General features: G+C 49.5%; 213 protein-coding genes, 4 tRNA genes and 1 pseudogene (1 of these 218 cut by a window edge). 112 read left to right on the top strand and 106 right to left on the bottom strand.

Features of this window, described 5'->3' with window-relative positions; all coding sequences use genetic code 11:
- Positions 1 to 112 precede the first annotated feature (112 nt).
- Entirely contained in the window at positions 113 to 421 is a 309-nt protein-coding gene (locus AWQ24_RS01895) for a type II toxin-antitoxin system prevent-host-death family antitoxin (RefSeq protein ID WP_065715842.1), read from the top strand.
- A complete protein-coding gene (locus AWQ24_RS01890; protein ID WP_065715841.1) occupies positions 418 to 849 on the top strand; it encodes a type II toxin-antitoxin system VapC family toxin in 432 nt (143 codons plus the stop codon). The genes AWQ24_RS01895 and AWQ24_RS01890 overlap by 4 nt, the downstream gene beginning before the upstream one ends.
- Before the next feature lie 138 nt (positions 850 to 987).
- Here the strand turns inward: AWQ24_RS01890 and AWQ24_RS01885 are convergent, their stop codons facing one another.
- The 4 genes from AWQ24_RS01885 to AWQ24_RS01870 are packed head-to-tail and all read right to left on the bottom strand — an operon-like array spanning position 988 to position 5,479.
- On the bottom strand, positions 988 to 2,184 hold the full coding sequence (locus AWQ24_RS01885; RefSeq protein ID WP_065715840.1) for a GNAT family N-acetyltransferase: 1,197 nt from the start codon (positions 2,182 to 2,184) through the stop codon (positions 988 to 990).
- Positions 2,185 to 2,217: 33 nt separating this feature from the next.
- The gene (locus AWQ24_RS01880; RefSeq protein ID WP_065715839.1) at positions 2,218 to 2,736 is read right to left on the bottom strand and encodes a phosphoribosyltransferase; all 519 of its coding nucleotides are present in this window, start codon (positions 2,734 to 2,736) and stop codon (positions 2,218 to 2,220) included.
- A 2-nt stretch (positions 2,737 to 2,738) separates the two neighbouring features.
- Positions 2,739 to 3,317, bottom strand: a complete 579-nt coding sequence (locus AWQ24_RS01875; protein WP_065715838.1) for a metal-binding protein — start codon at positions 3,315 to 3,317, stop codon at positions 2,739 to 2,741.
- Entirely contained in the window at positions 3,317 to 5,479 is a 2,163-nt protein-coding gene (locus tag AWQ24_RS01870; protein WP_065715837.1) for an IMS domain-containing protein, read from the bottom strand. Before AWQ24_RS01870 ends, AWQ24_RS01875 begins: the two co-directional genes overlap by 1 nt.
- Before the next feature lie 765 nt (positions 5,480 to 6,244).
- Here AWQ24_RS01870 and pdhA point away from each other — a divergent pair.
- The 4 genes from pdhA (at position 6,245) to gcvH (ending at position 9,474) form a co-directional block, all read left to right on the top strand.
- Positions 6,245 to 7,276 carry a pyruvate dehydrogenase (acetyl-transferring) E1 component subunit alpha gene (gene pdhA, locus AWQ24_RS01865; protein WP_030006129.1) on the top strand — a complete coding sequence of 344 codons (1,032 nt, stop codon included), beginning with the start codon at positions 6,245 to 6,247 and terminating at the stop codon, positions 7,274 to 7,276.
- A gap of 156 nt (positions 7,277 to 7,432) precedes the next feature.
- Positions 7,433 to 8,758 carry an aminopeptidase P N-terminal domain-containing protein gene (locus tag AWQ24_RS01860; RefSeq protein WP_065715836.1) on the top strand — a complete coding sequence of 442 codons (1,326 nt, stop codon included), beginning with the start codon at positions 7,433 to 7,435 and terminating at the stop codon, positions 8,756 to 8,758.
- 15 nt (positions 8,759 to 8,773) lie between these two features.
- Positions 8,774 to 8,896 carry a hypothetical protein gene (locus tag AWQ24_RS16630; protein WP_257784384.1) on the top strand — a complete coding sequence of 41 codons (123 nt, stop codon included), beginning with the start codon at positions 8,774 to 8,776 and terminating at the stop codon, positions 8,894 to 8,896.
- Between the two features lie 179 nt (positions 8,897 to 9,075).
- Positions 9,076 to 9,474 (top strand): glycine cleavage system protein GcvH, encoded by a 399-nt coding sequence (gene gcvH / locus AWQ24_RS01855; RefSeq protein WP_030006127.1) that lies wholly within the window; start codon positions 9,076 to 9,078, stop codon positions 9,472 to 9,474.
- Here the strand turns inward: gcvH and AWQ24_RS01850 are convergent.
- The gene (locus AWQ24_RS01850; protein WP_065715835.1) at positions 9,453 to 10,484 is read right to left on the bottom strand and encodes a DMT family transporter; all 1,032 of its coding nucleotides are present in this window, start codon (positions 10,482 to 10,484) and stop codon (positions 9,453 to 9,455) included. The two genes, gcvH and AWQ24_RS01850, sit on opposite strands and share 22 nt — an antisense overlap.
- 386 nt (positions 10,485 to 10,870) lie before the next feature.
- Here AWQ24_RS01850 and ftsH2 point away from each other — a divergent pair, with 386 nt between their 5' ends.
- A complete protein-coding gene (ftsH2, locus tag AWQ24_RS01840) occupies positions 10,871 to 12,757 on the top strand; it encodes an ATP-dependent zinc metalloprotease FtsH2 (RefSeq protein WP_065715833.1) in 1,887 nt (628 codons plus the stop codon).
- 137 nt (positions 12,758 to 12,894) lie between these two features.
- Entirely contained in the window at positions 12,895 to 12,990 is a 96-nt protein-coding gene (gene petL, locus AWQ24_RS16690; RefSeq protein ID WP_099240448.1) for a cytochrome b6-f complex subunit PetL, read from the top strand.
- 173 nt (positions 12,991 to 13,163) lie between these two features.
- Here the strand turns inward: petL and nblB are convergent, their stop codons facing one another.
- The 4 genes from nblB to purM all read right to left on the bottom strand — a co-directional run bounded on the left by nblB (position 13,164) and on the right by purM (position 15,928).
- Entirely contained in the window at positions 13,164 to 13,820 is a 657-nt protein-coding gene (nblB, locus tag AWQ24_RS01835; protein ID WP_062431990.1) for a phycobilisome degradation protein NblB, read from the bottom strand.
- Between the two features lie 31 nt (positions 13,821 to 13,851).
- Positions 13,852 to 14,316, bottom strand: coding sequence for a CBS domain-containing protein (locus AWQ24_RS01830; RefSeq protein WP_030006122.1), 465 nt, complete (start codon positions 14,314 to 14,316; stop codon positions 13,852 to 13,854).
- Positions 14,317 to 14,403: 87 nt separating this feature from the next.
- Complete coding sequence (locus tag AWQ24_RS01825; RefSeq protein ID WP_012305980.1) at positions 14,404 to 14,850, bottom strand: hypothetical protein; 447 nt, start codon at positions 14,848 to 14,850, stop codon at positions 14,404 to 14,406.
- Positions 14,851 to 14,902: 52 nt separating this feature from the next.
- Positions 14,903 to 15,928, bottom strand: coding sequence for a phosphoribosylformylglycinamidine cyclo-ligase (purM, locus tag AWQ24_RS01820; RefSeq protein ID WP_012305979.1), 1,026 nt, complete (start codon positions 15,926 to 15,928; stop codon positions 14,903 to 14,905).
- Between the two features lie 332 nt (positions 15,929 to 16,260).
- Here purM and AWQ24_RS01815 point away from each other — a divergent pair, with 332 nt between their 5' ends.
- Together AWQ24_RS01815 and AWQ24_RS01810 are read left to right on the top strand one after the other, a co-directional pair.
- Complete coding sequence (locus AWQ24_RS01815) at positions 16,261 to 17,127, top strand: septal ring lytic transglycosylase RlpA family protein (protein ID WP_030006119.1); 867 nt, start codon at positions 16,261 to 16,263, stop codon at positions 17,125 to 17,127.
- A gap of 19 nt (positions 17,128 to 17,146) precedes the next feature.
- Entirely contained in the window at positions 17,147 to 18,673 is a 1,527-nt protein-coding gene (locus AWQ24_RS01810) for a bifunctional pantoate--beta-alanine ligase/(d)CMP kinase (protein WP_065715832.1), read from the top strand.
- A gap of 3 nt (positions 18,674 to 18,676) precedes the next feature.
- On the opposite strand, the gene AWQ24_RS01805 is transcribed toward AWQ24_RS01810, so the two are convergent.
- Positions 18,677 to 19,426, bottom strand: a complete 750-nt coding sequence (locus tag AWQ24_RS01805; RefSeq protein ID WP_083993472.1) for an RNA methyltransferase — start codon at positions 19,424 to 19,426, stop codon at positions 18,677 to 18,679.
- A 38-nt stretch (positions 19,427 to 19,464) separates the two neighbouring features.
- Here AWQ24_RS01805 and AWQ24_RS16625 point away from each other — a divergent pair, with 38 nt between their 5' ends.
- The gene (locus tag AWQ24_RS16625; protein ID WP_254903474.1) at positions 19,465 to 19,587 is read left to right on the top strand and encodes a hypothetical protein; all 123 of its coding nucleotides are present in this window, start codon (positions 19,465 to 19,467) and stop codon (positions 19,585 to 19,587) included.
- A 470-nt stretch (positions 19,588 to 20,057) separates the two neighbouring features.
- Positions 20,058 to 22,145 (top strand): elongation factor G, encoded by a 2,088-nt coding sequence (gene fusA / locus AWQ24_RS01800; RefSeq protein WP_065715831.1) that lies wholly within the window; start codon positions 20,058 to 20,060, stop codon positions 22,143 to 22,145.
- A 156-nt stretch (positions 22,146 to 22,301) separates the two neighbouring features.
- On the opposite strand, the gene AWQ24_RS01795 is transcribed toward fusA, so the two are convergent.
- Positions 22,302 to 22,907: a HupE/UreJ family protein gene (locus tag AWQ24_RS01795; RefSeq protein WP_030006116.1), complete on the bottom strand. Its 606-nt coding sequence runs from the start codon at positions 22,905 to 22,907 to the stop codon at positions 22,302 to 22,304.
- Between the two features lie 164 nt (positions 22,908 to 23,071).
- Between AWQ24_RS01795 and pbpC the strand changes: the two genes are divergently transcribed.
- The 4 genes from pbpC (at position 23,072) to gloA (ending at position 27,564) form a co-directional block, all read left to right on the top strand.
- Positions 23,072 to 25,390 carry a penicillin-binding protein 1C gene (pbpC, locus tag AWQ24_RS01790; protein WP_083993471.1) on the top strand — a complete coding sequence of 773 codons (2,319 nt, stop codon included), beginning with the start codon at positions 23,072 to 23,074 and terminating at the stop codon, positions 25,388 to 25,390.
- Between the two features lie 651 nt (positions 25,391 to 26,041).
- Positions 26,042 to 26,860 (top strand): transporter substrate-binding domain-containing protein, encoded by an 819-nt coding sequence (locus AWQ24_RS01785; protein WP_232318851.1) that lies wholly within the window; start codon positions 26,042 to 26,044, stop codon positions 26,858 to 26,860.
- On the top strand, positions 26,842 to 27,126 hold the full coding sequence (locus AWQ24_RS16520; protein WP_232318850.1) for a transporter substrate-binding domain-containing protein: 285 nt from the start codon (positions 26,842 to 26,844) through the stop codon (positions 27,124 to 27,126). Before AWQ24_RS01785 ends, AWQ24_RS16520 begins: the two co-directional genes overlap by 19 nt.
- A gap of 42 nt (positions 27,127 to 27,168) precedes the next feature.
- Complete coding sequence (gene gloA / locus AWQ24_RS01780) at positions 27,169 to 27,564, top strand: lactoylglutathione lyase (RefSeq protein WP_012305971.1); 396 nt, start codon at positions 27,169 to 27,171, stop codon at positions 27,562 to 27,564.
- A gap of 83 nt (positions 27,565 to 27,647) precedes the next feature.
- Here gloA and AWQ24_RS01775 read toward each other — a convergent pair whose 3' ends face one another.
- Entirely contained in the window at positions 27,648 to 28,580 is a 933-nt protein-coding gene (locus AWQ24_RS01775) for a putative selenate ABC transporter substrate-binding protein (protein WP_065715830.1), read from the bottom strand.
- 83 nt (positions 28,581 to 28,663) lie between these two features.
- On the opposite strand from AWQ24_RS01775, the gene AWQ24_RS01770 reads away from it, so the two are divergent.
- Positions 28,664 to 30,304: a rhomboid family intramembrane serine protease gene (locus AWQ24_RS01770; protein ID WP_065715829.1), complete on the top strand. Its 1,641-nt coding sequence runs from the start codon at positions 28,664 to 28,666 to the stop codon at positions 30,302 to 30,304.
- Here AWQ24_RS01770 and AWQ24_RS01765 read toward each other — a convergent pair.
- The 5 genes from AWQ24_RS01765 to malQ form a co-directional block, all read right to left on the bottom strand.
- Positions 30,278 to 31,207, bottom strand: a complete 930-nt coding sequence (locus AWQ24_RS01765; protein WP_065715828.1) for a nuclease-related domain-containing protein — start codon at positions 31,205 to 31,207, stop codon at positions 30,278 to 30,280. The genes AWQ24_RS01770 and AWQ24_RS01765 overlap by 27 nt on opposite strands.
- A 36-nt stretch (positions 31,208 to 31,243) precedes the next feature.
- Positions 31,244 to 31,936, bottom strand: a complete 693-nt coding sequence (locus AWQ24_RS01760) for a Rho termination factor N-terminal domain-containing protein (protein WP_065715827.1) — start codon at positions 31,934 to 31,936, stop codon at positions 31,244 to 31,246.
- A complete protein-coding gene (locus AWQ24_RS01755) occupies positions 31,936 to 33,351 on the bottom strand; it encodes a ParA family protein (RefSeq protein ID WP_012305966.1) in 1,416 nt (471 codons plus the stop codon). Before AWQ24_RS01755 ends, AWQ24_RS01760 begins: the two co-directional genes overlap by 1 nt.
- Positions 33,352 to 33,415: 64 nt before the next feature.
- Positions 33,416 to 33,799 (bottom strand): DUF1818 family protein, encoded by a 384-nt coding sequence (locus tag AWQ24_RS01750; RefSeq protein ID WP_065715826.1) that lies wholly within the window; start codon positions 33,797 to 33,799, stop codon positions 33,416 to 33,418.
- Positions 33,800 to 35,317, bottom strand: coding sequence for a 4-alpha-glucanotransferase (gene malQ, locus AWQ24_RS01745; protein WP_065715825.1), 1,518 nt, complete (start codon positions 35,315 to 35,317; stop codon positions 33,800 to 33,802).
- Positions 35,318 to 35,553: 236 nt separating this feature from the next.
- On the opposite strand from malQ, the gene fbp reads away from it, so the two are divergent.
- The 3 genes from fbp to AWQ24_RS01730 all read left to right on the top strand — a co-directional run bounded on the left by fbp (position 35,554) and on the right by AWQ24_RS01730 (position 38,556).
- A complete protein-coding gene (gene fbp, locus AWQ24_RS01740; protein WP_012305963.1) occupies positions 35,554 to 36,603 on the top strand; it encodes a class 1 fructose-bisphosphatase in 1,050 nt (349 codons plus the stop codon).
- A 53-nt stretch (positions 36,604 to 36,656) separates the two neighbouring features.
- Complete coding sequence (locus AWQ24_RS01735) at positions 36,657 to 36,875, top strand: DUF5818 domain-containing protein (RefSeq protein WP_012305962.1); 219 nt, start codon at positions 36,657 to 36,659, stop codon at positions 36,873 to 36,875.
- Between the two features lie 115 nt (positions 36,876 to 36,990).
- Positions 36,991 to 38,556: a B12-binding domain-containing radical SAM protein gene (locus tag AWQ24_RS01730; RefSeq protein ID WP_065715824.1), complete on the top strand. Its 1,566-nt coding sequence runs from the start codon at positions 36,991 to 36,993 to the stop codon at positions 38,554 to 38,556.
- Positions 38,557 to 38,645: 89 nt separating this feature from the next.
- Here AWQ24_RS01730 and AWQ24_RS01725 read toward each other — a convergent pair whose 3' ends face one another.
- The gene (locus AWQ24_RS01725) at positions 38,646 to 39,902 is read right to left on the bottom strand and encodes an acetylornithine transaminase (RefSeq protein WP_065715823.1); all 1,257 of its coding nucleotides are present in this window, start codon (positions 39,900 to 39,902) and stop codon (positions 38,646 to 38,648) included.
- Positions 39,903 to 40,147: 245 nt separating this feature from the next.
- On the opposite strand from AWQ24_RS01725, the gene AWQ24_RS01720 reads away from it, so the two are divergent.
- From AWQ24_RS01720 to AWQ24_RS01710, 3 genes are all read left to right on the top strand, one after another.
- Positions 40,148 to 41,149, top strand: coding sequence for a TrkA family potassium uptake protein (locus AWQ24_RS01720; protein ID WP_045441446.1), 1,002 nt, complete (start codon positions 40,148 to 40,150; stop codon positions 41,147 to 41,149).
- 120 nt (positions 41,150 to 41,269) lie between these two features.
- Positions 41,270 to 41,959, top strand: a complete 690-nt coding sequence (rpe, locus tag AWQ24_RS01715) for a ribulose-phosphate 3-epimerase (RefSeq protein ID WP_012305958.1) — start codon at positions 41,270 to 41,272, stop codon at positions 41,957 to 41,959.
- 160 nt (positions 41,960 to 42,119) lie between these two features.
- Positions 42,120 to 43,532 carry a hypothetical protein gene (locus AWQ24_RS01710; RefSeq protein ID WP_232318849.1) on the top strand — a complete coding sequence of 471 codons (1,413 nt, stop codon included), beginning with the start codon at positions 42,120 to 42,122 and terminating at the stop codon, positions 43,530 to 43,532.
- A 108-nt stretch (positions 43,533 to 43,640) separates the two neighbouring features.
- Here the strand turns inward: AWQ24_RS01710 and psbU are convergent, their stop codons facing one another.
- Positions 43,641 to 44,057: a photosystem II complex extrinsic protein PsbU gene (gene psbU / locus AWQ24_RS01705; protein ID WP_012305956.1), complete on the bottom strand. Its 417-nt coding sequence runs from the start codon at positions 44,055 to 44,057 to the stop codon at positions 43,641 to 43,643.
- A gap of 307 nt (positions 44,058 to 44,364) precedes the next feature.
- On the opposite strand from psbU, the gene AWQ24_RS01700 reads away from it, so the two are divergent.
- Positions 44,365 to 45,000, top strand: coding sequence for a peroxiredoxin (locus tag AWQ24_RS01700; RefSeq protein ID WP_065715821.1), 636 nt, complete (start codon positions 44,365 to 44,367; stop codon positions 44,998 to 45,000).
- A 112-nt stretch (positions 45,001 to 45,112) separates the two neighbouring features.
- Here AWQ24_RS01700 and lpxC read toward each other — a convergent pair whose 3' ends face one another.
- The 3 genes from lpxC to purC all read right to left on the bottom strand — a co-directional run bounded on the left by lpxC (position 45,113) and on the right by purC (position 49,084).
- Positions 45,113 to 45,940 (bottom strand): UDP-3-O-acyl-N-acetylglucosamine deacetylase, encoded by an 828-nt coding sequence (lpxC, locus tag AWQ24_RS01695; RefSeq protein WP_065715820.1) that lies wholly within the window; start codon positions 45,938 to 45,940, stop codon positions 45,113 to 45,115.
- A 45-nt stretch (positions 45,941 to 45,985) separates the two neighbouring features.
- Positions 45,986 to 48,157: a BamA/TamA family outer membrane protein gene (locus AWQ24_RS01690; protein WP_065717272.1), complete on the bottom strand. Its 2,172-nt coding sequence runs from the start codon at positions 48,155 to 48,157 to the stop codon at positions 45,986 to 45,988.
- Between the two features lie 174 nt (positions 48,158 to 48,331).
- Positions 48,332 to 49,084 (bottom strand): phosphoribosylaminoimidazolesuccinocarboxamide synthase, encoded by a 753-nt coding sequence (purC, locus tag AWQ24_RS01685; protein ID WP_065717271.1) that lies wholly within the window; start codon positions 49,082 to 49,084, stop codon positions 48,332 to 48,334.
- A 127-nt stretch (positions 49,085 to 49,211) separates the two neighbouring features.
- Here purC and coaD point away from each other — a divergent pair, with 127 nt between their 5' ends.
- Together coaD and AWQ24_RS01675 are read left to right on the top strand one after the other, a co-directional pair.
- A complete protein-coding gene (coaD, locus tag AWQ24_RS01680; RefSeq protein ID WP_012305950.1) occupies positions 49,212 to 49,748 on the top strand; it encodes a pantetheine-phosphate adenylyltransferase in 537 nt (178 codons plus the stop codon).
- A complete protein-coding gene (locus tag AWQ24_RS01675; protein ID WP_030006094.1) occupies positions 49,673 to 50,386 on the top strand; it encodes a hypothetical protein in 714 nt (237 codons plus the stop codon). The genes coaD and AWQ24_RS01675 overlap by 76 nt, the downstream gene beginning before the upstream one ends.
- On the opposite strand, the gene AWQ24_RS01670 is transcribed toward AWQ24_RS01675, so the two are convergent.
- Positions 50,368 to 51,513 (bottom strand): Gfo/Idh/MocA family protein, encoded by a 1,146-nt coding sequence (locus AWQ24_RS01670; RefSeq protein WP_012305948.1) that lies wholly within the window; start codon positions 51,511 to 51,513, stop codon positions 50,368 to 50,370. The two genes, AWQ24_RS01675 and AWQ24_RS01670, sit on opposite strands and share 19 nt — an antisense overlap.
- A gap of 73 nt (positions 51,514 to 51,586) precedes the next feature.
- Positions 51,587 to 52,720, bottom strand: a complete 1,134-nt coding sequence (locus tag AWQ24_RS01665) for an extracellular solute-binding protein (protein WP_065715819.1) — start codon at positions 52,718 to 52,720, stop codon at positions 51,587 to 51,589.
- Between the two features lie 222 nt (positions 52,721 to 52,942).
- Here AWQ24_RS01665 and AWQ24_RS01660 point away from each other — a divergent pair, with 222 nt between their 5' ends.
- The gene (locus AWQ24_RS01660; RefSeq protein WP_065715818.1) at positions 52,943 to 53,329 is read left to right on the top strand and encodes a hypothetical protein; all 387 of its coding nucleotides are present in this window, start codon (positions 52,943 to 52,945) and stop codon (positions 53,327 to 53,329) included.
- 54 nt (positions 53,330 to 53,383) lie between these two features.
- Here the strand turns inward: AWQ24_RS01660 and lspA are convergent, their stop codons facing one another.
- The 3 genes from lspA to bioB form a co-directional block, all read right to left on the bottom strand.
- Positions 53,384 to 53,890: a signal peptidase II gene (gene lspA / locus AWQ24_RS01655; RefSeq protein ID WP_012305945.1), complete on the bottom strand. Its 507-nt coding sequence runs from the start codon at positions 53,888 to 53,890 to the stop codon at positions 53,384 to 53,386.
- 66 nt (positions 53,891 to 53,956) lie between these two features.
- On the bottom strand, positions 53,957 to 54,598 hold the full coding sequence (locus AWQ24_RS01650) for a biotin transporter BioY (protein WP_065715817.1): 642 nt from the start codon (positions 54,596 to 54,598) through the stop codon (positions 53,957 to 53,959).
- Between the two features lie 3 nt (positions 54,599 to 54,601).
- Positions 54,602 to 55,705, bottom strand: a complete 1,104-nt coding sequence (gene bioB / locus AWQ24_RS01645) for a biotin synthase BioB (protein WP_198161502.1) — start codon at positions 55,703 to 55,705, stop codon at positions 54,602 to 54,604.
- 203 nt (positions 55,706 to 55,908) lie between these two features.
- On the opposite strand from bioB, the gene AWQ24_RS01640 reads away from it, so the two are divergent.
- The 8 genes from AWQ24_RS01640 to nadB all read left to right on the top strand — a co-directional run bounded on the left by AWQ24_RS01640 (position 55,909) and on the right by nadB (position 62,481).
- On the top strand, positions 55,909 to 56,646 hold the full coding sequence (locus AWQ24_RS01640; RefSeq protein WP_012305942.1) for an SDR family oxidoreductase: 738 nt from the start codon (positions 55,909 to 55,911) through the stop codon (positions 56,644 to 56,646).
- Positions 56,639 to 57,001, top strand: a complete 363-nt coding sequence (gene folB, locus AWQ24_RS01635; RefSeq protein ID WP_012305941.1) for a dihydroneopterin aldolase — start codon at positions 56,639 to 56,641, stop codon at positions 56,999 to 57,001. The genes AWQ24_RS01640 and folB overlap by 8 nt, the downstream gene beginning before the upstream one ends.
- A 5-nt stretch (positions 57,002 to 57,006) precedes the next feature.
- A complete protein-coding gene (folK, locus tag AWQ24_RS01630) occupies positions 57,007 to 57,558 on the top strand; it encodes a 2-amino-4-hydroxy-6-hydroxymethyldihydropteridine diphosphokinase (protein WP_012305940.1) in 552 nt (183 codons plus the stop codon).
- A 125-nt stretch (positions 57,559 to 57,683) separates the two neighbouring features.
- Entirely contained in the window at positions 57,684 to 58,163 is a 480-nt protein-coding gene (locus AWQ24_RS01625) for a DUF4079 domain-containing protein (protein ID WP_062431953.1), read from the top strand.
- A gap of 442 nt (positions 58,164 to 58,605) precedes the next feature.
- Positions 58,606 to 58,926: a hypothetical protein gene (locus AWQ24_RS01620; protein WP_012305938.1), complete on the top strand. Its 321-nt coding sequence runs from the start codon at positions 58,606 to 58,608 to the stop codon at positions 58,924 to 58,926.
- A gap of 50 nt (positions 58,927 to 58,976) precedes the next feature.
- The gene (locus tag AWQ24_RS01615; protein ID WP_083993469.1) at positions 58,977 to 59,798 is read left to right on the top strand and encodes a ChaB family protein; all 822 of its coding nucleotides are present in this window, start codon (positions 58,977 to 58,979) and stop codon (positions 59,796 to 59,798) included.
- A 194-nt stretch (positions 59,799 to 59,992) separates the two neighbouring features.
- The gene (locus AWQ24_RS01610; protein WP_012305936.1) at positions 59,993 to 60,484 is read left to right on the top strand and encodes a Dps family protein; all 492 of its coding nucleotides are present in this window, start codon (positions 59,993 to 59,995) and stop codon (positions 60,482 to 60,484) included.
- Positions 60,485 to 60,807: 323 nt separating this feature from the next.
- Positions 60,808 to 62,481: an L-aspartate oxidase gene (gene nadB, locus AWQ24_RS01605; protein ID WP_065715816.1), complete on the top strand. Its 1,674-nt coding sequence runs from the start codon at positions 60,808 to 60,810 to the stop codon at positions 62,479 to 62,481.
- Between the two features lie 15 nt (positions 62,482 to 62,496).
- On the opposite strand, the gene AWQ24_RS01600 is transcribed toward nadB, so the two are convergent.
- The gene (locus AWQ24_RS01600) at positions 62,497 to 63,078 is read right to left on the bottom strand and encodes a glyoxalase-like domain protein (protein WP_062431948.1); all 582 of its coding nucleotides are present in this window, start codon (positions 63,076 to 63,078) and stop codon (positions 62,497 to 62,499) included.
- Between the two features lie 82 nt (positions 63,079 to 63,160).
- On the opposite strand from AWQ24_RS01600, the gene AWQ24_RS01595 reads away from it, so the two are divergent.
- The 3 genes from AWQ24_RS01595 to AWQ24_RS01585 are packed head-to-tail and all read left to right on the top strand — an operon-like array spanning position 63,161 to position 64,729.
- On the top strand, positions 63,161 to 63,826 hold the full coding sequence (locus tag AWQ24_RS01595) for an RNA polymerase subunit sigma-70 (protein ID WP_065715815.1): 666 nt from the start codon (positions 63,161 to 63,163) through the stop codon (positions 63,824 to 63,826).
- Between the two features lie 54 nt (positions 63,827 to 63,880).
- A complete protein-coding gene (locus AWQ24_RS01590) occupies positions 63,881 to 64,051 on the top strand; it encodes an NAD(P)H dehydrogenase subunit NdhS (RefSeq protein ID WP_012305932.1) in 171 nt (56 codons plus the stop codon).
- Positions 64,052 to 64,069: 18 nt separating this feature from the next.
- The gene (locus AWQ24_RS01585) at positions 64,070 to 64,729 is read left to right on the top strand and encodes an HAS-barrel domain-containing protein (protein WP_065715814.1); all 660 of its coding nucleotides are present in this window, start codon (positions 64,070 to 64,072) and stop codon (positions 64,727 to 64,729) included.
- 73 nt (positions 64,730 to 64,802) lie between these two features.
- Here AWQ24_RS01585 and trpB read toward each other — a convergent pair whose 3' ends face one another.
- Positions 64,803 to 66,056, bottom strand: coding sequence for a tryptophan synthase subunit beta (trpB, locus tag AWQ24_RS01580; RefSeq protein ID WP_065715813.1), 1,254 nt, complete (start codon positions 66,054 to 66,056; stop codon positions 64,803 to 64,805).
- 89 nt (positions 66,057 to 66,145) lie between these two features.
- On the bottom strand, positions 66,146 to 67,318 hold the full coding sequence (locus AWQ24_RS01575; protein ID WP_012305929.1) for an ATP-binding protein: 1,173 nt from the start codon (positions 67,316 to 67,318) through the stop codon (positions 66,146 to 66,148).
- 554 nt (positions 67,319 to 67,872) lie between these two features.
- Here AWQ24_RS01575 and AWQ24_RS01570 point away from each other — a divergent pair.
- From AWQ24_RS01570 to AWQ24_RS01520, 11 genes are all read left to right on the top strand, one after another.
- Positions 67,873 to 68,676, top strand: coding sequence for a PspA/IM30 family protein (locus AWQ24_RS01570; protein ID WP_012305928.1), 804 nt, complete (start codon positions 67,873 to 67,875; stop codon positions 68,674 to 68,676).
- A 214-nt stretch (positions 68,677 to 68,890) separates the two neighbouring features.
- A complete protein-coding gene (locus AWQ24_RS01565) occupies positions 68,891 to 69,217 on the top strand; it encodes a co-chaperone YbbN (RefSeq protein WP_012305927.1) in 327 nt (108 codons plus the stop codon).
- Positions 69,218 to 69,244: 27 nt separating this feature from the next.
- Positions 69,245 to 70,423, top strand: coding sequence for an LL-diaminopimelate aminotransferase (locus tag AWQ24_RS01560; RefSeq protein WP_065715812.1), 1,179 nt, complete (start codon positions 69,245 to 69,247; stop codon positions 70,421 to 70,423).
- A complete protein-coding gene (locus AWQ24_RS01555; protein ID WP_065715811.1) occupies positions 70,420 to 73,122 on the top strand; it encodes a PEP-utilizing enzyme in 2,703 nt (900 codons plus the stop codon). The genes AWQ24_RS01560 and AWQ24_RS01555 overlap by 4 nt, the downstream gene beginning before the upstream one ends.
- Before the next feature lie 60 nt (positions 73,123 to 73,182).
- Positions 73,183 to 74,964, top strand: coding sequence for a glycosyltransferase family 39 protein (locus AWQ24_RS01550; RefSeq protein WP_065715810.1), 1,782 nt, complete (start codon positions 73,183 to 73,185; stop codon positions 74,962 to 74,964).
- A 160-nt stretch (positions 74,965 to 75,124) separates the two neighbouring features.
- Positions 75,125 to 76,024, top strand: coding sequence for a circadian clock protein KaiA (locus AWQ24_RS01545; protein WP_065715809.1), 900 nt, complete (start codon positions 75,125 to 75,127; stop codon positions 76,022 to 76,024).
- 66 nt (positions 76,025 to 76,090) lie between these two features.
- Positions 76,091 to 76,405: a circadian clock protein KaiB gene (gene kaiB / locus AWQ24_RS01540; RefSeq protein ID WP_030006078.1), complete on the top strand. Its 315-nt coding sequence runs from the start codon at positions 76,091 to 76,093 to the stop codon at positions 76,403 to 76,405.
- 182 nt (positions 76,406 to 76,587) lie between these two features.
- Positions 76,588 to 78,138, top strand: coding sequence for a circadian clock protein KaiC (kaiC, locus tag AWQ24_RS01535; protein ID WP_012305921.1), 1,551 nt, complete (start codon positions 76,588 to 76,590; stop codon positions 78,136 to 78,138).
- Positions 78,139 to 78,370: 232 nt separating this feature from the next.
- Positions 78,371 to 79,678, top strand: a complete 1,308-nt coding sequence (thrC, locus tag AWQ24_RS01530) for a threonine synthase (RefSeq protein ID WP_012305920.1) — start codon at positions 78,371 to 78,373, stop codon at positions 79,676 to 79,678.
- Between the two features lie 103 nt (positions 79,679 to 79,781).
- Complete coding sequence (locus AWQ24_RS01525) at positions 79,782 to 80,057, top strand: MoaD/ThiS family protein (protein ID WP_012305919.1); 276 nt, start codon at positions 79,782 to 79,784, stop codon at positions 80,055 to 80,057.
- Between the two features lie 263 nt (positions 80,058 to 80,320).
- Positions 80,321 to 80,899 carry an HPP family protein gene (locus AWQ24_RS01520; RefSeq protein ID WP_065715808.1) on the top strand — a complete coding sequence of 193 codons (579 nt, stop codon included), beginning with the start codon at positions 80,321 to 80,323 and terminating at the stop codon, positions 80,897 to 80,899.
- 41 nt (positions 80,900 to 80,940) lie between these two features.
- Here AWQ24_RS01520 and AWQ24_RS01515 read toward each other — a convergent pair whose 3' ends face one another.
- Positions 80,941 to 82,980, bottom strand: a complete 2,040-nt coding sequence (locus tag AWQ24_RS01515; RefSeq protein ID WP_065715807.1) for a cation:proton antiporter — start codon at positions 82,978 to 82,980, stop codon at positions 80,941 to 80,943.
- 205 nt (positions 82,981 to 83,185) lie between these two features.
- On the opposite strand from AWQ24_RS01515, the gene grxC reads away from it, so the two are divergent.
- Positions 83,186 to 83,452, top strand: a complete 267-nt coding sequence (gene grxC / locus AWQ24_RS01510; protein ID WP_012305916.1) for a glutaredoxin 3 — start codon at positions 83,186 to 83,188, stop codon at positions 83,450 to 83,452.
- A gap of 57 nt (positions 83,453 to 83,509) precedes the next feature.
- On the opposite strand, the gene queC is transcribed toward grxC, so the two are convergent.
- Both queC and AWQ24_RS01500 read right to left on the bottom strand, forming a co-directional pair.
- Positions 83,510 to 84,187, bottom strand: coding sequence for a 7-cyano-7-deazaguanine synthase QueC (gene queC, locus AWQ24_RS01505; protein WP_030006073.1), 678 nt, complete (start codon positions 84,185 to 84,187; stop codon positions 83,510 to 83,512).
- On the bottom strand, positions 84,188 to 84,844 hold the full coding sequence (locus AWQ24_RS01500; protein ID WP_065717268.1) for a 7-carboxy-7-deazaguanine synthase QueE: 657 nt from the start codon (positions 84,842 to 84,844) through the stop codon (positions 84,188 to 84,190).
- Positions 84,845 to 84,988: 144 nt separating this feature from the next.
- On the opposite strand from AWQ24_RS01500, the gene AWQ24_RS01495 reads away from it, so the two are divergent.
- Genes AWQ24_RS01495 through AWQ24_RS01480 form a run of 4 tightly spaced genes read left to right on the top strand, consistent with a single transcriptional unit; the run spans position 84,989 to position 87,496 of the window.
- Positions 84,989 to 86,056 (top strand): thiamine phosphate synthase, encoded by a 1,068-nt coding sequence (locus tag AWQ24_RS01495; RefSeq protein WP_065715806.1) that lies wholly within the window; start codon positions 84,989 to 84,991, stop codon positions 86,054 to 86,056.
- The gene (thiS, locus tag AWQ24_RS01490) at positions 86,057 to 86,260 is read left to right on the top strand and encodes a sulfur carrier protein ThiS (RefSeq protein ID WP_012305912.1); all 204 of its coding nucleotides are present in this window, start codon (positions 86,057 to 86,059) and stop codon (positions 86,258 to 86,260) included.
- A 53-nt stretch (positions 86,261 to 86,313) separates the two neighbouring features.
- The gene (locus tag AWQ24_RS01485; protein WP_012305911.1) at positions 86,314 to 86,514 is read left to right on the top strand and encodes a hypothetical protein; all 201 of its coding nucleotides are present in this window, start codon (positions 86,314 to 86,316) and stop codon (positions 86,512 to 86,514) included.
- Positions 86,515 to 86,545: 31 nt separating this feature from the next.
- Positions 86,546 to 87,496, top strand: coding sequence for a DUF4351 domain-containing protein (locus AWQ24_RS01480; protein WP_065715805.1), 951 nt, complete (start codon positions 86,546 to 86,548; stop codon positions 87,494 to 87,496).
- On the opposite strand, the gene AWQ24_RS01475 is transcribed toward AWQ24_RS01480, so the two are convergent.
- The 3 genes from AWQ24_RS01475 to mgtE all read right to left on the bottom strand — a co-directional run bounded on the left by AWQ24_RS01475 (position 87,493) and on the right by mgtE (position 92,063).
- Positions 87,493 to 88,986, bottom strand: a complete 1,494-nt coding sequence (locus AWQ24_RS01475; protein ID WP_232318847.1) for a type II CAAX endopeptidase family protein — start codon at positions 88,984 to 88,986, stop codon at positions 87,493 to 87,495. The genes AWQ24_RS01480 and AWQ24_RS01475 overlap by 4 nt on opposite strands.
- 110 nt (positions 88,987 to 89,096) lie before the next feature.
- Positions 89,097 to 90,656: a WD40 repeat domain-containing protein gene (locus tag AWQ24_RS01470; protein ID WP_065715803.1), complete on the bottom strand. Its 1,560-nt coding sequence runs from the start codon at positions 90,654 to 90,656 to the stop codon at positions 89,097 to 89,099.
- 36 nt (positions 90,657 to 90,692) lie between these two features.
- Positions 90,693 to 92,063 (bottom strand): magnesium transporter, encoded by a 1,371-nt coding sequence (gene mgtE / locus AWQ24_RS01465; RefSeq protein ID WP_012305907.1) that lies wholly within the window; start codon positions 92,061 to 92,063, stop codon positions 90,693 to 90,695.
- A gap of 375 nt (positions 92,064 to 92,438) precedes the next feature.
- Between mgtE and AWQ24_RS01460 the strand changes: the two genes are divergently transcribed.
- Positions 92,439 to 92,693, top strand: a complete 255-nt coding sequence (locus tag AWQ24_RS01460; RefSeq protein ID WP_012305906.1) for an RNA-binding protein — start codon at positions 92,439 to 92,441, stop codon at positions 92,691 to 92,693.
- A gap of 197 nt (positions 92,694 to 92,890) precedes the next feature.
- Here the strand turns inward: AWQ24_RS01460 and AWQ24_RS01455 are convergent, their stop codons facing one another.
- Positions 92,891 to 95,002, bottom strand: a complete 2,112-nt coding sequence (locus AWQ24_RS01455; protein ID WP_065715802.1) for a TIGR00300 family protein — start codon at positions 95,000 to 95,002, stop codon at positions 92,891 to 92,893.
- A gap of 414 nt (positions 95,003 to 95,416) precedes the next feature.
- On the opposite strand from AWQ24_RS01455, the gene sigC reads away from it, so the two are divergent.
- Positions 95,417 to 96,613 (top strand): RNA polymerase sigma factor SigC, encoded by a 1,197-nt coding sequence (sigC, locus tag AWQ24_RS01450; RefSeq protein ID WP_012305904.1) that lies wholly within the window; start codon positions 95,417 to 95,419, stop codon positions 96,611 to 96,613.
- Between the two features lie 236 nt (positions 96,614 to 96,849).
- Here the strand turns inward: sigC and AWQ24_RS01445 are convergent, their stop codons facing one another.
- The gene (locus AWQ24_RS01445) at positions 96,850 to 97,686 is read right to left on the bottom strand and encodes a photosystem II manganese-stabilizing polypeptide (protein ID WP_030006064.1); all 837 of its coding nucleotides are present in this window, start codon (positions 97,684 to 97,686) and stop codon (positions 96,850 to 96,852) included.
- Between the two features lie 182 nt (positions 97,687 to 97,868).
- Positions 97,869 to 98,708: a 1,4-dihydroxy-2-naphthoyl-CoA synthase gene (menB, locus tag AWQ24_RS01440; RefSeq protein ID WP_065715801.1), complete on the bottom strand. Its 840-nt coding sequence runs from the start codon at positions 98,706 to 98,708 to the stop codon at positions 97,869 to 97,871.
- A gap of 347 nt (positions 98,709 to 99,055) precedes the next feature.
- Between menB and AWQ24_RS01435 the strand changes: the two genes are divergently transcribed.
- Positions 99,056 to 99,232, top strand: coding sequence for a hypothetical protein (locus tag AWQ24_RS01435; RefSeq protein ID WP_041443725.1), 177 nt, complete (start codon positions 99,056 to 99,058; stop codon positions 99,230 to 99,232).
- A 462-nt stretch (positions 99,233 to 99,694) separates the two neighbouring features.
- Positions 99,695 to 100,858, top strand: coding sequence for a GuaB3 family IMP dehydrogenase-related protein (locus AWQ24_RS01430; protein ID WP_012305900.1), 1,164 nt, complete (start codon positions 99,695 to 99,697; stop codon positions 100,856 to 100,858).
- 167 nt (positions 100,859 to 101,025) lie between these two features.
- On the opposite strand, the gene AWQ24_RS16370 is transcribed toward AWQ24_RS01430, so the two are convergent.
- On the bottom strand, positions 101,026 to 101,190 hold the full coding sequence (locus tag AWQ24_RS16370; protein ID WP_012305899.1) for a hypothetical protein: 165 nt from the start codon (positions 101,188 to 101,190) through the stop codon (positions 101,026 to 101,028).
- An 85-nt stretch (positions 101,191 to 101,275) separates the two neighbouring features.
- On the opposite strand from AWQ24_RS16370, the gene AWQ24_RS01425 reads away from it, so the two are divergent.
- Complete coding sequence (locus AWQ24_RS01425; RefSeq protein ID WP_065715800.1) at positions 101,276 to 102,064, top strand: S-adenosyl-l-methionine hydroxide adenosyltransferase family protein; 789 nt, start codon at positions 101,276 to 101,278, stop codon at positions 102,062 to 102,064.
- Between the two features lie 163 nt (positions 102,065 to 102,227).
- Here the strand turns inward: AWQ24_RS01425 and hpf are convergent, their stop codons facing one another.
- Positions 102,228 to 102,809 carry a ribosome hibernation-promoting factor, HPF/YfiA family gene (gene hpf / locus AWQ24_RS01420; RefSeq protein ID WP_065715799.1) on the bottom strand — a complete coding sequence of 194 codons (582 nt, stop codon included), beginning with the start codon at positions 102,807 to 102,809 and terminating at the stop codon, positions 102,228 to 102,230.
- 567 nt (positions 102,810 to 103,376) lie between these two features.
- Here hpf and lipB point away from each other — a divergent pair.
- Positions 103,377 to 104,021: pseudogene (lipB, locus tag AWQ24_RS15835) on the top strand (lipoyl(octanoyl) transferase LipB); the annotation flags it as partial.
- Between the two features lie 18 nt (positions 104,022 to 104,039).
- Here lipB and AWQ24_RS16515 read toward each other — a convergent pair.
- A complete protein-coding gene (locus AWQ24_RS16515) occupies positions 104,040 to 104,669 on the bottom strand; it encodes a DUF3120 domain-containing protein (protein ID WP_315862007.1) in 630 nt (209 codons plus the stop codon).
- 319 nt (positions 104,670 to 104,988) lie between these two features.
- Between AWQ24_RS16515 and AWQ24_RS01410 the strand changes: the two genes are divergently transcribed.
- The 5 genes from AWQ24_RS01410 (at position 104,989) to AWQ24_RS01395 (ending at position 109,164) form a co-directional block, all read left to right on the top strand.
- Positions 104,989 to 105,957, top strand: coding sequence for an undecaprenyl-diphosphate phosphatase (locus AWQ24_RS01410; RefSeq protein WP_065715798.1), 969 nt, complete (start codon positions 104,989 to 104,991; stop codon positions 105,955 to 105,957).
- Positions 105,958 to 105,960: 3 nt separating this feature from the next.
- Positions 105,961 to 107,295, top strand: a complete 1,335-nt coding sequence (locus AWQ24_RS01405) for a TIGR03279 family radical SAM protein (RefSeq protein ID WP_065715797.1) — start codon at positions 105,961 to 105,963, stop codon at positions 107,293 to 107,295.
- A gap of 114 nt (positions 107,296 to 107,409) precedes the next feature.
- A complete protein-coding gene (locus AWQ24_RS01400; RefSeq protein WP_049761541.1) occupies positions 107,410 to 108,429 on the top strand; it encodes a pentapeptide repeat-containing protein in 1,020 nt (339 codons plus the stop codon).
- Positions 108,430 to 108,501: 72 nt separating this feature from the next.
- Positions 108,502 to 108,687, top strand: a complete 186-nt coding sequence (locus tag AWQ24_RS16365) for a hypothetical protein (protein ID WP_198161501.1) — start codon at positions 108,502 to 108,504, stop codon at positions 108,685 to 108,687.
- Between the two features lie 21 nt (positions 108,688 to 108,708).
- The gene (locus AWQ24_RS01395; RefSeq protein WP_012305891.1) at positions 108,709 to 109,164 is read left to right on the top strand and encodes a haloacid dehalogenase-like hydrolase; all 456 of its coding nucleotides are present in this window, start codon (positions 108,709 to 108,711) and stop codon (positions 109,162 to 109,164) included.
- On the opposite strand, the gene AWQ24_RS01390 is transcribed toward AWQ24_RS01395, so the two are convergent.
- Both AWQ24_RS01390 and AWQ24_RS01385 read right to left on the bottom strand, forming a co-directional pair.
- Positions 109,161 to 110,597: a sugar transferase gene (locus tag AWQ24_RS01390; RefSeq protein WP_012305890.1), complete on the bottom strand. Its 1,437-nt coding sequence runs from the start codon at positions 110,595 to 110,597 to the stop codon at positions 109,161 to 109,163. The two genes, AWQ24_RS01395 and AWQ24_RS01390, sit on opposite strands and share 4 nt — an antisense overlap.
- 74 nt (positions 110,598 to 110,671) lie before the next feature.
- Positions 110,672 to 111,439 carry a WecB/TagA/CpsF family glycosyltransferase gene (locus AWQ24_RS01385; protein WP_157096815.1) on the bottom strand — a complete coding sequence of 256 codons (768 nt, stop codon included), beginning with the start codon at positions 111,437 to 111,439 and terminating at the stop codon, positions 110,672 to 110,674.
- A gap of 106 nt (positions 111,440 to 111,545) precedes the next feature.
- Between AWQ24_RS01385 and AWQ24_RS01380 the strand changes: the two genes are divergently transcribed.
- From AWQ24_RS01380 to cysK, 7 genes are all read left to right on the top strand, one after another.
- Positions 111,546 to 112,265, top strand: a complete 720-nt coding sequence (locus AWQ24_RS01380; RefSeq protein WP_065715796.1) for an HAD family phosphatase — start codon at positions 111,546 to 111,548, stop codon at positions 112,263 to 112,265.
- 11 nt (positions 112,266 to 112,276) lie between these two features.
- A tRNA-Ala gene (locus AWQ24_RS01375) sits at positions 112,277 to 112,349 on the top strand.
- Positions 112,350 to 112,403: 54 nt separating this feature from the next.
- Positions 112,404 to 112,979, top strand: a complete 576-nt coding sequence (locus AWQ24_RS01370) for a Uma2 family endonuclease (RefSeq protein ID WP_012305887.1) — start codon at positions 112,404 to 112,406, stop codon at positions 112,977 to 112,979.
- 110 nt (positions 112,980 to 113,089) lie between these two features.
- Positions 113,090 to 113,419, top strand: a complete 330-nt coding sequence (locus AWQ24_RS01365; protein ID WP_012305886.1) for a 2Fe-2S iron-sulfur cluster-binding protein — start codon at positions 113,090 to 113,092, stop codon at positions 113,417 to 113,419.
- Between the two features lie 297 nt (positions 113,420 to 113,716).
- On the top strand, positions 113,717 to 116,218 hold the full coding sequence (ppsA, locus tag AWQ24_RS01360; RefSeq protein WP_065715795.1) for a phosphoenolpyruvate synthase: 2,502 nt from the start codon (positions 113,717 to 113,719) through the stop codon (positions 116,216 to 116,218).
- Positions 116,219 to 116,364: 146 nt separating this feature from the next.
- On the top strand, positions 116,365 to 116,733 hold the full coding sequence (locus AWQ24_RS01355; RefSeq protein ID WP_030006051.1) for a DUF2237 family protein: 369 nt from the start codon (positions 116,365 to 116,367) through the stop codon (positions 116,731 to 116,733).
- Between the two features lie 173 nt (positions 116,734 to 116,906).
- Positions 116,907 to 117,866: a cysteine synthase A gene (gene cysK, locus AWQ24_RS01350; protein ID WP_012305882.1), complete on the top strand. Its 960-nt coding sequence runs from the start codon at positions 116,907 to 116,909 to the stop codon at positions 117,864 to 117,866.
- 101 nt (positions 117,867 to 117,967) lie between these two features.
- Here the strand turns inward: cysK and AWQ24_RS01345 are convergent, their stop codons facing one another.
- Both AWQ24_RS01345 and AWQ24_RS01340 read right to left on the bottom strand, forming a co-directional pair.
- Positions 117,968 to 120,142 (bottom strand): glutamine synthetase III, encoded by a 2,175-nt coding sequence (locus tag AWQ24_RS01345; RefSeq protein WP_065709941.1) that lies wholly within the window; start codon positions 120,140 to 120,142, stop codon positions 117,968 to 117,970.
- Positions 120,143 to 120,237: 95 nt separating this feature from the next.
- Entirely contained in the window at positions 120,238 to 123,066 is a 2,829-nt protein-coding gene (locus AWQ24_RS01340) for a cation-transporting P-type ATPase (RefSeq protein ID WP_083993468.1), read from the bottom strand.
- A 377-nt stretch (positions 123,067 to 123,443) separates the two neighbouring features.
- On the opposite strand from AWQ24_RS01340, the gene AWQ24_RS01335 reads away from it, so the two are divergent.
- The gene (locus AWQ24_RS01335) at positions 123,444 to 123,905 is read left to right on the top strand and encodes a pentapeptide repeat-containing protein (RefSeq protein ID WP_065717265.1); all 462 of its coding nucleotides are present in this window, start codon (positions 123,444 to 123,446) and stop codon (positions 123,903 to 123,905) included.
- Positions 123,906 to 123,952: 47 nt separating this feature from the next.
- Positions 123,953 to 125,665 carry a glycosyltransferase family 39 protein gene (locus AWQ24_RS01330; protein WP_065715794.1) on the top strand — a complete coding sequence of 571 codons (1,713 nt, stop codon included), beginning with the start codon at positions 123,953 to 123,955 and terminating at the stop codon, positions 125,663 to 125,665.
- A 103-nt stretch (positions 125,666 to 125,768) separates the two neighbouring features.
- Here the strand turns inward: AWQ24_RS01330 and AWQ24_RS01325 are convergent, their stop codons facing one another.
- The 4 genes from AWQ24_RS01325 to AWQ24_RS01310 all read right to left on the bottom strand — a co-directional run bounded on the left by AWQ24_RS01325 (position 125,769) and on the right by AWQ24_RS01310 (position 129,936).
- Positions 125,769 to 126,368: a superoxide dismutase gene (locus AWQ24_RS01325; protein WP_030006045.1), complete on the bottom strand. Its 600-nt coding sequence runs from the start codon at positions 126,366 to 126,368 to the stop codon at positions 125,769 to 125,771.
- Between the two features lie 275 nt (positions 126,369 to 126,643).
- Positions 126,644 to 126,716: transfer RNA gene (locus AWQ24_RS01320), tRNA-Ala, on the bottom strand.
- 73 nt (positions 126,717 to 126,789) lie between these two features.
- A complete protein-coding gene (locus AWQ24_RS01315; protein ID WP_065715793.1) occupies positions 126,790 to 127,713 on the bottom strand; it encodes an ABC transporter ATP-binding protein in 924 nt (307 codons plus the stop codon).
- A gap of 705 nt (positions 127,714 to 128,418) precedes the next feature.
- Positions 128,419 to 129,936, bottom strand: coding sequence for a SagB/ThcOx family dehydrogenase (locus tag AWQ24_RS01310; RefSeq protein ID WP_065717264.1), 1,518 nt, complete (start codon positions 129,934 to 129,936; stop codon positions 128,419 to 128,421).
- A 49-nt stretch (positions 129,937 to 129,985) separates the two neighbouring features.
- On the opposite strand from AWQ24_RS01310, the gene AWQ24_RS16510 reads away from it, so the two are divergent.
- Together AWQ24_RS16510 and uvrC are read left to right on the top strand one after the other, a co-directional pair.
- Positions 129,986 to 131,026 (top strand): hypothetical protein, encoded by a 1,041-nt coding sequence (locus AWQ24_RS16510; RefSeq protein ID WP_065715792.1) that lies wholly within the window; start codon positions 129,986 to 129,988, stop codon positions 131,024 to 131,026.
- A gap of 132 nt (positions 131,027 to 131,158) precedes the next feature.
- Positions 131,159 to 133,033, top strand: coding sequence for an excinuclease ABC subunit UvrC (uvrC, locus tag AWQ24_RS01300; RefSeq protein WP_065717263.1), 1,875 nt, complete (start codon positions 131,159 to 131,161; stop codon positions 133,031 to 133,033).
- A 50-nt stretch (positions 133,034 to 133,083) separates the two neighbouring features.
- Here the strand turns inward: uvrC and AWQ24_RS01295 are convergent, their stop codons facing one another.
- From AWQ24_RS01295 to AWQ24_RS01265, 9 genes are all read right to left on the bottom strand, one after another.
- A complete protein-coding gene (locus tag AWQ24_RS01295; protein WP_065715791.1) occupies positions 133,084 to 133,998 on the bottom strand; it encodes an Rpn family recombination-promoting nuclease/putative transposase in 915 nt (304 codons plus the stop codon).
- The gene (locus AWQ24_RS01290) at positions 133,995 to 135,278 is read right to left on the bottom strand and encodes a valine--pyruvate transaminase (protein ID WP_065715790.1); all 1,284 of its coding nucleotides are present in this window, start codon (positions 135,276 to 135,278) and stop codon (positions 133,995 to 133,997) included. The genes AWQ24_RS01295 and AWQ24_RS01290 overlap by 4 nt, the downstream gene beginning before the upstream one ends.
- Positions 135,279 to 135,315: 37 nt before the next feature.
- On the bottom strand, positions 135,316 to 137,160 hold the full coding sequence (locus AWQ24_RS01285) for an alpha/beta hydrolase (RefSeq protein ID WP_065715789.1): 1,845 nt from the start codon (positions 137,158 to 137,160) through the stop codon (positions 135,316 to 135,318).
- Between the two features lie 127 nt (positions 137,161 to 137,287).
- Positions 137,288 to 137,407 (bottom strand): photosystem II reaction center protein J, encoded by a 120-nt coding sequence (locus AWQ24_RS01280; protein ID WP_012305869.1) that lies wholly within the window; start codon positions 137,405 to 137,407, stop codon positions 137,288 to 137,290.
- Between the two features lie 55 nt (positions 137,408 to 137,462).
- The gene (locus tag AWQ24_RS15825) at positions 137,463 to 137,582 is read right to left on the bottom strand and encodes a photosystem II reaction center protein L (protein WP_012305868.1); all 120 of its coding nucleotides are present in this window, start codon (positions 137,580 to 137,582) and stop codon (positions 137,463 to 137,465) included.
- 9 nt (positions 137,583 to 137,591) lie between these two features.
- On the bottom strand, positions 137,592 to 137,723 hold the full coding sequence (gene psbF / locus AWQ24_RS15820) for a cytochrome b559 subunit beta (RefSeq protein WP_012305867.1): 132 nt from the start codon (positions 137,721 to 137,723) through the stop codon (positions 137,592 to 137,594).
- Between the two features lie 46 nt (positions 137,724 to 137,769).
- Positions 137,770 to 138,015, bottom strand: a complete 246-nt coding sequence (psbE, locus tag AWQ24_RS01275) for a cytochrome b559 subunit alpha (RefSeq protein WP_012305866.1) — start codon at positions 138,013 to 138,015, stop codon at positions 137,770 to 137,772.
- 103 nt (positions 138,016 to 138,118) lie between these two features.
- A complete protein-coding gene (locus AWQ24_RS01270; RefSeq protein WP_012305865.1) occupies positions 138,119 to 139,141 on the bottom strand; it encodes a photosynthesis system II assembly factor Ycf48 in 1,023 nt (340 codons plus the stop codon).
- A 65-nt stretch (positions 139,142 to 139,206) separates the two neighbouring features.
- Complete coding sequence (locus tag AWQ24_RS01265) at positions 139,207 to 139,554, bottom strand: rubredoxin (RefSeq protein ID WP_012305864.1); 348 nt, start codon at positions 139,552 to 139,554, stop codon at positions 139,207 to 139,209.
- A gap of 257 nt (positions 139,555 to 139,811) precedes the next feature.
- On the opposite strand from AWQ24_RS01265, the gene AWQ24_RS01260 reads away from it, so the two are divergent.
- The 5 genes from AWQ24_RS01260 to AWQ24_RS01240 all read left to right on the top strand — a co-directional run bounded on the left by AWQ24_RS01260 (position 139,812) and on the right by AWQ24_RS01240 (position 143,587).
- The gene (locus tag AWQ24_RS01260; RefSeq protein ID WP_065715788.1) at positions 139,812 to 141,740 is read left to right on the top strand and encodes a sodium:proton antiporter; all 1,929 of its coding nucleotides are present in this window, start codon (positions 139,812 to 139,814) and stop codon (positions 141,738 to 141,740) included.
- A 49-nt stretch (positions 141,741 to 141,789) separates the two neighbouring features.
- Positions 141,790 to 142,143, top strand: a complete 354-nt coding sequence (locus AWQ24_RS01255; RefSeq protein WP_012305862.1) for an iron-sulfur cluster assembly accessory protein — start codon at positions 141,790 to 141,792, stop codon at positions 142,141 to 142,143.
- 70 nt (positions 142,144 to 142,213) lie between these two features.
- On the top strand, positions 142,214 to 142,636 hold the full coding sequence (locus tag AWQ24_RS01250) for a M48 family metallopeptidase (RefSeq protein ID WP_012305861.1): 423 nt from the start codon (positions 142,214 to 142,216) through the stop codon (positions 142,634 to 142,636).
- A gap of 15 nt (positions 142,637 to 142,651) precedes the next feature.
- On the top strand, positions 142,652 to 143,527 hold the full coding sequence (locus AWQ24_RS15815) for a M48 family metallopeptidase (RefSeq protein ID WP_071819477.1): 876 nt from the start codon (positions 142,652 to 142,654) through the stop codon (positions 143,525 to 143,527).
- Positions 143,506 to 143,587 (top strand) — tRNA-Leu (locus tag AWQ24_RS01240). The genes AWQ24_RS15815 and AWQ24_RS01240 overlap by 22 nt, the downstream gene beginning before the upstream one ends.
- 27 nt (positions 143,588 to 143,614) lie before the next feature.
- Here AWQ24_RS01240 and AWQ24_RS01235 read toward each other — a convergent pair.
- The 7 genes from AWQ24_RS01235 to AWQ24_RS01205 form a co-directional block, all read right to left on the bottom strand.
- Positions 143,615 to 144,931, bottom strand: coding sequence for a TldD/PmbA family protein (locus AWQ24_RS01235; RefSeq protein ID WP_065715787.1), 1,317 nt, complete (start codon positions 144,929 to 144,931; stop codon positions 143,615 to 143,617).
- Between the two features lie 146 nt (positions 144,932 to 145,077).
- Positions 145,078 to 146,496 carry a decarboxylating NADP(+)-dependent phosphogluconate dehydrogenase gene (gene gnd, locus AWQ24_RS01230; RefSeq protein WP_012305858.1) on the bottom strand — a complete coding sequence of 473 codons (1,419 nt, stop codon included), beginning with the start codon at positions 146,494 to 146,496 and terminating at the stop codon, positions 145,078 to 145,080.
- A 404-nt stretch (positions 146,497 to 146,900) separates the two neighbouring features.
- A complete protein-coding gene (gene radC, locus AWQ24_RS01225; protein ID WP_065715786.1) occupies positions 146,901 to 147,632 on the bottom strand; it encodes a DNA repair protein RadC in 732 nt (243 codons plus the stop codon).
- A 47-nt stretch (positions 147,633 to 147,679) separates the two neighbouring features.
- Positions 147,680 to 148,216, bottom strand: coding sequence for a DUF192 domain-containing protein (locus AWQ24_RS01220; RefSeq protein WP_065709927.1), 537 nt, complete (start codon positions 148,214 to 148,216; stop codon positions 147,680 to 147,682).
- A 56-nt stretch (positions 148,217 to 148,272) separates the two neighbouring features.
- Positions 148,273 to 148,998, bottom strand: a complete 726-nt coding sequence (nblR, locus tag AWQ24_RS01215) for a response regulator transcription factor NblR (RefSeq protein ID WP_065715785.1) — start codon at positions 148,996 to 148,998, stop codon at positions 148,273 to 148,275.
- Positions 148,999 to 149,140: 142 nt separating this feature from the next.
- Positions 149,141 to 150,082 carry an NAD(+) kinase gene (locus AWQ24_RS01210; RefSeq protein WP_012305854.1) on the bottom strand — a complete coding sequence of 314 codons (942 nt, stop codon included), beginning with the start codon at positions 150,080 to 150,082 and terminating at the stop codon, positions 149,141 to 149,143.
- Between the two features lie 172 nt (positions 150,083 to 150,254).
- Positions 150,255 to 151,241 carry an SDR family oxidoreductase gene (locus tag AWQ24_RS01205; protein ID WP_065715784.1) on the bottom strand — a complete coding sequence of 329 codons (987 nt, stop codon included), beginning with the start codon at positions 151,239 to 151,241 and terminating at the stop codon, positions 150,255 to 150,257.
- Positions 151,242 to 151,395: 154 nt separating this feature from the next.
- On the opposite strand from AWQ24_RS01205, the gene msrA reads away from it, so the two are divergent.
- Entirely contained in the window at positions 151,396 to 152,055 is a 660-nt protein-coding gene (gene msrA / locus AWQ24_RS01200; protein ID WP_065715783.1) for a peptide-methionine (S)-S-oxide reductase MsrA, read from the top strand.
- A gap of 77 nt (positions 152,056 to 152,132) precedes the next feature.
- Here the strand turns inward: msrA and AWQ24_RS01195 are convergent, their stop codons facing one another.
- The 3 genes from AWQ24_RS01195 to cax all read right to left on the bottom strand — a co-directional run bounded on the left by AWQ24_RS01195 (position 152,133) and on the right by cax (position 158,029).
- Positions 152,133 to 155,183: a plasmid replication protein, CyRepA1 family gene (locus AWQ24_RS01195; RefSeq protein ID WP_065715782.1), complete on the bottom strand. Its 3,051-nt coding sequence runs from the start codon at positions 155,181 to 155,183 to the stop codon at positions 152,133 to 152,135.
- Between the two features lie 208 nt (positions 155,184 to 155,391).
- Complete coding sequence (gene ctpC, locus AWQ24_RS01190; RefSeq protein WP_012305850.1) at positions 155,392 to 156,714, bottom strand: carboxyl-terminal processing protease CtpC; 1,323 nt, start codon at positions 156,712 to 156,714, stop codon at positions 155,392 to 155,394.
- Positions 156,715 to 156,925: 211 nt separating this feature from the next.
- On the bottom strand, positions 156,926 to 158,029 hold the full coding sequence (gene cax / locus AWQ24_RS01185) for a calcium/proton exchanger (RefSeq protein ID WP_065715781.1): 1,104 nt from the start codon (positions 158,027 to 158,029) through the stop codon (positions 156,926 to 156,928).
- 196 nt (positions 158,030 to 158,225) lie between these two features.
- On the opposite strand from cax, the gene AWQ24_RS01180 reads away from it, so the two are divergent.
- A complete protein-coding gene (locus AWQ24_RS01180) occupies positions 158,226 to 158,963 on the top strand; it encodes a nuclease-related domain-containing protein (protein WP_065715780.1) in 738 nt (245 codons plus the stop codon).
- Positions 158,964 to 159,039: 76 nt separating this feature from the next.
- Here the strand turns inward: AWQ24_RS01180 and AWQ24_RS01175 are convergent, their stop codons facing one another.
- Both AWQ24_RS01175 and dtd read right to left on the bottom strand, forming a co-directional pair.
- Entirely contained in the window at positions 159,040 to 160,008 is a 969-nt protein-coding gene (locus tag AWQ24_RS01175) for a protochlorophyllide reductase (protein ID WP_012305847.1), read from the bottom strand.
- Positions 160,009 to 160,310: 302 nt separating this feature from the next.
- Complete coding sequence (gene dtd / locus AWQ24_RS01170; RefSeq protein ID WP_012305846.1) at positions 160,311 to 160,766, bottom strand: D-aminoacyl-tRNA deacylase; 456 nt, start codon at positions 160,764 to 160,766, stop codon at positions 160,311 to 160,313.
- A 66-nt stretch (positions 160,767 to 160,832) separates the two neighbouring features.
- Between dtd and AWQ24_RS01165 the strand changes: the two genes are divergently transcribed.
- Complete coding sequence (locus AWQ24_RS01165) at positions 160,833 to 161,180, top strand: YtxH domain-containing protein (RefSeq protein ID WP_012305845.1); 348 nt, start codon at positions 160,833 to 160,835, stop codon at positions 161,178 to 161,180.
- Positions 161,181 to 161,195: 15 nt separating this feature from the next.
- The gene (locus AWQ24_RS01160) at positions 161,196 to 161,588 is read left to right on the top strand and encodes a hypothetical protein (RefSeq protein ID WP_012305844.1); all 393 of its coding nucleotides are present in this window, start codon (positions 161,196 to 161,198) and stop codon (positions 161,586 to 161,588) included.
- Between the two features lie 36 nt (positions 161,589 to 161,624).
- Here the strand turns inward: AWQ24_RS01160 and hypD are convergent, their stop codons facing one another.
- From hypD to hypE, 14 genes are all read right to left on the bottom strand, one after another.
- Complete coding sequence (gene hypD / locus AWQ24_RS01155) at positions 161,625 to 162,710, bottom strand: hydrogenase formation protein HypD (RefSeq protein ID WP_012305843.1); 1,086 nt, start codon at positions 162,708 to 162,710, stop codon at positions 161,625 to 161,627.
- Positions 162,711 to 162,713: 3 nt separating this feature from the next.
- Positions 162,714 to 162,953 (bottom strand): HypC/HybG/HupF family hydrogenase formation chaperone, encoded by a 240-nt coding sequence (locus AWQ24_RS01150; RefSeq protein WP_012305842.1) that lies wholly within the window; start codon positions 162,951 to 162,953, stop codon positions 162,714 to 162,716.
- Between the two features lie 133 nt (positions 162,954 to 163,086).
- Positions 163,087 to 165,381, bottom strand: coding sequence for a carbamoyltransferase HypF (hypF, locus tag AWQ24_RS01145; RefSeq protein ID WP_198161500.1), 2,295 nt, complete (start codon positions 165,379 to 165,381; stop codon positions 163,087 to 163,089).
- A 7-nt stretch (positions 165,382 to 165,388) separates the two neighbouring features.
- Positions 165,389 to 166,171 carry a hydrogenase nickel incorporation protein HypB gene (gene hypB / locus AWQ24_RS01140; RefSeq protein ID WP_232318845.1) on the bottom strand — a complete coding sequence of 261 codons (783 nt, stop codon included), beginning with the start codon at positions 166,169 to 166,171 and terminating at the stop codon, positions 165,389 to 165,391.
- Between the two features lie 42 nt (positions 166,172 to 166,213).
- Positions 166,214 to 166,555, bottom strand: a complete 342-nt coding sequence (hypA, locus tag AWQ24_RS01135; protein WP_065715777.1) for a hydrogenase maturation nickel metallochaperone HypA — start codon at positions 166,553 to 166,555, stop codon at positions 166,214 to 166,216.
- Between the two features lie 5 nt (positions 166,556 to 166,560).
- The gene (locus AWQ24_RS01130; RefSeq protein WP_065715776.1) at positions 166,561 to 167,199 is read right to left on the bottom strand and encodes a Uma2 family endonuclease; all 639 of its coding nucleotides are present in this window, start codon (positions 167,197 to 167,199) and stop codon (positions 166,561 to 166,563) included.
- A gap of 79 nt (positions 167,200 to 167,278) precedes the next feature.
- A complete protein-coding gene (locus AWQ24_RS01125) occupies positions 167,279 to 167,719 on the bottom strand; it encodes a hydrogenase maturation protease (RefSeq protein ID WP_065715775.1) in 441 nt (146 codons plus the stop codon).
- Positions 167,719 to 169,143: a Ni/Fe hydrogenase subunit alpha gene (locus tag AWQ24_RS01120; protein WP_065715774.1), complete on the bottom strand. Its 1,425-nt coding sequence runs from the start codon at positions 169,141 to 169,143 to the stop codon at positions 167,719 to 167,721. The genes AWQ24_RS01125 and AWQ24_RS01120 overlap by 1 nt, the downstream gene beginning before the upstream one ends.
- 81 nt (positions 169,144 to 169,224) lie before the next feature.
- Positions 169,225 to 169,869 carry a CP12 domain-containing protein gene (locus AWQ24_RS01115; protein WP_232318844.1) on the bottom strand — a complete coding sequence of 215 codons (645 nt, stop codon included), beginning with the start codon at positions 169,867 to 169,869 and terminating at the stop codon, positions 169,225 to 169,227.
- Between the two features lie 5 nt (positions 169,870 to 169,874).
- Positions 169,875 to 170,441: an oxidoreductase gene (locus tag AWQ24_RS01110; protein WP_065715773.1), complete on the bottom strand. Its 567-nt coding sequence runs from the start codon at positions 170,439 to 170,441 to the stop codon at positions 169,875 to 169,877.
- Positions 170,441 to 171,157, bottom strand: a complete 717-nt coding sequence (gene hoxU, locus AWQ24_RS01105; protein ID WP_065715772.1) for a bidirectional hydrogenase complex protein HoxU — start codon at positions 171,155 to 171,157, stop codon at positions 170,441 to 170,443. Before hoxU ends, AWQ24_RS01110 begins: the two co-directional genes overlap by 1 nt.
- 66 nt (positions 171,158 to 171,223) lie before the next feature.
- Complete coding sequence (nuoF, locus tag AWQ24_RS01100) at positions 171,224 to 172,828, bottom strand: NADH-quinone oxidoreductase subunit NuoF (protein ID WP_065715771.1); 1,605 nt, start codon at positions 172,826 to 172,828, stop codon at positions 171,224 to 171,226.
- 56 nt (positions 172,829 to 172,884) lie between these two features.
- Positions 172,885 to 173,376, bottom strand: a complete 492-nt coding sequence (hoxE, locus tag AWQ24_RS01095) for a bidirectional hydrogenase complex protein HoxE (protein WP_065715770.1) — start codon at positions 173,374 to 173,376, stop codon at positions 172,885 to 172,887.
- A 293-nt stretch (positions 173,377 to 173,669) separates the two neighbouring features.
- The gene (gene hypE / locus AWQ24_RS01090; protein WP_065715769.1) at positions 173,670 to 174,716 is read right to left on the bottom strand and encodes a hydrogenase expression/formation protein HypE; all 1,047 of its coding nucleotides are present in this window, start codon (positions 174,714 to 174,716) and stop codon (positions 173,670 to 173,672) included.
- Positions 174,717 to 174,928: 212 nt separating this feature from the next.
- On the opposite strand from hypE, the gene ureC reads away from it, so the two are divergent.
- The 3 genes from ureC (at position 174,929) to AWQ24_RS01075 (ending at position 178,764) form a co-directional block, all read left to right on the top strand.
- The gene (gene ureC, locus AWQ24_RS01085; protein WP_065715768.1) at positions 174,929 to 176,638 is read left to right on the top strand and encodes an urease subunit alpha; all 1,710 of its coding nucleotides are present in this window, start codon (positions 174,929 to 174,931) and stop codon (positions 176,636 to 176,638) included.
- Between the two features lie 93 nt (positions 176,639 to 176,731).
- Positions 176,732 to 177,310: a Uma2 family endonuclease gene (locus tag AWQ24_RS01080; protein ID WP_157096814.1), complete on the top strand. Its 579-nt coding sequence runs from the start codon at positions 176,732 to 176,734 to the stop codon at positions 177,308 to 177,310.
- Positions 177,311 to 177,438: 128 nt separating this feature from the next.
- Entirely contained in the window at positions 177,439 to 178,764 is a 1,326-nt protein-coding gene (locus AWQ24_RS01075) for a PhoH family protein (protein WP_065715766.1), read from the top strand.
- A 9-nt stretch (positions 178,765 to 178,773) separates the two neighbouring features.
- Here AWQ24_RS01075 and AWQ24_RS01070 read toward each other — a convergent pair whose 3' ends face one another.
- The 3 genes from AWQ24_RS01070 to prfB all read right to left on the bottom strand — a co-directional run bounded on the left by AWQ24_RS01070 (position 178,774) and on the right by prfB (position 182,945).
- On the bottom strand, positions 178,774 to 180,258 hold the full coding sequence (locus AWQ24_RS01070; protein WP_041443308.1) for an Ig-like domain-containing protein: 1,485 nt from the start codon (positions 180,256 to 180,258) through the stop codon (positions 178,774 to 178,776).
- 57 nt (positions 180,259 to 180,315) lie between these two features.
- Entirely contained in the window at positions 180,316 to 181,782 is a 1,467-nt protein-coding gene (locus tag AWQ24_RS01065) for a hypothetical protein (RefSeq protein WP_083993467.1), read from the bottom strand.
- 49 nt (positions 181,783 to 181,831) lie between these two features.
- Positions 181,832 to 182,945, bottom strand: a protein-coding gene (prfB, locus tag AWQ24_RS01060) for a peptide chain release factor 2 (protein WP_157096880.1) whose coding sequence is annotated in 2 segments (ribosomal slippage) — positions 181,832 to 182,872 and positions 182,874 to 182,945 — 1,113 coding nt in all. Because the reading frame shifts where the segments join, the coding sequence is not laid out codon by codon here.
- A 364-nt stretch (positions 182,946 to 183,309) separates the two neighbouring features.
- On the opposite strand from prfB, the gene AWQ24_RS01055 reads away from it, so the two are divergent.
- From AWQ24_RS01055 to AWQ24_RS01030, 5 genes are all read left to right on the top strand, one after another.
- A complete protein-coding gene (locus AWQ24_RS01055) occupies positions 183,310 to 184,248 on the top strand; it encodes a PRC-barrel domain-containing protein (RefSeq protein WP_065715764.1) in 939 nt (312 codons plus the stop codon).
- Between the two features lie 235 nt (positions 184,249 to 184,483).
- Positions 184,484 to 184,621 carry a chlorophyll a/b-binding protein gene (locus AWQ24_RS01050; protein WP_012305823.1) on the top strand — a complete coding sequence of 46 codons (138 nt, stop codon included), beginning with the start codon at positions 184,484 to 184,486 and terminating at the stop codon, positions 184,619 to 184,621.
- A 625-nt stretch (positions 184,622 to 185,246) separates the two neighbouring features.
- Positions 185,247 to 185,591 carry a hypothetical protein gene (locus tag AWQ24_RS01040; protein ID WP_012305821.1) on the top strand — a complete coding sequence of 115 codons (345 nt, stop codon included), beginning with the start codon at positions 185,247 to 185,249 and terminating at the stop codon, positions 185,589 to 185,591.
- A 211-nt stretch (positions 185,592 to 185,802) separates the two neighbouring features.
- Positions 185,803 to 186,975, top strand: a complete 1,173-nt coding sequence (locus AWQ24_RS01035; protein WP_065715762.1) for a glycosyltransferase — start codon at positions 185,803 to 185,805, stop codon at positions 186,973 to 186,975.
- A gap of 60 nt (positions 186,976 to 187,035) precedes the next feature.
- A tRNA-Thr gene (locus AWQ24_RS01030) sits at positions 187,036 to 187,108 on the top strand.
- A gap of 44 nt (positions 187,109 to 187,152) precedes the next feature.
- Here AWQ24_RS01030 and AWQ24_RS01025 read toward each other — a convergent pair.
- A complete protein-coding gene (locus AWQ24_RS01025; RefSeq protein WP_065715761.1) occupies positions 187,153 to 188,736 on the bottom strand; it encodes a S8 family serine peptidase in 1,584 nt (527 codons plus the stop codon).
- A 155-nt stretch (positions 188,737 to 188,891) separates the two neighbouring features.
- Between AWQ24_RS01025 and AWQ24_RS01020 the strand changes: the two genes are divergently transcribed.
- A complete protein-coding gene (locus tag AWQ24_RS01020; RefSeq protein WP_232318843.1) occupies positions 188,892 to 189,368 on the top strand; it encodes a hypothetical protein in 477 nt (158 codons plus the stop codon).
- Between the two features lie 117 nt (positions 189,369 to 189,485).
- Here the strand turns inward: AWQ24_RS01020 and AWQ24_RS01015 are convergent, their stop codons facing one another.
- Positions 189,486 to 189,680, bottom strand: coding sequence for a hypothetical protein (locus tag AWQ24_RS01015; protein ID WP_041443306.1), 195 nt, complete (start codon positions 189,678 to 189,680; stop codon positions 189,486 to 189,488).
- A 209-nt stretch (positions 189,681 to 189,889) separates the two neighbouring features.
- Between AWQ24_RS01015 and AWQ24_RS01010 the strand changes: the two genes are divergently transcribed.
- The 4 genes from AWQ24_RS01010 to AWQ24_RS00995 all read left to right on the top strand — a co-directional run bounded on the left by AWQ24_RS01010 (position 189,890) and on the right by AWQ24_RS00995 (position 195,002).
- Positions 189,890 to 190,150, top strand: a complete 261-nt coding sequence (locus tag AWQ24_RS01010; protein ID WP_065715760.1) for a glutaredoxin family protein — start codon at positions 189,890 to 189,892, stop codon at positions 190,148 to 190,150.
- A 103-nt stretch (positions 190,151 to 190,253) separates the two neighbouring features.
- A complete protein-coding gene (gene mutS / locus AWQ24_RS01005) occupies positions 190,254 to 192,899 on the top strand; it encodes a DNA mismatch repair protein MutS (RefSeq protein WP_065715759.1) in 2,646 nt (881 codons plus the stop codon).
- 104 nt (positions 192,900 to 193,003) lie between these two features.
- A complete protein-coding gene (locus AWQ24_RS01000; RefSeq protein WP_012305815.1) occupies positions 193,004 to 194,152 on the top strand; it encodes an alanine--glyoxylate aminotransferase family protein in 1,149 nt (382 codons plus the stop codon).
- Positions 194,153 to 194,228: 76 nt separating this feature from the next.
- Complete coding sequence (locus AWQ24_RS00995) at positions 194,229 to 195,002, top strand: thioredoxin domain-containing protein (protein ID WP_232318842.1); 774 nt, start codon at positions 194,229 to 194,231, stop codon at positions 195,000 to 195,002.
- Positions 195,003 to 195,081: 79 nt separating this feature from the next.
- Here the strand turns inward: AWQ24_RS00995 and AWQ24_RS00990 are convergent, their stop codons facing one another.
- From AWQ24_RS00990 to AWQ24_RS00970, 5 genes are all read right to left on the bottom strand, one after another.
- Complete coding sequence (locus AWQ24_RS00990) at positions 195,082 to 195,483, bottom strand: fasciclin domain-containing protein (protein WP_030007892.1); 402 nt, start codon at positions 195,481 to 195,483, stop codon at positions 195,082 to 195,084.
- A gap of 42 nt (positions 195,484 to 195,525) precedes the next feature.
- On the bottom strand, positions 195,526 to 196,809 hold the full coding sequence (locus tag AWQ24_RS00985) for a CO2 hydration protein (protein ID WP_065715757.1): 1,284 nt from the start codon (positions 196,807 to 196,809) through the stop codon (positions 195,526 to 195,528).
- A gap of 59 nt (positions 196,810 to 196,868) precedes the next feature.
- Positions 196,869 to 198,365, bottom strand: coding sequence for an NADH-quinone oxidoreductase subunit M (locus tag AWQ24_RS00980; protein ID WP_065715756.1), 1,497 nt, complete (start codon positions 198,363 to 198,365; stop codon positions 196,869 to 196,871).
- Positions 198,366 to 198,420: 55 nt separating this feature from the next.
- Complete coding sequence (locus AWQ24_RS00975; RefSeq protein WP_065715755.1) at positions 198,421 to 200,271, bottom strand: NAD(P)H-quinone oxidoreductase subunit F; 1,851 nt, start codon at positions 200,269 to 200,271, stop codon at positions 198,421 to 198,423.
- Positions 200,272 to 200,398: 127 nt separating this feature from the next.
- The gene (locus tag AWQ24_RS00970; RefSeq protein WP_062431791.1) at positions 200,399 to 201,334 is read right to left on the bottom strand and encodes a LysR family transcriptional regulator; all 936 of its coding nucleotides are present in this window, start codon (positions 201,332 to 201,334) and stop codon (positions 200,399 to 200,401) included.
- Between the two features lie 240 nt (positions 201,335 to 201,574).
- Here AWQ24_RS00970 and AWQ24_RS00965 point away from each other — a divergent pair, with 240 nt between their 5' ends.
- Positions 201,575 to 202,942, top strand: a complete 1,368-nt coding sequence (locus AWQ24_RS00965) for a cytochrome P450 (protein WP_065715754.1) — start codon at positions 201,575 to 201,577, stop codon at positions 202,940 to 202,942.
- A gap of 9 nt (positions 202,943 to 202,951) precedes the next feature.
- On the opposite strand, the gene aroA is transcribed toward AWQ24_RS00965, so the two are convergent.
- A complete protein-coding gene (aroA, locus tag AWQ24_RS00960; protein ID WP_065715753.1) occupies positions 202,952 to 204,292 on the bottom strand; it encodes a 3-phosphoshikimate 1-carboxyvinyltransferase in 1,341 nt (446 codons plus the stop codon).
- Between the two features lie 321 nt (positions 204,293 to 204,613).
- Here aroA and AWQ24_RS00955 point away from each other — a divergent pair, with 321 nt between their 5' ends.
- Entirely contained in the window at positions 204,614 to 205,915 is a 1,302-nt protein-coding gene (locus AWQ24_RS00955) for a DUF4912 domain-containing protein (RefSeq protein WP_065717260.1), read from the top strand.
- A gap of 197 nt (positions 205,916 to 206,112) precedes the next feature.
- On the opposite strand, the gene AWQ24_RS00950 is transcribed toward AWQ24_RS00955, so the two are convergent.
- Complete coding sequence (locus AWQ24_RS00950) at positions 206,113 to 206,466, bottom strand: c-type cytochrome (protein WP_012305805.1); 354 nt, start codon at positions 206,464 to 206,466, stop codon at positions 206,113 to 206,115.
- A 152-nt stretch (positions 206,467 to 206,618) separates the two neighbouring features.
- Between AWQ24_RS00950 and AWQ24_RS00945 the strand changes: the two genes are divergently transcribed.
- Positions 206,619 to 207,605: an ABC transporter ATP-binding protein gene (locus AWQ24_RS00945; protein WP_065715752.1), complete on the top strand. Its 987-nt coding sequence runs from the start codon at positions 206,619 to 206,621 to the stop codon at positions 207,603 to 207,605.
- A gap of 13 nt (positions 207,606 to 207,618) precedes the next feature.
- On the opposite strand, the gene AWQ24_RS00940 is transcribed toward AWQ24_RS00945, so the two are convergent.
- Both AWQ24_RS00940 and AWQ24_RS00935 read right to left on the bottom strand, forming a co-directional pair.
- On the bottom strand, positions 207,619 to 209,079 hold the full coding sequence (locus AWQ24_RS00940; RefSeq protein WP_065715751.1) for a GIY-YIG nuclease family protein: 1,461 nt from the start codon (positions 209,077 to 209,079) through the stop codon (positions 207,619 to 207,621).
- Positions 209,080 to 209,176: 97 nt separating this feature from the next.
- Positions 209,177 to 210,610 (bottom strand): phosphoglucomutase/phosphomannomutase family protein, encoded by a 1,434-nt coding sequence (locus tag AWQ24_RS00935; protein WP_012305803.1) that lies wholly within the window; start codon positions 210,608 to 210,610, stop codon positions 209,177 to 209,179.
- Between the two features lie 270 nt (positions 210,611 to 210,880).
- Here AWQ24_RS00935 and AWQ24_RS00930 point away from each other — a divergent pair, with 270 nt between their 5' ends.
- The 3 genes from AWQ24_RS00930 to AWQ24_RS00920 all read left to right on the top strand — a co-directional run bounded on the left by AWQ24_RS00930 (position 210,881) and on the right by AWQ24_RS00920 (position 213,400).
- Complete coding sequence (locus AWQ24_RS00930) at positions 210,881 to 211,423, top strand: Npun_F5560 family protein (protein WP_012305802.1); 543 nt, start codon at positions 210,881 to 210,883, stop codon at positions 211,421 to 211,423.
- Positions 211,389 to 212,117 carry a hypothetical protein gene (locus AWQ24_RS00925; RefSeq protein WP_030007882.1) on the top strand — a complete coding sequence of 243 codons (729 nt, stop codon included), beginning with the start codon at positions 211,389 to 211,391 and terminating at the stop codon, positions 212,115 to 212,117. Before AWQ24_RS00930 ends, AWQ24_RS00925 begins: the two co-directional genes overlap by 35 nt.
- Before the next feature lie 185 nt (positions 212,118 to 212,302).
- Positions 212,303 to 213,400 carry an ATP-dependent 6-phosphofructokinase gene (locus AWQ24_RS00920; RefSeq protein ID WP_012305800.1) on the top strand — a complete coding sequence of 366 codons (1,098 nt, stop codon included), beginning with the start codon at positions 212,303 to 212,305 and terminating at the stop codon, positions 213,398 to 213,400.
- 24 nt (positions 213,401 to 213,424) lie between these two features.
- Here AWQ24_RS00920 and AWQ24_RS00915 read toward each other — a convergent pair whose 3' ends face one another.
- Together AWQ24_RS00915 and AWQ24_RS00910 are read right to left on the bottom strand one after the other, a co-directional pair.
- Entirely contained in the window at positions 213,425 to 213,982 is a 558-nt protein-coding gene (locus tag AWQ24_RS00915) for a COP23 domain-containing protein (protein WP_083993465.1), read from the bottom strand.
- Between the two features lie 102 nt (positions 213,983 to 214,084).
- A complete protein-coding gene (locus AWQ24_RS00910) occupies positions 214,085 to 214,552 on the bottom strand; it encodes a Tic20 family protein (RefSeq protein WP_065715749.1) in 468 nt (155 codons plus the stop codon).
- A 186-nt stretch (positions 214,553 to 214,738) separates the two neighbouring features.
- Between AWQ24_RS00910 and AWQ24_RS00905 the strand changes: the two genes are divergently transcribed.
- The 3 genes from AWQ24_RS00905 to psbA all read left to right on the top strand — a co-directional run bounded on the left by AWQ24_RS00905 (position 214,739) and on the right by psbA (position 219,346).
- Positions 214,739 to 215,791 (top strand): fatty acid desaturase, encoded by a 1,053-nt coding sequence (locus tag AWQ24_RS00905; RefSeq protein WP_030006707.1) that lies wholly within the window; start codon positions 214,739 to 214,741, stop codon positions 215,789 to 215,791.
- A 145-nt stretch (positions 215,792 to 215,936) separates the two neighbouring features.
- On the top strand, positions 215,937 to 218,090 hold the full coding sequence (locus AWQ24_RS00900; RefSeq protein ID WP_065715748.1) for a transglycosylase SLT domain-containing protein: 2,154 nt from the start codon (positions 215,937 to 215,939) through the stop codon (positions 218,088 to 218,090).
- Positions 218,091 to 218,263: 173 nt separating this feature from the next.
- Complete coding sequence (gene psbA / locus AWQ24_RS00895; protein ID WP_012307032.1) at positions 218,264 to 219,346, top strand: photosystem II q(b) protein; 1,083 nt, start codon at positions 218,264 to 218,266, stop codon at positions 219,344 to 219,346.
- Between the two features lie 188 nt (positions 219,347 to 219,534).
- Here the strand turns inward: psbA and AWQ24_RS00890 are convergent, their stop codons facing one another.
- From AWQ24_RS00890 to AWQ24_RS00870, 5 genes are all read right to left on the bottom strand, one after another.
- Positions 219,535 to 220,383, bottom strand: a complete 849-nt coding sequence (locus AWQ24_RS00890) for a hypothetical protein (RefSeq protein ID WP_012305794.1) — start codon at positions 220,381 to 220,383, stop codon at positions 219,535 to 219,537.
- Between the two features lie 61 nt (positions 220,384 to 220,444).
- Positions 220,445 to 220,873: a dUTP diphosphatase gene (gene dut, locus AWQ24_RS00885; protein WP_030006710.1), complete on the bottom strand. Its 429-nt coding sequence runs from the start codon at positions 220,871 to 220,873 to the stop codon at positions 220,445 to 220,447.
- 6 nt (positions 220,874 to 220,879) lie between these two features.
- Positions 220,880 to 221,548 (bottom strand): energy-coupling factor ABC transporter ATP-binding protein, encoded by a 669-nt coding sequence (locus AWQ24_RS00880; protein WP_012305792.1) that lies wholly within the window; start codon positions 221,546 to 221,548, stop codon positions 220,880 to 220,882.
- Between the two features lie 104 nt (positions 221,549 to 221,652).
- Positions 221,653 to 221,925: a hypothetical protein gene (locus AWQ24_RS00875; RefSeq protein WP_012305791.1), complete on the bottom strand. Its 273-nt coding sequence runs from the start codon at positions 221,923 to 221,925 to the stop codon at positions 221,653 to 221,655.
- Between the two features lie 52 nt (positions 221,926 to 221,977).
- Positions 221,978 to 222,421: an SRPBCC family protein gene (locus tag AWQ24_RS00870; RefSeq protein ID WP_030006713.1), complete on the bottom strand. Its 444-nt coding sequence runs from the start codon at positions 222,419 to 222,421 to the stop codon at positions 221,978 to 221,980.
- A gap of 191 nt (positions 222,422 to 222,612) precedes the next feature.
- Between AWQ24_RS00870 and AWQ24_RS00865 the strand changes: the two genes are divergently transcribed.
- The 5 genes from AWQ24_RS00865 to AWQ24_RS00845 all read left to right on the top strand — a co-directional run.
- On the top strand, positions 222,613 to 224,232 hold the full coding sequence (locus AWQ24_RS00865; RefSeq protein WP_065715747.1) for a mechanosensitive ion channel: 1,620 nt from the start codon (positions 222,613 to 222,615) through the stop codon (positions 224,230 to 224,232).
- A gap of 275 nt (positions 224,233 to 224,507) precedes the next feature.
- Entirely contained in the window at positions 224,508 to 226,259 is a 1,752-nt protein-coding gene (locus AWQ24_RS00860; RefSeq protein WP_232318841.1) for a bifunctional UDP-sugar hydrolase/5'-nucleotidase, read from the top strand.
- Between the two features lie 375 nt (positions 226,260 to 226,634).
- Positions 226,635 to 227,654 (top strand): hypothetical protein, encoded by a 1,020-nt coding sequence (locus tag AWQ24_RS00855; protein ID WP_157096813.1) that lies wholly within the window; start codon positions 226,635 to 226,637, stop codon positions 227,652 to 227,654.
- Positions 227,655 to 227,888: 234 nt separating this feature from the next.
- Entirely contained in the window at positions 227,889 to 229,289 is a 1,401-nt protein-coding gene (locus tag AWQ24_RS00850) for a glycosyltransferase family 4 protein (RefSeq protein WP_065715744.1), read from the top strand.
- A 347-nt stretch (positions 229,290 to 229,636) separates the two neighbouring features.
- Positions 229,637 to 230,686 carry the beginning of a PAS domain-containing protein gene (locus tag AWQ24_RS00845; protein WP_157096812.1) on the top strand. It continues 2,181 nt past the right edge of the window, so only the first 1,050 of its 3,231 coding nucleotides appear in the window; it begins with the start codon at positions 229,637 to 229,639; its stop codon lies off the right edge, out of view.

Below are 230,686 nucleotides of genomic sequence, written 5' to 3'. Positions count from 1 at the left end.
TTTACACAGGAAGGAAAACCCTTTTGCTTTACCGCATCGCCCCAGGGGAATGGGGTTTCAAAAGGCGATCACCTTTAGGTTAGTATCTAACTAGATATAGTCAGGTAAAAAAATGACTTCATTTTCGGTTCCTTCTGACGATGCGGAAGCCCCAAGCTTAGAGAATCTCCAGACTTGGAAATTAGAAGACGCCAAAGCCCGGTTTAGTGAGGTGGTACGTCTAGCACGGGAGGCTGATCCACAACTGATCACAGTCCGGGGAAAGGATGCAGTTGTGATCATTGCTGCGGATCAGTTTGTTAAGCTCTTACCCCTCATGAAGCAACCTAATATTCATGGGCTGCTTTCTCAATCCCCTTTAAGTCGTCTGAATTTTGAGTTGTCGGGTGTTCAGAGTCCCGTTAGAAAAGTGGAGCTATGAAGGGCTGGTTACTGGATACAAACGTGATCTCAGAACTACGAAAACAAAATTGTCACCCAGCAGTAAAGGCTTGGAGTGATCACCAACCGCCCCAATCGTTCTACCTCAGTACCGTGACGATGGCCGAGATCCGCTTTGGGATAGAGCGGTTGCAGGATGAAGTTTTTCGTCAAGAGTTAATCCAGTGGCTAGAAAATAGCTTACGTCCTTGGTTTAGCGATCGCCTCTTGCCTGTAGATGAGGATGTCATTTTAGAGTGGCGATGGATGGTCGAGCGGGGACGCAAGCAAAATTACACCTTTAGTCAACCGGATCTATTCATTGCGGCGATCGCCTCAGTAAATGATTTATGTGTCGTGACTCGCAATGTAGAAGATTTTGAGAAAGCGGAAGTCCCCGTGTTTAACCCATTTCTACCTACCGAGTGACGCTATTAACGAAGGAGGTCATCCCCTACACATTGAGGCGATCGCCCTCTGATTTTACTTTACACAGGAAGGAAAACCCTTTTGCTTTACCGCATCGCTCCAGGGGAATGGGGTTTCAAAAGGCGATCGCGCTTTTGGCTAGTGAAGCTCGGAAATTTTCAATTGAACTTCCTGCCGTTTAAAGGGAATATCCGCATTGATCGCTTCAATTTCCTGTTGCTCCATGGCATTAATTTCATCAATATAAGTATCTAAAACTTGGCCCATGCGGGGTTGATAAAAACGGTGGAGGCTATAGTTTGGGGTTGCCGGGAAACCGCGTCGTCGTTTATGTTTTCCGCCAGCGCCCGGATCATACATCGTGATCCCCTGTTCGATTGCCCATTGGATCGGTTTGTAATAGCAGGCTTCGAAATGGAGACAGTCATATTCATCAAAGGCCCCCCAATAACGACCATACAGATAATCATCTTTGCGGATACAAAAAGATAAGCCGACGGGATGTTTGTCATCTTCTGGCGTGTAAGCGGCGGCCAGAACAACGCGATGGCGATAGGTAGATTCTAAGGTTTCAAAAAAGGGTTTCCGGAGATATTTACTCCCCCAAAAAAATTTGTCGCAGGTGCTGCTATAGAAACGATAAATGAGTGGGAAGTAATGGGCGGGAATTTCGTCCCCGGTCATCATCTTGAGGGATAAGCCTGCTTTATCAACGGCTTTGCGTTCGCGCTTAATGTTTTTGCGTTGGTTGGAGGTAAAAGCACCGAGATAGTCGTCGAAGTTGTCGAAATTCTGGTTACTCCAGATGTAGCCATGGTGGAGCCAAGCCCGGAAGCCGAGTTGTTCCATGGTTTTTTGCCAGGTGGGATCAACAAACAGAAAATTACAGCCGGAAAGCTGTTGGCGATCGCAAAATTGATCAATGGCAGCGACCATGACCTGGGAGAGGGTCAATTCATCTTCGCCGGGGGCAATGAGAAAGCGGTAGCCCACGGCGGGCGTAAAGGGAGTCATGCCCACAAGTTTTGGGTAATATTCGTGGCCCAGGCGGTAGGACAGATCGGCCCATTGGTGGTCAAAGACAAATTCGCCGTAGCTGTGGCCTTTGATGTAGAGGGGGGCCATGGCAATAAATTCTCCATCCCGCTGCACCGAGAGATGGCAGGGTTGCCAGCCCGTTCGGGGGCCGACACTGCCAGACAGTTCAATGTTGTGGAGCCAATCCCATTCTAAAAAAGGGGTTTTCAATGGCGCGGCGATCGCATCCCAGGCAGCTTTGGGGATTTCCACGATTTCACTGTGCCAAGTAACGGTAATTTGCGACGGGGCAACCATTGATTTAGGCAAAATTTAAGAATTTTTTATACCTTAATGGATCTCGTTTGATTTTGCATGGCTCTCCGTGGGCATGGCTCGCCATTTTTCGTAATGCTCAAAGGGCTGCTGAATCCAAGGATTATCGGGCAAATGCTGGACAAAGTAATCGGGCTGAAATTGGGAATAGCCTTTGTACCAGAGGACGGCGGTACGAATTTCTGTAATCTGGGGGGCTTGGGTTTGGAGCCAGGTCTGGGTTTGCTGGAGACTCCGCCCCGAATCAACTAAATCGTCTACCAGTAAAAGGCGATCGCCGAGGGGGCCAAAGTTCGTAAAATGCTCGGCAAAATGGAGTTGACCCTGTTCGCGGTTGCCGATGCCGCCGTAGCTAGCCACATTGAGGATTGCCAAGGGTTGGTCAAAAATGCGCGCCAAAATGTCACCAATCCTTAAGCCACCTTTCGCCAAACAGAGAATTTGATTAAATTCCCACTGGGATCTTTGAATTGCGACGGCCAATTGTTCAATTGAAGCGTGATATTCAGTCCAACTGATCTTGAGGTCTGTCATGGTTATCTTCGGGAAGAACGGGGAGATTTACGGCGTTTTTTGCGTTTTTTTCGGGAAAATAAAGAAAAAAAGCCTTGTTTTTGGGAACGTTTAACCATGGAACCAAGCCAGTCGCTGACGGAATGACTCATCGCCCCGATTTCTAGCCCCACAAAAAGGGCCAAACTTTCCGCCAAATAATGTTGTTGCCACTGTTGCTGGGCATTGAGAAAAGCAGTGCGCCAATTCCAGGAAAAATCAAGCATTAGTTGGGCGATCGCCACGCCAACCATTGTGACCAACAGCAGAATCGTCCCTAGATAAAGGATACGAACAATTGTACCAATTAAAAACCCGTGGGAAAGGGCTGAACGATGGCGGAGATTTTTTTGATAGGGGAGCCAAATCCAGCGGAAGATCCCCCAACGCTTAAACTGCACGGAATGAATATCCAAGTCCGGGCCAAACATCAAACCGCTAAACAGATAGGCCAAACTCAGAATGAGGGCCAATTCCCACCGCCGCAGCAGGAAAAAACCAAGGCCCACCACCACAGGTAATCCCCAGAACGTGATCTGATCATGGGTACGTCCGGAAGGCATTACAGGGTTTGGGAGGAACGAATCAACCAGCGATCGCCTTGGCGCACCAAGCTATAGCGGACACGCAGGTCAGAATCATAGGACTGGCCGGGATCGCGTTCCCCATTCGCCCGGTAATAATCTGCCTTTTCCTGTACTTGAGCCTCCACGGTCGCCACATTGGGTTGGTCTGGGTTGAAGCTCACCGTTTCAATGGTCAAACTGTGGTCATAGGTGCGATAGGTACCAGCGCTGCGGACGGCCTGGGCACTACTGCGCCAGCGAGACAGGGACGGTTCTGCCAAAATATTTTCTAGGGCCGCCAAATCACGGTCTTGGCCAAAGGCTCTAGCTTTACTCTCAAACCAAGTTTGAATCACCTCAGCGGCGATCGCCTCATTGAACGCAGGCGTTGTCGTCGTTGTATTGGTCGCTCCATTCTCCGGATTATTATTTGCCTCGGCGGTGTCTAAGCTGGGGATCGTTAAGGGTGGCTCACCATTGAGGGTGACCTGTAAGGGTTCCTGGGTAGTTAGGCCAGACAAAATTCGCACCAGGCCCACGACCAGCAAAACACTCCCCACGATAGCGGCGATCGCCCCCCAAGGCCCGATAGACTTTTTTGACGAAACTGATTTTGACGAAGCAGAAGACGCTTCCGGGTCTGGGTTTAATGCCGCAGTTACAGGTGCTACACCAGGAGAAGGCGGTGCCGGGGGAACTGTAGCGGGAGTTTGAGTGACGAGATCCTCAAAGGAATCAACCTTGGCGGGACGACTGGGATGCGGCGAAACACCGGTTTCTGACTGTAATGTTTCCGGTGGCTTTTCTGCTGGGGCTGCTGTATTTTCTGTATCTGTTGTATCTGGATGTGGTGTGGGTGTGGGGACAGCCTCCGTGAGGAGATCGTCAAGATATTGCTGCACTTCAGGATCGGCGAAGTAAGCCGTCAACGAAACAGAGGCATCTTCACGCCGTTGCCGGAGATCGCGGAAATGGGAAAAAACCTCTGTTTTCAGCCACTGTTCCCCGTAGAGACATAGGCCTGGGAGTAGATCCGGTGCCCCCTCAGACTGCTCTTGAATGTAGGCGATCGCCTCCTGTTCCTGACTTTGTTCTAACAGTTGATTGGCTTCCGTTGGCTGACCTAAAAGTAAGGCGCAGATTGATTGCTCCAAGAAAACATCCTGGCGTTTGCCGAGGCGTTTTAATAGGGTCTGGGCTTGCACGACCAGGTCAGGTTTCCGTTGCGAAAACCCAGCAGCCAAGAGAGCATACACCGCTAGATAGGCCGCTGCCGCCGAAGGCCGCTTTGATTCTGCCACAAAGAGATCTAACTGTTCTTGCACCGTTAGATAACTGCGTAACTGCTGGATAAAGCGCAAAAAATCATCAATACTTAGACCCGACTGATCATCTCCCTGGCCATCAATCCCCACGCGAGCACTCAACATTTCCTGGAGCAGTTGTAAGCCCCGTTGTCGCTCTTGGGTTTCTGATTCGGGTAGGGCTAGAAGTTCTAGCACTTGATAAGGTCTGAGGCGATTGAGATCCCCTTGAATTTCCCGTTGGAGGTCTGCAAATTGTGCCACATCTACCAGTAGCTCTTGACTCTTCTGACCGGAGAGAGCCGCCTGTTCATAATGTTGTTGGAGCCACTGTTCCCGGCTCAATTCCCAGTGGGCTAGGGCCAAACAGAGCCGCAGTTCTTGCTCGACGATTTCGACGGCCCCAAATTTCCCTTCCTTGACCAGCTTGCCTTTGCCCTTGAGGTAGGGGGCAGCCCACTTCAGCACTAATTCGTACTCCCCCAGGTCGAGGAGTAATAGTAGTCCCCCCAGTAAATCTTTTTCCGCGATGTCAATGGTTGGTTGGTGGGCTGTCAGGGCTTCTAACTCTGTGTCACTGGAGGGGCGATCGGGAAAAGGCAGTTTCGGACGGCTGGGGACGAGGGAACGAAACATATTGCCCGACAGCTCATGGTCGTAGACGGCGCGGGTTTCTGTTTGGGATAACACCTCAAAGGCTTGCTCGATAATCCGGTTGCGGGCCTCAATGGCCAAGGCATTATGTTCGCGACGGGGAAATTGGGAGAGGCGATCACGATAGGCTTGGGTAATTTGGGCAGTGGTTGCCTTGGCGGGGACGCATAGGATGCGGTAATAGTCGAGCGGAATGCGCACAGTTTACTTTCCTATCAGCAAAAGTCAGGTCAATTAACGTTATCAAAAATTCGCGGTAAGACCCCACTGTACTAGGGGGTGATCCAAAGCGAGTGACTGATGTCGGGAAGAAGCAAATTCAATATCCGGTAAGCTGCTACACTGAATTTTAGCGGATAGGGTAATCAACCGCTCTAAAAACCCAGTAGCCTCACGGCACTACGCTGAACCTTGACAATCAAAGATATCGGGTTCTATCCAATAGTTCTAGTTTCCCCCGTTCGACTGAGCTCACGCCGAAGTCTCACGGCCGAAGCCTGTGGATAGGTAAAATCTTTGCAGGAACTAGACGACCAGCATTTGAAACAAAGCGTTTCAAGTCAAACAAACATTGGACAAATCCAACTACCCAGGGGCACTGGGAAAGTAACGCTTGGGGAGAGACCCACCTCTGTCTATGGCTTCGCAAGGAATCCTGGGCAAGTGGACTCACTGAATCAAGAATCTCTGTGTTGACCAACGGAGAGTGTCAAATTAACCAAAGAGTTTTTAATCCCCATAACGAATGCGCTGTCGGCCCCTCTGTTGCGGTGGCGGTCAGCATATTGACTATACCCACTTAGATAATCTTAGACAATGGCATTGCGAAGTTGCTTAAGCAATAAAGCTTTGCTTCTTCTTTCTATGGAAGTCCATTTGATTCTAAACTGTTATTTCAAGTTTCACACAGCCCTCGCGCCGCGTGATCGACTCATAAGACTAACCGAAAAATCCTGAATGTTAATGATGCATAAAGAACGGACAGCCCCAGAATTTGATAGTTCTTCGGTAGAGATCACCAAAGAAGAAGCCCTCATGCTCTACGAAGATATGACCTTAGGACGCTTGTTCGAGGATAAGTGTGCTGAGATGTATTACCGTGGCAAAATGTTTGGCTTTGTCCACCTCTACAACGGTCAGGAAGCGGTTTCCACTGGGGTGATTCGCTCAATGCGGCAGGGGGAAGATTTTGTTTGTAGTACCTACCGTGACCACGTCCACGCCCTCAGCGCTGGGGTTCCTGCGCGGGAAGTAATGGCGGAACTTTTTGGTAAAGAAACAGGCTGCAGCAAGGGTCGGGGCGGCTCAATGCACATGTTTTCAAAAGAGCATGGTCTCCTGGGGGGCTATGCGTTTATCGGGGAAGGCATTCCGGTGGCGGCAGGTGCGGCTCTCCAAAGTAAATACCGCCAGGAAGTGATGGGCAATAAAAATGCTGATAATGTGACGGCTTGTTTCTTTGGGGATGGGACGTCTAATAATGGTCAGTTTTTTGAAACCTTGAACATGGCGGCCCTCTGGAAATTGCCGATTTTATTTGTCGTAGAGAACAATAAGTGGGCGATCGGTATGGCCCATGAACGGGCAACGTCCCAGCCGGAGATTTATAAGAAAGCAAGTGTGTTTGGGATGCCTGGCTATGAAGTGGACGGGATGGATGTCCTCGCGATGCGGGATGTGGCCCAAAAAGCCGTGGCCAGAGCCAGAGCCGGAGAAGGGCCAACTTTGATCGAAGCACTAACCTACCGCTTCCGGGGTCACTCCCTCGCTGATCCCGACGAATTGCGGTCTGCTGAAGAAAAAGAATTCTGGGCCCAGCGGGATCCACTCAAACGTTTTGAAAAATTTGTCACCAATCGGGGCCTAGCCACCGCTGAGGAACTGAAAGCGATTGAGAAGAAAGTCCAGGCGGTTGTGAATGAGTCTGTGACCTTCGCTGAAAGTAGCCCTGAACCCAATCCGGCAGATCTGCGTAAGTACATTTTTGCCGAAAGCTAAAACAGATCTTTAATTTCTAAAGTTAGGGTTGGCGATCGCCTTTTGGGTAGGATCGCCAACCTTTTTTCATGGGTCAATTTCCGGGGCTAAATTCGGGGACAGAAAAGTTTGCTACCATTTTATTCACTTAAAACAAGCGCAAATCGATAAAAATCAATGGGCATTACACCGCAGGAATATCAGCAGCGTCGCCAAGCATTCATGGCCGAAATTGGTCAGGGAACCGCCATCCTACGCAGTGCGCCCCATGCGGTGATGCATAACGATGTGGAATATAATTTTCGCCAAGATAGCGATTTTTATTATTTAACGGGTTTCAATGAGCCCAATGCGGTGGCTGTGTTCGCTCCCCACCACCCAGAACATCAATTTATTCTGTTTGTGCAACCCAAGGATTTGGCCCAGGAAATTTGGGTCGGCTACCGGGCCGGAGTCGAAGGGGCCAAGGAAAAATTTGGCGCGGATATCACCTACTCAATTCAAGAATTAGACGAAAAACTGCCGGAATATCTCAAGGGCGGCGATCGCCTTTTTTATCACCTGGGCCGGGACGAAAAATTCAACCAAACCATCCTGCAACACTACCAACGTCTCCTGGCAACCCGCTCGAAGCGCGGTACAGGCCCCACTGCCCTTGAAGATCCGGGGCAAATTTTACATCAGATGCGCATGGTCAAAAGCCCAGCGGAACTAGACCTCATGCGTCGGGCCACAGCCATTTCTGCCAAAGCTCACCTCTGGGCACTGGAATATGCGAGACCTGGACTCTACGAATACCAAGTCCAAGCCGAAATCGAACACCTTTTCCGCCTCGAAGGGGCTGCCGGCTTTGCCTATCCTTCCATTGTTGCCGGGGGGGCCAATGCCTGTATTTTGCACTACGTTGAAAATAGTGCCCAACTCCAGGACAACGAATTACTCCTGATCGATGCAGGGGCTTGCTATGACTACTACAACGGCGACATTACCCGCACCTTCCCCATTGGTGGCCAATTTACCCCGGAACAAAAAACCCTCTACGAAATTGTCCTCGAAGCACAAAAACAAGCCATTGCAGCCGTCCAACCCGGACATTCCTACCAAAGTTCCCATGCTGCTGCCGTGCGGGTCATCACCCAGGGGTTACTAGATTTGGGATTACTCCGGGGCGATCTCGAAGAATTGATCGAAGGGGAGAAATATAAGCCTTTCTTTATGCATGGCACGGGCCACTGGTTGGGGTTAGATGTCCATGACGCAGGGATTTACAAAATTGGCCCGGAAAAGGATGCTTGGACGAATTTTGCGGCGGGCAATATTGTCACCGTTGAACCGGGGATTTACATTTCCCCCTACATTGAACCAGCCGAAGGTCAGCCAGAAATTCCCGACCACTGGAAGGGCATTGGCATTCGTATCGAGGACGATGTGCTGGTTACAGAAACGGGCCATGAGGTTTTGACGGCGGCTGTCCCCAAGGAAATTAAAGATTTAGAGCGCTAGGGAGGCATTTTCGAGATGCACCATGATTTACTCAGCTTTGGGCTATTTTTTCTGGGTCTAACGGTCTATCTATTTTGGTCGGCGAAAACGGAAATGGGCACTAAAATCGGTCAAAAAATAAAAGGCGATCGCCGCTAATGGGCCTTGAGGCGTTGCGGCCATTGTGGCCATGGCTCAGAAATCGTAACAAATTTCTGGTTAAGCCTTGATCTTGCCAAAATTCCAGAATAAAGTAGCCCAAGGGTTGTACAGACTTGACACATCCATGGCGATTTTCTGTCTGTGCCCTGCAACCTTCCAGCCTAGAGAAATTGACTATGGAACTCGAATATCCAGATGACCTCCGCTATTTAGATAGCCACGAATATATTCGCCTCGATGGGGAAATTGCCACCATTGGCTTGAGTGCTCATGCCATCGATGAATTGGGGGATATTGTGTTCCTAGAGTTACCAGAGGAAGGGGATGCAATTGTTGTGGGCGAAACCTTTGGCAGCATTGAATCAGTCAAGGCTGTCGAGGATCTTTACGCGCCGATTTCTGGCACTGTCATTGACCGTAATGAGACGTTGATCCAATCCCCAGAGATGGTTTCCGAAGACCCCTACGAAGAAGGGTGGTTTATCAAAGTGCGAGTCGATAACCTCGACGATGAAATGCTCGCCGAAACGATGACCGCCGAAGAATACCGGCTTCAGGTAGCAGGCGAAGAATAGGATTGGGTGGCAGCTTGGGTTTGGGGCTTTTGGGTCTGGGCCGATTTCGCCAGATAAATTCCCCCAAGCACCCCGCAAAAAGCGATCGCATTGGTCGGCGTTAACGTCTCACCCAAGAGGCCCCAGGCAAATACCGCCGTAATGATTGGCTCCAAAAGGAGAAAAATCGCCACAAAGCCAGACGAAAACGTTTTGAGACTATAGACCACTAGCCCCTGGCCAAAACACTGACACAGAATTGCTAAACCAATGGCGGCTCCCCATACTGGCAAGGACTGGGGAAACAGATGGTCTTCGGTGAGCCACACAAAAGGCAACAGTAACAGACAACCGAAACCGCAGCGCCAGAGCAAAATTTGACTGGCCCCCAGGCGATCGCGCAGGTTTTCTACCAAGAGCAAATTCACGCCATAACAAAGGGCTGACAGCAGAGCCAGCAGATCCCCGGTCAAATGCTGCCAGGCCAACTGGAAATCCGTCACCCCAATGGCGATCGCCCCCCCCATAGCGACCACCAGACCCCAGAGAAAGCGTCGGTCAAAACTTTGGCGTAACCATAACCAAGCCCCCAGGGTCGTGAACAGTGGCGTCAAATTGCGTAAAACCGTCGAATTCGCCACACTTGTCTCGGCGAGGGAGAGCGCCCACAGCACCACAGAGCTCGAAGAAACCGCCCCCACCAAAAGCAACAAAGCATAATCTTTGCCGGTGATCCGTGGGGCGATCGCCGTAACGTTGCGATCATTCGCCCTGGGTTTTAACAGCTCCCACAAGCCCAAAACCACTGTCGCCAACCACAACCGATTAAAAACCGTGGCTCCGGCCCCTAGTTCCGTACTGCACCAACGGATAAAAATCGCCGCAAACGATACTGCCAGCAACGCCAAAATGAGCAAAAATAAAGTCCATTGCAAGGGCGACTGGGTTGATGAATCAGGGGAAACTGGGTCATGGGGAGTCGCCGCATCGGCGGTCAGAGAGTCTTGGGGAACAGGGGAAGGAGAGATCACAGCAAAATCACGTTGAAAATCTAAAAAATTGAATTAAATATTTAACCTTAACCAAATCTACAGTAGAAAACGATCAGTCCTCCCTTTGTCTGGGAAACGCAGCCAATCATCGGCAGACCCCTCACCCAGCGAAAAGAAGCGATTCGCCCTAAGAAAATCCCAGAAAGTTGCTATCAAAATGAGAATTAAGTTAAATTTAGTTAAGACATCGTCATAAAAATGCCAATTTATAGGCAAAGCCCCTAAGCAACGCTTTCTTTTTATATTGCTAACAAGCGCGGAAACCTTTGCTTCGTGGTGCGCCCCTAGGGATTGCAAAGATGAGTAGCCCAGTGTTGCTTCTCGCCGCATCCATTTATTGAATCAAACATAACAAAGATTAACCCATGAAACCATCTTGGAAAACCGTTGTCCTCTGGGCACTTCCCCTACTCGTGATCGGCTTTTTTGTCTGGCAGGGAGCCTTTTCGGCAAATCCCTCCAACCTCGTTGGTAATAGCGCCAACATCCGCATGAGCTATGGCCGCTTCCTTGAGTATTTAGATGCTGGCCGGGTAACAAGTGTTGATCTCTACGAAGGGGGCCGCACAGCGATCATTGAAGCGGTTGACCCAGAACTCGATAACCGTGTGCAACAAATCCGGGTTGATTTACCGGGCAATTCTCCTGAGCTGATTAGTAAGCTCCGGGACGCCAAGGTAGATTTCGATTCTCACCCTGTCAGCAACAATGGCGCTGTATGGGGCATTCTCGGCAATCTGATCTTCCCAATCCTGTTAATCTCGGCGCTATTCTTCCTCTTCCGTCGCTCCAGCAATATGCCCGGTGGCCCTGGCCAAGCGATGAACTTCGGCAAGTCTAAAGCTAAGTTCATGATGGAAGCCCAAACGGGCATCATGTTCGATGACGTTGCTGGCATCGAAGAAGCAAAAGAAGAACTCCAAGAAGTTGTCACTTTCCTGAAACAGCCGGAAAAATTCACTGCAGTGGGGGCACGAATTCCTAAAGGGGTTCTCCTCGTTGGCCCTCCCGGAACTGGTAAAACCCTCCTCGCCAAGGCGATCGCCGGTGAAGCGGGCGTACCTTTCTTCAGTATTTCTGGTTCTGAATTTGTCGAAATGTTCGTTGGGGTCGGTGCGTCCCGTGTCCGTGACCTCTTCAAAAAAGCCAAAGAAAATGCGCCTTGTCTGATCTTTATCGATGAAATTGACGCCGTTGGTCGTCAACGGGGTGCAGGCATCGGTGGCGGTAACGACGAGCGGGAACAAACCTTGAACCAGCTTCTAACGGAAATGGATGGTTTCGAGGGTAATACTGGCATCATCATCATTGCCGCAACCAACCGTCCCGACGTGCTAGATTCCGCCTTGATGCGTCCTGGTCGTTTTGACCGCCAGGTGACAGTGGATACCCCCGACATCAAAGGTCGTTTGAGTATCCTCGAAGTCCATGCTCGCAACAAAAAACTAGCGGATGAAATTTCCCTTGATGTGATCGCCCGCCGGACGCCTGGTTTTAGTGGTGCTGATCTCGCTAACCTCTTGAACGAAGCGGCAATTCTCACAGCCCGTCGCCGTAAAGAAGCGATCACCATGGCGGAAATTGATGACGCCGTAGACCGAGTGATCGCTGGGATGGAAGGGACACCCCTCGTTGACAGCAAGAGTAAGCGTCTGATTGCCTACCATGAAGTAGGCCATGCGATTGTCGGCACCCTACTCAAGGATCATGATCCGGTGCAGAAAGTAACGCTTATTCCCCGTGGCCAAGCCCAAGGTTTAACCTGGTTCACCCCTAACGAGGAACAGGGTTTAACGACGAAAGCGCAACTAATGGCCCGCATTGCTGGTGCCCTCGGAGGCCGTGCCGCCGAAGAAGAAATCTTTGGCCACGATGAAGTGACTACCGGCGCTGGGGGTGATCTCCAACAGGTCAGCGGTATGGCCCGCCAAATGGTGACCCGCTTTGGGATGAGTGATCTTGGCCCGTTGTCTCTAGAAAGCCAACAGGGTGAAGTTTTCCTCGGTGGTGGCTTTATGAACCGCTCGGAATATTCTGAAGAAGTTGCTTCGCGCATTGATGAGCAAATTCGGGTTATCGCCGAAGAAGCCCACCGTCTCGCCCGCAAGTTGGTACGCGATAACCGGGAAGTCATTGATCGTCTCGTAGATCTGCTGATCGAACGAGAAACTATCGATGGAGAAGAGTTTCGGCAGATTGTAGCGGAATACACAACCGTTCCCGAAAAGGAGCAGTTTGTGCCACAACTCTAAACTCACAATTTGAGATTAATCTAAGGATCAGGGGGAGCCAGTCACTGACTTGTTCCCTCTTTTCTTGGGTCAACTTTTTGGGGCGATCGCCCTTTCCTTTATAATGAGTGGCAATGTTTTTATTAGGACTACATCAGATGGCTGCCATTATTCCTTTTGCGGGTTATATCGTCGTTTTCACTGGTATTGCCCTTGCTGGCTTCCTTGGTCTACGGGCCGCAAACATTATCTAGGGAATTGATTTTTAGCGCGATATTTCGTTAGAAACTCATTCTAAAAAACTGCCCCAGGAGAAATCATTGACATGAAAAATCCGAGGCAGTTTTTGTTGCTTATTCAGTTAAAAACGAATGCTATGGTTAAGCAGAAAAAATTCAAAAATAAGTCCCTTTAATTACGATAAAACCTAGTTAAGATGGTGCTTTGCTTCGTCGGCCACTGCCACTTGTTCATCCTGGGCTAGGGTTTCTAGGAAGGGCTTAACTTCTTCACCCCCCAGCCGTCCTAGGGATTGGGCCAAGCGATAACGCACTTGCCAATCGGGATCAGCAATAAAGGGAGTTAATAGTTCAATGGCGCGGCGATCGCCTAGATCTCCGAGGGCACTGATCGCGCTGGTGCGCACCAATTCTGTTTCTGATTTGAGGGCTTCTTTGAGTAAATCGAAGGCATTAGGATTGCCCAATTCACCGAGGGCTGCCACGATACTGAATTGCAACAACCACTCCGAGGTGGAATGGTACACCTGGGCCAAATCATCATAGGCTTCGGCAATTTTTAAGCCGGCGATCGCATCGGCTGCTGCTGCCTTGACATCCAATTCCGAATCGTTAAAAAGGGCATGGCGGAGTAGTGCTAAAGCCTCTGTTTCAAAGCCTTGGCCCACCGCATCCATTTGACTGACCGCCGCATAACGTACCCGTGCTTCGGGATCACTCAGGAGGGGCTGAATCAGGGGAAACGCATCCTGGGACGAAAAAGCCCGGAGCTGATTTAAGCCGGAAATGCGATCGCCAAAGCTATCGGAAGAAAGCAATTGTCGGACGGATTCGAGGGAAGCCATGAAGATGTTTTACCAAATGAAACAATGGAATTTAAGAGGCCTGGGCCATTGCTCGAATAATATCACCTTGGGTAATGATCCCAATGACTTTTTCGCTGTCTGGGGCAATGACGGGCAAACGACCCACGTGTTTCTCATGCATTAAGTGAGCCGCTTCCCGGACAATTTTTTCGGGGTGAATCGTGTAAACTTTTTTGCTCATGACTTCCCCCACCGTTTGGCCGAGGGCCTTGTGAATCTCAGCGTCATGCTTGGCGGGATTTTGCAGATAAATCACACTATCCAACAACATGATGTAGGGGGGCGTATCTACCCCTGTTTCTTGCCAGGTGAGGTCACTGTCTGAAATGATCCCCACCAATTTACCCTGACCATCAACAACGGGAAGGGCGCTAATTTTTTTCTCCACAAGGAGGGCGATCGCCGTTTGGAGCGAATCATCTGCTTTGACCACGGCGGGATCGGGGGTCATGACTTCGGCAACGGTTTTGGTAATCATGATGCCAGCTTAGGGGATTTTTAGGATTTTCTGTCTTTATTTTAGGAAAATCTCGCTTTATTGTGGGGTTCTCGTAGTAGATCGTTACTTCGAGGCCGATTCAAGCTGGATAGATTCAGCCATGGCCGCTTCTAAATCGGCAATCAACTGATCCAGATCGGGGCCATGGGTTTGCCAACAGGTTTCAGGGCTGGGGTCAGCTTGGTAATACACCAGTTTCACCTGCCCATCACCAATGCAGAGGATAATTACATCCTGCTCAAAGTCTGCCCCTGCAATGATCCCCAGGATTTCCTGGAGACGACCCCCCACCCGTCGATTGAGGGTCTGGAGGGTTTCTGGGGAGCAGGGCACAAAATGGGGCTGGGGTTTGAGGTCAATGCCGAGGATCGTGCCGTCGTGGTGCCATTCCTGCTGGAGCCCCCAGGCGAGGGCCGTCAGTTGGGAGCGGTAGTCTTGGACGAACCAATCCACGTGCGATCGCCATTTTTCCCTGGGTTGCGGGCCTTGATTGTCGAAGGAGGAAAACATGAACTCAAACCCAATATCAGTAACTATTAATCGTTGGCAAGGATGACCGTAGCTATTGTAGCCCGAGGACTTCCCCTTGACCTGCGACCACCGTACCCACTTGCCAAGCCGCGATCCCCTGGGCCTTAAACCAAGCAACATTTTCCGCCGCTTTGGGGGCCGGCACAATTACCACATAGCCCACCCCCATATTGAAGGTGTCCCACATGGCTGCTTGGGGGACATCGCCCATGGTTTGCAGCCACTGGAAGAGGGTGGGGATTTCCCAGGTGCTCGGATCAATGGCCATGGATTGATTGGCTTGGAGACACCGGGGCAGATTTTCGGGGAGACCGCCCCCGGTGATGTGGGCCATACCGTGGATTTCCATCTTGGCCTTGAGGGCACCTTGGATCGCCTGGACATAGATTTGGGTGGGCGTAAGGAAGACTTCACCGAGGGTTTTGCCCTGAAATGCTGCGGGCTTGTCGTCCCAGGACAATTGATTCATTTCGATGATTTTCCGCACTAAGGAAAAACCATTGCTGTGGACACCGCTACTGGGTAAGGCGATCGCCACATCGCCGACCTGCACTTGGGAGCCGTCTAAAATTTCGCTCTTTTCAACGATCCCCACACAGAAGCCCGCAAGATCATATTCCCCTGCTTGGTAAAACCCAGGCATCTCCGCTGTTTCGCCCCCCAGAAGCGCACAACCACTCTGCTTACACCCTTCAACAATTCCGGCGACCACCTGGGCCAGTTGTTCAGGTTCGAGCTTGCCCGTTGCTAAATAGTCGAGGAAAAAGAGCGGTTCGGCCCCAGAGGTGAGGATATCGTTGACACACATTGCCACCAAATCAATGCCGACGGTGTGGTGCTGATCGGTCTGGTGGGCGATTTTGAGCTTTGTGCCCACCCCATCCGTACCGGAAATCAACACCGGTTGACGATAGCCAGCGGGAATTTCAAAGCAGCCACCAAACCCTCCGAGGCCACCCAGTACCCCCGGTCGGTATGTGCTTTCGACGTTATCCTTGATGGTTTTGACGAAGGAACGCCCTGCTTCGATATCTACTCCTGCTTGTTGGTAGTCCATGCGATAAAAATTCTTTATGAATTGGTCAAGGGAAATTGTCGAGTCTGACAAAACTCGAAAAGCAGATTTTACCGTGCTTTAACTTTATTCGTTGCCATTTATTTTGACCTGAAACCCCATTTTCGACTCTGTGTATACGGATGTGAAGCCGAAAAAGCCTGTGTTACTGTATGTCGGCTTAAGAAATGTAACGTGATCACAACGTTCTGACTTAGGTGTGGGTAAGCGCATTTTTTGGATGCAACGGCCCCTTTGACCAAAGGAAACCCTCTACTGTCAATTGTTTTTGGTGAGGCATGGTTTTCGGCGGTAGTTGAATTCAATTTTTTTTCATGACCTTAAAACGTAAACATTTGCTCGCTTTGTCTGCTGTTTTTACGACCTTTGCTCCCTTGAGCTTGACCGCAGCACCAACCCTAGCAAATACGGATACGTCTCCTCGTGTTCTGGCCCGTACTCAAGTGACCGCTGCGGCAGAACGTTTAGAACCAATTGCGACGTTGTTTTCCTATCCCCACGAAGAACGGACTGCTACCACCCTCTACGTCAACCAACTCCCCGTTCTCACGTTTCTCAATTCTGGTGATGCCGCTGATGATGAGGCCCAGGCGATCGCCCAAAAAGTTTCCCAAGAATTAAATACCCTCGTTGCCCAAGCGGACTTTGATGCCACGAAATTTTCTGCAAGTTGGCAGGCCGCAGGCAAATATGACTTGCTCTATGACAATGCACCCTTGATCACCCTAGATGATTCGGTTTTCCTCGCGGATCGGACAGGCAATGAGACCCAGGATGCTCTGATTGCGGTGAATCGCTTCCGGCGGATCCTCGGTGGTGCTGAACCCATGGCGGCGATCGCCAATGCCCCCAAGGCAAAAAATGTGGCGGGCGCTGGCCTGAAGGTACAACGCACCATGCAAGGCCGGGCCTCTTGGTATGGGCCAGGATTCCATGGCCGACGCACGGCGAGCGGTGAACCGTTTAATCAATATGCGATGACTGCCGCCCACAAAAGCCTACCCTTTGGCACAAAGGTGCGGGTAACAAATGTCCGCAATGGTCGCTCTGTGGTGGTGCGCATCAATGACCGTGGCCCCTTCACCCCTGGTCGCATTATCGATTTGTCCAAGGGTTCGGCCCAGCAGATTGGTTTAGTCAGTGCTGGCGTGGCTACGGTAAAGTTAGAGGTTCTGAACTAACGTCTCCATCCCTTAGCCGATGAAAGTTGTACGCACCCTTGCTGGATTACAAACGGCGATCGCCCAGGTTGCTCCGAGGCAAAAAATTGGTTTTGTCCCCACGATGGGGGCGCTCCACCGAGGCCATGGCAGTTTGATCCAACGGGCAAGGAGAGAAACAGACTTTGTGGTGGTGAGTATCTTCGTTAATCCTCTGCAGTTTGGGGCCAACGAAGATCTTGACCACTATCCCCGGCAATGGGAAGGCGATCGCCAATTTTGTGACGACTTGGGGGTAGACCTCATCTTTGCCCCCACAGTAGCCGAAATGTATCCGGGGCCAGAACCAGTGCAGATCTTGCCTCCCCAATCAATGACGACTGGGCTTTGTGGTCGCTTTCGTCCAGGCCATTTTACGGGGATGGCGACGGTAGTGGTGAAACTGTTGCAATTGGTACGGCCAGCGATCGCCTATTTCGGTGAAAAGGACGCCCAACAACTGGCGATTATTAAACGGCTGGTGCAGGATTTGCATCTACCCGTCACTGTCCGGGGTTGCCCCATCATCCGGGAGACATCAGGGTTAGCGCTCAGTTCCCGTAATCAATATTTATCTACTGCCGAAAAAGCCGAGGCGATCGCCCTTTCCCAAGCCCTCCAAACTGCCCAAGTGCTATTTCAAACGGGGGAACGGCACGCAGGTCGGCTCATTGCGGCAGCCAAAGAAACCCTGGCTAAATTTCCGGGGGTACAACTGCAATATTTAGAATTAGTCGATCCAGAAACCCTGATGCCCCAGCCCCAGGTGCAAAAATCTGGTTTACTGGCGATCGCCACCTATGTCGGTCAAACCCGTTTGATTGATAACACCATGCTAAAAACCCGTCAGCCGATTATTGCCATTGATGGCCCCGCCGGAGCCGGTAAATCTACCGTTACCCGCCAAGTGGCCGAGCAGCTCAAGCTTCTCTTTCTAGATACCGGGGCAATGTACCGGGCGATCGCCTATCTTGTTTTAGAAAACAATATCAATCCCCAGGATGAAGTGGCCGTTGCTGAACTCGTCAGTACCGCCACCATTACCTTAGTGCCCCCCAAGGCGCCCACAGAACCCATTACCGTGCTGGCGAATAACCTTGATGTGACCCAGGCAATCCGCACGCCGGCTGTGACAAAACACGTATCCGTTATCGCCGCCCAAGCCGCTGTCCGCCAAGCCCTAGTGAAGCAGCAGCAACGCCTCGGCGAAAATGGGGGCCTCGTGGCAGAGGGGCGCGATATCGGTACCCATGTGTTTCCCGATGCCGAACTCAAGATTTTCTTGACTGCCACCCCTGCCGAGCGGGCCAGACGCCGCGCCAAGGATCTCGTTGCCCAGGGAGAAACCAACATTGACCTAGGACAACTAGAGGCAGAAATCACCGAACGCGATCGCCTTGATAGTACCCGCGCCATCGCTCCTTTGACCAAGGCTCCCGACGCGGTGGAATTAATTACCGATAACCTCAGCATTGAGGCGGTGGTCGCTAAAATTATTCATTTATATAAAGGTATAAATCAGGCCTAAATATTATTCGGGTGAAGCGGCGTTGGCGATCGCCCATTCCACCTGTCGTAAAATCCCCCGTAACATCGCCACCTCGCGACTACTGGGGCTGGCACGGTGGTACAAATCACGAAATGTTTCCATCCGTGAGGCGCTGGTGTGGGGATACAGAAATCCCACCTGCAACAACACCCGCTCTAGGTGCTGGTAATAGCCCTCTAATTCACTGAGATCGGCCAGATCTGGGACTGCTGTGGCTGTTTCTCTTGGGGCAAAAGTGGGTTTTTCGGTGGCTAAACTGCGCAATTCGTAGCCACAAACAGCGACCGCCTGGGCCAAATTGAGGGACGTATATGCATCCCCCGTGGGAATGCAGACCAGCCTTTGGGCTTGGTTTAATTCGCCATTGCTCAAGCCGTGGTCTTCTCGCCCGAAAATTAGCGCACTGGGTTGATCGTCTTCTAAAAACCAAGGCAAAGCTGCCTTGGGGGTTTCCACGGGCATCGGTAAACTGCGCTGGAGTCCAGTGGTGGCGATCGCCTTTTTACAACCCGTCAAGGCCGTTGCTAAATCAGGCACAACCACCGCCCGTTCGAGAAATTCCCGCCCATGGACGGCCATCAGGTAGGCATCCTGGCCCAAATGGTTACAATGGGGATTGACTAAAAACAATTGCCCCAGGCCCATATTTTTCATCACCCGGGCAATGGAGCCAAGATTTAGGGCCCCTGCAGGTTCTACAATCACAATCCGAATATGCGTCAAACTCGCCAAGCTATTTTCTCCGTCGCCGTGCAACTCCCCATTGTGCCGTGGGCGTGACCCCAAAAAAACCCTGGCGATCGCCAAATCTCATTCTGATTCCATCGGCTCAATATTTGGGTCATGGTTACCTCACCCATTGGCGATCGCCCCCCAAGATCCTTTTAAGTTGACCGCAAGATAATTTACAATCTGTAATGTTGCCATCGTGCCCCGCAAGGATTTTAATATTCTTTGCTGTAGCAAAATATTCAGTTTTCCCAAGACTGGAGCGGCAGCTTATACGAACCAAGCGCTTGACCCAAACTAACGGGATACAAGCCCCGTTCTTCCAGGACGGCTTTATTGTAAAATCTAGCCACAGTCGCCATAGGGCATTAGGAGACTTTAAACGGACATGGAGGGATGGTAAGACCACTTGTGGCACAACCCAGCGAAGTGTCAAGAATCACTGCTCCTTTAGGACGGTGAGTATGTCAAACTTACAATACAAATTAGTCCCTTAACGACTCACCATAAACCACATCGGTTTTAGATTGGCTCAAACAAGACCGAGACGTTTTCAGTTGTACGTCTAATTGCACCGAGTGATCACCCTAGTAAAAATAGTAGTACTTAAATTTTATCGAGCGAACATAAACCTATGAAAGACCTGACCAAATATCGTAATATCGGTATCTTCGCTCACGTCGATGCGGGAAAAACCACCACCACCGAACGTATCCTGAAGTTAACCGGAAAAATCCACAAATTAGGTGAAGTGCACGACGGTGCAGCCACTACTGACTTCATGGAGCAGGAGCAGGAGCGCGGGATTACCATTCAATCCGCTGCTACAAGCTGTTTCTGGAAAGATCACCAGCTCAATATTATCGATACTCCCGGTCACGTCGATTTCACCATTGAAGTTTATCGTTCCCTCAAGGTACTCGACGGTGGTGTCGGTGTATTTTGTGGTTCCGGTGGTGTAGAACCCCAATCCGAAACCAACTGGCGCTATGCCAACGACTCTAAGGTTGCGCGGTTGATCTACGTCAACAAATTAGACCGGATCGGCGCTAACTTTTATAACGTGGTGAAGCAGGTAGAAAATATCCTGGCGGCAACCCCCCTGGTAATGACCCTGCCGATCGGTACAGAGAGTGAATTTAAGGGCGTTGTTGATCTGCTTACCGAAAAAGCTTGGATTTGGGACGAATCTGGCGATCCGATGAACTACGAGATCACCGATGTCCCCGAAGACATGAAGGATCAAGTGGCAGAATACCGCGAAGCCCTCGTCGAACTCGCTGTCGAACAAGACGACGAGATCATGGAAAAATACCTCGAAGGTGAAGAGGTCACCATTGACGAAATCAAGGCTTGTATCCGGAAAGGAACTCGCGAACTCGCTTTCTTCCCCACCTACTGTGGTTCCTCCTTTAAGAACAAAGGGGTACAACTGGTTCTCGATGCAGTTGTGGACTATCTCCCCAACCCGATGGAAGTAAATCCCCAGCCGGAAACGGACATTGAAGGGAATGAAACAGGCAGTTTTGCCATTGTTGACCCCGAAAAGCCCCTCCGTGCTTTGGCCTTCAAGATTATGGATGACCGCTTTGGGGCCTTGACCTTTACCCGGATTTATTCTGGCACCCTGAAGAAAGGGGATACTGTACTCAATACTGCTACTGGCAAGACTGAGCGGATCGGGCGGATGGTAGAAATGCACGCCAACTCCCGTGAGGAAATCGATGAAGCCCAAGCGGGTGACATCATTGCCATTGTCGGGATGAAGAACGTCCAAACGGGTCACACCCTTTGCGATAAGGACAATCCGGCAACCCTCGAACCGATGGTCTTCCCCGACCCGGTAATCTCCATTGCGATCGCCCCCAAAACTAAAGGCGGCAACGAGAAAATGGGGGTTGCCCTCAGCAAGATGGTGCAAGAGGATCCCTCCTTCCAGGTAGAAACCGACCAAGAGAGCGGTGAAACCATTATTAAAGGGATGGGTGAACTTCACCTCGATATTAAAGTAGACATCCTCAAGCGTACCTACGGCGTGGAAGTAGAAGTGGGTAAACCCCAGGTTGCCTACCGTGAATCGATCACCAAAGTCATCAATGACAGCTACACCCACAAGAAGCAGTCTGGTGGTTCTGGTCAATTCGGTAAGATTGATTACACTATTGAACCCGGTGAATCCGGTAGCGGCTTCCAGTTCGAGTCCAAGGTCACTGGTGGTAACGTTCCCCGTGAATTCTGGCCCGCCGTTCAAAAAGGTTTCGAGCAATCCATCGAGAAGGGTGTGCTGGCTGGCTTCCCCTGTGTTGACCTGAAGGTGACTTTGACGGATGGTGGTTTCCACCCGGTTGACTCTTCGGCGATCGCCTTTGAAATCGCCGCCAAGAGTGGCTACCGTCAAACTCTACCCAAGGCTGGCCCCCAAATCCTCGAACCGATCATGAAGGTGGATGTCTTTACCCCCGATGATTACGTTGGGGATGTGATCGGTGACCTCAACCGTCGTCGCGGCATGATCGAAGGTCAAGAGTCCGGTGCTACTGGGATCCGCATCAAAGCCAAAGTGCCCCTCAGTGAAATGTTCGGTTACATCGGCGATCTGCGTACCATGACCTCTGGCCGTGGTCAGTTCTCCATGGAGTTCTCTCATTATGATCCTTGTCCGAAGAATGTTGCGGATGAAGTGATCAAGGAAGCTAAAGAACGGGCGGAAGCAAATAGCTAACCCTTAAACGACGCTCTCCCACTGGGCGAGATTAGAACCAAAAAGCCGATTGGTGAAAATGCCAGTCGGTTTTTTCTTTGGTCGCCATCAACCCATTAAAAAAACTCTCCACTGAAACCCGGAGAGTTCTTTGATCAAACCTGTCAGTATCGCTGCTTAAATGCTTTGGGCCAAGACCGCCACACCAGCGACCACCATCATCACCCCAGCAATGCGGAAAAATTGAATCTGTTGACGACGCAAGGCCAGAAAAGCCGTTCCCATGCCGATGAGGTGTAGGCTCGCAGTCCCCGCCAGGAAACCGAGGGCATATTGAAGACCTTGGGCATTGGCAGGCATTTCAGCGCCGTGGGCATAGCCATGAAAAACGGCCAGCGCCCCAATAATGAGACTACTCCACAGCAACGGCAGACGGGTGCCAAAGAAAACAAAACAACCTAACAGTAGATCGGAAAAGATAATGCCAACCTCGATCCCTGGTACGGTCATGCCGACCATGCCGAGCAAACCGCCCACCAACATCAGTCCCAGAAAACTCAGGGGGAGTAAAAAACGCCCTTGCTTTTCTTCGACTTGAACGGCCCAAATTCCCACCGCTAACATGGCAACGAGGTGATCGAGGCCCCCAAGGGGATGTTGAAAGCCATGCCAAAAGCCAGCGGTTTCGTGGCCGCCAACGTGGGCGATCGCCACCGATGGCAGAAAAACGCAAAGCATCGCCCCAAGAAATAACAAACCGTGCCGAATGTGACGCTGACCCATGGTGTCGCTCCTTTGAAACATTCCAATTTTAGTGAACAATCCCACAGGTAATATCGCTTTGGTGATGAGTCTTAAAGATTCGCTTTATTCGGTAAAACTGCAAAATATAAAATATTAAGCCTTTGGGCGATCGCCCCAGAAAAGGGCTACAACTACGAAAAGAGATGAGGCCCAAGCTGCCTGTGTTGCTGCGTGACTGGCTCCTAAAAATTTGGCGACGATCGCCCCTCCCCGTAAAAATGATCGCTGTCCTGGGGGCGATCGCCTTGGTGGTGCGTTTAACGCCCTTCCTGATGCCCTTGCAAGCAGCGGATATTGCCCAAACCGATCAAGCCTTTCGCTTTTATGACCGCAATGGTTTGTTTTTGGGGACAGTCCTCAGCGCCGACCAAGAAAATACCTCTGTTGTTAGCCTCGATGAAATTTCGCCCTATTTTCAGCAGGCGATTATTGCGGCGGAGGATGGTGATTTTTACCACCATGGCCCCCTGGATCTCCAGGCGATCGCCAGGGCCACTTACCAAGCAATTAAACATCAAAAAATTGTCAGCGGAGCCTCGACGATTACGATGCAGCTTGCCCGGATGTCAGGCGATCACCCCCGGACTTTGAACGCAAAACTCCAGGAAATTTGGGTCGCCTGGCGGTTAGCAGCAGGCATGAACCGCCAAGAAATTCTCACCGCTTACATCAACCGTTTGCCCATGGGGGGCAATATCTACGGCGTTGAAGCGGCAGCTCAGATTTATTTTGGTGTGGCGGCAGCAGATCTTAATTTGGCCCAGGCGACTCTCCTCGCGGCCATTCCCAACAGTCCCACCTATCTCAACCCCTACCACTATTGGGACAATCTCAAACAACGGCAACGGTACGTGTTGGAGCGCCTCGTCGCCGAGGGTGAACTTTCTCCAGAACAGGCGGATCGGATTTTTCAGGAAGCCGTTACCCTGCAACCGCGTCACCAGGGCATTCTCAGTGCGCCCCATTTTGTTTTTTGGTTAACAGACCAGTTGGACACCAGCCAAAACCCCGTGATTCGCACCACCTTAGATAAAAATCTCCAGGATTTTGTTGCGGCACAGGTGCGCCAGACCGTTTTAAATTTAAACCAACATCATGTCCACCAAGGGGCGGCGATCGCCATTGAGAATCAAACCGGCGAAATCTTGGCCTATGTGGGATCTACGGATTACTTTACGCCCCAAGGCGAAACCGATGGGGTACAAGCCCGCCGGCAACCAGGCTCTACCCTCAAGCCCTTCCTCTATCAATTGGCCCTAGAAACCCGCACCATTCGCCCCAATACGATTTTGGCGGATATTCCCACCTACTATGCCATTCCCGACGCCAAACTCTATGAACCCACGGACTACGATGAAAAATTTTTAGGCCCGGTGCGGGTGCGTCTCGCTTTGGGAAATTCCCTCAATATTCCGGCGGTGCGGGTTTTAGAAAAAGTGGGCGTTGAGGCATTTTTACAACGTTTGCACCAATTGGGTTTTCAGTATTTAACCGAAAACCCCGACTACTATGGCTTGGGTCTCACCCTGGGGAGCGGCGAAGTAACCCTGATGGAGTTGGCCAATGCCTATCGCACCTTGGCTAATGGTGGGAAAAAAAGTGATTTGGTGAGTCATTTTGCTCATCCGGAATCAGCCATAACATCTCTCAGTGACTCCTCAACTTGGCAACTGATTACCCAGATGCTGAGCGATAAACAGGCTAGGGCGATCGCCTTTGGGGTCGATTCGGCGTTAAATTTACCGTTTCCAGCGGCGGTCAAAACGGGAACATCCTCAAATTATCGTGATACCTGGGCGGTGGGATTTAGTGAAAAATACACTGTTGCTACCTGGATCGGCAACTTCGATGGCACGCCGATGAATCAAGTGTCGGGGGTGACAGGAGCTGCACCGCTCTGGCGCGAAATTATGTTGCACTTGCACCAACAACGTGAACCCTCAGCATTTTCTGAGCCAGCGGCCATGGTCAAACGTCCTATTTGTGCCCTGTCTGGCAAAAAGTCCACGGGCCTTTGTCCTGTTATCGTCCAGGAATATTTTTTTCCGGAAGATCTAGCCGAGTACGAAACGGATTTAGATGACTTTTACCAGGAAATTAACGGCGAGATTCGTCTCGTGTTGCCCCCCGAATATGACCGCTGGCTGGCGACCCAAACGACCTTGGCGATGCCCCAAAACGGTTTAAAAATTCTGTTTCCCCAAGATGGCGATCGCCTCCTGAGCGACCCCAACAATCCCGGCCAACTGGTAATCCAATTTCAAACCAAGAACCAAGAGCCTGTGCAATGGCGGCTCAATGGCAATCCCTGGCAACCGGATGATCCCCAGAACCCGAAGTTACGCCTGACCCCTGGCCCCCAGACCTTAGAAATTCGTCAAGGCGATCGCCAGGATCAAGTCAACTTTTCCGTAGAAGTAGCCCCGTCCCAAACCACGAAGCGGGGATTTTCAGTGAATTAAATGCTGATGTTCTGTCCCCAAAAAGATTCTAAATCTCTTGTAAGTTGGATGATTTGCTGCAAGTAAGCCCAAAACAAACTAATTTTACTGACTGTGTTGTTTTTTGAAATTGCTTTCAAAGAAAATTCAACAATGATGTCAGTACTTATTTTTTTGATCCCTAGCATTTCCCATTGCTGAAAATCAGTGCATATCACCTTAGAGATGCAACATATCGTTGCCCCAGAGATGGCATTTAATCATCTTTTAATATAAAAAAGGCTCCAGAAAATAAATCTGTAAGCCTTGGCAGTACTCAAGTTTTGGTGATCTCAACAACCAGCTTGAGCATTTAATGATGTGTGGGAAGAAACATTAGCTTTATTGTAAACAAGCCAGGGGAAGTAAAGGCCATCGTTACAGAATATGCAACTGCTGTCGTCAATCTACAGGCGAGAAAATCAGGTTTTAAACAGAGATTGATTTTACGAAGTGCTTCACTTCTGTCTAAAATCAGCTCACCAATAGAATATTGCCAGTGACTACAATGGCACTGTCGTTATTTGAATAATCTTAGGAATGGTTAATGTAAAAAAAGTAGGTGATTTTTTTTCGATCAGGAAACTTGGACAGAAGGGCCTACAAATTCTTGGCTTAATTGGCTTATCCATCTTGGCCGAAGCACAGATCCAAGTCGGATTGGCCCAAAGTCCTGATAATTTGCCAGACGATGAAGCGGCAGAAATTCTCCAGGTTGGCATTGGCGGCACCCCTCCTTTTTTAGTGGAGTCGGTCAACGGTGACTTTCAAGGGATTGTGCCGGATATCTGGGAAACTATCGCCTTTGTGAATGGCTGGGAATATGAGTTGATTTTGCAAACGGAAACACAAGCCGCCCTGGATGCCGTGGCCACCGGGGAATTAGACCTCCTGGTGGGGCCGTTTAGTATTACCGCCGAGCGTTTAGAAGTAGTTGATTTCACTCAGCCTTTTTTCATTTCTGGACTAGGAGTTTTGCTGCCCGAAGAGTCGCCCCCCATTTGGGAACGGGTACGGCCTTTTTTCACGCGCACGGCCCTCTCCTCGGTGGGGGTTTTGCTGGTTTGTTTATTTTTGGTGGGTAATGGCATGTGGCTCGTGGAGAGACGCCATAATCCAGAGGAGTTCCCCAACCAGTATCTGCGCGGTGTGGGCAATGGAATGTGGTTTGCCCTGGTGACTCTGACGACGGTGGGCTATGGCGATCGCTCACCCAAAACCCCTTGGGGACGGTTTATCGCCGGAGTTTGGATGTTGATCTCTTTGATTGCGGTTTCTTCTCTAATTGGGGGATTGGCCTCGGCCTTTACCCTTGCCCTCGCTAAATTGCCAGAGGATGCAATCCGTGATCCTGGAGATTTACGCGGCACCCGCATGGCCGTTGTCCAAGGCACACAGGGGAAGCTTTGGCCGCCGAATATCGCGCCAAAGTTGTGCAACGCCCTAGCTTAGAAGCGGCGATCGCCTTAATGGAAGCCGACAAAGCAGACGGTGTAATTTTTGATCGGCCAACCCTGGAGTATTACCTCAGTCAGAATCCTGACTTACCCTTGCGGGTTGCTGACTTTAACCTAAATACCGAAAATCTGGGTTTTGTCCTACCCTACGACAGTCCCCTAGCCCTGCCCCTCGATGTGAGTATCGTGGCCCTCGAAGAAGACGGTACCCTCGTCCGCACTGCCCAAGACTGGCTCCAAGGGGAACTCAATTTAGAATAGACACTAGAGATAATTTGTTACCAACGGAGAAAAACAGCCCCTATGAAAATGCTTCACACCATGATTCGGGTTGGCAATTTAGAAGAATCCCTCAAATTTTATTGTGATGTGCTGGGGATGAAACTCCTGCGCCAAAAGGATTACCCCGGCGGCAAATTCACCCTAGCCTTTGTCGGTTATGGCGACGAAAAAGACAATACCGTGATCGAACTAACCTACAACTGGGACACCGATCGCTATGACCTCGGCAATGGTTTTGGTCACATCGCCCTCGGTGTGGATGATATCTATGGCACCTGCGAAAAAATCCGCGAGCTGGGCGGTAAAATTTCCCGGGAACCCGGCCCCATGAAGCACGGCACTACGGTAATTGCCTTTGTCGAAGATCCCAATGGCTACAAGATCGAATTGATCGAAATGAAAAAGGCCGCCGCTTAGAGCTGATTGATAAAGCCCCCCGGCCCCCAGTCTGGGGGAGATTTTAGGAGGCAGATCAACAGACTTCTTCGCCTTCACTTCGTTTATTGGATCTTGCCAATCTGGCGGCCCACAGCTTCGATTTCAGCGTAGTTTTCGTTGCTGGTCTGAATAAACTGGGTCGCCCCAAACAAATCAAGAATTTCTTTGTGGTCAGGATTATTGGGATCGAGTTGGAGCAAAGCCTGTTGCACTTTATCCCGGAAGCCTTCCCCATAGCGCTCGTCCACGTCGGGGGAAATGACCCAGTGATAGTCGTAGTAGGCGGGCGATCGCCAAATCACTTTTACTCTATTGGTATCTACTTCCCCGGCTTCGACGCGACTATTCCACACCTGCTCATTGAGCATTCCCAGGTCATAGGTACCCGCTTCGACCAGTTGGATGGTGGCATCGTGGGAGGCCGAAAAACCCACTTCCCCTTGGAAATCTTCAAGAGAGACTCCGGCTTGTTCTAGGTAGTATTGGGGCATCAGGCGGCCAGAGGTGGAAGATTCACTGCCAAAGGTGATGGTTTTGCCTTTTACTTGGGTTAAATCGGCGTCACTGGCTAATTCCCCCAGACCGCTATTCACATTGGCAATCAGTACCGAGTGGAATTCAGCGTCAATATCCCGTTGGGCGATCGCCTCAGCCCCAGGGACTTGCAATCTCGCTTGGACACCCGTCAACCCACCAAACCAGACTAAATCTAAATCTCCCACCTTAAAGGCTGTGACCGCGGCGAGGTAATCGGTGACGGGTTTATATTCTACGGGGACTCCCAGTTCAGCACTCAGATAATCCGCTAGCAGGCCATAGAGTCGCTGCAATTTTTCAGGATCTTGGTCGGGAATCGCCCCCGTCACCAAGGGTTGTACTGCCGTTGTTGGCGTCTCATTTTCGGTGGGGCTAGTGACATCCATAGTCGATGGAGCGGTACAGCCAAAAACACTGAGGGAAAGCAGACAGAGGGCAGACAGGAGCCGTTTTTTCATGGGTAATTTCTCAAGGGAAAGAAAAAGATTTATTCCCAACTTAAGATAGCAATTAATGTTTTCTCCCCCCAATGGCTTTCGTAATGGCATCTGCTTTGTGGCCCCTAATTTGGTTTTACGCTGTTTCTTTTTCCTGCGGGGTTTTGATGCTCCGTATTTGGCGATCGCCGCGACCCCGTCCTCTGGGATGGTTCTGGGTGGCGGGGTTTGTCCTCGTCCTCACCTGGGGAATGAACCTGATTTCGATGGCTTGGGCTGCTTGGTGGGGCGGTATCGCTTGGTTGCTGTTGATCCTCGTGCCATCTTTGGGCTTGCGGCAGATCCAGGGTCTTTTGTCCCGGCAAGATTTTCAGCGGGCTTACCAATGGGCTTTGTATTTGCGGTATCTCCATCCCTTTGATGGTTGGTGGGAACAGCCGCAGATCATTCGCGCTTTAATCTTGAGCCAACGGGGGCAACTCACCCCAGGTTTAAATCTTTTAGAAAAATACCAAGATCACCCCAGTTTTTTGGCCCGTCAGGCGATCGCCATGGATTATGCGATGCGGTTTGACTGGATGGGGTTGCTGGCTTGGCTCCGGGGAATGGCGCAAACCCCCCAAGAACCTTTGCTTTTGGTGTACTATTGCCGCGCCTTGGGGGAAACGGGTCAACTGTCGGAACTCTTACAATTTGTGCTGAAACCAGAAACCAAAGCGCAACTGTTGCGGGGGAGCGATCGCCGTCAGTGGCATTTGGTATTACTATTTACGGCGGCTTTTTGTGGCGAAATCAAGACGGTGCAACGGTTATTGACAGGCCCTCTCCGGGATTATGCCAAAGAGATCAAGGGTTTTTGGTTGGCGATCGCCCACTATGGGGCCGGAAGTGTCTCCCAAGGAAATGCCATTTTACAGACTCTCCAGGAGGACTCAAATAAACGTTTCCGCAATGCCGTCCAGATGCGCCGCCAACATCCTCCCCGACCAGCCCAATCGCTCCTCCCCATAAACGTTTATCCTGATCTGGCCCGCCTTAGTCGCCTGGTACGGCAGGAAACCCAAGAGCAGCTTTATCAATCCCTCGTAGGCCAACCACCTGCGGGGCAAAAGCAAATTTCGGTGAATTCTGTTTTAGTTGCCGTCAACTGTCTGGTATTCCTGGGGGCGATCGCCGTTAGCAGTCCCGAAAATCCAGAAGCGATGCTCCAGGGTGGTGGTTTCATTCCCAACCAAGTGTTGCAGGGGGAATGGTGGCGCTTGTTTACGGCGAATTTTATCCATGTGGGGCTGGCCCATCTCTTGATGAATATGGCAACCTTGGCGTTGCTAGGCCCCTTTGCCGAAAAACATCTGGGGCGATCGCATTATCTCCTCGTTTATTTAGGTAGTGGTTTCGGGGCGACGGTAACGCTGTTTGGGTTGGTGCTGTTGGCCCAGGGCTTTGACTACGAAGCATTTCCAGCGTGGTTGGCCTATCTCACTACAGAAATTCGCTATGGCTACCAGGTGTGGGTCGGGGCTTCTGGGTCGATTATGGGCATGATCGGGGCGATCGCCGTGGTGTTGTGGCAGGGATGGCGACGGTTTCACCTCGAAGCCGCGGGCAGACAATTTCGCTTGATTTGCTTAATTATTGTGATCCAGTTTGCGGTAGATCTAAGTTCCCCTAATGTCAGTTTTTACAGCCATTTACTAGGCCTCTGTTGGGGAGTTACCCTAACCCTTTTGTTGAGGCGAATTTAAGGGGAATTGCTTTTGGCAATCGAAACAGTATGCTTTTCCGTCAAAGCGAATTTTATTATTAAAACAAAACATTGCGACTTTTTTGGAAATAGGTTGCTTACAGCAATAGCAATAGTATTTTGTTTTCTTTGTCTGTTCTATTGAAACGGGGTGCTGATTGTCTCTTTCTCTAGAAATAGAAAATTTTTTATAGTAATCAAACTGGGAAGGTCGATGATAACTGACTAGGTTTTTCGCTATTTGCTGCAATGATTCAGATGAAATTATTTTTGTAATTGAACCAAGGGTTGTCAATATACTTTCATTATTGAGATTGTCTCGTGTTTGTTTATAAAATTCGTCTGACTTAATGACAGCATCTGTTTTAAAATCTTTTGCCTTGGGACGAATCACGCGAGATTTTGGCGAAACTAAAACATAGGCAAGAAAATGGGGTTGTAATGGTATTCCCAATCTTTTAGGTAGTATTTCTTCACCCTGGAGAAGGTTCTTTAAAACTTTGATGTGTCTTTTATTTTGCTCAATGGGAGACTCTATTGCCCTGTAGCTTTTCTGGAATGAAACTAAAAATTCGCCATGTTCTGTGATTTTGATGCCACGGGCATAATGTTTTGTTTCTAAGATATAAAAATCAAGAAATCTATTGATTAAGATATGGTCAATTTGAGCAACTAATCCATTATGTTCAATTCTAAGATCGTGAATAATCGCCCAGTTTGGTGAATTTTTATAATAAAAATCAATAAAATAAGCAGAATCCTTTTCTCCTTGATTACCAGAGGTGAGTCTCTTTAGCTCTGTTTTTGCCTGCAAAACTTTTGCTTCGGATAGATTAGATAAATTGATGATCGCTTTTAATTGTTCTACGCTTGAATCGATAGAATCTTTTTCTTTAATGATCATTTAGAAATAATTTGAATCTTGTAATTTTCTTTCGGATTAACCTTGCTCAGTAAGTAATTTTACTAGAGCACTCTTTTTTAGCTTACTATATCCTTTTAAGCCACGTTTTTTAGCCATTTTTTGGAGTTCTGCCTGGGTAAAAGTCGTAAGAAACTGCGGATCAATAATTACATCTGGCAGAGGTTCAGGGGTTGTGTAAAAAATTTCTTTGAAAATATTTAGTTTTTTCCCTCTGGTAATGCCGCATTTTACTTTTGTGACATCCATTAAATTTTCTTTCCAATATTGACGCGGAGCATTTTCAATACGTTCAACTGCATTGGCGAGCTTAACGCTGCCCAATTTCAGGGGATTAATTGGACGCTTCATTAGATAGTCCAGACCCACTTTGATTTCCTCCCTAGTTGCTGTTGCGAGGTTAATTTTAGCAAGCTTTTCTTGAGTAAGAATGCGGGCCGATTCTTGAGTTTCTGGGGAATCATCAGCAACAATACACCAAACTTTCGTCAATCCTGCTTCTTCGGCAGCAGCAAAAACGAAGCTATTCGCAATCACTTGATAAGATTCAGAACCGATTTGTTTGACAATTAAAGGAATCCAATTTCTATTTTCAGCATCATTAATGGCTTTGGCTGCTCCTTGAATCAAAAAATCATGGACTTGTGTATCTATCCCTGTACTGATTTCATCGAGATAGAGATGTAATAATGCACCTACTTCTTGTTTCATTAAATAAAATACTCCCGAACTAAATCACGATAATATTCCCGTGCTTTTTTACTTGTAAAAACTGCTGGACGATTAGAAAATGCAGCGGATGCAATGTGAGCATAGCTAGGCATCTCAAATATTTCGAGATTTTTGTGAGCTGGGCGATATTTAGGAAAAAAGAAGCGCATCAAATCAATTTGCTCTTCTTTTTTAGCTTGTTTAATGATTTTAGTAATTGCCTCTTGTGCTTGCCTTTTTTGAGTTGGAGTAATTGCTTCTCCATTAAAGAAAATTGGTAGGGGAACTGGGTCTGATAATTCTGAAGCGATTCCAAATTTTTCAGCATCTACGTCAAACTGCCTGCGTGATTCTCCCAACATAGGAAAAATTGTTTTCATGGCAGTAGCCGCATTTTTAAATGAAGCAATACCATTGTGTTTAGATGGCATCAGGATAACGTCGGCAGCAGCGATCGCCTCTTCGGTAAATCTATTTGTACCGGGAGGAGAGTCGATCAAAATATAATCATAATTATTTTTCAAAGGATTTAAAGATCGTCGCAAAAAGCTCTTGGTTAAATATTTAGTATATTGAGTTTGCTCTTGATGTAACTCTTCATCTACTGGGATTACATCAAACCCATATTCTTTTCCGCTTTTTGTTTTCAAAGTATATCTCGAAATAACATCTTGGATGTCATGGTTTTTATGATCTTGGAGATATTCTGAGAGTTTAAGTTTACCTAGTTTAACATCTAATAAATCTGTCAAGTCTTTCTGGTTAGGGTCAAAATCTACAACCAAAACTTTCTTGTCAAATCCAAGAGAATTGTCTGGCTTTCCCTGGGGGAGCGATAAAATACCTGCAAGGTTGATGACAGTCGTTGTTTTCCCGACACCGCCTTTATTATTGTAAATAGCAACGAACAATGAGCGTTTTTGATTATCGATATAATGCTTAATAAGCTTAATTTTTTCATCGATATTATCAGCCGTTAATTTTATATTTTTGGTGTAGGGATAAACGACTTTTCCGTGCCGTCGAAATAATTGAATATATTCTGCGTTGGTAATGATTCCCCATTTAGCAGAATGGCAATGTTTTGATTTTGGATGTAAATAACCCTTAAGTTGGCTGACTGTTTTTTTATAATCGTTAGAGCCAAAACTTAAATCAAGTTGTCTTTTTTTTAGTTCAATGAGTAATGATGGATTTGCTTTAGTATGACAAAAGATATCATCCCCATAATTTTTGCGAGCCGCTAAGTCAACTTTTGCTCCACCATTCCCGACTAAGTATTGGCTCTCAATTTCATTTAATTCAAATCCCAAAAAAGGTAAAATTGCGGGTCTCATTAACATTGCTTCAATTTGCGGCTCATTTGCATCGGGAGCTAATGACAACCAAGCATCTTTGAGATTGAGATTTGACATAAGACAGCATTATATTTTGAGGCTCAAGTGATTATCTTATCAGACTTTAAATGTTGGGATCTCATCACAGCGGCAACTCATGACTTTTATGAAAAATATGACTGCATTGCACCAACTGCTGCACGGCTTCCGGTTGCCAATTTCCCTCAATATTTCGTTGAGTTAGCACTAACAAACGCAGGCTGTAGTGGACTGGAAACCCTTCAATCTCCAGCCAGACCAAATCACTTTCTGCTTCGATGGCGATCCGTTCCTCTGGCATCAATTCCGAAGCAATACTTTCGACGGTATCGGCTAACTGCACCAACAAACGACAAAAATCTTCAAATTCTGCTGCGGTTAATTCCACAGCCCAATCATCGGCTCCAACCAAGCCCTGGAAAGTCCGGGTGGGGTCAGGATCCCAGCCTAACCGCCAACCCGTTCCTTTTTTGAGCGATCGCCCCATTTATTCGCCTCGATACTCCGGTTCACGCCCGTAAAGATAGACGAGGTAGCGTAATTTGCCAATGAGGTCATCACTCAGCATTTCCGGCTGGTAGCGCCAAGTCCAGTTGCCTGCCGCCACTCCAGGGGTATTCATCTTGGCCTCAGACCCCAAACCGAGCAGATCTTGGAGGGGGAAAACTGCCAGATTTGCCACGGAACCCAAGGCCAGACGGATCAGACCCCAATGAATTCCCTCATCGCAGAGGCAACCGAGGTAATCCGTGACCCGCGCCTTTTCTTCGTCACTGCGCTTGTCAAACCAGCCCACAGTGGTGTCATTGTCGTGGGTGCCTGTGTAGACAATGCAATTGCGATTGGTGTAGTTGAACGGTAGAAACGGATTGGCGCGATCGCTATCGAAGGCAAAGTGCAAAATCTTCATACCTGGCAAGCGATATTTATCCCGTAGAGCCTCCACGTCCGGCGTGATTACCCCCAGATCCTCAGCGACGATGGGCAATTCACCGAGTTTATCTTTGAGTAACGCAAAAAATTCGTCACCCTTAGCCTTGATCCAGCGGCCATTCATCGCCGTTTTTTCCCCTTGGGGCACCGCCCAAAACGCTTCAAAACCCCGGAAGTGATCAATACGAACAATATCGACATACTCCAGCATGGTTTTAATGCGCTCGATCCACCAGGCATAATGACAGCGTGAAAGGTGACGCCAATTGTAAACCGGGTTACCCCAGAGTTGGCCCGTTTCGCTGAAATAATCCGGTGGGACTCCCGCCATCCACTTGGCGGCCCCGGTTTCATAATCGAGACGGAAAATTTTCGGATGACCCCACACATCAGCGCTGTCGTGGGCCACATAGATCGGCAAATCCCCAAAGATTTGGATGCCCTTTTCATTGGCATAGCTTTTTAGGGTTGACCACTGGCGGAAAAATTCTGATTGGGCGTATTTGTGGAAAAAGATTTGATCAGCGAGGATCTCAGTCTGCTCGGCGATCGCCTTTGGGTCACGCCAAGCAAGGGCCGCATCCCAGTCATACCAACTTTTACCATCGTGGGCTTCCTTGAGGGCCATAAAGAGCGCATAATCATTGAGCCAATAGGCCTGCTCTTCGCAAAAGGTTTGAAATTCTTGTTTTCTCTCTGGGGTCGCCACCGCCTGGAAGCGTTTACAGGCTTTTCTCAGGAGGGGCATCTTAAAGGCGATCGCCTGATCATAGTCCACTCGATCTCTAGGGCAGCTTGGACAGGCCGCCAAATCAGCTTCTTCTAATAAATCTTCTGAAGCCAGCCACTCCAAATTTAACAGCATCGGATTGCCCGCAAAGGCCGAATAACACAGATAAGGAGAATTCCCAAACCCCGTTGGCCCCAGGGGTAGAACTTGCCAAACCTGCTGTCCACTATCGGCAAGAAAATCAATAAATCGATAGGCTTCTGGCCCTAGATCGCCGATTCCAAATCGACCCGGCAAAGACGTAGGATGCAACAGAACACCACTAGCACGACGTTGAAACATACGCAGATTACAAGCTCACAATTTTTCTCTACTGGCCATCCTAGCAACCGTTTCCCGTACAGCCGGAGATTGTGACGATTTTTGACAGCTTAAGGTCAAGGTTTGCCTATATCCCGCCCATTCTGCCCAAATACTTTCCTTTTTTCCTTGCTTTTCCATTAAGTAATCCTTTAGCAAGAGCGCATCCCCCAAACACAATCGTTACCATTAGGGCAGACCCACAGAGGAAAAAGCCTATGCCAGATCACAATAACGACATTACCCAAAGTCCCAGTCTTGACCGCGACTGCACCACCCTCTCCCGCCATGTTTTGCAACAGCTCCAGAGCTTCGACACGGCAGCCCAGGACATCAGCGCCATCATGAATCGCATTGCCCTCGCCGGAAAGCTCGTTGCCCGTCGCCTCAGTCGTGCTGGCTTGATGGAAGGGGTTCTCGGCTTCACGGGTGAAGAAAATGTCCAAGGAGAATCTGTCAAACGGATGGATCTCTATGCCAACGATGTCTTTATTTCCGTTTTCAAACAAAGTGGCCTCGTCTGTCGCCTCGCCTCCGAGGAAATGGAAAAACCCTACTACATTCCTGAAAACTGCCCCATCGGTCGCTATACGCTGCTCTACGATCCGATTGATGGCTCCTCCAATGTCGATATTAATCTCAACGTGGGGTCTATTTTTTCCATTCGCCAACAAGAAGGCATGGACCTCGACGGAGACGCCGCCGACCTCCTCCAAAATGGCCATAAACAGATTGCTGCTGGTTATATTCTCTATGGCCCTTCGACCATGTTGGTTTACTCCATTGGCACAGGGGTTCACTCGTTTATTCTCGATCCCAGTTTGGGAGAATTTATCCTCGCTGAAGAAAACATCACAATGCCCAACCATGGCTCGATCTACAGCGTCAATGAGGGGAATTTTTGGCAGTGGGAAGATTCGATTCGAGATTACATCCGCTATATGCACCGCCACGAAGGTTACACGGCCCGCTACAGCGGTGCCCTCGTGGGGGATCTACACCGCATCCTGATGCAGGGGGGCGTCTTTCTCTATCCGGGCACAAAGAAAAAGCCAGAGGGCAAACTGCGCCTCCTCTATGAAACCGCACCGTTAGCTTGGCTCATTGAACAGGCCGGGGGGAAAGCCAGCACAGGCACTATGCCGCTCCTGGATTTTGTGCCGACCTATCTCCACCAGCGCACCCCGACAATCCTCGGCAGTGTGGAAAATGTGGAATTGGTTGAATCGTTTATCCAAGAGGCAGAGCGGGAAACCGTCGGTGTTTAAGCATTGAGAGGATGTGGCAAAAATTCGGATCGACAACTGTGAGGTGAAGCTGAATGCAAGAGTTAACGGGGCGCATTGCCCATCAATCCTTAGGTGTTGGCGTATGGGTTCTCGAAACAGCAGCGGGGGTCAACTATGAACTGCGGGATTTACCCCAGGTCTATCAGCAGCCAGGGCTGCAAGTTACTGTAACGGGAGAAGTCCTCGCCGATACGGTTTCTGTTGCCATGGTGGGGCCAATTTTCGCCGTGGATACCGTTACAAAACTTTAGCGCTACACTGAAGGCACTTGTGCGCTTACCTGACATCAGTTTTGATGATGGTCGGCGATCGCCTTCTAAAAATCAGCCTTTTTAAAACCCTTTCATCATAAAACTCTTAAATACCATGCGTGTCCTCCTCATTTATCCGGTTTTTCCGCCCACCTTTTGGTCCTACGAAAAAATCCTTGAACTGGTCAACCGCAAGGTGCTGCTGCCCCCCTTGGGCTTGATTACTGTGGCGGCGATTTTACCCCAAGAATGGGAATTTAAGCTGGTTGACCGCAATATCCGTGCTGTCACCGAAGCGGAATGGGAATGGGCCGATCTGGTCTTGATGTCGGCAATGATCGTCCAAAAGGATGACCTCCTCGATCAAATCAAAGAAGCCAAAAAACGAGATAAATTAGTGGCCGTTGGTGGCCCCTACCCGACGTCGGTACCTGAAGAAGTCCAGGATGTGGGGGCGGACTTTTTGATCCTCGATGAAGGAGAAATCACCCTGCCGATGTTTGTGGAGGCCGTTAATAATGGCGCAACCTCAGGCACCTTTCGGGCTGAGGAAAAACCCGATGTCACCACCACCCCTGTCCCCCGTTATGATCTGCTGGAATTGGATCAATATGATTCGATGTCGGTGCAATTTTCCCGGGGCTGTCCCTTCCAATGTGAATTTTGTGACATCATCGTCCTCTATGGGCGCAAACCCCGCACCAAAACCCCAGAGCAGCTTCTTAAGGAATTAGATTGCCTCTACGAATTGGGTTGGCGACGGAGTATTTTCATGGTGGATGATAATTTCATCGGCAATAAACGCAATGTCAAACTCCTCCTCAAGGCCCTTAAGGAATGGCAACGGGAACATCAATATCCTTTCCGCTTCAATACTGAAGCTTCGGTGGATCTCGCTGACGATCCAGAGCTGATGGATTTGATGGTGGAATGTTTCTTTGATGCGGTTTTCCTGGGTATTGAAACCCCTGACGAAGAGAGTTTGCAACTGACGAAAAAATTTCAAAATACCCGCAGTTCCCTCGCTGAATCCATTGACAAAATTATTCAAGCGGGATTGCGACCCATGGCAGGCTTTATCATCGGCTTCGATGGGGAGAAAAAAGGGGCAGGCGATCGCATTATCAAATTTGCAGAACTGACGGCGATCCCCACCACCACCTTTGCGATGCTCCAGGCGTTACCGAATACGGCTCTCTGGCACCGCCTCGAAGCAGAAGGACGACTCCGGGCGAAAAAGGACGGCAACATCAACCAAACGACCCTGATGAATTTCATCCCTACTCGTCCCCTCGAAGACATCGCCAATGAGTATGTCCACGCCTTTTGGCAACTCTACGATCCCCACCTTTATTTGGACCGCATTTACCGTTGTTTCCTGAAATTGGGCGCGCCCAAATGTCATCCCCCGGCCAAGTTGCCCAGCCTGGTCGATCTCAAGGCATTGGCGATCGTCATTTGGCGACAGGGCATTAAACGGAATACCCGCTGGCGCTTCTGGCACCATTTATTTGGTATTTTGCGCCACAATCCGGCGGTGTTTGAGCATTACCTCACCCTCTGCGCCCACAACGAGCATTTCCTGGAATATCGCCAGATCGTCAAAGACAGCATCGAAACCCAGTTAACGGAATTTTTAGAACAGGAAGAAACCTCTACTCCCACCCCCGTTACGGTGTAATTCCCACTGGGCCAATCGTGTAAAAACAAAACTCCCCGATTTTTTAACAATGGGGGAGCTTTTTATTGCTTTGGGCAGGATAAAGAAATTTAGAGGGCCATGGCAGCGAGGGTCTGGTCTAAAAGGGCGATCGCCTCATTGATTTCTGCGGCAGAAACAATCAGAGGCGGCACAAATCGGATTACCTTCGGGCCAGCGGGAGCTAACAATAAACCCTTTTCCATAGCTGCTTTGACCACTTCAATGGAGGTGAGTTCGAGGTCTGCTTTAATTTCCATACCATTGATCAAACCCCAGCCCCGGACATCGCTGAAGTAGGGATATTTTTCGGCCAGGGTTTTTAAACCCGCCCGGAGCTGCTCCCCACGGGCATTGACATTTTCGAGTAGGTTTTCCTGTTTGAGGGTTTCAACCACCGCTAGGGCCGCCGCACAGGAGAATGGGTTACCGCCAAAGGTGCTGGCGTGTTCCCCAGGGTTAAAGACCGCACAGGAATCCTTGCACATCATCGCGCCAATGGGGATACCTCCCGCTAATCCCTTCGCACTGGTGAAAATATCCGGTTCAATGCCGAGGTTTTCGTAGCCCCAGTATTTGCCAGTTCTCCCGACGCCAACTTGCACTTCATCGAGGACAAGAAGAATTCCGTTTTCGTCACAAATGCGCCGCACTGCTTGGAAATATTCCACATCACCAGGCCGGACGCCCCCTTCTCCCTGGAGGGCTTCGAGCATAATGGCGGCGACGCGGCGGTTCCCTTCATCGATGTCGGTGATCGCTTCTTCGAGGGCGCGAATGTCGTTGTAGGGCACGTAGGCAAACCCATCAGGAAGCGGGTCGAAATGCTTTTGGTATTTGGGTTGTCCGGTGGCGGTAATCGTTGCAAGGGTACGCCCGTGGAAGCTTGATTTCGCCGAAAGGATCACGGGTTGTTCGAGGAAATCTGAGACGGTGTGGGCATATTTACGGACTAATTTAATCGCCGCTTCGTTGGCTTCGGCCCCAGAGTTGCAGAAAAAGACTTTATCGGCGCAGGAATGTTCGACGATCCACTGGGCTAAAGCGCCTTGCTCTGGGATGTAGTAGAGGTTAGAAATATGGTGCAGTTTTTGAATCTGTGCACTGACCGCTTGGATCAGGGCTGGGTGAGCATGGCCCAGGGTGCAGGTGGCAATGCCTGCGACAAAATCGAGATAACTTTTTCCTTCGGTATCCCACAGACGACATCCTTCCCCCTTGGCGATCGCCACCGGAAAGCGCCCATAGGTATGCATCACATACTGATCGAACTGAGTTGGGTTAAAGCTTTGGGCTGGGGAATGGTTCAGTAGCGTTTGGGGACTCACGGGTTACTCCTCTTCGATGGCGAGACTCAAAGTTAAATTTCAGTTTAGCCAATGGGTAATCTTTTTTGCTAAATACAAGGGGGGAATGAGCTAAAGAAATTCTATGTTTTTTTAGCTTCCTACGGGTCGGCTGAAATTGTCTGCAACTTTCCCTACAAACATCAGACTTATCTTGAGGTTCATCGGTGTACAGCATTGAGCAAAAATATAGACGCCTCAGGGGGCAACTGCAATTGGGTCTGCTGATGCTTGTGGCGCTGTTTCTGCTGGGGACAAGTTGGTTCATTGTCGTGGAGCAGTGGTCGTGGGTAGATGCGGCCTACATGACGATGATCACCTTAGCCACGGTGGGCTTTGGGGAAATTCATCCCCTAGGCGATCGCTCTCGGATATTCACCATTATTCTGATTTTTTTGGGCTTGATTGCGGTTGGTTATATCGTCAACCGTTTCATCGAAGCAATGATTAGCGGCTATTTTCAGGAGATAAAAAAATTGAAACAGTATCAGCAGCAAATTAGTCGTCTCAATAACCATTACATTGTTTGTGGCCTCGGTCGCACGGGGCAGCAGGTGGCCCGGGAATTTCTCGCCGAGAATATTCCCTTTGTCGTCATTGACCAAGATCCCGACATTATCGAAGCCGCTCAGGATCAAGGCTATATTTGTATTCAAGGAGATGCCACCCTCGATCAACATCTCCATGAAGCGAAAATCGACCGGGCAACTTGTTTGGTGGCGGCCCTCAGCTCCGATGCAGAAAATCTCTATACGGTACTCTCTGCCAAAACATTGAATCCAAAAATTCGGGCGATCGCCAGGGCCAGTACCGAAGAAGCCGTGGAAAAATTACGTCGCGCCGGAGCCGATGCCGTTGTTTCTCCCTACATTACCGGGGGACGTCGCCTGGCCGCCGCTGCCCTGAGACCCCAGGTTATGGATTTTGTTGATGGCATTTTGACTGGCGCAGAACGGTCTTACTACCTCGAAGAAATCCGTGTGGATAGCAATTGCGGCGGTTACATTGGCAAAAGCCTCAGTGAAGCTCGACTCAGGGTACAGTCCGGTGCCCTCGTCCTCGCCATTCGCCGTCAAGATGGCAGCCTTATTCCTGGGCCAACGGGTGATACCTTACTGTTATCTGGGGACTTTTTAATTTGTATGGGCACAGCCGAACAACTGCGTAAATTAAATAGTATTTTGATCCCTGTACAAACCGATGGGCCTCTACGTCCCCCCCAGCGCTAGGTCAGTGTTTCCTGAAACAATGCTCCACCCAGGCTAGGCTACAAAAAATATTGATACAAACTTTTGTTAATATTGATACCAACTTAGAATTCTTGAGATAATAAGAGGAATCCACCCACCATGACTGACAAGAAAATTGTAGTTTCCCCGTCCATTCTTTCAGCGGACTTTAGCCGCCTTGGTGAAGAAATTAAAGCAGTCGATGAGGCTGGCGCTGATTGGATCCACGTCGATGTCATGGATGGTCGTTTTGTCCCGAATATCACCATTGGGCCGTTAATCGTTGAGGCGATTCGTCCCTACACCAAAAAGCCTTTGGATGTGCATTTGATGATCGTTGAGCCAGAAAAATACGTGGCAAATTTTGCTAAAGCTGGTGCTGACATTATCTCCGTCCACGCAGAACACAATGCGTCTCCCCACCTCCACCGCACCCTCTGCCAGATTCGTGAACTGGGTAAAAAATCTGGGGTTGTGCTGAATCCTTCTACGCCCCTTGACATCATTGAGCACGTCCTTGATGTTTGTGACCTGATTTTGATCATGAGCGTAAACCCTGGGTTCGGCGGCCAAAGCTTCATTCCTTCGATGGTGAACAAGATCGAAAAACTCCGGGCCATGTGTGATGAGCGCGGCCTGGATCCTTGGATTGAAGTCGATGGTGGGATCAAGCCTGCTAATGCGTGGCAAGTGATTGATGCGGGTGCGAATGCGATTGTTGCAGGTTCTGCTGTTTTCAAAGCCCCCAGTTATGCTGAGGCGATTGAAGGGATTCGTAACAGTAAGAAATCAGAAGCGGTTGCGGCCTAGGACATCCCCCTAAATCCCCCTTCAAAGGGGGACTTGAGATCCTATTTTTTTAGATTTGACCATAAATAATTGGGGAAAGACGAAACTGTTTTTCCCTATTTTTGTGGCCAAGGGAGTCTGGTGGCATAATCGAAATGCTCCCCTCCAGAATGGTTGTGCTGTGAAAGAGTCGGATTTGCGTCGATTGGCGGAACAGGGAAATCCCCAGGCGATCGCCCAGGTGTTAAGGCAAGCGTTTCAACCCCACCAGATCCGGGTGATGCTCAAACGGGTGACTGATAAGCACCTCAAAATTCAACTCGAAGGTTTTAATACCCCCGACCAGGCGATCGCCAAACAAATCCTTACCCCTTGGCAGAAAATCTGGGAGCACACGATCACAGAAACCTTTACTGTTGAAGGCATTCGGTTTGGGGAAGTTACCCCCGACTGGGAATGGACAATTGTAGCGGGCTTACTCTCTCCAGCCGAACGGGAACCCTCCCCGGAAGCGCTCAGTGCCCAAGAATCACCTAAAAAGGCAGCCCTCAAAAACGATGATCTCACCCTGAAACTCCGGCAACTACTCGCTGCATACCTATGGAGTATCAAAGTTACCCCTTCCGCTGGGGCCTTGGTGATCAAGTTAACGGTAATTGACCAGCGCGATAGCCAAGACTATTGCCAGATTATCCAGCAGGCTTTGCAGCATTTCTCCCTGGATAATGTGGAAAAAGTCTATCTCAATGTCTACCATCGTCAGCAACGGCAGTATCTCCTCAAAACCTGTTTTTCTCTCCATGGCGCCCTGCCGTCCCAAATCCCCAACCCGCGCCCCCGGTCACGGCAACTGCATCCAGATACCCCCCAGGCGCTCCTCATTGGTGGCGGCCTAGGTCTGATTCTCTTTTTGCTGCCCCCCAGTCGCTTTATTCTGAATACCTTTCTCACCCTCGTCCATGAAATTGGCCATGCGATCGCCTTTTGGCTGTTTGGCTATCCCGCTGTGCCGAGTTTTGACTTTATCTTTGGGGGGGGAATTACCCTCGCCCTCGGCCGCGCCAGCATTATTTTGTGGCTACTCTACGGGGCGATCGCCTATCTCGCTTGGCAATACCGTCGCAATCGCGGTACCCTAATCACCTTGGCAGGTCTGACTCTCCTGCAAATCCTTTTGATCCTGACGGGTTGGGATCAAATCGCCATTATCGCCATGGGTCATCTCTTAGAAATTGCCGCCGTCTTTATTTGTCTGTACTTTGCCCTCGGCAAATATTTTTGCCACGTCTCCGGTGAACAAACTCTCTATGCCCTGTTGGCCAGTTTTAGCTTTCTGGAAAATAGTGCCTTTTTCGGGCAGCTTATGACCAGCGAAACGTTCCGTATTGCCTACCGGGTCGGGAAAGGAGGTCTCCTCGACCATGACCTGGTGCGTCTGACCCAAGATTTTTTCGCGATGTCCCTGTCAACCCTGGCGGGTTGCTTTCTGCTGCTGACTTTCCTCGCGCCCGTGCTGGCCTTTGGGGCATTTTATTGGGAATCCCGCTGGGTACCTCAGTTTTATCGACTGTGCCAACCGAGCCCCAAACCTTAAAAATTGCCGTAAAAAAACCTATCCCTCAGGAATAGGTTAATTGCCATTGAAAATTTAGGTTTGACTCACAAACATCTTCCTAAACGCAGCAAGATTTCGTTTGTATTTTTAATAGTCACCGGTGTTTAGACGTTGGTCACCATCAATAAACACATCGGCAGGCGGTGTTACAGTGAAACGCTCCAAATTTTCCTCTAACCGTGCCAGTTGCTTCTCGCTGAGGTCGGGGATATTCAATACATCTTCAACGCTGTCATAGGGGGCATTTTCGATGATGCGTTTAGCCAATGTGGGATAAAATCCACGGAGCTCGCGGAAAAGACGGACGCTGGCGTTGTTTAGGTCAATTTTCTTGCCATATTCTGACTCAAGCACCTTGTCAGCGGGATTAACACGCTCACCGAGCACGGCTGCAGAAACAAAGCCATTGCTTAAATCGAGGGCTTGGGCTTGGGGCTGAACGCTAAAGAACGCGCAACCGAACATGAGGACGAGCCCCATTAATGCACTCACAACTCTACTCATTATGATTGATTCCTCCTAGGCTTTTCCCAGCTTTTTTTGATGATTCTTAGATTTATGTAAAATACCAAGCTTCAGGCGGCCTGAAACTACTAACGTAAAAAATTCTGGCTTATTATTTCATTTTTCCGGCTTGATTGTCACCCTCGGCTTTTTTGATTCTGAAGAATGGCAACAAAAGTTAATAAATATTGCGCTGTGTGACGGCAGCTTATCATTTTCTGGTGGCGATCGCCCCCCTTGGCATCTTCCCAGGGAGATGGGCCATAATAATTCTTTGGTAGTTTATTTAACATCAGGAGTTTAGTTTATGTCTCTCCGGTTAGGCGATGTGGCCCCCAACTTTACCCAAGATTCCACCATTGGGGAAATTAATTTTTACGATTGGGCCGGCGACAGTTGGGTTGTTTTGTTTTCTCACCCCGCTGACTTTACCCCCGTGTGCACCACCGAATTGGGCGAAGTGGCTCGGTTAAAGGGAGAGTTTGAAAAGCGCAATGCTAAGGTAATTGCCCTCAGCGTTGATGACACGGCCTCCCACAATGGCTGGGTGGGTGATATCGACGAAACCCAGGGATGTGCTGTCAATTACCCGATTTTGTCCGACGCAGATCAGAAGGTCGCTACCCTCTACAATATGATCCACCCCAATGCCAACCCGAAGGTGACAGTGCGGACAGTCTTTGTCATTGATCCTGAGCGGAAGGTACGTTTAACCATTACCTATCCCCCCAGCACCGGCCGGAATTTCCAAGAAATTTTGCGGGTTTTGGATTCGTTGCAACTCACAGACAACTACAGCGTGGCGACTCCCGTTAACTGGCAGGATGGTGAAGATGTCGTGGTTTCTCCGGCAATCTCCACTGAGGATGCGAAGGTCAAGTTTCCAAAGGGCGTTAAGGAAATCAAGCCCTATCTCCGTATGACCCCCCAACCGAATAAGTAGAGCCTCAAGTCCTAGGGGTTGGCAGTCTCTGAAAAAAGGCGATCGCCAGCCCCAGCAATACAAGTCAAACTATCGGCGTTATCCTTCACCCAATAGCAGCTTGATTAGAATTTTAGAAAAGCATTGCCTGTAAGGTTTTGGCAAGCTGGGTATGGAGTTTATGGCTTGCTTTATAGGCCAGGTAATGGGCCGTGGGAATTGTGCCCAGCAAACTCAAATCCCCGATTAAATCAAGTAATTTGTGGCGAGCCGGCTCATTCTCAAACCGAAGCGGCGGATTGAGCCATTTTTCTTGATCGCAAACGAGGGCATTATCAAGACTGCCTCCCTGAATTAAACCAGCTTTTTTCAATTGCTCAATTTGATCGGCAAAGCCAAACGTCCGGGCCGGGGCGATCGCCTGGGCAAAGGGCTCTGCTGCGGGGCTCCAACTGTGCCACTGGTTGCCAATGGGCTTGTAGGTAAAATCGATGCCATAGGTAAACCGCAGTTCCAGTGAGGGTAAGGCCACCACAAACGCGTCATCTTCCCGGAGCCAAACGGGTTCTGCGACCACGGGAACGGCGATCGCCTCATCTGTGAGGGTCTGGGTGCCTGCCTTGGCGATCGCCTCTATCCATTGCGCTGCCGAGCCATCCAACAGGGGTAACTCCGGCCCATCTATTTCGAGGCGCACAACATCGATCCCAAGACCCACCAACGCCGCTAACAAATGCTCTGTGGTTCTGACCTTGGCCGTCCCCACTGCCAATTCCGTAGACAAAAGGGTTTGATCGACGGCCTCAATGCGGGCCGGGATCTGGGGTTGCCCTGGTAAATCTGTACGCACAAAATAACGACCCTGGTGGCGATCGCCAGGCACGAGCCTTAGGGTGACCCGTTGCCCCGAATGGAGACCCACCCCAGAACATTCAACGGTTGTTTTTAACGTTTTAACCATCACAAAAAAGGGGGTTGCCCCCCACGAAATCAGACCGATAACACCCTAGAAACGCTCACCAATACCAAAGTGAATACGACTGTCCCCTTGGTCGTTAAGCCCATAATCCACCCGGATTGGCCCCAGGGGAGAATTCACCCGCACACCGATACCATAGCCGAAACCATTACCGGGCTTACCACGGGTTCCCGCCGGATCTCCAGGCACATCATCCCCGGAACCGAGGTCTGTGGCATAGTCAGCAAATAACGCGCCACCAACCGCCGAGAAAATGGGGAAGCGATATTCTGCTGTCGCTTGGATGTAGTTACGGCCACTGCCGAGGTCTCCTTCTTCAAAGCCCCGAACCGAGTTACTGCCCCCAAGGGAGAAGGCTTCGTAGGGGGGTAAATCCCCGATAATTGCGCCCCCTTGGATATTGAAGGCCAAAGTATGGGGTTTCTCTTCACTGCCAAAACTGGGGAGTTTAATCGGTGAATCCATATAGATACTGTGGCTGGCCCGGAGTCGGTTAAAGAGAATACTGCCGCTACCAATGGGAATGGTCTGGTCGGTGCCGAAACGGGTAATGGAGCCGCGGGTTGCCCCATCGAAGCTCGTCCGTTTATCGCGCACCACATTTAGACTCAGGGCAAAGATATCGTCAATACCATTGTCAGAGAAACTGAGTTGGTTCCCAGCTTCGTCGATAAACTCTGTATCACCATCGGCATTGGTAATCCGGACGCGATTGTAGTCGAAGCCGAGGGAGGCTCGCCATTCAGAGGGGCCAAAAACATCCTTCGATAAAGGACGACTAAAGGTCACCCCACCGCCAATCCGGTTAATTCGGGGGCGATCGCCACTGTCTTGCAGATCAACATCATTTTCCCCACCATCAAAGATCAGTGAGATAGAACGACGGCGGAAGGCATTGACCGAATAGGACGTCCGGTAAGGATCGCCGGCAATCCAAGGATCTGTAAAGGATAGGTCGAACAGAGCATCCCGTTGTCCTAATTGGAATTCGGCTGCCAGACGCTGGTTATTGCCACCCAGGTTTTGTTGTTGGTAGCTCACACTCCCAAAGAAACCGCTGGCGGAGCTAATCCCCCCACCCGCAGCGATGGAGCCTGTATTTCCTTCAATGACATTTAGATTGAGGACAGCCTGGGTCGGATCTTCGGTGCCTGTGGTGAAATCTAACTGGACATCTTCAAATAACCCCAGACCAAACACCCGCTGGAGATCCCGTTGGGCGACATCCCGCCGGAAAACGTCTCCTGGCTTGAGTTCCATTTCCCGCGTGATGATAAAGTCTCGGGTCTTGCCATCAACGGATTCATTGTCGGCGTTGATGAAATTGACTTGGATATCTTCGATCACCCCTTCAACGACGACGAGGGTCACAACCCCATCGGCACTGGGTTCATCAATACCGATTACCTTCGCTAAATCGTAGCCATTGTCTTGGTACCACTGCTGGAGTTGTTGCAGCTTATTACTACCCTCTTGGAAATCATTGAGGTTGATAATCTCGCCATAGCGATCGCTAAAAATATTATCGACAACTTCGGGAGGGGTAATATTTTGACTGCCTTCTAGGGGCAATGCCTGCACGACGATATCGGTCAAAACGGGGTTGGGTACCACATCAAACGTCACCCGTACCCCAAGGGGTGTATCTTCCGGGGTGGCGACTACATTGGCAAACAAACCTGTCGCATAAACGCGGTTCACATCATTACGAATTTGCGAAACCGTCGTCGGCCGCCCGGCTTGGGTTTCAATGGCCCGGATAATTCTTTGTTCCAGTTCGACGTTGTCGCCCACACCATTAATCTGAATTTCTGCGACCAATACCCTAGGCTCGTTGGGGTTGGCTTGCTGGGCATTAGGATTTCCCTGCTGCTGGGCGTAGAGTTGCGGCAGATTACTATCTTGGGGAGCTTCTTGAGCCTGAGCAACGGGAGAGGCAACAGCTTGGGTTGATGATTGGGCCAGGTTTTCGGATTGGGGCAGTGGCGTCTGGGAAGCTGGTGCTGCTGTGGGGGCTACATCCTCTACGGGCAGAGCTGGCACAACAACTTGGGTCGCCGTTGGCACCAGGGGATCGGAGTGACTCCCTTCTGATCGGGGTTCGGCATGGGCCGGAGACATCACACCCAAAGAGGCGATCGCCGCCCAAAGTGCGAGGGCCTGGGGGGAAAAATAGTCTAAATTTTGTTGTTTCTGCACGTCCAAACACCAGATCAAACGAAAGTTATCAGCACTATATTTATAAGTGCTTTTTCTGTAAATCGGCCAACATGAGTAATTTACTCTGCTGGATTGTACCAGAGTCGAAGACGGGGAAGCGTTGCTTATGTTTCCATGTCTAGACCCCGTAATTTAGCCTTAGGTCGGGAAAATTTAGGCGAGGGATTGCAATTGCTGCACCTGGGCCAAGACCCTAGCCTGGACAGTTTGATAAGCGTTTTCGATGTTACCGAGGTCTTGACGGAAGCGGTCTTTATCCATCACCCGCAGGTTGGGGTCTGTTTCGGTTTGATCCCACAGGCGGCAGGTGTCGGGACTAATTTCGTCGGCCAAAAGAATTGTCCCTGTTTTGTCGGTGCCAAACTCGATTTTAAAATCCACCAAGGTAATCTGACAGCGCGCAAAAAAGCCTTGCATCAGACCATTGATCCGCAGGGCATAGTCCTGGAGTCGGGCCAGTTGCTCGGCGGTGACGATCTGAAGCAGCATAAGGCGATCGCGGGTTAGGAGCGGATCACCGAGGTCATCATCCTTGAGATAAAACTCCACGAGGGGTTGGGGGAGAACTGTGCCCTGGGCCAAACCCGTTTGTTTACAAAGACTACCCGCCGCAATATTGCGCACAACCACTTCTACCGGCAGAATTTTAACTGCTTTAACGAGCATCTCATCAGCTTTGGTTTGTTCGATAAAGTGGGTCGGAATGCCCTGGGTTTCCAGCCATTGGAGGAGGGCAGCGGCAATGGTGCAGTTCATTTCCCCTTTACCCTGGATAGTGCCTTTTTTCTGGGCATTAAAGGCGGTGGCGTCATCTTTGAAATAGGTGAGGAGAACATCAGGGTCGGCGGTGCTGTAGAGAATTTTTGCCTTACCTTCGTATTTTTTTTCCGGGTGGTGCTCGCTCATAAGCTGGTTAAAATCGTGGATAAAATCATTCTCCATTGTAGGGGCTGATGTCCCTGGGTTTGCCTAGGGGCTTGGGGAAACAATATGTCACAATAAAGCCGATCTCTTCTGTGTGGCGCTGTATTTTGTGATTGCTATTTATCCTGGAAGCTTTGATCCGATCACCCTGGGTCATCTCGATATTATTGAACGGGGCGATCGCCTCTTTGAAAAAGTAATCGTGGCGGTGCTGTGCAATCCCAGTAAATCACCGATTTTTAGCCTCGAAAAGCGTGTGGCCCAGATTCGCCGCTGTACCCAACATTTACCCAATGTAGAAGTGGCGAGTTTCACGGGTTTAACCACCGACTACGCCCGACAACGTAATGCGGGTGTATTACTAAGGGGACTACGGGTGCTATCCGACTTCGAGAAGGAGCTACAGATGGCGCATACAAATAAGACGCTTTGGGATAATATCGAGACAGTATTCCTGGCGACCTCCAACGAATATAGTTTTCTCAGCAGCAGCGTCGTCAAAGAAATTGCTAAATTTGGTGGTTCCGTTGATCACCTCGTTCCTGACAATGTCGCTGAAGATCTTTATCAATGGTACAAAGTTCATCCTCCCCAGGTAAGCCCACCGACAATAATGCCAACTCCCCAACCCTTTATCGAGGGGTAGACTTGAATGTGCAGGAACAGCTCACCCATTTAGAAGAAGTAATTTTTGAAGGCTTTCAAATTCCCCTCACGGGACTAACTCTCGTTAAAGACAACGATGTTTTAGACCAGCTCGATGCGGTACGGGCCAGTGTTCCTGAAATTATTGAGCGGGCCGTCGAAGTGCTCCAATATAAGCAACACCTCGTTGAACAGGCCGAAGCCGATGCGGATCGGATTGTCACCAGTGCCAAGCAGCAGGCCGCCCAATACTTAGACGAGATGGCCCTCACCCGGCAAGCTGAGCAACAGGCGGCTCAATTACGCTACACCACAGAGCAGGAATGCCAAGCCCTCCGCCAAAGTACCCTCGCTGATCTAGAGGCCTTTCGGCAGCAGGTGTCCCAGGAAGTGCAGCAAATGAAAAACCAGGCGATCGCCGAGGCCCAGGCCATCCAACAAGATGCGGATCAATATGCCCACAATCTCCTCGGACGCCTTGAGGTGAATCTCCGGGAGCAACTAGAAATTGTTCAAAACGGACGGCGGCAACTCCAACCGCCACCATCCTCGAATAATGGGTTAGCCCCCCAGGCGACTGGCCAAAATCCCCAGGGACGGCGTACTTCTCCCCAACCGCGTCAGCCTAGATCGAGATAGGTATCGAGATCCGGCACCGTTAACCAACGGCCTTGGGTATGGGCCTGGTGGGTTAAATCCATTAGCAATTGAGAATAGACCCCTTCCCGGAGCGTTGGGGCGATCGCCACTGGATCTTCGGAGATCCCTTGATTTTGCTGGCAGCGGTCGATGGCTTTGACCCAATGATCGACAACTCGAATAAAAGGCGCGAGGCGGCCATCGGCAAAGGTTTGGGGAAATTCAAGGCGCTCTGGAATAGCCACAGGTTGCAGTGCTTCACCCGCCTGGCCCGCCTGGAGCGTAAAACCATGGACATAATCCTTGAGGTTGCTGCTTCCCAAAACCAGAGAACCGCGATCGCCATAGACTTCAACCCAGTGGCCCCGACCATGGTGACTGACGGAGGTGATATTAATTTGACAGGGTGTGCCGTCGGCCAGTTCTAGCATGATCAAGCAGGTGTCATCGGCATCTACGGGTTTAAGGCGATCGCCATCCTTGGGGTCGGGTCGCTCTTTAATGGCGCAACTGAGATGACCCGCCAAACGTTGCACGGGGCCAAACAACCAATGGACATAATCAAAGGCATGGGAACCCACTGCCCCCAAAGCGCCACCCCCTTGATCCTGGCGGGCATACCAATTCCAAGGTCGGTCTGGGTTGGCTCGACTGGTCACTAACCAGTTGATCGTAATCAGGCGTTTTTCACCAACAAAACCCTGTTGCAGATATTCCGCGAGACATTGCCAAGCAGGGACAAAGCGAAATTCAAAGTCCGGGGTTACGACCAAATTTTTTTGGGCTGCCAGATGGTAAAGCTCCCGCGCCTCAGCCCCATTCAAGGTCATGGGTTTTTCTAATAAAACATGTTTCCCCGCTAGAAGAGCTTGTTTGGCCATTTCATAATGCAAAAAAGGGGGCGTCGAAATGGCAACGGCGGCAACGGCAGGATTTTCTAGAAGCGCATTAAAGTCGCTGGCACTTTCGGCAATTTGATGGGTGGCAGCGATCGCCTGGGCTTTGTCCGGATCGCGATGGTAAACCGAGACCACTTCAGTACGGTGGTGGTGTTGGAGGCCGGGAATGTGAATTTTTTGGCCAAAACCGGTGCCGGCGATCGCCACCCCAATGGTGTCGTGGGTCATGGGAACTCCTCAATCGATGATCTTCCTCCGCATTATCCAGAACAGCGGTGGGCAAAATCAAAATTTTTCTGGCCTAGCCCTGGCGCACTGCTTGCCAAACCTGTTGATACTGGGCAGTCGCGTCGGGGTCTAACATCTCAATGATTTCACTGGCCCGGAAGGTGTTTTGATCAAGGTAAATTAACGGATTATCAGTGATGGCAGGGTCTAAATTGGTCGCCGCATAAATCAGTGGAGAGGCCCCGTGACTACTACGGGAAATCTGCTGAATCGCCGCCGGTTCCCAACAAAAATCTAACCAAGTTTTTAGGGTCTCAAAAGAAGTTTGGCTGCGTTGGGGCTGCACCCACAGATCACACCAGAGGGCCGTGCCACTGGCGGGAATCACTGCCCCTAAATTGCGGTAGCGTTGCAGGAGCGGCAAAATATCCTGGGACCACCCCTGGGCAATCCAGGTGTCGCCCATGTTGAGGGGCTGGAGATAGTGGGTGGAACTATAGAATTTGACCTGGCGGTGGAGGGTTTGGAAATCGCTCTCTAAATTGGCGATCGCCTCTGGATCGGTTTCGTTGTAGGATTTCCCCCGTTTTTTCAGCAAAAGCCCCAACACTTCCCGCGATTGGTTCAGCAGAGAAATTTTTCCCTGTAATTCTGGCCGCCATAGATCCGCCCAATCCGTCGGTGTCCACTCCAGGTTTTTCAACTTATCCTTGCGGTAGACCAGCATCGTCGTGCCCCAGCGGTAGGGCTGCCCCCACAGTTGCCCTTGGGGGTCGATCTCGCCCTGGACATTGCGGCGCAAAAACCGTTGCCAAGGTTCCCCCAACTCTTCCCACCGCGCTAGTTCCTCCAGAGATAACGGTTGAACAAATCCCAAGGCGATCGCCTGTTGATACCAACCATGGCCCAGGGTCAGCAAATCCGGCACCGCTGCCGAGCGATTGAAGAAATTTTCAGACGTCTCTGGTATCTTCATCGCCGCATCCTGTAGCACTACAAATAATTCTTGGAGCTGTTCTAGGGGTTTGAGATCTAAGCTGACCGTTTGCCCTTGGTTTTGCCGAAACAATGTCAACAGTTGTGGCGAAATTGACCCCCGTAATGTATTGATTTGTAAAGTTGTCTCCGAGGTTCGTTGACACCCTCCCAAACACCCAGCGAGGGCATAGAGTGCGGAAATAGTCAAAAAATGGCGGCGATTGGGCATAAATCTAAATGTCGTTTCCCCTGGGAAATATCTTTTCAAAAAATAGCAAATTTAGCCTTTAATCAAGTTCAACCTTGGCCAGGACAATTGCAACTTTATCCTTGGAGAGGCAAGGTTTTCTTAAGGTTTTCTAAGAGAATCTTAAATATATCAGGATAAATATTCACAGCCTTGGGGTTGGTACTAGCATGGGACAAAGACCCGACTTTAGGCTGACAAAATATGAGTGTTCAAGGCTATATCAACGAGTTGAAACATCAGCTTGATCTGTTGTATCAAACCGTCGAACAAATGCAGCAGGGGCTAGGCCCAACGGGACAATCCTTGTCGGAAGCAGATTTGATGGCAATGGTTCCCAAAATTGATCCAGCGGTCTTTGGCTTAGATTTTCGGGTCGGGGGAGAATCCTTTCACCACAAAGATGTTTTATTTGATGAAACCCTAGGCTTAGAAGGGCGTTCCATGGACGAGAAGCAAATGAGCCCGGAATGGCAGATCAAGCGACTAACGGCCCAGTTGACGGTGGCCTACAAACGTATTGCCCAATTAGAGGAGCAGTTGCTCTCGCAGCAAAATGAACACAATGGCAGTGAATATATCTATTCTTGATATTTTCTGAGAATCCATAACGGCGATCGCTCCACCCTCCAGATTATTAAAAGATTACTTAGAGTTAGGGGGCGATTCTGTTTGGGCGAGGCGGTAAGAAAACCATAAATTGAGCAATAAACAGGCGATGCCAATGTTGATACAGACATCGGCAATGTTAAACACGGGAAAATTAATCAGGCGAAAGTCGAGAAAATCGACCACATAGCCAAATAAAAAGCGATCGACGCCATTACCCATCGCCCCCGCAAGAATAAATCCGTAGCCGCCTTGTTCCCAGAGCGTTTGGCGATCGCCAAACCAAGCCAAGGCCATCAAACCCACACTGACTCCCAAGGACAACCACCGGAGCCAATGTACGCCATCGGTAAAGATGCTGAAGGCAGCCCCAGTGTTTTGCACATAGGTGAAATGGAAGACATTCGGCCAGAGGGCAAAGGTATCACCCACCTCCGGCAAGGTCTGGAGCACAATGGTTTTTGTTAGTTGATCGAGGACTAATCCGAGGAAGGCAACAAGCCAAAACCAGCGATTTTTCAGTAAATCTTGGCGCAGATCCATGGAGAGAGAGTTTCCGTTTCGCTAAAAAGAAAGAATATCAAGCCCAATACTTTGGCCTAATTTGGCCTAATAGAACAAAATCCGTCGTACCCCATAGGCCAACACGGCCACACCACAGACTAGCATTAACTGACTCGGAAAGGGAGTCACACTATAGAGGGCGATCGCCTGGATCAAACTCAGTTCCGTCGCCTGTAATTTTTCCAGGAGGGTCAGCCCCATCAGATAAAGAATGCCGCAACTGTGGAGAGCGATCAGACCACAAAAAGCACTAAGAGCGAGGGCTTCTAAACTCAGCACATACCGAAAGGCAAGCCAACCACAAATGCCCGCCGCTGGGATAAAGCCAAGAATGTAACCAAAGGTGGGTTCTGTCAGATATCCCAGTTTTCCCCCTTGGGAGAACACCGGCAACCAAAACAAACCGATCAGAATATAGGCAATCTGGGCGATAATCCCCGCATTTTTGCCCCCCAAACAGCCCGTGAGGAGAACGGCAGCCACTTGACAGTAAATCCCCAAAGACTGAGTTTGTAGTCCCGCCGTTGACCAGTCCCAAGGGAGATTGAGCCGATGGGCCTCGATGAAGGTGCCCCCAATCGTCAGGGATACACCGATCAATGCCCACAGGAGTTGGTTAAACCAGTTCGGGCCAGTGGTGGCAGTTTGCTTTGGGGACAAGGATCTGGGGAGGGCTTTCGCTTTCAAGGGTTATTGGGCGGCAGAATATTGGCCAGGAATCGGTGCTTCACCCCCTTGTAAGCCGAGGGATTTGAGCATCGCTTGATCCTGTTCGGGGGGTTGGCCCATGGTGGTGAGGTAGTGGCCGATGAGCATCGCGTTAATGCCTGCCTTCAGGCCGAGGTGTTGTAGTTCACCCATTACCGCTTCGCGACCGCCAGCATAGCGGATAATTTGTTCGGGCAAGATAAACCGGAAGATTGCCATACATTTGAGGGCTTCGTAGACATCGAGACGGTCATTGCTTCCGAGGGGAGTTCCCTGACGGGGATTGAGGAGATTCAAAGGCACAGATTCGACTTCGAGATCCCGTAGGGCGATCGCCAAATCAACCCGGTCTTCCCAACTTTCACCGAGGCCCATGATGCCGCCGCTGCACGCCTGAATGCCTGCTGCTTTGAGATTTTTGATGGTTTCGACCCGGTCTTGCCAACTGTGGGTGGTGACGATATCGGGGAAGAAATTTTCCGAAGCTTCGAGGTTGTGGTTGTAGCGGGTGACGCCGGCTTCCCGGAGCTGTTGGGCTTGTTCTGGGGTGACTTCGCCGAGGGCACAGCAGGGTTTGATCGCTGTTTCTGCCTGGATACGGCGCACGGTTTCTAAAATTTGCTCAAATTCATTGTCTCTGGGGCTGTTGTACTTAATGCCCCGGCCTTGGCTGACGAGACAGAAACGTTTCGCCCCAGCGGCTTCGGCTGCTTTGGCCTGTTCAATAATTTCTTCGGCGGTTTTGAGGCCATACACAGGAGAATCATCACCGGGATGGTGGGCGGACTGGGAGCAAAAACTACAGTTTTCGGAACAGCTCCCGGATTTCACGTTCACAATACTGCAGAGGTCAACGGTATTACCACAGCATTCGTGCCGGATTAGATCCGCAGCGGCACAGAGTTTGAGGATATTTTCGGGGCCAGTGATGGCGGCGAGACGGAGAGCTTCGGTACGGGTGAGGCGATCGCCATTAATAATCCGCTGCGCCCAGTCATTTAACCAAGCTTCGAGGGCCGGGCCATTGGGAATTGCAGTGGTGGGGGCGGGGGTTTGCGGGGTGGGCTTGATCGGTACTTGAACCACGTTGACCTTCTCTCTCTTTCACTAAAAAAGTATTCCAAATTTTATCATTCCCGTTTCCCTGGCTTAAAGGTTCTCTGTACATCTGTTACATCTTTGGGCGGTGGTGGCGGATCTCTCGGTTGGTACGCATCATCCGGGTCACGCTTGCTTTCTCCAGAAAGAATAGGTTAACTTCTATGGGTTTTAATTGCCGAACGGGAACCATGAGTCAACAAACCGCTTTAATCACAGGGGGGGCAAAACGCATCGGTGCGGCGATCGCCCGGACCCTCGCCCAGGAAGGAATCAATCTCATCCTCCATTACCGCTCTTCCCAAGCCGAGGTAGAACAACTGGCCGAAGAACTTTCAGCTTTGCCGATTTCGGTGGATATTGTGGCGGCGGATCTGCTCCAGCGGGACAGTGTGGAGGCGATGATCGAAACGGTGAAAGCGAAAACGCCCCAACTAGACATCTTGATTAATAATGCCTCGATGTTTAATAAAGAAAGTTTGTTTGCCCTGAGTCCAGAAAATCTCTGGGACAATATTCAAGTTCACGCCCTGCACCCTTTTCTGTTGACGAAAGCGTTCTTTTCTAAAGAATCTAGCCACGGGAATGTGATTAATTTCCTTGATACGCGCATCTACGGCTACGACCATGAGCATGTGCCCTACCACCTGAGCAAAAAGATGCTCCATAGTTTCACGAAGATGTTAGCATTTGAGCTTGCCCCCAATGTTCGTGTCAATGCGATCGCCCCAGGCCCCATCTTGCCACCAGTCAATGCGGAGGGAGATGAGCGGGTGCAAGCTGTAATTGCAAAAACCCCCCTGGGACGGTTTGGTGATCCACGCAATATTACCCAGACGGTACTGTTTTATTTAAAAAATGACTTCATCACTGGCCAAGTCATTTGTGTTGATGGTGGGTTTCACCTAGGAGAAAATTTCTATGTCTAAAAGCCTCGATAAAATTTACATTCGTGACCTGCTGCTGCGCTGCATTATCGGCATTTTTCCGGAAGAACGCACCAAAAAACAGGATGTGGTGATCAATGTGGTGATGCACGCGGATCTCACCAAAGCGGGCCAAACCGACAGTATCGATGACACCGTTGATTACAAACGAATCACCAAGGCAATTTTGGCCGCCATTGAGCCTTCTAGCTACAATTTGATCGAAAAAATGGCCCAGGTCGTCGCTGATATTTGCTTTACCGATGCCCTTGTCGAAAAGGTAGAAGTCACCATTGATAAGCCTGGTGCCCTGCGTTTTGCGAAGGCTTCGGCCGTGACGATCTATCGGGAGCGCTAAAAACCATGGCCCAGAATCGTGTCTACCTCAGCGTCGCCTCTAATATTCAACCGGAAGCCAATATCTTGCAAGCGATGACGGAATTAAAGCAGTTCTGTCAGCTCAAAGCGGTCTCGCGGTGTTTTGTGACGGACGCGATTCCGGCCCCAGGCCAAGCCCCCACCAAGGATCTGCCCTATTACATTAACTGTGTTGCCTTTGTCGAAACAGAGTACGAGGCGACAGCATTTAAGTTTGATATTTTGCGATCGCTCGAAACAAAGCTCGGCAGAGTCCGCACTGCTGATAAATATGCCCCCCGCACCCTGGATCTCGATATTTTGCTCTTTAATGACGCGGTGATCCAGGCGGAAAATTTGGTCATTCCAGATCCGGATATTAAAAAGCGTTGGTTCCTCACCCAGGGCATCCTCGATATCAACCCAGACCTTTCCCTCCCCGATGATGCCCAGCCGCTCCGGGTTTATCTGCAGCCCCTCTTGGATGATTTGGCAGCCACCAACCAGACCTTCACCGAAGACCAAACGCTCCGGGAAAAAATTTTGGCGATCGCCTAACCATCACCTCACCCAACCATTTGTGATCCATTGGCTATATTTCCTCTCGCCGAAAGTCGTGGGCGGCTTAACGAATCCTCTAAGATAGAGAACGCAAACTTTTTAAGAAAATTTTTAGAAATAACATGGGTGAGTTCATTCGTCCTTATCTAGAACCAATTGCCGCTTGGTTCAACACTTTACCGATCCCAGAAATCGTTACCCACTGGGGGCATCCCTTGATGATGGGCATTGTCATCGTGGCTGTTGGTGGTTCTGCGGCCGTTAAGGGTTGGCAGATTCGCCGCAGTGAAGATGTCAGCGACAAGAACGAGAGTGCCTACTGGCACAAAAAAGCAGCGCTCTGGCTCACAACCTTTATCAGCTTGGGTTGGACAGGGGGCGTTCTTTCTCTAGTCATGCAGGGAGAGCCAATTTTTGAAAGTCCCCACTTCTGGACGGGCACGATCGCCATTGGGATGTTGATGGCCAACGGTGCGCTATCGATCACAAAATTCCTCGGCAAAGATTCCCTGCGCACGGTGCATGCCTATGTGGGGTCAGCGGCGATCGCCCTCCTTGTGGTCCATGCTGCCCTCGGCATTAATCTCGGTTTATCCTTCTAAATCAACAGCTTAAATTTTACGCCTAAAAAGAAAATTTCTGGGGGTCGTCATCCGGGCGACCTCTTTTTTATTGCATCCACCCAGATGTTTAGTGGCAGCTTGCTAAAATTATTTGGGAGCAAAATTAAACAATAAAAGATTATGTTTAAAGTCTCTTTTGCGCAATTCAGAAAGACTTCCAAAAAACGGTTCGGTTTAGGTTCGGGAAACCGAATAAATATTGCAAAAACAATACCTTTGAAATTTGAAACCCTTGATAAATAAGCGTTTCAGAAGCGATCTATGTCTATCGATAGATGTACCTAGTCGGAATATTTCATAATATTAAAAGTGTAGTCAAGCAAAAACAAATTCGATTTCAAAAAAACATTTCGAACTTTGGATCTGACCCGTGCTTGACTTTTTGAAGAACACATCAACAAGGAGGTTTAAGCCTTACTTTATGGCTAACCAACTAAACAAAACCCTAGAACAAAACGCAGAAAATCAAAAACGCTATAAAGAGAAAGTCAAAGCGCAGATTGATAAAATCGACGCCCGCATTGATGAGTTCCGCGCCAAAGTTGACCAAGCAGAGGCAGACGGCAAACTCAAATACCAAAATATGCTCGAAGAGCTAACCGCCAAGCGGGATGCTGCCCAACAGAAATTTGACGAACTTCAGAATGCCAGCGAATCAGCCTGGGATGACTTGCAGAAGGGCTTTGAAAGTGCTTGGCAAGAATTAGACCAATCCTTCCAAAAAGCCGTCAACAACTTCTAATCCGCTGTCTCACCACGCAACACGAACAAGAGACAACAGGAGGACAATCCATGACTACGGCAACCCTTGATCAGAACCAAAACAATCAACGAACGGCTGATCTCCAGACCAAAGTACCTTGCACTGTTTCCGCAATCTTTGAGGATCGCCAGCAGGCAAACACGGTACTCAGGCAGTTGCTCGATATGGGGGTGAAACGAGAAGACATCTCCATCATCGGTAAGAATTTGCAGTCAGAAACCCAAATCACCGGTTTCTTCGGTCGGGCAGATTTCATTAAAGAAGGTTTGCAGTCCGGCGCAATCTACGGTGCCCTCTTCGGAACTCTATTTAGTGCCCTGAGCGGCTTCGGTGTCCTATTCGTCCCCTTCATTGGTACGGTGGTTGCTGGTGGCCCCATCGGTGCGGCCCTCCTCGGCGCAACTAGCGGGGCGATCGCCGGTGGTGCAGGTGTCGGACTCATCTCTGCCCTTGTCAGCCTCGGTATGCCCAAAGAAAAGGCAGCCATCTACGAAACGAAGATTAAAGCAGGTGGCTTGATGCTGACCGCCGAAACAAGTCAGGGTACTGCCACAGAATTAGAAAGCCTCTTTCAGGTAGAAGGGGGAACAGACATTCTCTCCTGTAAGGACTTCTTGCTCTCTCGCTTTGATACTGGAAAAGTCAGCTCAACCGAAGATCTGCCGGAGTCTGTGCGCTCACGTCTTGCTGATGCGGCCCAAGAAACCTTTGTCGAGGTTTACAACCAGGTCTACGCAGAGAAGCAAAATCAACACGTTGCTGCCTACCGCGCTTGGATGCGGGTCGAGGATGAATACGAGCAGAACAGCCAGGGCATCTGGGCAAAACCCAAAACCCTACAACAGGCCTAGGTTAAAACCTTGACTCACAGTGAGCACGCTGAAGCATTTAAGAACCATGAATTCTAAAAAACCTTAAAGCAGAGTTTGTCCTAAAGCGAAACTCTGTTTAGCCCAGGGGTCGGAGCGAATGACTTCACCCTGTTAACCGGGCTTCTCTAACCCATTTACCAAATCCCTTTAACAACTTAGGAGGAAAATATTTTATGGCTACGACTTTACAAGCCCCCACCACTGGTACAACGACCCAAAACCAAGAGGCATCCTTAACGATCGCCCAATCTCTGTCCCACATTCTGGCAGATACCTATTTGCTTTACCTAAAGACCCAGAATTTCCACTGGAACGTCCAAGGGAATCTGTTCTACGGTATTCACAACCTACTTGAAGAGCAGTACCAAGCCTTGGCGATCGCCGTAGATGACATTGCCGAACGTATCCGGGTCTTAGGCTTATCTGCCCCTGGTTCCTTCCATCAGTTCCTAGAATTGAGTTCTCTTAAGGAGGCCAGTGGTTTAGCCAGCGCCGAAGAAATGATCGCCGAGCTCTCCAATGACCACATCACCCTGACCGAGAAGCTGAAGGGCGTCCTGCAACAGGCAGAACAAAACCACGATGTTTCTACAGTGGAACTCCTCAGTGGCCGAATCCGCGATCACGAGAAACAAGCTTGGATGCTCAGTAGCATTGTGCGATAAATCGAAACTTTCACTGAAAATTTGTTGATTTCAGTTAATTTTGCCCATGATGTTCATCTACTACGGCTATAGCTTCAAGTTATTTTCCCAATGGCTAACTTACCGTTAGTCTCAGCCAGGAGAATTTCCCAACACCCCGAAAAAAAAACAAGTCCCTCCGTTCTGGGGGGATTTTTTTGTGAATGCAATGGCAGAAATGTTTTTCTTTTGCACCATCGCCTTGAAATTAACCAGGTGTCATGGGTAGTCAAGGACAACTCACAGTTCGCCGCGGTTTAAAGCTATAGTGATTAGAATTTATTGCCCACCCACTGCCCAAAGGAATGACCAGCGTGACCAATTTGCCGACTCAATTTGATGTTGTTGTCATTGGGAGTGGCGCAGCGGGCTTGTATGCGGCCTTGTCCTTGCCGAGTCATTTACAGGTGGGTCTCATCACGAAGGCAAAGCTACGCACCGGATCAAGTAAGTGGGCCCAGGGCGGTATTGCGGCGGCGATCGCCCCGATGGATTCCCCAGAATTACATTTCCAAGACACCCTCAAGGCGGGGGCTGGCCTGTGTGATCCTGAGGCTGTTGAGTTTTTAGTTAACCACGCGAAGGAAGCCATTGATCATCTAGTGACCATGGGGGTCGCCTTTGACCGCAGGGATGGGGAACTGGCGATGACCCTGGAGGCTGCCCATTCCCGCCCCCGGGTGTTACATTCTGCCGACACCACCGGCAAAGCGATCATTACCACCTTGATCGAGCAGGTGGTTGAACGTCCGAACATTCACATTGTTTCCCAGGCCTTTGCCCTCCAACTCTGGCGCAATGAAACGGGCCGATGCCAAGGGGTCAGTGTTTTATTTGATCATCACATTCAGTGGATTGCCGCAGGAGCCGTAATTTTAGCGACAGGCGGTGGCGGCCAAATTTTCGCCCAAACCACAAACCCCACCGTCAGTACTGGGGATGGGGTGGCCCTGGCTTGGCGGGCGGGCGCTCAGTTGCGGGATCTCGAATTTTTTCAGTTTCATCCCACGGCCTTAACGAAACCGAACGCCCCCCATTTTTTGATTAGTGAGGCGGTACGAGGTGAAGGGGCGCATTTGTTGGGGTTTAATGGCGATCGCTTTGCCTTTGACTACCATCCCGACGGTGAACTGGCCCCCCGTGATGTGGTCAGTCGCGCTATTTTTAGCTACCTAGCCGAAAATGCCGGTGATCCGGCCAATGCCCATGTTTACCTCGATCTGAGTGTGATCCCCGCCAAAAAAATCCGCCGTCGTTTCCCGAACATTATTCGGATGTGTGCCGAGTGGGGGGTGGATGTTTTTACGGAGCCAATTCCTGTGGCCCCCGCCGCCCACTATTGGATGGGAGGGATCACCACCAATACAGACTGTGAAACCTCGATTCCAGGGCTCTATGCCATTGGCGAAACCGCAAGTACAGGCGTCCATGGGGCGAACCGTCTCGCGAGTAACTCCTTGCTAGAATGTCTGGTTTTTGCGGCGCAACTGCGGGATCTCCAGCCAAAACCAGCGGCCCTAGCAGTACAAGATCCTGAGATCCAGACCGTCACCGCAAGCTGGAAAAAATTATCCGTTAAAGTGCAAACGATCCGGGCCGATCTCCCCCTATTGCTCTGGCAAAGCGCTGGTATTTGTCGAGAACAAAAAATTTTACAGGAGGCGATCGCCCAGGTAAGCACCTGGCAAAAACAACTCCAGCAAATGCCCCTGGCGCAATTTCTTCAGGGCCATCCCCCACAGCAAATTCATCTAAGCCATCCCGATGCCGAGGCGCAAATTCGTCTCTATGCAGAAACCTGTAATCTCACCGATGTTGCCCTCTTGATCCTCAAGAGTGCCCTCTGGCGTACCGAGAGCCGTGGTGGGCACTATCGCACCGACTATCCCAACGCTGAAGTCCCTTGGCAAGTGCATACGTTAGTTGAAGGGGAAACGTTGCAACGTTCTGCACCGTCGCGCCTGGGGCCGTTACGCTGATAAACCTGTAGCGAGTTAATTAATGACCTCTGCGAGTTCGATCACCCGTTCATCCCAGTCTTTGACCAGAAAGTTTAAGGGTTTTTCCTGGCGAATTTTATATTTGAGACGGCGGGCTTGGATGCGGAGCAGGAGCGCTTCTAGACAATCCTTATCGAAACAAACGTGGCGTTGGCGATTCTTTTTCCCGAGACTCGCCCCAGATACCACATGGAGTTGGGTATTTTTTTTCAGTTGATACCATAACCCGTCTGCCCCCCCCAAGGTTTCAGTGCGGCCCATCGCCATGGGACTAGCTCCCATATACATCGGGTCAAGGCTGGCGGCCCCTAGGGTTTGTTCATAGTTGTAGTAATAGTGGAGGGGGACATCGGCGACGGGGAGCTGCAAAATTCCTTCATAAAATCCCCTGGCCACTTCTAGATCCGAGACCATAATCGTGTGGACTTTGGGGGCTGTGGTCAGAAACATCCACATGGCGACCCCATAGGCACAGAGCAACATCACCATGATGCCTTGGGTGGAAAATAGGCTATCGAAGGCGGGGAAAAAGGCCGCCATTGAGGGATGGGACAATGCAGAGAAAGCAACGGTCATGGAACAAAAGTTGGGAGGTGAATCGCTTATGATTAAAATCAGGTGACGCCGCACAGGCACTTTTTAGGCATTATTGCAGGACATGATTCAGATTCCGAGTTTTTCTGAAACCAATCATCCACTGATTTTGGCCCTCAACCATTATAGCGATTCGGATCTGCTGACTTTTTGTCAACGCTATTTGGATCAAGGGAAATACTTCACAGGGATTTTTTGCCGATACGCGCCGTTGGTTTATACCCTCGTTGGTCATGGGGGGCGATCGCCTGTGCAGACGGACTATCTTTTTGCCCTGACCTGGCGGCAAATTTTTCACGAAATGCGCACCCTCGATTTAGAAGCCCAAGGGTTTCAATCTTTACAGCAGTGGCTTTTGGAAGTGGCGACGGCCTACCAGGATCAGTTTGAGATTCCGCCAGTGGCCAGCATTAACTATGACATTAAGCGGACAACGCCACCCCTGTGGTGTTACCTCGAACAGGCCTTGGATTTAGTCCCGCCACTGCCCCGGTTGATTGTGGTGCTCGCGGATCATTTTCACTGGAGCTCGACCCGCATTTCTGCCCATCTCCAGGCCGAGAGAGAGTATTTAACCGTTGAGGACGTGGAGGATTGGCTTAACCAAGGGCGTCAATTGGTTTTAGAAGAGTTGCCGACAGATATTCGCACGATCTACTTTCCAGAATCCCTACCCCAACTCAATAACGAAGGCGATCGCCTGACAGATTCGGCGAGTAACGCCAATTGAACGCGCTATGATAGGTAAAATTTCTTAGTCATTTCAGTAAAAGGTTTGGAAGCGATGATTCTCCCTGGTAGCACGGTGCGCGTAATCAACCCCGATGACACCTTTTATCGGTTTAAGGGCCTCGTCCAACGGGTCAGCGATGGTCGGGCGGCAGTTCTTTTTGAAGGGGGGAACTGGGATAAACTGATTACCTTTAACCTCGCGGAGCTTGAAGTCACGAAATAAGTCCCTTTGGCTCGTCCTATGCGTCTGCCCTTGCCCCAATTTTCCCCTGGCGATCGCCACCCCGATCACATTGCCGAGGTCATTGAAACTGCCATCACTGAGTTCACCGCCCAATGTTTGGAGCCGGAAGACCTCAGCTTTCCAGTGATGCCCCCCTTTGGCAGTTGGGTAAAATCCTATGACGAAGAATCAGGCAACATCGTCTACGGGGTCGTTACCTACGTCACCACGGCCCCCATTGATTCAGTCCATCGGGCCAGGGCCTTGGGGATGAGCCTCGAAGAGTTGCGAGAACAACAGCCGCAAATTTTTGCGATGCTCAAAACGGAGTTTCGGGCGGCCATCGTCGGTTTTGAAATTCCCAGTAATCGCCGCAATGGTCGGCGGGGCGAAGTGTTTCAATATTTACCACCCCGTCCCCCCCAAATTCACCAATCGGTTTACCATTGCGAACCGGACGAAATTATTCACTTCACCGACAGATTAGAGTTTCTCAGAGTGCTTTTGCAGGTGAATTGGGTGCCCCCAGAATCCCTCATGGCGGCGGCAGTGCGGGAAGTCTACCGACTGCGAAAAGGCGATCGCCAATGGTTAGTGGATGTGGGTCGCATGATCAGCACCCTCCTCAAAGATGACTATGACCGACTCCGCTACATCCTGAGTCAGATTCATTGGTAGCCACAAAAAAAGAGGGATTACAATCAATCCCCCTCATTGTTTACCGCAATTTAGACTTTAATCTCGAATTTCTCTAGTCCCAACCATGGCGATCGAGATACTTTGCCACTGTTTGTACATCCTTATCACCCCGACCAGAACTGTTGATCACAATGCGCGGACTGCCCGACAACTGGGGACACAGGGTTTCTAAATAAGCAAAGGCATGGGACGTTTCCAGGGCGGGAATAATTCCTTCTAACTCGGACACCCGTCGGAAGGCAGCCACTGCATCTTGGTCAGTGACACTGTAATACTCAGCCCGACAAGTATCTTTGAGGTAGCTGTGTTCCGGGCCGACGCCAGGGTAATCTAAGCCCGCACTGATGGAATGAGCCTCGACAACTTGGCCTTCGGTGTCTTGCAATAGGTAGCTCATGGCCCCATGTAGGACCCCTGGTTTCCCTTGGGTGAGGGTGGCGGCGTGGTGACCACTGGTGATCCCAGACCCTTCGGCCTCAACACCAACTAAGCGCACGGTCGAATCTTTAACAAATTCGTGGAAAAGCCCCATGGCATTGGAACCTCCCCCCACACAGGCAATCAGAATATCCGGCAGACCACCCCATTTTTCTGCACATTGTTGGCGAGTTTCGGCACCAATGATCGCGTGGAAATCTCGCACCATCATCGGGTAGGGGTGGGGGCCAGCTACGGAACCGAGGATATAGTGGGTTGTCTCTACATTTGTTACCCAGTCCCGAATAGCCTCGGAGGTGGCATCTTTGAGGGTTCCAGTGCCCGCTTCTACGGGTTGGACGGTAGCTCCTAATAATTTCATCCGGAAGACATTGAGGGCTTGGCGTTCCATGTCCTGCACCCCCATATAGATAATGCATTCCAGCCCAAACCGGGCACAGACCGTCGCTGTGGCAACGCCATGTTGACCCGCACCAGTTTCGGCGATGATGCGTTTTTTGCCCATGCGTTTGGCGAGGAGGACCTGGGCGATCGCATTATTGATTTTGTGGGCACCCGTGTGGTTGAGATCCTCCCGTTTCAGGTAAATTTGCGGGCCAGAACCATCGGGGCGAGCATAGCGAGCCGTCAGCCGTTCCGCGAAATAAAGGGGACTGGGGCGACCAACATAATCTTTTAGCAGCCCAGCTAATTCTGCTTGAAAAGTCGGGTCGTTACGATACTGGGCATAGGCCGCTTCTAACTCAGCCAAAGCGGGCATCAAGGTTTCAGGCACATATTTACCACCATATTTCCCAAAACGCCCAAAGGCATCGGGTTGATTGGGGTTAAAGGTAGTGTCTTGGGGAGAAATGGGAGAAATAGTCACGGTGTCTGTATCAGGTGAAATCAACTAGGTCTGGGTCAGCTTTATTGTAACTTGATCAAACTCCCTCGCAGATACCCTAGAGCTGCTTCCTAGGCATTGTCCTTGGGGGAAGATTGCATCGGAAAGGAAAAGTAAAAAGTAGAGCCTTCACCAAAGGTAGAAGTCAACCAAATTTCACCACCATAACGGCGCACAATTTTTTTACAGACGGCGAGGCCAATGCCTGTCCCGGAATATTGACTCTGGGAATGGAGGCGTTTAAAAGCGTAGAAAATTTGCTCAAAATAATCGGCTTCAATGCCAATGCCATTGTCGTGGCAGCTAAAAACCCAGTGGTTATCGTTTTGGACGGCACTGATCCGAATCTGGGGGGGCACCTCTTCCCGGCAATATTTGAGGGCATTTTCGATTAAATTTTGGAAAATTTGACTGATTTGTAGAGGATTTCCCTGAATGGTGGGCAAGGAATCAATGGTGAGCTTGGCACTTTGTTGAGCGATCGCCGAACTGAGTCGATTACAAACCTGATGAACGATTAAATTACAATCTACGTCTACCGCCGTATTTTCTACTCGATCGACCCGCGAATAGGTTAAAAGATCTTCAATGAGCTGGGTCATCTGGCGCACGGAATCTTGGATCGCATTGAGGTAACTACTCCCTTTTTCATCCAGACAATTGCCGTAGCGCACCTGGAGCAGTTGAGACCAAGAGTAAATACTCGCTAAGGGTTGCTTCAAATCGTGGGAGGCAATATAGGCAAACTGTTCAAGCTCCTGGTTGGATTGTTCAAGTTTGATCTGCATTGCTTCGCGGGCCTTCATCTCTTGCCGGAGTCGCTCGTTGGCTAACTTGAGGGCCTGTTGATTTCGCTTGCGTTCGATGGCGTAGAGAATTGAGCGGAGTAATGTCTCTTGGTCAAAGGCGATATTTTTTTTGATTAAATAATCCTGGGCTCCTTGGTGCACCGCTTCGAGGGCTAACTCGGCATCATTGGTATTCGTCAGCACCACAATGGGAACGTCCGGAGCAATGCCCATCAGCATCGGGAGAGAGCTTAGGCCCTGGCTGTCGGGCAAGCTCAAATCGAGCAAAATCACGTCAAAGGTTTGGTCTTCAAGACAGGCGATCGCCTTTTCGAGGTGGGCAAAATGCACAATATCGCACTGCACCATCTCAATATCTGCCAGTAGATCCCCTAACAATTCAGCTTCCGCCAAATTATCTTCAATGAGCAGAATATGTAGATCATCTAAGTGCATAGTTTAGTCGCGACAGTTGGGGAAGTCAGGCCAAATTCACTTGCAATCTCGCTTTTTCACCCCAGGCTTTTCCCTTGAAAAGTGGCCGTTACCCGCCTACTTGCATCGATATCAGGAATCTATATTCCTTCGATTTACAACTGGTGCTGAATTTTCACGAGGATGATTTTTCCAGGAAAGTCACTATCTTACAATAACCTATTTAGGCTTTCCCCCATTGGTTAGATATTGATTAGATATCGTCATACTTTGTTTTACTAATCTCAAAATAATACGAAAACCAACCAAGATAGCAGTGTGGTCTTAAAAATTAAACTTAGAAAATCGAACTCGCATTGACTACCGACTACACTAAGATGCAATCTTTGCGGGTGAATACAGCTTCCCTTTGGGTATTTACGCCCGACGAACTTCTTAGCCAATGACCCAAGCAGTAGAAGCGACTACCATAGAAAACCAAAGGAGTGATTAAAATGTAAAGGAGTATGCTTACCCCTTTGCCAGAGTAAGTCACAGTTTAAATTGCACTCAATCACGTATAGAGATATAGCATCATGGGATTTTTAGATCGTCTTGGTCGTGTTGTTAAAGCCAACCTCAATGATATGGTCAGTAAGGCCGAAGACCCCGAAAAAATATTGGAACAGGCCGTTGCCGATATGGGGGAAAGTTTGGTGCAATTACGCCAGTCGGTGGCCCGGGCGATCGCCGCCCAGAAAAAAACTGAGCAACAGCTGATCAAAAACCAAACCGAAGCGACCACTTGGCAAAAGAAAGCAGAATTAGCCATTAAGAACGGTCGAGAAGATCTTGCCCGGGAAGCCCTAGTCCGGAAAAAAACCTTTGCGGACACCGCAGCAGTCCTCCAACAGCAACTGACCCAACAAAATGCCCAGGTAAAAACCCTCAAGGAAAACCTCCTTGCCCTAGAAAGCAAAATCCAAGAGGCCAAGACCAAAAAAGATATGCTCAAGGCCCGGGCCAATGCAGCGAAAGCGAATGCTCAGCTCCAGAGCACCATGAACAACATCGACACCAGCAGTGCGATGAGTGCCTTCGAGCGGATGGAGGACAAAATCATGGAACTCGAAGCCCAATCTGAAGCAACCAATGTCTTGGGTAGTGCCAGTTTAGATCAAGAATTTGCCCAACTCGAAGCCTCCAATTCCATTGATGATGAGTTGGCGATGCTCAAAGCGGCTTCCCAGGAAGCACCAGCCCTAGAAGCGGCCAAAATGGTGGATGAAATGGAAGAAGTATCCGATACTCCCGTCGAAACTCCCGAACCAACGGATGCTGATTTTGCGGCGGTGGATGCTGAGCTGGAGGCCCTACGCACCCAAATGAAAAATCTCTAGGATCTCGCCTTGAGGAGGGGATCTTTATCCTGGTTTTTGGGTCTTGAAACCTTACAAACATATTACTTGGCTGGGTAGAAGTCCAAAGAACTCCTACCTAGTTTGCTTATGGAGTTTTGTGGCTGTTCGTAAATCCATTGATCCAGCGATCGCCGAAAACTGTTAACGTAAGGAACTGTCTTCATTTTGTAAGTAATCAAGGAGTTCACCCCCTGTGAGTGGCAGCGTTTTGGAAATTACCGATTCCCAGTTTGAGCAGGAAGTCCTCAACGTCAATCAAGATATCTTGGTCTATTTTTGGGCCAGTTGGTGTGGGCCTTGTCGGTTAGTTTCGCCCTCGGTCAGTTGGGCCGCCCAGGAGTATGGCGATCGCCTAAAAGTCGTTAAGCTCGAAGTAGACCCCAATCCGGAAGCCGTTGCCCAATGCCAAGTGGAGGGGGTGCCGGCCCTGCGCTTTTTTAAGGCCCAGAAGGTTGTGGCGAGCCATGAGGGGGCGATTACGAAGCAGGGTCTTAAGGATTTTGTTGAAGCCCAACTGTAATATTTTTCAGCGATTTGATTTGCCCCTATGCATTTTTCCCAGCGGTTATCACGGCTTTCGGCAAATGTGTTTGCAGATATGGACCGGGCCAAGGCCAAGGCGGTGGCAGCGGGTCAGGATTTAATTGATCTATCCCTCGGCTCTTCTGATCTCCCTGCTTCAGCGATCGCCACGGAAACCATCGCCCAGGCATTAACAGACCCCCAAACCCATGGGTATGTCCTCCACCGCAATACCCAGGCTTTTCGGGAGGCGATCGCCACTTGGTACACCGAGCGTTATGGGGTCGCCGTTGATCCGAATACTGAAGTCTTGGCACTGATCGGTTCCCAGGAGGGGACGGCCCACCTGCCGCTGGCCTTGCTCGACCCCGGTGACTATGCTCTACTGCCGGATCCGGGTTATCCCTCCTATGCGGGTGGGGTGGCGCTGGCGGGTGGCGAAAGTTACTTTATGCCCCTCACCGCTGAACATCATTTTTTGCCGAAATTTGCGGCGATCCCCCAGGATATTTTGGCGAAAAGTCGCTTAATGATTCTCAGTTATCCCCACAATCCCACGACGGCGATCGCCACGCTCGATTTTTTCCGGGAAGCGGTGGCATTTTGCCAGGCCCATGATCTGGCACTGATCCATGATTTTCCCTACAATGACATCTATTTCGCTGGGGAAACGGCACCACCGTCGGTATTACAGGCCGATCCGGAAAAAACCTGTAGCATTGAATTTTTTACCTTTTCAAAGTCCTTTAATATGGGAGGCTTTCGTACTGCCTTTGCGGTGGGGAATGCCCAACTGATTGCAGCCCTACGCCAAATTAAGGCGGTGGTTGATTTTAACCAATACCAAGGAATTCTCAACGGGGCGATCACCGCTCTCCAACGAGATCAAGCCACCATCGCGGAAAACGTACGCGTTTACCAAGCCCGCCGGGATGCCCTCGTCGAAGCCCTCAATGACCACGGTTGGTCTGTACCCAAGCCTGGGGCGACCCTCTATGTGTGGGCCAAGTTGCCAGAAGCTTGGTCAGGAACTTCTTTGGAATTTTGTACCCAATTGGTGGCTCAAACGGGCATTGCCCTGTCGCCAGGATCAGGGTTTGGTAAAACAGGGGAAGGCTATGTCCGCTTTGCCCTCGTTCAGGAACCAGCGGTACTGCGGGAAGCCGTGCGCCGGATCCAAACATTCCTTTCGCCACAACCATGACATTGACGCAGGTCTGGGGTTGTCTAATCATTTTCACTTTAATCCCAACCCTCGGTGCAGTTTGTATTTTGCCCTGGGGCGATCGCCATCCCCCTAGGCAACTGTTGGGAGATTGTCTCCTGGGGATAATTGTGGTGCTCTTCACCCGGTATTTTTTCCCGTACCAATCCCCTTGGGAACTCATCAGTCTTTTAGCTTTTATGATGGGCCGCTATTGGCGCACCCAAGACTTAGCTTTTGCGGCGGTGTGGGGAGGCTTGTTACTCCATGATTGGCAGATTACCCCCATTGTCAGTTTTATTGGCTTGGTGGGCTTGACGGTATTTCGACAAATTCGCCTGGGGATCTGGGCCGTTTTGACTTTGATTTTTGTGGCTCTCACGATCCGCCACGGTGCGGTGCCGGGCTATTGGGTCGCGGCGATCGCCCTGGGGGGACTCCTGGGCTGGTTAAGTCAACAGACAACAAATAGTCGGCAAGTTTGGCAAATTTTTCGGCCTGAATCCGGCTTTCTCTCCCTCGATCAGCGCCTCAGTAGCCCCCAAGTGGGCCAGGATGCGGCGACCCTCAGTCAATTGAAATATTTGGGTTATCCCGTTTTGCCAGGGTGGGTGCTGAAACCAGGGGATGATTTTAAACGACTGGTTGATTTACTAAAACCCAGTGGCGATCGCCCCTATATGGTGCGTCTCTCCAGCGAAAAAGTCCTTCCCAGATTTCAGATTCCCACGGAGCAACTCACCAGCCCAGAAGCCTTGGAAGTTGCCCTGGTGAATGGCTTTAGTCAAACGGCAGTGGGGAAACAAGCACTGCTGGTGCAAGCCCAACCCACCGTGCAATGGTCTGGCATTACCTACAGTCGCCCACCGCTCCCCTACAAGCGCCAGGATCCCCTCACAGAAGTTGTCCGAGATTTTATTACGCCGCTCGTAATTGGAGAAGGCCAATTTTTGCTGTACTACGGTCTGGATTCACCCCAGCCCCTGGGCGGGAAACCCTATGCTAACCACCCTCCCCTGGATATTTTGCAGGAAGTGGCCCACCTCAGCCGTCAGTTGGAACATCAACAGGGCAGCCCCCAGGCCCTGGAATGGTGTTTTACGGGCCAGGATATTTGGATTTTGCGGGTGCGGCCGATCTATCATCTCCATCCGGTCTGGACGAGGGAAGAGATTGCGAGCCATTTCCCCAAACCTTTATCCCCTTTGAGCGCTTCCCTATTAGAGGTCACGGCACCAGGGGCGATCGCCAGTATCTATGATGCCCTGTGGGAAGGGCGCGAAAATCTCCAGAACATCGCCTTGATTTCCCATCATCGGGGATATAGCTATCTCAATCGCAGCTTTTGGGAGCGGGTCTGCCGCCGGGAAAATTTTGAATTTAGCGACCTCCAATCCCGGCTGGGCTGTCTGCTGTTTGGCCTGCGCCATCCTCTGTTCTGTTACCGCTATTTGCGTTGGGATTGGCAATGGTACCCAGAGTTTCAGCAGGAAGCGGAGCGCCTTTGTTATCCCCTGCTAAAAACGATCAAAATGATCAGCCGCAATGATCTTTCGACCCTCAGCCTGGCGGACTTGGTGCAAAATGTCGAGCAAATTACAGAGATGCTGGAACTCCTGCTTGGCTATTGGCTCCGGGGCGAGGTGATTCTTTGGCGTCGCCGTTTGACCACAGGGCTGTCCCATTTTCTGCCGCCGCTCCCCCCCAAATTCCAAGCCCTCAATCAGTTGGCCGTGGATATCCGGGGGATCCTCCGCACCACAGGGGAACCACGCCAGGGGGTCGTTGAACCCTTTACACGGGCGGCTTTATTTGCCCAACTCGCAGAGCTACCCGATGGTGAACATTTGTTTGGTCGTTTAAATCAGTGGCTGAAGGAGCATGGGGATGGGGCAGATTTCCCTTGGGAGTTGGCCCAGCGGCGCTGGCGAGAAGATTCGGGGACGATCCGCCAACAATTAACGGATTTAGTGAACCAGCCGCGCACCGCCATTTCTCCCCTTGACCTTAGCTCCGCCCAGCGCCAACTCCAGCAGATCTACCGTCAACAGGAAGCGGTGAGAGGGCTTTGTGAAACGTTCTTGGCTCAGTTGCGCTGGCATTTTTTGGCGATCGCCCAGATTTGGCAAAACCAAGGTTATCTAGAGCAGCCCCAGGATATTTTTTGGCTCAAGCTCCCGGAGGTAAAGGCCTTAATTAATGCCCCCCAATCCCAGGAGTTTTCCCGCCTCCAGCTCAAAATTCAATATCGGCGATCGCAAATGAATCTAAACCAAGAGCAGGGGCTTCCCCCAGAGATTATCTACGGTCAATTGACCACGAAAGAAGATGTTTCGAGTAGTTGTTTTTTACAAAAACTCCAGGGTCAAGCGGTGAGTAGTGGCTCGGTGATTGGCCGTGTCCATCGCTGTTTACCTGGGGAAAGGGTCATGTCCTGGAGTCCCAATGATATTTTGGTGACCACTTACATTGATGAACATTTTCTAGAGCATCTCAAGGAGGTCAGCGGCATTATCACAACCCAGGGGGGCATGCTCTCCCAGGGAGCAAGTTTGGCCCGCCAACACCAAATTCCGATGGTTGCTAATGTCGCCATGGCCCTTGAGCTTCTCCAACCAGGCCAATGGGTACGCCTCGACGGTCGCCTGGGTCAGGTGGAACTTTTAGATCCAGAAGCCCTGTCTACGGATGCGAATTAGTTGCCCACGTAGCAGGTTACAATCGCTGAAGTTTTTTACTTAAAATACTCCAATTTGCCCATGTCGCCCCTTGATTCTGTTCGTCGTTGGTACTACAGCTATGAGAAATTCCCAAAAACCACGGGGATCATTTCGGCGATCGCCTTGGGTCTCCTGGGGGGACTCGCTTTTTTTTGGCACCTTGGCGCTGTGGGCCTCGTGGATGAAACGGAACCCATGTTTGCGGATGCGGCCCGACGGATGTTAGCCACAGGGGATTGGATTACGCCCTATTACAACGATGCCACCCGCTTTGATAAGCCGCCCCTGGTGTATTGGCTGATGGCGATCGCCTACAAAATTGTTGGGGTGAATGCCTGGGGGGCCAGATTACCCTCTGCCTTTGCGGCCCTTGGTTTAATGGTCTTAGTCTTTGTGGTACTGCGTCAGTTTGGTTTTGGCACAACAACGGCGGCCCAAAGTCCTGAAGCTCCTAATACCCAACGCAAACTCTGGCTGGCAGCTTGGATCGGCAGTAGCTTAATCGCCTTGAACTTACAAACCATTGTCTGGGCGCGGCAGGGGGTCTCCGATATGCTCCTTAATGGCTGCTTTAGTGGGGGCTTGATTTGTTTTTTCTATGGTTATGGTAGCGGCGGACAGCCGATCAATCGCTGGTTACCCAATAGCTGGTACATGGCGGCTTACGCGTTATTTGCCTGTGCAGTCTTGACCAAAGGGCCGGTGGGGATCGTAGTGCCGGGACTTGTGATCATGCTCTTTTTGCTCTATGTCGGCAAGTTTCGCGAGGTACTGCTGGGGGAAGCGAAACCCTTGACTGGGGCTTTGATCTTCACGGCGATCGCCTTACCTTGGTTTGTCCTGGTGACTCTTCGCAATGGCCAAGCGTACATTGATAGTTTTTTTGGTTACCACAATTTTGATCGGTTTACGGGGGTGGTCAATGGCCACGATGCTCCCTGGTATTTTTATTTTCCAGTGGTATTGGTGGGGTTTTTGCCCTGGTCTGTGTATCTACCAGCGGCGATCGCCCGACTCAAGTTACATCGTCCGGCCCGTTGGCGGCAGGAAGCGCGTTCTACCCACCTTGCCGTCTTTGCAAGCATTTGGTTTGGGGTGATTTTTGGCTTCTTTACCATCGCCGTCACCAAACTACCGAGTTATACGATTCCCCTCTTGCCCGCCGCCGCAATTTTGGTGGCGTTGTTTCTCAGCCATGTTATTGAAACGCCCCGGCAACCCTCGACAGGATTCCGTTGGAGTGCGATCGCCAATGTGGGGCTGTTGCTGATTCTCAGCGGGTTTATGATCTATAGTCCCCAAGTCATTGGTTATGATCCTGCGGCCCCGGATCTGGCTACGACCTATGCCCAATCAAACCTTGCTTGGTGGGGCTTTGGGATTTGGCTCCTGGGGGCGGTTGTTCTTGCGGTTTGTGTGTGGCGATCGCGCCTGGGAATCTGGCTAGCTAATGGGGCGATTATGGTGGCATTTATTGTCTTTGTTTTACTACCCGCCAGCACCTTGCTGGATCAAGCTCGCCAAGCCAGTCTCCGGGAAATTGCCGATACCATTACAGTCCAGCAGCGGCCTGACGAAACAGTGATGATGGTGGGGTTTGAAAAGCCGAGCCTCGTCTTCTATACAGGCCAAGATATTCTCTTTATTGACGATGATAAAGAAGAGGAACTCGCCGCCATCGACAGCACCTTAACCCAGGCCAATTCTTCTTTTCTGTTGGTGGTGCGCACATCCACCCGCCCAGAACTTCCCCTAGGGGACAAAACCCTTGATCTCCTCCTGGAAAGATCGCCCTACGAACTGTTGCGGGTACAAAAATAATACTGGCGCTAAATTTCCGGTAAAATCTCAGCCTATTTTGACAAAAGATGTTACCGTAACCCCAAGCAAGCAAAAAATTAAGCTTATCTTTATAATTGTCCCATTATTAAAAGAAAGCTATCCTTTAACTTAAGCTTATTTCGATGTTGGTCGGTCTACTTTGGTTTCTAAACTCTCCCTTTATCTAGTTACACCTCCTGGTTTTCAACCCGGAAAAATTGAAGCTCAATTGACAGGCGATCGCTATCAGATCAAGCTCCTTGACTATGGCCAAAAATTCCTGGCATTTCTTGAGGCAAATAAAGAACAAATTGACTGCCTTGTGGTTGTTCAAGGAAAAGAAAACCAAGACTATTTTGAGCGCTTAACTCAGAGTGGAATTTTACTCCCCTGTGTCTTTCTTGGGCCGACCACCGCCTGTGAAATTTCCCAAGAAGATGTCTCCGAACAGCTTTACCATAGTGCCGAAAAATACCTAGATTTTGCCAATCTCGAAAACTTATCGTTGACCATCGACCAGGCGATCGCCCAATTTTTGCACCTCGCCCCAAGCTGTGCCCTGAGCGACAAACCCCAAGATCCCCACCACAGCGATCCCGATAAAACCCACCAAGCTTTTTTACTGTTACAACAGCGCCGTCTCGCCGAAAAATTACGGGAACGATTAGGCTATCTCGGCGTTTATTACAAGCGCAATCCCAAATATTTTTATCGCAGTCTTTCCCCCGAAGAACAGCAAGAATTTCGGGAACAATTTGTCGCCGATTATCGCGATATTGTCCTAAGCTACTTCAGTGGCGATCTCCCCACAAATCAAGCCATTGATCAATTTGTCAATCAGGCTTTTTTTGCCGATGTTTCTGTCTCTTATATCCTCGAAACTCACATGAAGTTAATGGACGAATTCGCCCAACAGCTCAAACTTGAAGGGAGAAGCGAAGAAATCCTCCTAGACTATCGCCTTACCCTCATCGATATCGTCGCCCACTTGTGTGAAATGTATCGCCGTTCTATCCCCCGTGAAGATCTACCTTTTGAACTTCTATTTCGGATAGACTAGGATGAAATCATTCCCCTCCACGACGCCTAGCACCTAACCCTATTCCTACCCACATCAGCCTTGTCTATGAACCTCCTAAAGAAAACTTATGTTTTAAAGCTTTATGTGGCTGGCAATACCCCCAACTCTGTCCGCGCCCTCAAAACCTTAAAAAATATTTTAGAAACCGACTTTAAAGGGGTCTATGCCCTAAAAGTAATTGATGTCCTCCAAAACCCCCAACTAGCCGAAGAAGATAAGATTTTGGCGACACCAACCCTCTCCAAAGTGCTTCCACCCCCCGTCCGTAAGATCATCGGTGACCTCTCCGACCGAGAAAAAGTATTGATCGGTCTCGATCTCCTTTACGAAGAGTTTTTAGAACGGGAAGAAGAGCTTTAAGAACAGGAGCACTTTCTAGTAGGATAAAGCCATTTGATTTCGTATACTTCCTTCGTCTTGTTGGGTCATCAGGCTATGCCGTCCAAAAAGATGGCGTTTCAAGCGCTTGCTCTCCCTGCATTAGGACAACCCTAGTTAAATCTCTTCATTTTTTTATTTATATCTCCAGTCCCTAAGTCGTAATGAATCAGCCCACCTCCTCTAATAACGGTGCCATCAAAGGCGTCCAAAAAATCCGCACCCTCATTGAAGGTCTCGATGAGATTAGTCATGGTGGTTTACCCTCCGGCAGAACAACCCTAGTGAGTGGTACTTCGGGGACTGGGAAGACCTTATTGGCAATCCAATTTCTCTACCATGGCATCAAGCATTTCGATTACCCAGGGCTTTTTGTCACTTTTGAAGAATCCCCCCGAGACATTATTCAGAACGCCCATAGTTTCGGCTGGGATCTCCAAAGTCTCGTTGATGAAGGTAAGTTATTTATCCTAGATGCCTCCCCCGATCCCGATGGTCAGGAAGTGGTGGGTAACTTTGATCTATCTGCTTTGATTGAACGGATTCAATACGCGATTCGCAAATACAATGCCAAGCTTGTTTCCATTGACTCGGTGACAGCGGTTTTTCAACAATATGATGCCGCCCCCGTCGTCCGCCGGGAAATTTTTCGCCTGGTTGCGCGATTGAAACACCTTGCGGTCACTTCAATCATGACCACGGAAAGACTGGATGAATATGGTCCTGTGGCCCGCTTTGGGGTCGAAGAATTTGTCTCAGATAACGTGGTGATCCTGCGGAATGTCCTAGAAGGGGAACGGCGGCGACGCACCATTGAAATCCTTAAGCTGCGGGGAACAACCCACATGAAGGGGGAATATCCCTTCACGATCACCAACGACGGGATCAATATTTTCCCACTGGGGGCAATGCGTCTGACCCAGCGGTCTTCTAATGCACGGATTTCTTCTGGAGTGGAAACCCTGGATAAGATGTGCGGCGGCGGTTTCTTTAAAGATTCGATCATCCTAGCCACGGGAGCCACAGGTACTGGAAAGACTTTACTCGTAAGTAAGTTCCTCGAAGAAGGTTGTCGGCGCGGCGAACGGGCGATCCTGTTTGCCTATGAAGAGTCCCGGGCACAGTTATCGCGCAATGCCTCTTCCTGGGGGATTGATTTTGAGGAGATGGAACGCAAAGGGTTGCTCAAGTTACTCTGTTCCTATCCAGAGTCGGCGGGCCTGGAGGATCACTTACAGATGATTAAGTCAGAAATTTCTGAATTTAAGCCGTCCCGAATTGCGATTGACTCACTATCAGCGTTAGCGCGGGGCGTGACCAATAATGCGTTCCGCCAATTTGTGATTGGGGTAACGGGCTACGCGAAACAGGAAGAGATCACGGGCTTCTTTACGAATACAACGGATCAGTTTATGGGGGCCCACTCGATTACGGAATCCCACATTTCGACGATTACGGACACGATTTTGATGCTGCAATATGTCGAGATTCGTGGCGAGATGTCCCGGGCGATCAACGTCTTTAAGATGCGGGGATCTTGGCATGACAAGGGCATTCGGGAATACACCATCAGTGAAGGTGGGGCAGCGATTAAGGATTCTTTCCGAAACTACGAACGGATTATTAGTGGTTCGCCGACCCGGATTGCCGTGGATGAGAAGTCGGAGTTGTCACGGATTATGCGGGGTGTACAGGATAAGACCTTGCCGGAGTAACCCCTACCCCCTCTGCCTAGCGGCATCTCCCCCAGGGGAGCAGCCCCCTCTACCCTTCGGGTATCTCTCCCAAGGGAGAATATTTTTGGGGGAGAAGAGGCGATCGCCTCTTTCTTTTTACACAGATTTAATCCCGACTATTTTTATCGGGTATGATTGACGACAATTTTAGAACTGTTTACTATGGCTTTCAATTAAGCATTCAGCATTCATGGAAACGGAGAAAACCCTAATGACGCAAGCAACCCTTGATACCGCCGTCGCCTCCCTCGACACCGCCAACTTCACCGCCCTCGCCTGTAAGGAATGTGGCGCTGAGTACGAACCCAAAGCCCTCCACGTGTGTGAGTTTTGCTTTGGCCCCCTCGAAGTGAAGTACGACTACGAGAAAATCGCCAGCAAAGTGAGCCGTGAAAGCATCGAAGCTGGCCCCAAGTCCATCTGGCGTTACAAAGAATTTTTACCCGTTGCTGGGGAACCCATTGATGTGGGCACTGGTTTCACCCCCCTCCTCAAAGCAAATCGTTTGGCCCGTCGCCTCGGCATCAAGGAGCTCTACATTAAAAATGACGCGGTGAATATGCCCACCCTGAGCTTCAAAGATCGGGTGGTATCCGTTGCCCTGACCCGCGCCCGCGAATTAGGTTTCTCGACCGTTTCCTGTGCTAGCACTGGTAATTTGGCAAACTCCACAGCGGCGATCGCCGCCCATGCCGGATTAGACTGTTGCGTCTTTATCCCCTCCGACCTCGAAGCCGGGAAAGTCCTCGGCACGCTGATCTACAATCCCATTCTGATGGCCGTCCACGGCAACTATGACCAGGTGAATCGCCTTTGTTCTGAAGTTGCCAACTCCCACGGCTGGGGCTTTGTGAATATCAACCTCCGCCCCTACTACTCCGAAGGTTCCAAGACCCTGGGCTATGAAGTCATCGAACAACTTGGCTGGGAACTCCCCGACCACGTGGTTGCGCCCCTGGCTTCCGGTTCCCTCTTCACCAAGATCTACAAAGGCTTTAACGAATTCGTCAAAGTCGGTCTTGTTGAAGACAAAGCGGTTCGCTTCAGTGGCGCCCAGGCAGAAGGTTGTTCCCCCATTTCCCAAGCTTACAAAGAAGGCCGCGACTTCATCACCCCCGTTAAGCCCAACACGATCGCCAAGTCCATTGCGATTGGCAACCCGGCCGATGGTGTCTACGCCGTAGAAATCGCCAACAAGACCAACGGCAACATTGAAGACGTCACCGATGCTGAAATTGTTGACGGCATCAAACTCCTTGCTGAAACAGAAGGCATTTTCACCGAAACTGCTGGTGGCACCACCATTGCCGTTTTGAAAAAACTCGTCGAAGCAGGCAAGATCAACCCCGACGAGAAGACAGTCGTCTACATCACTGGGAACGGCCTCAAGACCCAAGAAGCAGTACAAAATGCTGCTGGTGAACCCCTCACCATCGAAGCCAACCTCGAAAGTTTCGAGCAGGCTCTTGATCGTGCCCGTACCCTCGAGCGTCTAGAGTGGCAGCAAACTTTGGTATAGTTGCTGTTCTAAATTGGGTCTTTTCTCATTGTCACTGCACGGTAGATCTGACCCAATCCCTGTTCCTTATCGTTTAGTTTTAAAAAAATTTGTCTGACTCAAAATGGCAATTAAAGTTTTAGTTCCAACTCCCCTCCAAAAGTTTACGAAGGATCAACCCACCGTTGAATGCGCTGGTTCTTCCATTAAAGAATTGCTCGATTCCCTAGAAGCAAACTGCCCCGGCATTAAGGCTCGCCTCTGTGATGAACAGGGCAATCCTCGACGCTTTTTAAACCTCTACGTCAATGAAGAAGATATCCGTTTTCTGAACGGTGTCGATACTGCTCTAAATGACGGTGATGAGGTCAGCATTGTACCCGCTGTGGCAGGGGGCTAAAGTTTCGAGTAATAACCATGAATGCTTTTTTACGGGGGAAGAATACTTCCCTCGTTTTTTATTTTTTGATTTGTTGATGACATTTGATTCGATCAAAAATAGGCTAATTTTTAGCTGACTTTATAAGCAAAAGTTGACCTTGAAATTAAAAATTGATCTCATAAAAAAGCCACAAATGCAAAAACGTCATGATACATTTAAATAATTGCATGGAGCAAAGTTATTAAAATCCAGCAATCCTATCGATCTTGATTGGAAGTTTTATGTCATCATTTCCCCGGCGGGCATCTATTCGATTAAAAAAACGTTCTAATACAGCAATTTTGAGGCGGTGGCGACGCAAATTTTATACGCTGCAACAGAGCCGTAGACATCAACCCAGCTTCTCCCGACAACATATTGGTTTGTCATTTTTAGGCAGTTTTATTGGTATTTCGACCCTGGCTTACATCTCGGTTTATAGTTCCTATCCTTTGATTGCGGCTCCCTTTGGGGCCACGGCCGTACTGGTATTTGGGGTGCCGGATAGTCCATTAGCCCAGCCCCGCAACGTGATCATGGGGAATGTAATTGGGGCTTGCAGTTGTGTGGTGTTATTTCACTTGTTCGGAGATGCTCCCTGGGTCATGGGTTTGGCGGTGGCAGTGACGATTAAGCTCATGCAACTGACCCGAACCGTCCATCCGCCTTCGGGGGCCGTAGCCTTAATTGGTATTTTGAGCCATGCGTCCTGGCAATTTATTTTGACGCCTGCTTTATGCGGTTCTGTGTTGATTGTGTGGTTGACGGTAATTTTTAGTCGTGTGGTGCCAGGACGTCCTTATCCAAAGCACTGGCTTTAGGTTGAACTAAAAAAACGCTACTTTTGTTAGGCGAATGAGGGCTAGAGTTCGTTGAAAATGACGACGGATGTTTGGATTTGGCTCGAAATTTTTGTGGTGACATCGCCCACAGCTAGGCCTCCGGCGGTACGGTAACGGGTAGAGTGCAGAATGACAAGGTCGAAGTCTTTGGCGTCATGGAGAATTGCCTTGGCCACGTCGTGGTAACGGATGATCCGAATCTGCATTTTGGTGGTGATTCCGGCATTTTGCAGGGCATTTTCTAGGTCGGCTTTGAGTAGGTTGCGTTGGTCTTTGGTCATCCAGGTTTCGCACACATGGAAGACGGTGACTTCGGCTTGGTTGGCGATCGCCAAAAGTTCTGCAAATTGCACTATCTGTAAATTTTGGGCTGAGATCCCTTTGAAGGGCACCATGATCCGCCGCAAATTTTTCGGGTCATCCAAGAGACGCACGACCGCCACCGGGCAATGGGCCGACCAGCAAACATTATGAATTAAAGTCCCCAGGAGCCTGGCTTTGAGGCCCTCGGTTTTCCCCCAGCCCATCAAAATTAAGTTGGCATTTTCTTCCCGGGCCACGCGACTGATCCCGGCGGCCACATCGTCATCGATGCGAATTTTTGGTTGCATCGTAATTTGCAGTTGCTCCCCCTGGGCGATCGCCTCTTGGAGTAAGCTTTGACTCCGGTCGATCCCCGTCATCACTGCCGGATCATCCATGTGGGCGTGGCCCGTCACAATCGACACAGGCATCACAACCCCTTGACGAATGCGGGTTAAAAGCCCTGCTGCTTCGAGTAAATAATCCTTGGTGCTGGGATTGGCAATGGGTACAACAATTTTGAACCGATCCGTCGATGGCGACACCTTAACCGTTGTCAGGGCAAGATCCTTGCCAATACTGGGTAATAAACGACCAAAACGACGGGTTAACACCGGCCCCAGCATCGAAGTGACTAGCATCAGCACGATCACCGCATTAAATACCGATTCGCTGATCAGTCCCACCCGGAAACCAACCAAGGCCGCCGCCAGGGTTGCCGCCACCTGGGGGATCGACAACGACCACATCGTGAGGGTTTCGGCCCAGCTATAGCGATAAATCTGTTTGGCGATCGCCGCCGCAATAAATTTAGACAACAACAAGCCACCTACAATCGAAAACGTGAGGGGAAACTCATAGAGCAAATTATTAATAAATGCCGGAATATCGAGCAATAACCCCATCCCCACAAAAAAGAACGGAATAAATAGCGTACTGCCCACAAATTCAATTTTTTCCTCTACCGGGCTTTTGCCGACCACATCATTGACCGCCAAACCCGCCAAAAAAGCCCCCACAATTTTATCCACATTGATCACCTGGGCACCCACTGACGCGAGGAAGACAGCCAGCAAAATAAATAAAAATTGATTGCCCTCTTCATCCCCATTGCGCTGGAAAAATTCTCGACCAAGCCAAGACAGACCGAAAAGTACCAAAGCTCCGTAGCCCACCAATAACGCCAGTTGCAAGACCAAAGAAGCCGTAGAAAAATCGCCCTGGTGAATCGACACACAGATCGCCAGCACCAAAAGAGCCGCAATGTCTGTAAAAATCGTCGCGCCAATCGTGACCGTTACACTCTCATTATTGAGAATCCCCAAACGGTTAATAATTGGGTAACCCAGCAACGTATGGGAAGCCAATAAAGATCCAATAAGAATTGCCGCATTCCAACCAAAATCGAAACTTAGGCCGACCACCGTTCCCATCGTTAACGGCACAATAAATGTCAGAAAACCAAAGCCAATGGAGCGATCCTGGGTTTTCCGAAACTCCGCCAAATTAATTTCCAATCCGGCCACAAACATCAGGTAAATTTTGCCCACTTCCGAGAATAAAACCATTGTTTCACTCTCTGAGTCGAGGAGGCCTAGGGCATTTTCACCAAGGATAATCCCTGCAAAGAGTAAGCCCACCAAGCCAGGTAAATTCAGCCGTTCAAAAATAGGGGGAATGGTCAGGGAGACTAACAGCAGCAGAATAAACGTAAAAATCGGATTTTCTGTGATGTATTGGATCGATTCGGCAACCATGGCAGTCCGAGAAAAAGGCTAGCCTCCCAGTGTAGCGGAAGAAGTTTATAACGAAAATAAATTGTCGATTTTATGGCAAAAACAGGGAATTTTGGCCCTTAAGCTTGCTCAAATTTCCCTACAGAGAGAAAAGGGCATCGCCGCTTTTAGGCCCAGGAAACGTTAAACTTGAAATAAATTGTTACATTTCAGAAAAATCCAAATTATGGCTGCAACCGTTGAAATTTATACTTGGAGCACCTGTCCTTTTTGTATCCGGGCCAAGCATCTCCTCGACAGTAAACAAGTGGAATATACAGAGTATTGCATTGATGGCGATCGCCAAGCGCGGGAAGCGATGACGGAACGGGCCAATGGCCGCAGTAGCCTCCCCCAGGTTTTTATTAACGATCAGCATGTGGGCGGCTGTGATGATCTCCATGAACTAGAGTACCAAGGCAAACTCGACGATCTCCTGATGCAGGCAGCTTAAATTTGGCCAGCACTAATTTCCCCAACCCTCGGCTGCAGTCTGGGGGTTTTTGTTTGGTTATTTTTGAATGTTCTGGCTCGTTAGCTCTGGATAACCCGCTTTGATCAGGGCTTCATCCCGGATGCGGCAGGAGTCACATAAGCCGCAGGGATGTTCTCCCCCTTGGTAACAAGACCAAGTTTCGGCAATGGGAACCCCCAATTTCACTGCCTTTTGGATAATTTCTACTTTGGTATCAAGCACAAGGGGCGCAACCAATTGGGGCGCGTGACCTTCAATGCCAACTTTAGAAGAGAGATCCGCTAACTTCTGGTAGGCGGCGAGATATTCGGGGCGACAGTCGGGATAACCGGAATAGTCTACGGCATTGATCCCCAGGTAGATCGCTTCGGCTTGTTTCGCTTCTGCTAGGGAAAGGGCGATCGCCAAAAATACTGTATTACGACCGGGGACATAAGTCGAGGGAATATCTCCTGTCTGGACACCACTTTGGGGAATCGCTTGGTTAACGTCAGTTAGGGAAGAGCCGCCCCACTGGGACAAATTCACATCCATGATGAAATGCTCGGTGATCCCTAAATGTTCGGCAATTTTCTGGGCGGCGACCAATTCTCGGCTATGTTTTTGACCATAACGAAAGGAGAGAGCAAACACTTCATAGCCATCGGCGATCGCCTGGGCGGCACTGGTGGCCGAATCCAAGCCACCGGAGAGTAAAACAACAGCCCGTTTCATCTAGCGCACCCCCAGAAACTTATGGGTTTGCAGACCAAGACGCCATTCGGGGTGAGCCAGAATATAGTCGAAAATAAGGCTCTGACTGGCGGGATTTTCCCATTGGGGTTGGAGATATTGCGGAATCTCTGCGGCAATTTTTTGGGCTTGGGTTTCGGCCCACTGGAAATCGGTGGCTTGATCGATCACGACCTTTAATTCACTGACATGATCGTAAATTTCCGGCAAAGGCGCTTTAAAGGGTTTTGGCGAAAGGGTCAGCCAATCAAAATGACCGCTGAGGGGATGGGCACCGGAGGTTTCTAGGTGGAGCGGCAAACCCGTTTCTTTTAAACCCGTCGTCAAAGGATAAAGGTCATGCATCAAAGGTTCGCCACCAGTAATCACAATGATCTTCGGCTGGGCCACTTGCACTTGATCTCTTAATTGACCAACGGAAACTTGGGGATGACGTTTCGGATTCCAGGAAATTTTTGTGTCACACCAGGGGCAACCCACATCACAACCGGCGAGGCGAATGAAAAAAGCTGCTGTGCCAAACCAAAAGCCTTCCCCCTGGATCGAATGAAAGGTTTCTACGACGGGATAGGTGAAGGAGGCAATCTCTAAAGAATCAGCGAAATCAAGCAAGGGTCGCGGTACAGTACGAAGGGCCATGGCCTTGGGCAACAAAAAATAACACAGGGTTACTACTGTATTCTAAAAGGCGATCGCCTGTCTCCGGGGCAAAATCCAGAGATCCCCTAGGAGATGCGATAAAGTAAGAATTTGCCTGCCGATTCTGTTTTGTGCGCCGTCACCATGGTTAAACCTGCTTCCACCGATACCACCGCTATTTTTCGCATCCTCGATGCCAACCTTGACCGAGCCAGGGAGGGACTGCGCATTGTTGAAGAATGGTTTCGATTTGGCTTGAACCATGCTGAACTGGCCGCCCGTTGCAAGGAAATGCGCCAAACCCTGGCCCAATGGCATCACGACGAATTGCGCGCCGCACGGGATACGCCCAACGATGTAGGCACCAGCCTCAGTCATCCCCAGGAAGAAGGCCGCACGGATCTTAATCATTTGCTCCGGGCCAATCTTTGTCGGGTCGAAGAAGCGCTCCGGGTGCTAGAAGAGTACGCCAAACTCTACAAAACGGAGATGGCGATCGCCTGTAAACAGATGCGGTATCAGGTCTATACCCTCGAAAGTCAACTCTTTAGCCCCCAACTGAAACAACGTCTCGAAAAAGCACGACTTTATCTAGTGACTTCTCCCCACGAAAAGCTCTTGGCAGTGACCGAAGCAGCTCTCCAGGGGGGCGTTGAAATTGTGCAATACCGTGACAAAGAAACCCCCGATGAACAACGGTTTGCCAATGCGATCGCCCTGAAAAAATTATGCGATCGCTACCATGCTTTATTCCTCGTCAATGACCGTGTGGATCTTGCCCTAGCCGTGGATGCCGACGGCGTTCACCTCGGCCAAACGGATTTACCCATTGCCACGGCCCGCCAACTCCTTGGCCCCGATAAAATTATTGGCCGCTCCACCACCAATCCCCAGGAACTCGAAAAAGCATTGAGTGAAGGAGCGGATTATGTGGGTGTTGGCCCCGTGTATGAAACCCCTACTAAACCGGGGAAAGCCGCTGCGGGTCACAGTTATGTCAGCCATGCCAGGGAAAATTGTCCTGTGCCCTGGTTTGCGATCGGCAGCATTGACACCGAAAATCTCGGCGAGGTTCTGGCCGCCGGAGCCGAACGGGTTGCAGTGGTGCGGGCACTGATGCAGAGTGAAGACCCGACCCTGACAGCTCAGTTTTTTGCGGCCCAATTACACCGCCAACAAACCCTACAAAACCTTGAGGAGGCCACGGCATAAATGATCGATGTTTGGGTGAATGGTGAACTAAAAACCATTGCGAGTGAGTTATCTTTACCCCGCTGTCTTGAGCAATTGGGCATGAATCCACGCCTTGTGGCAGTGGAATACAACGGCGAAATTTTGCACCGTCAACGTTGGGAACATACCTTGATTCAAGCAGGCGATCGCCTAGAAATTGTCACCATTGTTGGTGGTGGCTGAGGCTGAAACCGTTACACTACAAAGCAACACACCTTCAACTCCTTGAGCGAAAAATGAGTCAAACCGTAAACTGTGCCGTTGAGTGCGTCAATGGTTGCATCCTAGGGGAAGACTGCCCCAACAAAGAATATGCGGCCCAAGCCAGCGAATTTGTGCAGACCGTCTCCATCGACAAAATGCACGAAATCGCCGAAGCGGCGCGCCTCAAGAAAATGATGGAACCCCCCAAATGGGTAATCCCCGACGAAATTTAGACTGCTTTTACCTTGGTTTTCCGGTTGAACCATGACCCAAACCATCGATCATGATTTGTTGTTTAAGGAGTTGCTGACGACCTTTTTCTGGGATTTTCTCGCCCTTTTTGCGCCGGAAATCCTCGAAACAGCCGAGCAGAACTCCTTAACTTTTCTTACCCAAGAAGTTTTCAATGACCTACCTGGCCAAACGCGTCGCAATGTAGATATTGTGGCGAAACTTCACTTTCGCGGCCAAGAGACTTGTTTTCTCGTACACGTTGAAAATCAAGCAACCTCCCAAGCAGATTTTGCGGAACGGATGTTTCTCTATTTTGCGCGGTTGTACGAAAAGTATCGTTTACCCATTTACCCCATTGCCTTATTTTCTTACCGCTCTCCCCAGAGGCTAGAACCGGAAACTTTTTCGGTGGCTTTTCCTTCCAAGGAAATTCTCAGGTTTTCTTTCCAGACTATTCAATTAAACCGCTTGCCATGGCGTGACTTTCTCCGCCAACCAAACCCCGTTGCGGCTGCGCTCATGGCAAAGATGAACTTTAGCTCGGAGGAACGCCCAAAGGTCAAGTTAGAATGTTTACGGATGATTGTGACGCTTCGTTTAGATTCGGCCAGAATTCATTTGTTGTCGGGTTTTGTGGATACCTATCTGAGGTTAAATATGGCAGAGCAGCAGGTCTTTGAGCAGGAACTACACCGAATTCAGCCTCAGGAGGAAACCCAGGTGCTGCGAATTGTCACGTCTTGGATGGAAGAAGGTCTACAGCAAGGCCGCCAGGAAGGACGACAGGAGGAGGCTTGCAAGTTGATTTTGCGATTTGTTCAGCAACGCTTCCCGGAGCAAGTTTCAGGATTCGCCCCACAAATCCAGGCCCTGAATCTAACTCAACTGGATGCCCTAAGCGATCGCCTATTTGGGTTTGAGTCAGCCGCAGAACTAGAAACTTGGTTACGGGAAAATCCCACCGAGGGCAACCCTACCTAACTACCGAGAATAAACAAACTCAATAGAGTGCCGCTGTTCCACAAACTATGGAGGAGCATCGGTGCCAACAGGTTCCGGGATTTAACATAAACGAATCCCAAAATAATGCCCAGGGTCATTAAAGGTAGAACTTCCGACAAACTCATGTGGGCGATCGCAAACAAAAACGCACTGAGAATAATGCTGCCCCACACTGGGACATAGCGGGTTAGAGAAGGTAATAGAAAACCTCGGAACATAATTTCTTCAAAGAGGGGAGCCATCACCGAGGCCGTCAAAAAGAAAATCGTTAAAGCCACCTGATCCTGAGCTTTAAGGGCGAGAAACAAAATCGGATTACTGCCCCCCTGACCCTGCCAAATTTGTTGATTGAGTAGGGAAACGAGTAACACCAGCGGCAAGGCCACCATGTAGCCTCCAAATCCCCATACCGTCCAGTTATCCAGCCATTTCACCTGAAACCAGCCCTGGGGGAGGGGCCGAAATTTCCAAACCGAAGCCGCTAGAACGATTAAACCAGCGATCGCCATCAGTGAATAGGTGATGAGGGTATAAACAGCTTTTTCACGCACTGTCCAAGCGGTGGCATCGATGCTAAAGGCCTGGAGTGCGATAGGTAAAACAAGGGGCAAAATAATTTGACCGACGAGAAAGAAGCCAACGATAAAAACTTGCCAGATAATTTCTCCATTCCAGGGGGTGTTCCAAGTCGCCTGATCATCAATGTGCAAAAGGGCTGCTTCTTGCTTCCGGAAAGCCTGAACGCCCAAAAAGATGAGAAAACCCAAGCCAAAAAGCCCCACACTAAAGGGCAAGACGGTAATGACCGTTAATTTTAAAAAAGCCCGTTGCGCATTCTGTTGAATTTGTTGTTGGAGTTGCTGCTGTGCCGGAAGATTATCTTGAATTTGGTATAGCTTTTGGAGATTTTGTTGCTCGAACCAGGTTTCAAGCTGGGCCTGGGTTAAGGCGTCTGGGTCAGTGGGAGCTTGGGAGTTGAGCCAGAGGGGCGCTAAAGTTTGAGCCAAACCATCAGATTCTTCTCCGGAAATGGCTTCCCATCGCTGTTGTGCTTGGTCGAACTTGCCGCGACTGGCGTACAAAATCCCGAGTCTGAGCTGGAGTTCATCGATCAAGGTGGCGGTTTCGGCGATCGCCTTTTTTGTCGCCTGGGTTTGAGTCGCGCTTGTTTCTGTGGAGTCTGTGAGGAGTTTTTGGCGGGCTTCACTACTACTGAGCACCTTTTCGTACTGGGCGATCGCACTACTGTAGGGATCTTGGCCCGTTAGTTGGGTCACGAGGGTGGCGATCGCCTCAGGGGAAGTCGTGGCCGTGGAATTGGGATCGTACTCTGCGGCCTGAAGCACCAAGTTGGTTTGATACAGTTCGAGGCGGCCCTGGATCTGCGGTTCCTGGAAACTGGCCCACAACGAAGACAGGAGCGGCACCAGGGTAATAATCGTCAACAGAATTAAAATTACGCGCTTCACGTTAGCTACCCGCACAAAAACAGTGGATCTAGCCTAGCCTGTTGTTTCTCACGGAATCAATATTTAACGGTGGATAATTTCCCTGGCTGACCATGGTGAATGAAATCTGATTAAACTTGCTGCCAAATTTTGATTGTGCCATCGGAACCGCCCGCCGCGAGGGTACGCCCATCGGCAGTGAGGGCTAGGGACAGCAAACGCACATGATCTTCTTGGTCGGGAGTGTTGAAATTTAACGTCGTCAAAGGCTCAGGGATGCCTAACTGCCAAATTTTAATCGTGCCATCGACGCTACTGCTCAGGAGAAAATGACCTTGACGACTAAAGAGAAGCTGAGTAATGGGCTTTTCGTGGGCTTCGAGGGTGAAGCAAGGCACAGTTTCCGGTAAAACGTCTAAATGATTGAGATCCACTTGCCACAGATGGATCAGGCCATGTTCGCCAGCAGAAGCAAACAATTTACCGTCGGTGCGGATGGCGATCGCCGCAATGGCTGCGGGGGGATCATTTTTTAAACTACCGAGTAAGCGATGATCCGTGGTGCGCCAAAACTTGAGGATGCCCTCTGTGCCACCGCTAATAAAAAGGTTTTCTTGGGGGGCCAGGGTGATCGCCTGGATCTGATCATTGAGATCAAGGGTTTGTTGATAAACGCTACCAGCCTGAAGTTGCCACTGGCGCAGGGTCTGATCATGACTCCCGGTGATGAGTGTTTGTTGGCCAGTCAAAGCCATGGCATAAACGGCCCCTTGGTGTCCCTCCAGGGATTTTTGGAGCGTGAGTTGGGGCACCGCTTGGCTTTGATCGAGGTGCCAAAGGTTAACTTCCGGTGAAAAACTACTACTGGCGATCGCCAATGTTTCTATTTGTTCTGTCTCCGCCTTGGCTCCGGTCACAGGGGGGATGAATGCTAGATTTAAAAGACCCTGTTCGTGGGCGGTCACTTGGGAAATTTGCTTTTGATCGTCTACGCGCCAGAGTTTCAACTGATGATCCCAACTGCCACTCGCGAGAAATTTTTGATCGGCACTAAAGGCTAAAGCACTCACACAATCTCGGTGGGCTGGGATAGTAGCGACTAACTGCCATTGCTGCTTGGGTTGCGGTGCTGCGGGTGGTTCTGGAGCGGGGAGTGTTTCCGTGGCCCAAGGATCGGCGATCGCCTCTGGTTTTAGATCATCGGCAACTGCTTGGGCGATGGCTGGAGATTTTGCGGCTGGGGTAGGTTGCTGCCGTAAAAATTCCTGTTCTAAATTCGTGAGTCGTTCATCCAAGACAGCTTCATTGAGATACTGCACCACATTGGTTAGGGCTTTTTCTAAACTGCGCAGATAGGTTTGCATTTCTCCATCTGTTTCGATTTGGGCCAGGCTGGCATTGATTTGGCTCACTTGGCGAATTTGTTCAGTGAGGGGTTGCAGTTGCCCTTGAAACTGACCTTGTAAACGTTGCTCAAGGCTGCGCACCATGCCCAGGATTTGTCGCCGCTGGTGTCGTTGATGGGCAATGCGGTTAAAAAAATTTAGCCCTAGGGTGATCCAGAGCAGGAATATGACTAATGAAGCTGTCGAATTACCGTCGCCTTGAATCACATCCCAGATCCACGCCAAGAAAACCAGCAGCAGCAAACCCAATTCTGCAAATTCCAACCATTGCTGCTTTTTCCCCATCAAAACATGACCCTCCTCACGGGTGCGTTCGCCTTATCATAACCTCAACATCATGCGGGCGATATTAAAGTAAATCAAAACCCCAATCACGTCCACCGCCGTTGTAATAAAGGGTGCCGACATTAGGGCCGGGTCTAACCCTAGGTATCGAAACAAAAATGGTAGCGAGGAGCCAGCCACCGATGCCAGCACGGCGATCGCCACCAAACTGATCCCCACCGAAATGGCCACCGCCAGATTTCCCTGGAGAAAGTAGGCCCAAACAATCACCACAATCCCCAGGATCGCCCCTAATAATGCCCCGGCGATCGCCTCCCGTCCGACTACCTTCGCCGGCCCCAGATCGTTCAGATCTTCCGTATTCAAACCCCGAATCACCACCGTTGAAGACTGCGCCCCCACATTTCCCCCAGTCCCCGTCAAAAGCGGAATAAATGCCGCCAAAATCACCACCTGTTCCAAGAGCGACTGCTGGGAGCTAATAATCCAGCCCGTAAAGGTATTCGTAATCAGCAACACAAACAACCACACAACCCGCTGCCTGGCCACCGTCCACAGATTCATCTGGAAATAATTATCACCATCCGTTTGCAGCCCCCCCAACGCATAGATATCTTCCGTGGCTTCCCGTTCAATAATGTCGATTACATCGTCCACCGTAACGACCCCCACCAGACGATCTTCTCGATCCACCACAGGTAAAGCGAGTAGGTCATACCGTTGAATCGTTCGCGCCACTTCCTCTTGGTCAGTATCTGTGTGAACCGAGACCACATCCCTGGTCATAATCTCTGACAACGGTAAATCCGGCTCTGAAACAACGAGATCCCGTAGGGAGACAATGCCTACCAGTTGCCGGGACGCGTTAGTGACATAGAGGTAGTAGATAATTTCCGATTTGCTGGCCTGTTGCCGAATCCGCTCGATGGTTTCTGAAACGGTAAAGGTTTCTTTGAGGGAAATATACTCCGGGGTCATTACCCGGCCAGCGGTATCTTCCTCGTAACCAAGCAAAAGATTTGTCGCCTGTCTCTCCTCGGGGCTGAGCTGCTCCAGGAGCTGCCGGACAACCTTCGCGGGCAATTCATCGAAAAGACGCACCCGGTCATCGGGGGACATTTGGTCAACGACTTCCCGCACTTCCTGGCGCTTAAATTTTTGAATGAGGGCCTGCTGCACCGATGAATCTAGATATTCATAGACTTCGATGGCCTCCGCTTTAGAAAGCAGGCGGAAAGCAATGACCTGCATCGATTCTGGTAAATCTTCGATCGCCTCGGCAATGTCAACGGGTTGTACGGGCACAAGTAGCGATTTAGCCCCTTGCAAATTGTTCGATTCCAGCAAAAGCAACAATTGGCTTCGGACCAACTGGCGCAGCTCAGTATGTTTAGCGGATGTAGTCATCTTGATGGATCGTTTTGCCTCGGAATGTGCGGCCAACAACAGCCTGGGTACCCAGAACAAAGCTTAAAGGAAGGGTGACTCTGCGATTATCTAAGTAAAAGTGCTCAGGCTATCAAAAAAAGGAGAAAGCGCTTCATAAAACTTTATTTATTCTACAAAACAAGTGTCCCCCAAAACTTGTGTTTATTTTTTTGACTGTGCTAGCCTAGTATTGTTGGGAATCAAAAGAATTCGAAAGTACTCGGTTACGGTTTTGTCTCGTTTGGTATTGTGTTTGGTTACGACAGTATTGACAGAAAATCTCCCCGCCCGATACGACTACGAACTCTCCTTCCCCGATGCACAGATTAAGTCATCTTTAAGGAGACAATTTTTATGTCAATTTATGTTGGAAACCTGGACTACGCCGTAGAAGAAGACGATCTTCGTGAAGTCTTTAATGACTACGGTAAAGTAAAACGCGTTTATCTTCCGGTAGACCGTGAAACCCAAAGAAAGCGTGGCTTTGGCTTTGTGGAAATGTCTAACGATGAAGAAGAAGATAAGGCGATTGAAGCCCTCGATGGTGCTAGCTGGATGGGCCGCGACATGAAGGTCAATAAAGCAAGACCCCGCACCAACAGCCGCTAAATATCACCTCTGCGTTGGCATGGGATGTAATTTCTAAAAAACGTCCATGCTTCCAAACAACATGAATTAAATTCAGTGAGGCCACTAGTTTTGTATCTAGTGGTTTTTTTGATCGCCATGATTCGGGAGCAGCAACAAAAAAACTCCCCAGACTTTCCGAGAGAGTTTTTTGGCGATCGCCTAGGCTGTTCCGGGAATTACACAGTAATTGCAGCTTTTTGGTTGAGTCGATCCAGTTGACGCGTCAGGAGACTGAGGAATAGTCCCACATCGGTAACCACGCCGACGGATTCTACCGAGCCGCGATCGCTTAATTTTGTGACTACCGCAGGATTAATATCGACACAGACCATCTTCACCCCGGCAGGAGTCATATTGCCGACGCCAATGGAATGGAGCATCGTCGAAAGCATCAAAACCATATTGGTGCCTTCCAAAAGACGCGCATATTCTTCCTGGGCGCGAATCAGATCCATTTCTGTATCGGGGAGAGGGCCATCATCACGAATAGATCCGGCTAAACAGAAGGGCACATTGTTTTGGACGCATTCATACATTACCCCCTTTGTAATGAGCCCCTGGGCCACGGCATTGGCGATACTGCCACAGCGACGAATGGTATTGATTACCTTGAGGTGGTGACGGTGGCCCCCACGCACAGGGACGCCTTTATTCATATCAACGCCGAGGGAAGTGCCCATCATTGATTGTTCAATGTCGTGGACGGCGATCGCATTACCACCGAGCAAAGTATGGACATAGCCCTGGCGAATTAAATTGGCGAGATGTTGCGCCCCCCCGGTATGGATCACCACTGGCCCAGCCGTGACCGCAACTTTTCCACCTTGGGCGCGGATTTTATGGAGTTCCCAGGCAATTTGCTCAACGACCAATTCCACACGGCGTTCACTCGAAACCCCGGCCCCCATGAAGCTAAATTCTTGTTTTTCGGCGCTGGGACGAGCGGTGGTTTTATGGTTGGTGCGAATCCCGTCGATGCCCACAACAACTTTTTCTCCCACCTGGAGATCCCGCAACAGACGACAGCGGGCATGAATAGTGCCGTTGCTCTCACTAATGGCGATCGCCCCGTCCATGCGTTGGTGGGTCACCTTAACCCATTGGCCTTTAATCCTGACCTCCGTGGGATAGATATTCGTCACATAAAAATCATCGGGGGCGACTCCCATTTGCTTCACAGTTTCTAGGTGCGCATCCTGAATATCTTCTGCCGAAGCACTGATCGCGCCCATTTCAATGAGGGCGGACATAATGTCTTCCATGGTGGTGGGAGAGGGTGCGGATACCCGTACATTGGCCGATGACGTATTTTTTCGCTCGATGCCGAGGTTGAAATTTAATACTTTTGCGCTGCCGCCCTGTTCATTGATTAAATCCAAGGCTTGGTTCAAAATACCCGCGTCGAGGAGATGCCCTTCGAGGTGAATAATCCGACTATCCACCGGAGCATTGGCTTGGGCGGTTTCTTGAATTGGTTCTGTGGTTTTTAGGGTTAAACATTTTGCAGCTCCCCCTGCCTTGAGAAATTCCGTGAGGGACGTTTGTCGCACCTGCAAGCCCTTGGTGGCGATCGCCGTTTCGAGTTCTGGGCTGATTTTATTCATGATGATCACATCATCGACATTGACCGCATTGCAGGCAAAATTCACCGCATCTGGTTCGGGGACAACAATACGCTTCTCCGCCGGAATCCGCCGCTCAATTAGGGCATTGGAGTAAGTATCAAAGGCGGGAGGATAGTAGAGGAGATAACCGCCGCTTAGGGGACAAAAGCAAGTATCGAGGTGATAAAAGCGGGGATCGATCAGGCGTAGGGATAAAACTTCCACATCGAGCCATTGGGCAATGTAGGCGTGGGAGTCGAGTTCAGAGCGAAAACCATAACCAGCCCATAGCGCTCCAGAATCCCGGTCAAAGAGGGCATCGCCTGCCCCTTCAAAGGGCAAATCCTGGGGCAGCTCATAGACCTGGAAACCATTTTCCGCAAACCATTGCTTAAAGTAGGGTTCTTCCCCTTGGCGCTCTGGGTGATAGAAACGACTGAGAATCGCTTTTTGACCCAAGACCAGACCGGCATTGGCCGTAAAAACCATATCTGGCCAGCCCTGGGCAGGGGGCACGAGATCAACAACGGCATACTCTTTGATGATTTGATGTAGGGCCTGCCACTGTTCAATGGCTTGAGCTTGGGACGATTTGTGGACGTTTCCTTCCATCCAAGGGTTAATGACATAGTCCACCTCGTAATAGTCGGGGGCACACATCAAAATGCGGGTTGGGTTGGTCATGGTCAATTTAAAAGCTGAATGGTTTAGGACTAATCATGCAACGGGAAAAGCGAGCGAATTGTATTGATCGGTACGGTACAAAACTCTGTTTTCTGTGGCGCGAGTTTAATTCTATGGGGTCGCTAGAACCACCGCAAATTAAGTTTTTCGAGTTTTTAGGCTTTGGGGGCAATCGCCCTATTCTTATATTGCTAAATGCTGACAAAAATGCCTTGGATACTGGCAATATTTGACGATTTTGTTGGCCTTTAAAGGATTATTTTGTCATGAAAATTTGACATAAAACTGTAGCGGCGATCGCCTTTGGACTAGGGCCGAGATGTTAATTTATATATCAAAACCTTGAAAAGGACTTTTATTCAGGGAAATTTAAGGGTAAGCACCCCCCTAATATTTTTCAGGAGAGTCGCCATTATGACCACCGCCAAGCAGTCCAAGAGCCAAGGTTCCTTTGACTCCCTAACCGAAACCGCTAGCAACGATGAGCTTGCTGTGTTTGATCCGGATGAAACAACCCTCCGGAATGGTCAGACCACAGATTTAGTGAGGCTGTATCTGCAGGACATCGGGCGCGTACCGTTACTCGAAAGAGATGAAGAATTAACGGAAGCCCGCAAGGTTCAAAATTATATCCAGCTTTTGGAAAAACGACAAGAGGGGGCAGAAGCAGGCGACGAAATTTTGGCAGAATTTTTGAGTTGTATCAATGTCCATGACCGCCTAGCCATTGAGTTGGGTTGCCGCCCTTCCCTCAATCGCTGGGCCCAGGAAATGAACCTAGAGCGAGCCGTATTGCGGGATATCATTCGCCAGGGGAAACAGCGTTGGGCTGAGCAAGTGGGCTTAAGCGTTAAAGAACTTGACTCGATCCTCAAGGCTGGGGCAAAGGCCAAGGAGCACATGATCCAGGCCAACCTCCGTTTGGTGGTTTCTGTGGCCAAAAAATATCAGAATCGCGGCCTCGAACTTTTAGACCTTATCCAAGAAGGAACCCTCGGTTTAGAGCGGGCGGTGGATAAGTTCGACCCGACAAAGGGCTATCGCTTCTCGACCTATGCCTACTGGTGGATTCGTCAGGGGATTACCCGGGCGATCGCCACCCAAAGTCGCACCATCCGTCTCCCGGTTCACGTCACCGAAAAGCTCAATAAAATCAAAAAAGCACAACGGCAAATTTCCCAAACCCAGGGTTGTACCCCCAGCTTAGACGACGTAGCCCAGGCCCTGGAGATGACCCCAGAGCAGGTGCGAGAGGTCTTACAAAAGGTTCCCCGTTCCGTTTCCCTCGAAATTCGCGTCGGCAAAGACCGGGACACAGAGTTAGGTGATCTCCTAGAAACCCAAGATGCTTCCCCCGAAGAAAATCTTGTGCGGGAGTCTCTGCAACGTGACTTGCATAACTTACTGACAGAACTCACCGACCGGGAACGGGAAGTCATTCAACTGCGCTATGGTCTAGGCGATGGTAAAACCTACTCCCTCGCAGAGATTGGCCGAATGCTAGAGCTTTCGCGGGAACGAGTACGCCAAATTGAGGCAAAGGCTCTCCAGAAACTCCGCCAGCCCAAACGCCGCAATATTATGCGGGATTACTTGGACACATTGTCATAAACATAAATGAGCCATCCCAAGAGGATGAGGCGATGATCTAGGGTTCCTTGACTCTAGATCTTTTTGATGTTCAGTTTTTTTACGACTAGCCTAAAATCCAGATTTTTCTTCTCGAAAGCTTTTTCTAAAAGAGTTTGGGAAAGAGGTAGACGAAAATTTAGTCAACCACAACGAAAAAAGACCACAAAAAAGGGGCATTGCCGCCCCTCGATTGAACAGTGTTTGAGAAGTTGAAATTAAGCAGCCGTCTTTAGACGTGCATAGAAAATACCGCGAATTCGGACTTCTTCGGGATCTTCTGCACCCATGTCAGTGGATGAAGTTTGCTCGCTTTCAAAGGTGCCGGCAATTTCACCAGTTTTCTCGTCGATTTTGGCAATTTGCAGGGAAATTTCACCAGTGCGAGATTCGTACTGCTTGATGTTGGCGCGGGTTAGCTCTTCTTCATCGGCTTGGGAAGGTAGAGCGACAGCGTTGTCATAACCGCTAGCAGTACCACGGGCCTTGGGATCAAGGAATACAGCACCACGATAGGGGGGAACCCGGAATTCACCGATAAAGTCAGTGGAAGTGTTGATGGAGTCAGACGGGGTAGAGGTCTGGGCCACTAGATTTTTAATGGTGAAGAGGAAAGGTACTTGGTCACCACCGGGCAACTGAACCGTAATCGGTTGGAAATCGATACCGTCTTCTTCTACCAGGGTAAGGAGCCCGTCGCTATCGGCTTTGATCTTCCCGGTCATTTGTTCGAGGGAAGAGGTGTAGCGGGTAAGGGGCTTACCTTCGATGAATTCAGCTTCACGACGCTTGTTGAGGGGCTCTTCCTTAACAAAGTAGGTTTGAGGCTCTAAGCAGAGGTCAGAGAATTCAATAGTTTCATTGGGAGCAATGGGAATTGTTCCCCGGGTGAAGTTCGCGATTTGGGGGCAGGAGTTCGCGAGTCCTGTATTGAGAATTTCGTCGTATGTTAGTTGCTTCACATCGACGGTCGCAGCATCGGGCGCTTCACTACAAGCAGTTAGCACGCCGATACACAGAGCCAGAATGGCTGCTAATAACGAACGTAACTTCATGATTAACCTCTTTTTGTCAATCTCAGGGCGGAACTAATCTTGTCCGTTCCACTTAATTTTTTAAAAGTCTGGGATCTAATAGGGACAAGCTATCCGGTTTTATATCGGTATCTACTCTACCAAATTGGGATCCTTTAGTGGTAATGAATCCTCATCTTACCTGGGCGATCGCCTTGGGTTTTTTACGGCAACCAGGGATATTGGCGGAAATTTGGCGATCGCTTTTCCAAAAAAGCCTGCTTCCCTTCTCTACCCTCTTCTGTCATGTAATAAAGCATAGTGGCATTCCCCGCTAACTCCTGGAGGCCCGCTTGCCCGTCACAATCAGCATTCAGCGCCGCCTTAAGACAGCGAATCGCAATGGGGCTTTTACTCAACACTTCCCTGGCCCACTGCACCCCCTCAGCCTCTAGCTGGGCGACGGGAACCACTTGATTTACTAGGCCCATTTGCAGCGCTTGCTGGGCATCATACTGACGACAAAGAAACCAAATTTCCCGGGCTTTTTTTTGTCCGACAATACGCGCCATGTAACTCGCCCCAAATCCACCGTCAAAACTGCCTACTTTTGGCCCCGTTTGCCCAAAAATTGCATTATCTGCGGCAATCGTTAGATCACAAAGAAGATGCAGTACATGGCCGCCGCCGATCGCGTAGCCCGCCACCAAAGCGATCACCACCTTGGGCATCGAGCGAATCAGTTTCTGCAGATCCAGCACGTTTAGGCGCGGTACCCCGGCTTGATCGACATAACCCCCTTCACCCCGCACCGATTGGTCGCCACCAGAGCAGAACGCATATTTCCCATCCTGCTCATGGGGGCCAGCCCCCATGAGCAGGATGACACCGATGTCTTGATCTTCCCGGGCATCGCAGAAGGCCTCATACATTTCAAAGATTGTCTGGGGTCGAAAGGCATTGCGCTTGTGGGGACGATTAATCGTGATTTTTGCAATCCCATCTAACTTTTGATACAAAATATCTTCGTAAGCTTTGACGGCTTGCCAAGCAAGAGATTCCATAATTTTTCATAGACAATGACTGCCCGTCATCTTATCCCATTCCCCCACTGCTAAGGTTCACTGGCCTTGTGAAAGATGTTTCCCGACGGAGGCTCACACTCTTTTAAAGGGCCGACAAACTTAATATTTTTTTGTTAACCTTTACTTAAAAGTACGGAAAACCCGAAACTGTTTTTGACTATTTTTCGGTAAAAACTTAAATTAGTCTTAAGTATGTTTAGGATCAAAGAAAAAGGTAAGAGAATATTCTTGGGATCAACTCAATTGCATTTAAAAGCTTTTTAATGAAACTTCAAACGACCCTCAAAATCACCGACCTTAATTTTTTTAGAATTCAGGACAAAGCTATGGATTGTTCATATTCGCTCCCCTGTCCGAACTGTGGTGCTCCAGCTCTGCGCCGTTATTTACACAACTCTAGCCTGCGGGAAACAACTTGTGAAACCTGCGATTATTTAATGGTGAGCTGTGAAGAAACCGGTAATGTTGTCGAATCCTATGCCCCTGGCCTTTATAGTTTCTAGGGCCGCTTAATGGTCGATAGTCCCTTGGCGATCGCCAATCACCCGTAAACCTTTTTTAAAGACAAAATCTTTCCCCAGGAAAATTTTTAGAATCCTGTAATGAACTCTCAAGCTTCAACACCTTGGGAGCCTCTTTCCCAGAATATTCTCTACCACTTCTTTGGATCCGACAATCAAAATCCTAGTCATTTTTCACTCTAATTCTCACTCTTACCTGTCAATTCTTTTGCAACAAAGTGATTTTTAACTAGGAGAGATGATTGTTCGCTTTCGTGAAAATGAAGCTAGTTCATCGAGTTGCTTTTACGTGAATCTACACACGAACTGAGTCACCAGCACCAAGCCCAAAATTCAGCCTCCAGAAAGATTGACGTCTGATGGTCGCTTTTTTGTAAGAAAATGCAAGCAATCAGTTATCCTAGACTGACACATTTAAGTTTTGGCAATCATTAAGGAGTAAGAGTGGACATTCAAATTGGTCGTGGCAAAACAGCTCGTCGTGCTTACGGATTCGATGAGATTGCCCTCGTTCCGGGCGGTCGTACCCTAGACCCTGAACTGGCAGATACCAGTCTCGAAATTGGTGGAATTAAGCTAAATATCCCAATTTTAGCCAGTGCAATGGATGGCGTTGTCGATGTAAAAATGGCAGCGCTGCTTTCTGATTTGGGTGCAATGGGCGTATTGAACCTTGAGGGACTCCAAACCCGTTATGAAGACCCCAACCCAGTCCTTGATCGGATCGCCGCAGTTGATAAAACCGAGTTTGTCGGCTTAATGCAAGAGCTCTATTCCAAGCCGATCCAACCGGAGCTAATCCAGAAACGCATCCAAGAAATCAAGGCTCAAAACGGCCTCGCTGCAGTGAGTCTTACCCCTGTCGGTGCCACCAAATATGGCAAAATTGTCGCTGATGCTGGGGCCGATATTCTCTTTATCCAAGCAACGGTAGTTTCTACTTCTCACCTATCTCCTGAAGGGATTGTCCCCCTAAACTTGCACAAACTTTGTTCTGAACTGCCCATTCCAGTTGTCCTGGGGAACTGCGTTACCTATGATGCAGCGTTGGAACTGATGCGTGCAGGGGCAGCGGCCGTGCTCGTGGGGATTGGCCCCGGAGCGGCTTGTACTTCCCGTGGTGTGCTTGGAGTTGGTGTTCCCCAGGCAACCGCAGTTGCTGATTGTTCTGCGGCCCGCGATGATTATGAGAAAGAATCTGGCCGCTATGTGCCGATCATTGCCGATGGTGGAATTGTTACTGGTGGCGATATTTGTAAATGTATTGCTTCTGGGGCAGATGCAGTAATGATTGGGTCTCCCATTGCCCGTGCGGCGGAAGCACCGGGTCGCGGTTTCCACTGGGGGATGGCTACACCTAGCCCTGTACTACCCCGGGGAACTCGGATTAATGTGGGGACAACTGGCACGATTACCCAGATTATGACGGGGCCAGCGAAACTTGATGATGGAACCCACAATCTCTTGGGCGCTCTCAAAACAAGTATGGGAACCCTCGGCGCCAAAAATATCAAGGAAATGCAACAGGTAGAAGTAGTAATTGCTCCTTCGCTGTTGACAGAAGGGAAGGTCTACCAAAAAGCCCAAAAACTGGGCATGGGTAAATAGGCTCGGCAACGATTGCTGATTTTCGGCCTGGAGGTTTAGCTTTTTGAAAAGTGAGCCTTCGTTTTAAGCAAATCCATCAAATTAACCGAAAGAAAAGGGAATGTTTTTCAACACTCCCTTTTTTTCTTGTTTTGGTAAAAAAATTATTCGACTGAGATGAATATTGTTTAACCGATCCCAAGGTACTGGGCCTCCGCTTCTAACTGCTGCACGAGGTGGTCATTGCCGGAATTCCGGGCGGCTTCGAGGCGATGCTGCAAATTTTTCTTGAGGTTTTCGCGGTGGGTGCGTTTAATTTGCTTGACGATTTGCTGTTGAACGTTTCTAAACATGATCTTCTCGCTGGGGATAATTGGCTATTTTTAGAGTAACAGGCTTCAGATTAAACTGTATCAAATACTACAAAATACTTAAAACATGATGGCGATCGCCTTAGTGACAGATTTCGGTTTACAAGACGGCTATGTGGGGACAATGAAGGGGGTCATGGCGGCGATCGCCCCCCAAGCCCTAGTGATTGATCTCAGCCACAATGTTCCGCCCCAGGATCTGTGGGCTGGTCGCTTTTGTCTGTTGAGTGCAGCGCCTTATTTCCCGCCGGAAACAATCTTCGTGGGCGTTGTGGATCCGGGGGTGGGCACTAACCGCCAGGCGATCGTCGTGGAATTGAACCAAGGTTATTTTGTGGGGCCAAATAACGGTCTAGGGAGCGGTTTGTTTGCAGATGATGCCATTATTGCGGCGGTAGAACTGGATAATCCCCAGTATTGGCGATCGCCCCTAAGGGAAAACCTGAGTCACACTTTCCATGGCCGGGACATTTTCGCGCCAGTGGCAGCCCATCTTTCCCTGGGCGTTCCTTTATCCAAGCTGGGTCGTCCCCTCAAATCAACAGAAATCATGCGTTTAAATGTTCCACCCTATCAGAGCAATGGCAAGTCCTACACCGGGATAATCCAGCACATCGACCACTTTGGGAACTTGATTAGCACCATTCCCAATACTGTATGTGCAGATAATCAGGGCCAAGCAACGTTAGCGGGTCAACAAATTCCCCTGGTTTGTACCTATGGAGATGTGCCGAAAAATTATCCCTGTGCCTTGATAGGAAGCCATGGTTGGTTAGAAATTAGTGTAAATCAAGGTAATGCCCAACACTTTTTTCAGGTGCAACGGGGCGCAATGGTTCAATATCAAATTTCCTAAACATGCAAGCCAATTAGTCTCTGATAACCCACAAAAAAGAAGCAATAAAAAAGGAAAGCTTTATGTTAAAAAAAACTTTCCTTTAAATCAGGGATTAGATTTGCCGACGATCCAAATAATAACTATTGTCTAAAAGCCATTAAATGAACCTTGAAAAAATCAACTATTCTTTGCCAAGGCGCGGTTGGATTACACCATAACCACCGTGGTTGCGGATATAGATCACATTGATGGCATTTGTGTCTTTGTTCAAGAACATATAGAAGTCATGGTCTACCAACTGCAACTGCTCTAAAGCCTCATCAATGGTCATGGGGGGCATCGCAAAATACTTCATCCGTACCACTTCAGAGGGAAGCTCTGGGGCGCGATCACCAATGAGATTATCTGGCACCGGATCCTCAGGTAACACTTCACTAGTTTTTTCCTGAACATGGGTTTTCTTGCCAAAATTTTTCTCTTTATATTTGCGGAGTTGGCGGGCGATTTTATCAGAAACAAGGTCAATGCTGGCGTAGAGATTTTCACTGCCTTCCTGGGCGCGAATCACTGTACCATTGGCGTAAACAGTAACTTCAGCTTTATGCTTGTCGGTAATGCGAGCATTGTTAGCAACAGACAAGTGCACATCTACTTTTGTGGCGAAGGTTTGAAAGTGCTTGGTTGCTTTTTCAAGCTTATTTTCAACATAGTCATGGATCGATTCAGTTACTGCAATGTTGTTGCCTTGGATCAATAGCTTCATAGTCTCTGGTTACTCCATCTGAATGGATAAAACAAGTTTACTTTGTACACAATTTACGAATGAAATCTGGATTTTAAGCCTAAGAAAATTCGCAATGAAATGACTGGTGTAAACAAGAACTTGTTGGTGAAGTGTTTCGTTATTCTAGCAAGGTTTCTTCAAGGCGAAAAACTATTGTGGTGGCGTCATATATAGATCCGTCCGTTTAATATTACGCAACACTTCTACAAGTATTAGCGTAGGTTTGAATACTAGAGAAACTTTTTTTGATGAGATAAACAAACTGAAAATTAAGCGGTTTTTAGTTCTTTTGGAGAAAATTAGTTGCTGACAACTTATTGACTGGGAATTTTTAGGATTTATCTCTTTCTCTCTATAGTTTTAATTGTAGGTTTTGCCTTTGGGCCTTGTCAATTTATCTTTTTTGAAACATTAAGAAAGCCAGGAAGCTTTTACAGTTCTTAACTCTTTGCTATGGTGAGGACAATATCTAACATTGTTTTGCCAAAAGGCGATCGCCCCTTGATGACTTTTAATGTTTTGTCGGATCCCTTGACATTGCGTCATATCAATTCACACCCTTTCCCCCTTTGTCTATTTTATCAAGGGGGAATTTGGCCTTACACCGAAGCTTGGGCACAGCAACAACAACTGGTGGAAGCACGCCTACGGGATGGGCAGTTGAGTGATGTTTTACTGCTGCTGGAACACTTTCCGGTCTACACCCTAGGGACAGGTTCAAAGCTGGATTTTGTGAAATTTTCTCCAGAAACCGCAGGCATAGAATTGCATCGGACAGAACGGGGCGGCGAAGTGACATACCATTGTCCGGGACAATTGATCGGTTATCCGATTTTGAATTTGCGTCGCCACCAACAGGATCTGCACTGGTATCTACGGCAATTGGAAGAAGTCTTAATTCGGCTTTTGGCGCGCTATGGCTTGGTGGGAGAACGAATTCCTGGACTAACTGGGGTTTGGGTCGAGGGTCACAAGGTGGCAGCCATTGGCATCAAGGTGAAGCGCTGGATTACGATGCATGGGTTTGCCCTGAATGTTTGCCCGGATTTGGCGGGATTTAAACGGATTGTTCCCTGCGGCATTGGCGATCGCCCCGTGGGGAGTTTGCAGCAGTTTTTACCGGAGATTACCTTGGCCCAAGTGCGCGAAGATTTACCGAAGATTTTTGGCGAAGTTTTTCAGTTGGAGATGATCAAGCAACAGGATCTCCTAGGCGAAGCAAGCCGCAATCCAAAACAGACCATCGACGAGGAGAGTACTGACCACAGCCCCGGCGAAACTCCAGTAGGGGATTTGGGGCTGACGGAAGGCCCACCAACTAATGCCGATCAATAAATTCACCAAAACAACTGCCCAACTGATGCCCCAGAGGGTCTGCATCTGGGCCAAGGCCGCTTGAAAAATGGGCATCACAAAATCCGGTTCGGCATACATGAGCTTGCGCCAGTAGGGGATCAAATCCGTGAGGTAAAAGTAAATGTCGGTGATCGCCGTACCAAGAAGGGAACCCAGGTAAAACAAATGTCCCACCAAGCCCCGCTTTTGCCACAGACCCCAGAGAGCAAAGGGTAGACCAATCGCTTCCACCGGAAGATGTAAAAAGGGTTCGTAGCGCAACCAGCCCCAATAGATGGCTCCGGCTAACCAGCTCCAGCTAAACCCCCAGAGGAGATCACCCCAAATTTCGGTATTTTCTCGCTGCCGGAGGCCACAGGCGATCGCCACCCAGAGGAGAGTCAAGGCCAAACTCAGCCAGGGAGCCGTCCTGACCAGGGGGGCTTGGAAAAAAACAGGCACAGAAACCAAGAAGCCCGACGCGAGGCAAATTAGCAGGGGAATATTGCGGCGGAGATCCTGTTGTCGCTTGAGAACATACACTGCACCGACAGAGAAAAGAGGATGGTTCAGCAAAACAAAGTGGTTTGTAACAATAACTTGTAAATATTTATTAATGAATTTTAACTTATGACTCCCGATTTTCTCATAAAGAGGACGGGAAATTTGCCTGATTTTGCCATTTCTGAGGGGCGATCGCCGAGGATTTAACCCCCGAGTGGGGAATCCCCAGGCCGGATTTTTCTAAAAGCTAGTCAAGGTCAACCAGATTGACTAGAGTAGTTGAGGCAGATTTACCCGACGCCCAAGGGAAGCGACATCAATGCTCAAAAAAAAGCAACAACGGCACTGGTTTGAGTTCAGCAGTATGGTGGCCCTCGGCTTGGTTCTATTTCTGTTGATTAGCTTTTGGCATCTGCGCATCAATGCCGCCACGCCCGAAAATAAGTTGGCGATCGCCCCGGTACAGTTCAATTGGTTCCAAGGGATTATTTTAGGATTGGTGCAAGGCTTAACCGAATTCATCCCCATCAGTAGCACTGCTCACCTCAAGGTGATCCCCGTGGCCCTCGGTTGGCCCGATCCAGGGGTGGCTCTCACCGCCGTGATTCAACTGGGGAGCATCGTCGCTGTGCTGGGTTATTTCTGGCAAGATTTACGGCAGGTCATTGGTGGGGCTTGGCAAGCTTGGCAACAAAAAGATTGGCAAAAACAAGAGTGGCGCATGTTTTGGGGCATCGTGTGGGGGACTTTCCCGATCCTTTGCGTGGGTCTGCTGCTCAAAATTTTTGTCCCTAACTATGACGCGTCACCGTTGCGCAGCTTAACCGCCATTGCGATCGCCTCCATTGTGATGGCGATTTTGTTAGCCCTTGCCGAACGTTATCCCCGGCACCAACGCGCCTTTGACCAGCTCAGCCTCAAGGATGGTATTCTCATGGGCTGCGCCCAAGCCCTCGCTGTCATCCCCGGAGTGTCGCGGTCTGGTTCGACGATTACAGCGGGTTTGTTTATGAATCTAGACCGAGCTACGGCGGCGCGTTTTTCGTTTCTGCTAGGGATTCCGGCTATTACCATCGCTGGCCTGGTGGAATTCCAAGGGTTAGTGAGTGGGGGATTAACAACGGTGCCGCCCCTCACCCTAATTGTCAGTCTGATTTCTTCAGCGGTATTTTCCTACTTGGCGATCGCCTGGCTGATCCAATTTCTCCAAAAACACCAAACCTGGGTTTTCGTCTGGTATCGATTAGGCTTTGGTATGATCATCTTGGCATTAACCCTGCTGCGTTAACCCATGAGCGTCTCCACCATCAAGCCCGCCCAAATTTGCCATGTTGTCCCCGATTCCATTGCCGCTGAAATTGGCTTTGAGGCTGGTGATGCCATCGTTTCCATTAATGGGATGAAGCCGAGGGATCTCATCGATTATCAATTTCTCTGCGCCGACGAATACCTCGAATTAGAAGTCCTCGATGCTAAAGGGAAATCCCATTACCTCGAAATCGAAAAAGACTACGACGAAGACCTGGGTTTAGAGTTTGAAAATGCCCTCTTTGACGGTTTGATTCAGTGCAATAACCGCTGTCCCTTTTGCTTTATCGACCAGCAGCCCCCCGGCAAACGCCAAAGCCTCTACTTAAAAGATGACGACTATCGCCTCAGCTTTCTCTATGGCAGTTATCTCACCCTGACCAACCTGACCGAGCAGGAATGGCAACGCATTAACCAAATGCGCCTCTCGCCCCTGTTTGTGTCCGTCCATGCCACTGAGCCGGAGATTCGTCGGCAACTCCTCAAAAATGACCGCGCCGGGGAAATTCTCACGCAACTCCAATGGTTTGCGGATCATCGCTTACAAATCCATGCCCAAGTCGTCGTTTGTCCTGGGATCAACGATGGGCCTCATTTAGAAAGAACATTGCGGGATTTGGCTGAATTTCACAGGGGAGATTTGCCCGCTGTGATTTCGGCGGCGGTGGTGCCGGTCGGTTTAACTCGTTTTCGCCCTAATCTGACGGAACTTAGCCCCGTTGATCAAGCCAAAGCCCAGGAGGTGATCACCCAAGTGACGGCGCTCCAGGCAGAGTTTCGGGAACGGTTTCAGACGAATTTTGCTTGGCTGGCCGATGAGTGGTTCCTGATTGCGAGGGCAGAACTGCCGCCAGAGTCCCATTACGAAGACTATCCTCAACTGGGGAATGGGGTGGGTTCGATTCGCCAGTTCATCCGGGATTTTCTCAACACCGCCGATGAAACTTTACCGCCGGCGATCGCCAAACCCAAGCACTTCACTTGGGTCGTAGGGAATGCCGTAGAACAAGCCTTTGAACCCCTTGTCGCGCGTCTAAACCAAGTGGAACATTTAACAATTACCCTAGCGGCCTTAAATAGTGACTACTGGGGCCAGGCGATTACGGTTACCGGACTGCTCACGGGGGAAGACTTGATTAAAAAACTGGCTGGCCGAGATTTTGGCGATGGCATTTTGCTCCCGACGGTGATGCTTAAGCACGATGAAGCCAAATTCCTCGACGATAAAACGGTGGCAGAAGTGGCGATCGCCTTAGAGACCCCCATCTATGCTGTAGAAAATGTCTTAGATTTGATGAACCGCTGTTGTCAAGATTAACAGTTCACAAAGAAGATTATCGAAACATTAAGAATTAAATGCTTCTTCAGTAAATAGAGTATGTTTGCTTTTCTAATAAAAGAGGAGGCCGATGCCAGCAGGTAGCATTTACAAATGGTGCTGCTCGTTTTTGGTGCTCGGTTGCATAAAGCTGGCCCTATGAATATTGAAGCGCTTCTCAATGACTATGCCTTGGGACAGAGGTTATTTCCCAGGGAACGGTTTACTGCCGCAAACTTGACTGGGTTAGACCTAGCCCATACCAACTTTACCGGAGGAAATTTTGTTTCTGCCTCCCTCGCAAGGACGAATTTGCACCATTGCCATCTACGTCAGGCCAACCTCAAACGAGCTTTTTTATACGGCGCGAACCTTAGCTATGCCAAATTAGACCAAGCCGATTTGACCGGCGCGGATCTCACGAAAGTTAATCTCCAGGGGGCGACCTTAACCCAAGCAACCCTAAATCACGCCCAGCTCAGTGGGGCCATTATGCGTTGGGTCACTTTTTTCATGGCAGATCTCCAAAATGTGAATCTCTGTGGCGCCAATTTAACGGGGGTCAATTTTCGCGGGGCCAATTTAACAGGAGCGGATCTCAGTTGGAGTAATTTGAGTGAGGCGAAGCTCAGTGGTGCGATTTTGCAGGAAACAAATTTACAAGGCATACAGTTACAGGCCGCCTATCTCAATGGTGTTGATTTTCGGCGGCAGGATTTTAGTGGTCTCAATTGTGCTGGAATTCTTTTCTGCGGTGGAAAAGGCCACGATATGAACTTGGTGGGAACCAATTTAACTGGAGCCAAACTGCGTTTTACAAGTTTTGTCCGGGCCAATTTCTCACGGGCATCTCTGCACCAAGCTGATTTCCAACACGGAAATTTAACCGCCGCTAACTGTCAATATGTAGAGGCGATCGCCAGCAATTTTCAGCAAGCAGAATTAGTTTCGACGGATTTTCGGCATGCTCAACTCCAAAGGGCCGATTTTCGGGGCGCAAATCTCTGGGGAGCCAATTTCGCCCGTGCTGACCTCCGGGGAGCCAAGTTTCAGGGCGCTAAACTAAATCAGACAAATTTCCAAGGGGCTGTTTTTGAATTCGATCCCCGCACACAGACTCTCCTTGCTTCGTAAGGGAAAGTACAAGATCAAAATTATCCCAAAGCGGACTATAATCCTGGGGAACTTGTTACGTTACAAAAGTTAATGGACGCCCAAACGATTGTATTTTGCGACTTTGACGGCACAATCACGACCGTCGATACCTTCGGCGATGCCCTCGGTAAATATGCGCCGGAGGTGGCCGCTGACATTCTTCCGGGCTTGTATAACCGCAAGATTACGCTCCGGGAAGGGGTACGCAAAATCCTCGAAGCGATTCCCTCGGAGTAATTTGCTGCTTTTGTCGGCGAGGTGGATGATAAGCCTGTGCGTCAGGGCTTCAGTGATTTTCTCCAGTTTTTAGGCGATCGCCAAGTGCCGATTGTGGTGGTCTCCGGCGGCCTCGTGCCAATGGTAGAGCGGGTTTTAGCGCGCCCCGGTACCGATGGCAACCCCCTGCATGATCACATTGAAACGGTTGCCGCGATGAATATTGATACCTTTGATCCCTATTTCAAAATTATTGCGCCCTTTGAAGGGGGGACAGAAATGGTGGAAAAAGTGCAAGTGATGGGGAAGTATAAATACCAAAAGGCGATCGCCATCGGGGATTCCCTGACGGATATCAATATGGCCCTCAAAGCAGATTTGGTTTTTGCCCGCGATCGCCTCCAGCAATATCTGGATGAAGAAGGCAAAACTTACGTGCCTTGGGAAACCTTTGATGATATCCGCCATTACCTCGAAACCAACGGTTTTCCGGCCTAGTAAGCGCCTTTACCAAAAAAGACGATCCGCACCGTTTCTAGCAGAATATCGAGATCGAGGTTCAAAGACCAATTGTCGATATAGTACAAATCTAGCCGTGCCGCATCATTAAAATCACTCAGATCAGAGCGGCCCGAAATTTGCCAGAGCCCCGTGATCCCCGGCAATACCTGATGGCGGATATGGTGCCATTCGTCAAACCGTTCCACATCCCGCAATGGTAAGGGGCGCGGCCCCACCAAACTCATCTGGCCCAGTACCACATTAATTAATTGGGGCAACTCATCAATACTGGTGCGGCGGAGAAATTTACCCAGCTTGGTAATGCGGGGATCGTCTTTAATCTTGAACAATACCCCATCTTTCATTTGATTTTGCGCTTCTAGTTGGGCCTGCAACTGGGGTGCATCGACGACCATTGTCCGAAATTTCCACATCTTGAAGGGTTTGCCATTGAGACCCGCCCTCGGTTGCCGAAAGAAAATTGGCCCCGGTGAATCGAGACGAATGGCGATCACCACGCCGACCAACAGCGGTGAGATTAGCAGTAGACCCAACCCTGCACCCAGGAAATCAAACCAGCGTTTCAGGCGATAATCCCAACACAATAACAAAGGCGTTTCAATGCGGAGGGTGGGAATTCCCGCGAACATTTCCGGTAAGCCCCGACGATAAAGCATTTCCCGACTAGATGGCATCAAACGAATCGCAATCCCCGCACTGCGCAAGTGCCAAAACAAATGGGAAGCCAACTCTGTTTCCGGCAAGTCTTTGACTAAAACCTCCTGGGCGCCTGACTGACGAATTTGGGCAATGGTGGCCTGGGTGCCGGCCATGGAAGCGAGGGCAGCACCAACAATTTTGTAATGGGGACGTTTTTTGATCACCCGCTTGAGGCAGTCCAACTGTTTTGCCGGTGCCACCAAAAAGACATTTACCGGCGGTGCTTGGCGATCAAACTGCCGTAGGATAAGGGTCAGAATAAAGCGAAAACCTACAACAAAGGCAATGCTGAGAAACCACGCCGTAATAAAAAGTGAACGGGGCGGATCCAACATTGGATTGTGAAAATAACTGCCGACCAAGAACAAACCATAGACCAAGGTGATAATCCAGGCGGCGCGGGTGTAGTTCTGGGGAGCCGGAGGGAGGCGATAGAGATGATTTCCAAAGAAAAAACAGAGGGTGACAATGGCAAAAATCCAGAACAGACTGGGAATATCGAGCCACACCCACCAGACCAGATCTGCCGGAATGGGTGAATAAAAATTATTAATGTAGTCCGCGAGTTGCCAGGCGATCGCCAACCCCAACAGATCACTACCCACCAGCAATAAACCCCTTTTCCAGCGGCCTTGGGCAGTTTTTAACCAGTGGAGCGGATGAATCGCGCGGATATCCTGGGTGGGAAGGGGAAACGGAGACTTGGGCATGGATCGAGGCCATCAACTGGCAATACAAAGAAAATACTTAAAATCCCTCAGGGGTGGGCAGAATTTGAAAAGAATTAGGGCGATCGCCGCCGGAGCAGTTGCCAGCCAAACAGCAAAATAAACGCCCCATTATGGATGAGATAACGTTTCCAGAGGCGGCGGGGTTCTTGGAGCAGTCGATAAAGCCACTCCAAACCCAGGGGCCTTAACCAGTGGGGGGCCTGGGAAACCGTACCCGCATGGAAATCAAAGGCAGCCCCCACCCCCAACAAAACGGCATTAAGGTGAGGGCTATTTTCGGCCATCCATTTTTCTTGCTTCGGGCAACCCAAACCGACAAAAACCAGCTTCGCGCCAGATTGTTCGATGCGCTGTCTTGTGGCGATCGCCTCGGCGGAGGTTGGTGGCCGAAAAGGGGGCGCTTCTACTCCGGCAATTTGCAAATTGGGAAATTTTTCTAAAAGATGATGCTGCAATTTTTCGAGGGTTTCTGGGCGACTGCCGTAAAGATACACCGGAAGTTTCTCCTGGGCAGCCATGGCGCAACAATGGATCATCAAATCCGGCCCATAAACCCGGGTCGCCTGGGGATAACCCAACCATCGCAACCCCCAAACTAACGGCATTCCGTCCGGTGTCGTCACCAAGGCTTGGTTGATAATTTTTTGAAACCCTCGATCCCAGTAGCCCGTCATCACCATGTGTACATTGGCGATCGCCCCATAACCAAACGTTCCATCGCGGATCGCCGCCGCAATTTCGGCCCAGGCCCGTTGATAATCTAGGCAATGCACCCTTGTTTTTAGAATGTGCCGCTGGGGAATATCCGTCATCAAAGCCATGGCGATCGCCCGCAAATATCAACGCTTATTCTAAGATGAGGATTACCAGGCAAAAACCTGACCCTTGGTCAAAAAACGTAAACTTTCACCCTCCCATCGTCCCGTTATGACCCTGCTCAAAGCCGTTTTATTTGAAATCAACGGAGTCTTTCTGAACGATACGGCCCTCCAATTTGAGCTGATCGATGACATTTTGCTGGCCGAAAATCTTCGACCCACCGACCGCCTCTATCGCGACAGCAGCCTGGGCAAAAGCGATCGCCGCTGCCTCAAGGAAAATCTTGCACTCCGGGGGCGGGTATTCTCCGAGGTGCAACTGGATAGTCTCATTCAACAAAAATCTGCACTTTACCAAAACAAATTACGGGAAATAAAGCCGTTCCCCCTCTATGAAGACGTTGTTCCCCTAATTTCGGCGATTAAACTCAAAAATATTCCCGTGGGGATTGTAACGGGCTATTGTCGTGCCGATGCCGAATTTATTCTCCAGCAAGCGCAACTTGACCAAGCTTTTGATGTGATTGTCACCGCCGATGAAGTGAAAACGTTTAAACCGAACGGAGATGGTTATCGCCTGGCGATCACCCAACTGAACCAGAAATTTCCTGACGCTCAAATTCAACCGGAAAATTGTCTCACCGTTGAAGATAATTTCCATGGTATCCAAGCCGCTAAATCCGTCGGTATTCCCGTGGTTGGCGTCGCCCATACCTATCCATTTCATATGTTGCAGCGTTGCAGTAACTGGTGTGTGGACTACCTCAGCGATCTAGAACTCGAACGCATCGATCCCAGTCTTGCGCCCCCCGCAGAGGTGCTAAAATAATTTTTCGTTCTGGGGAATTAGCTCAGCTGGTAGAGTGCTGCGATCGCACCGCAGAGGTCAGGGGTTCGAATCCCCTATTCTCCATCCCCCAAAAAACTTGCCTACAATGGGAGCATTCCGCCGCGAGAGGTCGTGACAATGGCTACCGTAACCCTTGATCTCCAGCCCGTTTTGACCCTGACCCAAGACCAATTTGCCCAGCTCTGTCAGGCGAATCCCGATGCCAAATTAGAACGCACAGCCCAAGGAGAACTTGTGATCATGGCCCCTACTGGTGGTGAAACTGGCAGAGTCAATTTTGAACTCAATGGCCAGCTTTGGTACTGGAATAAACGTTTCGGTTTCGGCAAATGTTTTGACTCCTCGACGGGCTTTGTTTTGCCCAATGGTGCGACGCGATCGCCGGATATGTGCTGGGTCGAAAAGTCCCGCTGGGATAGCCTTACCCCAGAACAACAGCAAAAATTTGTTCCCCTCTGCCCTGATTTTGTCGCCGAATTGCTCTCGCCCAGTGATCTGGTGCAACAGACCCGGCAAAAGATGCAGGAATATTTAGCCAACGGTTGTCGGTTAGGCTGGCTCATTAACCAAGGCGATCGCCAAGTGGAAATTTATCGTCCTGGTCGAACCGTAGAAATTTTAACGACCCCTAAACAGCTTACCGGAGAAGATATTTTACAGAATTTTGTTTTAGATCTCAGTGATTTATGGTGATAGCTTCCCCACAAAAAAATTGGTTTTGCAGCATCTTTAACCGACCCTTTTTAGAAAGTATGGCACCATAGAAGCAATCATCATTGAGATAATGAGAGAAAACACCAACCATGCCGACTATCACCTTCGGAAATCAAACCATTACCTGCAATCAAGGCGATAATTTACGTAAAGTTCTGCTAGCCAACAAAATTAGTCTTTACAATGGCAATGCAAAAACTATCAATTGCCACGGCCTTGGTACCTGCGGCACCTGTGCTGTCGAAATTACTGGCCCTGTTTCAGCCCAGAGCTGGAAAGAAAAAACGCGCCTCTCTCTCCCGCCCCATAACCCAGACAAAGAACGGCGTCTGGCTTGCCAAGTTAGCGTAGAAGGGGATATTACTGTCAAAAAATATGATGGCTTCTGGGGCCAGGGGGATACTGTGGTCAGTGACTGATTGCAACCTTGATCAATATTGATAAAAACCAATCAATTTGGGCGGCGAGACTGGGAAAAACCTAGTCTTTTTCTTTTTTAAAGCCCCTTGACATATCTTGAAAAGGTTAAAAATATCTTAAATAAAGATAAGAAAAAAATATTGTCTTTTTAGGCAACATCAAGCTTGTTTTTCTTGATGTTTTTTCATTAAACAGAAGTGAAAGGTAAGGATATATTTCATTTCTGTAAAGGGCTCATTTTAAGTCTTTTAGGATCGAGGTGTACGGAGAGGGATGATTAAGGAGTTTTTATCGTTATGGTTAGCACTCTTAACACGGCTACGGCTTCTGATGCGAGAACCGAAGCGCTCGTTTTGTGGTTTGAGGAGGTTGGTTCCCTGGATGTGGGTCTGGTTGGCGGCAAAAATTCTTCCCTTGGGGAAATGATTCAGCAGTTACAGCCCCAGGGGGTCAATGTTCCGGGTGGGTTTGCGACGACGGCCCACGCCTATCGGCATTTTGTTAAATCTGCGGGCTTAGAGGAAAAGTTGCGGACATTGTTTGCAGACTTGGATACGGATGATGTGGCCAATCTCCAGACACGGGGGCGGCAGGCACGGGCTTCGATTTTAAATACGCCGTTCCCCCAGGATCTCCAGGTGGCGATCGCCTCTGCTTACAAAAAAATGTGCGAACGCTATGGGGCTAAATCTGATGTCTGTGATCGCTTTGAGGGGGCAGACAAACAAGCCTGCGAAGACAGTGCCCACAACGTCGATGTGGCGGTACGTTCCAGTGCCACGGCAGAGGATTTGCCGGAAGCCAGTTTTGCGGGACAGCAGGAAACTTATCTGAATGTCCACGGTGTCAAGGGCGTTCTCGAAGCCTGCCATAAATGTTTTGCTTCGCTGTTCACCGACCGGGCGATCGCCTACCGCCAGCACAACGGCTTCGATCATTTTGAAGTGGCCCTGTCCGTCGGTGTACAAAAGATGGTACGTTCCGATCTCGCCACCTCCGGCGTAATGTTCTCCATCGATACCGAAAGCGGTTTTAAAGATGCCGCGTTTATTACCGGAGCCTATGGCTTAGGGGAAAACGTTGTCCAAGGCGCAGTGAACCCCGATGAATTTGTGGTCTTTAAACCGACCCTCAAGGATGGCTACAAACCGATTCTCGAACGGCGACTCGGCAGCAAAAAGATCAAAATGGTCTATGCCGGCGGCGCAAAACTCACCGAAAACGTTGCCGTTCCCGAAGAATTGCAAAACAAATTCTGTGTCAGCGACGAAGATGTTTTAACCCTCGCCCGTTGGGCAACCACCATCGAAGAACACTATTCCGGCGTTCGTGGGCAATACACCCCGATGGATATTGAATGGGCAAAAGATGGTCTCACGGGTGAACTCTTTATCGTCCAAGCCCGTCCGGAAACCGTTCAGTCCCAGAAAGCTGCCAATGTGATCCGCAGTTATAAACTCAAAGAAACGGGTAACGTGATTGCCCACGGTCGCAGTGTCGGGGAAATGGTCGGTCAGGGGGAAGCCAACGTAATCCTCGATGTGGATCAAATTAAACTCTTCAAACCCGGTCAAGTGCTGGTCACCCGCCGCACTGATCCCGATTGGGAACCGATCATGAAAAAAGCGTCGGCGATCGTCACTGACCAAGGCGGAAGAACCTGTCACGCGGCGATTATTGCCAGAGAAATGGGGATCCCTGCTGTGGTGGGTTGCGGTGATGCCACGACCTTGGTGAAGTCTGGTCAAGACGTAACCGTCTCCTGTTGCGAAGGGGAAGACGGCAAGATCTACGAAGGGCTGTTGAACTTTGAAGTGGAAGAAACATCCCTCGATAATATCCCCACCACCAAGACCAAAATCTTGATGAACGTTGGGAACCCAGAGCAAGCATTTTCGCTCTCGCCTTTACCTGCTGATGGTGTTGGTTTAGCTCGTCTTGAATTCATCATTGCCAACCACATTAAAGCCCACCCGAAAGCCCTGATTCACTTTGATGAACTCGAAGATCTCATGGTGAAAAAAGAGATCGCCGAACTCACCCATCTCTATGAAAATAAAGCCGATTTCTTCGTGGACAAATTAGCCAGTGGCATCGCAATGATTGCCGCCGCATTCTATCCGAATCCGGTTGTGGTTCGTATGTCCGACTTCAAATCCAATGAGTATGCAAATTTACTCGGTGGTCGTCAATTTGAACCGACGGAAGAAAACCCGATGATTGGCTGGCGTGGTGCTTCCCGCTACTACGATCCTAATTATTCTGAAGCCTTTGGTTTGGAATGTGAAGCCTTTAAGATCGCCCGCAATGAGATGGGTCTGACGAATATTATTCCGATGATTCCATTCTGTCGCACCCCCGAAGAAGGTCGTAAAGTGTTAGCTGAAATGGCAAAACATGACCTCCGCCGTGGGGAAAATGGGCTGCAAGTTTACGTGATGTGCGAATTGCCCTCCAACGTGATCCTCGTTGACGAATACAGTGAAGTGTTTGATGGCTTCTCCATTGGCTCCAATGATTTAACGCAATTAACGTTAGGTTTGGATCGGGATTCTGCCCTCGTTGCCCACATTTTCGACGAACGAAATGAAGGGGTAAAACGGATGGTACGCATGGCGATCGAAGGGGCGAAAAAATACAATCGCAAGATTGGTATCTGTGGTCAGGCTCCCTCTGATTATCCTGAATTTGCTGAATTCCTCGTTGAGTTGGGCATTGATTCTATCAGTTTGAACCCTGATTCTTTACTCAAAACTAAGTTGGCGATCGCCGCTTTAGAACAAAAACTTGGCCGCTAGATTCCTCGGTTAAATCCCTTGTCTTTCCCTTCTCCAATCACTAAATTGGGGAGGGGATTTTCCTATGGCCTAATCTGCGTTACCCGTCGTGTCGGTCGTTATCATTGGAATTGTCCACCTTTGCAATGAGGATTTTTTTAACCCCGATGACAGACGCAAAAAACGTTTTAGGAACTGCCCTCCAGCCTTGCAGTACCGACCCCTTAACCGGATTTTATCGAGATGGCTGCTGCACCACTGGCGCGAATGATTTTGGCCGCCATGTGGTCTGTGCAAAAATGACGCCAGCTTTCTTGGAATTCACCAAAAACCAAGGCAACGACTTGAGTTCCCCCGTGCCCCAATACCATTTCCCTGGCCTCAAACCTGGCGATCGCTGGTGTCTCTGCGCTGCCCGCTGGCAAGAAGCCTTTGAGGTCGGTGTTGCGCCCCCAGTTCACCTCGAAGCCACCCACGCAAAAGCCCTAGAAATTGTTCGCCTCGAAGATCTACAGCACCATGCCTTGGTTTCCTAACGGAGCTTGGATTACTGCCTCCAATTCAGGCCAGTCTCTGCCCCTAAACCAAGGGCCGATTACCCCAAATTTTCTCAAACAGTTGAAGGAACATCTTTTCAGGGGAGTCGGCATCTATAATGAACATCGGTTCGCCATTCTGTTTCACCCCTAGCGGCACAATCTCACCCACCATGAAAATTGCCAAGAACATTACCGAATTAGTAGGAAAAACGCCCCTTGTGCAGTTAAATCGTATTCCTGAGCAGGAAAATTGTGTTGCCCAGGTTGTGATCAAATTAGAAGGGATGAATCCGGCGGCCTCTGTTAAAGACCGCATTGGCGTCAACATGATCGAAGCTGCTGAAGCCGCTGGGGAAATTACCCCCGGTAAAACGATTTTGGTGGAACCGACTTCCGGGAATACAGGCATTGCCCTAGCGATGGCCGCCGCCGCCAAAGGCTATCAGTTAATTTTGACGATGCCAGAAACCATGAGTATGGAGCGACGGGCCATGCTCCTCGCCTATGGAGCACAACTCGAACTGACCTCTGGAGATGCGGGCATGAGTGCTTGTATCACCAAAGCCCAGGAAATCGTCGATACCCTGCCCAATGCCTATATGTTGCAGCAGTTTAATAATTTGGCGAACCCCGATGCCCACCGTAAAACTACAGCCCTCGAAATTTGGGAGGATACGGAAGGGAAAGTCGATATGATCATTGCTGGAGTTGGTACCGGTGGCACAATTACCGGAATCGCCGAGGTGCTAAAAAAATATAAGCCCGAATGCCAGGCGATCGCCGTTGAACCAGCCAATAGCCCCGTACTTTCTGGTGGTAAACCTGGCCCCCACAAAATCCAAGGCATCGGCGCGGGCTTTGTCCCCAGTGTGCTCAATCAAACCATCATTGATGAAGTGGTGACGGTAACCGACGAAGCCGCGATTAATTTTGGTCGTCGCTTAGCTAGGGAAGAAGGTATTTTATCGGGCATTTCAACGGGGGCCGCCCTCTGTGCTGCGATCAAGGTTGCCCAACGTCCAGAAAACAGTGGCAAACTCATTGTTGTGATCCAACCAAGCTACGGGGAACGGTACCTGAGTACCCCCCTCTACCAGGATCTCCCTGCCAACGTGATCCATTCGGTTTGAACTCGTTTTTCCATGCAAAAAAAACCCTCTACATCGCTAGAGAATATAGGGGGCTTTTTGTTTTTATTGAATGATTGGCTGGCTCAATCGAGACGAATCATCTACTTAATAAACAGCATTTCCTGGTAAGTGGGTAGGGGCCAGAAGCTGTCTGGTAGTTCGTTTTCTAGCAGGTCTGCGTAGCTACGAACCTCATCCATCAGAGGGCGAATGGTGCTCGCGCAATAGTGCATATGTTCTTCTGTAGAAGCAAAATCTTCTTTTTCAAAGGCAGCACTGAGCTTTTCGGTGGCAGCCATCAGGTCATTGGTGAGACTAGAAACAGTTTCTGCACTTTTCTTCTCGAGGGAAATGCCGAGATTCACAAGGGCAGTGATGGTACCTGACAACTTAGACAGGTATTCTACAGCGGCAGGATAAACCATGGTTTTTGCCATGTTCATCACCAGCTTGGCTTCCACTTCGATGGATTTGATATACTGCTCGGCGTACACTTCAAAGCGGCTTTCAAGCTCTATGGGGGTCAAGACTTTGAGTCGGTCAAACAACGCTCCAACTTCTGCTTCCTTGAGCACAGGTAGGGCATCCGCCGTCGTGGGGAGGTTACGTAAACCGCGTTCTTCAACGGCCATCCGGTGCCATTCTTCGGAGTAGCCATTGCCACCGAAGATCACAGAACCATGTTCGTTCATGATTTCCTTGAGAACTGTGAGGATGGCTTCGCTGATTTCTAATCCTTTTGCTAATTCACTCTCAAGGCGATCGCCAATCCACTCTAGGGAATCGGCCAAAATCGTATTGAGTGCCACCAAAGGCCCAGACACAGACTGGCTAGAACCCACAGCCCGGAATTCAAAGCGGTTCCCAGTAAAAGCAAAGGGAGAAGTCCGGTTGCGATCGCCCGCATCCTTGGTCAGTTCAGGCAGTACCGCCACACCGAGATCCATAACGCCTTTCTTCTTCGACTCAGAAACAGTGCCATTTTTGATTTGTTCAAAAACTTCCTCCAACTGAGAACCGAGGTACACAGACATAATGGCTGGGGGGGCTTCATTGGCACCGAGGCGGTGGTCGTTACTGGCATTAGCAATTACCGCCCGCATCAAAGGCCCAAACTTATGGACACCACGGATTACCGCCCCACAGAAGACGAGGAACTGAGCGTTGTCATGGGGAGAATCGCCCGGATCCAGCAGATTACCCTGGGTTGCATTCCCCACAGACCAGTTCACGTGCTTACCAGAACCATTGATCCCGGCAAAGGGTTTTTCGTGGAGCAAGCACATAAAACCATGCTTTTTCGCCGTGGTTTTGAGGGTGGTCATGATCAACTGTTGGTGATCACTGGCCACGTTTGCCGCTTCAAACACAGGCGCAATTTCAAACTGACCCGGTGCCACTTCATTGTGACGGGTTTTTGCGGGGATACCGAGCTTATACAGTTGCGCTTCCACATCCTGCATAAAGATTTGTACCCGCTCAGGGATGGCCCCAAAGTAATGATCATCAAATTCTTGGCCCTTAGCCGGAGACTTACCAAAAAGGGTACGACCAGCCAAGAGAAGATCCGGACGTTGGTGGGCGAAGTTAGAGTCAACGAGGAAATATTCCTGTTCTGCCCCACAACTGGAATTGACCCGGGCGATTTCGGTGTGACCCAACAGTTTTAAAACTTTCTGGGCTGCCTTATTCATGGCATCGATGGAGCGCAGTAGGGGCACTTTTTTATCGAGTGCTTCCCCGGTCCAGGAGACGAAAACGGTAGGAATACAAAGGGTCGAACCATTTTCGGTTTCCATGATGTAGGCCGGACTGGTCACATCCCAAGCCGTATAACCCCGTGCTTCAAAGGTGTCACGGATCCCACCGTTGGGGAAAGAAGAACCATCGGGCTCCCCTTGTACCAGTACCTTACCGGAAAATTCGGAGATGACTTTTCCATCGCTCTGGACAGAGACGAAACCATCGTGTTTCTCTGCGGTGAGGTTGGTCATCGGGTAGAAGACGTGGGCGTAGTAGAGAGCGCCCTTAGACATCGCCCAATCGCGCATCGCTGTGGCCACAGCATCGGCCACGGAAGGGTCTAGTTTTTCACCGGAAGTGATGGTGTTTTTGATAGATTTAAAAACGGCCTTTGGGAGACTGGCCTGCATCTTACTCAGATCAAAAACATTAGTAGCCCAAGCTTCTTCGAGCTTAATGGGCGGTTCACACTTGATGGGGGTACGATTGGTAATTTGCTGAATCGCTTGAACACGGGCGGCGTTTCCAGTCATAGGTTTTTCCGTAGATCTAACCGCACTATACTACCCAAGACTAATCCTAAAAACAGATAAGATCTATACAGAAATCGAATTCACTTTTGTTTTTTTCATCTGCTTTTTGGGGGATTTTTCCAAGCCCAATACCATTGGATCACAAGTTTTTCTAATTCTACCCAAACAAAGAGTAGGGTACTGACCCCCAAACAAATTAACAGTTGCTGGCCAGAGAGACGTTGGGTGTCGAAAAATAGCCGTAGGGGTTCGACATAGATCAGCATGAGTTGGAGGATTGTTGTGGCGGCCACGGCAATAATTAGGTAGGGATTCCTTAGGGGATTACTGGTTAGGGTCAGTTGGGTGCGGGAACGGACGGCGATCGCATGGCCCATTTGAGACAAGCAGAGGGTAGTGAACACCATGGTTTTCCAATTGTCGGGGTGGGCATTGTAGCTATAGGCCATGAGGGCAATGCTGATCACGGAGAAAATCAAGCCAATGCGCAGAATATAAGCACCTAGCCCCCGCGCAAAAATACTTTCCTGGGGATTAAAGGGACGGCGTTGCATCACATCAGGTTCAGCGGGTTCGATGGCGAGGGCCAGGGCGGGTAAACCATCGGTGACGAGGTTCATCCAGAGGATTTGCAGGGGAATGAGGGGCACTTCGGATAAACCGATCAAGGGAGCAGCGGCAATGGTAATTACTTCGCCGATATTGCTACCGAGAATGTATTGGATAAAGTGACGAATATTCGTGTAAACGACCCGGCCTTCTTCGGTGGCAGCGACAATGGTGGCAAAATTATCGTCAAGGAGCACCATGTCACTGGCTTCTTTACTGACATCGGTGCCCGTAATTCCCATGGCAATGCCGATGTCAGCTTGTTTAAGGGCAGGGGCATCATTAACCCCATCTCCGGTCATGGCGACAAATTTACCGCGACTTTGGAGAGCCTGGACGATGCGCAACTTATGTTCTGGGGCCACCCGTGCATAGATACTCACGGTTTCGACCATGGCTTCTAGATCGACCTGGGAAAGTTTACTAAGCTCTAACCCTGTGAGAGCCTTGGCGTCTGGGGTCGCAATGCCCAGTTGTTGGGCGATCGCCTGAGCCGTAAGTTGGTGATCACCAGTGATCATCACGGGCCGAATCCCGGCGGCGCGACATTTCGCCACGGCCTCTTTGACTTCCGGACGGGGCGCATCCATCATCCCCACTAGGCCCAGCCAAACCATTTCCTGTTCCGCATTTACCTCAGCTTGGGCTTCTGGTACATGAGTTAAGCAACGTTGGGCAAAGCCCAAAACCCGTAAACCTGCCTGGGCCATTTCATTGTTGCGCTGGAGAATCGCGGCCCGGTCTTCTGCTTGGAGGGGAAAAATACCTGTGGCAGTTTGGTAGGCTTGACAGCGCTCCAGCACCAACTCCGGCGAACCCTTGCAGCAGAGCAAATAAGCTGCCGTTGATTCAGTTTGGTCAGGGTTTGGCGTGGCGCAAATAACGCTCATACGTTTGCGTTCCGAGGAAAAGGGAAATTCTCCCAGGCGGGGCCATTCTTTCTGGAGAGCTTCAGCAAAAAGATCCCCTTTGCCAGCCAGACTCAGTAAAGCCCCTTCTGTGGGGTCGCCAATAATCAGCCAATCCCGGTCGTCTTGTTTTAAAACGGCATCATTGCAGAGGATACAAGCCCGTAATAATTGCTGCACTTCGGGATGTTGAGTTGGATTGAGGCTTTGATCCTGGGACAAAAATTCGCCGACAGGGGCGTACCCTTCCCCGGTAACCCGGAGGGACTGGTCTTGGGTTTCTAGGCGCTGTACCACCATTTTGTTCTGGGTAAGGGTACCCGTTTTATCGGAGCAAATGGTATCGACAGAACCAAGGGTTTCAACGGCAGGTAGTTTTCGGATCAGGGCCTGGCGTTTCACCATGCGCTGGGTGCCAATGGCAAGGGTAACGGTGATTACAGCGGGTAAGCCTTCTGGGACGACGGCCACGGCCATACTCAGGGAAACTTCGATTAATTCTTTGATGCGACTAAAATTGCCCACCTGGAGGCTACCAAAAACCACCACCAAAATCACGAGGATAAGTGAGCCGGTGACTAGAATTTTGCCGAGGTGGGCCATCCGCTTTTGGAGAGGGGTTTGGCTAGCTTTGACGCTTTGGAGCATTTGGGCAATCTTGCCGAGCTCGGTGCTCATTCCAGTGGCAGTGACCAAGATCTTGCCCCGGCCTTGGAGGACTTCTGTGCCTGAAAAAACCATATTTTGGCGATCGCCTAGGGGCGTATCCGCTGCGAGCCCCACTGGACAAATCCTTTTGGTGACGGGGTTGGCTTCTCCGGTTAAGGCTGACTCGCGCACTTGGAGCTGGGCCGCTTCGAGGACGAGACCATCGGCACTGAGTTGGGAACCAGCTTCGATAAACATCAGATCTCCGGGCACCAACTGGGCCGCTTTGACTTCAGAAAATTGCCCCCCACGACACACCCGCACCTGGGGAGAAGACATTTTCTTGAGAGCGGCCAGGGCTTTTTCGGCGCGACTTTCCTGCATGAATCCCAACAGTCCATTGAGAACCACAATGGCCATAATGGCGATCGTATCCTTGAAGGGAACCGTTCCTTCCGGTAAGGCATTGGCACGGAGTTCTACAAAATCAATTACCCCAGAAATTAGGGCCACGACAATCAACATGATCAGCATCACATTTTTAAACTGATCGAGGAAAATTTCCCAAGTATTACGCCCCCGACCGGCTTCGATTTCATTGGGGCCATAAAACTGTTGACGTCGTTCTACCTCTGGCCCTTCTAGGCCCTGTTGTTCATCCGTTTGAAATACTTGGAGGACATGGGCGATCGCCTGATGGTGCCAAGGGGCGGCTGGGTCTGGTAAAGAAGTCTTTTCGTGGAGATCACTCACAATCACAATCCAAAAAAAATATCGCTCAAATATTATCCGTAATCATAAAGGTTATCGCTCGAATATTGCTTTAAACTGGCAAAAATTATGAATTTTTGTTATACTATTAGTAGCGGCCATTTTTCGACAATAGCAAGGCAAAATGTAACGGCTTTTGGCGAGAGTCAAGCAGGCAATAGAAGTTGTGAAATAATAAAAGTAGGGGACTTTGTACTCTGCATCAGAATTAATTTTTCGCTAAATTTTTTGGGGCAATAATCGACTGTGACGTCAGCTCCAATGATGTGAACAAGTACCCGCCGAAAGCCGATGACCTAGGTAACAAAAAGACCGTCGAAAAACTGGCTCGGTTTTGTGCAAAATTGGCAGGAGGAAATAAAATTATGAAACGCCTATTATTAGCCCTCGCAACCCTCACAATGCTCTTGGTAATCGCCAAGCCAGCTAGGGGCGAAAACCCAGACCACGTAAAACGTCTGTTGGAAACGGGTGCCTGCCAAGGCTGTAACCTCATTGGCGCGGATCTCAGGGAAGCGCACTTAATTGGGGCCGATCTGCGGGATGCGAACCTCAGTTATGCCAACCTCGAAGGGGCCAACCTCGAAGGAGCCGACTTAACGGGTGCGAACCTTTCTGGGGCCGACTTTACCGATGTTTTTCTCACCAATGCGGTCTTAAACTATGCCCGAATCAACCGGGTAAATTTCACCGCAGCACGGATGTATGACACCCATGTTTTTGGGGCTGTGATGGAAGATTTAACCTTAACCGATGCAGAATTGTTTAATACCGATATCAGCGTTGGTGGTAGCTACGAAGACTTTGAATTGCCCGAACAACAATAAAGAGTAATCTGCTATTGTCCTTTCAAGACTGATCGGCGAAAGGCACCATGGCAAGCTCCCGAATATTTTCTCAGAAAGATTTTTATCTACTCGGCATTTGGGTGGGGTTAGGAACGTTATTGCGCTTCTGGAACCTCACCCTTAAGTCTGTGTGGGGAGATGAGTGGGCCACTTTAGTCTTTAGCTTGGGTCACGGTTTCCGGGAGATTCCCTTAGACCAGTTGATTGCGGCAGATCTTCTCCTGGCACCACTCCGCTATGAAACTGGCACGAATCTTGCGACAGTCAGCGAGATGCTCCTCAGTGAGAGTAACCATCCGCCTTTGTACTACTGGCTGACCCACCTCTGGCTCGATTTGTGGAGTACAGACGGGGAATTAATCAGTATTTTTGTGGGGCGATCGCCGGCTGCTTTTTTTGGGGTTTTACTCATTCTGGTGGTGTTCGGGGTGAGTACTTGGGTTTTTAAAAATAAATGGGCGGCCCACGGTGGGGCGATCGCCATGGCCCTATCCCCCTACGCCGTTTATCTTTCCCAGGAGGCCCGTCACTATACCCTGGCAATGATTTGGATGACCCTGTCCTATGGATGCGTTGCGAAAATAATCCAAGCTCAACAACAATCACAAAAAATTCCGTTTCAAGTGTTATTAGGCTGGCTAATCGTTAATACTTTAGGGGTAGCCAGTCATTATTTCATGGTGCTATCGCTCTTTGCGGAAGGACTCGTTTTACTCTTTTGTTATGGTCAGGCTTTAAGAAAAAATTGGCCCCAAAAATCTCCTGCAAAAATCTTTTTCCCAAGCTATTGGCAACGGATTTTCTGCGGGGCGATCGCCTCGGCAATTGTCGTTTTTCTGCTGCTCAGTCACTGGCAAAGCCAAAATAATGACGAACTGACTTCCTGGCTCAATCAAGACTACGGTTGGGGGTTGGGAAATCTGCTGCCACCGCTCCGTTCCTTGGGGTGGGCTTTGGGGATGATTTTTATGCTACCCATCGAAGCAGATCAAACTTGGTTAGTGGTGGCCGCGGCGATCGCCCTTTTGCTGATTTTGCTCTGGTTTCTCCCTAATCTCACGGCGGCCTTTAAACAAAGCTGGGCACAATTAGAAGTCAAAATTTTCACAGGTATTATTCTTGCGAATCTGGTCACAATTCTTGGCATTACCTATGTGCTGAAATTGGATATTACCCTAGCCCCCCGCTATCATTTCATTTATTTCCCGGCGTTAACGATTCTATTGGGATTTTTCCTAGCGCAGATGGGGCAAAATATCGCCTGTTCTAAGTTATTCTGGCCCCAAAATTGTCGTCTCAGTGCCCTAATAATTGTGGGTTTAATGGGTTTAAGTAGTTTGTGTGTCAACGTCGATCTTGCCTACCGGAAGCCCGAAAATAATCAGGCGATCGCCCAAGTCCTCCAACAAAATTTAGACTGGAATGACCCTCAAATTTTTGCGACCCATTACTACGAAATTGCCGTAACCCGCACCCAGATGGGCCTTGCCTGGGCTTTGCATCACCTCGATCCCAGCCTGCAACCTCGGTTTTTAATTCTCGATAACTTTTTCAAACAGGATACAGCCGCCAAAGTCCTTGCTGAAACTGCGACTCAGCTCACGGCACCAACCCAGATCTTGATGTTTAATACCCATTTTGCGCCCCCAGAATCCATCTGTCCGTTGCAACCGGAATCAGGGCAAAAAGTGACCGGATATCGCTATCGTTTATATTTTTGCGATCCTTCTTCTAATTAATTTCCCCATCACCAAAAAAAAGAGACCTACCCATGGTAAGTCCCTTGTTAGTTAAGTTAGATATTTTGAAAAACCAAATGAATCTTAGGATTCAAACAAGACGTTAGGCCGCTGCAAGGTTAGCCGCTACGAAGTCCCAGTTCACAAGACTGGTGAGGAAGGTGTTGATGTAGTCGGGGCGACGGTTTTGGTAGTCGAGGTAGTAGGCGTGTTCCCAAACGTCCATGGTGAGGAGGGGAGTTTGGCCTTCGGTCATGGGGTTGCCAGCGTTGCCAGTTTTAGTGACCTTGAGGGTGCCATTGTCGAGGACGAGCCAAGCCCAACCACTACCAAACTGGGTGCCACCAGCGGTTTTGAAAGCCTCAACGAATTTATCGAAACTACCGAAGTCGGCGTTGATTTTGTCGGCGAGGGCACCAGTGGGTTGACCACCGCCACCGGGCTTCATGCAGTTCCAGTAGAAGCTGTGGTTCCACGCTTGGGCAGCGTTATTAAACAAACCTGCTTTGGCGGGATCTGCAGCTACGGCTTTGATTACGTCTTCGATACTTTTGCTATCCATGTCGGTGCCAGCTACGGCATCGTTGTACTTGGAGACATAGCTCGCATGGTGCTTATCGTGGTGAAATTCTAAGGTGCTCTTCGAGATGTGGGGTTCGAGGGCAGTGTAATCGTAGGGTAATGCAGGTAGTTCGTATCCCATGGTGGTGTTTTCCTCGTTGGAGTTTGCAGGATGCTTCAGAGATTTCCTATCTCAGGAAGATTCTGAAGTGAGAGTTGTTCGTAGAACGTACTGATCGAGATCTTAGCATGAACATTTACCGACCCTGGGTAGAGACATCCGCACCCTGATCCGCTGTGGGGCGATCGCCAAAACCTGATTTTTACTGCGACAGTTGGGCACAATGCACCACGACAAAAGACCCCTGGGCGATTGGGCACCAGAGGTCTTTGATTTTCTGAAGATAGTTTTTTCGATGGAGATAACCGGACTCGAACCGGTGACTTCTTGCATGCCATGCAAGCGCTCTACCAACTGAGCTATACCCCCTTAGGCACGGATAATATATTGCCCTAACTATTTTAGGCTTGTCAAGCTTTGGGGGAAAAAGTTTTGGCTCACCCTAGCTCATTTGGGCTTCGGGGACGGCTTGCTGGTGGTTTTGGGTGATTTCGACATAGATATGTTCGAGCTGAATGCCTTGGCGGGCAATGGAATCGATGGGAATGCCCTGAAAAATATCGAGAATGTCTGAAAGTTCTAAGGCTTCTGGTAGCCAAAAGGCGAGATCACCACCATAGTCCCGTTGGGTAAAGCCGGCGGCGGTGCCCTTGGCGATCGCCCCTTCTCTATCCGTCGTTTGCAGCAGGACAACTTCCTTGGCGGGAATCCGTTGGCGTAATTCCGGAAGCGTCCCCTCGGCGATAATTTGTCCCCCTTTCAGAATGCCAATGCGCTGGCAGAGTCGCTGGGCTTCATCTAAAAGATGGGTCGTCAGCAAAATCGTCATGCCTTCATCCCGGAGCCGCTGGATTAGTTGCCAAATTTCATAGCGGGTTTCGATATCTAGGCCCGTGGTCGGCTCATCTAAAATCAGCAATTGGGGTCGGTGCATCAGGGCAATGGCAATGTTCATCCGCCGTTGCATCCCGCCACTAAGGGTTTCGACAGGAGCACCGTGGCGATCGCCGAGACCCACTGCCTCCAAACAAGCGCCGATCTGCGCCTGACAATCCTGTTTCGACAGCCCATAGATGCGACCATAAAACCGGAGATTTTCTGCACAGGTCAGGGTTTTGTAGAGCAAATTTTCCTGGGGGGCGACACCGATGATCTTTTTCGTGGCTTCAGAAAGAGGAGAAGCGGCAATTTCAATGGCACCACCGTCGGCCTGGAGTAAATTACACAGGATATTAATGGTTGTGGTTTTTCCGGCTCCGTTCGGCCCCAGGAGGCCATAAATTTCCCCGGTGTCGATCCACAAATCGAGGCCCTGGAGCACCGGGCGTTGGCCATAGGCTTTTGTGAGGTTGTTAATTTTCAACATAGGCGATCGCCTTTTTTCCCAATCTTAACCGTTGGGGAATTTGAGGGGCTATAAGTCCCGCGCTCTATCGCTTCGATGAGCGCCGGAATACTTCGGCAAGAGTTCGGCGAGGCTCGCTCACTCGAGCTGCTCAGTAACAACATGGACTCCTCAAGGTTGCTGAGTGGGGTTCGATGCCCTCGAAGCAGCCAGATTCGGTAGCCTTTTGATATGGTCTCGAATCAGTTCAGCGCTAGAGCTCCCCCGTTCTTCTGGATTTCGCTCTAATTTGTCCAATTCTTGCTGAGTCAATCGAACTCGAAAAACTTTACTTCTTGCTATTGTTGCAGTCTCCTTGTACTACAATGACTGTATCAGCTAACCACTGACTAGATTGACTCAAACGAACACGTCTCAGTAGCGTGGTGAACAGCGCAAACTCTAGGAACGGTATTGAACCTTGATAATTGGTAGGGCGTTGCATCAGGAAGAATGACAATACTGTCTGAAGCCACTGATGCGTAAAACCAATTTGGTTGCGTTGTACAGAACTTTGGTTCCTTGTACATAGTCTCCGTGGGGCATCAGGAGACTCTAAACTGCCTGTGGACGTATCCATAACGGGGAATGGCAACATTCTAGGGAGGACGGATGAAGCAGGAAATTGATCGAGAGCGATCTTGAGAAGCCCGCTCTGTATGCGTAAGCATCAGAGTCGGGAGTATGTCACCCTTGCTCTGGTACACCGAGGGTCGTAACATAGAGCACCGCCTCATCATCGGGAATGCCGAGAACCTCATTGACTTGATCATCAAAGAAGCCTCCAATGCCACTGACCCCCAAGTCTAGCTGGATTGCAGCGAGGTTTAAGCGTTGTCCCAATTGGCCTGCATCCATGTGTAAGTATCGATAGGCGCGATCGCCATAGCGACTGACTGCTGCCCCTAGATCTGCCGTGTGAAAGACCAAGGCCGCCGCATCCCGACCTAAATCTTGACCTAAACAAAGGTAATGCAACTCTTCGCGAAAATTTTTAAAGCGTATTTGCCGCAGTGCCTGGGCCTTAGGCGCATAGTAATAGCAACCCGCCTCTAAACCCTCTACCCCAGAAACCGCTACAAAAGTCTCGATCAAACTCAAGTCAAAATAGTCCGGATCGCCTAGTAGACCCTGTTCTCCATAGTCCTCAGGATGATAGGTAAAGTGGAGTATCAGTTGCAATTCTTCGAGGGTGAGGTCTTCCCCGGTGTAGGCCCGGGTCGAGCGCCGTTTTAACAGGGTTTCTTCTAAATCCTCCTGGTCTTCGCCCCAGTCAATGCGCTGACGATAACGATTTTCGGCATCAGTATTTGCGAGGGAAACCTTTAAGCAAAATGGAAAATTATATTTGTCTTCTAACAGATTCGGTTGGTGGGGGGGCACCGAAGCCTTGGCCTGAATCATCGAAGCTTCATGGAGCGCTTTAAGTAGCTCGTCCTCTGCCAAATCAGGGTAATTGAAGGCCACCGGAGAGGGTAAGGCGGTTTTGCCGTGACTGGTTGCTTGGGGTTGTGGATTGAGGGCCATAATACTGGTCACAGCCTCTGTTTCACCATCAAGATAGAGGAGTTGATTCATCAGGCGATCGCTAAACCCACCGATGAGATGGGGGCGAAATCCATGGGCTGTGGCTGCCAGGTTCACATTGCCTAGCAAATGACCCGTATCTAGAAAAATGCGACGGTAAGCCCGGGCTTCATAGCGCCAAGCCGAGCGATAAAAAATTGCCGTTGTTACTAACGCGAGTTGGGTTTTTTCGAGGGCCGGATGGCGAAAGCAAGCTTCTTGGAGATCGACCCAACAGTGGTTATCCCAAAAGCGCAACAGGGTATGGGTTTGGGGCTGGTAGTGGTAAAGGCCCGCCGGGAGCAGTTCAGTGCCCCGGGAGATGAGATATAGTTCTGCCGGATACAGACCCCCCGCCGAAGGAGCAGTTCTGAGGTAAACAAAATCTCCCCCAAAGGTCGGGATTTTAGCGGTCAGCCCGTAGCTCAACAACAACAAATAGGACAGGTTTTCCCATTGGGGCTCATTGCGGTCAAGTTCTAAATAGGGCTTGAGATCGTAACTGGTGCCAATTTTGTAGCCTTTGAAGGGACTCGGCTGCTGGGACCAGTCTAGGGATTTGCCCCGCTTGGAAAGGGTTTGAGGATCGTATTTGGTGCGTTGGTGATAATGGGCTGAGAGGGGTAAAGATCGGCTCATTTTTTCCCGAAAGCAAGAAAACTCTTCCATTATCCCCCTTGCTTCCCCCTTGACGGAAACTTTTTTCCCGGCGATCGCTTCTTTAGGTAGCATGAAAGGCAAGGCGATCGCCCTTTGGAGTTTTCGGTTATTGACTATGAAAATCACTGCTTTACGATCGATGCTGCTACTTGGTTTGTTCAGTAGTGGTGGCATCCTGCTTGCTCCCTCCCCCAACCAAGCCCAGACCCTCCTGGCCCAAGGAAATCTTACCCTTGCCTTTGGCCTGAACCAAGCGAAAAATCTCGCCCGCCAAGCCGCAGAGGATGCCAATGGTGGCCTGAGTCAATATCGGGCCGAACCTTCCATGCATGGTGATCCCTTGGCGTCCCCCTATGTGGACAATGGCGATGGCAGCTATACTTTCACCTTCCGGGGACGGCAACCGGCATCCACGGATTATGTCTACGAAACCGTCGTAACTGTCACTGACGATGGCACCGCAACCATTGATTACAACGGGCCAATTCGCTCTGATAATTTCAACAGCACCAATATCGCTGCGGCGAGCCTCGACCTCAACCAAGCGAAGAACCTCGCCCGCCAAGCTGCAGAACGGGAAAATGGTGGTTTGAGTCAATATCGCGCTGAACCCTCCATGCATGGTCTAGCAGAGCAATCTCCCTACGTTAGCAATGGTGACGGCAGCTATACCTTTACCTTCCAAGGCCGTCGTCCCGAATCCCTTGATTACACCTACGAAACAGAGGTCAAGGTGCTGACGGATGGGAGTACCCAGATTCTTTACAATGGCGACGTGCGCACCAGTGACAGTACCGTAGATTCCGGCGCGACTATTGTTGATCTCAATCAGGCGAAGAACCTCGCCCGCCAAGCTGCAGAACAAGAAAATGGCGGTTTGAACAACTACCGGGCTGAACCGGCAATGCACGGCAATCCCAATGAGTCTCCCTATGTACTAAATGCCGATGGAAGCTACACGTTCACCTTCGAGGGGCGTAGACCCGGCTCCGTTGACTACACCATTGAAAGCGTTGTGACTGTTACCCCCGATGGCACCGTAACCATCAACTCCAACACGAGTCTGTAAACGGCCCATTTCACTGGGAAACAATTAACGGCGAGACCTTCCCAGGGAGGCCTCGTTTTTTGTGTCGGGGCTGTCTTGATGGAAAATTGCTTACAATTTCTAAACTCCCTTCAACAATGTCTTGTCTTGGCCATGGCTACCTTGAATTCAGTGCCTTTATTGCAAGATCCTGAGCGATTGCAACAACGTCTCCGGGAAATTCCAACGGAGCCTGGGGTTTATTTTATGCACAGTCGTCAGGGAGATATTCTCTACATTGGCAAATCCAAAACCCTGCGGAATCGGGTGCGGTCTTATTTTCGGGATGCCCGCTTGCATTCGCCCCGCATCGAAATGATGGTGCAGCAGGTGGCGGACATTGAATTCATTGTCACGGATACGGAAGCGGAAGCTTTGGCCCTCGAAGCAAACCTGATTAAGCAGCACCAGCCCTATTACAACGTGCTGCTCAAGGATGACAAGAAATATCCCTATGTGTGCATCACCTGGTCGGAAGATTATCCGCGTTTTTTTATTACCCGCAAACGCCATATCGGCAGCAAAGGCGATCGCTACTATGGCCCCTATGTGGACACAAGGTTACTGCGGCATACTCTGGGCTTAATGAAACGGATTTTTCCGCTGCGGCAACGGCGACAACCGCTGTTTAAACATCGACCCTGTTTGAACTACGATATTGGCCGCTGTCCGGGGGTTTGTCAGCAGTTGATTTCCCCCCAGGAATATCGACAGACGGTGCAAAAGGTGGCGATGGTCTTCCAAGGGCGCAGCGGAGAATTGATTGAAACCTTGACGGCCCAGATGGCCCAGGCGGCAGAGAATCTCCAGTTTGAAAAGGCGGCCCAAATCCGCGACCAAATCAAAGCAATTGGTGCGCTCAATGCCGATCAAAAGGTGAGTTTACCGGATGATCGGGTGTCCCGGGATGCGATCGCCTTGGCTGCCGATGAACATCACTGTGCGATTCAACTTTTTCAAGTACGGGCGGGGCGACTGGTGGGAAGATTAGGCTTTTTTACGCCCTTACCAGAAAATTTGGGGCCAGATTTAACAGTGGAGTATGGCAAAATCCTCCAGCACGTTTTGGAAACCCACTATGCAAACGTGGACGGGGTGGAAATTCCGGCGGAAATCTTGGTGCAATACCCCCTCCGAGACCAGGAATGGCTTGAAAAGTTTCTGGGTGATCGCCGGGGCAATAAAGTGCAAATCCGCCAACCCCAACGGCAACTGAAGGCGGATTTGATCGCGATGGTAGAACGCAACGCCCAATACGAACTAAGCCGCACCCAACGCACCGCCACCAAGAATTTAGCGGCCCTCGAAGATTTAGCGAGTCTCTTAGATTTACCAGAATTGCCCAAACGCATCGAAGGCTATGACATTTCCCACATCCAGGGGTCGAATGCGGTGGCCTCCCAGGTGGTTTTTATCGACGGCATTCCTGCCAAACAGGACTATCGCCACTACAAAATTAAAAATCCTGAGATTCACATTGGCCGCTCCGATGACTTTGCCAGCATGGCGGAAATTATGCGACGGCGCTTTAAAAAAGGCTTGGAAAAAGACTGCCCCGATTTGATCATGATTGATGGCGGGAAAGGCCAATTATCCACAGTCATGGGAGTTTTAGAGGAACTCAACCTCGCCGATAAATTAAATGTGATTAGCCTCGCCAAAAAACAAGAGCAGGTCTATCTACCCTACGAATCCAATCCCCTTAAAAGTGAAAAGGAACAGCCTGGCATTCAACTTCTCCGCCGGGTGCGGGATGAGGCCCACCGTTTTGCGGTCAGTTTCCATCGCCAACAGCGTCTCAAGTCCAGCAGGCGATCGCAATTGGATGACATCCCTGGTTTAGGCCACCACCGCAAAAAACAACTCCTGGCCCATTTCCACTCCCTCGACTATCTCCGGGAAGCGAAACCCGAACAAATCGCTGAGGTCAAAGGGATTGGGCCGCGTCTCGCCGAGGAAGTTTTCCGCTATTTTCACGCGAGTGATTAAAGGAACCACCAAGGACAAAAATTTCGAGGTTTTTCCATAAAGCTAACTGCTTAGGTTTCGTTGCCATAGGTCGCTAACCATTGATCTAAATCAGCACGGGACTGCATATCCAATAAGGCTTCCCCCAGAGCCTCCAACTGCAACCGAGACAACTGGCGCAAACGTTTGAGTACAGCGGCATCTAACAAACCAAGACGGCGGGATAAGAGTTTTGTAAGTAGTGTGAATTCTCCCTCCTCAATCCCCTGCTGTAATCCCTGCTGTAATCCCTGTTGTAAACCTTGTTGAAGTCCCTGTTGCAAACCTTGCTCTACTCCTTGGACGACTCCCCGATTGAAAATTTTTTGATAGATCACCGATTCCTGCATAAGTTCCTCCTGGAAAAATTGCTCGATCATCGCATCTGTAAACTTAATCCCAGCTAAAATTTGCGTTGCAGCCTTGAGATTTAATTGTTCTGTCCTGTCTTCAATCCTATCCAATTGCTGACTGACTTGCTGCAACAGTTGTTCGGGAGCCTGGGTTTTTGCAAGAACCGCCAAAGGCAACAAACTCGGCAACTCAAAAAAGAGCTGTGGTTCTAGCTCCCAGAGCCGAATCACCCGGTAGCGATGAGTGGTTCGTTGTTGTTGGAAATAATCCTGAAACACTTCGGGCATCGTAGTGGGCTTGAGAAAAATAACGACTTGCTCAATCTCAAGGCGATAACGCCGATAAAGCCTCACCCAATAGTCCAACATCCGCAGGGGCATTGGTGGGTTAGAAGTAGCCACCGTTTGAAATTCAAGATGGAGAATTTTTCCAGCAGTCTCCAAGAAAAACACCCCATCCACCCGGATTGGTTCGAGGTTCAATTCTGTATTAAGAAAGCTCACACTCTCAAGGGCTGATTCCCCCAGAAGCCAATGGACAAAAGGATGGGGATCTATTTCCAATAAAAACTTGAGAATGTTGTCGTAGCTCATTTCACCGAGGAACGATAGACGTTCTTAACCACATCACTGAGGCGGGCCATTGCGGTTTCAATTTCACTATCGGTAGCTGTCAAGCTAATGCGGAGACATTGCTGCTTATGGGGCCAATCTTCGCGCAAGCCTGGGAAAAAGGGACTGCCCGGCACGGCAATCACGCCCACGGCTTTTAGTTCTTGGTACAGTTCCCAGTCGGTTATCGGCAACTCATCAAACCACAACCAAGCAAAAATCGCCCCTTCCCCTCGGTGAAGATACCAGGGCACATCTTTGGGCATCGCCCGATCTAAGGCTGCTTCGAGGATTTGGATTTTGTTTTGGTAGTAGGGCCGGATCACCGTTTCGGCAATATGAGCTAAGGCCCCCGATTGGATCGCCCGGGCGGCGATCGCCTGACCATAGCGCGACGAATGAATGCAAGCATTGGTAAGAAAAGCCTGTAAAACCCCGATAAAACGCGGTTCCCCAATGGCAATCCCTACCCGTTCTCCCGGCAAGCCCGCTTTAGAGAGGCTCAGGCAGTGGATCACGTTACCGCCAAAGAGGGGTTTCATCTCCGTGAAATTCAGAGCTGGGAAAGGAGGGGCATAGGCCGAATCAATAAATACTGGCACATCATGGACGGCAGCCAGATCAGCAATCTTTTCGGCTTCTTCGTCGCTGAGGACATTTCCCGTGGGATTACAGGGGCGCGAGAAAATTACACAGCCGGTATTTTCATCAATATTAAGCTGACTAAAATCGGGGCGATATTTAAAGCGGTGGTTCGCCTGGTCAATGTCGAGGCTTGGTTTAAAAGCGCGGATGGCCTCTGGGTATAAACTGACGCCCCCATAGCCAGTGTAGTCGGGGCTGAGGGGAAGGATGATCGATTTCAGTTGGCCGACATTATCATATCCACCAAAGGCATTGGCCGCGAGGAAATAGAGGGACTGGGAACCGGGGGTGATGAGAATATTTTCGCCCGTTAAGTTCAGACCATAGCGTTGGTTAAAATCGGTGGCGATCGCCTCAATCAGGGGTTCATAACCCTGGGACGATCCATAGCGACAAACCACTTCCCCATATTCCGGACTATTGAGGAGATCATTGGTGCAATCGCGCCAGAGCCGTTCCACTTCCGGGATAATCACCGGATTGCCCGCACTGAGGTTAATAAAATCTTGGCCTGCCCCTGCTTTTAGGGTATCGATGATGTCTTTCATGATCGCACGCACGCCGGTTAAACGCGACATTTGCGTCCCAAATTTCGATAACAGAGGTGCCTGAGACATTGTTATTTAAGTGGCCTGAAAATTGAACTTTTTCATCTTACCGTTTCTCCGAAATTCTTCCGGGTTTTTGATACAAGACATCAAAATTCTCCGGTTTCATTGCGAGAAAGGTTTCGGCTTCCAAGTTCGTCATCAATGGCTTGAGACTTTCCGTGAGAACGCCCTGGGGATAGGTGCTGTTTGGGCTTGGGTTTGGCGATCGCCCCATGTTCAAAAAAGCAGCTTGTTTGGTCGGGGCCGTTGCTGCGGTAGAACTGGGTGCCTGGGGTAAGCGACTGAGAAATCGTTCTAATTCTGGAGAAATCGTTTCCGTGAGGCGCAGCTTGATCGCCCCCTGGGACAAGGATTGCACGTAGGCTCCCGTGAGAAACTGTTGGTAATTTTGCCCCCTAGTTTGGTGGCGCGCCAAAAAGCTCAAGCTTACCCCCCGCACCATTTGTCGGACTGGTTCTGCCGCGTTGCCCATTACCTCTGGCACCAGGGTACTTTGGGCTAAGGCACTGTCGCGATTGCTGACATCAGTGACGCTCATGTGGGTTGCACCGTCGGCGACGACGAGATATTTTTCGCCGCCCAACTGCTGGAACGGTTTCAACTGGTGGGCCAAGCTTGGGGTGACGGTATCTTTTGTGCTGGCAACGATCAAGGTCGGAATTTTAATTTTTTCTAAACCCTGCTCCCCAAAAATTTGATCACTGAGGGGATTAAGGGCGATCGCCTGTTTGACCCGTTCATCCCGCAAATTTAACTGGTCATAGGGGAGCTTTGCCGCTGCACATTGGAGCCAGTCCCCCGGCGCTCTGGTTAAAGGGGTTGCCCGCTGGCAGTGGGCACGGATAGCAATGGGATCAACAATTCCTCCGGCGATCGCCAAAGCGGTGTAACCTCCAAAAGAGTGACCAATCACTGTCACATTGTCCGTGGCAAAGCGGGTCGTGAGGGTTTGGTCTTGGTTAAGTCGTTCCAGTTGATCCAGCACAAACTGAATATCCATGGGGCGATCGACAAATTCTGTCGCCGGGAGCAGGGTGTCGAGATTTAAGCCCGGATTAAACAGAGACTGAATATTACTGCCGGGGTGATCGAGGGTAACGACGGTGTAACCATGGGAGGCCAGATGCACCGCCAGATAATCGAGAAAATGACGGTTGGCCGCAAACCCATGGGACAAAACCACTAGCTGAGACTGGGATTGGGGACTATCAAAAATATCAATGGGAATGGTGCGATCGCGCTTTGCATCTTGCAAAATTAAACTCTGGCGACGCACAGTTTGGGGGCCGGGGGCTGTGGGGTTGAGGTTTGAGCGTTGAAAAATCTGCGGTTCTGTACTTTCGAGGGCTTCAGTCACCCTCGGCGCGAGGAGTTGATTCTGGATATTCGGTAAATTGAGTTGTAACAAGAGGCCAGCCACCGCCGTAAGATCAATAGTCAGTTCCTGCTTGGGGTAAGCCTGCAACAAATTCAGGGCGCTGATTTCTACTCCCTGACCTAACGCCAAATCCACCGTCGCCTGGAGATCCTGAATAGAAGTTCCCGGTAGGGCCGTTTGAATTTGCGCCAAAATCTGTTTTCCCGTAGGCGATCGCCACAACTGATCAAAAAACTGATCCGCCATCTCTGGCTCGATCTGCAAGCGTCGTTGGAGAAATTTCTGCAAATTACCATCCAAAAATACCCCATAGGGTCGGAGGTTGCGGGGGACTTGACCCGTTTCGGCAAAGGTTTCTAAATCTTCTAATTGTAAAGTTTGTTGAAGTGGCCCTAATTTTAGTCGGAGGGTTTCAGCGGCGATCGCCCTTTGACCCCAGGCTCCACCTAAACTCAACAGACCCACCATCACCCATACTTTCAGATCCCGCAACTGTCTTTTCATAGTCATACTGCACCGTTGACGATTATCCCCAAACTTTTTTGGACTCCCTATTGCCCCAGAAGTTCCTAAAACAAAACCACCCCTCAATTAGAGCAGGTGGTGTCTCAACAATTAATTAGAGCGAATTGTGCATCTAAACCGCAGAGCCTACCCCTGCATATGCACCGTAGAAAAAGATACCGACAACCGCAATGACGCCCATACCAGCGACAACTGCAACGATCCAAAGTGGGATTTTTCCGCCTTCAGACATGAGAACAACCTCCGAAAAAAATAAATTAAAGGGCTGAAATTAAAGGGCTGCCAGCTTAGTTAAAGAAGTAGCTGGAAAATAGAATACCGAGCACAGCGATTAGAAGTAAACCTAGATATAGAGAAGTCCGGTTTAGTTCCACAGGCTGTCTGTTGGGATTTTGATTTCTTTCCATCGGAAGCTCCTAACGTTGAATAAACTGCATAGCGGCGATCGCCCCTAGGAAGAAAACCGAGGGTACAGCCAGGGTGTGCACCGCCAACCAACGGACGGTAAAAATTGGATAAGAAACAGGTTGGTTAGGACCGCTTGTCATAATACAAAACCTTTTAGTGAATACAGCAAAGAAAAACGCGCGTTACTTAATTGTTAAACTCATTGATCTGATCAATCGCTTTGTAACGATCAGTCACAATGGGAATCTCTTGACGAGTTTCAGTAAAGTATTGGTCAGGACGGGGTGTCCCGAAAGTATCGTAAGCCAAGCCAGTGCTCACAAAGAGCCAGCCAGCAATAAATAACATCGGAATGGTGATGCTGTGAATAACCCAGTAGCGAATACTGGTCACAATGTCAGAAAACGGGCGTTCTCCGGTAGAACCTGCCATGCGACTATTCTCCTCTCAATTGTTAATGAAAAAAAACTTATTAAACAAATTAGCCTATATCATACGGAATTAACAGACACTCCCACAATAGAATGGGTTGCCCTTAGGCCGCTTCCGTGGATGTATCGTACCGTAAAATCACCCCCTGTTGCCCAAGGATGAAGCCTTTATTCTCATTTAAGAAAACGACTCGGTAAAAGTTTGTCGGGATCTCTTCTAGGGCAGCGTCCCGGAACCAAGTGTCGCCACCATCTTTACTCACAACAACACTGCCACTACCACCGACGGCCCATAGTTCTGCGGGGGTACGATAGCCAATGTGCAACAAACCAACACTGTTGCGATACTGCGGTGTCACCGGTTCGCTCCAGGCTTCTGCATTGTCTGGATTTGTATCGTCGCTAAATTGCACAACTCCCCCACGGGCTAACAACCAGAGTTTATCTTCGCCATTAAAGCCCATGCTCTGGAGGCGACGGGAAGAATTCCGGTTATGGGGCGTCCATTCTGTGTCCCCAGGCGACCAAGTGGAATAAAAATTACCCCGGGCAGAAACGGCCACATACTTACCATCGGCAGAACGTTCAATGGTACGGGCAACGCCAACGGCACCTTCGACAAGGGCTTTCCAGTTTTTGCCGCCGTCGGTGGTTTTGTAAATAGCCCCAAGATCGGTGACCATTTCGGCGGTGTTTGGCCCTAGGGCGGTGATGTTGTAGGGGGCACCGGGCAATTGACTGCTGAGGGCGATGCGACTCCAGTGCTCACCACCATCGTCGGTGTGGAGCAGGATCGAAGGCCGTCCGGTAATCCAGCCTTCTTGGCCAGAGAAGCTAACACCGGTAAAACTTTCTTTTTCGTCACCGAGATCGATAACTCGCTCGGCCCAGGTTTTGCCGCCGTCGGTAGTTTCAAAGAGGGTTTCTTTGGTACCGACAAGCCAGCCATGTTGGAGGTCGTCGGTAAAGGCAATATTGGCAAAGGTCGAATCGGTATTTAAGTCGATTTCTTGCCAGGGATTTTCGCTAATGGTTGGTGCCTGGACACAGCCGATGCACAATACCAAAACGGCGATCGCCGCAATGGCTTTTTTTAAGGGTTTTAATAGACCTAAAACTGAAGTCATAGCGCAATATAAAAGCAATAAAAGTAAAAATTTGGAATTAAGACAAGGCTTTGCTATGGGGGTCTTTAGTCCAGACCATAAAGGCTCAGGAAGAAAAGGATTGCCAAGCCCATGGCTCCAAAAATGAGTAGGTTTTTTTGGTTGGAGCTGAGGTTATTCACGCCAAAACCATATTTCAGATTTTCTTCAAAACCTGAGGGGGCATCCGCTGCACCAATATTGCGAAATTGGGCGCGATCAACGCTACAAACAGGACAGTTCCAAATGAGGGGCAGATCTTCAAAGGCTGTACCCGGTGGCGTGTTGGTACGGCTTTCTCCCTTTGCAGGGGTGTAAATGTAACCGCAGCTGGGGCATTCGTAACTAGCAGGAGCCTTTTCGGCGAGGGTTTTTTCTATGGGGCGATCGCTCATCGTTCAGAGGGTATTTGACTAGCAAACCAAGGAAGTAATTATGAAAAATTATGACATAATCCGTAAACTTTCTTTAATTTATGAATCTGGCCAGCGGTATAAAGTGCAAAGTCAGCTTTTTCGTTTGCGGCGATAAATCCGGAGCAGTCACCACGGGGAAAGGCGATCGCCCTAGGGACAAATTAGGGGAGAAGCTATACTTTGATTAATTTTATGGCATTGCTGCAGATCCCTCCGGGGCAAGCTAGAACGTCCGCATGACAGATTCTTTTGATCTTACGTTGCAAATTATCATCACCGTCTTTGCGGGCATTAGTGCCCAGGTGTGTGGTGAGTTTTTAAAGATTCCGAGCATTGTGCTCCTCCTGATTTTTGGCATTGCCCTGGGGGGAGATGGCTTTGGGATCTTGCATCCGAGTGAATTTGGCGTCGGCCTGGAGGTCTTGGTCGCCCTAGCGGTGGCCGTCATCCTGTTTGAGGGAGGGTTAAATCTCAAACTCAAAGAATTAAATGAAGTTTCCGGGAGCCTCCGTAACCTCGTCACCATCGGTACTTTAATCACTTTGGTGGGGGGAGGTCTTGCGGCCCATTACCTCGCTGAGTTTCCCTGGGCGATCGCCTTTTTGTATGCCTCTTTGGTGGTGGTGACAGGGCCGACGGTGGTGGGGCCGCTCCTGAAACAAGTGGCCGTTGACCGTAAGGTGGCAACCCTCCTGGAGGGAGAAGGCGTACTGATCGACCCAGTGGGGGCTATCCTGGCGGTGGTGGTACTCGATACGATTTTGAACGTTGATGCGGGCCTGGGAGAAGTGGCCAGTGGCTTGGCCCTCCGTTTGGGGATCGGGGCCGTTATTGGGGCCGCTGGTGGCTGGCTAATGGGTCAATTCTTGCGCCTGGCGAACTTCCTGTCTGAAGATTTAAAAAATTTGTTGGTGCTGGCGGGAATCTGGGGCCTCTTTGGTTTTGCCCAGTCGGTGCGAGGAGAATCGGGCTTAATGACAGCGGTGGTGGCGGGGATTGTTCTCCGGGCCTTTTCCATCCCAGAAGAGCGGCTACTAAGGCGGTTTAAGAGTCAACTCACGGTTCTTTGTGTGTCCGTTTTATTTATTTTATTGGCGGCGGATTTGTCCATTGCCAGTATTTTTGCCCTGGGTTGGGGCAGTTTTTTTACGGTGGCGGTGCTGATGTTTGTGGTGCGCCCCATTAGCGTTGCCCTTTGTACGGCCAATAGCGATCTAGATTGGAAGCAGAAATTTTTTGTTGCTTGGGTTGCGCCACGGGGCATCGTCTCGGCCTCGGTCGCCTCTCTATTTGCGATTATTTTGACGGAAAAAGGGTTTAACGGTGGTGCTTCTATCAAAGCTTTGGTTTTTTTGACAATTTTGATGACGGTATTTATCCAAGGCTTGTCGGCCAAATGGATTGCGCGGCAGTTAAAAATTACTTCCATTGAGGCGCGGGGGGCGGTGATCGTTGGTTCTAGTCCCCTCAGTCGGCTATTGGCCCAACTGTTTCAGCAGCAGGGGGAGTCGGTGGTGATCATCGATACAGACCCCAAAGCCTGTGAAGCGGCCCGCACAGAGCAGTTGGAAGTGTACCAAAGCAGCGCCCTAGATGGAGATGTGCTAGAGGAAATTGGCATTAGCTCCATGGGAGCCTTTGTCGCCCTCACCACCAACGGAGAGGTCAATTTAGTGTTGGCCCAGCGGATCATGGAGGAGTTTCATCCGCCGAGGGTAGCGGCGTTTTTTGAACAGGGGGATCCGGACAATGCGATCGCCAACAAGGGCAAAATCAGTCAGGTCTTTGGGGGCGGCTTTTCTGTCAAAGTTTGGAATCAATATATCCTCGATCAACAGGTCAAATTGGGAAAAACAACCATTGGCCCCAGGGATAAAAACCAGACTTTCCCCTTCCAAACCCTCATTGATGCCGGTAAATTTTTGCCCCTGCTCATCCGCCGCCAAGCCAGCCTCATGATCGTGCGATCGCTAGAGGATCTCAAGGCCGAAGACGAACTTATTTACCTCCTCCATGACCCCCGGCCCCAGCTTCTAAAACGACTTTCGGGGGGAATGCAAGCGCCGCGCCTCCTCTTAGAAACATTACCGGAAGTGGAAAAATTACCCCGCTCTCCCCAGGCGATCGCCCCGGCTGCCCTGCCTGAGCTTCCAGAGAACGGTTAAAATAGGGTCATGTTCAGCCCATAGATTGTGTGTAAATCATCGAGCAGCCATGACACAAACAACTACTGCCCCCGGCATCCAACTCACTGAAACCGCCCTCAAGCACGTCCTGATGCTCCGCGAACAACAGGGCCAAGACCTCTGGTTACGGGTGGGTGTGCGCCAGGGGGGATGTTCGGGAATGTCCTACATGATGGACTTTGATCGCCCCGACAATGTTAGCGAACATGATGAAGTATTCGAGTATGAAGGCGGTTTTAAGATCATCTGCGATCGCAAAAGCATGCTTTATCTCTATGGCCTCGTCCTGGATTACAGCAATGCAATGATTGGCGGTGGGTTCCAGTTCACCAACCCCAATGCCAACCAAACCTGTGGTTGTGGGAAATCTTTTGGGGTTTAATAGAAAATCGCGTCTTTGCCCCTTATGCGGTCGGCAAGGTGCCTGTTTTTTATGAGCCCGAATGACAACTATGACCGAATTAACCATCGAACAACGGTTTGAAGCTGGTTTTAAGCGTTACGATGCCGGCGAGTCCCCGGATGCCCTGCTGCCAGAATTTATCGAAATCTGTCGGCTCGATCCGAAAAATGCCGCCGCCTGGAGCTGTGTGGCTTGGTTACATTTACTCCGGGGGAAAGCAGACCTCGCCCTCCCTGCCGCCCAACGCAGTGTCAAAATTGACCATCGTAATCCCCAAGCCCATGTAAATCTTGCCCTTGCGCTCCTTGGTACTGGGGGTAAAGGGGTACGCAAGCACATCGAACTGGTGCAAAAGGTGATGGATTTCAGTGAAGAGGTGCGCCAAGATATTTTTGAAAATATTGACGATGGCCTCACGCGGAGACCGGATTGGAAAGAGTTGGCCAAGGTGAAAAACTGGCTGTCTGAGTAAACAACAGTAGAGGTGATTATTGGCGTGAAGCATTATTTTACCGGCCTAACCGCAGATCAGTTTCGCCATCCCCTAGATCAAGAAGCCACTGCCGCTCTCCGCCGCCTCCCTGGTTTGGATCTGTTGGTACGCTCTTTTTTGGGGTCAACGGCAGAGCAGGTTTTTCAGTTCAATAATCTCGCGTCGAGCATTTTGGTGGGCGATCGCCAATTGCCCCACCTCCATCACCTCCTCCAGGAAGCCGCCCAAGTACTGGATCTGACGCCGCCGGATCTCTACATCCAACAAAATCCTGTGCCCAATGCCTATACCTTTGCCATGCGGGGCCAAAAACCCTTTATGGTGATCCACACGGCCCTGGTAGAAATCCTCACAGAAGCAGAACTCCAGGCGGTTATGGCCCACGAACTGGGGCACCTCAAGTGCGAACATGGCGTCTATCTGACCCTAGCGAATCTGCTAATGCTAGCCACCAATGCCCTCCCGGTATGGGGAAGCCTACTGTCCCGGTCTCTGCAAAATCAGATGTTGGCCTGGTTACGCTGTGCGGAACTGAGTTGCGATCGCGCTGCTTTTTTGGTGAGTCAGGATCCGAAAATTATGATGTCGGTGCTGATGAAATTAGCAGGGGGATCGCCGAGTTTAGCCCCGTTGTTGAACCTGGATGCGTTCATGGAACAGGCCAAAACCTACGAACATTTGAGTCAAAATCAGTTGGGTCAACTGTTGCAGGAAACTCAAACCACCCAACTCACCCATCCCCTGCCGGTGGTGCGCGCCCAGGAAATCTGGCGGTGGGCGAGTTCCCAGGAATATTCCCTCTTGCTTCAAAACAGAGATTCAGTTTATAATCACGAAGGTTCATCCAAGGGCGGATGGCGAAATTGGTAGACGCACCACACTCAAAATGTGGCGACTTCGGTCATGGGGGTTCAAGTCCCCCTCTGCCCATCTAAAAATAGTTTTGAAGTATCTAATCTAAATACTGTCGGTAACACTGCTGAAGTGAAAATTTTTCACCTTGAGGGCCGGAACTGCGGTGCTGCCGTGACGTTCTGGGGTGGCGATCGCCTCTACATCCCGGAGTAAATCGGGCAAAGATTGATTAAAACGTAGATTACAGATCGGGTAAGCGAGTTTGCCGTTTTCGATCCAAAAAGTGCCGTCGCGGGTCATACCTGTAAATTCGAGGGTTTGGGGATTCACTGCCTGCACATACCAAGCACGATTGATAAAAATTCCCCGTTCTGTCTGGGCAATTAAATCAGCGACAGTCTGGTCACTGCCCGTCATCACCAGAGGGAAAAGGCTTCCTGTGGGTTTCTGGCCGGTTTGCTGCGCCCAGTAACGGTCATAGCTCAGGGTTCTCGGAATCCCTTCAGTGGCGATCGCCAATGGATTACAGGGCAAACCCTGACTATCAAAAGCTCCGGTTTGTAACAGGGGATGGGTTGGATCACGGTATAGATTCACCAATGGGCTAAAGATTTGTTCACCGAGGGGATGTTTGGCAAAATAACTGCGTCCCTCGGCGGCAGCCCGTGCCGACATATACCAAACTAATCGGGGGATCAGATTAGCAACTGCTCCGGCTCCCAGAACCACTGGGTAAGTACCGGGTTCAACCCGACGGGGATTTTGTGATCGCTTTGCCCGCTCCATGGTGGTCAGTACCATTTGCTCGATGGGCAACTCATCAATCCCCCAGGCTGTGCGACTTTGCCAACTGGAGCCATTGCCAATTTTGGCCGTGTAGCTAAATTCTTCCTGGGTTTGGCGATCGCCTGCCCGTAAGCCCACCGAATTCCCCAGGGCATAAACCTTAGCACTGGTACTTAAAATTCCTGACCCGTTTACTCCGGCTGCCTCGCTCCACTGGCACACCTGCTGAATTAATTCTCCCCGCTGTAAAGGCGATCGCTGCAACGTTGCGGCATCAAATTTTGCTGTCCGCACTGCGTACACTTGTTTTACTAAAAGCGGTACCCATTCAGGATCCTCTGGGGCAAGCCTCGCTAAATCTTCACTCCGTCGTAACGCCACCTGGATCTGCTCCCAGTCTTGTTCGACGGTGGTAACACTGGCACTACGGGAGCCGAAAGAACTTGTAATTGTTATTTCAAACTGATTTTTCTGCAAATTTTGTCGAATTTGGTTCTCCCCAAATCGGCCTAGGGTAGATTCCCGTTCGGCGATCGCCACTATTACCCCGTCCGATTCCGCCGCCCGAATAATTTTTTCAATCCAGTCAAAGGCCTGAGCTTGGGAAATTAATTGTGATGCCGTCGCTACCATGTCGAGTGCTGTCCATTGAAACTCTTTCCATTAAAACAACAAAAACCCTTCCACCGCAGTCGATAGAAGGGAGAATGTTTTGCGGAAAATATCTATATCATTTGAATGAATAGCCGCTCATTGAATCTGTTGGCCCAATACAGGACTTACTCTGCCCAGGCTGTATGGAAAAACTCACCCCGGGATTTATCGGTTCGTTCGTAGGTGTGGGCCCCGAAGTAATCCCGCTGGGCTTGGGTCAGATTTTGGGGTAAACGCGCCCGACGATAGCTATCAAAATAATCTAACGAGGCGCTAAAAGCTGGTACTGCAATCCCCAATTCATTTGCCGCCAAAATAACTGTCCGCCACGCAGTTTGGCGATCGATAATTGACTGTTTAAATTCCGGCGCCAGTAACAAATTCGGTAAATTCGGATTTTCCACATAGGCCGCCTTAATCTTGTCGAGGAAGCCCGCTCGAATGATACAGCCCCCCTTCCAGATCCGCGCCGTTTCACCGAGGTCTAAGTTGTAGCCATACTCCGCTGAAGCTTTACCCAGCAGGGCCATTCCTTGGGCATAGGAACACATCTTCGAGCAATACAACGCATCCCGTACTTGGTTAATAAAGGTTTTAATATCACCCCGATAAACGCGCTCCGGTGACGGTAATTCCAAGGATGCGGCTTTCCGTTCATCTTTATAGGCCGACATCACGCGGGCATTCACGGCGGCATAGATCGTCGGAATTGGCACACCCAACTCCAGGGAACTCACCACTGTCCAGCGTCCGGTACCCTTTTGTCCTGCACTGTCGAGGATCAGTTCTACCAGGGGCTGATTGGTTTCGGGGTCAATTTTTTTGAAAATATCAGCGGTAATCTCAATTAAGAAAGAATTAAGCTCATCGGTTTGATTCCATTCCGTAAAGACCTCATGGAGTTCCGTATGGTTCAGCTTTGCGGCGTTTGCTAAGAGATCGTAGGCTTCGGCGATCAGCTGCATATCACCGTACTCAATGCCGTTGTGCACCATTTTGACGTAGTGACCCGCACCACCTGGCCCAATAAAGGTAACGCAGGGGCCATCGTTTACCTGGGCGGCAACTTTTGTCAGGATCGGTTCGAGCTCCCTATAAGCGGCTTCTGTTCCACCGGGCATCAGACTGGGGCCGTTGAGGGCGCCTTCTTCGCCACCACTGACTCCCATACCAACGAAACCTAAACCTGTAGCTTCGAGATCCTTGGTGCGACGTTCAGTGTCTTCATAGAGGGAATTACCGCCATCGATGATCATGTCGCCTTCTTCTAGCAGCGGTTTGAGGTCATTGATTACATAGTCAACGGGAGCCCCGGCTTTAACCATCACCAAAATTTTGCGGGGACGTTCGAGGAGTTGGACAAATTCTTCGAGGCTATAGGCGGCTTTGATGTCCTTGCCGACGGCGCGGGTCGCCATAAATTCTTCTGTTTTGCTGGCGGTGCGGTTGTACACGGCAATCGGGAAGCCATTACGTTCAACGTTGAGGGCTAGGTTTTCGCCCATTACCGCGAGGCCGATGACGCCAAAGGTTCGTTTAGTCATATTGAGTGTTGAGTTGTTTTTCTAAGCGTGTGAGGTCTTCTTTTCTTTTACGTTAGCGTGTGGGTCTGATCTTGCTCAGAATTCGGTCATCATTTGTCGTGTTTCTTAAATATCGATCAAGGATCTGTGAAAAGTTCTTCAAATTATTGTGAGTTCGTGACGGTTTAAGGTTGATTTAAGACTTCACTATGGTGGCTTTGCCTTTTTTAAAACGGTGATTCTCTCGGTTTATCAAGGCTTTAGGCCATATTTTTCTAATTTTGAGTTTATCGTTGTGACCAAGATCAATGGAAGAAAATACGGAAATAAATGTCACCAAAAGGCCTATAAAGTCGACAGATTCTATACATTATTGTTTTGAGTTGAAACAATTTTTATTGGAAAATTTTATCGAAAAATAGTTCTTATTCTGGTTGGGGGTAAGAGTCCCAGAGGTCTGTTTTTTGGCGTAGGCTGCCGAAATTATCACGGCCAAGGATCAGGTGATCGAGGAGAGGAATGCCGAGAATTTGGGCGGATTGTAGTAAGCGTTCAGTGAGTTGTAAATCTTCGGGGCTGGGATCGACATTACCAGAAGGATGATTGTGGGCGATGATCAAGCGGGTGGCTCCATGTTTGATGACTTCGCGGAAAATTTCCCTGGGGTGGGCTAGGGTTTCGGTGGCCAAACCAATGGTGACAACCCTCGTGGCGATCAGGGTATTTTTCACATCGAGGCAGAGGACGGCAAAGCGTTCTTGGTCTTGCCACATGAGATCGTTGCTGAGGGCGATCGCCGCTGCTTCGGGACTATCAACGATGATTTTTTCGCTGGGTTTGGCCTGGAAAATTCGTTTGCCAAGTTCGATCCCGGCGAGGATCTGGGCAGCTTTGGCAAGGCCCACTCCGGGGATGCTGGTCAGTTCCTGGGGGGTCGTGTGGCGCAACACATCAAAGGGATCCCGCTTACCCTGGCTGCAGGTTTGCAAAATAAATTGGGCAAGGCCGACGGCGGAGAGGTTGCGGTGGCGATCGCCAGTGCTGATCAAGATGGCAATTAATTCGGCATTGGATAAATATTTGGCCCCCACTGCCACCAGGCGTTCGCGCGGTCGTTCGCTAGCGGGAATATCTTGGATCCGGGGGCTGTAGTTCATCTAGTTCTTAACAGATCAATGCACACAACTTGACGATGGGAATTTCATTATTCGTTAGTCTTGGTGACCTCGATGCGATCGCCTGCTTGCAGATTAATTTCCTTCGCCAAACCGCCCCGAATTTCAATCACTTGATCAATATTGACGGTCGTTGGCGGCCCATAGGTGGGACAAGGATCATTTTCACAAGGGGGGACATCATGGGCGATCGCCTGCACGACTCCCTCCCGGAGAAAAATCATATCCAGATTGATCAAGCAATTTTTCATCCAGAAACTGACTGGACGGGCGGGATCAAATTCAAATAACATCCCCCGATTATCCGGTAAAAATTCCCGATACATCAGTCCTAACCGCTGTTGTTCTGCGGTTTCTGCAACTTCTAACCCAAACCGTTGCTCCGATCCCACGATCTTGGCCGTTGCCGTAATCGGGAGCATTTGCCCCTGGGGTCTGGGGGCGGATTGGCTTACCGGGGTCTCACTGGGAGGCGTACTGAGGCCAGAATCATCAACCGGAAATGGGACACACCCAACCAAGACGGTGCCACAGAGAGCCAGACAAAGACGGGAAGTAAAAGACATGGTGCTTAGTTAAATGGTGGAGATCAAAGGGAGGCAGTTGGAACGCATTTTAAAACCTAGGGATCTTTTTTGAGGACATAACCGACTCCCCGCACAGTTTGAATTAGGCGTTTCTGGCCTTTTGCTTCAATTTTAAGGCGTAAATAACGAATATAGACTTCAATCACGTTGGATTCCCCTTGAAATTCGTTGCCCCAGACATTTTCAAGGATTTGCTCCCGTGTTAAGACCTGTTGGGGATGGGACATCAAATATTTCAACAGTTCAAATTCTTTGACTGTCAGTTCAATGGGACGGGGCGAGTCGCTACTTTGGCCTGGCGATCGCCACACCTGCCGGGTATTGAGATCTAAGATTAAATCCCCAAAAAAAAGTTGCTCCCGTTGGCCTGTTTGGGGCTGGAGATAAATTTTGAGGAGTCGTAAAAAGCGTTCCTGTTGGTAGGGTTGCAGCACATAATCATCGGCACCCGCTTCCAGGCAGATCACCCGTTCCTCAACGCGATCTTGGGTCACCAGAAATAAAATGGGCCGCACAAATTGCGCTTTGCGGAGACTGCGACAAAAGTCGATCCCCCGTTGTCCCAGGAGGGGATAGTCCACAATTACCATGCCTGCTGGTAACTGTTGGAGGCGTTGTTGGGCTTGTTCTACCGTTTCAACGGTAATGGTTTGATAGCCGAGATCGGCAAGATCTAGGGTGGCCCGTTGTGTAAACTCTTGATCCGTCCCAACGAGGAGAACATAGGCTAAACCATCGGCGGCATATTGGCTTTGGGGCATATCAAGCTATCGAAATCTTCCGAACAAAGAAAAATAAATGTGGCTAAATAAAAAAGCTCAAAGGGTAATCTTTTTGATTCTAGAAAGGCTCAATTTGGGGAAGGACAAATTTTCATGAATCTTTGCTTCTGATGCCATTTCCCTAAAGAACTTTGCGGGATGTGGGTTTCGCCACATGGGGGAGTCCCCAGCCCAGCTTCTCCCGGAGGATTCGGAAAAATTCGGGTCGGTGGAGGCGCACAAAGCGGGCATTGTAAGGCGATCGCTCTAAATGGACTTGATCCTCCGGCAAGACATAGGCCCCACCGTTACCATCAACGACCATCACCAAGCGGTGGGACGTTGCCGGAAAAATATTCACCGGTTCTGTGTCCGAAAAGACGAGGGCCCGGGACGCGAGGGAATGGGGACAAATGGGGGCGAGCTGGAAAACGGGCACATCGGGGGTAACGACAGGGCCGCCCGCACTGAGGGAATAGGCCGTGGAGCCGGTGGGCGTCGAAATCATGATGCCATCGGCGGCAATATCAACGGGGGCATGGCGACCAATCTGAATTTCAAAGTGGCACATCCCGGCTAGGGGTTCCCGGTGGAGCACCATTTCATTGAGACTGAGGGCTTCCCAAAGGAGTTCCCCGTCGCGGAAAAGCTGCACGGTGATCATCGAACGGTCTTCAATTTCGTATTCTCCGGCTAAAAGCTGGGCGATCGCCTCATCGAGGTGCTGGAGATACATTTCCGTTAAAAATCCGAGGTGTCCCGTATTGACCGTTAGCAGCGGGATTCCCTTTGGAGCAACTTGGCGTGCGGCTGATAAGACTGTGCCATCTCCCCCCAGAACCACGGCAAACTGCATATTTTCATCGAAGTTGGGGGGCACCAATTGCTCAATTTTGGTGTGACACACGGGCTGTTGGTGCCCTGTTTCCTGGGTTGGCGGACATTCTGCATAGCCAAGTAGACCGCCAAATCCAGTGGCCGTAAACACTTCCCACCCTTTATTCCTCAAGGTTTTGGCTAATTCCTGAGCGACTTGGCAGGCAATGGGTTTGATGTCGTTATAGATAATGCCGGCTTTGGGCACAAGTAGAAGTGTCCTACAAACTTAAGGATATAAACAATAGGGTATCACTCAAACCGTTTCCCTTAATACCTATACGGTTGGCGATCGCCACTAATGAAACGTCAAGTTTTTAATTCTTCAGCAGCATCCCCCAGGTATCACTCCAGGGGAACACAACTGTAGTAAAACGTCCCTAAAACGGTGTCCGAATATTCGGCTTTTTCTTCCCGTTTTTCTTTTTGCCCTTATTTTTCTCGTAGTCAATTTCCTTCAGCTTTTGCATAATGCGGCTGAAGTATTCCTGTAAGTAACTTTCGAGGGTCGTTGTTTCGGCGTGATCAAGCCCAAAGGTTTTGTAAACATCTTCCATCGGCGCGTCCAAAGGCTTACCTGTGGCCATTACTTCTGCAAAAGCCAAGCGATCCGACGCATTTTGCCCCCATTGGAAAAAGCGGCTGACCCGGCGCATTAACCGCAGAAAACCTAGAGATAGTCGGGCAATGCTGGCAGTTTGGCCAGAATAACGCTCACAAATGGCGATAATTTCTTCCCCTTTCCAAGCCCGGGTGCCCACCACTGGAAATGTTTGTTTTTCCGTGGCCGGAATTTTCACCGCCTGTACCGCAAACTTCGCAATGTCTTGGGTGTTCATGTAGGCGATTGGCGAGCTTTCCCCAGTGATCCAGACTGCCTGATTTTCGAGAATGGGAATCGCGTATTGGGCAATCAACCCTTGCATAAACCCACTCAAGCGCAGGATTGTATAATTCATGCCCGCTTCCTTGAGATATTCCTCGACGCAATATTTTGCATCCATCAAAGGCACATCACGGTGCTGCTCTGCATTAAGAATTGAGAAGAAAATAAATCGCTCGACCCCAGCTTCCTTGGCGGCTTGGATCAAGTTTATTTGCCCTTCCCAGTCAACTTCCTTAACACCAATAGAATCCGTTGCCCGGGCCGTGGCAGCATCAATGACAGCATCAACCCCTTCTAGGGCTGGGAGCAAAGACTCGGGCTGGCATAAATTTCCGCCGATTAATTCTGCGCCCCACTCCTTGAGAAAGGAAGCTTTACGGGGATTCCGGACGAGACAACGGACTTGATGTCCTTCATCCAATGCCCGTCGCGCGACTTGCCTGCCTAATGTGCCAGTAGCACCGACCACCAGTAAATTCATTTAAATTCCGGTTAAGTAACGTTTTTTTAAGATTCTATAGAATTTTATCAGAAAGCGATCGCCCCCTCCCCCCATGCAGAGAAAAAGGCCGCCCCATCCGCCAGATCTTTTTGTCTACAATCAAGGCAGTCACCATGGTTAAAATTTAAGTCCTATGTTTTTTGGTTTGCTCGGTAAAAAGACCCAGATGCCTACGCCCCAGGAGGCTTTACCCGGTCGTACCCAAACAATGCCTATCCCCGATCAGCATTTCGTCAATGGCAATCCCATTGCTCCCCCCTTCCCCGCAGGGATCGAACTTGCGATGTTTGGTCTGGGCTGTTTTTGGGGGGCAGAGCGCAAATTTTGGCAAACCCCCGGCGTTTTTAGTACAGCGGTGGGCTATGCGGCTGGCCATACCCCCAATCCAACCTATCAGGAAGTCTGCTCTGGGATGACGGGCCACAATGAAGTGGTTCTTGTTGCCTATGATCCTACGCAAGTGTCCTACGAGACTCTCCTCAAGGTTTTTTGGGAAAGCCATAATCCCACCCAAGGGATGCGCCAAGGTAACGATGTGGGCACCCAGTACCGTTCTGGTATTTACACCTACTCCGAGGCCCAGAAACAGTTGGCCCAGGCATCCCAAGAGGCCTATCAAGATGCTTTAAAGGCCAAGGGTTATGGCGCAATCACAACGGAAATTTTGGAGGCACCGGAATTTTATTATGCGGAAGAATACCATCAGCAGTATCTCGCAAAAAATCCAGGGGGCTACTGTGGCCTCGGTGGTACAGGGGTCGGCTGTCCCGTGGGTCTCGAAGCTAAATCCTAGTGACCCTCGGATCGCATAATTTTTGAACATCAGGGGCTTGGGTAAAATAGCCCCTTTTTTTTATTTTTCACCGCAGATTAGGACGCCTCTGGGGTCGGTAACTCAAACGTCAGTTGGACATAGTTTGATTCCGTTTGGTGCCGGGTTTCCTGAAGCTTAGCCAGGTATTTTTGGCAGTCTTCTTGCCAGAAAGCGGAGGTGCCTGGGCAATTTTGGTCGGTTTGTAGCCAATGTTGAAAAACCGTTTGGCGTTGATCCTGGGGCTGACTGATTTGGTAAATACGGGTGCGTTTTTTCTGAATGGTGGTGATCTTGAGGTATTTCAGTTCGAGGCCGAGTAGTTCGAGGAAGCGGCGCAAAATCATGATCGGGGTAGAATTTTTCGCGAGGCCAATGCCAACGGTGGTCTTGATGGCATCTCGATTTTCTAAGGCGATCGCCGCCAGTCGTTGCATCTCTGGATCGAGGTTGTGGAGCGGTCGATTTGTCTGGGCGAGGAGGGTGGTGATCCCCAAAATTTCCATAGTGCCGATGATTGCCCCCATTTGGGAGTGGTTAAAATCAGGCTGGAAAATTTGTCCGCCCCCCTGTTGCATCAGGTGAGTTGCAATTAGGGCATCTCGATCCGCCAGGTAAGGGCGACCCAGGGTCAGGAAATAGTGACGCCGCAGCTTTTGGTACCAGTGGTCGTCATCTTTAGCCACTAGGGAAGCGGTGACGGGGAGATTGTAGCGTTTCTGGAGTTCGTATTTGCGGAGTTGTTGTCGTTCGGAAGGGCTTTTCAGGAGTTTCTTTTTCAGGCGTTGGTAGTCTTTGGTACTCAAGGGGGTTGCCTGGGCGATCGCCAAACATTCTGCTTGGTAGTTCGTATCGCGAATGGAATTAATCGCCGTGGCCAATTGATTATCGGGTTGGCTTTGAGTCGCCGTCGTTTTGCGGTGTTTTGGTACCGCCGACAACTGATGTCCTTCCCGCTGGAGATGGGCGAGCACGGCCTCGCGGTAGTTCACCATGCCCGCATTAATCCGCACCGCAAATTTGGCCCAACACAGAAGGGATTCGGCCTGAAAAGCAGTGTCTAAATCATCAAGGGCGATAAAGTCAGACTGTTGCAGCAGGCGGATATTCGTTTGGGTGAGCCTTTGACTGGAGGTGAGTAGTGCCGGAATGGAAGTGGCCCCATTGCCGACGGTGTTAAAGCCATATTTGGCGACCCAGAGATGACGCGGAATATTTTCACGGACTCGACTCAGGGCCTGGCAAATGGAATTAACCGTTTGTACCCCCTGGGCGATCGCCCACACCGAGGTGAAATGTCCCTGCAAATCGAGACTAATCCCCGTTTCCACAGCTGGACTCGCTAAAACCACATCATACTGAGCGAGGGTTTGGTTAATTTGGCCCATGGCACCGTAGGCAGGATGTTCAGGATCCGCCAGGGATTCCGCATCAAGGCGAAGAATTTTGCGGTCAGGAAACTGATTTTTGAGGTAAATTTCGAGGGTCGAAGTGCTCCATTGGCTCTTGAGTTTTTGGGCCGACAGACAGATGAAAGGCCGCCCGCCCCCTTGGATATGTTGCACCAAGTCCTTGACTAGCCGTTTTGGTGTGCCATCGGGATAGTGATTGAGGGTGTAGTGGGTGGTGGTATCCGCTTGCCAGGTATTTTCAATGAGATAGGGCTGGAGCTTTTGGCCTCCCAGGGTCAGGAGGTAGTCAATGGAGACATCGCTCAAGTCGGCATCACTGATGTAAATTTGGCCTTCGCCGACAAAGACATTTTGCAGCAGGTGCTTGAGGCTCTGGAGAATATTGACCCGGTTATCGCGACAGGTGCTGGAATTTAACCCGTGCCATAGCACTTGTTCTACTTCGTCAAAAATAATCAGGGCATCGCCCCAGTGATGGGGATTGAAACGGGCCTGGGATTTGCCATGCAGAGAATCAATGCAGAGGCCATAGCCATTAATTTTTAGGTTGGGTTCCTTGGATCGATCTTTGCCCTTGGGTAAATCACGGATGTAGTCGAGGCCAAACCGCTGACAGAGTTCTTCGACGAGACGAATGCGGTGTCCAATCACAAGGACGGGCTGTTGGCGGGCGATCGCCCCCGCAACAACTGATTCTAGCCAACGGGTTTTGCCCGTTCCTTTGGGAGATTTGAGCGCAATTAACTTGGCTGCTGGGGGAATTGTTAACTGCTCCGGGAGATACCGCTGGTGGAGGGTTTGGTGACGGGGATAGGTGAGTTGTTCAAGGTCTTGGGCTTTCCAAAGATCGAGGCTGGGGGCGTTTTGAAAGGCAGCTTCAAAGGCGGCTTGACCTTGGTTCGCAATGAGATCATCCACCCCTTTCCCGGCACGACGATCCCAGGTGATCACCTTGATGGGGCAACCGGCTTGTTTGAGTAGATAACCTGTTTTTCGGATGGCACTGCGCACGGCCCGGATAGTGGTTGGTTTTTCATCCTGGTCAAAGGCAATGTAAATGGTGCGCTGGGCGTGAATCAGTTTTTTCAGTTGGGGAATCAGTCGAGATTGGCCGATGCGGTGGCCAAATTCATCCTTGGGTGTCCGGATCGCGCCATAAATACCCGGTAGGGCGATCGCCCCGTAGCCGGCACTGAGGAGGGAGCCTGCTTTTTTCGCCCCTTCAGTAATAATCAGGGGGATTTGGGGATGTTCCTTTAGCCATTGCCAAAAGCCCCCATCGGGCTGGGTATCGTCCCAATCGTCTTGGCTAAATTCTAGTTGATGGCGGCGGGCCACCCGTTCCCACACATGGGGCGGCAGTCGCAACGCAAACAGGCCCGTACTCGTTTTTGGGGGGTGTTCGTACTTGATGGGTTTGCCTTTTTCTGGATTGACGCGGGGTTGTTCCGGTTTGAAACAGCCCCAAAGGTCAGCCTTTCCCGTCAAAATATCAACACCAGAACACCACCAGCCCCCGGCCTCGGTGTGTTGATAGCGCTGGAGGTAACTGTCCCCCAAACGACCATCATTTCGTCGGGGCAACGCCTCTGAATAGAGCAAATAGTCCAAAGGGCGATCGCCCTCTAGGGAAATAACATTCAGTTGGATGAGTTCAGGATCAACACAGCTTTGCTGCCATTCTTGAACATGATCCATGGGTTGCACCTCAGACGCTAGATGTAGGGTAACTAAGCATACTCCACTCTATATCTGGTGCGCAACTTTATTTTTAAAAAAATCTTAAGCAAATTTTAAGGCCGCAAATCCAGGGGAGTTGAGCCTGGGATCCGGGGGCGATCGCCACCGCAACAAGATTTGTAACGGCCTTTTAAAGGGCGATCGCTGACACCGAGGACTTGGGAGTTTAGCTATCCTGGGCGGGGCGGCTCGGTCGCTCAGTGCTGGCCTGTTTTTCGGGGATCACAATCGTCCCAGTGCGGAGTTGTTCGTCGAGCAGTTGGATCGCCTTGGCATATTGCGGGTCAGCCATTGTACCAATTTTTGTGCGATCTTCTTGCAATGTTTCTTGATCAGCTTCATCAAGTTCCACAATAAAGTCCGGCGCAATGCCTTCTTTATTGATATCCCGACCAGAGGGGGTCAAATATTTGGCGACCGTCACGGCAACCCCAGAATCATCCCCTAGGCGACGGACAGATTGGACTAGGCCCTTACCGAAGGTTTGCGTCCCTACAAGTACCGCCCGTTGATTGTCCTGGAGCGCGCCGGAAAGGATTTCGCTGGCACTGGCGGATCCCCCGTCCACTAAAACGATCAGGGGTTTATCTGTTAGGGCGCGGTCACTGGCCTCCTGGCGATCCACTTCCCCGACACGGTTTACCGTCGAAACAATCCCACCACCATCAAGCCACATTTGGGCAATGTCAATGCTGGCATAGAGCAGTCCCCCAGGATTAGAACGTAGATCTAAAACATAGCCATCGACATTTTGAGATTCTAGATCGGCGATCGCCTCGCGCATCTCTGCCGTTGCCTGGGCGCTAAATTGGGTCAAGCGAATATAGCCCACATCCCCAATGGGACTCTCATTAATCCGTGCCTTTACCGGATGAATCTGAATCACTTCCCGGACAATGGGAAATTCTAATACTCGCTCATCTCGGCGGATGGTGAGGGTGACCTCCGTACCCCGTTGGCCCCGGATCAAATTCACCACATCGTTGAGTTCCATCCCTTCGGTGGGTTGCTCATCCACAGCAACGATCACATCTTGGGCCATAATGCCCGCTTCAAAGGCTGGCGTCTCCTCAATGGGCGCAATCACGACCACCTCTTCTGTATCTTTATCCTTGGCGATCTGAATGCCGACCCCGGTCAACTCACCGGACGTATCAACCTGTAAATTTTCAAAATCTTGGGGGGGCATAAACCGGGTGTAAGGATCTCCCAGGAGATCTAACATTTCCCGAATTGCATCGTAGGCTTCGTCCGTATTGGCATAGTCTTTGCTGAGAAACTCTTGCCGCACCTGACGCCAGTCATTTTGGTTAAAGGTCGCATCAACATATTCTTTGTTGATGACATACCAAACCTCGTCCACAATTTCCTTTGGGCTGTCTTTGAGGTAGGCTTGACTTTTAGAGTAGTGCAGCCCTGCCCCTGTAACCGCCACAGTGGTTAACACTAGAGCTGTTGCACCGAGTACAAAGGGTTTAGAGTTTGACATGGAAGGCTTCAGATAATTAGTAAATTGGGACTGCCCCCATCAATAATTTGCACGACAGCCACTATACCTATGCTAATGCAGCAAACTTAAAATCGGGAAGAGCGATGAAGATTTCCCGATTAAATCAGCATTATTTATGGTGGCTAAAAATAAAGACGAACCAAGGTTCGCCCAAAAAAATTAGCAGCTTGATTGTGTTGAATATCTCGGCCTAGGCCAATCCAGGTACGGCAGGATGGAAGAAAAAGGCCAATCCGAGCACTGTATAGGTCGCTAGCAACAAGCTTCCTTCTAACCAGTTGGAGTTGCCGTCAGAACTAATGGAGTTGGCAATCAGTACAGCCACGGCCACGGCCACCAGTTCAAAAGGATTAAAATCAAGATCCATCGGTTGACCAATGACCCAACCAGCAATCACTAAGACCGGGGCGACGAAGAGGGCAATTTGTAAACTAGAGCCAACGGCAACGGATACAGACAGATCCATTTTATTTTTTAGGGCAACGGTAACAGCGGTGGCATGTTCTGCGGCATTACCGATGATGGGCAGGAGGATCACCCCTGTAAAGAGAGGACTGAGGCCGAGGCTTTCGGTGGCTGCTTCGAGGGAACCGACTAAGAGCTCCGACTCAATGGCAACGGCGAGGGTAACAACCAGTAGAACCCCAACCCAGAGCCAAAGGTTGACTTTTGCCTTGGCTTCTTCTTCTGTTTCCCCTTCTTCTTCGATTTCTGCGACCCCCACATCATATAGATAGGAGTGGGTTTTCATCGAGAACAATAAAGTGAGGCCATAGACCAAAATGAGCACAACGGCTACAGCAACGGAAAGGTTTTGGAGAGTGGCTTGGCCGATACCAGCGGAGGTGTACTCTACGGCGGTGGGAATTAGGATCGCAATTACCGCCAAGTTCATGGACGAAGCATTAAGGCGGGCAGCGGTGGGCTGAAAGTCTTGTTCTTTGAACTTGAGGCCACCCAGGAGCATTGCAAAACCCATCACCAGGAGCAGGTTACTAATGATTGATCCGGTAATCGTGGCCTTGACAACATCGACTAGGCCGGACTTGAGGGCGATAAAAGCCAAAATTAATTCGGTGGCATTACCAAAGGTGGCATTTAACAGACCACCAAGGTTGGGGCCGACGACAACGGCAATTTCTTCGGTGGCTTCTCCCATGAAAGCGGCTAGGGGTACAATGGCGATCGCCGCTGTACAAAATACAGTCACGGGACTCCATTCGAGGAAGTGGCCAGCCAAGGAAATTGGGATAAAAACGAGCAGGGCCAGGAAAAGAGTGTTTTTGTTTAGCATAGAGACGTAAGGGTTGCGCTAGTGTCCAATATAGACGCGAAACCAAGAATCCGCGCCCCTTTCGGCAGAGATTCCTTGATGAAATATTGCAAAGGGGCGATCGCCGTTACATTCGCATTTTTCCAAGTGTATAAAATCGATATCGGATTTAAAAATCCGCAGTAGACTAAAATCGCAGCACTTCTTTGCAAAGTCAATGCAAAAAATAGCCCAGTCTCCCGATTTAAAAACATTTTTTACCCAAGAAATCGAGAAGAAAAGAACATCTCAAACGCAGGAAATCTATGCGAAAGCGGAAAATAATCCCTTGGGTTACTTTGCGGTAGGGATACATCAATTCAAAAACTTCAAAAATCAAGTCCAAGGCAATATTGGAGAAAGCTTTATTGCACTTTTGTTGAGTCAGCTACCAAAAACATGGGCAATGGGGAAAAATATTTTTATCCCAACCCATAGTAAAAAGCTAACAGAGATTGATTTATTAATTGTTGGCACAAAAGGTATTTTCCTTCTGGAAATCAAGACCTGGAAAGGATCTTTTTCTGCGTATCGTGACCGCTGGAAAAGGAGAGGAGGGAGTCGTTGGATACCTTTACAAAACAGTCCAACCCAGCAAAGTCTGTATCACCAAAAAGCATTTCAAACTTGGCTTGACATCCAAAATTTATCCATTGATCAAAATGCCATTATTGCACCCGTAATTTTTCCTGCTGCCCAGTGGGTCGGTATTAAACATTGTTCTGTCCCAGTAATTACTGCCTTGAGCGAATTAAATCGTTTGATTGCTCAAAGAAAAGATTATTTGGATAATCTCCAAATAGAGGCTATTGTGAATGCTCTTCAAGAAATCGCAGTGCCGATGCAGCAGACAGACCCGCAAAAGCCAACCTTGGCTAAATCTAAACCTATTCTCAAGAAAAAACACCACACATGAAGCAAAAAAAATCTCCCTTGATGGGAGATGTTAACAATTAAATTACTCTCTTAAGGAATAGGAATCAGGATAGAAATCAGGCCGGCATCCCCACTAACTTGGCGCTGAGATCCCAAAGGACATCTGCTTTGTTGTCATCGAGAGCCTCATCAGAAACTTCTTGCATAAAGGCTTCCCGTCCTTGCTGTTGGCGGTTTCCCCAACTCCAGTAAACACCCGATACATCGAAGCCAGAATCCGCAACAACTTTAGCGAGACGTTCACCTGCAACTTCCTCAGTCACATACCCACCGGTGATATTTTTTTGGAACCAAGGGAAGATCTTCCGAAATAGACCATAGTGATTTCTAAAGAGGCCTGTTTCGGCAACGCAACCCGGATAAAAGGAATTGAAGATAATCCCAGTGTCTTTGTGATAGCGGTTGTGGAGTTCCCGCATGGTGAGGATATTGCAGAGTTTGCTGTCTTTGTAAGCTTTACCGGGTTTAAAGATTTTGCCGTCGATCATGGCAACAGGGGGCTTAAAGCCAGCGGCCATTCCCTGGAGATCGCCAAGGTCGGGGGGCGCAGGAATGGGAATTTTACCGCCTACTTCTTTCGGGTTCGCGGTGACAGTGCCGAGAATCACAAGGCGTTTGTCTGCAGCGGGGGAATTTTTGAGGTCTTCCAACATCAGATTGCAGAGCAGGAAATGACCCAAATGGTTGGTGGCAACGCACAGTTCATAACCGTCTTTGTTGCGTTGGGGTTCCTTGGCGAGGGGCAGATAAACCGCCGCATTACAAACTAGGGAGTTTAGGGTTTTACCCGTTGCCCGAAAATCGGCGACAAATTTACGGACGCTATCGAAATCAGCGAGATCAAGGTGCATGATCGTCCGACTGGCTTCGGGGATACCAACTTCTTTGGCGACTCGCTCGGTTTTTTCGAGGTTGCGGCAGGCCATGACCACATGCCAGCCTTTATCGGCGAGGGCTTTGGCCCCATAGAGTCCGACCCCGGACGAGGCACCAGTAATGATCGCTGTTTTTTGTTGATCTGTCATGATTCTATGCTTTGGCGGAAATTCATCACGTTAACTGCTTGTTGAAAATCTTACTATCGTTCTTTTCCCTTAATTTCAGGGGAATTCGTCGGGAAGAATTTGTCCTGGGAATTGGGCAAGCAGTACGGGAGGGCTGAATTGGGCAAAGGCTTATGCCATGGGGCGATCGCCTTTTGCGTGGGGGAACTGAAACGGCGATCGCCCGACTTTTAATATTTGTATCTCAATATTGCCCACTGCTTTACAAAGCCATATTTCTCGTAAAAACCTGGGGGAAAACTTTACTGAAATTTGAGGCCAGTTCAGGCGGGTTTAGCTTCGCGCTCTAGGAGGAGGGTCACGGGGCCATCGTTGCTGATTTCCACCTGCATCATGGCACCAAATTGTCCGGTTTCGATCTTCAGCCCACTTTGGCGCAAGAAAGCCACAAATTTTTCGTAAATCTGTTCGGCTTGATCTGGTTTGGCAGAACCACTAAAGGATGGTCGTCGGCCCTTACGACAGTCGCCATAGAGGGTAAATTGACTAACCACAAGGATTTCCCCTTGGATATCTTGGATCGAGGCTTGCCAGGGATTGCCCTCAGGATCCGGAAAGAGGCGCAGATCAAGGCATTTGCGGGCGAGCCACTGTAATTCGGCGTCGGTGTCGGTGGGGGAAATGCCGACAAGGAGCGTTAAGCCTTGGTTAATTTGGCCGACAATGTGCTGATTGACGCTGACGTGGGATTGTTGCACCCGTTGGAGAACAATTTTCATCGGTTTTAGTAGAAGCCGGGTTGAATACTACAATGGAGGCGATTTGTGTAATGGGAGAACTTCAATATGGCTGAGCGAAATGGTGGGGCCTTTGTGGGCGGTGTGCTCATTGGGGGCGCTGTGGGGGCGATCGCCGGTTTATTATTCGCACCGCGCTCTGGTAAAGATACCCGAAAAATTCTCAAAAAATCCCTCGAAGCGTTGCCAGAACTGGCGGAGGATCTCTCGGATAGTCTACAACTCCACGCTGATCAACTCTCGGAAACGGCCCGTCGCAATTGGGAAGATACGCTGCAGCGGTTACAGGAGGCGATCGCCGCTGGGATTGAAGCGAGCCAAACCGAAGCCCAACGCCTCGATGCCGAAGAAGAGGAACTCCTCCCTGTCCAAGAGATTGACCCGTCCCAAAATTAAACCGTTTCATTTACAGTGCAAGATCCCCTTTTTTGGCTACTCCTGTCTTTTTTGCTTGTTGCCCTCAGCCTTACCGCTGTCCTCGCCGCTGCTTTCCCGGCCTTTTTGGAACTGGGACGGGCGGCCCGTAGCGCAGAAAAACTCCTCGATACCCTCAACCGAGAACTGCCGCGCACCCTTGATGCCCTCCGGCGTACGGGGGGAGATATTACCGAATTAACCGATGAACTCGAAGCCAGTTTTAAAAGTGCCCGGGGGATTCTCCAGCAGACAGAAAAAGGACTGAAGCACACCCAACGACAAATTCAACAGGTGCAACGGGGCGGACGTAGTACTTGGACGGGATTCCAGACGGCTTGGCAAACGTTTTGGCGATCGCCCCGTAAAAAATCCAGGCGACGTCGTTAATTTTCCTTATTCTCTGATGTCATCGCCAAGGGAAATTTAGCCGTAACGGTAATAGGCAGCACAGGCTCCCTCGGAGGAAACCATCGGCGCACCAAGGGGACGTTCTGGGGTGCAGGTTGTGCCAAAGGCGGGACATTGCTTGGGTTTTTTTCGACCTTGCAGAATTTCGCCACTGATACAAGAAGAAGATGCTTGGGGCTGGAAATGCGTCAAATCTAGCTTAAATTTGCGAGAGGCATCAAAGACGGCATATTTTTCGCGCAAACCGAGACCACTCTGGGAAATTTCACCAATCCCGCGCCAAGTACGGGGCACAATTTCAAAAATTTCGGTCACTAATTGCTGTGCCGTGGCATTCCCTGCGGCTTGGACGACGCGACGGTATTGATTTTCGATATGCGATCGCCCTTCCTCCAACTGTTTCACGCAGAGATAAATCCCCTGCACAATATCCAAGGGTTCAAACCCTGTCACGATCAGGGGGATTTGGTAATTTTTGGCGATCGCCTCATATTCCTGATACCCCATCACCGTGCAGACATGGCCCGCGAGCAAAAAACCCTGAATGGTTCGATCCGGAGCGGACAAAATCGCTTCTATCGCTGGCGGCACTGACACATGGGCGACCAAGAGGGAAAAATTGGTTAGTCCTAACTTGGCGGCTTGGTAGACTGCCATCGCCGTGGTCGGTGCGGTCGTTTCAAAGCCCACCGCAAAAAAAATCACCTGTTTGTCGGGATTTTCCTGGGCCATTTTCAGGGCATCGAGGGGAGAATAAACCATTTTTACGGCCGCCCCCTGCGCCTTCACCGAGAGTAAATCGAGCCTTGTCCCCGGCACGCGCAACATATCACCAAAGGAACACAACACCACATCGGGCAACTGAGCCAGGGCGATCGCCTGATCAATAAGTTCAGCAGGGGTGACACAGACCGGACAACCGGGGCCATGAATCAAGGTGATTTCTGGGGGCAGCAGTTGATCGATGCCGTATTTAACGATGCTGTGGGTTTGTCCGCCGCAGATCTCCATGATTGTCCATGGACGGGTCACAAGGGCGGCGATCGCCTGCACATATTTCTGAACCGCTGCGGGATCGCGAAATTCATCTACAAATTTCATTCACTATCCCCCCGCAAAGGACTCCATTTCTGCCAAAGTGGCAAGGGTTTCTGTTGCCGCCACTTCATCCAAAACACTCAGGGCAAACCCCGCGTGAACCACTGCATAATCCCCCACTTGGGCTTCCGGCACATAGGCGAGGCTCACCTCCCGCACCACACCGCTAAAACTAACGCGACCCATTTTAAAAAGGGGGTCATCCCCCACAATTTCTAAAATTTTTCCCGGCACAGCAAGGCACATATTTTTGGAATATTTTGATTGGATTGGCTACTGTTTATCCTAACGAATTTTTTGCTTTGATGTTATTAGTTTTAAGTTTTTTTATTAAGCTTTTTGTTGAGACTCTTCTGGATGATTTCCCAACAGCAAAAAATTAGATCGCTTGTCCAGTAACCACCATAACCTGTCCCAAGGCGATCGCCCCATCATTGGGCGGGAATTTTTGGGGATAATAGATATTTGCCCCACTAGATTCCAACTTTTGGATCGTTTGCTCTAATAAATATTTATTCTGAAAACAGCCCCCCGCTAAGACAATATTTTTTCGAGAATTAAAACCAAGCTTAAGGGTATGCAGATAAATATCAAAAATAATTTCCACCAAGGTATTGTGAAATTTTGCCGCAATAAAATTTTTAGGCAAGTCATTTTGCAAATCCTGAATAATACCCTGAAATATACCACGACTATCAATCTCTAAGATTGAATCATTTTTTGTATATTGAAACTGATAAAAATCTGGTATTTGTAAACCATCAATTGAAAATTCTAAAGCCATCGCTGCCTGTCCTTCAAAACTTTCCCTTTGCCTGAAATCAAGCAGAGAGGCAACCCCATCAAATAAGCGTCCAACACTAGAAGTAAATGGCGTATTAATGCCTTTTTTCAACATTGATAAAAGCAATTTCAATTCTGTTGCAGAAAAAGCCTGAATTGTGGGTAAATTTAACTTTTTCAATACCTGTAAATCATAGAGTTGAGACAACAAACCTAAAGCAGTACGGCGGGGTTCTCGACTCGCTTGATCTCCCCCCGGTAAAGGAAACGGTTTAAAGTGGGCAATTCTTTCACAACCCTGTTCTGTCACCCAGAAAAATTCACCGCCCCAAATTGTGCCATCTTCACCGTAGCCCGTCCCATCCCAAGCCACCCCTAACAGCGGCGATTCAAGCTGATGTTCCGCCATACAAGCATATATATGGGCATGGTGATGCTGCACTGAAATCAAAGAAATATTCAGTTTCTGCGCGAGATTTTTAGCATATTGTGTAGAGAGGTAATCAGGATGTAAATCACAGGCAATAATATCAGGTTGAAAGTCATAAATTTGGCTTAGTTTTTGCAATGTTTTTGTCATCGCTTGCAGTGTTAATTGATTGGATAGATCACCAATATGCTGACTTAGAAAAAGACGATTTTTTTTGGCGATCGCCACCGTATTTTTTAGATGTGCCCCCATTGCCAAAACATTTTTCGAGAGCGTTCGTTTTAAGGTCAGTGACTCTGGCGCATAGCCCCGCGATCGCCGCAAAATTATAGGCGTATTGTTCATCACCCGCACCACTGAATCATCCACCGGACGCAAAATTCGGCGATTATGAATTAAAAAGCCATCGGCAATATTTTTGAGCCTTTCTAGCACTTCAGTTTCCTCAATGCAAATGGGTTCATCGCTGCGGTTACCACTGGTTGCAAGGACTGGAAAATTCAGGGCTTTTAATAACAAATGGTGTAGCGGGGTATAGGGCAACATTACCCCTAAATTCGGATTGTGCGGCGCAACATTTTCAGCAAGATTAAATTCTTTTTTCTTCTGCAATAAAACAATTGGGCTAGCTTGGGAAGTCAAAAATTCTTCTTCTAATTGTGACAGAAAACAATTATTTTTAATGGACAGTAAATCAGAATACATCACCGCAAAGGGTTTATCGGGACGTTGTTTGCGATCTCGCAATTGTTGTACTGCTTTGTTATTTCTGGCATCGACTAATAACTGAAATCCGCCTAAGCCTTTTAGGGCGACAATTTTTCCATCACGAATATATTGAATTGCTGCCTCTAAAGGTGATTGATTTATATTTTCTTGCCCTTGGAAATGACTCAAAAATTCAAGTTTAGGGCCACAAATTGGGCAGGCATTGGGTTGGGCATGGAAACGGCGATCGCCGGGGTCTTCGTATTCCCGTTGACAGTCGGCACACATCGGAAAATCCGCCATTGAGGTTAAGGGGCGATCGTAGGGCAGGGTTTCAATAATGCTGTAGCGGGGGCCGCAATGGGTGCAGTTCGTAAAAGGATATTGATAACGGCGATTTGGGGGGGCAAAAATTTCTGCAATGCATTCAGAACAGGTAGCCAAATCGGGCAAAACAATCGCTATTTTTTCCCCAGTTTGACTGGCGCGAATTTCAAACTTTTCAAACCCAACAGGCTTTAAATATTGATATTTCAAAGTATCAATTTTGGCATTAGAGGGCAATTCTGCTTGCAGTTTTTCGAGAAATAAATTTAAAGGCGATCGCCCACCTTCTACTTCAATAGTAACCCCCACAGCCGAGTTATTCACCCAACCAAATAAATTGAGTGCTGTCGCTAATTGGTAAACAAAGGGACGAAAACCAACCCCCTGCACTGTGCCTTGAATCTCCAACCTTAACCGTCGTTTCACGAGCAATTTATACAGGTATTGCAGCTTGGGAAACAACGTCTTGATATTGGCTTTGGAGATAATTTAACCAGCTTTCCATCCCTTCCCCCGTGCGGGCAGACAGCTCAAAAATTTGTGCTTGGGGACACATTTTCTTGACGTTTTCTAAGGCTAAATCATGGTCAAAACCAACAACTTCAGCAATATCAATTTTGTTAATAATGACGACATCAGCGGACTTAAACATCGTCGGATATTTTAAAGGTTTATCTTCCCCTTCAGTTGTGGAAAGTAGGACAATTCTTTGATTTTCACCGAGGTCATAGGCAGCGGGACAAACTAAATTGCCCACATTTTCAATGATTAATAAATTAACACCATCAAGGGCAAGTTTTCGGGCGGCATTCAAAACCATTTCCGCATCAAGGTGACAAAGGGTTCCTGTAGTAATTTGGGCAACCGGAATATTATTTTTTCGCAGCCGTTGGGCATCATTATCCGTTTCTAAATCGCCCACGATAACGGCTGAATTCAGTTTATTTTTTAATTGGTCAATGGTTCGCTCTAATAATGCCGTTTTCCCTGATCCGGGACTTGAAAGGACATTAATAACAAATAAATCTTTCGCCAAAAAATAGCCGCGATTACGCTCAGCTAAACGATTATTTTTTGCAAAAATGGATTGATTAATATCAATGGCATGGCTATGGTTCCCATTGTGATCATGGTGATAGTGATGTTCATGGTCGTGGGGGTGATGATGGTCATGATGTCCGTGGGAATGATCATGGGCATGGGTATGAATTTCCACAGGCTTTTCAACAGCGTTACAACCGCAATTTCCACACATAATTTAAATCACCTCTAAGGATTTTAATTCGACTTCTTTACCACTTAAAATATGTTGACTTAAACTACTGCATAAAGGGCATTCATAAAATAAATCAGGGGGTGTAAAAGGGCGATCGCATTCGGCGCAATAACAGGTCACAGGAACCGTTTCAATGATTAGTTGAGCCTGTTCGGCAAGGGTTCCGCCTGCCACCGCTTCAAAGGTAAAACTCAGGGCTTCAGGAACAACACCACTGATTGTCCCAATTCGCATGGTCAAGTTTAAAATTTTGACGGCATTTTGTTTCTCGGCTGAGGCACAGGCGATCGCCACGGTCTCTGTCATGATTGCGACTTCGTGCATAACAATTATGACCTCTGCTGTTGCACCCATCGACGAAATTTTCGTAGAATAGTGGTGCGTCCTTCAACTTTACTATCTGCCAAAAATTGAGGTATGACTTGAATTAGATTCCAACCTGCAAAAATTTGACTATCACTAATGCTTTGATAATGACCATCAATTAAAACATTAATTTGTAAAGTATTTCGCTCAAATCGCCACAGTTCAGGAACGCCTAATGCTGCATAAATATCAGGATAGGTGCGAGATGTAATGTCAATTTCAAGGGCAAGATCAGGTGGAGGATCAATGCTTAAATCAATGCGACTTTTGCCCCGTATTTTTGCTTCATTCTCAATGTAAAAACATTGATCGGGTTCTAGTCCTTGGGATGTTTCTTTTCTAAATGTGGTAGAGCCTAAGCAACGAAATTCTATGTTGAGTTCTTCCAGTAATACTTTGATTAAATCACTAACAATTTCTTTATTATCTTCATGTTCGGCTAATGGAGTCATAATCTCTAAAAATTGATCTTTATATGCGATCCGAGCCGCACGATGTTCGCCTAAGTCTGTCAAAATTTGCTCGAATTCCTGCCAAGTAATATCCCGTAAGATAATATGCTGACCAGGGGGAACTTGAACACGTTTGAGTTCTAATAACATAACGTTTGGTTTGAGCTTTTAATCTATTATGACATTAAAAAATTGAATCACGGAAAAAAGGCGATCGCCACGGTTTCTGTCATAATTGCGACTTCATGCATGGTATGACTTGTTCCTGTAAAAGCTGAATTGCTGTTTGGATGGCATTTTGGGTAATTTCAGAATAGCTTTCTCCCAATTCAAAATTCCGAGCCGGAATTAAAACGAAGTAAGCATCGGGCACATAATGATAGATTTCTTGGGCTAAATTCAAAAGGCTTTTGGGGTCAATAAAATGTCCAAAATTGTGTTCATTATCTCTCCGTTTAATAGGTTTAATCGTTACGGTCTCAACGGGAGCCGCATCGATAAAGTAAACCTGCTCCACTTGTACTAAATCTTCCACTAATTCAGGGGTGAGTTGATGGGTGGCGATCGCCATTATATTTTCTTGATCAAAAAAAGCTTTAGCAACTGTTTGTCCTGCCCCGTCGTCAGAACGTAAGGTGTTACCATAACCAATAATTAGAGTCTGTTTCATTAACTGTCACGACGAATTTCTTTAACAAGAGAACCATTGGGGGAAATTAGCTGCAAAATCATCGGCATTTGTCCGGCAGCATGGGTCGAACAACTCAGGCAAGGATCGTAATTTCTTACCCCAGCTTCCACCCGATTTAAAATACCTTCAGCGACATTTTCACCATGAATATAATGCTTGGCAATTTGGGTTACAGTGCGGTTAATCGCAAAATTGTTTTGTCCTGTCGCAATCACTAGATTAATTTTTTGGAGCAGTCCATTTTCATCCACTTGATAATGGTGAAATAGGGTTCCCCGTGGTGCTTCACTCACGCCAACAGCTTCAGTTTGATTCACTCCCGCCTCTGCTTGTAAACGGCTAGAAAACAAATCTGGATCATCAATCATCCGCTCAATTCTTTCGAGAGAGCCGAGAATTTCAATTAATCTAGCATGGTGATAAACGAAGGAAGCCTGCACAATTCTGCCGTGCCGTTGCCGATATTCAATGAGTTCTTGATCTGCTAATAGTGTGCCAAAATGTTCGCAAATATTTAGCCTTGCCAAAGGTCCAACGCGGTAAACACCTGTCTCCCCAAAAAGCTTATAGTAAGGGGATTTTAAATAAGAATCTGCCTGTAATTTTTCCCCAAGGAATTCACGGTAATTGTTCGGATCAAGGCGATCGCCAACAATATTGCCGTGGCTATCGATCATTCGCAAAATACCGTTGTAATGTTCCCACGCGCCGGATTCCCCCACTAAACCCAGATAAAGACTCGGAAAATTACCAAAGACTTCCACTTCTTCCTGATGGGAATCAAGGATTTTTTTAAATAAACTGAGGGCATTTCTGACGGTATTTTTTGCCTCCGGCAAGCCCTCTTTAATGTAGGTTTGTCCTTCTTTAGTCAAAGGCGATCGCACGCCACCGGGGATTGACCAGGCAGGGTGAACTTTTTGGCTCCCAAGGATTTTAATAATGTCCTGTCCGAATTTTCTCAGACGAATTCCACCCCGTGCTAAATCAGGATCAGCAGCAATTAAACCAAACACATTTCTCGTCTTCGGATCACTGTCCCAACCAAAGATTAAATCAGGACTACTGAGGTGGAAAAAACTGAGGGCATGGGATTGAGTGATCTGGGCAAGATTAATCATTCGCCGTAATTTTTCTGCCCCAACAGGAATTTTTACAGCTAATAATTGATCGCCTGTTTTTGAGGATGCAATTAGATGACTGACGGGACAAATACCACAGATTCGGGACGTTAAGGCGGGCATTTCCCAGAAAGGACGACCTTCACAAAATTTCTCAAACCCCCGAAATTCTCCGACATGAAAACGGGCTTCATTCACTTCTCCTTGATCATCTAGATAAATGGAAATTTTGGCATGTCCTTCGATGCGAGTCACGGGATCAATAATGATTGTTTTAGACATTTTTTACTCCTAGATAATTTTTCAAACGAACGCTAAAAATGTGTTGATTAAAATAGTTTTTATTTTAACGAATTATGACTGTTAACCACTACACCAATTGTCAACCATTAAATGATCGATGGCTTCTGGATTTTTTTCTAAATATTCTTCAAGGGCAGTTTTATCTACTTTTTGGGATTGTTGGTAGGCGGTTTCAGCTTGTAGTTCTTCCACCATTGCCCATGCTTGAATACAATCACTCGAATCATGTCCTTTTTCTTGACAGATTAATTTTGCTTGTTGAATGGCGGCTTGCATTTCTGCGGCAAATAATAGTTCTTTGGGACGTTCTAAAAAATCACTTTTGCTAATTAAATCTTCAACGGTAATTATCCCTAAAAGTTTGTCAGTCATGACGGGGGCACTGTGCAAATTCCATTGGCTAAATAGGCGGGCAACATATTCAACCGCCAGATCGGGACTCACGAAAATGCAAGGTTTGGTCATAATTTCATAGGCTCGTATTGCCCTTGGATCACGACCATAGGCGATCACTTTACTGACGATATCGGTGGCGGTCAAAATGCCATAGGCATCGTGAACATGGCGACGATCAACTATTAATACACGGGTTTTATTCACTCGCATACATTGGGTGGCACTGGCAATGGTCGCTAAACCTTTGATGGTCACCACATTGGGATTCATGATATCGGCGGCAGTCAGCATGGCAAATGTTTGGGACATAAAATCTAGCCGAATTTGATCATTTCTCGTCCTTCCATTTCCGGCAATTTTCCTTCTAATAAGGGGGCGATCGCCGCTTTGATTCTATCGGCATCGGGGGGGCAACCGGGGAGGAATAAATCGATATCAACGACTTCATGGATGGGCAAAACTCTGGGTAATAAGGGTGGTAAGATTCCCCCGGTAATTTGTTGGGGTAATTGGTGTTCTTCGGTGAGTTCTTTATAGCCCCGTTCTAAAATGGTTTGGGCATCTCCCTTTTGATTGCGAATTCCTGTAACATTAGTCGTTACGGCACAGTCCCCAAAGGCAATTAATAGCTTTGTATTTTGGCGAACTTTTTCTAATAATTCCAAATTTTCTTGGTTAGCAACAGCCCCTTCAATGAGACAAACATCGACATTTTCAGGGTAATCTTTGACATCGGAACCGATGGGACTAAAGACCACATCCACATATTTTGTCAACTCAATTAAAAATTCATCGAGGTCTAAAAATGACATGTGGCAACCGGAACAACCCGCCAACCAAATTGTTGCAAATCGAATTTTTTGTTGGGTTTCTTGCGCCATTATCTTGTCCACTCCCCTTTTGTGCGTGCGGTAATTAAAAATTCGAGTTTTTGGCGATCGCCGAGTTTACTGCCTACTGTAGCTCCCTTGCGGAAAATCGATCCCGTTGGACAAGCATCCACACATTTGCCACAACTCGTACAGGCATCCACCGCCCCCCAAGGCTGATTTAAACCAGAGACAATTTTTGATTCACCGCCCCGATTCGCCACATCCCAGACGTGCGCCCCCTCGATTTCATCACAGACCCGAACACAGCGGGTGCAAAGGATACAGCGATTATGGTCAATGCCAAATTGCTTGTGGGAAATATCCACCTCCCGTTTTGGATATTGGTACGGAAAGCGCGAATGATCCATCCCCACCTCCACTGCCATATCCTGCAACTCACAATTGCCATTCGCCACACAGACGGCACAAACATGGTTCCCTTCCGCGAAGAGTAATTCCATCGTCATCCGACGATATTCTTCTAATTTTTCTGTGTGGGTCTGGACGACCATTCCCTCCATCACCTCCGTCACACAGGCGGGCTGGAGTTTATTACTCCCCTCAATTTCCACGAGACAGAGACGACAAGCTCCCACATCGGACACCCCCTCCAGATGACACAGGGTCGGAATGTGAATCCCCGCATCACGGGCGGCTTCAAGGATCGTTTCCCCAGCGCGGGCGCTGATTAGCTGATCATTTATCGTTAAAGTTTTAACTGCCATATTTTTACGATTTTGCTTAAGGTTCTCTCTGCAAGGACTGCATAAAATGGGTTATTCAAATACGGTTTAATCGGGAGCACTGCCCACGAGGGATTCGTATTCATCACGGAAATAGCGCAGGGTACTCAAAATTGGATTGGGCGCACTCTGCCCTAACCCACATAAACTTGCTTCCTTGACCATGTGGCAAAGTTGTTCGAGCAGTTCAATGTCCTTGGGGGCAGCCTGTCCCTTGAGCATTTTGCTTAACAGTCCCGACATCTGCACCGTTCCGGCACGGCAGGGGATACATTTACCGCAGGATTCGCACTGACAAAATTCCATGTAAAACTTCGCCACATCAACCATGCTAGTGGCTTCGTCCATGACGATCATGCCGCCGGAACCCATCATTGTGCCGAGTTTGATCAAAGAATCATATTCGATGGGCGTATCAAGGTAGTCCGCCGGAATACAGCCGCCGGATGGCCCTCCGGTTTGGACGGATTTGACTGTGCCACCGTCGGGGATGCCGCCGCCCATTTGCTCGACAATTTGCCGGACAGGGGTTCCCATCGGCACTTCGATCAAGCCGTTGTTGGTAACTTTTCCGGTGAGGGCAAACACTTTTGTGCCTTTGCTTTTTTCGGTGCCGATGCTGCTAAACCAGTCTGCCCCTTCACGGATGATCGGGACGATGTTGGCGTAGGTTTCGACATTATTAATTAGGGTGGGATGTCCCCACAGTCCGGACTGGGCGGGGTAGGGGGGTCTGGGTCTGGGGGTTCCCCGTCCGCCTTCGATGGAGGCAATTAGGGCGGTTTCTTCGCCACAAACGAATGCCCCTGCGCCAATGCGGATGTCGATGGTGAAATTGAAGGGGGAATTAAAAATCTGGCTACCGAGTAAACCCTTACTTTTGGCTTGTTTGATTGCTTTTTCGAGGCGTTGGATCGCGAGGGGATATTCTGCCCGAATGTAAATATATCCGTGGTTTGCGCCCACGGCATAGCCGGCGATCGCCATCCCTTCGAGAACCCGGTGGGGGTCACTTTCGAGCACCGCCCGATCCATAAATGCCCCCGGATCCCCTTCGTCGGCGTTACAGACGACATATTTTTGATCCCCCGGCATTTTCGCGACGGTCGCCCATTTCAATCCCGTGGGATAGCCGCCGCCGCCACGCCCCCGTAGGCCGCTCTGGGTAATTTCTTCCACCACCGCCATCGGGGTCAGATCTTCGAGCACTTGGTGCAATGACCGATAGCCGCCCCGCGCAATGTACGCTTCAATCCGTTCGGGGTCAATTTTGCCGCTATTTTCTAGCACCACGGGTTTTTGTAACGTGAAAAATGGCGCTTGGCGATCGCAAATTTCCAGCTTATTCGAGGGCGTTTCCCCCAATGCTACATCGACGATCTCTGGGGCAATTTCTGGCATCACCTGCTGAAAACAAGTCTCCTCGCTCACATCCACCAACGGCGCAAAGCCACAGAGTTTCATGCAACCGACGGGAACTACCTCCAGGCGATCACCCAAATTTTTCTCCTTAATCCGTTTCTCAAGCTCTTCTTTTACCGCCAAACTCCCAGAGGACATACAACCCGCCGCCGTACAACAGCGAATCTGAATTTTCCGATGGTTATCCTGTTCTGCCTCAGCAATTTCAAACAATTCCGCTAAATCCGTCATCTTTCCCTCAAATCCTGACTACAAATAAAACTCTGAAATTTGATGTCTAATACCTGTTAACTTCCTTCAGATAACTGCTTTAGCCTTGCCATCACCTGATCGGCGTTCTGTTTGCCGCACACCTCATCGTCATAAACCACCGCCGGCGCAATGCCACAGGCTCCAATACAGCGTGCCGTAACCAAAGAAATTTGATCATCAGGGGTTGTTTCCCCCGGTTTAATGTGGAGAGTTTCATCAATTTTATCGAGGAGTTCTTGGGAGCCTTTCACATAGCACGCCGTCCCCAAACACACGACACAGGTATGTTTTCCTTTCGGCTTTAAAGAAAATAAATGATAAAACGTCGCCACCCCGTATACTCGACTGAGGGGCAGTTTTAACCCCCGCGCCACATATTCAAGCACCTCATCTTCGAGGTAACCAAAGACTTCCTGGGCCTTGTGCAGAATTTCAATCAGGGTATCTTGGCGATATTGATTCCGTTTCATGGCGACTTCCAGCACCCGAAAACGTTTATCCGCAGGAACCGCATGGGAAATGGCCATGGTAATCGTCTCAAATGACAGTAAAAATCAGGCGGCGATCGCCTTTGCTTTCATCTTAAAAAGGATTAATCATACGGATCAATTAAACGCCTTGAAACCTCAGAATTCTACAGAAAAATTTAAGCTTTTTCTCTAAAATGTTAAGTCTTACAAACGAACCTTGATTGTATAAAAATTAGCACCAGCTTTTTGCGAATTAAGATAAATTTGATCGCGCCATAAAACAATTATTTTGTTGTTTAATTCCGGAAAAATTTGGCAGTTAATAATTTTAATCAATGTACAAAAAATACTTAACAAATTCGCGGTAATTGTTCACCACTCAGACGTTCTAAAATGCGTGTTACCCCCAGATCATTTTCTACAACCACGGGGGCGATCGCCAAATGCTGTTCCCCACAGTTTTGGGTTGTCACGAGACCAATTTGACGGGCGTTGGGGTTGTGGTGCTGCAAAATCGCTAGGCCTTCCGCCGCCTCTGCTGCTGGCAAAACCACCACAAACCGACCTTCATTGGCAATGTGCACCGGGTCAAACCCAAAGATCTCGCAGGCTCCGCGCACCGCTTCGGTTACAGGAATTTGCTTGCCGTAGACCTTGAACTGATGCCCAGCGGCGATCGCCAACTCATTCAAGACCGCCGCTAGGCCACCCCGCGTGATATCCCGTAAACAATGAATCTCAATTTCCGCTTTTAATAAATCCTGTACCGGCTCCACCAAGGGAGCACAGTCACTTTCAATGGGACTTTCAAAAGCTAACCCCTCCCGCTGGGCCATAATCGCGATGCCATGGCGACCGAGATCTCCGCTGACTAAAATCGCATCTCCGGGGGCGATCGCCTTTGGTTGAATATTAAGCCCAGATTCAATAATGCCAATGCCTGATGTGTTGATAAACAGACCATCCCCCTTGCCCCGCTCCACCACCTTCGTATCCCCCGTGACGATCTGTACGCGGACGACCTTGGCCGCCTGCTGCATCGAGACCACCACCCGCCAGAGGGTTTCTAAGGGCAAGCCTTCTTCTAAAATGAAGCCCACACTAAGGTACAGGGGCCGCGCTCCCGCCATCGCCAGATCATTCACCGTGCCGTAAATCGCTAATTTGCCAATGTCTCCCCCCGGAAAAAAAAGGGGCTGCACCACATAGGAATCCGTCGTAAACGCGAGTTTCTCCGCCGATACTGGTAAGGCCGCCGCATCATGGCTCGTGCAAGTCTCACCAAAGGCCGTGGCAAACATTTTGTCGATGAGGTCTTGCATCAGTTTGCCGCCACCGCCATGGGCCAACAGTACATGGGAAGTATTTTGTAAGGGAAGCGGGCAGGTTAAATCCATGGGGGCGTATTATTTGCTATTTTTTCGTTTAAGGTAGCGCCTCCCCAAGGGAAAAAGAACCCCGCTATCACTTTGGGTAATGAAAGTTCAAATCCTGAAGTTTGCGGGTGAAATATCGCTGATCTAACAAGTTGTCTCAGCTACGGTTCGGGGCTTGGGAGATGGGGTAATCTGGACTGAGAATTTGAGCCTCAACGCAAGAAGGAGTCCCCATGAGTTACCGGATGTCGCGCCGTGCCTATGCAGAAACCTATGGCCCCACGGTGGGCGATCGCCTGCGCTTGGCAGATACGGAACTGTGGCTGGAAGTAGAACAGGATTTCACCACCTATGGGGATGAGGTGAAATTTGGGGGCGGGAAAGTGATCCGCGATGGCATGGGACAGTCCGCCGTTACTCGCGCTGATGGGGCGGTAGATACAGTAATTACCAATGCGCTGATCGTGGACTGGTGGGGCATCGTCAAGGCCGATGTCGGCATCAAAGATGGCAAGATTTACAAAATCGGCAAAGCTGGCAACCCCGATATCCAGGACAATATCGACATTATTATCGGCCCCGGCACCGAGGCGATCGCCGGTGAAGGCCATATCCTTACCGCTGGGGGCATCGATAGCCATGTGCATTTTATTTGCCCCCAGCAAATCGAGGTGGCGATCACCTCTGGGATTACCACAATGATCGGCGGCGGCACTGGCCCCGCCACGGGCACCAACGCAACTACTTGCACCCCTGGGGAATGGCACATTTCTCGGATGCTCGAAGCCGCCGAAGGGTTTCCCATTAACCTTGGGTTTACAGGAAAAGGCAACAGTGCCAAACCAGAAGGACTAATCGAACAGGTTCGTGCGGGGGTGATCGGCCTCAAACTCCACGAAGACTGGGGCACAACCCCTGCCGCCATCGACAATTGCCTTTCTGTCGCCGATCAGTTTGATGTCCAGGTCGCAATTCACACCGATACCCTCAACGAAGCAGGTTTTGTGGAAGATACGATCGCCGCCTTTAAAAATCGCGTCATTCACACCTACCACACCGAGGGGGCTGGGGGTGGCCACGCACCGGACATTATCAAAGTTTGTGGTGAAGCGAATGTATTGCCATCTTCAACAAACCCGACCCGTCCCTACACCCTCAACACCCTAGAAGAACACCTGGATATGTTGATGGTTTGCCATCACCTCGATCGCAGTATCCCCGAAGATGTCGCCTTTGCCGAGTCGCGCATCCGTCGGGAAACCATCGCCGCCGAGGATATTTTGCATGACCTGGGGGCCTTTAGCATGATTTCCTCGGATTCCCAGGCCATGGGGCGCGTTGGGGAAACAATCATTCGCACCTGGCAGACGGCCCATAAGATGAAAATTCAGCGGGGTGCTCTGGCCCAGGACAGTGGAGATAACGACAATTTTCGCATTAAACGCTACGTTGCCAAATACACAATTAACCCAGCGATCACCCACGGCATTTCCAATTACGTCGGCTCCATTGAGGAAGGAAAATACGCCGATCTCTGTCTCTGGAAACCCGCTTTCTTTGGGGTCAAACCAGAACTGGTGATCAAAGGGGGGGCGATCGCCTACGCCCAGATGGGAGATCCTAACGCCAGCATCCCCACACCGCAACCAATCCACATGCGGCCAATGTTCACCAATTTTGGGAAATCAATGCAATCCACCGCCTTTACCTTTGTTTCCCAAGCGGCCATGGAAGCGGATGTGGCGACACGATTGGGTCTCCAGAGAACCGTTTTACCCGTTGCTAACTGCCGCAACCTGACGAAGCGCGATCTGAAGTTGAATGATTACCTGCCTAGAATGGAAGTAGATCCAGAAACCTACCATGTGCGCGCCGATGAGGAATTACTGGTCTGTGAACCGGCCACTGTTTTACCCATGGCCCAACGTTACTTTTTATTTTAAAGACCATCTTGTTAAAAATAAAAAAAAGACTCTTAATATTGGCTTCAAAGCAACGTTAATTGTCTATCGGCTCAATGAAATCGGAGATCGATAATGATTTCTACAGTCCCTCAACTTTTTACGGTAGAAGATTATCTCGAACAGGAAGCGAGATCAGCCTTAAGACATGAATTTATTCAAGGAAAAATTATTCCCATGGCAGGGGCTTCCGCAAATCACAATCGTTTGACTTTAAATCTAAGTCGCTTATTGCCGTTTGAAATCAGCGATCGCCAATACGAAATCTTCGTCAGTGATATGCGTCTTTGGTTACCAGATGTGGCTAGTTATCTTTATCCTGATGTGATGATGATTGAAGGCGCACCAGTTTTTCTAGACGAGAGCCAAATGGCGGTGACAAACCCCTCTATGATCGCTGAGGTACTTTCTAACTCCACCGAAGGATTTGATAAAAATCAAAAATTTGCCCTTTATCGCACGATTCCCCAGTTACAAGAGTATTTGTTAATCGATCAGACTTACCCACGGGTAGAGCTTTATCAAAAGGTAGGCGATCGCCAATGGTTATTAACTGAATTAATGGGGGAAAAGGCTGTTATCAAATTCAAATTTACTACGCTAGAAATTAAACTTTCAGAATTATATAAACGGGTTAACTTTGTTGAGAATTAATTGCCTAAATACTTTATTAACCCATAAGCTCAGTTCTCCCTAAAAGAATTTTTATTGCAAAGGTAACACTGACGGGATCAAACAAAGGACGATAGAACTATGAGCTATTGATCCCCTGGCAGATCTCTATGAAAAAAGTCTTTGTCCTGGATACGAATGTCCTGCTCCATGATCCCAAAGCGATGCTGTCCTTTGCGGATAACGAAGTGGTCTTGCCGATCACGATTATTGAAGAATTAGACCGCTTCAAGAAACAAGTCGATTCCATCGGTCGTAATGCCCGGCAAGTTTCCCGTACCCTTGATGCCCTCAGCCATGGGGGATCTTTGGTGCAGGGAATCGCCCTCGATCAGGGAGGCTTGCTGCGGGTCGCCCTCTGTAAACCAGAAATTCTCGAAACTTTGCCGACGGAATTGGCAGGGGATTCTGGCGATAATGAAATTTTGGCGGTGGCCCTAACGGAACAAAATAATTGTCAATGTCCGGTCGTCCTCGTCAGTAAGGACACGAATCTACGCATTAAAGCTGGGGTCTTGGGCCTGACCACCGAAGATTATGAAACGGGCAAGGTCAACCTTGATGAATTTTACGGGGGGACAACAGAAGTTCTTGTAGATGCAGAGGCGATCGCCGAATTTTATCAAAATGGCACCATTACCCTGCCAGAAACTTTTTTCCCCAATCAAGCCGTCACCCTCGTAGATCGCCTGAAACCAAGCCACACCGCCCTCGGCATTTGTCGCGGCGATGTTCACCAAGTAGTGGCCCTCCACAAAGCAACGGCGGCGCCAGTGTCGAATATCCAAGCGCGCAACCGCGAACAAAAATTTGCCCTAGAATTGCTCCTCCAGGATGACATTCAATTGGTAACCTTAGTCGGGAAAGCGGGTACGGGCAAAACCCTCCTGGCCCTCGCTGCTGGGGTAGCGAAGGTCGCCGGAGAACGCCTCTATAATCAATTGCTGATTTCGCGGCCCATTGTGCCGATGGGGAAAGATTTGGGCTATCTACCGGGGGAAATCAAAGAAAAACTCACCCCCTGGATGCAGCCGCTCTATGACAATTTAGATCTGATTTTCAATACCCAAGACCTTAAGGACAAACCCCGTCACTGGCGCCACGGCTATGAGGAACTGATGGAATTGGGGTTGTTGCAAATTGAACCCTTGACCTACATCCGGGGCCGCACCATTCCCCGACAAATTCTGATCGTTGATGAGGCCCAAAATTTAACGCCCCACGAGGTGAAAACCATTTTGACCCGGGCCGGGGAAGGCACCAAAATTATCCTCACCGGGGACGTGGAGCAGATCGATAATCCCTATGTGGACGCTTCAAGTAATGGCCTGACCTATGTGGTGGAAAAGTTTAAACAGGAGGCGATCGCCGGTCACATTACCCTACTCAAAGGTGAGCGATCGCCATTGGCAGAACGGGCCTCAATCCTGCTTTAAAAGCTGATTCTAGGGCAACCAACGGGGATAAACTCCCGCAAAGGGTAGGGCCTCCAACTGAGTTTGGTCGGGGGTTTCACCAGGAACAATAAGCCAAAGTTGCCCCCCGGCGATCGCCTCCCCGGATGCCGTCCGGAAAAAAGGCTCTTCCACGTCGGTAATGTCCGTCACCACCTGGCTGAAGAGCAACCCCAGGCCATCGGGGGCCATGCTGAGGGCAATATCTTGGTATTGGGTCAACTGGGCGAGGCGATAGACCGTCTGGGTTTCGAGATCAATCTGGGCAAAATAGGGTTGCTCCCGGTATTCGTCCCCAGGAATTAATTCCGTCAGTAAACAATAAAGCTGGGTTTCTGTGGGGTTAAAGTCGCAATCTAGCACCGAGCCGTCCGTATCCAGTAATTTTTGCTCCTGGTTGCGGCTATTAACTAAATAAAGCGATCGCCGATAGCGCAATTCTGGATTATCACTGTTGAAATCCACCAAGACCGCCGTTGTCCCATCGGGCGAAAAGGTGACCACCTGACCGAAACGGGGCAAAAAGTCGAGGGGTTCTTCTTGGATATCTTCTAGGGAAAAAATACCAATCCCTTTCCCCTGGGGCAGGGCAATGGTTTTCCCATCCGGGGCGATCGCAAAATCTCCCCCCGACAAGCCCAACGGTTGCGGCTCTTCCCCAGGCATCACGAGCCACAGCCCAAAGTCCGCCGGATCATCCCGCTTAACCCGTTGCACGGCGATCGCCTCCCCATCCGCTGCGAGTTGAAATTGCAAATTTTGGTAGGTGCGATTATCTAAAACCAGTTCCAAATCCGCAGACGCATCATCTTCTCCAAGGCCTGTGCTTACCCGATAAAGTTGACTATCCTGAATCCCTTCTGCTGGGCGCGTCCGATCCACCGCACTAAACAAAATTGCTTTCCCTTCCGGATACACCTGAAAGTCCAGCACCACCAAATTCGGCGGCGTTAAAATGCGTTTCTCGTCCTTTGTCCAGTTGTATAAAATTAACCGTCCCTTTTCCTGCTGTGTCTCATCGGTGCCCACATAGGCCAGGGCGCGATCGCGGGTGCGAAAACTACTGGAAAATGGCTGCATCGTCTTGCCTAGATTTCCCGAAGCCGCAAATTTTTCCCGCGCCCCCCGTAAGGTTAATTGATAATCCTGGCCATAGGGAGCCGGTGCCAACAGCGTATAGGCCAAGCGTTTACCCGCCCAACTGGTCTTGCCAGGGAGCGGTGGATCAATAACTAAATTGTCCTCGACCCCCACCGCATCCATCGGTCGGTCGAAGGTCAAAATAAAGGCCGTATCATCACCACCAATGCGTTGTTCCTGCCAAGAAAATTCCCGCACCCTCGGCCCGGTATTAATCGGACAATCCACGCCACACAGTTGCTCACCGCCGACACCGATGCCGATCATCAGGCTAAAGATCACAATCAACAGGAGGGCAAGACGATCAATGCGGGTCATGGTTTTCAAAACGGTCATAGGATCTACGGGGGCTAATTGCTCCCATTAAAAAAGGAAAGTGCAGCAAAAAAATCGTTAAGGAATCCACTGGGGTTGATAGCCCGGCAGCAGAGATTCCGGTGGAACAGGCTGAATTTCTGTATCTGTCTCCAACTCCGGGAGCGCCAATAGCCAGAGTCGGCCCCCTTCCACCGCCAGGCCCGTGGAAGTAAACAGATCGCTGGTGGGCGTTGGTGGAGTCGTGACCACCTGATCGAAGAGGAGGGCAACCCCATCGGCGGCAATGCTCAGGCCCACATCCCGGTAATTCGGTAAAGCGAGGAGGGCAGTTTCTTCCCCTGTTTTGAGATTCAAGGCACTGAGAAAAGGTTCCTCAAGCACTTGGCCTGAGGTTTCATTTCGATCCAGCTTGAGGCAATACAAAAGTTCCGCCGCGCGGGGTTCAAAGCGACAATCAATAATCGGCGTGAGGGTGCGTAAAATTTCTGTGGCTTCACCCTGGGCGTCGATGCGGTGGAGGGAGTAAACGCCATTGGCCTGCTGGAGGGCGATTTGTTGGGTTTGGTCGGGGGAAAAAGCGAGGAGCTTCGTAAATTCTTCCTTGGCTTGGACGGCACCACCATTACGATTTAGGGGCACGAGGGAGAGTTTATTTTGTTGGGAAATGGCAACAACTTCAGCATTGGGGGCGAGGAGGAAGTCATCGGCGGGAATCCCTAGGGCGCGGGGCTCGGCTTGACCTTCGATGACCCACAAACTGCGATCGCGGGGATTCTCTCGATTTGTGCGCTGAATAATGATCCGTTCTCCATTGTCCGCAAGTTGAAAGGCCCCATTGCGATAGTCTTTAGCTGTGAGAACCGATTGAATGCGCCCGGCAGGTGGGGGGCTGTCGGTAGAGCCTTGGAAATTTAAGCCTGTGCTCACGGTATAGAGTTGTTGGTCGCCAATCTCAGCCTGGGCCGATCCGCGGGGAATGGCAGAAAATAACAGGCGATCGCCTTCAGGATACACATCGAGATTAAGAACGATGAGGTCGGCTGGGGTGAGGACACTTTTTTCCTGGCGAGTCAGATTATACAAAATCAAGCGGCCCCGGTCAGTGCCGTCGGTGCCAATGTAAGCAAAGGCCCGGTCTCGACTTTTTACCCGACTCAAGAAAGGCACAATATTGGGCTTCTCTGCCGCTTCTGGGGTAGGAGCAGCTAGTTTAAATTGATAATCCTGGCCGTAGATGGGGCGTTCATCGAGGCTATAGAAAAATGTTTTGCCGACCCAACTCCAGCGGCCTGCCAGGGGTGGTTCAATGGTGAAATTTTCCGTGACGATAGCTGGATCGAGGGCCTGGTTAAAGGACAGTTGAAATTGTTCGTCCGTTACCCCAATTTGTTGCCCCTCCCAACTAAAGGCCTGCACTTGGGTGGGGGTGCGATCGCCAAATCCCCACAGCAGTGCCACCGCTAACGTAAGGCTAAAAAAGGCAGCGAGGACGACTTGATCGAAGCGTTTGAGGCGAAAAATATCCAAAACTGAAGAAGCCACGAAATTTTGCCACCTTGCATTTTAGCTCACCGTTCCCCATTCCCCGGTGCTAGTCTCCCACCCAGGTGTCCTGGCGCAGGGAAGCTTCAATAAAAGCATCGAGGTCGCCATCCATGACCCCATCCACGTCGGTTGTTTCGTGGTTGGTGCGCAGATCCTTGACCATTTGATAAGGGTGAAAAACATAGTTCCGGATCTGATTTCCCCAGGCGGCCTCCACCATATCTCCCCGAATTTCAGCGATTTCCTGGGCCCGTTGTTCCTGGGCAATGATTAATAATTTTGCCTTGAGGATCGCCAGGGCTTTTTCTTTGTTTTGTAACTGCGATCGCTCTTGGGTACAGCGCACAGCCACCCCCGTAGGTAAATGGACAATCCGTACCGCCGTTTCGACTTTATTGACGTTTTGGCCGCCCTTGCCGCCTGCACGGGATGTGGTGATCTCTAAATCTTTTTCGGGAATATCGACTTTAACAGCATCGTCTCCCAAAATGGGCATCACTTCCACCCCAGCAAAACTGGTTTGGCGTTTGCCATTGGCATTAAAGGGTGAGATTCGGACTAAGCGGTGGGTGCCTTTTTCATGCTTGAGATACCCAAAAGCGTAACGCCCGCTCACTTCGAGGGTGGCCGATTTTAAGCCCGCTTCGTCCCCTTCGGAAATTTCTGCCAGCCGCACCTTATAGCCTTGTTTTTCGCTCCAGCGGGTGTACATCCGCAACAGCATCTCCGCCCAGTCCTGGGCATCGGTGCCCCCGGCCCCAGAATTAATCGTCAGCACAGCACCGAGGTTGTCATATTCCCCGGAGAGCATCTGTTGCAGTTCCCAGCGGTTTAGTTCCTTCTGGAGACCATCAAGGTTTTCCATCGCTTCCGTGAGGAGGGCCGGGTCTTCTGCTTCGGTCAATAATTCGGCGATCACCGCCGCATCTTCAAACTGACCCTGCCACTGTTGATACTGGGCCACGGTGCCCTTTAGCTCCGTTAGCTCCTGGAGAATGTCCTGGGCCCCTTGTTGATCCTCCCAAAATTCTGGCTGGGCCGCCTGTTGTTCGAGGTCAAAAATCTTCGCGTCTAAGGTTTTTAGGTCAAAGATAGTCCTGGGTTTTCCCCAGGTGCGCTTGGACAGTTTCGAGGGAACGCTTTAAATCGGTTAATTCCACCATAGATCTTTGGGAGTTGTGGCAAATACGCAAAAAATACGGAAACAGCTGACAATATCGGCAGTCAATTATAACGAAATCCCTTGCTGGAAAAAAATGATCATCTCAAATTTCCGGCGCGATTCGCTAAAATAAAACCACCCACGCAATGGAAAAGTTGTCAAGAATACCCCGAAATGATAGAGTCTGCTGAATAATTGCCACTAGGCTACGGTGCACAGTCGAGATCAATTCTCTCAACATTTTGCTTTTGCTATTGTACGGAACTTTCCGGTGCTGTTTCCCCTGAACCTTCACATGTCCCCGTTACCTTTAAGCTGATTTTTCCTGTTTCCACTAACGCATCGCCATTAATTTAGACAATATGAGCATTGATTCTATCCGCCTACGCAACGAATTCATTAACACCCAGGTGATTACCCGCAACCGAGGGACGCGCCTAGGGGTTGTCAAGGATGTATTAGTGGACATTGACCGTCGCGAAGTCGTTTCCCTAGGGCTACGGGATAGTATTTTCTCGGTCTCTGGAATGCCCAAATATATGTATCTAGAGGCGATCACCAAAACCGGAGATGTCATTCTCGTTGAAGATGAGGATGTACTGGCTGATGTGGATGTCGAAGCTTACAGTCCTCTGATCAACAGTGAAGTGATTACGGAAGCGGGTGAACCCCTAGGCCGGGTGCGTGATTTTCAGTTTGACCTCGAAAGCGGCACCGTCTCTTCGATTATTATTGCCTCCATTGGCTTGCCCCAAATTCCAGAACAGGTGATCAGCACCTACGAACTCCCCATTGAAGAAGTCGTGAGCAGCGGCCCTAACCGACTCATTGTTTTTGAAGGGGCCGAAGAGCGCCTCAGTCAAATTAGTGTGGGTTTCCTCGAACGCCTAGGCATTGGTCGCCCTCCCTGGGAACGGGAACAGGAAGATATCTACTACGCGCCCACTGCCCGCCCGGAAAATCAACTGGGTACTGGGGTGCCCCTCCAGCAGCCGATTTCTCGTCCTGTGGAAACGCGCCAACCGATTAATACCTGGGAAGATGAGTGGGAAGAAGAGGCGATCGCCCCACCCCAACGCCAGCAGGCCCGCGCCATGAGCTATGACGACTACGACGAAAGTAGCAACTGGAGCGACGACACAGCCTACGAGTACGAAGAACCAGCCCCTAGCTATCCCCAAGACGTCGCCGGTGACGTTTGGGACGACGACACCCTTGACGAAACTCCCTACCAACCTCCGGCGGTTAACATTCCGGAGAAAAAGAAAGAATACGAATACGAAGAGGAATCTGGCTACTAACCGTCAAACATGATTGTCCCTTGACTGCAAAGGCCGTAGCTTCAAGCCTACGGCTACTTTTTTGTCTGTTTGGCTCTCCTGCTTCACGGTTATCTAGGTCGAAATATAATTTTTGCTTATAAATTTCAAAACTTAAATCAAACAATCATGGCCCTAGAGTTGTGGCGGATCAACGTAACAGTTTGTTAAGCTTATACCAGCAAGCAATTTTATTTTCTTCACATAGGTACCCATCATGGACGACAAGAAATTTGGTTTCACCGCTTCTGCTGAAAACCTCAACGGCCGCATGGCAATGATCGGTTTCATCGCAGCGATCATTCTCGAAGTAGCAACAGGTCAAGGGGTACTCCACTTCTTCGGTCTCCTCTAAGTCTTTGCACTAACCTCTTCAATTTTCATTGTCAATCTCCGAGGGCTGGATACTATAGTTGGTATTCGGCTTTTTTTTGTTTAGGGCAGCATGGGGCGCGTTATTTGTTTCGTTATTTTGATCGGGCTTTGTTGGTGGGCAGCACCAGCCTACGGTGAGTTGTGCCGTGTTTATGGGGAACAACAAATTTGTTTGGTATCTCTGAAGCGCAGTGCAAAATATTATTGGGAGTATCGCGCTGTATTACGCATTAATGGCAAAAAAATTCCGGTACAAAAGTTTGATTGCCTCCACAACCTCGACTTGGCAAATGATCGGCGAAAGTTTGTTTGTAGCTTGATTCCATGACGGCAACTACTGGATTAAGGTTAGTGAAAGTCAGTTATTTGAGTCATTTAAATCAAGCTTAAAAATCACTTAAAAAATTCAAACCGAATCTCCTTTGAAGGAAAAAAAGCAGAATAATAAATATTATTGATTGGCACTAATCTCTTACGTTCGATAGATGATGGCCTGTTATTGAATTGTTATAATAAAAGTGTTGATTAAAATTGAAATAAGCTTCAGAGCTTTGGAAAATCATCAATTTTAATCTTTATTGCAAGAAAGCGAGGTATTTCATTTTATGGATAAGGATACCCAAAATATTTCTGTTCCTGAAAACCTAAAACCTGAAGATATTAGTAGTGGTGAAGAGCTTGTGCCGGCAGAAGTCGCAGCAAGGAAAGCGCGGGAAGGCGAATTCACCCCAGACCCGAAACAAGAAACAGATAAAAGCGTTGATACAACGGCTGGTTATACAGTCAGTGAGCAGGGTTTAGTCAATAATTACGCGGTAACGCCTGAGGTTTATGAAGAGGAAAAGTCCTCGGCGCAGAGACGACTGGATTACACGATGCTAGGGGTAATTGCCTTAGCTGTGGGAGTCCTATTAATCGGTGCGGCCATTACGGTGAATCTCTTAGCTTAAAGATTTTACAGGCGTAGCGCTGAGCAGTTGATTGACTAACTAGCTTTTGCTGAATAATTTCAAGATTCGCCTAGGGGAGGTAACTCCCTTATTTTTTTGTCTAGCGATTGGAAAAAAGAGTGAAGCACTTTCCGGTACAATTTGCCTGAATGTTGTATTGAGTTTGGGATGTAAACCAGTGGCCGCCATAAAAGATCGCTTAAGTTTGTGCATGATCGTCAAGAATGAAGCGGATGCCCTGGGGGATTGTCTCAAGAGTGTGCAGGATCTCGTGGGGGAAATCGCGATTCTCGATACGGGGTCAACGGATGAAACGGTGGCGATCGCCAAGGAATTTGGCGCGACGGTGGGCCATTTCGACTGGAATCAAGATTTTGCGGCGGCCCGGAATGAAGCCCTCAAGCTGGTGACGAAAGAATGGGTCTTGGTTTTGGATGCCGATGAGACCTTAAACCCGAAGGTAATTCCAGCTATCGAAGCGGCGATCGCCAAGCCGGATACTTTGGTGGTCAATCTGCTCCGCTATGAAATCGGCGCGAGTCAATCTCCTTATTCTCTGGTGTCGCGGTTATTTCGCCGCCACCCCTCCCTAGAATTTTCGCGTCCCTACCACGCGATGATCGATGATAGCGTCCAGACTTTGTTGGCCACCGAGCCCCAATGGCAGATTACAGAGTTACCCCAGGTGGCGATTTTTCATACGGGCTATCAACGGACGGCGATCGCCAAATTAGAAAAGAGCACCCGGGCCAAATTGGCGATGGAGACCTATTACGAAGGCCATCCCAATGACCCCTATGTGTGCAGTAAGTTGGGGGGCATTTACTTGGGTGAAGGTTTACCCAAACAGGCCCTCAAGATTCTCAAGCAGGGTTTGAAATACAGCGCGAACGAAAGCGCCAACCTCCGCTATGAGCTTCATTACCACCTGGGTAATGCTTTCCGCCAAAACCACGAACCCGAAAAAGCGATCAAGCATTATCAACTCGCTGGGGAACAACCCCTCCAAGACAAGCTAAAAATTGGGGCTTACCACAACCTCGGCGCGCTTTTACAGACCCTCGGCAAACCCGACGCGGCGATCGCCCAACATCAGATCACCTTAAAAATTGATCCGACCTTTGCCCCTGGCTACTACAATCTCGGTTTGGCCTACAAAGCTCTGGGTCGGGTGGGCGAAGCCATTGACGCCTACGAAAAATCCTTGAAATTAAATCCCCTCAATCCCTGGGCGCACCAAAATTTAGCCGCGCTCCTGTTCCGCATTGGTCAAATCGCCGAAAGCCAGAAATTCTTTAAGCAGGCGATCGCCCTCCATGAGACCCAAAATCCCGCCGAAGCCAAACGCCTCAAGCAAAAACTGGCCCAACTCATGCACCAATAACCGAAAAAATTTTCCCCAAGCGCCGCAGAAAAATGTAGTACAATAAATTCTCGCAAAAGCGCCAACATAGCTCAGTCGGTAGAGCAACGCATTCGTAATGCGTAGGTCGTGGGTTCAAGTCCCATTGTTGGCTTTTACATTAATCGATGGCCAAAATAGTTAATGCCCGTTATTCTGTCAGTCCGGCTGATTGCCCTGGGCTAAGGCAACTGCTGCCAAGGCATTCACACGACCGTAACCAAACCATGGGGAATGGCCCTGGGCATCGTAGGTACCCAGAGTTAGCTGCAATTGGCGATCGCCAGTTAAATCGACAATTTTTTCGGCTGTGGTTTGTAAAATCTCCCGCACGGCCCACCCCGTCAGCTTCGGATTCACTGACCAAACCAATGCCGCGACTCCCGCCACTAAAGCAGCAGCTTCTAAGGTGCTGCCCTGCTGATTTAAAGCTTCAACCGGATCTATCTCGGCCCCCAAGTCATCACTAATTTCCGGTGGGACGGCGACCATGCCCTGTTCTGGTAGCCAAAGGGTTGGTGTACCTGGATTCGTTGGCCCACAAAGGCTAACGGCCTCTCCCCAGTTGCTATGGCTAGCTTTTTTATTCGCCTCAGTACAACCACTAACGGTCACAACTGCCGGATGATTACCCTTCCCGTCGAGCCAAGCGGTCGGCCCCTGAAAAAGTTGATTCGGCCAGTGACGTTCATAAATGATTCCGGCTAAGGGGCGATTGGCATCCCCGGCTCCCGTTACCAACAGACACCCTTGACCCCGGTTTCCCTGGGTAGCTGCCCGGTGGAGAGCTAAACTTTGCCGCAGGGAGAGAGGCCCGTTGATCGTCGCCAGTTGCCAAGCCAAAAGAATCACTGCGGCCCCCTGGGCGATCGCCGCTTCGATGACTTTTTCGAGGAGTGCATCATCTAAGTACTGGGGCAGTTGCAGGAGCAATAGGGTGCATTCTGGGGCCACATCGATCGCTAACTGGGCAATGGTATTACCCCAGGTCGTGGGTCGAATTTCGGGAATGGCACTATAGGGAGTTTCGCTTGTTTCAGCGGTTGGCTCGGCAGAATTTTCTAGATCGAGGTCAGGAGCCAACACGGCAATGGTCGTCTGGCGATCGCCTTTGGTCATTTGCCAAGCTTGGGGGATTTGAATGGCGTCTAGGTACCAGTGGCGGCCTTGGGGATTTGTCGCCAAAGACATTTCTCGCACCGCGAGGGGCAATAAAACATTGGGTTCAGCGAGGGCGATCGCCGGATCTTGCTGGAGGATCTGGGTTAACCGGAGGGGATCGCAGTCAGTTTGCGCTGTTAGTTCATAAATAAACGTTTGATCGGCCCCCAGAAGCGGACGAATTTTTTTAAGGTGGTGGCGATCGCCAATCGCTTTTTGGGCTGCTGGGGAAACCTCCGGGGCGAATTGGAGGGTGATTTGCTGGGTCAGATAGACAAAGCCCTCAGCCGAGTCTGCTAGCTGATAAACCGGGTAAGCAAAGAGAATATCGGGATGTTGACACGCGGCCCTCAAGGAGGTGGCGAAATCCTCTGGCGGTACAAGAATTTCTTCGAATAAAATATCTGGCTGCCCCGATGGTAAGGGACGATACATTAATCCTGGAACAATATCGAGAAGATCCACATCAGAACTGCGAAATGCCACCAGGAGGCGATCCTCTAACTGATGAAGTAAAAGTTCCGTATGTCCCCGTTGTAAAATAAGACCTTGTTGCTGTGGTGTCCCCCCTGGGCGTGCCATAGGCCTAAGCTCTCCTTGTCTGTTCCCACTGTGGGATCAAGATGTACAACATAATCAGTACTGTTATTGTGTCAAAACAAGACTTGACGAACATTATGAATTTTATCGACCGTTTGATTCCACTCGCTAGTTTGGCAATGGGGTGTTCCTTGGCCATGATGCCATCCGTTTCGGCGCAGCCTGAGGCTGTCCAAGGGAGTAGCAGCGAACTCCGCCCCCTCCAAAGCAGCATCCTCAGTATGTCCGGGGCTTCCCAGGTAATGGATGAGGCGATCGCCGCCATTTCCGCCAAAGATTACGAGGTTGCCGTCTCTAAACTCCAGGAAGCGCGTCAAGTTTATAATCAGCTTTCTAATTTTCACCTAGATCTAGCCAATAGTTTCCAGGGTTTAGACAATTCTGTTTATGATACAGAGCGACGTTCGGCGATCGCCGCTGGGGAAATGCGCGACACCGCCACCTACCGTTTGGCCCTCGTCCACCGTGTCCAGGAAAAACCCGAATTGGCAGTGCCCCTCCTGATCCAGGTGATTCGCTCCCAAAGTCCCACCAGCGACCTCGGCGAAAAGGCCTACCAACAACTGCTAGAAATTGGCTTTGTCAGTCGCGAATTTACCCGGCCTAACTTCTAAAAAACGACGTTTAGATCGCCGCTTGACCCGGGCTCTCTCTTTTTGCCCGTTTGCTTGGGTGGCGATCGCCTCGACACGACGGTTTTGTAATTGATGTAATCGTACTGTTTTAGTTTCTTAGGTACCACGTACGGCGATATAACCCGCTTCGATGCCTTGCAACAACTGGTCTAACGCTTGATACAGAGCATCACTCATGGGAGTTTTCCAGAGCCATTGATTGATCACCCTTGCATCCTGCTTGGTTAAAGTACCTGAAGAAAATACATGATCAATGGTTTCTAATAAAGGGTTCATTTGCTGACATTCCATACTTCTCGCTTTAGCTTTGCCACCCGATTTCCCATGGAAACAAGGCCACAATTTCCTTAGATGTAAGATCAATTCAGTTTGTCAATAAGCTGAAATACTAAAAAAATTATCAAGGATAGCCAGGAACAATAATGTAATCACCCCCTAAATTCTCTACATTTCTCATCGGATCTTTACTTTTCTTAAACGTTTTTGTTACCGATCGTACTGTGAAGCAAATTATTTTTTACACAAAACCCGGTTGTCATCTCTGTGAGGGCCTCGCCGAAAAATTGGCCCAGGTGACCCAGGTAGAATTCCAACTCGAAATGCGCGACATTACGACAAATCCCCAGTGGTTTACGCGCTACCAGTACGAAATTCCGGTTTTGTATCTGCTCGAAAATGATCAGGAAAAAGAATTGCCCCGTTTTCCGCCCCGCATGGCCGTGGCTAAACTCGAAGAAAAATTAGCTGGATATCTGACTTAAACTTTATTACCCAGGTTTTTGGGGCAATCTCCCAGGAGACTCCTAAGGAAAAAGGCGATCGCCGCTAAGATAGAATACTTGTCCGTGACTGAAGCCAAGTTTCATGCCTGCTGCCAACCGTAACCCCAGCGCCGAAGACATTCCCAACGCAGATTATCGCCAGCTCAATCGGGAACTCCTCACACCGATGATGCAGCACTATGCAGACCTTAAGGATAAGTATCCCAACAATATCTTGCTCTACCGGGTCGGGGACTTTTTCGAGTGTTTTTTCATGGATGCGATCACCGTTTCTCGCGAATTGGAGTTGGTCTGCACCAGCAAAGAATCCGGTAAAGGCATTGGCCGCGTACCGATGACAGGGGTGCCCCACCATGCCCTCGAACGTTACAGCACCCAGCTTTTAGAAAAAGGCTATGGGGTCGTCATTTGTGACCAAGTAGAAGACGCCGCCACCGCCCACGCCGAAAAACGAATGGTGCGACGGGAAGTGCAAAAGGTTTTGACCCCAGGCACCCTCACCGATGATGGGATGTTGCGGGCGCGGCAAAATAATTATCTTGCGGCGGTGGTGATCGCCGGCAACCATTGGGGGTTGGCCTATGCCGACATTTCCACGGGGGAATTTTGTACCACCCAGGCCCAGGATTTGGCAGCCTTAAACCTAGAACTCCTCCGCCTTCAGCCTTCGGAGGTGCTCTATCCTAGCGATGCTCCGGATTTAAATCGTTTGATGCGTCCCAGCGATCGCCAAACATTATTACAAAACCACCTGCCCGCTTGTTTGCCGCCGGACTTTTGTTATGCGCTGCGATCGCCCAGGGAATTTGATCTCAATGAGGCGAAACCCAAGCTTTTGATGACTTTCCAGTGGCGTTCCCTAGAGGGAGTCGGCTGCGAACATTTACCCCTGGCGGTGCGGGCGGCGGGGGGACTCTTGGCCTATGTGGAGGAAACCCAGCAGGCCTACAAAGTGCCCTTTGAAAGCCTCAAAACCTACAGCATCGATGCCTTTTTGCAACTGGATCACCAAACGAGGCGCAACCTCGAAATTACCCAGACGGTGCGGGACGGCAGTTTTTACGGCTCCCTACTCTGGGCGCTGGATGTAACCTGTACGAATATGGGGGGCCGCGCCCTCCGCCGTTGGTTGCTGCAACCTTTATTAGATCCAAAGGCGATCGCCAAGCGATTAGATTCCGTCGCAGAACTGGTAGAAAATACAAATCTCCGCCAAGATATTCGTCAATTGCTGAAGCAAATTTACGATTTAGAGCGAATTGCTGGGAGAATCGGCTCTGGTAGTGCGAATGCCCGTGATTTATACGCTTTAGCGGAATCTTTAACGAAATTAACCTACCTCGCAGAACTGGCCACCGAGGGGCGATCTCCTTATCTCCAGGCAGTGAAAGATTTTCCGCCGGAATTAGAAGCCCTGGGACAGCACGTTTTGCAATACCTGGTGGATTCGCCGCCGATTCACATCAAAGAAGGGGGGTTAATCCGGGATGGGGTTGATGAAAACCTCGATTTTCTGCGTCGCTCCCAAGTGGAAGACCGGGAATGGTTGGCGAATTTAGAAGTTACCGAACGGGAACGGACGGGGGTCAGCAAGCTCAAAGTCGGCTATAACAAGACCTTCGGCTATTACATTAGTTTGCCCCGCTCCCAGGCGGACAAGGCTCCCGACGAATATCTACGCAAACAGACCCTCGCTAACGAAGAACGCTACATCACCCCGGAACTAAAAGAACGGGAAAGCCGTATCCTCACTGCTAAGGACGACATTTGCAGCCTGGAATACGAAATTTTCACCACCCTCCGCGCCGAGGTCGCTGAACATACCGACCAAATTCGCACCACCGCCAAGGCGATCACCGCCCTGGATGTATTGACGAGCTTCGCGGAAACTGCCGTGTACCAAGGGTATTGCCGTCCAGAGATTACCACCGAAAAAACCCTAGAAATTGAAGCTGGTCGTCACCCCGTTGTCGAAAAGTCCTTGGGCATGGGTCTGTTTGTGCCCAACTCCACCTACCTCGGCCGCACTCAGAATTCCTATCCTGATTTGATTATCCTCACGGGCCCCAATGCCAGCGGCAAAAGTTGTTATCTCCGGCAAACGGGCTTGATTCAACTGATGGCCCAGGTGGGTAGTTTTGTCCCCGCCCAAAGTGCTGTAATTCCCATTTGCGATCGCATTTTTACTAGGGTCGGCGCTGTCGATGACCTGGCTACGGGCCAATCCACGTTTATGGTGGAGATGAATGAAACCGCCAATATCCTCAACCATGCCACGGAAAAATCTTTGGTTTTAATCGACGAAATTGGCCGGGGAACTGCAACTTTTGATGGCCTTTCCATCGCCTGGTCAGTATCAGAATACCTCGCCACAGAAATCAAAGCGAAAACAATTTTTGCGACCCATTATCACGAGTTAAATGAGTTGGCTTCATTATTAGAAAATGTCGCCAATTATCAAGTAACGGTTCAAGAAATGCCCGAAGAAATTATCTTCTTGCACCAAGTTCGCCCCGGTGGCGCTGACCGTTCCTACGGGATTGAAGCTGGTCGTTTAGCCGGTTTACCCAAGAGCGTCATTCAACGGGCAAAACAAGTCATGACCCAAATTGAAAAGCATAGTAAAATTGCCGTCGGCCTACGCAAAGGCATCCCCAAGAAAATAACCACTACCACGCCAGAAGATCCCCAAAGGGTGTCGGAACAATTAAATATTTTCAAAGTTTAAATTCTTTAAACATCAGACTTCCCTCGCTTGATGGCCCCGACAATATGGGAAAATTGAACCCGATAAAAATCTGATTAAATACAGTCCTTAGAGCTTAACTATCCATGAGCGATCGCCCCACCGTCCAAAATACTTACCGTAAACCTGTTCAGCAACTCGACCTGCCGCCCCGGCTCCTCCTCGGCCCTGGCCCCTCCAATGCCCACCCCAGGGTTTTAGCCGCTCTCGCTATGCCTCCCATCGGCCACCTCGATCCGAAGTATCTTGAAATTATGGAGGACGTCAAGGATCTCCTCCGCTACACTTGGCAGACCGCAAACCCCTTCACGATTTCTGTGAGTGGTACTGGCAGCGCCGCCATGGAAGCCACCCTCGCCAACATGGTCGAACCCGGCGATAAAGTCTTGATCGGCATCAATGGTTACTTCGGTCACCGCCTCGTGGATATGGCCAGCCGCTATGACGCCGAAGTGCATACTTTCTCCACTGCTTGGGGTAAGGCTTTCACCCTCGAAGAAATCAGTGCTGCCGTTGCCCAGCACGAGCCGAAAATCCTGGCCCTTGTCCACGCCGAAACTTCTACGGGAGCCAGACAACCCCTCGAAGGTGTCAAGGAAATTTGTGAAAAGCACGGCACGATGCTCCTAATCGATACCGTGACCAGCTTAAGCGGTGTGCCTCTTTTCCTCGATGAATGGGGCGTTGACCTCGCCTACAGCGGCACCCAAAAAGCCCTCGCTTGTCCCCCTGGCCTTGGCCCCCTGACCCTCAGCCCCCGCGCCCTGGATGTCCTGAATAATCGCAAGACGCCGGTGAAAAACTGGTATTTAGATATGTCCATGGTCAGCAAATATTGGGGTACTGGGAAACGGGTCTATCACCACACCGCCCCGGTTAATATGAACTATGCGCTGCGGGAAGCCTTGATGCTCGTCGCTGAGGAAGGATTAGAAGCCCGTTGGCAACGGCACCAGGAGGCAGCAGATCTCCTCTGGGCGGGCCTCGAAGAGATGGGGTTACAGTGCCATGTGGATCGTGAAATCCGTCTGCCGACCCTCACCACAGTGCGCATTCCCGATGGGGTTGATGGTGCCGCCGTCGCTGCTCAGTTGATGAAGGAGTACAACATCGAAATCGCTGGTGGTCTCGGTGATCTGGCTGGTAAGGTTTGGCGTGTTGGCCTGATGGGTTATAACGCCCGCAAGGAAAATGTGACGCTTCTGTTGGCTGCCCTAAAACAGGTTCTCTTTTAGATAGACTAGAAGCGCAATTTTTATTGAAGATCTAATGATTCTTTCGTTATCTATGGGGCAAGGTTTTTCCCGAAAAATGCTTGTCCTTTTTTCTGTCCTTTGTCTTGGGTTTGGTCTCTGGGGCTGTAATGGCGATCAAGAGACAGCCCAGGCGGATGTCAATGTCGATCCGGAACTGGAAGCGCAAATCCTCCAGGTGATTCGGGACAATCCCCAAGTGTTGATTGATGCGGTACAAAACTACCAACTCTCCCAACAACAGGCCCAACAGGAAGAACAACAAAAGGCGGCTGAGGATTTTCAACAGCAGGTCTTGACGGAACCACAGACGGTCATTGGCGATAGTCCCACCCTGGGTGCTGAGGATCTAAACGTGGTCTTGATCGAATTTTCTGACTTTGAATGTCCGTTCTGTGCCCGCGCCCATAGCACTTTGCAAACGTTTATGGCTCAAAACAGTGACACTGTTACTCTTGTCTATAAGCACTTTCCTTTGGCTCAAATTCACCCCCAAGCAATCCCGGCAGCAGAGGCATCTTGGGCCGCCCAACAACAGGGGAAATTCTGGGAATACCATGATCAGCTTTTTGAAAATCAAGACCGTCTTGGGGAAGAACTCTACCAAGAAATTGCGACAAATCTAGGTCTGGATCTAGAAAAGTTTGAAGGCGATCGCCAAAATGCCCAACCGGCTATCCAACAGGATCTTGAACTGGCTCAACAGTTGGGTCTAAACGGTACACCTTTCTTTATTTTGGCATCGACGGAAACTGGGAAATTTGAAACCTTCTCCGGGGCATTAGATCTGCAGGAATACGAAGAAAAACTCGCCGCGATCACCACGCCATAGACTGTTAAATTTAACCAAAAAATTTGTAGTAGGGGTTTACCATGGTAAACCCCTACTGTTTTAAATAATGAGACAAAAATCAGCCCATCAAAATAACATTATCAATTACATGAATAATGCCATTGTCAGCTTCGATATCGGCCGCTAAAACCGTTGCATTTTTGACCTCAAAATCATCTTCGCCATTAATGGGAATGGGGGAACCTTCGATGGATTTTACTTCGCCCAATTTGATTAAATCATCCTTAGTTAACCGTCCCGCCGCGACGTGATAAGTGAGAATGCGCGCTAACTGGGGCGGATTTTGCACAAGGGTTTGAATCGTGCCCGGCGGGAGTTTGGCAAACGCATCATCGTTAGGCGCAAAGACGGTAAAATCCCCTTCTCCGGCTAAAGTTTCCACTAAACCTGCGGCTTGCACAGCGGCCACCAGGGTCGAAAAACCATCGGTATTCACCGCAATATCCACAATACTTGGCATTGTTTAAGCTCCGATTGAATAAATAAAAAAATTCAAAATAGATTAACGATATTCTGCGTTTTGAATGTCCCGTAAGCGGGCTTCTGGCCGGAGAAAACGATCCATTTGGGCTTCAAAAAATTCACGATTTTTCTGTAAATGTTTCGGATTGGGATCATCCAAAGGATAAAGCAAGGCTGTCCGTAAAGCTTGAATCACCGCAGAGGTGACGTTGTACATCGACCGCTGGAAGGTGATGCCCAATTGGATCAGCTCATCATCTTCGCCCCGGCAATGTTCCTTGTAGTAATCCTTGAGGTATTGGGGCAGGAAGTGATACATATCATCCATCAACAATGTCGGCGGAATGCCGGCAGTGCCTACAGGGAAAACATCGGCGTACAGAATGCCGTAATGAAAGTCCTTTTGCTCGTCGGGCACTTCATGGGCCTGGGCGTTGTAGGATTTTGTCCCCCGGAAAGGCGCGGTGCGGTAAAACACGGCTTCGACGTAGGGTAAGGCAGCCTCATAGAGCCAAGTAAACCCCTTCGATTTGGGAATAATTTCAAAACATTCGCCATCAATATAAACGTGGTGGTAAATGGGGCGACCGGCGATCGCAAAAATGCCATTCACCAAAAAATTCATCGCATCGGGGACACCTTTAAAACCGCCTTCATCATAGATGTCCGACATTTCAAAGAAAACGGGGGCCATCACTTCCCAAAAGAGACCGAGATTGGCGTAATAAGAGAGTTCGCGCACCTGCTCCAGGAACATATCGGGGAAAAGTTTATACAAGCCCAACATGACCGGGTTTTTCTTGAAGTAGGCTTTGATCGCGCGGTCGGCGTTGGCTTTATATTCGTCGGAATCGAGGTAGGCATCAAATTTACCCAGGCCCATGTCCCGCCCATGCCACAACATTGCCCGCATACAAGCTTCGGCGAATTCCATGTTGATCCGGTCATGGAACAAGTGATGGAAGAGTTTAGAGGATTTAAAGGTTTCTCCTTTTTTCATAAACTCTAGAAGTTCCGGGTGAGCTGACCCTGTGCCGCGCCAAATGCGAAGATCAGCTTGATCGCCGGCGTAATGATTTTGCCGCTCTAAATATTCGTCGGAAATGAAGTATTTAAAGAAGCGGAAGGGTTCAAGAAAAACTTGTTCCGCAATGTACAGCAGATCCCGCCAGTAGAAATCCATCGGCACGGCATAGGCTTTATAGATGCCGATAATCTGCATCAGGTTTTCGGGAGTGTCGGGCAACATCGAGCCCCCGGCTTCGAGGCGATGAATGACATCGGCATGGGGATGGGTTGAGGGGGGAATTTTGGTGGTGATCATAGTGCTTTGTTCCTTAAGAAAATGCTGGGCGAATCGGTTAAGCGAGAACGTCTGATTGACTAGGGTGCTTTCGACAATTCAGCGGGAGTCAAGGCAATGGTCTGAACCGTGGGAATGGCGGCAATGAATTGGCTGGTGGTCGGTTCAATCCAGCGGGTGAGCCAGGCGGGTTGCAAACCGAGGAAAAGGATAATGACCGTCAAGGCGATCGCCGGAATTTTTTCACTGGCGAAAACTTTGGGGTAGTAGGCGGTGTGGCTGTCGAGGCGACCGAAACAGGTGCGGTTGAGCAAAATCACAAAGTAAACCGCCGTTAACCCAGAGGCAATGATGCAGAACAGGGTTGGAATCGGGAAGCGGCTAAAGCTACCTTGGAATACCAGGAATTCTGCGACAAAACCGACCAAGCCAGGAATCCCGGCACTGGCCATCCCTGCCAAAATCAACAGACTACTGGTCAGCGGCAAACCCCGTACCGGATTCATCAAACCATTCAACACATCAAGATCTCTTGTGCCAACTTTGCGTTCGATAATGCCGACGAGGTGGAACAACAGCGCCAGAATTAAACTGTGGCTAATCATTTGCGCCACGGCGCCGAGCAAACTTAACTCCGTTCCGGCGGCGGTCGAAACCAAGATATAACCCATGTGACCGATGGAACTGTAGGCCACCATCCGCTTGAGATCCCGTTGGGCGATCGCCGCCAGGGAACCATACATCACACTCACCGTACCGATGACTGCGAGGGCGGGGGAAACCGTAGACCACACATCCGGGAACAGTTGCAAACCGAAGCGCACCAAGCCATAGGTGCCCAATTTCGCGAAAACACCACCCAATAGAACTGTTACCGCTGGATTTGCTTCTACATAGGCGTCGGGCAACCAGGTGTGTAAAGGCACAAGAGGAATTTTAATCCCAAAGCCAATCAACAAAATCGTGAGCAGGATTACCTTGGTATTAAATTCAAGATTTTCTAGGGTTAAATTCTCAAAGTCAAAATTGCTCGATTGACTGAGCCATACAATCCCTAAAAATGCCGCCAATACACAGAGTCCAGAAATGGCAGTGTAGATCAAAAATTTAGTCGAGGCATATCCTTTTTTTTCGCCGCCCCAAATGGCAATCAGTAAATAAAAAGGAATCAACTCAATTTCATAAAAGAGGAAAAAGAGCAACAGGTTATTGGCAATCAAGGCCCCTGTAATCCCACTATTAATCAACAAAATGAGGGAGTAATAAAGCTTCGGACGGTGGTTGCTTTCACCAATGCTATAGATCGCGACCAATGTCAGCAAACTATTTAGGACAATCAGCGGCAAAGATAAACCGTCCACACCGAGGTTGTAGTTGAGGCCCAGGATGCTTAACCAATTATGGAATTCGGTATATTGCATACCAGCATCTTGGAGGTTGAGGTTAATCAATAAGCCACTACTGATCGCCAGGGTAACAACCGTAAACACCGTTGCCACAATCCGGGTCAGGGGCCTGGGGAAAAGGGTGATCGCCCCAATGCCGATAAGCGGTAAAAACAGTAAGAAACTCAGCATAATCTTTCGGAGAAGGTCATAAATATTTCAGCGAAAATCGTTAACGCATCACCCTTTAAAATTGCCAATGCTTCAGCAAGGGATACGATAAAGCGGCAATAAAAAGGAGAATACCGGCCACAATCGAGAGGGCATAGGATTGGCTTTGACCAGAGTTGTTATATTTCAAACTTTGGCCACCGAAAAGGGTTGCTAAACCGAGAAAGTTGATCACCCCATCGACAAAATAGCGGTCTAACCAGTCAATGATTTTGGAAATCAAGGCAACGGCAAAAATAACTGTGTTTTTATACAACTCCGCTGTGTACAAATCCTTGGCGAAAAATTCCCGCACCGGATCTGAAAAAATATGGATCGGTTTACTGATTTTTTCATTGAGATAGAGATACATCGCGGTACCGCCACCGACCATGGTCGAAATAATCAAAACTGCAGCTAGGGGCAGATTCAACTGGTGCCAATCCGGTAGAAAATTCAGTTTCGCCAGAATAAAAGGACTGTGGAGGGCGAAACCCGCAAGAATCACCATCGGCAAGACTAAGGCCCATAATCCTTCTGGCGATCGCACGGTCATCTGCTTCGGCTTACCGCCAAAAATTAGGCCAAATTCTCGCATGATGCTAAAGGAAGTCAAGGCATTGACCGTAATCAAAATCACGGCCAGAATCGGACTTGTTTTCCAAAAATTTGTTGTCAGTTGGGCCAGGCTCCAGAATCCACCAAACGGCGGTAGGGCAACGAGGGAAGCAGCACCGACAAGGTAGCAAATCCCCGTAATCGGCCGCCGCGACCAGAGGCCGCCATATTGGGTTAAATCTTGGCTGATATTGACTAAAACAACGCCACCGATCGCCATTACGAGAATCGCCATCGCCACGCCATAGGTGAGCAGCAAGACCAATGTCGTTTGATCCTGTTGGGAACCCACCGCCATAAAGACCATGCCCATGTAGGCACTGACGGAATAGGACAAAGAACGTTTGATATCAATCTGGGCGATCGCCACCATGGCTGCCCCCAAGGCCGTCGTTGCCCCAATCGCGATCATAAAGGTAGAAGCAAAATCCGAGAGGGCAAAAATCGGCTGCAACTTAATCAGCACCCAGGCTCCAGTACCAACCACGAGACTATTCCGCACCACCGTTGCCGGGACAGGACTTTCCATCGCCTCATCAAGCCAGAGGTGTAAAGGAAATTGAGCGCATTTCCCCAAAGGCCCCGCAATTAAGGCCAAGCAAAGCAGCGTTGCCAAAGTCGGATCGAGTTCTGCCGTTGCCGCCCATTCAGCCAGACCATCAAAATTCCAAGTACCAGCAAGGGGCAACAGAGCCACAACCCCCATCAGCAAGAACAGATCGCCGACCCGTTTTGTTAAAAACGCATCCCGCGCCCCCGTGACCACCAGGGACTGGTTAAACCAATAGCCAATTAACAGATAAGTACCGAGGGTCAAAATTTCGAGTACCACATAGCTAAAGAAAAGGGAATTACAGAGCACCAAGGCACACATCCCCGCTTCAAATAAGCTCATGGTCGCGAAAAATCTCGCCCAGCCCCAATCCATTTCTAAGTAGGCCACGGCATAGAGTTGGGCGAGTAAATTAATCCCGGCGATCAGAATCAGCGCTCCGATGGTAATGCTGGAAATATCGAGGTCAATGCTGAGGGTCAAGTCCGCCGCCTGGAGCCAAGTTAACGATGGTTTTAGGGCGGGCTGTTCCCATCGCTCGATGAAGGCAAGACAACTATGGACTAGGGCCATAAGAGTAAGCAACATATTGACGTAGCCCGCAGGCCGTGGCCCTGTTTTTCGGGTGATGCTCGGCATCCATAGCGCCGATAGACCCATTCCCAGCAAAGGATAGCAGGGAACAAGCCAGACACTCTGACTGAAAAAAGTATTCATATGACGATGACGCTGAAATAATTTGCTTAGGAAAAAGCGGGCTGATGACCCATCTTTTTTACTGGTTGGGCAATTACCAACTTCGACCTACCAAAGGCACGGGAAATGGCCCAACAATTTTGAGCTTTTAGGGTTGCAGAGCAAGCGATCGCCGCCCTGAATTTTCGAGAGTTTTCTGGCTAGACCGGACCATAAACTCCAAAAAGGCTTGGGCAATCACCGACAGTTGTTTCCCGGCGAGGTAGGCAACATACCAATGGCGTTGGATCGGAAAATGCTCCACATCCAACACCGTTAATTCGCCGTGGGGAGGCTCTGTGATCAAAGTATGGCGGGACAAGACAGAAATCCCTAGGCCACCGGCGATCGCCTGTTTAATCGCCTCATTTGACCCCAGTTCCAAGCGCACCTGCACCGACACATCATGTTCTGCCAGGAGTTTTTCGACCGCGAGTCGTGTCCCCGACCCCATTTCCCGCGTTACAAAATCGGCCCCGTCCAACACAGACAGAGGGAGATTTTTCTGGCGAGCCAGGGGATGATCGGCGCGGGCAACCACCACCAAGGGATTGTCCAAAAATGCTTGCGCATGGACATCAAGATCATCGGGCAAATTACTCAGGATGTAGAGATCATCTAGATTATTCGCCATCCGATCATGGAGCTGTTGGTGATTGATTACCTGCAAAGACACGTCAATATCTGGGTAATCTTGGCAAAATTCCCCCAGGATACGCGGCACAAAATATTTAGTTGTGGTGATTACCCCAAGGCGGAGTTGACCCCGTTTCGCTCCCTGCAGGGCGGCCAACTTCATCTCAAAGTTATCCAACCGTTCAAAGATTTCTTGGCAGGTTGCGAGGAGTTCCTCACCTGCTTCTGTGAGATATAGCTTTCTGCCAATATGTTCAAACAGTGGCATGCCGATGGTCTGGGTCAGTTGTTTCACTTGTCCAGAAACCGTCGGTTGGGTGATTGATAATTCCTCCGCTGCCTTGGTAAAACTGCCGTGGCGAGCTGTGGTTTCAAACACCTTCAGTTGGTGGAGAGTTGCAGGGATCAAGGGTTTACTCCTGAACTTGTGCTGTTATGCCTGAGTTTAGCAATACCATAGACTAGAGTCAATACAAGAAAATATCGTCATAGTTTCGGTTCTATATAAGAAAAATTTATAAAAATTCCCTTGGGCTTCCCGTCAAACTCTGATTTTTTCTGGCTTAGGGACGTTTTTAGCGAGTATGGTTCTCTGGACAAAAGTGTCACAATAGGGAAACAAGGCCCTTCACCCTATCGAGTCAAACCTATGGCGATCGCCACTGAATTCAAGTCCATTCCGCGTTTATCTACGGGAAAATTTCAGCAAAAATTACAATCGTTGTTGAATCCTGTGGGGTATTTAACCAGTTTGGCGGCCCTGGCCCCCGATCTCGCCTATATGCCAGCGGCAGGCTACGACCAGCCCTTGGTTTTGGCCTATCATCCTGAGGCGATGCGGCAGTTGCTAAGTAATAGTAACCAGGCTTTTGCGGCCCCTGGGGAGTTAAACGGCATTATTGAACCCCTGGTGGGGCAACAGTCTTTGGTGAGTTTGAGCGGCGATCGCCATCGGCAAGAAAGAAAGTTGATCATGCCAGCCTTCCACGGGGCGCGGATGCACAACTATGGGGCGCTCATTACCCAAATTATTGAGGAGGAGTTGTCTCAGTTAAAGCCGGGCCAAGCCTTCCAGATGCAGGACATTACCCAAAAGATTACCCTGCGCACGATCATTGAGGTGGTCTTTGGGGTGCAGGGGGGCGATCGCTACGCGCCGATTATGGCGATGACCCGCAAGATTTTGAATCGGTTTACCTCGCCCATCGCCAATAGTTTTCTCTTTTTTACGTCGTTGCAAAAGGATTTGGGAGCCTGGAGTCCCTGGGGCAGTTTTATCCGCGATCGCCAAGCCCTAGATGAGTTGATCTACGCCGAATTGCAGGAACGCCGCGCCCATCCCGACCCGGAGCGGACTGACATTTTGTCTCTGCTGATGGCGGCCACTGACGAAGCGGGCAACACCATGGACGATCAACAGTTACGCGATGAGTTGATGTTGCTGTTGTTTGCGGGCCACGAAACGACGGCGATCGCCATGGCCTGGGGCACCTATTGGCTCCATACCCACCCGGAAGTGATGGCAAAAGTCCGCGCCGAAATCACAGCCTTGGGCGAAAATCCTGACCCGATGGACATTTACCGCTTGCCCTACCTCGCAGCCGTTTGCAATGAAACCCTACGGATTAATCCCGTGGCGATGTTCACTTTTGCTCGTCAAGCTGTTGCCACCACCCAGTTGCTCGATTATTCCATTGAGGGGGGCACGGTGTTGATGGGGTCAATTTATCTGCTCCACCAACGCCCGGATCTCTACCCCAACCCCAGAGAATTTCGCCCTGAACGGTTCCTAGAACGGCAGTTTACGCCCTACGAATTTATGCCCTTTGGGGGCGGTGTGCGTCGTTGTGCCGGGGAAGCTCTAGCGATGGTGGAGTTGCGCCTGGGTCTGGCGGCGATCGCCACCCAAACAGACTTAACCTTATTGGATCAAGTGCCCGTCGCGGCCAAACGCAAGGGGTTAGTTTTGTCTCCTGCAACGGGGGTGAAAATGCGCTTTAACGGCAGCAAAATCTAGCCTGGGCGTTTATTCAAACTGACAAACGTTGGTGAGGGTTTCGACAAATGTAGGATAGGAAATGGAGGCGGCTTCAGCCCGGTGGATACGGGTTTCATCCTTGGCATTTAAAGCGGCGATCGCCAAACTCATGGCAATGCGATGGTCAGTGTAGCTATCCATTTCTGCTCCGTTTAAAGAGGCGCCCCCAATGATCTCTAGGCCGTCGGGATGCTCGATAATGTTCGCGCCCATTTTCGTCAATTCTGCGGCCATCACTGCGAGGCGATCGCTTTCTTTGACCCGTAACTCCTCAGCATCTTTAATAATCGTTGTTCCTGCTGCGAAACAGGCCGCCACCGCCAGGATCGGAATTTCATCAATCAGCCGGGGAATAATCTCGCCGCCGATGGTGCAACCCTTGAGGGGAGAATATTGCACCCGCAGATCCGCCACCGGTTCTCCGGCCACTTCCCGCGCATTATCAAGGGTCATGTCCGCCCCCATCATCTGCATCGCTTCGATAATCCCAGTGCGGGTCGGATTAATCCCCACATTCTCAATGGTCAAATCGGAATCGGGCACAATCGCCGCCGCCACCATCCAAAAGGCCGCCGAACTAATATCCCCCGGCACCACCACTTTTTGGCCCCGCAACGTCGGGTAGGGGTCAAGGGTCACGCTGTGGGTTTCGGGATCAATGGTGAGATTTGCGCCAAAGGCCCGGAGCATCCGTTCACTGTGATCCCGCGAAAGGGCTGGCTCGGTGACGGTGGTTTGCCCCTCTGCCAAGAGTCCCGCCAACAATACGCAGGATTTGACCTGGGCTGACGCAATGGGCGAGTGGTAATGAATTCCCTTGAGTTGTTGTCCTTGAATCGCCAGGGGAGCGAGGGTATTGCCTTTTTTGCCCCAAATTTGTGCCCTCATTTCCTTTAGGGGATTGACAACCCGGGACATGGGGCGCGATCGCAAAGAACCATCCCCCGTCACGGCAAAAAAGCGATCCGGCGACGAAGCCAGTAAACCCATCATCAAGCGCATCGTGGTGCCGGAGTTGCCCGCATCGAGGACATTATCTGGTTCTTGCAAATTACCAAGACCGACCCCCTGCACCCGGACTTCCGTTTCATTTAATTCTGAAATATTGGCCCCCATCGCCGTGAAACAGGCCGCCGTACTGCGGGGATCTTCGCCCAATAGCAAGCCTTCAATGATCGTTTCGCCTTCGGCGATCGCCCCCAACATCAGCGCCCGGTGGGAAATGGACTTATCCCCCGGAATCCGCACCTTTCCCTGCAAACTGAGGCCCGATGCAGGCGGCGTAATTACAAGTTGCTGGTGGGGAGAAACCGTTTCGAGGCGAATCATAATGTCGGGATGTTACAAATGGGCGATGTCATCTTAGCGGATTTCCAAATCCCTTGCCTATGGCCCGGGGCAGAATCACTCAAATTCGTCTTTTTAACCAAGCATAAATACTCACCCTAGACGCAAAAGTCATAGTTTCCTGACATAAAAAAATCGCTGAAAGCCATTGAATTCGTTAAAAGTCAACATATTTTGACTTTTGGGATCACGAAACCCAGGATTCTCTGCTAAAACATGAAACAACAGGCGATCGCCAAAAAAACCGATGCAAGCGCCTACCCTGTATCAGTCCAAAATTCGTGCAACGGAGGAGCCCATCCCATGACCACCACAGTAGGCAATGGATTCGCAGACAACCCAGAAGATATGACCCTGAGGCAACTACGGAAGCTCGCCAGCAAACTTGGCATCAGCCGCTATAGTCGGATGCGCAAAGATCAACTCCTCGCTGAGGTGAAAAAACGCTCAAGCTACGACAATCCCAAAGCCTCAGTCACCCCCGACAAAACTGAATCCATCATCCCAGTCAATAGCCAAGAGGAGGAAACTCAAGTGGAAGCAGCAAAATTTGAAGTTGGTCAAGATGATCCCATCGAGCTCGATCTCGCCAGTGTCGATGAAGACCTCGGTGACCTCCCCGGCGGCTATGGTCAAAGTCGCATCGTTCTCTTACCCCGTGATCCCCAATGGGCCTACGCCTACTGGGATATCCCCAACGACCACAAGCAATACCTGCGGAACCAAGGGGGCCAGCAGATCGCCCTGCGTCTCTATGACGTCACGGACATCAACCTCGACTACCAGACCCCCCACAACGTCCAAGAATATTTGTGTGATGAAATGGCGCGGGAATGGTATTTCCCCGTCCCCGTTAGCGATCGCGATTACGTTGTCGAAATCGGTTACCGTTGCGCCGATGGCCGTTGGTTAAGCTTGGCCCGCTCCACCGCAATTCGCATTCCCCCCGTCTATCCCAGCGACTGGGTAGAAGACATCTTTGTGACCGTCCAGTGGGATGAAGAACTGAAAGGAAAAACCGTTTACAATCTGGTACCCCCAGCCAAGAAACAAGCAGAAGCTGCTGCCGCCGCTGCCGAAAGTACCTCTAGTCCCATCTACGACGAAATCTTTGGTGATCTCCAATCCCTCGAAGCCCAACGTATTGCTGGGTCTCTGTTTGGTTCGATGCAACATGTGGCTGGTTCAGTACCGCCCCAAGAATCCATCAGTTCCTATGTCTTCCCCTCTGGGGCAGGACTATGGGCAGCCCCCAACGTTTCTGGTCTCAATATGTCCGGCTTGAATATGTCCGGTGCTGGCTTTGCGTCGATGCCACCAGCGCGTCCCCGGAAATTCTGGCTCGTGGCCGATGCAGAGTTGATTGTTTACGGCGCGACGGAACCTGATGCCACTGTCACCATTGGCGGCCAACCGATCAAACTGAATCCAGACGGCACATTCCGCTTCCAGATGTCTTTCCAGGACGGCAATATCGATTATCCGATTGTGGCTGTGGCTGCCGATGGGGAACAAACCCGTTCGATTCACATGACTTTTGACCGGGCGACTCCTTCTCGGAATACCAACACCAAAGAACAGGCAATGGACGAGTGGTTTGTCTAGGCCACTGTTGCGGTAAATCTCAAAAACGAATGATTTGATTTGATTAATTTATTTCTTGACCTCTCCATCTGGGGAGGTTTTTTGTTCTGAAGTTTATCTGTCGAGGGGGTTAATCGCCATAAAAAAACCAGTTATTTAAGCAAAATAACTGGTCTATGGGGGAATGGGTTGCAACTGATTTTGAGGCAATCAGTCGTTTACCATTTGTTGTTTTCTGCTTGGTCAGCGATGTAAGCGGCAACGTTAGCAATGTCAGCATCGCTTAGACGACCACCGAAAGCAGGCATTGCCCCTTGTCCGTTGGTTACTTGGTAGGCAACCGCTTCTTCGAGGGACTTGCTGCCATCTTTGTAGCCAGCGAGGTAAGTTTTTAGGGCATCAGCCTTTAGGGTTTTGGTGGGCATGACTGCGTTGTTACCACCAGCATGGCAAGCGGCACAGTTAGCGGCAAATACCTGGGCACCAGCAGCAGCATCAGCGGCAAATGCAGGAGTCCCGAAGGCAAAAACAGTAGCAAGTACGGTTAAAGCAATAGCAAGTAATTTTTTCAAAGGAGTTTTCCTCTCAATGCTCTCAACAGAAAAAGAATTTGGTTAAAAGTTTAATATAATCAACCAGACTATATTTTATCGATCTTGTCGTTTGGTTCAAACGCTTAGCCTGAAATTCCCTAAATTGTTTCAATTTGTCACGAAATTGCCCTATGCAGTCCGCATCTCCTTCCTCCAATGGTATGGCAGTGGTCAAGACCTGGGACCTTTGCAAAACTTACCGTACCGGCTTTTGGCTCAATAAAACCAGTGAATCCCTGAAAAGTTGTTCCCTCGAAGTCTTGGGAGGAGAAACCTTTGGGCTACTGGGGCCGAACGGAGCGGGAAAAACCACCCTTTTGAAAATTCTCCTAGGTATTATTCGACCGACTGGGGGCAATGCGACGCTGTTGGGGAAACCGTTTGGCGATCGCCAGACCCGACAGCGCATTGGCTATCTCCCGGAAAATGCTTATTTTTATGACTTTTTGACGGCCTGGGAATTTCTAGATTTTACGGCGGGTTTATTTCAGATTCCGCGCGGCAAACGACAAAAGCGCATTAAATTACTGCTGGATACGGTGGGACTGGCCCAGGAAGTGGCGAAAAAGCGGCAACTCCGCAAATATTCCAAGGGGATGCTCCAGCGGGTAGGGATGGCTCAGGCGTTAATCAATGATCCTGATTTAGTCTTCCTCGATGAGCCGATGTCGGGCCTCGATCCCCTCGGTCGCTACCAAGTGCGAGAAATTATTTTGTCCCTAAAGGCCCAGGGAAAAACGATTTTCTTTAATTCGCATATTTTGGCGGATGTGGAACTAATTTGCGATCGCCTGGCAATTTTGTCGAAGGGAGAAATTATTTGCCAAGGTACTTTAGATGAGCTTTTGGGGGCAGCAGATCGCTATCAAGTCGTCATCGAAGGGGGCACCGAGGCAGCGTTACGGTCTTGGGTGCCGGATTTAGCCCGCAAGGATCACCATTGGATCGGCCATTTGGAGGGAGATCCCCAAAAGTTCATTGCTTCCCTGAGCTTGATGAAGGCGCGATTATTAGATTTGAAATTGGCGCGAGTTTCCCTAGAGGATTTCTTTATTCGCCAAATTCGTGATCATGATCCCCAGGCGCACATCGAGGAAAATCTCAAGGCGATCGCCTAATATCACAAAAAATCTAGCGTCTTCCTTTGGTTACGATTTTCTCTGGCGTAAAAGTCAGCTTAAAAGGCGGTAAATCTGCATTATGCAAACGACGAATAATTTCTGCTTTTGCAACTTCAAATGTTGTGAACTTCTGGTTTATATCCTGGCCGAATGGCAAACTAAAGCTGCTTGAAACACTCTCAAATTTAATACTCACTCTAGCTGGAGTAATATATCTTCGTGGAGATATCATTAACTTTTTGACATAACCAGTATTATTTGGAAATTCGGGATCACTACAGACAATTCCCAATCGGAAAAAATCACCTAAATCATCTTTTAATAATTGCCAAATCTTAGGGTTACAACCAGATAACAAATAGATATTTTCAAAATCAGATTGACTTGTGCGGATATATGAATTATTTATTTTTCCGTAGACTAAACTATTGAAAGAGTTTTTCTTGAAATCATTGAAGTAAAAACAATTTATATACAAACTGACATGATTATTTTTATAGTGTGAGAGGGTGGAAGTGATTTTTGTTGTGGGCTTATTCAATAATAAATCGTCAATTGACTGTAGGGATAAATTGATTTTTGCCGTTTTACTTCCAGTGCCACGCTTTCCCGCTTGATATTCATGGCATATTGTTTGAAGCTGTTTGCGAAGTTTATCTATTGATGGAATATTATGGGTAGTGGCCAAATAAGGTACCAGATCTTCTTTATAGGGTGAATAAGTCTGATAAGATTTGCGCTTGATTTTTAAATGCCGAAGATCTTCTAAAGAAATTTGAGGGACTAATTCATGCATGAAATCAACTTGCATGCATGTAAATTGATGAAGTGATGAATATTGTTCTAAATATAGATTTTCTATATTGGTGAATGTGATGTTGTAGCCATTGACCTTTAAAGAAGCATAGTAAAATCTTATTGAGGCTCCATATTTATGAGTGAAAACTTCCCACTTGACTGCCGCATTTCTACGATTTCGAAAGAGAAAATTTAAAATAGGCTGAGTAGATTCACGAGTAATTGCAAAATCCTTAATAAACTGAGCATAGTCAAACAAAATAGAAATATGTTTGTCTTTGTTATTGATGCCGACTATGATGATATAGCCGTTTAATTTTCGCAATGCTTCCTGTAAAACAAGTTCAGCAAAATAGATCTCTTTGAGAGTGACAGGACTATCGTTTAGCTCTGATCGATATTTTCGAATTAAAATTTTTTCTCGCTGATCAAGGTTCGACTCTGCAACTTTTTCATAATACAGATGGAATTGACGTTTTCTTGTTGCTTTAAGCTGATTAATTCGGTGATGTGAGTTTCCCTGCCAACGTTTTTGTAAATTTTTAGCCTTGCCGATATACATCACCATATTGTCCTGATCGACAACATAATAAATGCCTGAATATTCTGGTAATAATTCCTTTGTTTTGAGACTCACTTTCGGTAATCTTAAAATTTTTTCGTCGGCAAGCATAGAATGTTTTTGATGAAAAATATTTTCCAAAGTATCTCATGTACACGAAAAATCCCCCACTACGCAGCGGAGGATTTACAAAATGAATTAAATCAATTTACTTGGCGGGATCAAGTTTGGCGATCGCCGCTTCCATTTCTGAGGCAATTTTCGCTTCAAGGGCCGCAGAATCCGTTTCCATATAAACCCGCATCAACGGCTCTGTACCAGAAGGACGCAGGAGCACCCAACTGCCATGTTCGAGGTACAGTTTCACGCCATCTTTTAAGCCCACTTCCTTGACCGCTAAACCAGCCACGGTTTCCGGGGGCGTCGCCTTGTAGAAGTCCAAGACAGCCTTTTTGTGGGGTTCTTCGAGGTGTAAATCCAAACGCTTGTTAAAGAGGGGACCATTGGCATCTTCGAGGGCTTCTTTCACCAATTGGGAAAGGGGTTTGCCTTCGTAGGCGATCGCCTCGGCCACGAGCATATCCGCCAAAATGCCATCTTTTTCCGGGATATGACCGAGCACACTCAAACCACCGGATTCTTCACCGCCAATGAGGACAGCAGTTTCGCGCATTTTTTCGCCGATATACTTGAAGCCGACTGCTGTTTCAAAAATTTCTAAGCCATATTTTGCGGCCAAATTGTCGAGCAAATGGGTTGTGGCCACCGTGCGGACGATCGCCCCTTTTTGACCTTTGTTTTTCAGCAGGTGCCGCGCAAGCAAGAGCAGAATTGTGTTGGGCGTTAAAACATTTCCCAATTCATCCACAACCCCAAAGCGATCGCTATCACCATCGGTCGCCAAGCCTAGATCTGCTTGATCCGCTTTTACCGCATCCACGAGGCCCACCAACTGAGAGCCTTTTGGTTCTGGCATCCCACCGCCAAACAAAACATCACGGCTGGTATTAAATGATTCCGTTTCACAGCCGCAGTGGGCGAGCACTTCATCTAAGTAACCGCGCGACGTGGAATACAGCGCATCGTATTTAACTTTCAGGCCCGCTGAACGAATCTTGTCCACATCCAGGAGGGTGTAGATAAATTTTAAATAGGCAGGTTTCGGGTCGAACCGAGAAATCTTGTCGCCATTTTTGCCCGTGGGCATCTCCGCCGAAGCACTGGCAATATTCGCCACAATCGTGTCGGTGATTTCTGGGGTCGCTGGCCCGGCGTAATCGGGAATATATTTGATCCCACAGTAGGGGGCCGGATTGTGGCTGGCCGTAAACATCAACGCGCCGGCAGAGTTAAGAAACTTCGCATTGTAGGCAATCACCGGGGTCGGGCAATCCCGCTCTACCACCTGCACCGTCCAACCGAGATCCGCGAGCACTTCCGCCGCAGTCTGGGCAAATTCGTCTGCAAAAAAACGGGTGTCATAGGCCACCAGCACCGGACGATCCTTCCCATAGGCCGTCTCTAGGTAGCTGGCGATCGCCCGGGTCACTTTACAAACATTAGCGAAGGTAAAATCATCGGCGATAATGCCACGCCAACCGTCAGTGCCAAACTTAATCGGGGGATTGCTTGCAATACTCATGTGAAGAAAAACAGGGCTTGTTAAAAATCCCCTTTATCTTATCCGCAAGGGGGAAACCACGAATGGCGATTTTCTTACAAAATTTCCCCGAAGACAGGCATTTTTCCAAAGCATTAGATATTATTAGGTCTATACTGGCCAGTTCCAGTAAAAAGTCATAGGCGAAAGACTGTCTTTTCTATCCTTCGGGCGGTGCAAATTTTGTCTAGATTGATGTACATATCGGACGATTTAACCCCAAACCCTTGATCAATGGAGTGATGAATAACCGTGGCAACAACCGAACCCCGTCAATCCCAACCCCTCGATGTCGCCCAACTCCAGCAGGAACTCCAACTGCGGGATCAACTGGTGCAGCAACTGTCCCAGGAGTTATTTCGTCTCGTCAAGGGCAATGATGACCCGGCCCCGGAGCTAGAAGCCCAGCACCAAGAAGAACTCCAGCGCCTCCGGGAGCAGTTCCAAGAGGTTGAACAGCAAGTCGTTTTTTATCAAGAGCGCTTGACCCAGAAAGATCAAGAAATTTCCCAATTGCGCCAATCTGTTAAAGAATTAGGCGATCGCAGTCGGCGGTTAGAACAGGTGGTTCAGGAACTACCGCAGATTTATCGGCAAAAATTTGCTGAGAGAATGGCAACAGTTCGCGATAAAGTAGAGAAGCTGCAAAGGGAGAATCGCCAACTCCACGCCGACTTACAAAGTGTGAGTTACCGCCTTGCAGTGAAAAATCGTCGTCATAGCCTGTCTGAGATTGAATTACCCACATTTAACCCCAAAGGTGGCAGCCCCATCCCGACGTTCAGCACCCTCTAAGGTCATCATCTTAGTCAATGCTGAATTAAAGCATTCTGGCAAATTTATCTCTGCTTCCCCCGTTACGGAGCGGATGATTAAGGCATTTAAAACGGCAATTGTGCAGCAGGCCGAGGGCACAGAAGTAGAAGTACTCACACCGGCGATGGTTCGGCACGGGGGCCAGTCCCAGGGTCGCGACGTCCTCGTTTGTCCCTTGACGATTGATTTACCAGAGCCTTTTTCTTTCACGCACCAAAAAGTATTTCAAGCCTGTCGCAAAATTGAAGAGCGGCGTCAGTGGGTACAGAAACACACAACCCACCGGGTCTGTAACCACAATTATTTAGGTGATCACTGGCTACCAATTATCTACACGGCGAAGGGGCCTTTGTACGGCGAAGTGATCGGTGAAGGGGTAATGCCCAACTCCTACCACCAGCCCATCGATCTCCGGGATGAACAGCGTCAAAGTCTGTATTATCTGGGCTACCAACTCCTCGATTCCATTGGGGCTACGCCTGGGGTTTACCTGCTACAGTTTTCCTTCTCACCGGAAAAGCGGTTGATTTTTGATCGGCTCTGGCCCTTCCCGGCAGCACCGGCGATCGCCTCTCTGCGCTGCCAACAACCAGACCTGTTTACCTGCCATTGGCATTGTCTGACGGGGCAAAGTATCCCCGATGTAATTATTCCCCATTACCTCGCATCCTAAAGTTTCCCTGTAAATTTCCCTGGGGATGTGAGCGATCGCTGACTTATCAGCCATATCAGTAAATAACTGTCAAAAAATTAAACGAATCATCTCAGAGGCTGTGGCGATCGCCGTTTCCTGATTAACAATAGGCCCAATGGCCCCAGGTCATAAATGCTTTAGGACAACGGTAAACAGCATCAGTTATGGGAAACGTAAAAAAAATTGGTGTACTCACCAGTGGCGGCGACTGCTCCGGCTTGAATGCAGCGATTCGGGCTGTAACTCGCTGTGCCCGACATCAATACGGTTGGGAAGTGATTGGTATCTGTCGAGCGACCCTCGGCCTGCTCCAGGAGCCACCAGAAACCATTGTCCTCACCGAAGATCAAGTCGATACTTGGTTAACGATGGGGGGCACCATGTTAGGGACAACCAATAAAGGTAATCCCTTTGCTTTTCCCATGGAAGATGGTTCCCTAAAGGATCGCTCCCAGGAAATTGGCGAAGCCTATCACCGCTTGGGGCTGGATGCACTGGTCGGGATTGGCGGCGATGGTAGCTTGGCGATTCTCCAGAAATTAGCGCACCTGGGGGGCATGAACCTCGTGGGCATCCCCAAAACCATTGACAATGATGTGGGCATTACGGAACGTTCCATTGGGTTTGAAACAGCGGTCAATATTGCCACGGAAGCTTTAGATCGACTGCATTTTACGGCGGCGAGTCACAACCGAGTAATGATTGTGGAAGTCATGGGGCGAGATGCCGGCCACATCGCCTTAAATGCGGGGATTGCTGGCGGTGCCCATGTGATCTTGATCCCAGAGATTGCCTACGACTTACAGACGGTGTGTGAGTTTATTTGCGATCGCCAAAATTCCGGTAATGGTCATACCCTTGTCGTTGTTTCAGAAGCGGTCTGTACCACCTCTGGGGAAACCCTCAAACATGAATTGCAATTTGGGGAATGTCGTCTGGGGGGCATCGGTCAATACATGGGCGATGAGGTGGCCAAAAAGACTGGCGCAGAAACGCGGGTAACGGTATTGGGCCACATCCAACGGGGGGGCATCGCCTCACCCCTAGACCGTTTGTTGGCCTCGGCCTTTGGGGTGGCGGCGGTGGACTTGATCGCCCAGGGCAAATTTGATCACATGGTGACTTGGCAAAATGGCCAGGTGTCTAGTGCGCCCATTAGTGAAGCCATTGAGATCAATCGGGTCGTTGATCCGGAGGGAACTTTGGTGAAAACCGCGCGGGGTTTAGGGATTTGCCTTGGCGATCGCCCAGGCGAAATTTAGGCCACATTTAAGCCGCCCAGAACTCTAGGGAGAAGCTGGCTCCAGAAGATAGGGCTGCAGATCGAGGGGAACCTGGTTTGCGGTTTCTAATTGCATCCCCTCTCCCCATTGGCGCAGGGGCAGGGTCAGATCCGCAAAAAACTGCGTTGGGTCTGTATCAGGCTTCAAAATCAGGAGCGTCGTACAAGGACCGCCTTTGGTTTGAGTCAGGGCACAAATTGCTTCCCGTTCTGGGGTGGCCGGGTTGGGCTGATAGGTGAGGGCGCGGAGTTGCTGTGGCACTAGAGAATCTAGGCGCTGGGCGACCTGATCACAACGACTTTTGGGGGATACATCCCCTTCCATGCCCGGCACCATTTGTAGCCAAGGTTGCGGTTGCCCTTGGCCCTGATGAAAGACCGTCCACATCAGTTCTCCTGTTTGGGGTTCTATGACGGGCTGACAGGTAAACTGCCGGGGTTTAAGAATATTGCGCCCCAGGGCATTGCTGACCCCCACCGTCAGGCCCACCGTGAGAAAGGCGATCGCCACTACGCCGCCCAACAATAATTGATAAGACTCTAACATCATAAACTTCGCCATTGTGTTGCCCTAATACTTCACCATGATTATCTGTCGGGGATGACCCCAAAAAAGTTTCCCGATTAGACCCTAAATTTCCAGAATTTTGCCTATTTCGTCCGATTAATAAGGTAATTGGGAATAGGCGGCCTGGGAAATGGTCGGCAACTCCGCATATTTGCCGAGGATCGATTGCACCATTGCATAGAGACAAGCCACTAAGGTACCAAGAAAGGCAACATTTGAGAGGGTTTCAACGAGAAGACTGTCGCCCCCAAAGCCAAAAAAGCGAATTAAAATCCCGAACAACACCAGGGCAATGTCAATCAAAATCGCCTGGAGGGTATTAAAGCGAATGAAGTGGCTAATTTTGCTGTTGCGTACCACCGCAGCATAGAGAATGAAGAAAATAATCAGCCCCGCAAAGGGAAATGAATAAAGGCGGATTAGGGGTTGTAAAGGCACGTAGATTACCGCCAGGATCGGAAAGCGCATTAAAAACGGCAGACCGAAGGGCAAAGCGTAGACGAGGGGTAATAGGTAAGGCAAGGCCCCAAATAAACGATCTGTGGGTTCAGTGGTAGTGGACATAAAACTTTTTCTGCAATGGACTAGCTCCTATTCTACAAAGAACTCTTAAAGAAGTTTTGGGGCGATCGCCAGGGCCAAACAATGGGAAAAATTAAACGAAATTCAGGAATTTTGCGGCAATTTCCCCTGCATCCTGACAAAAGGCAGTAGAATTGTGAACATTTGTTAATCTCTTTTTGAAACTGAATGCAAAGTACAGTCCGCTCCCCAGGGAGTCGCGAGTCTCTACGGCAAGATCTGCCCTTCACCCTCAAGGATGTGAAAGCAGCCATCCCAGACTACTGTTTTCAGCCTTCTGTCTTCCGTTCCCTCGCCTATTTTTTTCTTGATATTGGGATTATCGCTGGCCTCTATGCGATCGCCGCTTATTTAGATTCTTGGTTTTTCTATCCCATTTTTTGGTTTGCCCAGGGCACCATGTTTTGGGCTTTGTTTGTGGTCGGCCATGATTGCGGCCACGGATCTTTTTCTAAGTCCAAATGGCTCAATAACTTGATTGGGCATTTGAGCCACACGCCGATTTTGGTGCCTTTCCATGGTTGGCGTATTTCCCACCGCACCCACCACTCCAACACGGGCAACATTGATACCGATGAGAGTTGGTACCCAATCCCAGAGTCAAAATATGACCAGATGGGTTTTGCGGAGAAACTTGTCCGTTTCTATGCGCCCCTGATTGCTTATCCGGTTTATTTGTTTAAGCGATCGCCGGGTCGGGGGCCTGGTTCTCATTTTTCGCCAAAAAGTCCCTTGTTTAAGCCTGCTGAGCGCAACGATATTATCGTCAGTACCGCCGCGATTATCGCCATGGTCGGTTTTCTCGCGTGGTTTACAGTGCAGTTCGGGCTTCTCGCCTTTGTGAAATTCTATTTTGTGCCCTACGTCATCTTCGTGATTTGGCTCGATCTAGTCACTTATCTGCACCATACTGAGGCGGATATTCCCTGGTACCGGGGTGATGATTGGTATTACCTCAAGGGTGCCCTTTCCACCATTGACCGGGATTATGGCATTTTTAACGAAATTCACCACAATATCGGCACCCACGTCGCCCACCACATTTTCCATACGATTCCCCATTACTATCTCAAGGATGCGACCGAAGCGATCAAGCCTCTCCTGGGAGATTATTACCGGGTGAGCCATGCTCCGATTTGGCGCAGTTTCTTTAGATCCCAAAAAGCCTGCCATTACATCGCGGATCAAGGGTCTAACCTGTACTACCAGCCGAAAAAGTAACGCTATTATTCTCCACTGCAATCTTTTTTATTGATCCTAATTTCCCCTGGAAGTTAGGTTTTTTTGCGGCGATCGCCTGGGGAAAGCACCGGATTTTTGAGAGATCGCCTATGATCGAAACCGTTGAATTTACGACAGCACCACCATGAAGCGGGTTCGGGTCAAATACAGTTCGCCAACCTTTTGGATTGGCCTTGGTTTAATGGGGATCTTGGGTCTGGGGGCGATCGCCGCCCGGCAACAGATACCCTTATTGTCCCAGAGCGCTGGCCAGGTGGAATCCTCTGAAACAAGCGATTCTAAGGTGCTGGCCTTGGTAGAACAAACACCAGAGGAACGGCGGGAACGACTTGAGGCGATCGCCAACGGGAAAAAAAATAGCCTTGACCGCAGTCGCGCCCGTTACCTATTAGGGATGGACTATCTCGTTGAACAGGATGGTGCCGCTGCCCTGGCCGCCTTCGAGAATCTAGAGCAAGATTATCCGGTGTTGACGCCCCATATTTTGATTAAGCGGGGGCGCGCCTACGAATTAACGAACAACCCCGAACAGGCCCAGGTGATTTGGTTTGATGTGGTGCAAAATTACCCAGAGGATGCCGCCGCTGCCGAAGCCCTCTTTCGCCTCAGTGCCTACGACCCGAAATATGCCGACCAGACGATCGCCGAATATCCTGCCCACCCCCGCACCCAAAGCTTGATCCAGCAACGCCTTGCAGAAAATCCCCAGCAACGGGATCTTCTGGAACTACGCCTCAAGTATGACGCCGACGCCCCAGATATTGCCACAGTCCGTCAAGCTTTAATTGATAATTTCGCCGATCAGCTATCCCCAGAAACCTGGCAGGCGATCGCCGATAGTTTTTGGGATCAATGGCAATATGCCGCCGCCGCCACCGCCTACCAAAAAGCCCCCGAAACTCCTCAAAATTTATACCGTCTCGCCCGCAGCTTCCAGGTCAGTGACCAACCGGAGCAAGCCCGACCTGCCTATGAAGCTTTAATCACAACTTTCCCCGACGCCCCAGAAACAGGCCTTGGTTTACGTCGCCTCGCCAGTTTAGTTAATGACACCACGGCGCTGACCTATTTAGATCAAGCCGTCGAAAAGTTTCCAGAGGAAGCCCCCGAAGCCCTCTTCACCAAGGCCAACCTTTTAGAAAAGCTCGGTAGCAATAGTTCCGCCAACCAAACCCGCGAAAAAGCCCTCAATACCTATAAAGACGGCACCGCCACCACAGAATACCGCTGGCAACAGGCCGAACGCTACGCCGCAGAAGGAAATTACACCCAGGCCATTGAATGGGCCAAGGCGATCGCCCCCCTGACCCCGGATCATTCCCTTGCCCCCGAATCTATTTTTTGGACAGGGAAATGGCAACAACAGCTCGGCCAAACCCAAGCAGCCAAACAAGCCTATCAACAAGTCCTCCGCGACTACCCCGAATCCTATTACGCTTGGCGATCGGCGGTACAACTCGGCTGGGATGTAGGGGATTTCACGTCGGTACGCAGTCTCCAACCGGAATTAACGATCCCCGAAACTCGCCCTGTGCCCCCGGCGGGTTCGGAAACATTTCAGGAGCTTTATCGCCTCGGCCAGGATTTTGACGCCTGGAATACCCTCCAACTCGAACTCGCCAGTAAAACAGAACTCACTGTCCCCGAAGCCTTTACCCAAGGTCTGTTAAAACTGGCCCAAGGTCGCTATCTCCAGGGGATTAATACCATTTGGAATCTCAGCCAACGGGACGAACCCGGCGATCGCCAAGCATGGTTAGCACTCCGGGAAAACGAAACCTATTGGCACGCCCTTTTCCCGTTCCCCTATGCTGAACCGATCCAGCGGTGGGCCGCCGAAAATGACCTTAATCCCCTGTTGGTCGTTTCCTTAATGCGTCAAGAATCTCGCTTTGAGAAAAATATTGAGTCCCCCGTGGGAGCAAAGGGACTGATGCAAGTGATGCCCAGTACCGCCGAATGGATTGCCCAACAGACAACCGGGAAGGCCTATGCCCTCGATGAACCAGAGGACAATATTAAACTCGGTACCTGGTATCTGCGCTACACTCACCAGGAATATGATGATAATTCCATGTTGGCGATCGCCAGTTACAATGCTGGCCCTGGTAACGTTGCCCAGTGGCTCCAACGCTATGGCCTTAACGATCCCGACACCTTCATCGAGCAGATCCCGTTTAATGAAACGAAAAACTACGTCGAAACTGTCTTTGCAAACTATTGGAATTACGAACGCCTTTACAATCCCGAACTTCAAACCAAGCTAGACTCTTTGTAGCAACTTCCTTGGCTGTTCGTGCAAATTATGATGCATAAACCCAAAGCAAATGTAAAGATCTCCCCAAAACCCTTTACAAAACTTCATTTTGTTGCTAGTATGGACACATACATACAAAACAGTTCTAGTTTTTCCAGAGCGCACCTTGATAATTTCATAGCAATCATAACGATATGACTACTACACTACAACAGCGCGGAAGCGCTTCCTTGTGGGAGAAGTTCTGTCAGTGGATCACCAGCACCGAGAACCGCATCTATGTCGGTTGGTTCGGCGTCCTGATGATTCCTACCCTTCTCACTGCTACTACCTGCTTCATCATTGCGTTCATCGCAGCTCCCCCCGTTGACATCGACGGTATCCGTGAGCCCGTCGCAGGTTCTCTTCTTTACGGTAACAACATCGTCTCTGGCGCAGTTGTACCTTCTTCTAACGCAATTGGTCTCCACTTCTACCCCATCTGGGAAGCTGCTTCCTTAGATGAGTGGTTGTACAACGGTGGCCCTTACCAGTTGGTAATTTTCCACTTCCTCATTGGTGTTTTCTGCTACATGGGTCGTGAGTGGGAACTTTCTTACCGCCTTGGTATGCGTCCCTGGATCTGTGTTGCGTTCTCTGCTCCCGTAGCAGCAGCAACTGCAGTATTCCTCATCTACCCCATCGGTCAAGGTTCCTTCTCTGATGGTATGCCTTTGGGTATTTCTGGTACGTTCAACTTCATGATCGTATTCCAGGCAGAGCACAACATCCTGATGCACCCCTTCCACATGCTTGGTGTGGCTGGTGTATTCGGTGGTTCTTTGTTCTCCGCAATGCACGGTTCTCTCGTAACCTCTTCTTTGGTACGTGAGACCACTGAAACCGAATCTCAGAACTACGGTTACAAGTTCGGTCAAGAGGAAGAAACTTACAACATCGTTGCAGCCCACGGCTACTTCGGTCGTTTGATCTTCCAATATGCATCTTTCAACAACAGCCGTTCCTTGCACTTCTTCTTGGGTGCATGGCCTGTAGTCGGTATCTGGTTCACTGCTCTTGGTGTATCTACCATGGCATTCAACCTGAACGGTTTCAACTTCAACCAGTCCATCCTTGACTCTCAAGGTCGTGTAATCAACACCTGGGCGGACATTCTGAACCGTGCGAACCTCGGTTTTGAAGTAATGCACGAGCGTAACGCTCACAACTTCCCCTTAGACTTAGCAGCTGGCGAGCAAGCACCTGTGGCTCTGCAAGCACCTGCAATCAACGGTTAATAACTGTTTGAGTCTTCGGGCTTAGTTGAGAAAAGATGATTGCTTTGACAGTAAAACTGAATAAGTAATGATTGGCGAAGGCCCCTACCAGAGATGGTGGGGGCTTCTGCTTGCTTGCTTTTTTTTGGGAAAATTTCGGATTGTTAGTATCGCAATCGCAGTTGAAAAAATATATTTTTGGTCAATCATTAACAACTACTTTGATTTTTTAGCCATTCGTAATCTTGATCTTGGCTTTTTTGATTTTTCTTGGGTGAAATTAATACTTGATAGCCTGATGTTTTTTTACATTTTTGATAATAAAGGCGCATCAAATTGATATGGGGCACCCGGCATTCTGTCCATTTGTTGTCAGTGGCGCGGACTTTTTTGGCGGCGTAGGCTTGGCCTTCAAGAATATCTTTCAGGGCTTTGATGAGGGCGACGAGGTTTTCGGGCTGGTCTACTAATACATTTAGAGAGTCCCGCAGAAGGGTGATTTCTGGTAGTAGAGTACCCACAAGGGTTTGTATTTGTTCTGCGTTGAGGCGATCGCCTTGGGTCTTTTGTTGGGAAGCTGACTGCTGTTGGAGATTAAATAAATCAACTTTTTGTTGTTCTAAGTCAACTGCATATTCTTGTAATTGGGCTTTCAGTTGGCTGATTTCTGCTTCTTTGTGGTGCAGGACATCCTGTTGGGATTGTTCTAAAGATTCAAGAATTTCGTCAATGTCGCGGTTATTTTCACGGAGTTTCTTTTGGCTAGCGAGGCTTAATTCTTTTTCCCGTTGTAGCTTTTGCTCGAGACGTTCTTTAATTTGAGTTTGGCTGGCAATGCGTTGTTCAAGATCGGCGATCGCCTGTTGAAAGTCCTGGGCTTGATTCGCCATTTCTAAACTGTAGTTTTCCGCCTGGAGCTGGAGCTGGGATTCGTAGGCTTCCTGTTGGGTGGCAAAGTTTTTTTTGAGCTTTAAAATTTCCTGCTTTTGGACGGTGCGCATCGTAAAAAACAGGCCAATTCCCCCTAACCCTAAGCCCCAAAAAAAAGAAAAGTCCATAGCCGCAAATGTTGCCTACCGTAGTTACCTTTCTTCCAATTTAGCGTAAGGCACTTTGGATTTAAGTGCCCGTAGAGCCGAACCCGCCCGTACCTCGGCTTGTGTCGCTGACTTTGTCAACCACCGTAATATCCAAATGCATCACGGGAACCATCACCATTTGGGCAATGCGCATCCCGGCTTTGACCTCAAAAACTGTATCGCTATGGTTGATTAAAATCACGCCGATTTCGCCGCGATAGTTGGCGTCGATGGTGCCAGGGCTATTGAGAACGGTGACGCTTTGTTTGAGGGCCAAACCACTGCGGGGACGAATTTGAAGTTCGGTGCCAATGGGAATTTCCGCCGCGAGGCCCGTTTTGATCAAGGCGGTTTTGTGGGGGGCGATCGCCACGGGTTCAATGGCATGGAGGTCAACACCAGAATCCCCATCGTGTTGATACTTGGGAATAATCGCGTTGGGGTGGAGCTTGAGGAGGCGGAGGTGCATAGAAAGCTAGACAGTGGTGGTTTGTAAACGATGTTTGAGGGTTTGGGGATCGCCTTGGTCAACGACTCGGCCATTTTCCAACAGGAAGGCCCCATCACAAAAGTCTAATTCATCGAGGCGATGGGTCACCCAGAGGGCCGTCATCCCCCGACTTTTAACCAGATGTTGCACTTGTTTGACGAGATCGAGTTGGGTATCACCATCCAAGAGGGCCGTGGGTTCATCGAGGAGCAGCACTTCACAATGTCTGGCGATCGCCCCGGCAATGGCGACCCGTTGTTTTTGGCCACCACTGAGGGCATAGATCGGCCGACGGGCCAAATTACCTAAACCCACTGCTCCCAAGGCTTCGGCCACCCGCTGTTGGATGGTGGGGGTTGGTAAGCGTTCAGAAACCAGGCCAAAGGCGACATCTGCGCCCACGGTAGGCATGACCAACTGGTGATCTGGGTTTTGAAAGACAAAGCCGACGGGTTGGATCAATTCAACGGTACCCGAATCGGCCGTTAGGAGTCCCGCCAGAATCCGTAACAGAGTCGATTTGCCACTGCCATTGGTGCCCAAGAGCATCCAAAATTCTCCCTGGGGGACGGCTAGATTGCAGTGACTGAGGATTTTTTTGTCCGGTTGCCAACTGAAATTTAGGTTTTCGACGGCAATGGCAGAACTAGACATGGCTTTGGGAGTGGTCACTGGGGGCCATAATCACAACGACACAGTAAACGTAACAAAAAAGAGGGCCGCGATCGCCCCCCGTGGGTTGAGGCCGGAGACCTTTGTTATTCTGCCGCTTGGGTCGCAAAAAAGCCTGGTACCCGTCCGCCAGCGGCTGCACCACTTTTCTTGTTGAGGACAACGGCACTAATTTGATCACTGAGGAGGGCGATTTTTTTATCCTCATCCTTTTCGCAGGTGAGTTCGAGGAGGGTGGCGTAGTCGCCTTTCATCGCCTCAAGGACAGATTGATAGAGTGCTTGGGCCGCATCAGCTTCTTTACGTTGGACAGAAACGGGGATCGGGCTATATTTGAGGGTCAAATCCAGACTATACATGCAGGTTTACGGGTTATTTTTCCTAGTTATTTATCTTAAACGGTTTGGGGGGTCACGGTTGGGTCGCTTCGGCGATCGCCTTGATCCGTCGCAGTTGGGCCTGCATATCTTTCTTTGTCCAGCGGGCGGCAAAGGTTTTAAAGCCCCAACGCACCAAAGGATTGGGAATTTCAAACTGAAAGCGGTTTACCAACTGGGTTCCTGTGGCATTGGGGATGCATTCCCAACGGTCTCGCCCCCGGAAAAAGCCCGTGAATTGCCAGACAATTAACCCCGGTTCCCGTTCTACGACGCGATTATTCAACACCAGGTTAACCAAGGGAATTTTTAACCAAAAGCGACTTTGACTTTCGAGGGCTGTGCTCCAGCGATCGCCGAGGGGTTCACACCGCAGCAGGGGATTTAACCAGCGGTGCATGGTTTCTAGATCCGTAAAACACTGCTCAACACAGGTGGCACTGGCCCGCACTTGAATTGATTGCTCAAAAATTTCCATCAAAATTCTATCTAAAGGTGGATTTTCCCAAAGTTATGAAAAGAAATATAGCGAATTTATCCTTTTTGCGGGTGAAAAATCCGGAGGATCTTTGTAGGGTGGAAGAGGCAACGTCTTGCCGTAAATTAGCGCAAAAACGCCCATTATGGCCGTGATTAGCGATGTAGTTATTTGATTTTAATTCTGAAACAATGTCACCTTTAATCAATACCTTGGGGCCTCCTGTGGGTGACCCCTATGCTGTTTTAGCACTCCAATTACCGGAGTCTCTACAAACCCTCGTCGGGGAAGATGTCGCCAATATCATTAAGGCGATCGCCATCTTAATCATCGGTTGGATCGTTGCCCTGGTGGTGAAAGCCATCGTCAAAGGGTTGCTGAATAAAACCGATGTCGATAATAAAATTGCTGCTTGGATCACCGGTCACGACGGCAAAAGTGATCTGCCCATTGAAGTTTGGGCGGCGAATATCGTTTATTGGTTCGTCATTCTCTTTACGGTGGTGGCTGTTTTAGAAACCCTCCAGCTTGACGGGGTTTACACACCACTGAATGAACTGCTTAGTCAAGTCACAAACTTCTTGCCCCAACTGTTTGCGGCGGGTTTGTGGTTAGGGGTTGCTTGGTTGGTGGCCACCATTGCCAAATTAATTGTGGTCAAAGGCCTAAATACCTTTCGCCTAGATGAGCGCCTTAATCCGGCGGACACTAGCGCTGAGACCGAGGCGACAGAAGCAGAAACGGCACCGCAATCCCAGACCACGAATATCAGTGAAACCATCGGCAATGCGCTGTATTGGTTTATTTTCTTCTTTTTCCTTACGCCGATCCTCGAAACCCTGGGCCTAGAAAACACCCTCGCGCCCCTACGGGATGTCGTGGATGAAGTATTGCTAATCCTGCCGGATCTCTTTGCGGCGGCCCTGATTGGGGTTGTGGGTTGGTTCATTGCCCAGGTGGTGCGCCGTTTGGTGACCAACCTCCTGAAGGCAACGGGCGTAGATCAAATTGGTGAAAAATTTGGTCTGTCTAGTAGTGCTGGGCGACAGTCTTTGTCTTGGGTGCTCGGTACCATTGCCTATATTTTGATCTTGATCCCTGTGGCGATTTCTGCCTTAGAAGTGGCCCAGATTGAGGCGATTTCGTTCCCGGCGATCGCCATGTTGGATCAGGTGTTGATGCTCTTGCCCAAGCTTCTCGCCGCTGCGATTATTCTCACCTTTGCCTATGTGGTGGGTGAATATGTGTCTGAGTTTGTGAGTAATGTGCTGACGGGTTTTGGCTTTGATAATGTCTTAACTTGGCTCGGCCTAGACGGAATGGTTAGTGCTGCTCCGAGGGAAGGCGAGGGCGAAACCGCGAAACCGGGTAAAACCCCTTCCCAGGTGATGGGGACGATTTCCCTGGTGGTCATTATGTTGGTGGCGGCGCTGACTGCCGTTGATGTGCTGCAAATTGAAGCTCTCACCAGCGTTGTGGGGGTCATTTTGGCGATCGCCGGACAGGTGTTAGTCGCCCTTTTGATCTTTGCGTTGGGTTTGTATTTCTCCAACATTTCCTACAAAGCCCTGGCTGCCTCTGGCTCTAGGCAGTCGAAGATCCTCGGTCAAGCGGCGCGGATTATCATTCTCGTCCTCGTGGGCGCGATGGCGCTGGAACAAATGGGCATTGCGACAAATATCGTGAATTTGGCCTTTGGACTGCTGGTCGGTGGGATTGCTGTGGCGATCGCCATTGCTTTTGGTCTGGGTGGTAAAGATATCGCCGCAGAACAGGTGAGAAATTGGCTTGATTCGATGAAAAACGACTAAATGCCCTTAAAAACGTAATTAATCTGGACATGGTTGCGGCCATGTCTTTTTTTTCGGTCACTTTGGCAGAACTTTACAGCCCACTAACGGAACCTTAACGCGCCGATTAAACAACTGTGCCACGCTTCCCATAGAAACTACGTTTCGTCATTGTGGCGATCGCCTCTCCCTGTGCCGTCATCCTTTTGGGAAGTCCTGTGAACAGCCAGCCAAATCTTCCAGTCCCAAAGCCTTCTGCCCGATCAGAATCTGCATTTGTCCCCAATCCGCTACGTTTGGTCGCCGCTCCCTATCTGGCGAAAAATCAGGGGCGATCGCGGTTTTTGTTTATTGGCGATGCCACCCAGCCCATTACCGCGATTGACGTTGACCCGAATATTTCCAGTCGCTACCAAATCCCCCGCGCCGCTGACCTGCCGATTGTGACCCCCTTTCGGTTAAAAATTTTGCATTTTAATGATCTACATGGACGAATCGCCCACCTTGCCCCAGAGGGAAATATCCCTGTTTTTTCGCGGCTTGTCTCCCGTTACCACCAGCAACAACGCAAGTATGCCAACAATCCCCAAGCTGGGGTGTTACTCCTTTCGGCGGGGGATGACATGGTGGGAACCCCCTTTGATGCGCTGGTTTCTGAATGCAACCATGCCTACGATCTATATCAAACCTTGGGGGTCGATGCCGCCGCTTTGGGGAATCACGATCTCGATTTAGGCACCCATGCCCTCGCCAAAATGATTCAACGGTCGGGGGATTTTCCGGTGTTGTCGGCGAATCTGTTACCGCCAGCCCAGCTAAAAAAGGTCGTTTATCCGGCGGCATTACTGGATGTGAAGGGGGTACGGGTCGGCATTATCGGCTTAACCACCTCGGCGCAAATGAAGGGTTCCGATGCGCGCCATTTAACCTTTGTCGATCCGGTGCAAGTTGTCAAAAATCTTTTACCTGTGTTGCGTCCCTATTGCCATGTGCTGATTATTCTCAGTCATCTAGGCTATGATTTGCACTCGACCAGCGCCACAGTGGAAGATTACGGCGATCGCCAACTGGCGGAACATTTACCCTCTGGCGCAGTGGATTTGATTATCGGCGGACATACCCACCACATTTTGAATGAAACCTGTCTGAATCAAGAAAACATCGTCAACGGTATTCCCATTGTGCAGGCGGGAACTTTAGGGCGTTTTTTAGGGGAAGTGACCATTACTCTGAGAGATGAGCAGCAGCCCGCCACCGTGACCAATGCCAAACTGTCTGTGACTGCCGATCTGCCTGTTGAGCCAACCTTTGAGCAAACCCAGATTGCCCCGATCATTACCTCCCTACACCAAAAACTGAATCACCCCTTGGGCATGGTCGCCGATCACCCCGATTTGGAAACCGATGCGGTTTTAAATGATTTTGCCAGCCATGAATCCGCCTTTGCCAATTTCATCACAGCGGGCATGGTGGCACAGGCACAGAAAAACGGTTATGAAGTAGATTTTGCCCTGACCGATGCGGCGGTGTTATGCGCAGGTTTACCCCCAGCAACGTTGGTCTATGGCGATTGGTTTGCGGTGATGCCCCACGCCGATACGTTGCGTTTGTTTCAAATCACAGGGGCACAACTTTGGGATTTGTTGCAGGACAATGCACGGCGGGCAAATCGTTACGGTGAAGCCCACCTAGAACGGGGTTTTGTGCAATTTAGCGGGCAAATTCGCTACAAAATTCAGCTCGGTGAAAATCGCGTCGTAGCCCAGGCAACGGATATTGTGGTGCGGGGCATCCTGTTAAAAGATCAACTGGCGCATACTTTTACCTTTGTGACCCATAGTTTTATCCGGCAACCTGCCTGCCACTGGGAAGCTAAATTTAGCCAAAAGCATCTGGATATTGCCCTGTTTAATCTTGATGTCTTGCCCAGCAAAGATACGGAATTGCTGCTGCGGGAAGCTTTGATCACCCACATTAAAACCTATGGCGGCGTGACGAAAGCGGGCGGGGTTGTTCGGGATGGACGCTTACGGATTGACGATATTTAATAATTCTTGGCATACATCAAGATCTACTCAATAACAGGCAATACTTTCCTTTTTCCTTGTCTCTTTTTATAAACCCTTATAACCCGCTCTAAAATCACAGATAACATGATAAAAGAACATAGTTAGGTCGAGAAAATGCGCACCCTGAAGTTGCTATTGTTTGCTTGTCAAATCATTGTTTTCGGAACATTTCTGCAGAGTGTAGCACATGCTGAAGACTCAACCCTTAACAGAAGTGTGCTCGACCTCTTGTCGAATTCAGGCCCTAATAGGAGGTGGTCAGATCGTTCTACAACTTATACTACGGAAATTCAGGGCTTTTACGACCGGTTTAACGATCAGCGAGGATGGAGTGATCATGTTCAAGGCATCACTATGACCGGCGATCGCCGGATTGTGATCAGCCATTCACTAGAGAATAGAGGTGAAAACAGTCAAGCCTGCGGCACGATCGCCTATTCGACGCCCTGGTCGGAAGGCATGGATGCCAAAAATCTTACCTGGAAGACCGAATGTATCTTTGATTATTACCACCCCAGTATTTTGCAAGCCCATGGGAATTATATCGTTGCTACAGATAACGACGATAAAAGAGGGATAGGCAATATTCGCGTATACAATTTAGCCAATAATCAATTAAAAGAATTACCAGATCTCCGCATCGAAAAGAAAACTAATTCGGTAGGGATTACGAAGTTTGGTGATCATGGTATTTTTCTCGTTCGGTCAGATGTAGCTGAATATGCACCTTCACAATTGGAAATTTACCGCGCTGAACGTGAAATATATTCATCTCCTGGTCAAGAGAATCTTGATCCATGGGTGCCACGGTCTTTCAAATCGGTAAAGTGCGATGATTTAGATCAACCAGGTTGTAAATGGCGACTAATTAAGACTTTTGATAATGTTTGGTCATCGTCGTCTGGTATGAGCCTGATCCAGCAAACTGATCGATTGGTTTTAGCGAGTATGTTTAACCAAGGAGAAATCGATTATATTGTTCTGCATGAAATTCTTTTAGATAGTGACGTTAGAAGTGTCCCGACCGTCCGCCTGGTCACTGACACTCTAACTACAAGCGATCCGAGAAACAGAGATAGGGATCCGCGAGGCCGACCAGGTGTAATTAGTAGAAGCACTTATCAACGCCCTGAAATTGTGGAAGTGGACATCTTTGATTTTAGAGCTTCAGATGTTTTTCCGAGGGATGCGAGAGCAGGCATAAATCTAGGACGAACCCAATTTGAATCTTTTTTAATGCGACCAAGTTGTCGATTCGGCTGTAGCCTACAAGTCATTGATGGAGATCTTTACTACATAGCAGCAGCACGAAATATATCTGTGGTACTTGGCAGCCGCGACTGGTTCGAGTTTTCCGTACATAAGGTTCCGTAAAGCGATGATCTCCCAATCGGAGAACGAGCATACCTTAGATAATTTTAACGCTGCTAAATCGGCATCAAACGGATTTACTTAGTATGGGCTTGTATCTTCTAAGTCACGTGAGGATCAAGATACAGAGCTCAGCAATGCAGTGATGCTATTTCCTAGTGAAACCTTAAACTAAACTTCACCTGGTTCCCGTTAAATAGGTGATATTTTTTTGCTGTTTATTGCCCCTTGCCACCGATGAAAATTGTCATGTTCTCGATTAATCCCCTGTTTGGCGATCGCGTGCTGGGGGGCGCACCGAAACAGATTAAAAATATTTCGGTGTATCTGGGGGAAATGGGGCATGAGGTGGTGATTCTTTCGACCCGTTGTGCCGATAGTTGCGTTGAATTTCGCTGGCATGACAATGTGCTGGTTAAACCGATTTTGCGGTTCCATCAACCCTTTCCACAGCCCTACGCCATCCCCGCCTACGATATTGCAAACATGATGCAGGATGTGGCAGCCCACCTCGATGGGGCGGATCGCTTTTATATGCACGACGGCGAATTTCTCTTTCCCTATGCTTACCAGCACATTCCGACGGTGGTAGCCCTGCGGGATAACGTCTATCCGGAAACGATCCTTGGGGGATTTTTGTTTCAGGGCGATCGCCTGATTGCGGTGTCGGAATATTCGCGGCGTTTTTATGCGGAGACGATGGGGCGATTTTTGCCGGAATTAAATGAGCGGCTATTAGTCGTTTCAACGGGCATTGATTGGGATATTTTTAAGCCCACAACCCCTAAAGAAATTTTGGCGATTGTGCCTGTTGACCCGGTAAAAGATACGATTGTGATTCATCCCCACCGTCCTGAACCCAGCAAGGGTTTACCTCAAACAATCGCCGTCGCCGATTTACTTGTTCATAAATACGGCATTAAAAATTTAAAAGTGTTGGTTCCCCGCTGGTTAGAAGTGGGCCTTTCGCCAGAGGTGGCAGCTTTTTATCGGGAGATGGAAACGGAAATTAAAACCCGCAATTTAACGCAAAATTTCATTTTTCATGAATGGATTCCCCAGTCGTTAATGCCGCAATATTACAGTTTGGGTGCAGTCACCTTTGGCTTGGGTAATTTTGTTGAATCTTTTGGTAATTCCCCCTATGAATCCTTGGGTTGTGGAACCCCAGCGATTGTGTCCCGTGTCTCGACCCATCGGGAATTGTTGCCTGATCATTTAATTGATAAAGTCCATTTTGGGGATGCGAAAACAGCGGCGGCGATCGCCGCGCAAATTATTATAGAAAAACGCAAAACTTCCCCCGAAACCCTTGCCTATCTCCATGAAAATTACGGCGTACAAAGCCAACTCGAAGGCTATGCCCAAGCGATTTTAAATGCAAAATGTCGTGACCCCCTCGCCTATCGCTATACCCCAATCACTGAAAAGACCTGCTACCGTTTGCCATCGTGGTGTTACCTCTGGGAAGGGGGCATTTACCATGATTTTTTCGCCAAACACCAAACCATTCCCACACTGCAAACTTTGCTCAGTGAATATCCTGAAGGGTTTACCCAAAAAGAGGCGATCGCCAGCGGCATTTCCCCCACACAGCTTGAAACTTGGTATCGTGACGGTTATCTAATTGTCCAATAGTCCACGATCTCAGCACTGATAATCTAACTGAAACTTAAAAAATAATTAATGCATTTCAAGATGGAAAAAATTCATAGCAATTTAATATCAGCTGGATCTGCTTGTTGACATTTTTAGACTGTAACTGAGTTGAGAGTTACTATCAATTACCACAGAAACTGGAGGCGTCTTTTTTACATTGTGAAGTTATTTTTTTTAATTTCAAATCAAAAAATATTTGTTTCTTTTCCATAAACGAAGCCATAAGAAACATCGCTTGATATTATAAAAGGTAGCCCCCAAAGAATTAACATACAAAAGTTTGTTTTTGTGGCTCACCATCGCCGCTATTGTTTCGCCTGTGTGCCATGTCAGCAGCACGTCCGCTTCGGTTTTCAACACCTGAAATTATCGCCAGTTTGCTGCATCAACCGGTTATTGTTTCGCCTGATCTATCTCTCATCGCATTGAGCGATCGCCTTTGTGCCGATCCTCAGCTTGTTGGTGTGCTGGTTATGGCTAACGAACAGCTCCTTGGCACCGTTTCTCCTGGGGATATTTTACGGGCGATCGCCCAGGGGGAAAATCCCCAAACGGCCACCGCCGCAGAGATTATGCAACGGCCCGCCCCGACCTATCCCGTGGCCGCCCTCGACCAAATCGAATCATTATGTCAATACTTCGCCGAGCAGCAGCTTGCTTGGCTGGCCCTTGTAGATGAGCAAGGGAAACCAGTGGGAATCTTGCCTGGCGATCGCCTCGCCGAATTACGCCAACACCTCGACCCAGAACCAGCCGCAGCACCGGAATACAGTCACCATGAACTGAAATTTTTTGAAGAAATTCTTGAAAATGCCTTTGCTGGCTATTGGGACTGGGATTGTATCAACAATATCGAGTATCTCAGCCCCAGTTTTAAGCGGATGTTTGGCTATGCAGATCACGAACTGCCTAACCGCCCAGAATCCTGGCAAAAACTGATTTTTCCCGAAGATCTCCAGAAAGTTAACCACAACCTGCAACAGCACATTGCTAGCCACGGCGAAATGCCCTTCTGCAACGAAGTCCGTTATCGTCACCGAGATGGCTCCACTGTCTGGGTGCTTTGTTCTGGTAAGGTCATCGAATGGGATGCACAAGGTCAGCCGCTGCGTATCATTGGCTCCCACATTGATTTGACTCCCTACAAACGCTTTGAAGAACGCCTCAAACGCAGTGAAGCCTCCCTCCAGGAAGCCCAACGCCTCGCCCACATTGGCAGCTGGGAAGTCGATCTAGCCACTGGTCATCTCTCCTGGTCACCGGAATTGTTGCGGATGTTTGGTTTAAATATGGCCCAGGGGCCACCCACCTACGATGAACATTGGGCCTTAATCCACCCCGATGACCAGGAACGCCTCAAACGCTGCGTTGAAACA

It is taken from the genome of Picosynechococcus sp. PCC 8807 (assembly GCF_001693295.1).
Classification (GTDB): Bacteria; Cyanobacteriota; Cyanobacteriia; order Cyanobacteriales; family MRBY01; genus MRBY01.
Note: the sequence above shows the minus strand (reverse complement) of the source record. Positions and strands in the feature narration are given on the sequence as shown.

Coding starts and splice junctions, on each gene's coding strand:
- AWQ24_RS01310 (WP_065717264.1), bottom strand. CDS start 129,936: ATGAGCCGATCTTTACCCCTCTCAGCCCATTATCACCAACGCACCAAA.
- AWQ24_RS01520 (WP_065715808.1), top strand. CDS start 80,321: ATGTCATCATTTCCCCGGCGGGCATCTATTCGATTAAAAAAACGTTCT.
- AWQ24_RS01825 (WP_012305980.1), bottom strand. CDS start 14,850: ATGTTTTCCTCCTTCGACAATCAAGGCCCGCAACCCAGGGAAAAATGG.
- cax (WP_065715781.1), bottom strand. CDS start 158,029: ATGCTAAACAAAAACACTCTTTTCCTGGCCCTGCTCGTTTTTATCCCA.
- psbF (WP_012305867.1), bottom strand. CDS start 137,723: ATGACAAGCGGTCCTAACCAACCTGTTTCTTATCCAATTTTTACCGTC.
- AWQ24_RS01020 (WP_232318843.1), top strand. CDS start 188,892: ATGATGCCATCCGTTTCGGCGCAGCCTGAGGCTGTCCAAGGGAGTAGC.
- ftsH2 (WP_065715833.1), top strand. CDS start 10,871: ATGAAACCATCTTGGAAAACCGTTGTCCTCTGGGCACTTCCCCTACTC.
- AWQ24_RS01735 (WP_012305962.1), top strand. CDS start 36,657: ATGCAAGAGTTAACGGGGCGCATTGCCCATCAATCCTTAGGTGTTGGC.
- AWQ24_RS01670 (WP_012305948.1), bottom strand. CDS start 51,513: ATGACCCACGACACCATTGGGGTGGCGATCGCCGGCACCGGTTTTGGC.
- AWQ24_RS01775 (WP_065715830.1), bottom strand. CDS start 28,580: ATGAAAAAACGGCTCCTGTCTGCCCTCTGTCTGCTTTCCCTCAGTGTT.
- AWQ24_RS00875 (WP_012305791.1), bottom strand. CDS start 221,925: ATGTATAGTCTGGATTTGACCCTCAAATATAGCCCGATCCCCGTTTCT.
- AWQ24_RS01315 (WP_065715793.1), bottom strand. CDS start 127,713: ATGTTGAAAATTAACAACCTCACAAAAGCCTATGGCCAACGCCCGGTG.
- AWQ24_RS01585 (WP_065715814.1), top strand. CDS start 64,070: ATGCGTCTGCCCTTGCCCCAATTTTCCCCTGGCGATCGCCACCCCGAT.
- hpf (WP_065715799.1), bottom strand. CDS start 102,809: ATGAAGCTATTGATCCAAGGCAACAACATTGCAGTAACTGAATCGATC.
- AWQ24_RS01500 (WP_065717268.1), bottom strand. CDS start 84,844: ATGGCCCTTCGTACTGTACCGCGACCCTTGCTTGATTTCGCTGATTCT.
- AWQ24_RS01000 (WP_012305815.1), top strand. CDS start 193,004: ATGAGCGATCGCCCCACCGTCCAAAATACTTACCGTAAACCTGTTCAG.
- AWQ24_RS01040 (WP_012305821.1), top strand. CDS start 185,247: ATGGATAAGGATACCCAAAATATTTCTGTTCCTGAAAACCTAAAACCT.
- mutS (WP_065715759.1), top strand. CDS start 190,254: ATGCCTGCTGCCAACCGTAACCCCAGCGCCGAAGACATTCCCAACGCA.
- AWQ24_RS01895 (WP_065715842.1), top strand. CDS start 113: ATGACTTCATTTTCGGTTCCTTCTGACGATGCGGAAGCCCCAAGCTTA.
- AWQ24_RS01235 (WP_065715787.1), bottom strand. CDS start 144,931: ATGGTAGCGACGGCATCACAATTAATTTCCCAAGCTCAGGCCTTTGAC.
- AWQ24_RS01365 (WP_012305886.1), top strand. CDS start 113,090: ATGCCGACTATCACCTTCGGAAATCAAACCATTACCTGCAATCAAGGC.
- aroA (WP_065715753.1), bottom strand. CDS start 204,292: ATGATTCGCCTCGAAACGGTTTCTCCCCACCAGCAACTTGTAATTACG.
- AWQ24_RS01400 (WP_049761541.1), top strand. CDS start 107,410: ATGGTGCTGCTCGTTTTTGGTGCTCGGTTGCATAAAGCTGGCCCTATG.
- AWQ24_RS00980 (WP_065715756.1), bottom strand. CDS start 198,365: ATGCTGAGTTTCTTACTGTTTTTACCGCTTATCGGCATTGGGGCGATC.
- AWQ24_RS00850 (WP_065715744.1), top strand. CDS start 227,889: ATGAAAATTGTCATGTTCTCGATTAATCCCCTGTTTGGCGATCGCGTG.
- AWQ24_RS01385 (WP_157096815.1), bottom strand. CDS start 111,439: ATGGCTTTGATGACGGATATTCCCCAGCGGCACATTCTAAAAACAAGG.
- AWQ24_RS00910 (WP_065715749.1), bottom strand. CDS start 214,552: ATGTCCACTACCACTGAACCCACAGATCGTTTATTTGGGGCCTTGCCT.
- AWQ24_RS00870 (WP_030006713.1), bottom strand. CDS start 222,421: ATGGAAATTTTTGAGCAATCAATTCAAGTGCGGGCCAGTGCCACCTGT.
- AWQ24_RS00940 (WP_065715751.1), bottom strand. CDS start 209,079: ATGCTTGCCGACGAAAAAATTTTAAGATTACCGAAAGTGAGTCTCAAA.
- AWQ24_RS00995 (WP_232318842.1), top strand. CDS start 194,229: ATGCTTGTCCTTTTTTCTGTCCTTTGTCTTGGGTTTGGTCTCTGGGGC.
- dut (WP_030006710.1), bottom strand. CDS start 220,873: ATGCACCTCCGCCTCCTCAAGCTCCACCCCAACGCGATTATTCCCAAG.
- folB (WP_012305941.1), top strand. CDS start 56,639: ATGTCTAAAAGCCTCGATAAAATTTACATTCGTGACCTGCTGCTGCGC.
- AWQ24_RS01730 (WP_065715824.1), top strand. CDS start 36,991: ATGCGTGTCCTCCTCATTTATCCGGTTTTTCCGCCCACCTTTTGGTCC.
- AWQ24_RS01595 (WP_065715815.1), top strand. CDS start 63,161: ATGATTCAGATTCCGAGTTTTTCTGAAACCAATCATCCACTGATTTTG.
- AWQ24_RS01070 (WP_041443308.1), bottom strand. CDS start 180,258: ATGACCGTTTTGAAAACCATGACCCGCATTGATCGTCTTGCCCTCCTG.
- AWQ24_RS01075 (WP_065715766.1), top strand. CDS start 177,439: ATGAAAAAAGTCTTTGTCCTGGATACGAATGTCCTGCTCCATGATCCC.
- AWQ24_RS01280 (WP_012305869.1), bottom strand. CDS start 137,407: ATGTCTGAAGGCGGAAAAATCCCACTTTGGATCGTTGCAGTTGTCGCT.
- AWQ24_RS01125 (WP_065715775.1), bottom strand. CDS start 167,719: ATGAAACAGACTCTAATTATTGGTTATGGTAACACCTTACGTTCTGAC.
- cysK (WP_012305882.1), top strand. CDS start 116,907: ATGAAAATTGCCAAGAACATTACCGAATTAGTAGGAAAAACGCCCCTT.
- ppsA (WP_065715795.1), top strand. CDS start 113,717: ATGGTTAGCACTCTTAACACGGCTACGGCTTCTGATGCGAGAACCGAA.
- AWQ24_RS01150 (WP_012305842.1), bottom strand. CDS start 162,953: ATGTGCCTTGCTGTGCCGGGAAAAATTTTAGAAATTGTGGGGGATGAC.
- AWQ24_RS01455 (WP_065715802.1), bottom strand. CDS start 95,002: ATGACCAACCCAACCCGCATTTTGATGTGTGCCCCCGACTATTACGAG.
- AWQ24_RS01660 (WP_065715818.1), top strand. CDS start 52,943: ATGAGTGTTCAAGGCTATATCAACGAGTTGAAACATCAGCTTGATCTG.
- AWQ24_RS01470 (WP_065715803.1), bottom strand. CDS start 90,656: ATGGGGAAAAAGCAGCAATGGTTGGAATTTGCAGAATTGGGTTTGCTG.
- AWQ24_RS01600 (WP_062431948.1), bottom strand. CDS start 63,078: ATGACCGTTGCTTTCTCTGCATTGTCCCATCCCTCAATGGCGGCCTTT.
- AWQ24_RS01770 (WP_065715829.1), top strand. CDS start 28,664: ATGGCATCTGCTTTGTGGCCCCTAATTTGGTTTTACGCTGTTTCTTTT.
- AWQ24_RS01550 (WP_065715810.1), top strand. CDS start 73,183: ATGTCGCCCCTTGATTCTGTTCGTCGTTGGTACTACAGCTATGAGAAA.
- AWQ24_RS01165 (WP_012305845.1), top strand. CDS start 160,833: ATGGCTGAGCGAAATGGTGGGGCCTTTGTGGGCGGTGTGCTCATTGGG.
- AWQ24_RS01720 (WP_045441446.1), top strand. CDS start 40,148: ATGCTTGTGGCGCTGTTTCTGCTGGGGACAAGTTGGTTCATTGTCGTG.
- hypA (WP_065715777.1), bottom strand. CDS start 166,555: ATGCACGAAGTCGCAATCATGACAGAGACCGTGGCGATCGCCTGTGCC.
- AWQ24_RS01080 (WP_157096814.1), top strand. CDS start 176,732: ATGATTTCTACAGTCCCTCAACTTTTTACGGTAGAAGATTATCTCGAA.
- AWQ24_RS01590 (WP_012305932.1), top strand. CDS start 63,881: ATGATTCTCCCTGGTAGCACGGTGCGCGTAATCAACCCCGATGACACC.
- AWQ24_RS01180 (WP_065715780.1), top strand. CDS start 158,226: ATGCAAAAAATAGCCCAGTCTCCCGATTTAAAAACATTTTTTACCCAA.
- AWQ24_RS01760 (WP_065715827.1), bottom strand. CDS start 31,936: ATGAAACAAGAAGTAGGTGCATTATTACATCTCTATCTCGATGAAATC.
- nadB (WP_065715816.1), top strand. CDS start 60,808: ATGACCAGCGTGACCAATTTGCCGACTCAATTTGATGTTGTTGTCATT.
- AWQ24_RS01290 (WP_065715790.1), bottom strand. CDS start 135,278: ATGTCTCAGGCACCTCTGTTATCGAAATTTGGGACGCAAATGTCGCGT.
- gcvH (WP_030006127.1), top strand. CDS start 9,076: ATGGAACTCGAATATCCAGATGACCTCCGCTATTTAGATAGCCACGAA.
- AWQ24_RS01890 (WP_065715841.1), top strand. CDS start 418: ATGAAGGGCTGGTTACTGGATACAAACGTGATCTCAGAACTACGAAAA.
- lspA (WP_012305945.1), bottom strand. CDS start 53,890: ATGGATCTGCGCCAAGATTTACTGAAAAATCGCTGGTTTTGGCTTGTT.
- AWQ24_RS00855 (WP_157096813.1), top strand. CDS start 226,635: ATGACCGGCGATCGCCGGATTGTGATCAGCCATTCACTAGAGAATAGA.
- AWQ24_RS01795 (WP_030006116.1), bottom strand. CDS start 22,907: ATGGGTCAGCGTCACATTCGGCACGGTTTGTTATTTCTTGGGGCGATG.
- hoxU (WP_065715772.1), bottom strand. CDS start 171,157: ATGGCAGTTAAAACTTTAACGATAAATGATCAGCTAATCAGCGCCCGC.
- queC (WP_030006073.1), bottom strand. CDS start 84,187: ATGAAACGGGCTGTTGTTTTACTCTCCGGTGGCTTGGATTCGGCCACC.
- AWQ24_RS01330 (WP_065715794.1), top strand. CDS start 123,953: ATGGCAAGCTCCCGAATATTTTCTCAGAAAGATTTTTATCTACTCGGC.
- AWQ24_RS00945 (WP_065715752.1), top strand. CDS start 206,619: ATGCAGTCCGCATCTCCTTCCTCCAATGGTATGGCAGTGGTCAAGACC.
- AWQ24_RS00865 (WP_065715747.1), top strand. CDS start 222,613: ATGTCACCTTTAATCAATACCTTGGGGCCTCCTGTGGGTGACCCCTAT.
- AWQ24_RS01120 (WP_065715774.1), bottom strand. CDS start 169,143: ATGTCTAAAACAATCATTATTGATCCCGTGACTCGCATCGAAGGACAT.
- AWQ24_RS01445 (WP_030006064.1), bottom strand. CDS start 97,686: ATGAAGTTACGTTCGTTATTAGCAGCCATTCTGGCTCTGTGTATCGGC.
- AWQ24_RS01460 (WP_012305906.1), top strand. CDS start 92,439: ATGTCAATTTATGTTGGAAACCTGGACTACGCCGTAGAAGAAGACGAT.
- AWQ24_RS01560 (WP_065715812.1), top strand. CDS start 69,245: ATGCATTTTTCCCAGCGGTTATCACGGCTTTCGGCAAATGTGTTTGCA.
- AWQ24_RS00880 (WP_012305792.1), bottom strand. CDS start 221,548: ATGTCTAGTTCTGCCATTGCCGTCGAAAACCTAAATTTCAGTTGGCAA.
- rpe (WP_012305958.1), top strand. CDS start 41,270: ATGACTGACAAGAAAATTGTAGTTTCCCCGTCCATTCTTTCAGCGGAC.
- AWQ24_RS01115 (WP_232318844.1), bottom strand. CDS start 169,869: ATGTCCCAAACATTTGCCATGCTGACTGCCGCCGATATCATGAATCCC.
- lpxC (WP_065715820.1), bottom strand. CDS start 45,940: ATGGTTAAAACGTTAAAAACAACCGTTGAATGTTCTGGGGTGGGTCTC.
- psbU (WP_012305956.1), bottom strand. CDS start 44,057: ATGAGTAGAGTTGTGAGTGCATTAATGGGGCTCGTCCTCATGTTCGGT.
- AWQ24_RS01700 (WP_065715821.1), top strand. CDS start 44,365: ATGTCTCTCCGGTTAGGCGATGTGGCCCCCAACTTTACCCAAGATTCC.
- AWQ24_RS00955 (WP_065717260.1), top strand. CDS start 204,614: ATGACCACCACAGTAGGCAATGGATTCGCAGACAACCCAGAAGATATG.
- ureC (WP_065715768.1), top strand. CDS start 174,929: ATGAGTTACCGGATGTCGCGCCGTGCCTATGCAGAAACCTATGGCCCC.
- AWQ24_RS01250 (WP_012305861.1), top strand. CDS start 142,214: ATGACCGAATTAACCATCGAACAACGGTTTGAAGCTGGTTTTAAGCGT.
- AWQ24_RS01015 (WP_041443306.1), bottom strand. CDS start 189,680: ATGGAATGTCAGCAAATGAACCCTTTATTAGAAACCATTGATCATGTA.
- menB (WP_065715801.1), bottom strand. CDS start 98,708: ATGGAATCTCTTGCTTGGCAAGCCGTCAAAGCTTACGAAGATATTTTG.
- pbpC (WP_083993471.1), top strand. CDS start 23,072: ATGAGGCCCAAGCTGCCTGTGTTGCTGCGTGACTGGCTCCTAAAAATT.
- nblR (WP_065715785.1), bottom strand. CDS start 148,998: ATGCCCCAAAGCCAATATGCCGCCGATGGTTTAGCCTATGTTCTCCTC.
- AWQ24_RS01345 (WP_065709941.1), bottom strand. CDS start 120,142: ATGACTGGAAACGCCGCCCGTGTTCAAGCGATTCAGCAAATTACCAAT.
- AWQ24_RS01810 (WP_065715832.1), top strand. CDS start 17,147: ATGAAAGTTGTACGCACCCTTGCTGGATTACAAACGGCGATCGCCCAG.
- AWQ24_RS01195 (WP_065715782.1), bottom strand. CDS start 155,183: ATGGATCATGTTCAAGAATGGCAGCAAAGCTGTGTTGATCCTGAACTC.
- AWQ24_RS01620 (WP_012305938.1), top strand. CDS start 58,606: ATGGCTAACCAACTAAACAAAACCCTAGAACAAAACGCAGAAAATCAA.
- grxC (WP_012305916.1), top strand. CDS start 83,186: ATGGCTGCAACCGTTGAAATTTATACTTGGAGCACCTGTCCTTTTTGT.
- purM (WP_012305979.1), bottom strand. CDS start 15,928: ATGGACTACCAACAAGCAGGAGTAGATATCGAAGCAGGGCGTTCCTTC.
- AWQ24_RS00965 (WP_065715754.1), top strand. CDS start 201,575: ATGGCGATCGCCACTGAATTCAAGTCCATTCCGCGTTTATCTACGGGA.
- AWQ24_RS01515 (WP_065715807.1), bottom strand. CDS start 82,980: ATGGTTGCCGAATCGATCCAATACATCACAGAAAATCCGATTTTTACG.
- AWQ24_RS01555 (WP_065715811.1), top strand. CDS start 70,420: ATGACATTGACGCAGGTCTGGGGTTGTCTAATCATTTTCACTTTAATC.
- hoxE (WP_065715770.1), bottom strand. CDS start 173,376: ATGGCCATTTCCCATGCGGTTCCTGCGGATAAACGTTTTCGGGTGCTG.
- AWQ24_RS16365 (WP_198161501.1), top strand. CDS start 108,502: ATGGACGCCCAAACGATTGTATTTTGCGACTTTGACGGCACAATCACG.
- radC (WP_065715786.1), bottom strand. CDS start 147,632: ATGAACTACAGCCCCCGGATCCAAGATATTCCCGCTAGCGAACGACCG.
- AWQ24_RS00890 (WP_012305794.1), bottom strand. CDS start 220,383: ATGGACTTTTCTTTTTTTTGGGGCTTAGGGTTAGGGGGAATTGGCCTG.
- purC (WP_065717271.1), bottom strand. CDS start 49,084: ATGAGCGAGCACCACCCGGAAAAAAAATACGAAGGTAAGGCAAAAATT.
- msrA (WP_065715783.1), top strand. CDS start 151,396: ATGTTTTTTGGTTTGCTCGGTAAAAAGACCCAGATGCCTACGCCCCAG.
- AWQ24_RS00905 (WP_030006707.1), top strand. CDS start 214,739: ATGCAAAGTACAGTCCGCTCCCCAGGGAGTCGCGAGTCTCTACGGCAA.
- AWQ24_RS01175 (WP_012305847.1), bottom strand. CDS start 160,008: ATGACAGATCAACAAAAAACAGCGATCATTACTGGTGCCTCGTCCGGG.
- AWQ24_RS01405 (WP_065715797.1), top strand. CDS start 105,961: ATGAGCGTCTCCACCATCAAGCCCGCCCAAATTTGCCATGTTGTCCCC.
- gnd (WP_012305858.1), bottom strand. CDS start 146,496: ATGACTAAACGAACCTTTGGCGTCATCGGCCTCGCGGTAATGGGCGAA.
- AWQ24_RS00915 (WP_083993465.1), bottom strand. CDS start 213,982: ATGGCGAAGTTTATGATGTTAGAGTCTTATCAATTATTGTTGGGCGGC.
- AWQ24_RS00990 (WP_030007892.1), bottom strand. CDS start 195,483: ATGCCAAGTATTGTGGATATTGCGGTGAATACCGATGGTTTTTCGACC.
- thrC (WP_012305920.1), top strand. CDS start 78,371: ATGACGCAAGCAACCCTTGATACCGCCGTCGCCTCCCTCGACACCGCC.
- AWQ24_RS01255 (WP_012305862.1), top strand. CDS start 141,790: ATGACACAAACAACTACTGCCCCCGGCATCCAACTCACTGAAACCGCC.
- AWQ24_RS01765 (WP_065715828.1), bottom strand. CDS start 31,207: ATGATCATTAAAGAAAAAGATTCTATCGATTCAAGCGTAGAACAATTA.
- kaiC (WP_012305921.1), top strand. CDS start 76,588: ATGAATCAGCCCACCTCCTCTAATAACGGTGCCATCAAAGGCGTCCAA.
- AWQ24_RS01480 (WP_065715805.1), top strand. CDS start 86,546: ATGACCCAAACCATCGATCATGATTTGTTGTTTAAGGAGTTGCTGACG.
- AWQ24_RS01285 (WP_065715789.1), bottom strand. CDS start 137,160: ATGACTATGAAAAGACAGTTGCGGGATCTGAAAGTATGGGTGATGGTG.
- AWQ24_RS01610 (WP_012305936.1), top strand. CDS start 59,993: ATGGCTACGACTTTACAAGCCCCCACCACTGGTACAACGACCCAAAAC.
- AWQ24_RS01220 (WP_065709927.1), bottom strand. CDS start 148,216: ATGTCTTTTACTTCCCGTCTTTGTCTGGCTCTCTGTGGCACCGTCTTG.
- AWQ24_RS01815 (WP_030006119.1), top strand. CDS start 16,261: ATGACCTTAAAACGTAAACATTTGCTCGCTTTGTCTGCTGTTTTTACG.
- uvrC (WP_065717263.1), top strand. CDS start 131,159: ATGGCTACCTTGAATTCAGTGCCTTTATTGCAAGATCCTGAGCGATTG.
- AWQ24_RS01205 (WP_065715784.1), bottom strand. CDS start 151,241: ATGAATTTACTGGTGGTCGGTGCTACTGGCACATTAGGCAGGCAAGTC.
- AWQ24_RS01295 (WP_065715791.1), bottom strand. CDS start 133,998: ATGAGCTACGACAACATTCTCAAGTTTTTATTGGAAATAGATCCCCAT.
- AWQ24_RS01050 (WP_012305823.1), top strand. CDS start 184,484: ATGGACGACAAGAAATTTGGTTTCACCGCTTCTGCTGAAAACCTCAAC.
- AWQ24_RS01035 (WP_065715762.1), top strand. CDS start 185,803: ATGATCGTCAAGAATGAAGCGGATGCCCTGGGGGATTGTCTCAAGAGT.
- AWQ24_RS01885 (WP_065715840.1), bottom strand. CDS start 2,184: ATGGTTGCCCCGTCGCAAATTACCGTTACTTGGCACAGTGAAATCGTG.
- hypE (WP_065715769.1), bottom strand. CDS start 174,716: ATGGATTTAACCTGCCCGCTTCCCTTACAAAATACTTCCCATGTACTG.
- kaiB (WP_030006078.1), top strand. CDS start 76,091: ATGAACCTCCTAAAGAAAACTTATGTTTTAAAGCTTTATGTGGCTGGC.
- AWQ24_RS00920 (WP_012305800.1), top strand. CDS start 212,303: ATGGGAAACGTAAAAAAAATTGGTGTACTCACCAGTGGCGGCGACTGC.
- AWQ24_RS01370 (WP_012305887.1), top strand. CDS start 112,404: ATGGCTACCGTAACCCTTGATCTCCAGCCCGTTTTGACCCTGACCCAA.
- AWQ24_RS00985 (WP_065715757.1), bottom strand. CDS start 196,809: ATGATCACCACCAAAATTCCCCCCTCAACCCATCCCCATGCCGATGTC.
- AWQ24_RS01355 (WP_030006051.1), top strand. CDS start 116,365: ATGACAGACGCAAAAAACGTTTTAGGAACTGCCCTCCAGCCTTGCAGT.
- AWQ24_RS01675 (WP_030006094.1), top strand. CDS start 49,673: ATGGTACAAAGTTCATCCTCCCCAGGTAAGCCCACCGACAATAATGCC.
- AWQ24_RS01325 (WP_030006045.1), bottom strand. CDS start 126,368: ATGGGATACGAACTACCTGCATTACCCTACGATTACACTGCCCTCGAA.
- AWQ24_RS01640 (WP_012305942.1), top strand. CDS start 55,909: ATGAGTCAACAAACCGCTTTAATCACAGGGGGGGCAAAACGCATCGGT.
- AWQ24_RS01755 (WP_012305966.1), bottom strand. CDS start 33,351: ATGTCAAATCTCAATCTCAAAGATGCTTGGTTGTCATTAGCTCCCGAT.
- AWQ24_RS01665 (WP_065715819.1), bottom strand. CDS start 52,720: ATGCCCAATCGCCGCCATTTTTTGACTATTTCCGCACTCTATGCCCTC.
- fbp (WP_012305963.1), top strand. CDS start 35,554: ATGCCAGATCACAATAACGACATTACCCAAAGTCCCAGTCTTGACCGC.
- AWQ24_RS01625 (WP_062431953.1), top strand. CDS start 57,684: ATGGGTGAGTTCATTCGTCCTTATCTAGAACCAATTGCCGCTTGGTTC.
- pdhA (WP_030006129.1), top strand. CDS start 6,245: ATGCATAAAGAACGGACAGCCCCAGAATTTGATAGTTCTTCGGTAGAG.
- AWQ24_RS01335 (WP_065717265.1), top strand. CDS start 123,444: ATGAAACGCCTATTATTAGCCCTCGCAACCCTCACAATGCTCTTGGTA.
- petL (WP_099240448.1), top strand. CDS start 12,895: ATGGCTGCCATTATTCCTTTTGCGGGTTATATCGTCGTTTTCACTGGT.
- AWQ24_RS01485 (WP_012305911.1), top strand. CDS start 86,314: ATGAGTCAAACCGTAAACTGTGCCGTTGAGTGCGTCAATGGTTGCATC.
- AWQ24_RS01260 (WP_065715788.1), top strand. CDS start 139,812: ATGACAGATTCTTTTGATCTTACGTTGCAAATTATCATCACCGTCTTT.
- dtd (WP_012305846.1), bottom strand. CDS start 160,766: ATGAAAATTGTTCTCCAACGGGTGCAACAATCCCACGTCAGCGTCAAT.
- malQ (WP_065715825.1), bottom strand. CDS start 35,317: ATGTTTCAACGTCGTGCTAGTGGTGTTCTGTTGCATCCTACGTCTTTG.
- mgtE (WP_012305907.1), bottom strand. CDS start 92,063: ATGACTACATCCGCTAAACATACTGAGCTGCGCCAGTTGGTCCGAAGC.
- nuoF (WP_065715771.1), bottom strand. CDS start 172,828: ATGACGGATTTAGCGGAATTGTTTGAAATTGCTGAGGCAGAACAGGAT.
- AWQ24_RS01380 (WP_065715796.1), top strand. CDS start 111,546: ATGACCCTGCTCAAAGCCGTTTTATTTGAAATCAACGGAGTCTTTCTG.
- AWQ24_RS01615 (WP_083993469.1), top strand. CDS start 58,977: ATGACTACGGCAACCCTTGATCAGAACCAAAACAATCAACGAACGGCT.
- AWQ24_RS00975 (WP_065715755.1), bottom strand. CDS start 200,271: ATGAATACTTTTTTCAGTCAGAGTGTCTGGCTTGTTCCCTGCTATCCT.
- AWQ24_RS01130 (WP_065715776.1), bottom strand. CDS start 167,199: ATGTTATTAGAACTCAAACGTGTTCAAGTTCCCCCTGGTCAGCATATT.
- nblB (WP_062431990.1), bottom strand. CDS start 13,820: ATGGCTTCCCTCGAATCCGTCCGACAATTGCTTTCTTCCGATAGCTTT.
- AWQ24_RS01025 (WP_065715761.1), bottom strand. CDS start 188,736: ATGGCACGCCCAGGGGGGACACCACAGCAACAAGGTCTTATTTTACAA.
- AWQ24_RS16630 (WP_257784384.1), top strand. CDS start 8,774: ATGCACCATGATTTACTCAGCTTTGGGCTATTTTTTCTGGGTCTAACG.
- AWQ24_RS00900 (WP_065715748.1), top strand. CDS start 215,937: ATGAAGCGGGTTCGGGTCAAATACAGTTCGCCAACCTTTTGGATTGGC.
- folK (WP_012305940.1), top strand. CDS start 57,007: ATGGCCCAGAATCGTGTCTACCTCAGCGTCGCCTCTAATATTCAACCG.
- AWQ24_RS16370 (WP_012305899.1), bottom strand. CDS start 101,190: ATGTTTAGAAACGTTCAACAGCAAATCGTCAAGCAAATTAAACGCACC.
- AWQ24_RS00935 (WP_012305803.1), bottom strand. CDS start 210,610: ATGAGTATTGCAAGCAATCCCCCGATTAAGTTTGGCACTGACGGTTGG.
- AWQ24_RS01110 (WP_065715773.1), bottom strand. CDS start 170,441: ATGGCGCAAGAAACCCAACAAAAAATTCGATTTGCAACAATTTGGTTG.
- AWQ24_RS01525 (WP_012305919.1), top strand. CDS start 79,782: ATGGCAATTAAAGTTTTAGTTCCAACTCCCCTCCAAAAGTTTACGAAG.
- AWQ24_RS01390 (WP_012305890.1), bottom strand. CDS start 110,597: ATGCCCAAGTCTCCGTTTCCCCTTCCCACCCAGGATATCCGCGCGATT.
- AWQ24_RS01265 (WP_012305864.1), bottom strand. CDS start 139,554: ATGAGCGATCGCCCCATAGAAAAAACCCTCGCCGAAAAGGCTCCTGCT.
- AWQ24_RS01495 (WP_065715806.1), top strand. CDS start 84,989: ATGGTTAAACCTGCTTCCACCGATACCACCGCTATTTTTCGCATCCTC.
- psbE (WP_012305866.1), bottom strand. CDS start 138,015: ATGGCAGGTTCTACCGGAGAACGCCCGTTTTCTGACATTGTGACCAGT.
- sigC (WP_012305904.1), top strand. CDS start 95,417: ATGACCACCGCCAAGCAGTCCAAGAGCCAAGGTTCCTTTGACTCCCTA.
- AWQ24_RS01410 (WP_065715798.1), top strand. CDS start 104,989: ATGCTCAAAAAAAAGCAACAACGGCACTGGTTTGAGTTCAGCAGTATG.
- AWQ24_RS01880 (WP_065715839.1), bottom strand. CDS start 2,736: ATGACAGACCTCAAGATCAGTTGGACTGAATATCACGCTTCAATTGAA.
- AWQ24_RS01575 (WP_012305929.1), bottom strand. CDS start 67,318: ATGCACTTAGATGATCTACATATTCTGCTCATTGAAGATAATTTGGCG.
- thiS (WP_012305912.1), top strand. CDS start 86,057: ATGATCGATGTTTGGGTGAATGGTGAACTAAAAACCATTGCGAGTGAG.
- AWQ24_RS01860 (WP_065715836.1), top strand. CDS start 7,433: ATGGGCATTACACCGCAGGAATATCAGCAGCGTCGCCAAGCATTCATG.
- AWQ24_RS01570 (WP_012305928.1), top strand. CDS start 67,873: ATGGGATTTTTAGATCGTCTTGGTCGTGTTGTTAAAGCCAACCTCAAT.
- psbA (WP_012307032.1), top strand. CDS start 218,264: ATGACTACTACACTACAACAGCGCGGAAGCGCTTCCTTGTGGGAGAAG.
- ctpC (WP_012305850.1), bottom strand. CDS start 156,714: ATGTCAAACTCTAAACCCTTTGTACTCGGTGCAACAGCTCTAGTGTTA.
- hypD (WP_012305843.1), bottom strand. CDS start 162,710: ATGAAATTTGTAGATGAATTTCGCGATCCCGCAGCGGTTCAGAAATAT.
- AWQ24_RS01055 (WP_065715764.1), top strand. CDS start 183,310: ATGAGCATTGATTCTATCCGCCTACGCAACGAATTCATTAACACCCAG.
- AWQ24_RS15825 (WP_012305868.1), bottom strand. CDS start 137,582: ATGGAAAGAAATCAAAATCCCAACAGACAGCCTGTGGAACTAAACCGG.
- AWQ24_RS01435 (WP_041443725.1), top strand. CDS start 99,056: ATGGATTGTTCATATTCGCTCCCCTGTCCGAACTGTGGTGCTCCAGCT.
- AWQ24_RS01425 (WP_065715800.1), top strand. CDS start 101,276: ATGATGGCGATCGCCTTAGTGACAGATTTCGGTTTACAAGACGGCTAT.
- AWQ24_RS01270 (WP_012305865.1), bottom strand. CDS start 139,141: ATGACTTCAGTTTTAGGTCTATTAAAACCCTTAAAAAAAGCCATTGCG.
- AWQ24_RS01875 (WP_065715838.1), bottom strand. CDS start 3,317: ATGCCTTCCGGACGTACCCATGATCAGATCACGTTCTGGGGATTACCT.
- gloA (WP_012305971.1), top strand. CDS start 27,169: ATGAAAATGCTTCACACCATGATTCGGGTTGGCAATTTAGAAGAATCC.
- fusA (WP_065715831.1), top strand. CDS start 20,058: ATGAAAGACCTGACCAAATATCGTAATATCGGTATCTTCGCTCACGTC.
- AWQ24_RS01750 (WP_065715826.1), bottom strand. CDS start 33,799: ATGGGGCGATCGCTCAAAAAAGGAACGGGTTGGCGGTTAGGCTGGGAT.